Source organism: Amylibacter sp. SFDW26 (genome assembly GCF_009184395.1).
In the GTDB taxonomy this organism is placed as follows: domain Bacteria; phylum Pseudomonadota; class Alphaproteobacteria; order Rhodobacterales; family Rhodobacteraceae; genus Amylibacter.
Map to the genome: position 1 here is coordinate 56194 of NZ_WEIC01000001.1, position 227579 is coordinate 283772.

The 227579-nt window shown below is 45.7% G+C and carries 237 protein-coding genes, 3 tRNA genes, 1 pseudogene and 2 riboswitches (2 of these 243 only partly in view); of the genes and pseudogenes, 116 read left to right on the top strand and 125 right to left on the bottom strand.

Going from position 1 to position 227579, the window contains the following annotated elements:
• Window positions 1-2407, bottom strand: partial view of a DUF2339 domain-containing protein gene (locus F9L33_RS00305; RefSeq protein ID WP_152140746.1) — the 5' portion only. It extends 266 nt beyond the left edge of the window; only the first 2407 of its 2673 coding nucleotides appear in the window; the start codon lies at window positions 2405-2407; its stop codon lies off the left edge, out of view.
• Window positions 2408-2548: 141 nt separating this feature from the next.
• Between F9L33_RS00305 and F9L33_RS00310 the strand changes: the two genes are divergently transcribed.
• From F9L33_RS00310 to F9L33_RS00320, 3 genes are all read left to right on the top strand, one after another.
• Complete coding sequence (locus F9L33_RS00310) at window positions 2549-3412, top strand: DUF1989 domain-containing protein (protein ID WP_152140747.1); 864 nt, start codon at window positions 2549-2551, stop codon at window positions 3410-3412.
• Window positions 3413-3501: 89 nt separating this feature from the next.
• Window positions 3502-4251 (top strand): succinate dehydrogenase, encoded by a 750-nt coding sequence (locus F9L33_RS00315; RefSeq protein ID WP_152140748.1) that lies wholly within the window; start codon window positions 3502-3504, stop codon window positions 4249-4251.
• A gap of 98 nt (window positions 4252-4349) precedes the next feature.
• Complete coding sequence (locus F9L33_RS00320; RefSeq protein WP_152140749.1) at window positions 4350-4814, top strand: cytochrome c; 465 nt, start codon at window positions 4350-4352, stop codon at window positions 4812-4814.
• On the opposite strand, the gene F9L33_RS00325 is transcribed toward F9L33_RS00320, so the two are convergent.
• Window positions 4811-5794 (bottom strand): aldo/keto reductase, encoded by a 984-nt coding sequence (locus F9L33_RS00325; protein WP_152140750.1) that lies wholly within the window; start codon window positions 5792-5794, stop codon window positions 4811-4813. The genes F9L33_RS00320 and F9L33_RS00325 overlap by 4 nt on opposite strands.
• A gap of 54 nt (window positions 5795-5848) precedes the next feature.
• Between F9L33_RS00325 and F9L33_RS00330 the strand changes: the two genes are divergently transcribed.
• From F9L33_RS00330 to F9L33_RS00360, 7 genes are all read left to right on the top strand, one after another.
• Entirely contained in the window at window positions 5849-7228 is a 1380-nt protein-coding gene (locus F9L33_RS00330; RefSeq protein WP_152140751.1) for a 1-acyl-sn-glycerol-3-phosphate acyltransferase, read from the top strand.
• Between the two features lie 91 nt (window positions 7229-7319).
• Window positions 7320-8234 (top strand): manganese-dependent inorganic pyrophosphatase, encoded by a 915-nt coding sequence (locus tag F9L33_RS00335; protein WP_152140752.1) that lies wholly within the window; start codon window positions 7320-7322, stop codon window positions 8232-8234.
• Window positions 8235-8443: 209 nt separating this feature from the next.
• A complete protein-coding gene (locus F9L33_RS00340) occupies window positions 8444-8629 on the top strand; it encodes a hypothetical protein (RefSeq protein ID WP_152140753.1) in 186 nt (61 codons plus the stop codon).
• Entirely contained in the window at window positions 8589-9314 is a 726-nt protein-coding gene (locus F9L33_RS00345) for a LuxR family transcriptional regulator (protein WP_226803864.1), read from the top strand. Before F9L33_RS00340 ends, F9L33_RS00345 begins: the two co-directional genes overlap by 41 nt.
• Before the next feature lie 92 nt (window positions 9315-9406).
• On the top strand, window positions 9407-10045 hold the full coding sequence (locus tag F9L33_RS00350) for an acyl-homoserine-lactone synthase (protein WP_152140755.1): 639 nt from the start codon (window positions 9407-9409) through the stop codon (window positions 10043-10045).
• Window positions 10046-10109: 64 nt separating this feature from the next.
• The gene (locus F9L33_RS00355; RefSeq protein ID WP_152140756.1) at window positions 10110-11630 is read left to right on the top strand and encodes an ATP-dependent RecD-like DNA helicase; all 1521 of its coding nucleotides are present in this window, start codon (window positions 10110-10112) and stop codon (window positions 11628-11630) included.
• A 29-nt stretch (window positions 11631-11659) separates the two neighbouring features.
• Complete coding sequence (locus F9L33_RS00360; protein WP_152140757.1) at window positions 11660-11917, top strand: hypothetical protein; 258 nt, start codon at window positions 11660-11662, stop codon at window positions 11915-11917.
• 10 nt (window positions 11918-11927) lie between these two features.
• On the opposite strand, the gene F9L33_RS00365 is transcribed toward F9L33_RS00360, so the two are convergent.
• The 3 genes from F9L33_RS00365 to F9L33_RS00375 all read right to left on the bottom strand — a co-directional run bounded on the left by F9L33_RS00365 (window position 11928) and on the right by F9L33_RS00375 (window position 14486).
• Window positions 11928-12248: a helix-turn-helix domain-containing protein gene (locus tag F9L33_RS00365; protein WP_226803866.1), complete on the bottom strand. Its 321-nt coding sequence runs from the start codon at window positions 12246-12248 to the stop codon at window positions 11928-11930.
• A 210-nt stretch (window positions 12249-12458) separates the two neighbouring features.
• Window positions 12459-13100, bottom strand: coding sequence for a response regulator transcription factor (locus F9L33_RS00370; RefSeq protein ID WP_152140758.1), 642 nt, complete (start codon window positions 13098-13100; stop codon window positions 12459-12461).
• Window positions 13101-13112: 12 nt separating this feature from the next.
• The gene (locus F9L33_RS00375; RefSeq protein WP_193221921.1) at window positions 13113-14486 is read right to left on the bottom strand and encodes a cache domain-containing protein; all 1374 of its coding nucleotides are present in this window, start codon (window positions 14484-14486) and stop codon (window positions 13113-13115) included.
• Window positions 14487-14671: 185 nt separating this feature from the next.
• Between F9L33_RS00375 and F9L33_RS00380 the strand changes: the two genes are divergently transcribed.
• The 3 genes from F9L33_RS00380 to F9L33_RS00390 all read left to right on the top strand — a co-directional run bounded on the left by F9L33_RS00380 (window position 14672) and on the right by F9L33_RS00390 (window position 19500).
• Window positions 14672-15754 carry a TRAP transporter substrate-binding protein gene (locus tag F9L33_RS00380; protein WP_152140760.1) on the top strand — a complete coding sequence of 361 codons (1083 nt, stop codon included), beginning with the start codon at window positions 14672-14674 and terminating at the stop codon, window positions 15752-15754.
• 109 nt (window positions 15755-15863) lie between these two features.
• A complete protein-coding gene (locus F9L33_RS00385) occupies window positions 15864-16847 on the top strand; it encodes a TRAP transporter small permease subunit (protein WP_152140761.1) in 984 nt (327 codons plus the stop codon).
• Window position 16848: 1 nt separating this feature from the next.
• Window positions 16849-19500: a TRAP transporter large permease subunit gene (locus tag F9L33_RS00390; protein ID WP_152140762.1), complete on the top strand. Its 2652-nt coding sequence runs from the start codon at window positions 16849-16851 to the stop codon at window positions 19498-19500.
• A gap of 40 nt (window positions 19501-19540) precedes the next feature.
• On the opposite strand, the gene F9L33_RS00395 is transcribed toward F9L33_RS00390, so the two are convergent.
• The 4 genes from F9L33_RS00395 to F9L33_RS00410 all read right to left on the bottom strand — a co-directional run bounded on the left by F9L33_RS00395 (window position 19541) and on the right by F9L33_RS00410 (window position 22083).
• Complete coding sequence (locus F9L33_RS00395) at window positions 19541-19924, bottom strand: GFA family protein (RefSeq protein ID WP_152140763.1); 384 nt, start codon at window positions 19922-19924, stop codon at window positions 19541-19543.
• A gap of 92 nt (window positions 19925-20016) precedes the next feature.
• Window positions 20017-20445 (bottom strand): DUF1178 family protein, encoded by a 429-nt coding sequence (locus F9L33_RS00400; protein WP_152140764.1) that lies wholly within the window; start codon window positions 20443-20445, stop codon window positions 20017-20019.
• Window positions 20446-20518: 73 nt separating this feature from the next.
• Window positions 20519-21076, bottom strand: a complete 558-nt coding sequence (locus F9L33_RS00405) for a GcrA family cell cycle regulator (RefSeq protein WP_152140765.1) — start codon at window positions 21074-21076, stop codon at window positions 20519-20521.
• A 107-nt stretch (window positions 21077-21183) separates the two neighbouring features.
• On the bottom strand, window positions 21184-22083 hold the full coding sequence (locus F9L33_RS00410) for a DMT family transporter (protein WP_152140766.1): 900 nt from the start codon (window positions 22081-22083) through the stop codon (window positions 21184-21186).
• Between the two features lie 120 nt (window positions 22084-22203).
• Between F9L33_RS00410 and F9L33_RS00415 the strand changes: the two genes are divergently transcribed.
• The 4 genes from F9L33_RS00415 to F9L33_RS00430 are packed head-to-tail and all read left to right on the top strand — an operon-like array spanning window position 22204 to window position 25851.
• Window positions 22204-23382 carry an aspartate aminotransferase family protein gene (locus F9L33_RS00415; protein ID WP_152140767.1) on the top strand — a complete coding sequence of 393 codons (1179 nt, stop codon included), beginning with the start codon at window positions 22204-22206 and terminating at the stop codon, window positions 23380-23382.
• Window positions 23379-24305 (top strand): ornithine carbamoyltransferase, encoded by a 927-nt coding sequence (argF, locus tag F9L33_RS00420; protein WP_152140768.1) that lies wholly within the window; start codon window positions 23379-23381, stop codon window positions 24303-24305. The genes F9L33_RS00415 and argF overlap by 4 nt, the downstream gene beginning before the upstream one ends.
• A gap of 54 nt (window positions 24306-24359) precedes the next feature.
• The gene (locus F9L33_RS00425; RefSeq protein WP_152140769.1) at window positions 24360-25286 is read left to right on the top strand and encodes a threonine/serine dehydratase; all 927 of its coding nucleotides are present in this window, start codon (window positions 24360-24362) and stop codon (window positions 25284-25286) included.
• Window positions 25287-25296: 10 nt separating this feature from the next.
• Window positions 25297-25851, top strand: coding sequence for a cysteine hydrolase family protein (locus F9L33_RS00430; RefSeq protein ID WP_152140770.1), 555 nt, complete (start codon window positions 25297-25299; stop codon window positions 25849-25851).
• On the opposite strand, the gene F9L33_RS00435 is transcribed toward F9L33_RS00430, so the two are convergent.
• The 3 genes from F9L33_RS00435 to F9L33_RS00445 all read right to left on the bottom strand — a co-directional run bounded on the left by F9L33_RS00435 (window position 25848) and on the right by F9L33_RS00445 (window position 28808).
• A complete protein-coding gene (locus F9L33_RS00435) occupies window positions 25848-26333 on the bottom strand; it encodes a YHS domain-containing (seleno)protein (protein WP_152140771.1) in 486 nt (161 codons plus the stop codon). The two genes, F9L33_RS00430 and F9L33_RS00435, sit on opposite strands and share 4 nt — an antisense overlap.
• Before the next feature lie 160 nt (window positions 26334-26493).
• Window positions 26494-26688 (bottom strand): hypothetical protein, encoded by a 195-nt coding sequence (locus tag F9L33_RS00440; protein WP_152140772.1) that lies wholly within the window; start codon window positions 26686-26688, stop codon window positions 26494-26496.
• Window positions 26689-26921: 233 nt separating this feature from the next.
• Window positions 26922-28808 carry an SLC13 family permease gene (locus tag F9L33_RS00445; protein ID WP_152140773.1) on the bottom strand — a complete coding sequence of 629 codons (1887 nt, stop codon included), beginning with the start codon at window positions 28806-28808 and terminating at the stop codon, window positions 26922-26924.
• 252 nt (window positions 28809-29060) lie between these two features.
• On the opposite strand from F9L33_RS00445, the gene F9L33_RS00450 reads away from it, so the two are divergent.
• Window positions 29061-29771 carry an SDR family oxidoreductase gene (locus F9L33_RS00450; protein ID WP_152140774.1) on the top strand — a complete coding sequence of 237 codons (711 nt, stop codon included), beginning with the start codon at window positions 29061-29063 and terminating at the stop codon, window positions 29769-29771.
• Here F9L33_RS00450 and rimI read toward each other — a convergent pair.
• From rimI to pth, 4 genes are all read right to left on the bottom strand, one after another.
• The gene (gene rimI / locus F9L33_RS00455) at window positions 29768-30178 is read right to left on the bottom strand and encodes a ribosomal protein S18-alanine N-acetyltransferase (RefSeq protein ID WP_152140775.1); all 411 of its coding nucleotides are present in this window, start codon (window positions 30176-30178) and stop codon (window positions 29768-29770) included. The genes F9L33_RS00450 and rimI overlap by 4 nt on opposite strands.
• A complete protein-coding gene (tsaB, locus tag F9L33_RS00460; RefSeq protein ID WP_152140776.1) occupies window positions 30175-30804 on the bottom strand; it encodes a tRNA (adenosine(37)-N6)-threonylcarbamoyltransferase complex dimerization subunit type 1 TsaB in 630 nt (209 codons plus the stop codon). Before tsaB ends, rimI begins: the two co-directional genes overlap by 4 nt.
• A complete protein-coding gene (locus tag F9L33_RS00465; RefSeq protein WP_152140777.1) occupies window positions 30794-31357 on the bottom strand; it encodes a NifU family protein in 564 nt (187 codons plus the stop codon). Before F9L33_RS00465 ends, tsaB begins: the two co-directional genes overlap by 11 nt.
• Window positions 31358-31451: 94 nt before the next feature.
• Window positions 31452-32129, bottom strand: a complete 678-nt coding sequence (pth, locus tag F9L33_RS00470; protein WP_152140778.1) for an aminoacyl-tRNA hydrolase — start codon at window positions 32127-32129, stop codon at window positions 31452-31454.
• Window positions 32130-32217: 88 nt separating this feature from the next.
• On the opposite strand from pth, the gene F9L33_RS00475 reads away from it, so the two are divergent.
• On the top strand, window positions 32218-32898 hold the full coding sequence (locus F9L33_RS00475; protein ID WP_152140779.1) for an FkbM family methyltransferase: 681 nt from the start codon (window positions 32218-32220) through the stop codon (window positions 32896-32898).
• 40 nt (window positions 32899-32938) lie between these two features.
• Here the strand turns inward: F9L33_RS00475 and F9L33_RS00480 are convergent, their stop codons facing one another.
• Complete coding sequence (locus tag F9L33_RS00480) at window positions 32939-33607, bottom strand: 50S ribosomal protein L25/general stress protein Ctc (protein WP_152140780.1); 669 nt, start codon at window positions 33605-33607, stop codon at window positions 32939-32941.
• A 230-nt stretch (window positions 33608-33837) separates the two neighbouring features.
• Between F9L33_RS00480 and F9L33_RS00485 the strand changes: the two genes are divergently transcribed.
• A complete protein-coding gene (locus tag F9L33_RS00485) occupies window positions 33838-34263 on the top strand; it encodes a glyoxalase/bleomycin resistance/extradiol dioxygenase family protein (protein ID WP_152140781.1) in 426 nt (141 codons plus the stop codon).
• Window positions 34264-34475: 212 nt separating this feature from the next.
• On the opposite strand, the gene F9L33_RS00490 is transcribed toward F9L33_RS00485, so the two are convergent.
• Window positions 34476-35648, bottom strand: coding sequence for an alpha-hydroxy acid oxidase (locus F9L33_RS00490; RefSeq protein WP_152140782.1), 1173 nt, complete (start codon window positions 35646-35648; stop codon window positions 34476-34478).
• Between the two features lie 838 nt (window positions 35649-36486).
• The gene (trpA, locus tag F9L33_RS00495) at window positions 36487-37278 is read right to left on the bottom strand and encodes a tryptophan synthase subunit alpha (RefSeq protein ID WP_152140783.1); all 792 of its coding nucleotides are present in this window, start codon (window positions 37276-37278) and stop codon (window positions 36487-36489) included.
• A 145-nt stretch (window positions 37279-37423) separates the two neighbouring features.
• Here trpA and ychF point away from each other — a divergent pair, with 145 nt between their 5' ends.
• Both ychF and F9L33_RS00505 read left to right on the top strand, forming a co-directional pair.
• The gene (gene ychF / locus F9L33_RS00500) at window positions 37424-38521 is read left to right on the top strand and encodes a redox-regulated ATPase YchF (RefSeq protein ID WP_152140784.1); all 1098 of its coding nucleotides are present in this window, start codon (window positions 37424-37426) and stop codon (window positions 38519-38521) included.
• Between the two features lie 75 nt (window positions 38522-38596).
• Entirely contained in the window at window positions 38597-40093 is a 1497-nt protein-coding gene (locus tag F9L33_RS00505) for a beta-propeller fold lactonase family protein (protein ID WP_152140785.1), read from the top strand.
• On the opposite strand, the gene F9L33_RS00510 is transcribed toward F9L33_RS00505, so the two are convergent.
• From F9L33_RS00510 to F9L33_RS00550, 9 genes are all read right to left on the bottom strand, one after another.
• Window positions 40090-40749 (bottom strand): SDR family oxidoreductase, encoded by a 660-nt coding sequence (locus F9L33_RS00510; protein WP_152140786.1) that lies wholly within the window; start codon window positions 40747-40749, stop codon window positions 40090-40092. The two genes, F9L33_RS00505 and F9L33_RS00510, sit on opposite strands and share 4 nt — an antisense overlap.
• A gap of 3 nt (window positions 40750-40752) precedes the next feature.
• Window positions 40753-42225 carry an amidophosphoribosyltransferase gene (purF, locus tag F9L33_RS00515; protein WP_152140787.1) on the bottom strand — a complete coding sequence of 491 codons (1473 nt, stop codon included), beginning with the start codon at window positions 42223-42225 and terminating at the stop codon, window positions 40753-40755.
• Window positions 42226-42313: 88 nt separating this feature from the next.
• A complete protein-coding gene (locus F9L33_RS00520) occupies window positions 42314-42895 on the bottom strand; it encodes a CvpA family protein (protein ID WP_193221922.1) in 582 nt (193 codons plus the stop codon).
• A 12-nt stretch (window positions 42896-42907) separates the two neighbouring features.
• Window positions 42908-44281, bottom strand: a complete 1374-nt coding sequence (gene radA, locus F9L33_RS00525; protein WP_152140789.1) for a DNA repair protein RadA — start codon at window positions 44279-44281, stop codon at window positions 42908-42910.
• Between the two features lie 41 nt (window positions 44282-44322).
• A complete protein-coding gene (locus F9L33_RS00530) occupies window positions 44323-44754 on the bottom strand; it encodes a paraquat-inducible protein A (RefSeq protein WP_152140790.1) in 432 nt (143 codons plus the stop codon).
• 360 nt (window positions 44755-45114) lie between these two features.
• A complete protein-coding gene (locus F9L33_RS00535) occupies window positions 45115-45861 on the bottom strand; it encodes an ABC transporter ATP-binding protein (protein ID WP_152140791.1) in 747 nt (248 codons plus the stop codon).
• The gene (locus F9L33_RS00540; protein ID WP_370452060.1) at window positions 45858-46646 is read right to left on the bottom strand and encodes an MlaE family ABC transporter permease; all 789 of its coding nucleotides are present in this window, start codon (window positions 46644-46646) and stop codon (window positions 45858-45860) included. The genes F9L33_RS00535 and F9L33_RS00540 overlap by 4 nt, the downstream gene beginning before the upstream one ends.
• Before the next feature lie 20 nt (window positions 46647-46666).
• On the bottom strand, window positions 46667-47707 hold the full coding sequence (gene alr, locus F9L33_RS00545) for an alanine racemase (protein WP_152140792.1): 1041 nt from the start codon (window positions 47705-47707) through the stop codon (window positions 46667-46669).
• A gap of 111 nt (window positions 47708-47818) precedes the next feature.
• Window positions 47819-48289, bottom strand: a complete 471-nt coding sequence (locus F9L33_RS00550) for an OsmC family protein (RefSeq protein ID WP_152140793.1) — start codon at window positions 48287-48289, stop codon at window positions 47819-47821.
• 66 nt (window positions 48290-48355) lie between these two features.
• Between F9L33_RS00550 and F9L33_RS00555 the strand changes: the two genes are divergently transcribed.
• Window positions 48356-48988 (top strand): GntR family transcriptional regulator, encoded by a 633-nt coding sequence (locus F9L33_RS00555; RefSeq protein ID WP_193221923.1) that lies wholly within the window; start codon window positions 48356-48358, stop codon window positions 48986-48988.
• A gap of 139 nt (window positions 48989-49127) precedes the next feature.
• Here F9L33_RS00555 and F9L33_RS00560 read toward each other — a convergent pair whose 3' ends face one another.
• On the bottom strand, window positions 49128-49259 hold the full coding sequence (locus F9L33_RS00560; RefSeq protein WP_152141859.1) for an agmatine deiminase family protein: 132 nt from the start codon (window positions 49257-49259) through the stop codon (window positions 49128-49130).
• 75 nt (window positions 49260-49334) lie between these two features.
• Entirely contained in the window at window positions 49335-50837 is a 1503-nt protein-coding gene (locus F9L33_RS00565; RefSeq protein WP_152140795.1) for a replicative DNA helicase, read from the bottom strand.
• A gap of 476 nt (window positions 50838-51313) precedes the next feature.
• Between F9L33_RS00565 and F9L33_RS00570 the strand changes: the two genes are divergently transcribed.
• Together F9L33_RS00570 and F9L33_RS00575 are read left to right on the top strand one after the other, a co-directional pair.
• Window positions 51314-51679 (top strand): helix-turn-helix transcriptional regulator, encoded by a 366-nt coding sequence (locus tag F9L33_RS00570; RefSeq protein ID WP_152140796.1) that lies wholly within the window; start codon window positions 51314-51316, stop codon window positions 51677-51679.
• Window positions 51676-52164 (top strand): SRPBCC domain-containing protein, encoded by a 489-nt coding sequence (locus F9L33_RS00575; RefSeq protein ID WP_152140797.1) that lies wholly within the window; start codon window positions 51676-51678, stop codon window positions 52162-52164. Before F9L33_RS00570 ends, F9L33_RS00575 begins: the two co-directional genes overlap by 4 nt.
• Window positions 52165-52244: 80 nt before the next feature.
• Here the strand turns inward: F9L33_RS00575 and pyrC are convergent, their stop codons facing one another.
• A complete protein-coding gene (pyrC, locus tag F9L33_RS00580; RefSeq protein ID WP_152140798.1) occupies window positions 52245-53285 on the bottom strand; it encodes a dihydroorotase in 1041 nt (346 codons plus the stop codon).
• 78 nt (window positions 53286-53363) lie between these two features.
• Window positions 53364-53494, top strand: a riboswitch (FMN riboswitch).
• A gap of 48 nt (window positions 53495-53542) precedes the next feature.
• Here pyrC and F9L33_RS00585 point away from each other — a divergent pair.
• The 3 genes from F9L33_RS00585 to F9L33_RS00595 all read left to right on the top strand — a co-directional run bounded on the left by F9L33_RS00585 (window position 53543) and on the right by F9L33_RS00595 (window position 55277).
• Window positions 53543-53992: a 6,7-dimethyl-8-ribityllumazine synthase gene (locus F9L33_RS00585; protein ID WP_152141860.1), complete on the top strand. Its 450-nt coding sequence runs from the start codon at window positions 53543-53545 to the stop codon at window positions 53990-53992.
• A 150-nt stretch (window positions 53993-54142) separates the two neighbouring features.
• Window positions 54143-54688, top strand: coding sequence for a cytochrome b (locus F9L33_RS00590; RefSeq protein ID WP_152140799.1), 546 nt, complete (start codon window positions 54143-54145; stop codon window positions 54686-54688).
• A gap of 22 nt (window positions 54689-54710) precedes the next feature.
• Window positions 54711-55277 carry a YceI family protein gene (locus F9L33_RS00595; protein WP_152140800.1) on the top strand — a complete coding sequence of 189 codons (567 nt, stop codon included), beginning with the start codon at window positions 54711-54713 and terminating at the stop codon, window positions 55275-55277.
• A 46-nt stretch (window positions 55278-55323) separates the two neighbouring features.
• Here the strand turns inward: F9L33_RS00595 and F9L33_RS15670 are convergent, their stop codons facing one another.
• From F9L33_RS15670 to ccmA, 6 genes are all read right to left on the bottom strand, one after another.
• Window positions 55324-55488 (bottom strand): hypothetical protein, encoded by a 165-nt coding sequence (locus tag F9L33_RS15670; protein WP_193221924.1) that lies wholly within the window; start codon window positions 55486-55488, stop codon window positions 55324-55326.
• Between the two features lie 128 nt (window positions 55489-55616).
• The gene (locus tag F9L33_RS00600) at window positions 55617-56147 is read right to left on the bottom strand and encodes a DsbE family thiol:disulfide interchange protein (RefSeq protein ID WP_152140801.1); all 531 of its coding nucleotides are present in this window, start codon (window positions 56145-56147) and stop codon (window positions 55617-55619) included.
• Complete coding sequence (ccmD, locus tag F9L33_RS00605; RefSeq protein ID WP_152140802.1) at window positions 56137-56286, bottom strand: heme exporter protein CcmD; 150 nt, start codon at window positions 56284-56286, stop codon at window positions 56137-56139. Before ccmD ends, F9L33_RS00600 begins: the two co-directional genes overlap by 11 nt.
• The gene (locus tag F9L33_RS00610; RefSeq protein WP_152140803.1) at window positions 56286-57008 is read right to left on the bottom strand and encodes a heme ABC transporter permease; all 723 of its coding nucleotides are present in this window, start codon (window positions 57006-57008) and stop codon (window positions 56286-56288) included. Before F9L33_RS00610 ends, ccmD begins: the two co-directional genes overlap by 1 nt.
• A gap of 56 nt (window positions 57009-57064) precedes the next feature.
• Window positions 57065-57721, bottom strand: coding sequence for a heme exporter protein CcmB (ccmB, locus tag F9L33_RS00615; protein ID WP_152140804.1), 657 nt, complete (start codon window positions 57719-57721; stop codon window positions 57065-57067).
• Window positions 57722-58342: a heme ABC exporter ATP-binding protein CcmA gene (gene ccmA, locus F9L33_RS00620; protein ID WP_152140805.1), complete on the bottom strand. Its 621-nt coding sequence runs from the start codon at window positions 58340-58342 to the stop codon at window positions 57722-57724. It abuts the gene before it with no gap.
• A 361-nt stretch (window positions 58343-58703) separates the two neighbouring features.
• Here ccmA and gcvA point away from each other — a divergent pair, with 361 nt between their 5' ends.
• Window positions 58704-59627 carry a transcriptional regulator GcvA gene (gcvA, locus tag F9L33_RS00625; protein ID WP_152140806.1) on the top strand — a complete coding sequence of 308 codons (924 nt, stop codon included), beginning with the start codon at window positions 58704-58706 and terminating at the stop codon, window positions 59625-59627.
• Between the two features lie 405 nt (window positions 59628-60032).
• Window positions 60033-61421, top strand: coding sequence for a radical SAM protein (locus F9L33_RS00630; protein WP_152140807.1), 1389 nt, complete (start codon window positions 60033-60035; stop codon window positions 61419-61421).
• On the opposite strand, the gene F9L33_RS00635 is transcribed toward F9L33_RS00630, so the two are convergent.
• From F9L33_RS00635 to F9L33_RS00645, 3 genes and pseudogenes are all read right to left on the bottom strand, one after another.
• Window positions 61418-62254, bottom strand: a complete 837-nt coding sequence (locus tag F9L33_RS00635; protein WP_152140808.1) for a DUF547 domain-containing protein — start codon at window positions 62252-62254, stop codon at window positions 61418-61420. The genes F9L33_RS00630 and F9L33_RS00635 overlap by 4 nt on opposite strands.
• A 100-nt stretch (window positions 62255-62354) precedes the next feature.
• Window positions 62355-63599, bottom strand: a pseudogene (locus F9L33_RS00640) (FAD-dependent oxidoreductase); the annotation flags it as partial.
• Between the two features lie 404 nt (window positions 63600-64003).
• Window positions 64004-64474 carry a DUF1203 domain-containing protein gene (locus tag F9L33_RS00645; protein WP_152140810.1) on the bottom strand — a complete coding sequence of 157 codons (471 nt, stop codon included), beginning with the start codon at window positions 64472-64474 and terminating at the stop codon, window positions 64004-64006.
• A 202-nt stretch (window positions 64475-64676) separates the two neighbouring features.
• Between F9L33_RS00645 and acnA the strand changes: the two genes are divergently transcribed.
• Window positions 64677-67367: an aconitate hydratase AcnA gene (gene acnA / locus F9L33_RS00650; protein ID WP_152140811.1), complete on the top strand. Its 2691-nt coding sequence runs from the start codon at window positions 64677-64679 to the stop codon at window positions 67365-67367.
• A 52-nt stretch (window positions 67368-67419) separates the two neighbouring features.
• Here the strand turns inward: acnA and F9L33_RS00655 are convergent, their stop codons facing one another.
• Window positions 67420-67758: a helix-turn-helix domain-containing protein gene (locus F9L33_RS00655; protein WP_152140812.1), complete on the bottom strand. Its 339-nt coding sequence runs from the start codon at window positions 67756-67758 to the stop codon at window positions 67420-67422.
• A gap of 98 nt (window positions 67759-67856) precedes the next feature.
• On the opposite strand from F9L33_RS00655, the gene F9L33_RS00660 reads away from it, so the two are divergent.
• From F9L33_RS00660 to F9L33_RS00670, 3 genes are all read left to right on the top strand, one after another.
• Window positions 67857-68276 carry a nuclear transport factor 2 family protein gene (locus tag F9L33_RS00660; protein WP_152140813.1) on the top strand — a complete coding sequence of 140 codons (420 nt, stop codon included), beginning with the start codon at window positions 67857-67859 and terminating at the stop codon, window positions 68274-68276.
• A gap of 10 nt (window positions 68277-68286) precedes the next feature.
• The gene (locus F9L33_RS00665; RefSeq protein ID WP_152140814.1) at window positions 68287-68667 is read left to right on the top strand and encodes a DUF4440 domain-containing protein; all 381 of its coding nucleotides are present in this window, start codon (window positions 68287-68289) and stop codon (window positions 68665-68667) included.
• A 90-nt stretch (window positions 68668-68757) separates the two neighbouring features.
• Complete coding sequence (locus F9L33_RS00670) at window positions 68758-69390, top strand: LysE family translocator (protein WP_152140815.1); 633 nt, start codon at window positions 68758-68760, stop codon at window positions 69388-69390.
• Here the strand turns inward: F9L33_RS00670 and F9L33_RS00675 are convergent.
• Entirely contained in the window at window positions 69377-70063 is a 687-nt protein-coding gene (locus tag F9L33_RS00675; protein ID WP_226803869.1) for an SGNH/GDSL hydrolase family protein, read from the bottom strand. The two genes, F9L33_RS00670 and F9L33_RS00675, sit on opposite strands and share 14 nt — an antisense overlap.
• Before the next feature lie 143 nt (window positions 70064-70206).
• Here F9L33_RS00675 and F9L33_RS00680 point away from each other — a divergent pair, with 143 nt between their 5' ends.
• Together F9L33_RS00680 and F9L33_RS00685 are read left to right on the top strand one after the other, a co-directional pair.
• Window positions 70207-70854: a TenA family protein gene (locus tag F9L33_RS00680; protein WP_152140816.1), complete on the top strand. Its 648-nt coding sequence runs from the start codon at window positions 70207-70209 to the stop codon at window positions 70852-70854.
• Window positions 70851-71738, top strand: a complete 888-nt coding sequence (locus F9L33_RS00685) for a DMT family transporter (protein ID WP_152140817.1) — start codon at window positions 70851-70853, stop codon at window positions 71736-71738. The genes F9L33_RS00680 and F9L33_RS00685 overlap by 4 nt, the downstream gene beginning before the upstream one ends.
• Here the strand turns inward: F9L33_RS00685 and F9L33_RS00690 are convergent.
• Complete coding sequence (locus tag F9L33_RS00690; RefSeq protein WP_152140818.1) at window positions 71731-72480, bottom strand: sulfite exporter TauE/SafE family protein; 750 nt, start codon at window positions 72478-72480, stop codon at window positions 71731-71733. The genes F9L33_RS00685 and F9L33_RS00690 overlap by 8 nt on opposite strands.
• A gap of 163 nt (window positions 72481-72643) precedes the next feature.
• On the opposite strand from F9L33_RS00690, the gene F9L33_RS00695 reads away from it, so the two are divergent.
• Window positions 72644-73351 (top strand): thioredoxin family protein, encoded by a 708-nt coding sequence (locus tag F9L33_RS00695; RefSeq protein ID WP_152140819.1) that lies wholly within the window; start codon window positions 72644-72646, stop codon window positions 73349-73351.
• On the opposite strand, the gene F9L33_RS00700 is transcribed toward F9L33_RS00695, so the two are convergent.
• The gene (locus tag F9L33_RS00700; RefSeq protein WP_152140820.1) at window positions 73323-74231 is read right to left on the bottom strand and encodes a DMT family transporter; all 909 of its coding nucleotides are present in this window, start codon (window positions 74229-74231) and stop codon (window positions 73323-73325) included. The two genes, F9L33_RS00695 and F9L33_RS00700, sit on opposite strands and share 29 nt — an antisense overlap.
• Before the next feature lie 87 nt (window positions 74232-74318).
• Window positions 74319-74873, bottom strand: coding sequence for a translation initiation factor IF-3 (gene infC / locus F9L33_RS00705; protein ID WP_152140821.1), 555 nt, complete (start codon window positions 74871-74873; stop codon window positions 74319-74321).
• A gap of 247 nt (window positions 74874-75120) precedes the next feature.
• Here infC and F9L33_RS00710 point away from each other — a divergent pair, with 247 nt between their 5' ends.
• The 3 genes from F9L33_RS00710 to F9L33_RS00720 all read left to right on the top strand — a co-directional run bounded on the left by F9L33_RS00710 (window position 75121) and on the right by F9L33_RS00720 (window position 77598).
• On the top strand, window positions 75121-75636 hold the full coding sequence (locus F9L33_RS00710; protein ID WP_152140822.1) for a hypothetical protein: 516 nt from the start codon (window positions 75121-75123) through the stop codon (window positions 75634-75636).
• A gap of 112 nt (window positions 75637-75748) precedes the next feature.
• Window positions 75749-76867 carry an FAD-binding oxidoreductase gene (locus F9L33_RS00715; protein WP_152140823.1) on the top strand — a complete coding sequence of 373 codons (1119 nt, stop codon included), beginning with the start codon at window positions 75749-75751 and terminating at the stop codon, window positions 76865-76867.
• Between the two features lie 89 nt (window positions 76868-76956).
• Window positions 76957-77598, top strand: a complete 642-nt coding sequence (locus F9L33_RS00720) for a dimethylsulfonioproprionate lyase family protein (RefSeq protein ID WP_152140824.1) — start codon at window positions 76957-76959, stop codon at window positions 77596-77598.
• Window positions 77599-77674: 76 nt separating this feature from the next.
• Here F9L33_RS00720 and F9L33_RS00725 read toward each other — a convergent pair whose 3' ends face one another.
• Together F9L33_RS00725 and F9L33_RS00730 are read right to left on the bottom strand one after the other, a co-directional pair.
• Window positions 77675-80209, bottom strand: coding sequence for an ABC transporter permease (locus F9L33_RS00725; protein ID WP_152140825.1), 2535 nt, complete (start codon window positions 80207-80209; stop codon window positions 77675-77677).
• Complete coding sequence (locus F9L33_RS00730) at window positions 80206-80901, bottom strand: ABC transporter ATP-binding protein (RefSeq protein ID WP_152140826.1); 696 nt, start codon at window positions 80899-80901, stop codon at window positions 80206-80208. Before F9L33_RS00730 ends, F9L33_RS00725 begins: the two co-directional genes overlap by 4 nt.
• A 28-nt stretch (window positions 80902-80929) precedes the next feature.
• Here F9L33_RS00730 and F9L33_RS00735 point away from each other — a divergent pair, with 28 nt between their 5' ends.
• From F9L33_RS00735 to F9L33_RS00755, 5 genes are all read left to right on the top strand, one after another.
• On the top strand, window positions 80930-81598 hold the full coding sequence (locus tag F9L33_RS00735; protein ID WP_152140827.1) for an arylesterase: 669 nt from the start codon (window positions 80930-80932) through the stop codon (window positions 81596-81598).
• A 302-nt stretch (window positions 81599-81900) separates the two neighbouring features.
• A tRNA-Gly gene (locus F9L33_RS00740) sits at window positions 81901-81974 on the top strand.
• 75 nt (window positions 81975-82049) lie between these two features.
• Window positions 82050-83834, top strand: coding sequence for an ABC transporter transmembrane domain-containing protein (locus tag F9L33_RS00745; protein WP_152140828.1), 1785 nt, complete (start codon window positions 82050-82052; stop codon window positions 83832-83834).
• 103 nt (window positions 83835-83937) lie between these two features.
• A complete protein-coding gene (lysM, locus tag F9L33_RS00750; RefSeq protein WP_152140829.1) occupies window positions 83938-84357 on the top strand; it encodes a peptidoglycan-binding protein LysM in 420 nt (139 codons plus the stop codon).
• 144 nt (window positions 84358-84501) lie between these two features.
• Window positions 84502-86397, top strand: coding sequence for an acyl-CoA synthetase (locus F9L33_RS00755; RefSeq protein WP_152140830.1), 1896 nt, complete (start codon window positions 84502-84504; stop codon window positions 86395-86397).
• A gap of 51 nt (window positions 86398-86448) precedes the next feature.
• Here the strand turns inward: F9L33_RS00755 and F9L33_RS00760 are convergent, their stop codons facing one another.
• The 6 genes from F9L33_RS00760 to F9L33_RS00785 form a co-directional block, all read right to left on the bottom strand.
• Window positions 86449-87741 carry an O-acetylhomoserine aminocarboxypropyltransferase/cysteine synthase family protein gene (locus F9L33_RS00760; protein WP_152140831.1) on the bottom strand — a complete coding sequence of 431 codons (1293 nt, stop codon included), beginning with the start codon at window positions 87739-87741 and terminating at the stop codon, window positions 86449-86451.
• Window positions 87742-87806: 65 nt separating this feature from the next.
• Entirely contained in the window at window positions 87807-89519 is a 1713-nt protein-coding gene (metG, locus tag F9L33_RS00765; protein ID WP_152140832.1) for a methionine--tRNA ligase, read from the bottom strand.
• Window positions 89520-89586: 67 nt separating this feature from the next.
• Window positions 89587-90153: a YceI family protein gene (locus F9L33_RS00770; protein WP_152140833.1), complete on the bottom strand. Its 567-nt coding sequence runs from the start codon at window positions 90151-90153 to the stop codon at window positions 89587-89589.
• A gap of 75 nt (window positions 90154-90228) precedes the next feature.
• The gene (gene nusB / locus F9L33_RS00775) at window positions 90229-90693 is read right to left on the bottom strand and encodes a transcription antitermination factor NusB (protein WP_152140834.1); all 465 of its coding nucleotides are present in this window, start codon (window positions 90691-90693) and stop codon (window positions 90229-90231) included.
• Window positions 90690-91205, bottom strand: a complete 516-nt coding sequence (locus F9L33_RS00780) for a 6,7-dimethyl-8-ribityllumazine synthase (protein WP_152140835.1) — start codon at window positions 91203-91205, stop codon at window positions 90690-90692. The genes nusB and F9L33_RS00780 overlap by 4 nt, the downstream gene beginning before the upstream one ends.
• A 3-nt stretch (window positions 91206-91208) precedes the next feature.
• Entirely contained in the window at window positions 91209-91817 is a 609-nt protein-coding gene (locus F9L33_RS00785; protein WP_152140836.1) for a riboflavin synthase, read from the bottom strand.
• Window positions 91818-92020: 203 nt separating this feature from the next.
• On the opposite strand from F9L33_RS00785, the gene F9L33_RS00790 reads away from it, so the two are divergent.
• The 3 genes from F9L33_RS00790 to F9L33_RS00800 all read left to right on the top strand — a co-directional run bounded on the left by F9L33_RS00790 (window position 92021) and on the right by F9L33_RS00800 (window position 96618).
• Complete coding sequence (locus F9L33_RS00790; protein ID WP_193221925.1) at window positions 92021-93313, top strand: capsule biosynthesis protein; 1293 nt, start codon at window positions 92021-92023, stop codon at window positions 93311-93313.
• 85 nt (window positions 93314-93398) lie between these two features.
• Window positions 93399-94532 (top strand): polysaccharide biosynthesis/export family protein, encoded by a 1134-nt coding sequence (locus F9L33_RS00795; RefSeq protein ID WP_152140838.1) that lies wholly within the window; start codon window positions 93399-93401, stop codon window positions 94530-94532.
• A 13-nt stretch (window positions 94533-94545) separates the two neighbouring features.
• Window positions 94546-96618 carry a capsular polysaccharide biosynthesis protein gene (locus tag F9L33_RS00800; protein WP_193221926.1) on the top strand — a complete coding sequence of 691 codons (2073 nt, stop codon included), beginning with the start codon at window positions 94546-94548 and terminating at the stop codon, window positions 96616-96618.
• Here F9L33_RS00800 and ribD read toward each other — a convergent pair.
• The 6 genes from ribD to F9L33_RS00830 all read right to left on the bottom strand — a co-directional run bounded on the left by ribD (window position 96615) and on the right by F9L33_RS00830 (window position 101045).
• Entirely contained in the window at window positions 96615-97709 is a 1095-nt protein-coding gene (gene ribD, locus F9L33_RS00805) for a bifunctional diaminohydroxyphosphoribosylaminopyrimidine deaminase/5-amino-6-(5-phosphoribosylamino)uracil reductase RibD (RefSeq protein ID WP_226803871.1), read from the bottom strand. The genes F9L33_RS00800 and ribD overlap by 4 nt on opposite strands.
• Before the next feature lie 2 nt (window positions 97710-97711).
• Window positions 97712-98179, bottom strand: coding sequence for a transcriptional regulator NrdR (nrdR, locus tag F9L33_RS00810; RefSeq protein WP_152140840.1), 468 nt, complete (start codon window positions 98177-98179; stop codon window positions 97712-97714).
• Window positions 98180-98310: 131 nt separating this feature from the next.
• The gene (locus F9L33_RS00815; RefSeq protein ID WP_152140841.1) at window positions 98311-98904 is read right to left on the bottom strand and encodes a YceI family protein; all 594 of its coding nucleotides are present in this window, start codon (window positions 98902-98904) and stop codon (window positions 98311-98313) included.
• Window positions 98891-99814, bottom strand: a complete 924-nt coding sequence (locus F9L33_RS00820) for a GyrI-like domain-containing protein (RefSeq protein ID WP_152140842.1) — start codon at window positions 99812-99814, stop codon at window positions 98891-98893. The genes F9L33_RS00815 and F9L33_RS00820 overlap by 14 nt, the downstream gene beginning before the upstream one ends.
• Before the next feature lie 85 nt (window positions 99815-99899).
• Entirely contained in the window at window positions 99900-100493 is a 594-nt protein-coding gene (locus F9L33_RS00825) for a YceI family protein (RefSeq protein ID WP_152140843.1), read from the bottom strand.
• A gap of 132 nt (window positions 100494-100625) precedes the next feature.
• Window positions 100626-101045 carry a secondary thiamine-phosphate synthase enzyme YjbQ gene (locus tag F9L33_RS00830; protein WP_152141863.1) on the bottom strand — a complete coding sequence of 140 codons (420 nt, stop codon included), beginning with the start codon at window positions 101043-101045 and terminating at the stop codon, window positions 100626-100628.
• Window positions 101046-101132: 87 nt separating this feature from the next.
• On the opposite strand from F9L33_RS00830, the gene F9L33_RS00835 reads away from it, so the two are divergent.
• Both F9L33_RS00835 and F9L33_RS00840 read left to right on the top strand, forming a co-directional pair.
• Window positions 101133-101657: a hypothetical protein gene (locus F9L33_RS00835; protein WP_152140844.1), complete on the top strand. Its 525-nt coding sequence runs from the start codon at window positions 101133-101135 to the stop codon at window positions 101655-101657.
• 1 nt (window position 101658) lies between these two features.
• Window positions 101659-102552: a hypothetical protein gene (locus F9L33_RS00840; RefSeq protein ID WP_152140845.1), complete on the top strand. Its 894-nt coding sequence runs from the start codon at window positions 101659-101661 to the stop codon at window positions 102550-102552.
• Here F9L33_RS00840 and F9L33_RS00845 read toward each other — a convergent pair.
• The 5 genes from F9L33_RS00845 to F9L33_RS00865 form a co-directional block, all read right to left on the bottom strand.
• The gene (locus F9L33_RS00845; RefSeq protein ID WP_152140846.1) at window positions 102549-102980 is read right to left on the bottom strand and encodes a thiol-disulfide oxidoreductase DCC family protein; all 432 of its coding nucleotides are present in this window, start codon (window positions 102978-102980) and stop codon (window positions 102549-102551) included. The genes F9L33_RS00840 and F9L33_RS00845 overlap by 4 nt on opposite strands.
• A gap of 55 nt (window positions 102981-103035) precedes the next feature.
• On the bottom strand, window positions 103036-103398 hold the full coding sequence (locus tag F9L33_RS00850) for a DUF1304 domain-containing protein (protein WP_152140847.1): 363 nt from the start codon (window positions 103396-103398) through the stop codon (window positions 103036-103038).
• A 91-nt stretch (window positions 103399-103489) separates the two neighbouring features.
• Window positions 103490-105484, bottom strand: coding sequence for an RNA polymerase sigma factor RpoD (gene rpoD, locus F9L33_RS00855; RefSeq protein WP_152140848.1), 1995 nt, complete (start codon window positions 105482-105484; stop codon window positions 103490-103492).
• A gap of 84 nt (window positions 105485-105568) precedes the next feature.
• Entirely contained in the window at window positions 105569-107512 is a 1944-nt protein-coding gene (dnaG, locus tag F9L33_RS00860; protein ID WP_152140849.1) for a DNA primase, read from the bottom strand.
• Between the two features lie 48 nt (window positions 107513-107560).
• Window positions 107561-107866 (bottom strand): DUF6476 family protein, encoded by a 306-nt coding sequence (locus F9L33_RS00865; protein ID WP_152140850.1) that lies wholly within the window; start codon window positions 107864-107866, stop codon window positions 107561-107563.
• On the opposite strand from F9L33_RS00865, the gene F9L33_RS00870 reads away from it, so the two are divergent.
• Together F9L33_RS00870 and rpoH are read left to right on the top strand one after the other, a co-directional pair.
• Window positions 107865-108920 carry an RluA family pseudouridine synthase gene (locus tag F9L33_RS00870; protein WP_152140851.1) on the top strand — a complete coding sequence of 352 codons (1056 nt, stop codon included), beginning with the start codon at window positions 107865-107867 and terminating at the stop codon, window positions 108918-108920. The genes F9L33_RS00865 and F9L33_RS00870 overlap by 2 nt on opposite strands.
• A gap of 149 nt (window positions 108921-109069) precedes the next feature.
• Window positions 109070-109966, top strand: coding sequence for an RNA polymerase sigma factor RpoH (rpoH, locus tag F9L33_RS00875; protein WP_152140852.1), 897 nt, complete (start codon window positions 109070-109072; stop codon window positions 109964-109966).
• A gap of 2 nt (window positions 109967-109968) precedes the next feature.
• Here rpoH and F9L33_RS00880 read toward each other — a convergent pair whose 3' ends face one another.
• The 6 genes from F9L33_RS00880 to gstA all read right to left on the bottom strand — a co-directional run bounded on the left by F9L33_RS00880 (window position 109969) and on the right by gstA (window position 115050).
• A complete protein-coding gene (locus F9L33_RS00880; protein WP_152140853.1) occupies window positions 109969-111063 on the bottom strand; it encodes a glutathione S-transferase family protein in 1095 nt (364 codons plus the stop codon).
• 146 nt (window positions 111064-111209) lie between these two features.
• Window positions 111210-111863 carry a phytanoyl-CoA dioxygenase family protein gene (locus tag F9L33_RS00885; RefSeq protein WP_152140854.1) on the bottom strand — a complete coding sequence of 218 codons (654 nt, stop codon included), beginning with the start codon at window positions 111861-111863 and terminating at the stop codon, window positions 111210-111212.
• A complete protein-coding gene (locus tag F9L33_RS00890; RefSeq protein ID WP_226803973.1) occupies window positions 111860-113680 on the bottom strand; it encodes a M3 family oligoendopeptidase in 1821 nt (606 codons plus the stop codon). Before F9L33_RS00890 ends, F9L33_RS00885 begins: the two co-directional genes overlap by 4 nt.
• A gap of 147 nt (window positions 113681-113827) precedes the next feature.
• Window positions 113828-114052 carry a 4-oxalocrotonate tautomerase family protein gene (locus F9L33_RS00895; RefSeq protein ID WP_152140856.1) on the bottom strand — a complete coding sequence of 75 codons (225 nt, stop codon included), beginning with the start codon at window positions 114050-114052 and terminating at the stop codon, window positions 113828-113830.
• A 3-nt stretch (window positions 114053-114055) separates the two neighbouring features.
• The gene (locus F9L33_RS00900) at window positions 114056-114439 is read right to left on the bottom strand and encodes a nuclear transport factor 2 family protein (protein ID WP_193221927.1); all 384 of its coding nucleotides are present in this window, start codon (window positions 114437-114439) and stop codon (window positions 114056-114058) included.
• Window positions 114439-115050, bottom strand: a complete 612-nt coding sequence (gstA, locus tag F9L33_RS00905; protein WP_152140858.1) for a glutathione transferase GstA — start codon at window positions 115048-115050, stop codon at window positions 114439-114441. Before gstA ends, F9L33_RS00900 begins: the two co-directional genes overlap by 1 nt.
• Window positions 115051-115177: 127 nt before the next feature.
• Here gstA and F9L33_RS00910 point away from each other — a divergent pair, with 127 nt between their 5' ends.
• The gene (locus tag F9L33_RS00910; protein ID WP_152140859.1) at window positions 115178-116059 is read left to right on the top strand and encodes a LysR family transcriptional regulator; all 882 of its coding nucleotides are present in this window, start codon (window positions 115178-115180) and stop codon (window positions 116057-116059) included.
• On the opposite strand, the gene F9L33_RS00915 is transcribed toward F9L33_RS00910, so the two are convergent.
• Genes F9L33_RS00915 through F9L33_RS00925 form a run of 3 tightly spaced genes read right to left on the bottom strand, consistent with a single transcriptional unit; the run spans window position 116056 to window position 118304 of the window.
• Window positions 116056-117093: an endonuclease/exonuclease/phosphatase family protein gene (locus F9L33_RS00915; RefSeq protein ID WP_152140860.1), complete on the bottom strand. Its 1038-nt coding sequence runs from the start codon at window positions 117091-117093 to the stop codon at window positions 116056-116058. The genes F9L33_RS00910 and F9L33_RS00915 overlap by 4 nt on opposite strands.
• Window positions 117093-117779 (bottom strand): molecular chaperone DjiA, encoded by a 687-nt coding sequence (locus F9L33_RS00920; protein ID WP_152140861.1) that lies wholly within the window; start codon window positions 117777-117779, stop codon window positions 117093-117095. The genes F9L33_RS00915 and F9L33_RS00920 overlap by 1 nt, the downstream gene beginning before the upstream one ends.
• 36 nt (window positions 117780-117815) lie before the next feature.
• On the bottom strand, window positions 117816-118304 hold the full coding sequence (locus tag F9L33_RS00925) for a GNAT family N-acetyltransferase (RefSeq protein WP_152140862.1): 489 nt from the start codon (window positions 118302-118304) through the stop codon (window positions 117816-117818).
• Window positions 118305-118447: 143 nt separating this feature from the next.
• Here F9L33_RS00925 and F9L33_RS00930 point away from each other — a divergent pair, with 143 nt between their 5' ends.
• Both F9L33_RS00930 and F9L33_RS00935 read left to right on the top strand, forming a co-directional pair.
• Complete coding sequence (locus F9L33_RS00930; RefSeq protein WP_152140863.1) at window positions 118448-119494, top strand: aldo/keto reductase; 1047 nt, start codon at window positions 118448-118450, stop codon at window positions 119492-119494.
• Complete coding sequence (locus tag F9L33_RS00935) at window positions 119495-120400, top strand: DMT family transporter (protein WP_152140864.1); 906 nt, start codon at window positions 119495-119497, stop codon at window positions 120398-120400.
• Here F9L33_RS00935 and F9L33_RS00940 read toward each other — a convergent pair.
• On the bottom strand, window positions 120397-121098 hold the full coding sequence (locus tag F9L33_RS00940; protein ID WP_152140865.1) for a class I SAM-dependent methyltransferase: 702 nt from the start codon (window positions 121096-121098) through the stop codon (window positions 120397-120399). The two genes, F9L33_RS00935 and F9L33_RS00940, sit on opposite strands and share 4 nt — an antisense overlap.
• Window positions 121099-121297: 199 nt before the next feature.
• Between F9L33_RS00940 and F9L33_RS00945 the strand changes: the two genes are divergently transcribed.
• On the top strand, window positions 121298-121663 hold the full coding sequence (locus F9L33_RS00945) for a hypothetical protein (RefSeq protein WP_152140866.1): 366 nt from the start codon (window positions 121298-121300) through the stop codon (window positions 121661-121663).
• A gap of 89 nt (window positions 121664-121752) precedes the next feature.
• On the opposite strand, the gene F9L33_RS00950 is transcribed toward F9L33_RS00945, so the two are convergent.
• The 9 genes from F9L33_RS00950 to F9L33_RS00990 form a co-directional block, all read right to left on the bottom strand.
• Window positions 121753-122628 carry a DmsC/YnfH family molybdoenzyme membrane anchor subunit gene (locus F9L33_RS00950; protein ID WP_152140867.1) on the bottom strand — a complete coding sequence of 292 codons (876 nt, stop codon included), beginning with the start codon at window positions 122626-122628 and terminating at the stop codon, window positions 121753-121755.
• A gap of 1 nt (window position 122629) precedes the next feature.
• Entirely contained in the window at window positions 122630-123385 is a 756-nt protein-coding gene (locus F9L33_RS00955) for a 4Fe-4S dicluster domain-containing protein (protein ID WP_152140868.1), read from the bottom strand.
• Window positions 123385-126213: a molybdopterin oxidoreductase family protein gene (locus F9L33_RS00960; RefSeq protein ID WP_152140869.1), complete on the bottom strand. Its 2829-nt coding sequence runs from the start codon at window positions 126211-126213 to the stop codon at window positions 123385-123387. The genes F9L33_RS00955 and F9L33_RS00960 overlap by 1 nt, the downstream gene beginning before the upstream one ends.
• A 429-nt stretch (window positions 126214-126642) precedes the next feature.
• Window positions 126643-126867 (bottom strand): hypothetical protein, encoded by a 225-nt coding sequence (locus tag F9L33_RS00965; protein WP_152140870.1) that lies wholly within the window; start codon window positions 126865-126867, stop codon window positions 126643-126645.
• A gap of 83 nt (window positions 126868-126950) precedes the next feature.
• Window positions 126951-127877 carry a phosphate acyltransferase gene (locus tag F9L33_RS00970; RefSeq protein ID WP_152140871.1) on the bottom strand — a complete coding sequence of 309 codons (927 nt, stop codon included), beginning with the start codon at window positions 127875-127877 and terminating at the stop codon, window positions 126951-126953.
• Window positions 127878-127879: 2 nt separating this feature from the next.
• The gene (locus F9L33_RS00975; protein ID WP_152140872.1) at window positions 127880-129208 is read right to left on the bottom strand and encodes an ABC transporter permease; all 1329 of its coding nucleotides are present in this window, start codon (window positions 129206-129208) and stop codon (window positions 127880-127882) included.
• Window positions 129208-130011: an ABC transporter ATP-binding protein gene (locus tag F9L33_RS00980; RefSeq protein WP_152140873.1), complete on the bottom strand. Its 804-nt coding sequence runs from the start codon at window positions 130009-130011 to the stop codon at window positions 129208-129210. The genes F9L33_RS00975 and F9L33_RS00980 overlap by 1 nt, the downstream gene beginning before the upstream one ends.
• Window positions 130012-130104: 93 nt before the next feature.
• Window positions 130105-131091, bottom strand: a complete 987-nt coding sequence (locus tag F9L33_RS00985; protein ID WP_152140874.1) for an ABC transporter substrate-binding protein — start codon at window positions 131089-131091, stop codon at window positions 130105-130107.
• 275 nt (window positions 131092-131366) lie between these two features.
• Window positions 131367-131786, bottom strand: coding sequence for a DUF983 domain-containing protein (locus tag F9L33_RS00990; protein WP_152140875.1), 420 nt, complete (start codon window positions 131784-131786; stop codon window positions 131367-131369).
• 158 nt (window positions 131787-131944) lie between these two features.
• Between F9L33_RS00990 and F9L33_RS00995 the strand changes: the two genes are divergently transcribed.
• From F9L33_RS00995 to F9L33_RS01020, 6 genes are all read left to right on the top strand, one after another.
• Window positions 131945-132439, top strand: a complete 495-nt coding sequence (locus tag F9L33_RS00995; protein ID WP_152140876.1) for an EF-hand domain-containing protein — start codon at window positions 131945-131947, stop codon at window positions 132437-132439.
• A 67-nt stretch (window positions 132440-132506) separates the two neighbouring features.
• Complete coding sequence (locus tag F9L33_RS01000) at window positions 132507-133082, top strand: RNA polymerase sigma factor (protein ID WP_193221928.1); 576 nt, start codon at window positions 132507-132509, stop codon at window positions 133080-133082.
• The gene (locus tag F9L33_RS01005) at window positions 133079-133450 is read left to right on the top strand and encodes a hypothetical protein (protein ID WP_226803875.1); all 372 of its coding nucleotides are present in this window, start codon (window positions 133079-133081) and stop codon (window positions 133448-133450) included. Before F9L33_RS01000 ends, F9L33_RS01005 begins: the two co-directional genes overlap by 4 nt.
• Window positions 133451-133452: 2 nt before the next feature.
• Window positions 133453-133929, top strand: coding sequence for a periplasmic heavy metal sensor (locus tag F9L33_RS01010; RefSeq protein ID WP_152140878.1), 477 nt, complete (start codon window positions 133453-133455; stop codon window positions 133927-133929).
• Window positions 133926-134210 (top strand): DUF3572 domain-containing protein, encoded by a 285-nt coding sequence (locus tag F9L33_RS01015; protein ID WP_152140879.1) that lies wholly within the window; start codon window positions 133926-133928, stop codon window positions 134208-134210. The genes F9L33_RS01010 and F9L33_RS01015 overlap by 4 nt, the downstream gene beginning before the upstream one ends.
• Window positions 134211-134445: 235 nt before the next feature.
• On the top strand, window positions 134446-134970 hold the full coding sequence (locus F9L33_RS01020; protein ID WP_152140880.1) for a hypothetical protein: 525 nt from the start codon (window positions 134446-134448) through the stop codon (window positions 134968-134970).
• 377 nt (window positions 134971-135347) lie between these two features.
• Here F9L33_RS01020 and F9L33_RS01025 read toward each other — a convergent pair whose 3' ends face one another.
• On the bottom strand, window positions 135348-135812 hold the full coding sequence (locus F9L33_RS01025; RefSeq protein WP_152140881.1) for a DUF4440 domain-containing protein: 465 nt from the start codon (window positions 135810-135812) through the stop codon (window positions 135348-135350).
• A gap of 195 nt (window positions 135813-136007) precedes the next feature.
• Between F9L33_RS01025 and F9L33_RS01030 the strand changes: the two genes are divergently transcribed.
• The 4 genes from F9L33_RS01030 (at window position 136008) to F9L33_RS01045 (ending at window position 140020) form a co-directional block, all read left to right on the top strand.
• A complete protein-coding gene (locus tag F9L33_RS01030) occupies window positions 136008-136709 on the top strand; it encodes an HAD family hydrolase (RefSeq protein WP_152140882.1) in 702 nt (233 codons plus the stop codon).
• A gap of 105 nt (window positions 136710-136814) precedes the next feature.
• Window positions 136815-138359 carry a trimethylamine methyltransferase family protein gene (locus F9L33_RS01035; protein ID WP_152140883.1) on the top strand — a complete coding sequence of 515 codons (1545 nt, stop codon included), beginning with the start codon at window positions 136815-136817 and terminating at the stop codon, window positions 138357-138359.
• Window positions 138360-138416: 57 nt separating this feature from the next.
• Entirely contained in the window at window positions 138417-138998 is a 582-nt protein-coding gene (locus F9L33_RS01040; protein ID WP_226803974.1) for a heme NO-binding domain-containing protein, read from the top strand.
• On the top strand, window positions 138998-140020 hold the full coding sequence (locus F9L33_RS01045; RefSeq protein ID WP_152140885.1) for a GGDEF domain-containing protein: 1023 nt from the start codon (window positions 138998-139000) through the stop codon (window positions 140018-140020). The genes F9L33_RS01040 and F9L33_RS01045 overlap by 1 nt, the downstream gene beginning before the upstream one ends.
• A gap of 302 nt (window positions 140021-140322) precedes the next feature.
• Here the strand turns inward: F9L33_RS01045 and F9L33_RS01050 are convergent.
• Window positions 140323-140399 (bottom strand) — tRNA-His (locus F9L33_RS01050).
• Window positions 140400-140503: 104 nt separating this feature from the next.
• Here F9L33_RS01050 and F9L33_RS01055 point away from each other — a divergent pair.
• A complete protein-coding gene (locus F9L33_RS01055; protein WP_152140886.1) occupies window positions 140504-140689 on the top strand; it encodes a DUF6324 family protein in 186 nt (61 codons plus the stop codon).
• Here the strand turns inward: F9L33_RS01055 and F9L33_RS01060 are convergent.
• The 4 genes from F9L33_RS01060 to F9L33_RS01075 all read right to left on the bottom strand — a co-directional run bounded on the left by F9L33_RS01060 (window position 140682) and on the right by F9L33_RS01075 (window position 145582).
• Window positions 140682-142406, bottom strand: a complete 1725-nt coding sequence (locus tag F9L33_RS01060) for a glycosyltransferase (protein ID WP_152140887.1) — start codon at window positions 142404-142406, stop codon at window positions 140682-140684. The genes F9L33_RS01055 and F9L33_RS01060 overlap by 8 nt on opposite strands.
• Window positions 142407-142685: 279 nt before the next feature.
• The gene (tdh, locus tag F9L33_RS01065) at window positions 142686-143738 is read right to left on the bottom strand and encodes an L-threonine 3-dehydrogenase (protein ID WP_152140888.1); all 1053 of its coding nucleotides are present in this window, start codon (window positions 143736-143738) and stop codon (window positions 142686-142688) included.
• The gene (locus F9L33_RS01070) at window positions 143735-144934 is read right to left on the bottom strand and encodes a glycine C-acetyltransferase (RefSeq protein WP_152140889.1); all 1200 of its coding nucleotides are present in this window, start codon (window positions 144932-144934) and stop codon (window positions 143735-143737) included. Before F9L33_RS01070 ends, tdh begins: the two co-directional genes overlap by 4 nt.
• An 81-nt stretch (window positions 144935-145015) precedes the next feature.
• On the bottom strand, window positions 145016-145582 hold the full coding sequence (locus tag F9L33_RS01075; RefSeq protein WP_152140890.1) for a helix-turn-helix domain-containing protein: 567 nt from the start codon (window positions 145580-145582) through the stop codon (window positions 145016-145018).
• A gap of 157 nt (window positions 145583-145739) precedes the next feature.
• On the opposite strand from F9L33_RS01075, the gene F9L33_RS01080 reads away from it, so the two are divergent.
• The 3 genes from F9L33_RS01080 to F9L33_RS01090 all read left to right on the top strand — a co-directional run bounded on the left by F9L33_RS01080 (window position 145740) and on the right by F9L33_RS01090 (window position 147943).
• Window positions 145740-146303 (top strand): 5-formyltetrahydrofolate cyclo-ligase, encoded by a 564-nt coding sequence (locus F9L33_RS01080; RefSeq protein WP_152140891.1) that lies wholly within the window; start codon window positions 145740-145742, stop codon window positions 146301-146303.
• A gap of 22 nt (window positions 146304-146325) precedes the next feature.
• Window positions 146326-147216, top strand: coding sequence for a serine hydrolase (locus tag F9L33_RS01085; protein WP_152140892.1), 891 nt, complete (start codon window positions 146326-146328; stop codon window positions 147214-147216).
• 106 nt (window positions 147217-147322) lie between these two features.
• Window positions 147323-147943, top strand: coding sequence for a LysE family translocator (locus tag F9L33_RS01090; RefSeq protein WP_152140893.1), 621 nt, complete (start codon window positions 147323-147325; stop codon window positions 147941-147943).
• Window positions 147944-148102: 159 nt separating this feature from the next.
• Here the strand turns inward: F9L33_RS01090 and F9L33_RS01095 are convergent, their stop codons facing one another.
• From F9L33_RS01095 to F9L33_RS01110, 4 genes are all read right to left on the bottom strand, one after another.
• Window positions 148103-148369: a hypothetical protein gene (locus F9L33_RS01095; protein ID WP_152140894.1), complete on the bottom strand. Its 267-nt coding sequence runs from the start codon at window positions 148367-148369 to the stop codon at window positions 148103-148105.
• Window positions 148370-148549: 180 nt separating this feature from the next.
• Window positions 148550-149107: a hypothetical protein gene (locus F9L33_RS01100; RefSeq protein WP_226803877.1), complete on the bottom strand. Its 558-nt coding sequence runs from the start codon at window positions 149105-149107 to the stop codon at window positions 148550-148552.
• A gap of 86 nt (window positions 149108-149193) precedes the next feature.
• Complete coding sequence (locus tag F9L33_RS01105; protein WP_193221929.1) at window positions 149194-149955, bottom strand: VOC family protein; 762 nt, start codon at window positions 149953-149955, stop codon at window positions 149194-149196.
• A 10-nt stretch (window positions 149956-149965) separates the two neighbouring features.
• Complete coding sequence (locus tag F9L33_RS01110) at window positions 149966-150433, bottom strand: nuclear transport factor 2 family protein (protein WP_152140895.1); 468 nt, start codon at window positions 150431-150433, stop codon at window positions 149966-149968.
• 130 nt (window positions 150434-150563) lie between these two features.
• Here F9L33_RS01110 and F9L33_RS01115 point away from each other — a divergent pair, with 130 nt between their 5' ends.
• Window positions 150564-151433 carry a LysR family transcriptional regulator gene (locus F9L33_RS01115; protein ID WP_193221930.1) on the top strand — a complete coding sequence of 290 codons (870 nt, stop codon included), beginning with the start codon at window positions 150564-150566 and terminating at the stop codon, window positions 151431-151433.
• Between the two features lies 1 nt (window position 151434).
• Here the strand turns inward: F9L33_RS01115 and F9L33_RS01120 are convergent, their stop codons facing one another.
• Together F9L33_RS01120 and F9L33_RS01125 are read right to left on the bottom strand one after the other, a co-directional pair.
• Complete coding sequence (locus F9L33_RS01120; RefSeq protein ID WP_152140897.1) at window positions 151435-151887, bottom strand: MarR family winged helix-turn-helix transcriptional regulator; 453 nt, start codon at window positions 151885-151887, stop codon at window positions 151435-151437.
• On the bottom strand, window positions 151884-152984 hold the full coding sequence (locus tag F9L33_RS01125) for a twin-arginine translocation pathway signal protein (RefSeq protein WP_152140898.1): 1101 nt from the start codon (window positions 152982-152984) through the stop codon (window positions 151884-151886). The genes F9L33_RS01120 and F9L33_RS01125 overlap by 4 nt, the downstream gene beginning before the upstream one ends.
• Window positions 152985-153096: 112 nt before the next feature.
• Between F9L33_RS01125 and F9L33_RS01130 the strand changes: the two genes are divergently transcribed.
• Together F9L33_RS01130 and F9L33_RS01135 are read left to right on the top strand one after the other, a co-directional pair.
• On the top strand, window positions 153097-153912 hold the full coding sequence (locus F9L33_RS01130) for a TIGR00282 family metallophosphoesterase (RefSeq protein WP_152140899.1): 816 nt from the start codon (window positions 153097-153099) through the stop codon (window positions 153910-153912).
• Window positions 153913-153920: 8 nt separating this feature from the next.
• Window positions 153921-154811, top strand: a complete 891-nt coding sequence (locus F9L33_RS01135) for a DMT family transporter (RefSeq protein WP_152140900.1) — start codon at window positions 153921-153923, stop codon at window positions 154809-154811.
• Here F9L33_RS01135 and F9L33_RS01140 read toward each other — a convergent pair.
• Window positions 154808-155446, bottom strand: coding sequence for a LysE family translocator (locus F9L33_RS01140; RefSeq protein WP_152140901.1), 639 nt, complete (start codon window positions 155444-155446; stop codon window positions 154808-154810). The two genes, F9L33_RS01135 and F9L33_RS01140, sit on opposite strands and share 4 nt — an antisense overlap.
• 195 nt (window positions 155447-155641) lie before the next feature.
• Between F9L33_RS01140 and F9L33_RS01145 the strand changes: the two genes are divergently transcribed.
• From F9L33_RS01145 to F9L33_RS01170, 6 genes are all read left to right on the top strand, one after another.
• Window positions 155642-157357, top strand: a complete 1716-nt coding sequence (locus tag F9L33_RS01145; RefSeq protein WP_152141866.1) for an SLC13 family permease — start codon at window positions 155642-155644, stop codon at window positions 157355-157357.
• Window positions 157358-157520: 163 nt separating this feature from the next.
• On the top strand, window positions 157521-158261 hold the full coding sequence (locus F9L33_RS01150) for a YebC/PmpR family DNA-binding transcriptional regulator (RefSeq protein WP_152140902.1): 741 nt from the start codon (window positions 157521-157523) through the stop codon (window positions 158259-158261).
• A gap of 261 nt (window positions 158262-158522) precedes the next feature.
• Window positions 158523-160094: a Re/Si-specific NAD(P)(+) transhydrogenase subunit alpha gene (locus tag F9L33_RS01155; RefSeq protein WP_152140903.1), complete on the top strand. Its 1572-nt coding sequence runs from the start codon at window positions 158523-158525 to the stop codon at window positions 160092-160094.
• A gap of 13 nt (window positions 160095-160107) precedes the next feature.
• Complete coding sequence (locus F9L33_RS01160; RefSeq protein ID WP_152140904.1) at window positions 160108-161541, top strand: NAD(P)(+) transhydrogenase (Re/Si-specific) subunit beta; 1434 nt, start codon at window positions 160108-160110, stop codon at window positions 161539-161541.
• 148 nt (window positions 161542-161689) lie between these two features.
• Window positions 161690-162382 (top strand): MOSC domain-containing protein, encoded by a 693-nt coding sequence (locus F9L33_RS01165; protein WP_152140905.1) that lies wholly within the window; start codon window positions 161690-161692, stop codon window positions 162380-162382.
• Between the two features lie 13 nt (window positions 162383-162395).
• A complete protein-coding gene (locus tag F9L33_RS01170) occupies window positions 162396-162743 on the top strand; it encodes a DUF3088 family protein (protein ID WP_152140906.1) in 348 nt (115 codons plus the stop codon).
• Window positions 162744-162808: 65 nt separating this feature from the next.
• Here the strand turns inward: F9L33_RS01170 and F9L33_RS01175 are convergent, their stop codons facing one another.
• The 4 genes from F9L33_RS01175 to choX all read right to left on the bottom strand — a co-directional run bounded on the left by F9L33_RS01175 (window position 162809) and on the right by choX (window position 165961).
• The gene (locus tag F9L33_RS01175; protein ID WP_152140907.1) at window positions 162809-163717 is read right to left on the bottom strand and encodes a hypothetical protein; all 909 of its coding nucleotides are present in this window, start codon (window positions 163715-163717) and stop codon (window positions 162809-162811) included.
• Window positions 163718-163793: 76 nt separating this feature from the next.
• Window positions 163794-164066 carry a hypothetical protein gene (locus F9L33_RS01180; protein ID WP_152140908.1) on the bottom strand — a complete coding sequence of 91 codons (273 nt, stop codon included), beginning with the start codon at window positions 164064-164066 and terminating at the stop codon, window positions 163794-163796.
• A gap of 57 nt (window positions 164067-164123) precedes the next feature.
• A complete protein-coding gene (gene choW, locus F9L33_RS01185; RefSeq protein ID WP_152140909.1) occupies window positions 164124-164966 on the bottom strand; it encodes a choline ABC transporter permease subunit in 843 nt (280 codons plus the stop codon).
• A gap of 62 nt (window positions 164967-165028) precedes the next feature.
• Window positions 165029-165961: a choline ABC transporter substrate-binding protein gene (gene choX / locus F9L33_RS01190; protein WP_152140910.1), complete on the bottom strand. Its 933-nt coding sequence runs from the start codon at window positions 165959-165961 to the stop codon at window positions 165029-165031.
• A 133-nt stretch (window positions 165962-166094) separates the two neighbouring features.
• Between choX and betI the strand changes: the two genes are divergently transcribed.
• Complete coding sequence (gene betI, locus F9L33_RS01195) at window positions 166095-166682, top strand: transcriptional regulator BetI (protein ID WP_152140911.1); 588 nt, start codon at window positions 166095-166097, stop codon at window positions 166680-166682.
• Here betI and F9L33_RS01200 read toward each other — a convergent pair.
• The 3 genes from F9L33_RS01200 to F9L33_RS01210 are packed head-to-tail and all read right to left on the bottom strand — an operon-like array spanning window position 166679 to window position 170183.
• Window positions 166679-167491, bottom strand: coding sequence for an alpha/beta hydrolase (locus F9L33_RS01200; RefSeq protein ID WP_152140912.1), 813 nt, complete (start codon window positions 167489-167491; stop codon window positions 166679-166681). The genes betI and F9L33_RS01200 overlap by 4 nt on opposite strands.
• Complete coding sequence (locus F9L33_RS01205) at window positions 167488-168711, bottom strand: multidrug effflux MFS transporter (RefSeq protein WP_152140913.1); 1224 nt, start codon at window positions 168709-168711, stop codon at window positions 167488-167490. Before F9L33_RS01205 ends, F9L33_RS01200 begins: the two co-directional genes overlap by 4 nt.
• A gap of 59 nt (window positions 168712-168770) precedes the next feature.
• Window positions 168771-170183 (bottom strand): short-chain fatty acyl-CoA regulator family protein, encoded by a 1413-nt coding sequence (locus tag F9L33_RS01210; RefSeq protein ID WP_152140914.1) that lies wholly within the window; start codon window positions 170181-170183, stop codon window positions 168771-168773.
• Between the two features lie 132 nt (window positions 170184-170315).
• Between F9L33_RS01210 and F9L33_RS01215 the strand changes: the two genes are divergently transcribed.
• The 12 genes from F9L33_RS01215 to F9L33_RS01265 all read left to right on the top strand — a co-directional run bounded on the left by F9L33_RS01215 (window position 170316) and on the right by F9L33_RS01265 (window position 184442).
• Window positions 170316-171848 carry an acyl-CoA carboxylase subunit beta gene (locus F9L33_RS01215; protein ID WP_152140915.1) on the top strand — a complete coding sequence of 511 codons (1533 nt, stop codon included), beginning with the start codon at window positions 170316-170318 and terminating at the stop codon, window positions 171846-171848.
• Between the two features lie 3 nt (window positions 171849-171851).
• Window positions 171852-172253, top strand: coding sequence for a DUF6497 family protein (locus F9L33_RS01220; protein ID WP_152140916.1), 402 nt, complete (start codon window positions 171852-171854; stop codon window positions 172251-172253).
• A gap of 160 nt (window positions 172254-172413) precedes the next feature.
• Window positions 172414-172542 (top strand): hypothetical protein, encoded by a 129-nt coding sequence (locus tag F9L33_RS15980; RefSeq protein ID WP_255478292.1) that lies wholly within the window; start codon window positions 172414-172416, stop codon window positions 172540-172542.
• Between the two features lie 69 nt (window positions 172543-172611).
• On the top strand, window positions 172612-172959 hold the full coding sequence (locus F9L33_RS01225; protein ID WP_152140917.1) for a hypothetical protein: 348 nt from the start codon (window positions 172612-172614) through the stop codon (window positions 172957-172959).
• 339 nt (window positions 172960-173298) lie between these two features.
• A complete protein-coding gene (locus F9L33_RS01230; protein ID WP_152140918.1) occupies window positions 173299-175299 on the top strand; it encodes an acetyl/propionyl/methylcrotonyl-CoA carboxylase subunit alpha in 2001 nt (666 codons plus the stop codon).
• Window positions 175300-175374: 75 nt separating this feature from the next.
• A complete protein-coding gene (locus F9L33_RS01235) occupies window positions 175375-176619 on the top strand; it encodes a hypothetical protein (RefSeq protein ID WP_152140919.1) in 1245 nt (414 codons plus the stop codon).
• Between the two features lie 42 nt (window positions 176620-176661).
• Window positions 176662-178797 carry a methylmalonyl-CoA mutase gene (scpA, locus tag F9L33_RS01240; protein ID WP_152140920.1) on the top strand — a complete coding sequence of 712 codons (2136 nt, stop codon included), beginning with the start codon at window positions 176662-176664 and terminating at the stop codon, window positions 178795-178797.
• Between the two features lie 26 nt (window positions 178798-178823).
• Complete coding sequence (locus F9L33_RS01245; RefSeq protein ID WP_152140921.1) at window positions 178824-180716, top strand: propionyl-CoA synthetase; 1893 nt, start codon at window positions 178824-178826, stop codon at window positions 180714-180716.
• Window positions 180717-180812: 96 nt separating this feature from the next.
• Window positions 180813-181172 (top strand): hypothetical protein, encoded by a 360-nt coding sequence (locus F9L33_RS01250; RefSeq protein ID WP_152140922.1) that lies wholly within the window; start codon window positions 180813-180815, stop codon window positions 181170-181172.
• The gene (locus F9L33_RS01255) at window positions 181169-182527 is read left to right on the top strand and encodes a sigma-54 dependent transcriptional regulator (protein ID WP_152140923.1); all 1359 of its coding nucleotides are present in this window, start codon (window positions 181169-181171) and stop codon (window positions 182525-182527) included. Before F9L33_RS01250 ends, F9L33_RS01255 begins: the two co-directional genes overlap by 4 nt.
• Before the next feature lie 140 nt (window positions 182528-182667).
• Window positions 182668-184002, top strand: coding sequence for an SPOR domain-containing protein (locus tag F9L33_RS01260; protein WP_152140924.1), 1335 nt, complete (start codon window positions 182668-182670; stop codon window positions 184000-184002).
• A complete protein-coding gene (locus F9L33_RS01265) occupies window positions 184002-184442 on the top strand; it encodes a CAP domain-containing protein (protein WP_226803879.1) in 441 nt (146 codons plus the stop codon). Before F9L33_RS01260 ends, F9L33_RS01265 begins: the two co-directional genes overlap by 1 nt.
• Window positions 184443-184447: 5 nt before the next feature.
• Here the strand turns inward: F9L33_RS01265 and F9L33_RS01270 are convergent, their stop codons facing one another.
• Both F9L33_RS01270 and F9L33_RS01275 read right to left on the bottom strand, forming a co-directional pair.
• Window positions 184448-184837 (bottom strand): DUF6165 family protein, encoded by a 390-nt coding sequence (locus F9L33_RS01270; RefSeq protein ID WP_152140925.1) that lies wholly within the window; start codon window positions 184835-184837, stop codon window positions 184448-184450.
• Window positions 184830-186212, bottom strand: a complete 1383-nt coding sequence (locus F9L33_RS01275; RefSeq protein ID WP_152140926.1) for a hypothetical protein — start codon at window positions 186210-186212, stop codon at window positions 184830-184832. The genes F9L33_RS01270 and F9L33_RS01275 overlap by 8 nt, the downstream gene beginning before the upstream one ends.
• Window positions 186213-186365: 153 nt before the next feature.
• On the opposite strand from F9L33_RS01275, the gene mgtE reads away from it, so the two are divergent.
• On the top strand, window positions 186366-187748 hold the full coding sequence (mgtE, locus tag F9L33_RS01280; protein WP_152140927.1) for a magnesium transporter: 1383 nt from the start codon (window positions 186366-186368) through the stop codon (window positions 187746-187748).
• Here the strand turns inward: mgtE and pilP are convergent.
• The 5 genes from pilP to F9L33_RS01305 form a co-directional block, all read right to left on the bottom strand.
• The gene (gene pilP / locus F9L33_RS01285) at window positions 187745-190216 is read right to left on the bottom strand and encodes a type IV pilus biogenesis protein PilP (protein ID WP_152140928.1); all 2472 of its coding nucleotides are present in this window, start codon (window positions 190214-190216) and stop codon (window positions 187745-187747) included. The two genes, mgtE and pilP, sit on opposite strands and share 4 nt — an antisense overlap.
• Window positions 190217-190270: 54 nt before the next feature.
• Entirely contained in the window at window positions 190271-191173 is a 903-nt protein-coding gene (locus F9L33_RS01290) for a hypothetical protein (RefSeq protein ID WP_152140929.1), read from the bottom strand.
• Window positions 191174-191359: 186 nt separating this feature from the next.
• A complete protein-coding gene (locus tag F9L33_RS01295; protein ID WP_152140930.1) occupies window positions 191360-191824 on the bottom strand; it encodes a CoA-binding protein in 465 nt (154 codons plus the stop codon).
• A complete protein-coding gene (locus tag F9L33_RS01300; protein WP_152140931.1) occupies window positions 191825-192193 on the bottom strand; it encodes a 2Fe-2S iron-sulfur cluster-binding protein in 369 nt (122 codons plus the stop codon). It lies immediately after the preceding gene.
• Window positions 192190-193548 (bottom strand): selenium-binding family protein, encoded by a 1359-nt coding sequence (locus F9L33_RS01305; protein ID WP_152140932.1) that lies wholly within the window; start codon window positions 193546-193548, stop codon window positions 192190-192192. The genes F9L33_RS01300 and F9L33_RS01305 overlap by 4 nt, the downstream gene beginning before the upstream one ends.
• Window positions 193549-193616: 68 nt before the next feature.
• On the opposite strand from F9L33_RS01305, the gene F9L33_RS01310 reads away from it, so the two are divergent.
• Window positions 193617-194378, top strand: a complete 762-nt coding sequence (locus F9L33_RS01310) for an IclR family transcriptional regulator (protein ID WP_152140933.1) — start codon at window positions 193617-193619, stop codon at window positions 194376-194378.
• A 150-nt stretch (window positions 194379-194528) separates the two neighbouring features.
• On the opposite strand, the gene F9L33_RS01315 is transcribed toward F9L33_RS01310, so the two are convergent.
• From F9L33_RS01315 to rlmB, 3 genes are all read right to left on the bottom strand, one after another.
• Window positions 194529-194981 (bottom strand): YHS domain-containing (seleno)protein, encoded by a 453-nt coding sequence (locus F9L33_RS01315; protein ID WP_152140934.1) that lies wholly within the window; start codon window positions 194979-194981, stop codon window positions 194529-194531.
• 80 nt (window positions 194982-195061) lie between these two features.
• Entirely contained in the window at window positions 195062-195355 is a 294-nt protein-coding gene (locus F9L33_RS01320) for a hypothetical protein (RefSeq protein ID WP_152140935.1), read from the bottom strand.
• A 2-nt stretch (window positions 195356-195357) separates the two neighbouring features.
• Window positions 195358-196155, bottom strand: a complete 798-nt coding sequence (gene rlmB, locus F9L33_RS01325; RefSeq protein WP_152140936.1) for a 23S rRNA (guanosine(2251)-2'-O)-methyltransferase RlmB — start codon at window positions 196153-196155, stop codon at window positions 195358-195360.
• 126 nt (window positions 196156-196281) lie between these two features.
• Here rlmB and F9L33_RS01330 point away from each other — a divergent pair.
• Window positions 196282-196365: transfer RNA gene (locus F9L33_RS01330), tRNA-Tyr, on the top strand.
• 184 nt (window positions 196366-196549) lie between these two features.
• Here the strand turns inward: F9L33_RS01330 and F9L33_RS01335 are convergent.
• From F9L33_RS01335 to F9L33_RS01355, 5 genes are all read right to left on the bottom strand, one after another.
• Window positions 196550-197491 (bottom strand): DUF4435 domain-containing protein, encoded by a 942-nt coding sequence (locus F9L33_RS01335; protein ID WP_152140937.1) that lies wholly within the window; start codon window positions 197489-197491, stop codon window positions 196550-196552.
• Complete coding sequence (locus tag F9L33_RS01340; protein ID WP_152140938.1) at window positions 197491-198321, bottom strand: AAA family ATPase; 831 nt, start codon at window positions 198319-198321, stop codon at window positions 197491-197493. Before F9L33_RS01340 ends, F9L33_RS01335 begins: the two co-directional genes overlap by 1 nt.
• Before the next feature lie 6 nt (window positions 198322-198327).
• Window positions 198328-198951, bottom strand: a complete 624-nt coding sequence (locus F9L33_RS01345; RefSeq protein WP_152140939.1) for a hypothetical protein — start codon at window positions 198949-198951, stop codon at window positions 198328-198330.
• Window positions 198952-199507: 556 nt separating this feature from the next.
• On the bottom strand, window positions 199508-200632 hold the full coding sequence (locus F9L33_RS01350) for a mandelate racemase/muconate lactonizing enzyme family protein (RefSeq protein WP_152140940.1): 1125 nt from the start codon (window positions 200630-200632) through the stop codon (window positions 199508-199510).
• Window positions 200629-201726 (bottom strand): alcohol dehydrogenase family protein, encoded by a 1098-nt coding sequence (locus tag F9L33_RS01355; protein ID WP_226803886.1) that lies wholly within the window; start codon window positions 201724-201726, stop codon window positions 200629-200631. The genes F9L33_RS01350 and F9L33_RS01355 overlap by 4 nt, the downstream gene beginning before the upstream one ends.
• Window positions 201727-201898: 172 nt before the next feature.
• Here F9L33_RS01355 and F9L33_RS01360 point away from each other — a divergent pair, with 172 nt between their 5' ends.
• The 3 genes from F9L33_RS01360 (at window position 201899) to F9L33_RS01370 (ending at window position 203657) form a co-directional block, all read left to right on the top strand.
• On the top strand, window positions 201899-202288 hold the full coding sequence (locus F9L33_RS01360) for a carboxymuconolactone decarboxylase family protein (RefSeq protein WP_152140941.1): 390 nt from the start codon (window positions 201899-201901) through the stop codon (window positions 202286-202288).
• A 119-nt stretch (window positions 202289-202407) separates the two neighbouring features.
• A complete protein-coding gene (locus tag F9L33_RS01365) occupies window positions 202408-202806 on the top strand; it encodes a rhodanese-like domain-containing protein (RefSeq protein WP_152140942.1) in 399 nt (132 codons plus the stop codon).
• Window positions 202807-202817: 11 nt separating this feature from the next.
• The gene (locus F9L33_RS01370; RefSeq protein ID WP_152140943.1) at window positions 202818-203657 is read left to right on the top strand and encodes a sulfurtransferase; all 840 of its coding nucleotides are present in this window, start codon (window positions 202818-202820) and stop codon (window positions 203655-203657) included.
• Between the two features lie 4 nt (window positions 203658-203661).
• Here the strand turns inward: F9L33_RS01370 and F9L33_RS01375 are convergent, their stop codons facing one another.
• Window positions 203662-205035 (bottom strand): VOC family protein, encoded by a 1374-nt coding sequence (locus F9L33_RS01375; protein WP_152140944.1) that lies wholly within the window; start codon window positions 205033-205035, stop codon window positions 203662-203664.
• A gap of 132 nt (window positions 205036-205167) precedes the next feature.
• On the opposite strand from F9L33_RS01375, the gene ltnD reads away from it, so the two are divergent.
• The 4 genes from ltnD to F9L33_RS01395 are packed head-to-tail and all read left to right on the top strand — an operon-like array spanning window position 205168 to window position 209012.
• Window positions 205168-206073 carry an L-threonate dehydrogenase gene (ltnD, locus tag F9L33_RS01380; RefSeq protein WP_152140945.1) on the top strand — a complete coding sequence of 302 codons (906 nt, stop codon included), beginning with the start codon at window positions 205168-205170 and terminating at the stop codon, window positions 206071-206073.
• On the top strand, window positions 206070-206825 hold the full coding sequence (locus tag F9L33_RS01385) for a hydroxypyruvate isomerase family protein (protein ID WP_152140946.1): 756 nt from the start codon (window positions 206070-206072) through the stop codon (window positions 206823-206825). The genes ltnD and F9L33_RS01385 overlap by 4 nt, the downstream gene beginning before the upstream one ends.
• Complete coding sequence (gene ggt / locus F9L33_RS01390) at window positions 206822-208555, top strand: gamma-glutamyltransferase (RefSeq protein ID WP_152140947.1); 1734 nt, start codon at window positions 206822-206824, stop codon at window positions 208553-208555. The genes F9L33_RS01385 and ggt overlap by 4 nt, the downstream gene beginning before the upstream one ends.
• A 7-nt stretch (window positions 208556-208562) precedes the next feature.
• A complete protein-coding gene (locus F9L33_RS01395) occupies window positions 208563-209012 on the top strand; it encodes a hypothetical protein (protein WP_152140948.1) in 450 nt (149 codons plus the stop codon).
• A 289-nt stretch (window positions 209013-209301) separates the two neighbouring features.
• Here the strand turns inward: F9L33_RS01395 and yghU are convergent, their stop codons facing one another.
• Window positions 209302-210177, bottom strand: coding sequence for a glutathione-dependent disulfide-bond oxidoreductase (yghU, locus tag F9L33_RS01400; protein ID WP_152140949.1), 876 nt, complete (start codon window positions 210175-210177; stop codon window positions 209302-209304).
• Between the two features lie 267 nt (window positions 210178-210444).
• Window positions 210445-210539, top strand: a riboswitch (glycine riboswitch).
• A 121-nt stretch (window positions 210540-210660) separates the two neighbouring features.
• Here yghU and gcvT point away from each other — a divergent pair.
• From gcvT to F9L33_RS01420, 4 genes are all read left to right on the top strand, one after another.
• A complete protein-coding gene (gene gcvT, locus F9L33_RS01405) occupies window positions 210661-211791 on the top strand; it encodes a glycine cleavage system aminomethyltransferase GcvT (RefSeq protein WP_152140950.1) in 1131 nt (376 codons plus the stop codon).
• Between the two features lie 18 nt (window positions 211792-211809).
• Window positions 211810-212169, top strand: a complete 360-nt coding sequence (gcvH, locus tag F9L33_RS01410; RefSeq protein WP_152140951.1) for a glycine cleavage system protein GcvH — start codon at window positions 211810-211812, stop codon at window positions 212167-212169.
• A 23-nt stretch (window positions 212170-212192) separates the two neighbouring features.
• A complete protein-coding gene (gcvP, locus tag F9L33_RS01415; protein ID WP_152140952.1) occupies window positions 212193-215039 on the top strand; it encodes an aminomethyl-transferring glycine dehydrogenase in 2847 nt (948 codons plus the stop codon).
• 89 nt (window positions 215040-215128) lie between these two features.
• Window positions 215129-216409 carry an NADH:flavin oxidoreductase/NADH oxidase family protein gene (locus F9L33_RS01420; RefSeq protein ID WP_152140953.1) on the top strand — a complete coding sequence of 427 codons (1281 nt, stop codon included), beginning with the start codon at window positions 215129-215131 and terminating at the stop codon, window positions 216407-216409.
• A gap of 38 nt (window positions 216410-216447) precedes the next feature.
• Here F9L33_RS01420 and F9L33_RS01425 read toward each other — a convergent pair whose 3' ends face one another.
• Together F9L33_RS01425 and F9L33_RS01430 are read right to left on the bottom strand one after the other, a co-directional pair.
• A complete protein-coding gene (locus F9L33_RS01425) occupies window positions 216448-217404 on the bottom strand; it encodes a glycine betaine ABC transporter substrate-binding protein (RefSeq protein ID WP_152140954.1) in 957 nt (318 codons plus the stop codon).
• Between the two features lie 115 nt (window positions 217405-217519).
• Window positions 217520-218269, bottom strand: coding sequence for an NAD(P)H-dependent oxidoreductase (locus F9L33_RS01430; protein WP_152140955.1), 750 nt, complete (start codon window positions 218267-218269; stop codon window positions 217520-217522).
• A 94-nt stretch (window positions 218270-218363) separates the two neighbouring features.
• On the opposite strand from F9L33_RS01430, the gene F9L33_RS01435 reads away from it, so the two are divergent.
• The 5 genes from F9L33_RS01435 to F9L33_RS01455 all read left to right on the top strand — a co-directional run bounded on the left by F9L33_RS01435 (window position 218364) and on the right by F9L33_RS01455 (window position 221445).
• Complete coding sequence (locus F9L33_RS01435; RefSeq protein WP_152140956.1) at window positions 218364-219212, top strand: LysR family transcriptional regulator; 849 nt, start codon at window positions 218364-218366, stop codon at window positions 219210-219212.
• A gap of 85 nt (window positions 219213-219297) precedes the next feature.
• Window positions 219298-219585, top strand: coding sequence for a TfoX/Sxy family protein (locus tag F9L33_RS01440; RefSeq protein WP_152140957.1), 288 nt, complete (start codon window positions 219298-219300; stop codon window positions 219583-219585).
• Between the two features lie 150 nt (window positions 219586-219735).
• The gene (gene hisB / locus F9L33_RS01445; RefSeq protein ID WP_152140958.1) at window positions 219736-220329 is read left to right on the top strand and encodes an imidazoleglycerol-phosphate dehydratase HisB; all 594 of its coding nucleotides are present in this window, start codon (window positions 219736-219738) and stop codon (window positions 220327-220329) included.
• Complete coding sequence (gene hisH / locus F9L33_RS01450) at window positions 220326-220961, top strand: imidazole glycerol phosphate synthase subunit HisH (RefSeq protein WP_152140959.1); 636 nt, start codon at window positions 220326-220328, stop codon at window positions 220959-220961. The genes hisB and hisH overlap by 4 nt, the downstream gene beginning before the upstream one ends.
• Window position 220962: 1 nt before the next feature.
• Window positions 220963-221445 carry an MOSC domain-containing protein gene (locus tag F9L33_RS01455; RefSeq protein ID WP_152140960.1) on the top strand — a complete coding sequence of 161 codons (483 nt, stop codon included), beginning with the start codon at window positions 220963-220965 and terminating at the stop codon, window positions 221443-221445.
• Window positions 221446-221504: 59 nt separating this feature from the next.
• Here F9L33_RS01455 and F9L33_RS01460 read toward each other — a convergent pair whose 3' ends face one another.
• Window positions 221505-221894, bottom strand: coding sequence for a DUF2147 domain-containing protein (locus tag F9L33_RS01460; protein WP_152140961.1), 390 nt, complete (start codon window positions 221892-221894; stop codon window positions 221505-221507).
• A 140-nt stretch (window positions 221895-222034) separates the two neighbouring features.
• Between F9L33_RS01460 and hisA the strand changes: the two genes are divergently transcribed.
• The 3 genes from hisA to F9L33_RS01475 are packed head-to-tail and all read left to right on the top strand — an operon-like array spanning window position 222035 to window position 223848.
• Window positions 222035-222757, top strand: coding sequence for a 1-(5-phosphoribosyl)-5-[(5-phosphoribosylamino)methylideneamino]imidazole-4-carboxamide isomerase (hisA, locus tag F9L33_RS01465; RefSeq protein ID WP_152141869.1), 723 nt, complete (start codon window positions 222035-222037; stop codon window positions 222755-222757).
• 5 nt (window positions 222758-222762) lie between these two features.
• Window positions 222763-223521, top strand: coding sequence for an imidazole glycerol phosphate synthase subunit HisF (gene hisF / locus F9L33_RS01470; RefSeq protein ID WP_152140962.1), 759 nt, complete (start codon window positions 222763-222765; stop codon window positions 223519-223521).
• 9 nt (window positions 223522-223530) lie between these two features.
• The gene (locus F9L33_RS01475; RefSeq protein WP_152140963.1) at window positions 223531-223848 is read left to right on the top strand and encodes a phosphoribosyl-ATP diphosphatase; all 318 of its coding nucleotides are present in this window, start codon (window positions 223531-223533) and stop codon (window positions 223846-223848) included.
• A 3-nt stretch (window positions 223849-223851) separates the two neighbouring features.
• Here F9L33_RS01475 and F9L33_RS01480 read toward each other — a convergent pair whose 3' ends face one another.
• Window positions 223852-224841: a hypothetical protein gene (locus tag F9L33_RS01480; RefSeq protein WP_193221931.1), complete on the bottom strand. Its 990-nt coding sequence runs from the start codon at window positions 224839-224841 to the stop codon at window positions 223852-223854.
• Between the two features lie 89 nt (window positions 224842-224930).
• Here F9L33_RS01480 and F9L33_RS01485 point away from each other — a divergent pair, with 89 nt between their 5' ends.
• A complete protein-coding gene (locus F9L33_RS01485) occupies window positions 224931-225335 on the top strand; it encodes a hypothetical protein (RefSeq protein WP_152140965.1) in 405 nt (134 codons plus the stop codon).
• Here the strand turns inward: F9L33_RS01485 and F9L33_RS01490 are convergent, their stop codons facing one another.
• Window positions 225336-226571: an FAD-binding oxidoreductase gene (locus tag F9L33_RS01490; RefSeq protein ID WP_152140966.1), complete on the bottom strand. Its 1236-nt coding sequence runs from the start codon at window positions 226569-226571 to the stop codon at window positions 225336-225338.
• Between the two features lie 238 nt (window positions 226572-226809).
• Here F9L33_RS01490 and F9L33_RS01495 point away from each other — a divergent pair, with 238 nt between their 5' ends.
• Window positions 226810-227579, top strand: partial view of a LysR family transcriptional regulator gene (locus F9L33_RS01495; RefSeq protein ID WP_152140967.1) — the 5' portion only. The gene runs 199 nt beyond the window's last position; 770 of the gene's 969 nt are visible here — the first part of the coding sequence; the start codon lies at window positions 226810-226812; the stop codon falls past the right edge of the window.

Below are 227579 nucleotides of genomic sequence, written 5' to 3' on the forward strand. Positions count from 1 at the left end.
CTTCCACGCCGCGATCTAAATGGATAGATGATCCATGCCAGAAACGGCGGATTTCTTGGATGGTAATAAAGACACCAATTAATGCTGCAAATATTGCTGCAATCTTTTGTGTGATAAAGCTTGGCAGCAATTTGAAGTGATAAAGTGCATATGTTGTGATTGCAGGTAAGGCATAGGCGATCATTACGCTATCAACTGGGAAGATGCCCCTGATGCTTCCAAAGAATAGCGGTGACATCATTATACCAAAAGCCAACGTACAAAGACCAAGGGTAGAATAACCATAGGCAAGGGCTGTACGGATTTTGTTCATGCCATCTTGGATAAGTGTGCGTCGGAACTGGACACCTGCAAGCATGATCCAAACCGTGGCGTATAGACCGAATGACATGTGATCCAATCGATAGGTGCTTTCTGGAACCAGTCTTGTGATGACGACACAGGCCAATAAGGCAATCGTTAAGAGTGTTGCCGTTTCAAACAACACAGTGCGATCAGGCAAGCTTGCCTTTTGTGCCATTGTGTATCCAGTGGCAAGCAAAGCAACAATTGCGCCAAAGACGACCAATACAGGCAAGAACGGTTCATCCATTGCATAGTTTGGTAATAAGTCAGCAATAACCAATCCTGTTGTGACTGTCACAAAGGCCCAGACGAGTAAACCTGTCCAATAATATTTAAACCGAATGACAAGTGATAAAGCGGCAAGGGCAAGTCCAGCTGTGCCATGCGCATATAAATCTGTTGGCAATGTGAGGTAGGCAATGAAACCACCCGCAATCAATGTACCCGCGAAATACAGATCAGAACCGATGCGGCGATGTCTGATTTTGCTGCGGAGCATCAACATGGCTGATCCACCTAGGAATATGGCTAATAAGACCGCAGATAACACCCACATATTTTCTGGTATCTGCGTTGTTTGATGCCAACTGATATAGGTCATCGCATAAATTAACAGCGGTGCCATCGTACCACTTGCGATCCAGTATAACGGGCGCACAGAACGTGGCGTGCGCCAGAATGATGCGATTAGGAATGCCAAGGCAGCGATTGTGACTGTGCTTGTATATGTAAAGAAACGGGTGATTTCTGGCAGGAAGTTTAGCCAACCCAGTGGGCTGAAGATAGAGACCGTTATGACCAGTCCTGCTGTGAAGATGAGTGGCAATTGATCCAAGTTCTGGGCGCGGTGGTTCCAATAAATCGACCATACGATCAGGCCTAAGAAGGCCATCAAAGTGACTTGCCATAGAATTAAGGATTGTGGGGAGGCTAAGCTTAATAATGCGGTGCCACCTATGGATGTTAGGACAGTCAGAATGGTTGGATAATGCGTTGATAGGTTACTTAATGTGTTTGGATTCAACATATCCGTATCATCCCAACTTGGCCGTATACCAAAAGCAGGAACTGTCGTCACACCAAGGATCGTCGCGACCACATAGAGTGCCAAATAAGGTTCATTCGGAATATCTAGATTTAACAGAACACCCCATAGCAATGTGGATGTCACTGCGATTGCAGAGAGCCATGCCCAACGTTGATAGCGTTCAACGGCTAAGGCTGAAGCGAGAATAATTAAGAAATAGAGGTATAATATCGGATGAGCACCAGCGCCTGATGAAACAAGCATTGGCGATACATATGCGCCTAATATACCGATCACAGCCAATACGGGGCCATAAATCAAGCTGCCTGCAACAGCGATGAAAGAGACAAGGACAAGCGCGCCAAAAGCAACGGATTGGTTTGTAAGATCGTATAGGGTGTGTGCCGCAACATTGCCGCCATAAAGGGATGCAACACCCCCTGCAGCAAGCGCCACGGGAACTGTGAACCAGCCTTGCATCCCAATATTGGGTTTGCGGCGCAGGTATTCTGCGCCAATGATTAAAGCTGTACCAAAGCCCAATGAACTTAAAACGCGGGCAACGGGACCAAGATATCCCTTTTCAATGCCATACTGGACAAAGAACAATCCGCCACAAGCCAATGACAAAGCTGCTAGCCATATGATCCAGTTTTCAGTGATACTTTTGGATGCGCGCGCAATAAGAGTGTCAAAAAACGAAGGTTCTGCTGGTGGTGTTTGTACAGGAGCAGCATTAGAGAGCTGTGTGTCTTGTCGCTGTTCTGGTGGTGTCCACGGTGCTTTTGTTGCTTCGGACTTGGACTTTGGTGTTTTTGATTTTTGTGGTTCAGGGTTTTCTTTTGCCGCGACCTTAACCTTTGGTGGTGTTTTTTCAGTTGGTGCTGTGGTTTCAGCCCCAATTTTTAAACGCTCAATTTCAGCCCGTAATGCCCGCAATTCCGTCTCTGCGCCTTTTGCCTTTAGAAAAGCAATCAGTGGCATAAGCAAAAGATATGCACCCAGCAGTAAACCAATTATTGAAATGGCAGCCATAAAAATTCCCCTTATAATTGGGTGCAACCTGACCAACAGCTGGAGGGTTGTCAATAAATTTGGCACATATTTGCGAGTTCTACTTTGACGTTTTGATTTTCTGTGCCACGCTTTGTTATCAGCACTATGAGAGGCAAAGGTATGAAGTATAATCCGCAAAATACAGGGCCGCAAAATGCACAAGCATTAAAGGATGTCGAGCCTACGGTTTGTTACCCGATCAATACTTTGCCGAAGCCGCAGATGGCGCTTTTTGAGAATGCTCGCAAGGATATGTCATTGGTGGATCAGGTGATTATACCACCGCGTGATGCGCGATGCTTTACTGTGCCAGCGGGACACTTCTTTCGGATTGTAAGCGTGGAAGGGTCGCAGGTGGGGGATTTGAACCTGTGGAATGCGCAGGACTTAGACGAAAAATTCTATTCTGGTAAAACGCGTGCTTTGCACGGAACGCATATCAGCACAGGGGATCAGATGTGGTCCAGCTTTCCTGCGATGCGCCCTATGGCAACGGTGACACATGATACGTTGGATTGGTATGGTTGGGATCAATATGGTGGATCTGTGCATGATGTGATTGGCACACGCTGTGATCCCTATACGCACGATGTATTAAACGGTGTGGATTATCATTATTGCTGTCATTCTAATCTGACACGTGCATTGGCGGATGAACGTGGGGTATCTTTGAATGAGGCTGAACGCTATGTGCATGACGTTTTAAATGTTTTTATGTGTACAGGGTTTATGCCAGATACGAAGCAATACTTTATGAAAGCTAGCCCTGTACGTGTGGGTGACTTTATTGAATTATTTGCTGAGATTGATTTGTTGGGTGGCTTGTCGGCTTGTCCAGGTGGGGATTGTAGTGCGTCACATTCAAGTGATGCAGCACAGTGTTATCCTTTAAAGGTGGAAATTTATAAACCGAAAGAGGGGGCATTGAAAGAGTGGACGCCTCCAGCATTAAATGGATACTCACGCAGCCATGGGGTTGAGTAATCGGCTGATTTTCACCTATTTTTGCTATGTAGCAATTTGGCAGTTTTAAAAAAATAGGTAAGTTTCCGTGGACGACTAGGAGAATTGCTGTGCTTGCAAGCAAAGCGAAATATATTGGATGGGTGGCTGCAGTAGCGATTGCAGGGCCTGTAAGTGCGCTTGATACAACATCTTGTCCTGCAACGGCAGGAATATTGCTTCAATCATGTGGGCAACCTGTTTCTGTCAATTTGCGCATTTTGCCAGATGAGATTACGCAAAGCCCTGATCATCTGCTGACTGTAGCAGGAACATATTCCAGCGGAGATCGCTTTGGGATAGAAGGTTTGGTGATCAAAGATGGTGTTCAGATTAGCAGACGCTATCAAAATTGGGATGGTGTGTTGATTATCGCTCCTGATGGTAGACCAAACATTTACCGCGCTGATGATGTGACGGTTGACGGCGCAAACTATAATTTGAAAGATGCACCTTCACGCCGCGCATTTATACAGAAAGCGCTTGAAAGCCGTTTGACCGTATTACAATCTCATCTTTTGATATCTGGTGGCAATTTGGATTTGAGTGATGTGCCTGATGCGCCAAAATTCAAACGCCGTTTATTTGTGACACTACCTGATGGAAGCTTTGGTATTTGGGAAACCGAAATATCCGAAACGCTTTATGATGCCGCTGTACAATTACAAGCAGGTTTAGGGCCATATATGGCATTAAACCTTGATATGGGCGCCTATGATTATTGCCAAAAAGGGCCTGTTGGTGATCAAAGCGATTGTGGTCGTCTTTTGGTGTCTAAAGACAAATTGACCAATGTTTTGGAGTTTTCGCATAAAAAGTAGGTCAGTACATCTATGACGCACATGTGATTGCTTGTCCCAAGTTTAATCTATCTATATTTTTGAAACGTACTAATCTGTTTAAAAATTTGGGAGTTATTATGCTAAAGAAATTTGGGCTTATCGCAGCTACACTATCAGCCACGCTAGCTATTTCTGTAACCACGACAACAGCACATGATGGTGCCACTGGCATTGTTAAGGAGCGCATGGAGTCTATGGAACATGTTGCTGGCACAATGAAACTATTGTCGAAAATGGCGAGCGGAGAAGTTGCTTTTGACGGTAAGACCGCATCTTTGGCAACAAAAGAAGTTGCAAAAAATATGTCGACTTTCCCAAAACAATTCCCAGAAGGTTCGGATAAACACCCAAGTGAAGCTGGGCCTGCAATTTGGACGAACAATGCTGAATTCGTTGCGATTGCAAAACAATTGGAGGGTGCCGCAACCAAAGCGACAAAGACTCTAGCTGGAGCATCAGATAATTCAGTTGTAGCGGGCGTTCTGGGGGATATGGGCAAAACTTGTAAAGCTTGCCATTCTAAGTTCCGCGTTAAACGCTAAGCGTATTTTTCGGGACCGTTCCACAAAGCATCGTTGTAACGGTCCCCATAAGCAAACCCGATTGGCAATAAACGGTCAATCTCTGCACGATCATCATCTGTAAATGAAATTTCAGTGGCTTGTGCCCATTCTTCTACGTGACTTGCATAACGTGTGGCGGGAATTGGAACCATTGTATCGTTTTGATGTAATATCCATGCAAGTGCTGCCGCTGGCACTTTCCAACCTTTATCAGCACAAAAAGCTTTGAACCCATCAATCATATGGCAGTTGTCAGAATAGTTGGGTTCTTGGAACCGTGGAATTGCATGACGGAAGTCTTTTGGATCAAGTTCAGACAAGACTGGGTAATTTTGTGCAAATATACCGCGGCCTACAGGGGAAAACGGTACAAATGTGATATCCAAAGCTTCGCATGTTTGTAAAACGCCGACTTCTGGCAAACGCGTCCACAATGAATATTCGTTTTGGACGGCACATAGCGGTGTCACGGCATTGGCGCGACGAATAGAGGTTGGTCCAACTTCTGATAGCCCCCAACCGCCAATTTTACCTTCTTTGATCAGTTTGCCCATCGTTTCGGCAACTTCTTCAATCGGACGATCGGCTTCGCGGCGATGTATGTAGTAAACATCGACATAATCAATGCCCAAACGTTTGAACGAGCCACGCAAAGCATTGCGGATATATGGTTCAGAATTGTTGAATTTGCGAGGCGGCCCCACATCAATTCCGCATTTTGTTGCAATTTTCAGGCCACGTGATTGCCCACCTAGAAATCGCCCAACGATTTCTTCGGATTTCCCCATGCCGTAAATGTCAGCGATATCCAGAAAGTCGATACCTATATCAACGGCTGCAGCCAGGCAATTTTGGCTTGTTGTTTCATCTGTGGGGCCAAAAAAACCAGAAAGGCTCATACATCCTAAACCTATTTCACTAATTTGTGGGCCATTTGCCCCTAATTTACGATACTTCATGGCCTGTCTCTTATTTTTGCTTTTGCATTCTTGTGATCCTGATACGGTCTATACATGTTCGAAACAATAGAGATTCCCACCTGGACCGTTTGGTTGGCTGGTATTTTAGCCCTAATTGGTCTGTTAGATCGGATTTTAATGCCTACGGTGCGGTGGTATCTGACACGGCGTATGGATAAAGCAATTGCTGTATTGAACGATAAGTTACAATTAAAGATCCAACCGTTTAAGTTGATGCAACGTCGTGTGATGGTTGAACGTTTGGCTTATGATCCACAGGTGATTGAAGCGGTCCTAGAGCATTCTAAAACAGAAGGTGTGCCATACCGTGTGGCAGAACATATGGCATATGGTTACGCGCGTGAAATTGTGCCCTCATTTTCAGCAATGGGTTATTTTGGGTTTGCTATTAAAGCAACCCGTTGGCTGTCACGCGCATTATATCGGGTGCGTTTAGGGTATGTGGATGAAGAAGCACTAAAAGCGATTGATCCCGAAGCGACAGTGGTGTTCGTGATGAATCACCGTTCGAATATGGATTATATCCTCGTAACATACTTGGCGGCTTCACGTTCGGCTTTGTCCTATGCTGTTGGAGAATGGGCACGTGTTTGGCCCCTTAAACAATTAATCCGCAGCATGGGTGCATATTTTATCCGCCGAAAATCACGGAACTTATTGTATCGCCGTGTGTTGGCGCGTTATGTGCAAATGGCAACTGAGGCGGGGGTTGCTCAAGCTGTTTTCCCTGAGGGAGGTTTATCTCGCGATGGAAAGTTGAAGCCAGCGAAACTGGGGTTATTGAATTATATGGTGTCGGGTTTTGATGCTAAAACCAGCCGTGACATTTGTTTCGTTCCCGTTGGGTTGAATTACGACCGTGTGCTTGAAGATCGTGTTTTACTGGCATCAGATCGTGGCGATAAGACGGGGCTTTGGTTCAAAGTGTTCACCTTCTTGAAGTTTATTGTTCGCCATTTTGCTTTACGTATTACGGGTAAGTTCTATCGTTTTGGATATGCGAGCGTAAGCTTCGGGGCACCTGTTTCACTCAAAAAATTCCTAAAAGAGAGAAACTTTCGCAACCATGAGGCATTGACGAAAGCGCTTGGAAGAGAACTGATGGATAATGTTGGGCGTGTGATCCCGATACTTCCCGCATCATTAGTGGCCAGAATTTTTCTAACGAACCAAAAGAAAGCTTTGACCAAAGACGAGATCATTACCAAGTGCAATCGATCATTAGAGCGCCTTCTTGCGAATGGTGCATATATGCATATCCCGCATAAGAATTTTGAGTATGCGGTAGAGGTTGGCTTACGCATGTTAGTTCTACGTAAAGCGTTGATTTTGGAACATGGTAAATACCGTCTTGAGTCGTCAGAATTACAATTGATCACCTATTACGCTAATGCGATTGCGCATTTAGGGTGAAACAGGGGTGTTTTATGCAAAAACATTGGGGTGACATATCTGTTAGTGAGGCCTATAAGGACCGCGAAATTCTTAGCAAAATGGCACAGACATGATTAAAGTTTTTGGGCACAAAGCCCCTGATACAGACGCAACCGGTTCCGCAATTATCTGGAGCTGGTTTCTTGGCACAAAAGACGTAGAAGCGACACCTTATGTTTTGGGCACACCAAACACAGAAGCTGCATTCGTTTTGGAACGTTGGGGTTATGAAACACCTGAATTGTTAGAAACGGTAACAGCTGATGATATGGTTGTTGTTGTTGATACGAACAATCCCGCTGAATTGCCTGAGGGTATTAATGACACAACAATTATCGAAATCATCGATCATCACATGTTAGTGGGTGGTTTGAAAACCAGCCAACCTATTAACATCACAATCGCACCTATGGCATCGACTGCGACTGTTATGGCCGACATGATGGGCGATGATTTGGAAACAGCACCTGACGCGATCAAAGGTTTGATCCTGTCTTGTATCTTGTCTGATACATTAGAATTCCGCAGCCCGACCACAACTGACTTTGATGTCGAATTGGCAAATCAATTGGCTGGTGAGCTTGGTCTGGATATCCCGACATATGCAGGTGAAATGTTTGCTGCAAAATCTGACGTTTCGCATTTTTCTGATGCAGAACTTTTGCGCTTGGACAGTAAAGAATACGAAGTAGGTGGCACTAAATTCCGCGTGTCTGTTTTGGAAACAACGAGCCCAGAAACAGTTTTATCGCGCAAAGCTAGCTTAATCGATAGCATGACTGTTGTTGCATCCGAAGATGGTGTTGATCAAGTACTGTTGTTTGTTGTGGATATTCTAAAAGAAGAAGCAACATTACTTGTGCCAAATGGCTTGGTGAAATCAGTGGCAGAAAAATCATTTGATGCAAGTGTGAATGGTGATGCAGTTGTGTTGCCGGGTATTGTTTCACGCAAAAAACAGATTATCCCAAATCTAAACGTATAAAATTTAATATATCGATCTTTAAAAAGCGCCATAAGTGGCGCTTTTTTTTGTGTTTAGTTACAATCAAAATATCCAATACATTAGAAATCAATAACTTAGAATGGCAGCACTCACCATTTATGGGTATGTGGTAAATGCGAGTTATCTGATTTGTGCAAGAATGCTAACCTAACGTTAACCTTCTATTAACTATTCTTCGGGAGATTAGAATGAAAGAAGTTTGGATGATTGATGTATTAGCGGACTTGCGCAAGTACGCGTTAAATAACGAAATGAGTGCTTTAGCAGACCAATTAAATGCGACCATCCATGTGGCCACCAATGAAATGGCGCCACAAGCTGGGGGAAAAGCATTTGTTGGACACTGTGCAGATAAAGTTAGAGGCGTATTGTGACCGTTTGGCCCTTTGCGAAACCTTGGAAGATCTTCATGATTTTTTGGATTGGTTAAAAGCCTTTCTAGAAGTTGAGCATGTTGCTTATCATGCGATTTCCCGTAATAAAAATCCTTTGATTATGGTTACATATTCGCCTGAGTGGTCGGATTATTATATGGATGAAGAATTCCATAAAATTGACCCCGTTGTCCAAAATGCATTCATGCGTTTTCAACCCTATGATTGGAAAAGTCTGTCTTGGACGACCAAAGCAGCGCGCGGCATGCTTGCCGAAGCCATAGATGGTGGTGTTGGGGATCAGGGATTGTCAGTTCCCATACGAGGGCCAAGTGGTGATTTGGCTTTATTTACAATTAATCACCGAACATCGGATCTAGAATGGTTGCGTTTTTGCGAAAGCCATATGCACGTCTTGTTATTGATTGCACATTACCTGCATCAAAAAACACGCGCAATTGAACATTATGGTGAGGTGCAAAGTACACCATCCTTGTCACCCCGAGAGCGGGATGCATTAACATATTTGGGGGCTGGGCGTAATCGCGGGCAAGCAGCACAACAACTGGCAATTTCCGAACATACATTGCGTGTCTACATCGAAAGTGCACGCTATAAACTAGGCGCTGCAAACACTGTCAGTGCAGTGGCACGCGCAGCCTCTATGGGATTAATCCAAATTTAAGACCTCATTCAAAGCTCTTAGGGAAAGGAAAAATTAACCAATAATTGGTTAACCTTTTGGCACTTATTAACTAGCCAATAGGAGCAAAATAAATGCTTAATTATCTTTATGCTGATCAATTAGAAGATTTTCCAAAACTAAAACACACAATGTTTCGCGATCGCGCCACGCAGTTTTCTGAACGTCTAAAGTGGGAGGTGGCAGTAGACGAAAACGGGTATGAAAAAGACGAATACGATGCCCAAGGTCCGATGTATGCAATCTGGCGCCGCAACGACGGAACACATGGTGGGTCGATGCGTATGATGCCGACAACGGCACCTTGTATGGTGAACGACCATTTTTCCCATATTACAGGTGGCGCGATCACAAGTCCGCTTATCTGGGAATGTACGCGCTTTTGTTTATCACCAGATATTGGCGAAGAGTCTGCACGAGTTTCGGCAGCTATGATGTTGGCTGTTTGTGAATTGGGTTTAAAGTTTCATCTGCAACACGCAATAGGTGTATTTGATCCACGCGTTTCGAGAATTTACCGCACATTGGGATGGTGTCCAGAAGTTATAGGGTCATCAGGGTTAGGTCGTGAGAAAATCCAAGTGGGGCTTTGGGATTTTAGCGAAGAAACCCGCCATATCCTATGTGTTAAAACAGGTATAACACCTGAATTGTCCACGATGTGGGTTGAGCGCGCTTTTGATGCACCAGTTTTACAAGAACAAATCGCCTAATCCACTGGTCATACAGACCATCTGAGAATAGAGTGCCTGAAACCCAAAAGGGATTCCAACAGGCATGAAATTCTCAGACGATCAGGCTGTAGCCTATGACACAATCGGTGAAGCGTTAAAGCGCGCTGGTGTGGACTTGGACAACGCTACATTACTTCCTGAAACTGGGAACGCACAAGTGTTTGCTGTTCTTGGCAAAGCTGGGTCTGGTAAAACCATGTTGCTTGCAAAGCTTGGTGAAGCTTTGCAAGAAGCAGGCGTTGATATCATTTCGGGGGATTACGAGGGTAAGGCGCGTAAAGATCGCCGTACACTGGCTATTCTTGCCCCAACAAACAAAGCCGCAAGCGTGTTACGTAATCGTGGTGTCGCAGCGACCACAATTCACCGTATTCTATACACGCCTATGTATGATCCAGAGTATGAAAAGATCGCAGAATGGCTAGAGGGAAATGGCGAAAAACCTGAAATCGAAGGGTTAACAGATGCGGCCCTTGAACGTGCTGCATTGTTCTACAAGACCAACAAATCTATTCCGGGTGCAATGGCCACTGCAGGGTTGCGCGGTTCTGATTTTATCATTGGCTGGAAGCGTCGTGAAGATCCACTGGACATAGGTTTTATTGATGAGTCATCAATGCTGGATGACAAACAATTTGATGATCTTTGCGATATATTTTCGACACTCATTTTGTTTGGAGATCCGGCCCAGTTGGCACCTGTAGGCCAGTCTGGCTCTATGTCTTTTGACAAGGTTAATGAAAAACGCCGACTTGTGTTGAGCCGGGTTCACCGACAAGAACAAGATAATCCGATTTTAGACCTTGCTCATGCATTGTCGGATTCATCTTTGACGTTTGAGCAGTTTGAACGCCAAATAGAGGCCGCCGCCGCAAAAGATGACCGCGTGGTCATTGCGCCTAGAGTTGAGGCAAGCTTGATGGCGCGGTCTCCAGTCTTGGTGTGGCGCAATGCTACCCGTATTCGCTTGATCCAAGCTTTTCGCGGCGCTTATGAAGCCCCAATAGATATGCTGTTGCCGGGCGAGCCGTTGATTTGCGATGGTATTGAATTACCTGCAAAGCATCGTAAAAAACGCTTAGATTTAGAAGCGCGTGGCCTGATCAAAGGAGCCCAAGTCGTTTATCTAGGGGAGGGGCGTAAACCTGGTTTTTCGCGTTTAAATGTTATTGGTGCACATGATCCGCTTGTCTCAGCTGCAACGATTATTCAGATTGAAACCCCCGACCAAGAAGAACCTTTCATTCCTTACGCAGCACGTATGGGGGCAACATTTCTTCATGGCGCAGCCTGTACAATTCATAAGGCACAAGGATCGCAATGGGAGCAAGTACAGGTATTTGCCCCCGACATTTACGCAGCAGCACGCGCTGGGCGCACAGAAGCGGGTATACCAATGTGGAAACGTCTGGCTTATGTTGCTATCACACGTGCAGAAACGCGTCTACATTGGGTGACGCGTTACAGATTAGGTAAACCAACAGAGCCGCTTGATACGAGTGATCTGAAGAATATCCCTCCACCCGCTTTGGAACTGACCGTTGAACCTTTGGACGGCATCTGACAAAAGAATAAAAAATATGGAAAACAATAATGAGTGATGATCAAGAAAAATCAAAAGACACAGCTGGGAATAGTCTTTTTATTCTGGGGCTGATGATATCTATCCCTTCTTTGGTCTGCTATTTCTTCCCTAGCCTATTGAGCTCTACTGGTGCAGGTGCGCCAGATAGTATGGCGCAGACGTTCTTCTTTTATGTTGTTTATGTGTTTTTCCCGATTTGGGTTGTGACTATGGTTTGGCTATACCGAATTGGCGAGCTGAGTATCGGGAAAAATTACAAAAAATAGCTGTTAATTACTATGAACTGCGTTGATTTTTCCAATCACTCATTGCTGTTAGAATTGGGATAAGTGTCTTTCCACCTTTGGTAAGCGAGTATTCAACACGAACTGGAACCTCTGCGAAAACTTCGCGTAGGATCAATCTATCTTGTTCTAATTCACATAAAGATTTTGTCATCATGCGGTCTGATGCTTGTGCGATTAAACGTTGTAATTCTAAAAAACGTTTTGTTCCTGAAAGTAAATGGTACAACAACATTGGCTTCCATTTACCACCGATGATCATAACAGCCGCCTCGACTGCACAGTCTTTGTAATTTTCTTTATGCTCATTCAATTATCGGGTCAGAAGTGAATGGTGATACTGGTTTGCTACAGGTTGAATGGCGTTTTTAGGCGGTTGATGGCACACTTATTGCTGAAGGGCAGTCAACTGAAGTGGTTAAAAAATTTGAAAACGGCGTTTGGGGTTATTTTATCGATTGCCCTATGGGACCGCCAAGCTTGGCTGAATAAAAAGATATGTAAAAGCGTTTTAGCGGCGCTTTTACAAACCCAGTTGGCGTGCGATTTTTGCTAAAGTGGCAGCGTTACCGCCACCTGTTTTATCTCGAATAACAGAACGATGGCTTTCGACCGTGCGGATGCTAATATCCAAACGATATGCGATTTCTTTGTTTAGATGGCCTTCGGCAATTAAGCTGAGGACCTGTTTTTCGCGATTGGTTAAACCGTAATCTGTTGGTGTTTTTTGTGTGTCTGAAGGTGTGTTTTGTAAAGAAGCAGCGACCTTTGGACCCAAGTATATGGCACCCTGTGAAACAGATTTAATTGCATTCAGCATTTCAGGTTTGGAAACATCTTTTAGCACGAAGCCACTGGCGCCAATACGTAAAGCTTCTTGGACGTATTCATTGTCATCATAAATGGATAAAAACAGGATACGTGTTTTTATCCCTAAAAGCTTGATTTCTTTTGCGGCTTCTAATCCGTTCATTTCAGGCATGGAAATATCCATTAGTAAAACATCCGGTTCATGTTCCTTACACAATTCTACGGCTTCTTTTCCGTTACAGCCTTGCCCAATGATTTTGATGGTGCTGACATCTGATAAACGCGCCACAATGCCTTCACGTAGCAGGTCGTGGTCATCGACAATTAACAGGTTTATAGTTGGTGCGGTTGTCAATTTATGGCCCTTCTAAAAGCTTCCTTTGGTGGCGTCTTTTTCGATTGGAATTGTAACCGAAACTGTAAAACCATGCGGTTTAGCATCTGCAAATTTAATCTGCCCATTAAAGCTATCGATGCGTTCTTGCATGTTACGTAACCCAAGGCCAGATGTCACATGTGCTGAGCGTTCATTATAATCGGCTCCGCGTCCGTTATCTTTGATGCTGAGCTGCACACGCGTCTTTGTCTTTGACAGTTTGATGGAGACAAGGCTTGCATCAGAATGTTTGGCACAGTTTGTAAGGGCTTCTTGGACGACACGGTATAGGGCTGTTTTGACCTCATCACTTAGTAAGTTGTGAACGGGTTGCGCGTCTACTTTTACATCAAACATATTGTGTTGTGAGAAGTCAGCACCAAGTCCTTTGACTGCGGCGGCAAGTCCCATATCATCCAATACGGAGGGACGTAGATCCATTGAAATACGGCGAACTTCATTAATTGCAGCATCTAACGCTTTCATGGATGTATTGATTGGTTTGATAACTTTTGAGCCCCTACGGGTGTTCGATAGGGCGTTCTCTATTCCATATCGAGCTGAGACAAGAAGTTGGCTGATACTATCATGAAGCTCTCTAGACACGCGTTTGCGTTCATCCTCTTGGATTTCCACAATGCGTGCTGTTAATGATTTTAATTTTGCATCGGCCAAACGTTGTTCTGAAAATTGTAACCCAGCCAAAATAATAGTTGTAACCGAGATTGCGCCTACAGATAAGAGAAGTAATACAAAGCGTGTTTGCTTAATGGAATTGCTCATTTCGGTCTGCACGATATTCACCTTTTCAGTGACGTCATCCAAGTAAATACCTGTACCTAACATCCAGCCCCATTTGGAGAAATAGGTGGAGTAAGCGAGTTTATCAACGTATTCACCTGTAGAGGGTTTGAGCCATGTGTGCTCGTAAAACCCACCACCGTCTTGACCAATCTTAATCATGTCACGGATAATATGTTTACCGTCACTGTTCTCTAATCCAAGCCAGTTGTTCCCTACAAAATAAGTAAGACGCGGGTTTACAATATTGGTGCCACCTTCATCATAAACAAAAAAATAATTGTCTTGACCGTATGACATCTTACGTAAAATATCAGATGCTTCGCGTTGTGCTTGACGTTTGGTTTTAAGTGTTGATGTATACATTGGTGCGACGGCACCTTCAGCTAGTTCTATGTAGTTTTGCAGCTCGTTTTTTTTGAGGTCTAAATACATTTTTTCAACAATTTCACTTTGCGAGGTTGCCAAGCGATTATACTGAATATTCACCACGAAAATGGTCGCAAACGAGATCAGAATGATTGGTAGCAGAGCTACAAAAACCAATTTTGTCTTATAATTCATAGGGCTTCCTCCCAAAGCGGGTGATGTATACATCAATATGTCTGCAATACAAAGTTCGAAGCCTTCCGTAGTACTACGGATATCATATGGTAGTACTGCGTGTTGTGCTTTGCGCACTATAAAACTAGACAGAATCGATATTGCGAGGACATAATCGCAGTATAGTATCCATTGGGAGGAAATATATGGAACGTCGTAAGTTTTTAACCGGTGCAGCAGTTGCTGGCGCCGCTACAACTTTGGCTGCGCCTTCAGTTGCGCAAGGTAAAAAAGAAATGGTTATCGTGTCTACATGGCCACGTGACTTCCCAGGTTTGGGCTTACCAGCACAGCGTTTGGCCGCTCGTATCACTGAATTAACAGACGGTGAAATTGATGTACAATACTTCGCTGCTGGCGAACGCGTTGGTGCATTTGACTCGTTTGACGAAGTTGCTTCTGGCAACGCACAAGCATATATCGCTGCTGACTACTACTGGAAAGGCAAGCACCCAGCATGGGCCGCATTTACAGCTATTCCATTCGGTCTAACAGCTGGTGAAATGGACGCTTGGATTAAATACGGCGGCGGCCAAGAGCTGTGGGATGAAGTTGCAGGCGAGTTTGGCTTGAAAAACTTTGCTATGGGTAACACAGGCGTTCAAATGGGCGGCTGGTTCAACAAAGAAATCAATTCTGGCGATGACTTCAAAGGTCTGAAAATGCGTATTCCTGGTTTGGGCGGTGACGTTCTTTCAAAACTAGGCGCGTCTCCTGTGTCACTTCCAGGTGGTCAAATTTATGAAAACCTGACGTCTGGTGCGATCGACGCGACAGAGTGGGTTGGTCCATACAATGACTACTTCATGAAGTTCTACGAAGCTGCGAAGTACTACTACTTCCCAGGTATGCATGAGCCAGGCGCACAGCTTGCTTTGGGTATGAATGGCGAATTCTGGGGCGGTCTATCAGACAACCACAAAGCTATCATCGAAGCGGCTTGTAACGAAGAAAACTCACGTACAATGGCGGAAACAAACGCTAACAACGGTGCGTTCTTGAACAAATTGGTTAATGACCACGGTGTTCAGCTTCGTGAATTCAACGATGACGTTTATGACGCGTTCGGTGAAGCTGCGGCTGAAGTTATGGAAGAAGCGCGTGATCACAGTGATCTGGCAGCTCGTACAATGGATGCTGTTGCAAATGCACGTGCTGAAATTGGCGCATGGACTGCTCTTTCAGATACGGCTTACGTCACAAAACGTAACCGTGTGATCAACGGCTAATTAAGCTGATTTGCATTAGGGCCGAGACATTCATTTGTCTCGGCCCATTCGCATAACTCTCTAATTTTATGATACTATTACGACCTATTCTTCTGTGGGAGGAAAACGTATGACACCGCAAAACGCTGCAACGATGTCTGGAACAGACAAGTTGCCAAATAGAACACGCTTTTTGGGTTGGTCCATTTTGTTTGTTATGTTTGTTTTCCTTGCCAATAATTTCGCAACCTATTGGGGCGGCTTACCAGGTGCTGGTATTGACGGCGGCCCATTGGGTTTAATGCAATTGGGATTATACCCACTTGCCATTGTTTTTGCTTTTGAACTCGTTCGCCAAAACGCACAAACAACATTGCGCCAAGACAGTGAAACGATTTCAAATATGAATGCGTTTTTCGTTCGCGCGTGTTTCTTTATCGTCCTTTATATCGGTATCGTAGATACTGTGGTTTCATTCTTACGTGTGGAACAACTTCTTGATGATGTTGTCGGAACAGAGATGACCAAACAATTGGGCCGTTCGCAGTTTCGCGGCGTCTATATACACTTCCCATTGATGATCCTTGGTGTGATCACAGCAATACGCAGCCGTGTGTTGGGTGTTGAATGGCTGGCGCTAATGGTTGTGGTCGCCGAACTTCTGATCGTATTTTTACGGTTCATTTTTTCCTATGAACAAGCGTTTATGGCTGATCTTGTACGGTTCTGGTATGGCGCGCTATTCCTATTCGCGAGTGCTTATACTCTTATGGAAGAGGGGCACGTACGTGTTGATATCTTCTATGCAGGTTTCCGAAATAAAACCAAAGGCTGGGTGAATGCATTCGGGTCTTTGTTTATGGGGATCGCTCTATGTTGGACAATTTTAATTGTCGGTATGGGGTCAAAAAACTCAATCATCAACAGCCCATTGTTAAACTTTGAAACAACGCAATCGGGTTTTGGCCTGTATGTCAAATACCTGATGGCAGGTTTCTTGGGCGTGTTTGCTGTTTCAATGATGATCCAATTTATCAGTTATCTTATGGCCGCGGTTGCAGATTACCGTGGACATGAAGGTAAAACTATTCCTGAAGGCGCGGGGGCCCACTAATATGGAACTGTTTTTTCTACTTCTTCTCGTCGTCATCATGGCCGGCGCGCTTGGATCTGGCTTTCCAGTGGCTTTTGCCCTGCCGGGTGCTTCTATTGCAACGATCCTGATCGCTGCTGGTGCGGGCTACTTATTTGAGGGCTCTACCGACGCTTTCTTTGCCCAAGGGGGACCTAAACAATGGCTTTCGGCGGGTGTAACCAACTTGCGCGGGGTTTATTGGGAACCTGAACGTGATACGCTGATTGCGATCCCATTGTTCATTTTTATGGGTATTATGTTGCAGCGCTCAAAGATTGCTGAAGATCTGTTGATCACTATGGCCAACCTATTTGGCCCAATTCCAGGTGGTTTGGGTATCTCTGTTGTCTTCGTTGGTGCACTTTTGGCTGCCACAACAGGTATTGTTGGTGCGACTGTGGTTGCGATGGGATTGATTTCCTTGCCAGCTATGATGCGTAATGGGTATTCGAATTCACTTGCCACTGGCACGATTGCTGCGTCTGGTACATTGGGACAGATTATTCCGCCGTCTATTGTTCTGATCATCTTGGCAGACCAATTGGCCAGTGCTGCTGATCAAGCAGGGACGATCCGTAAGAACTTGTTCAAAGAGAACACTGGCGAGCTGTCGATGCCATCTTCATACGAGGTTGTTTCGACTTCTGCGGGTGAAATGTTCCTTGGGGCGTTGCTGCCTGGTTTGGTATTGGTTGGTCTTTATATGGCTTACATCCTGATCATCGCATTTATCCGCCCTAAGATGGCACCACCTGTACGTTATAATGGTGTTTATGATCGTGATTTTGCAGTTAAGGTTTTCCTTACATTGATCCCGCCACTTCTTCTAATCTTCCTTGTTTTGGGGTCTATCATTGGTGGTATTGCTACAGTGAACCAAGCGGGTGCGATTGGTGCGGCTGGTGCTTTGGTCATGGCAGGCTATCGTTTGACTGAAGGGCGCAAAGGTACTTATTACCCTGCGATCCTTGCTATTGTTAGTTTGGTTATCATCGGTTTTGTGATGGCAAACTTTAATACCAACATTAAAAACATCAGAACCAGTTCTGATATGTTGGGCGTAGGTCTTGCTATTATTGCGTCACTGTCTTTGATCGTGGCTTTGGTTTGGAGTGCTATTCGTGCGTTCAAGATCGAAGATACATTGCAAAGTGTGATGCGTGAAACAGCGAAAGCGACCTCATTGGTGTTTATCATCCTATTGGGTGCTGCCATACTGACGGCTGCGTTCCGCGCCTTTGGGGGTGAGCATCTTGTAAAAGAATTCCTAGAAGGGATGCCAGGTGGTTTCTGGACGAAGTTCGTCATCGTTATGGCTGTGATCTTTTTCCTCGGTTTTTTCCTTGATTTCATCGAAATCGCAGTTGTGGTTGTGCCTATCGTGGCGCCAATTCTACTGGCCGATCCTGCGGCAAACGTAACGGCTGTTTGGTTGGGTGTGATGATTGGCTTGAACATTCAAACGTCATTCCTGACACCGCCATTTGGCTTTGCATTATTCTATCTGCGTGGTGTAGCGCCTGCTGCCGTGAAAACCATTCAGATGTACAAAGGCGTGATTCCGTTTATCGCATTGCAACTGTTGGCCTTGGCTATTGTTGGTAATACACCGCAATTGGTGAACTATCTGCCAAACCGTGTGGCATTGCTGTCTGATAATGCGCCACCCCCACGTAATCCGAAATTGGGTTATTGTGTGGATCAATATCTGATTGCGGAATTAGATGTTGTAGGTCCTGCTTTGATCAGCAGTGCTGATGCAGCTTCAAAGATTAATCTGAGTCTATTGCCAAAAGACTTAGCGAAATCCACAAGCAAAAGCTTTGCTAATGTTGCACAAGCGGTTGAACAGTTGAAGCTTGCACAAGCAGCAACGGCTGATGTTGAAGCAGCAGCTGGTCCATACCGTCCGATCCACAAAGCGGTGCGTGCATTAGAGCGCGATGCCAAAACGATTGATCGTGAGATCAAAGCGATCAAAAAAGAGATCAAAGATCTGGAAACAGGCGATAGTTATATCGATGAGTTGAACCATGAGATCGAAGAGCTTGAAGCGGATAAGGCTGCATTGCTTGCGCAAATTCCGTCAGACTGGGATGCGGTTTATAAAGCGTTCCAAGAGGTGAATAAGAAAGAAAAGCAGGCCTATTCCAAGTTTAAGAAACTTTCGACAGATGCTTACGAGCCGTCCATAGAGACGCTTGATGTATTGTTAAGCGGTGATGAATTCCGTGCTTTGCAAGACCAATTGATGGCATCGAAAGCTCTTGTTTCTAATAATGCGCCAGCGGATGCAGTTGATCCATTGAACGATCTGAAGCGCGCGTTTAGCGATCTTGGTGGTGCGGGTGATATTGCATCTGCCATTAACAAAGCACGTCGTGCGGTGAAATCTAAAACACCGAGCAAGGAGAAAGCGCAAGACCAGTTAGATAAAGCGATTGCTTTGTATAATGAACAGCTTGCATGGCGCGCAGATGCCGAGGCTCAGGTTGGCCCAGAACTGTCAACCTATGAGCAAAGCCTACGCAGCACGCTTGGTATACGTCAGCAGACGAAGTTCACAGAAGAACAAGCATTGTATGTGGCAAACTGTGTGTCTGATCATCGAGATGTATCGTTGAACTTCTAAAAATAATAGTGCGTCTCTGATTGAGGCGCACTATCCCATTTTATGAGATTTCTAAGTTCCACCACTTTGGGCGTGTTGTGCGATAGGAATGAGTGGTCGGTTTTAACTCTTTGTGGTTTGGCTTATCAAAAACACCTAGAAGTAGTGCCACTGTAGGATCATCATCTATTGCGCCTAAGCTGCTTCCACAAGTTGCACAAAATGCGCGACTTGAATAATCGGATGATCTGTAAGTACTGGGAGTTCCGTTTTCCCCTACCCAAGTGACAGCTTCTTTTGGAAACTCGACCCAAGCCGTAGTTAATGCTCCACTATGTCGTTGGCACATTTTGCATGAACAGGTGTGAGGTTTTAAAGCGGGGCCAATGGCTTCGAACCGAATGGCGCCACATAGGCAACCGCCGCTATAGGTGTATTTTTGCATGTTACCTAAATCCTTAATTTTCGATATAATTTTATTAAATATAATTAAGTGAGTTGGCGAAGGTTTTGTTTGAAAGGCAAAGCTCTACGCTTTTAATTCGCCTTACCTTTATCACCCCAAGGTAATGGGGTCACGGCAATCCCGTCATCAATCAGCTCTTTGGCATCTTGTATCTTTGCTTCGCCGTGAATGGCGCGCTCTGGCGCGTCACCTTCGTGAATGGCGCGGGCTTCTTTGGCAAAATCAGTGCCAACGTTTTCGGAATTTTCTTCAACCTTTTTACGCATCTCAGCCAAAGCTTGTTCCGCAGGGGATGCTGGTGCTGATAATGGGCCTTTAGGTTTGCCAGAGCTGCGTGCTGGGCGCACTTGTGGGGCCATAATGGCCTTTTCTACGCCTAATGCGCCGCAGACAGAACAGGTGACCATGCCGCTTGTTAATAGCTTTTCGAAGGCTTCAGCGGACTGAAACCAACTGTCAAAGGTATGGTCTTTTTCACATTTTAAGCTGTAGCGTATCATGCGAACCTACGATTATTGCTTCACCCTTAAAGATAAGGATGAATTTGAAAAGTTCCAGTAATGGATTCTCACCTTAACGTGCGCGACGATCGCGGCGTGCTGACATTGGCTGGAATGCAACGCCATTATGGGCTTCGCAATAAGGTTTACCTGTTTCAGCAGTCAGACCACAGAACCAGAAATCTTCTGTAGCTGGATCACCAATTGGCCATTTGCATGTGCGTTCGGTCAATTCCATCAAAGACAGCTTTTTTGCGTCTTTTTCAACAGTTGCCACTTTTTCCAAAGCTTCTGCACTGATTTCAGAATTCGAAGGTTGTGGTGGCAAAGGTTGGCCAGCCGTAATAATCGGCTTACGTGGTGGAATGCTTACAGCGGTAGACGGGGAAGACGAAACTGTGGACGTTTCCACTGTCTTTGGTTTTGAAGGTGCTTTTGTTTTTGGCGCAGCTTTAGCTTTTGGTGCAGCTTTAGTTTTTGTTGTTGCACGGTTTGATAGGCCTAAACGGTGTACTTTACCAATTACAGCGTTACGTGTAACGCCGCCCAATTCTTTTGCGATTTGGCTGGCGGATTTGCCTTCCATCCACATTGTTTTCAGAATTTCTACGCGGTCATCTGTCCAAGACATTTTGTGCTCCAAATCTATGCCGTTTCTTAGGCTAGCCTAACTAATTAAACTATCCGCGCGGGCGATGCCAGTGCTTTTATGACAGAAAGGTATCAGAATTGCTAAATTCACACGGTTTTTTGCGAAGCTGCACGTGCTTCGCGACTGGCAAGTAAAATAGCGCCACTGCAAATGGTGATAGAGCCTATTACACTGACTATATCGGGTGTTTGCCCAAAGATGATAAAATCATAGAGCGTGGCGAAAATAAGTGCAGCGTAAGAGAAAGGGGCGATAAAGCTGGCATCACTTAACCGTAGCGCGGTTATATAGCAGGTCTGAGCGCAAACCATTAAAAAACCAATCGCCACCATTGCACACCATTGCAATTGAGTTGGGGCTTGCCAGACAAAGAATGCAATGGCAGCAGAAATCAAAAAACCGATTGTATTGTTGATGATTAATATCTGAAAACCAGTTTCTTTGCGCGTTAACCGTTTCATCAAAATTAACTCTGTTCCCAACATTATGGCTGCTGCCAGTGCAATTAAAGCAGCTGGTTGGAAGGTTGCTGGGCTGGGGCGTAACAAAATAAAGGCGCCGATAAGTGCTATCACAGCTGCTAACCATCGGTATTTACCAACACGTTCCCCCAAAAAAGGGATGGCAAGCATCATAGCAAATACAGGGTTTAAAAAACTGATAGCCGTCGCATCTGGCAAGGGGATCAAGGAAACGGATGCAAACATCAAAGTCACACCAGCCCAACCCGCAGATGTACGAGATATATGCAATTTTAAATTTGGCTTTGTGAAAACGGGTCGGATTGCCATAGCTGTAATAACAAGTGCCATAAGCGCAAAAGTGAAGCGTCCAAAACTGATTTGAAACGGTTGCATCGCAGGCCCAAGATAATCTTGGCCTAATGCTTTTGCCAAAATGTTTATCCCTGCCAAAATAGCCGAGGCCAATAGGATGAGGCCCGCCGATAAAAGTGCGCTGTTCTTGGGGTGCTGATTTTGGGTCATTTATATCTCAAATATTCATAACAAAGGATCACTTAGCGCGAACATGTGCAAGCAAGAATTGACTTAAGGGCAAAGATACGCCAAAGCGACGTTTCTGATATAATTATAGGAGTAAATATCGTGATCCCTTCAGTGTTGCCGACATATGCCCGTGCACCGCTTACTTTCGTTTCTGGCGAAGGAAGCTGGCTGGTGGATGCGTCGGACCGACGATACTTGGATATGGGTGGCGGTATTGCTGTGAATGTTCTGGGGCACGCACATCCCGGTTTGGTGAAAGTGCTACAAGAACAAGCTGCGAAATTGTGGCATACATCGAACCTATACAACATCCCTAACCAGCAAGAGCTGGCGGATCGTTTGGTTGAACATACATTCGCTGACACTGTTTTCTTTACCAATTCGGGGACAGAAAGCATGGAGTGCTGTGTGAAGATGGCGCGTAAGTATCATCATGCGAATGGTAATCCTGAGCGTTTGGATATCATTACCTTTACCGGTTCATTTCATGGACGTTCAACAGGTATGATTTCGGCAGCTCAAGCGGATAAGCTTGTGAATGGTTTTGGGCCATTGTCACCAGGGTATGTGAACCTGCCATTTGGCGATCATGATGCTTTGACGGCTGCGATCACGGATACGACTGCTGCCATCATGGTAGAACCTGTGCAGGGGGAAGGTGGTATTGTGCCGATCCCTGATCAATGCCTGAAAGGGCTGCGCGATCTATGTGACGAACATGGCATCTTGTTGATCTTTGACGAAATCCAATGTGGCATGGGCCGTACGGGTAAATTATTTGCGCATGAATGGGCTGGTATTGAACCTGATATCATGGGTATTGCCAAAGGTATTGGCGGCGGTTTCCCATTGGGTGCTTGTTTGGCAACCGAAGAAGCAGCCAAAGGCATGGTTGCGGGCACTCATGGCTCGACATATGGCGGTAACCCTATGGCTTGTGCTGTAGGGTCCGCTGTGATGGATACCGTCGCGCAGCCAGAGTTCTTGGCGGATGTTAGCCGTAAAGCTGGTCATTTCCGCCAAGCATTAGAAGGCTTGGTTGCCAATCACCCTGACGTTTTCGTTGGTGTGCGTGGTGCTGGCTTGATGTTAGGCGTTGAATGTAAAGTGACAAATATTGATGTTGTAAAGGCTGGTTATGATGCTGAAGTCTTAACCGTACCAGGTGGGGCAAACGTGATCCGCTTGTTACCACCGCTCAATATCTCAAATGAAGAACTAGATGAAGCAGTTGCGCGTTTAGATAAAGCTGCGACTGCGATAGAGGGAACGTTATGACCCATTTCTTAGATATCCATAAAACGGACGTTGCCGATCTGAATAACATTTTGGATCAAGCAAAATCTATGAAAACTGCGCGGGCTGGTTTGCCAAAAGGTACACCTGATGCGGATACACCATTGGCTAACCATATGGTTGCGCTGATTTTTGAAAAACCTTCCACGCGTACACGCGTATCTTTCGATATGGGTGTGCGCCAAATGGGCGGGCAAACGATGGTGCTGTCTGGTAATGACATGCAGCTTGGGCATGGCGAAACCATTGCAGATACAGCACGTGTTCTGTCGCGTTATGTGGACATGATCATGATCCGTACATTTGATGAAAGTGTTTTGTTGGAAATGGCTGAATACGCCAGCGTTCCTGTTATCAATGGTCTGACAGACCGTTCGCATCCGTGTCAAATTATGGCGGACATTCTGACCTATGAAGAGAACCACGGCTCTATTAAGGGTAAAAAAGTTGTTTGGTTGGGTGATGGCAATAATGTTTGTACATCATTTCTACATGCAGCTGGTCAGTTCGGTTTTGATATGACTTTTGCAGGCCCATCTATCTTGGATCCAGAAGATGAAGCCATTGGTTTTGCGCGCTCTAAAGGCGCTTCTGTCTCTATCGAACGTGATGCAGAAAAAGCTGTAGAAGGCGCGGATTTGATTGTCACGGACACATGGTTGTCTATGCATGACAAACAATCGGCACGGGAACGCCGTCATAATTTACTACGCCCATATCAGGTCAATAAAGATTTGATGTCTCATGCTGGTGATGATGCAGTGTTCATGCATTGCCTACCAGCACACCGCGAAGAAGAGGTGACATCCGAAGTGATGGACGGCCCACAATCGCTTGTCTTTGATGAGGCGGAAAACAGGCTGCACGCGCAAAAGGCTGTGATGCGGCATTGTCTGGGGCTTTAATCGCTTGACGGATATCATTTTGTCATAAAATCATAGTCCCAAAATACTGGGACTATGATGATTGTAAAAAACGATATTTCACAAGCTTATGACCGTATTCGGCCATACGTAAGAACCACACCAACTATTGAAATCGAAGCAGATGCATTTTGTAATGTTCCTGTTTCTTTGAAACTAGAACACCTACAATTTACAGGGTCGTTTAAAGTGCGCGGCGCATTGAACACCGTTCTTTCAAAAAACGTACCCGAGGCTGGAGTGGTTGCCGTTTCTGGTGGCAATCATGGGGCTGCAGTTGGGTTCGCTGCTAGTCGGTTAGGACACAAAGCAAAAATATTTGCACCCGATTATGCCGGTGATGTCAAAATGGCGCGTATGCGCCAGTTTGGAGCAGAGGTTGCCCCTAGCGGCACAGATTTCGCTGTCGTCGTTGATAAATATGAAGCCTATGCAAAAGAGACTGGAGCATTGGCAGTACATCCGTTTGACATGCCTGAAGTCATGGCTGGTCAAGGTACAGTTGGACTTGAGTTATCACAGCAAGTTCCTGATTTGGACACGGTCTTTGTTGCCGTTGGCGGTGGTGGTCTTATTGGCGGAATTTCTTCATGGTATGGTGATGATGTGAATGTGATTGCTGTCGAAAGCGAAGAGACTGCAACCTATTCAAATGCTTTGAAGCATGGTTTGGACAAGGGAATTAAACCGTCAGGCATAACTGCAAATTCGCTAGGGGCGCCAAATTTGGGGCGCTTACCCTTTGATGCTTTAAAGCAGCACAATCGTTTGTCTTTGGTTGTAAGCGATGTGCAAATTAAAGAGGCTCAACGTATATTATGGGATAAGATGCGCGTGATTGCAGAACCGGGTGGTGTCACTGCATTAGCCGCTTTAACAACGGGTGTTTATCAGCCACAAAAGGGTGAACGTATCGGCGTGGTCATATGCGGTGGAAACGCTGAAATCGATTGGTTTTTATAGAGTTAGGTGAATGAAAACAGCATTATTGGTTATAGATGTCCAAATGGGGTTTGTTTTTCGCGATGCCGAAGGTGTATCGCGATCTTGTTCTGAAGCTGAACAGAATATAGGCGCGCTTCTAAGTACTTTCCGAGGACAAGGCCTGCCTGTGTTTCACATCCACAATGATGATAAGGCCGAAGCATCGACATTTCGATTTGATAAACCAGGTGGCGCGGTTCAGCCATTTGCACAACCAATCGATGGAGAGCCAGTGATAGTGAAACATGTGAGCAGTGGTTTTGTCGGTACGACATTGGAAGAGGATTTAAAGACGGCTGGTATTGAGCGGCTCATTTTATGTGGTGCAGCTGCGAATTACTGTGTGGAAACAACTGCTCGCATGGCGGGTAATTTGGGATTTGACGCCTATTATGTATCCGATGCAGTTTGGGCTTATGAAAGCACTGGACCAGATGGAGTTTATCACACAGCTGAACAAATACATTCGACAACGCTTTCAAATATTCACGGTGAATTTGCAACGGTTGTTAATAGCACTGATGCATTATGCCTGATTGTTTAAGCCATTTTTGCTAAAACTTCTGGCCAACGTTGATCCCCTTTTCTGATAAAACCATCAATGTCTTTTTCCCACCTTGTTTGAATATTATCATTATAGTTCAAATAAAGCTTTCCACCAACAATGGACCAGTTCTTTGGCTGCGTAGAATATAGCTTACCTTTTGCAGCAACAGCCCATGCACAAAATCCGCCATATTGAGGGGCATAACTATCGGGGGCGGCGGTGAAAAGGTCGCGGTTTTTTGCAGATGCAAATCGCCATTTTGCTCCTTTCCAATCTGATGTGTATGTATCAGATCCGGCTATAAATTTATGTTCAAGGAAATATGCAACAGGGTCAGTACCGCGAATGGCAAGGCCGTTCTCTTTGAAAATAAACTCTGCCTCGAATTGTTTCGGCGCAATTGCTTTATATAAAGCGCCTGCGCCAATTACAGAAACAGCGCCGCCAATCATAAACTTTCGTCTTGATATAAAAGCCATGGTATCCTCCGAAACTATAACAAGCGTAGCATATTATAGTCATACGGTTGTATCAAATTCAGTTGATTGAAATGTCATAGATTTCGGTAAGCCAAAAGAAAATCCCGTTACATATAGGGTATGTAACGGGATAAGATTTTCTTTATGGCAGCTTAATAAACTATTGGAACGTTATATTTACTGTAACGTTCTTTGCCTTTTGCTCTGATAATTCAGCTTCTTTCAGACGATCTATTTCTTCTAGATCAGCCATAACTGCGTTAAAAAGAGATTGATCATTTTTCGACTGTAAACCAGTAGGCCAGTCTGGGATCGTGGTTTCACTACGCTTATATTCTTCAAACGTACGGTGCATTTTAAATACTCCTAATACTCATTAAAAACCTGACATACAGTGGACAGGATATGGACATACTAATGCCTATATAAAGGCGAATAAGACATGTATGGGGCTAGATTGTGGCGCAATTAAGGAAGAATTGTGGCAATAACCATTTTATTTGAATTAATGAGACTTTTGTCTGAATCAAAAAAGCGCCACAACGGACGCTTTTCGAAAACTGTAATTTATATGCTTTTAAAAGCTATCTAACCAAATACTACATTCATCATAGTCATAGAGACGATTAAGAATAGTATTGTCATCAAACCACCTGTTTTGACAAAGTCAATCACACGGTAACCAGCAGGTCCCATGATCAGTGCATTCACTTGGTGTGTTGGGATTAAGAATGAGTTGGATGTAGATATCGCCACGGTCATTGCAAATATTGCGGGATCACCACCAGCAGCCATAGCAATAGAGACAGCAAGAGGAACCAGCAGAACAGTTGCGCCGACATTAGACATCACAAGGGTAAAGATTGTTGCTAGAACCGCTACACCCGTTTGTAGAGCCCAGATAGGCCAACCATCCAACAGAATAAGTGTTTGTTGTGCAATCCATTCTGCAGTGCCTGTAGATTGCACGGCTTGCCCCAAAGGGATCAAACTGGCCAAAAGGAAGACGGTATTCCAACCAACAGCCCCATATGCCTCATCCACACTTAGAACACGAGAGATGATCATTCCAACTGCACCGACTAGTAAGGCTAATGATAGGCGAACATCCGTGAATAGGATCAAGCACAATGCGATTGTGAAAAAGAGTAATGCCCACCCCACCTTTTGTGGGCGCAATTCTTCACGCGGGAAATCTGATGTCACAACAACAAAATCGCGATCATTGGCAACGCGTGTCAAAGCTTCCCATTGGCTGTGGACCACCAATGTATCGCCTGCATGAAATGGTTCAATGCCAATTAACGTAGGTTCATGTTCATCGGTTTCCACACGGCTTAACGTTTGATCACCGCGATGTATTGCCAACAGGTTAAGACCATATGTGCCACGCAGGCGTGTATCACGGGCTGTCTTGCCAATTATGCTGCTGTCAGGTGGAATTACAATTTCTGCCACACCAGATTTGGTTGCCGCAAAATCTTCGGTGAAGATTTCCATCTTTGGTTTGACTTCAAGATCATAGATGTCAGCCATCTCTTCAATGACTTTCTTACGACCAAGAATAGCCAAACGACAAGGTGCTTGGATTTCTGTCGAAGCAGGCGGTGATAGGAAACGTTGGCCGTTATAATATGATCCAACGATATACATGTGATGGGCATCCATGATATCCGCCAATGTTTCACCAATTAAGATGTTCCCTTCAGGAATAACCACCTCAACGATATCAGCTTTCAGACCATATAGCCTTTTCAAATAATCCTTAACGGATTGGCCCGATGACGCATCGCCACGTGTTGCTGTTTTGGGTAAGACCCAGCGCCCTAATATAACGAAGTACAAGATACCAGTAATCACAAGAGTTACGCCGATAGGGGTTACTGAAAACAACCCGAAAGTCTGCATTTGTGCATCTTCAGGAAGATCTTTGTTTGCAGTGATGATCAAATCATTCAAAAGGATCAAAGGAGATGAGCCAACCATGGTCATCGTCCCGCCTAAGATTGCACAAAATCCCATTGGCATGAGTAAGCGTCCAAGTGGGATTTCCGTGCGCGCAGAAATACGAGCGACTACAGGCAGGAATAGGGCGGCTGCACCAACGTTTTGCATAAAGCTGGAGATGAAGCCCACAGTGCTTGATACAATCGGGACGATGCGTTTTTCAGTAGATCCCCCAAACTTTAAAATGGTTGCAGCGACTTTATTCATCAAGCCTGTCTTATCCAAGCCCGTCCCAATGATCATAACTGCGATGATCGATATTACCGCATTAGACGCAAAACCATCGAAGAGATGATTGATATCAGCTAGCCCGCCAAGCCCTGGCAAATAGCTTAAACCGCCTAAAATTACCATAACGAGAATTGCTGCTAAATCCACGCGGATGATTTCCGATACAAAGAGGAAGACAGTGAAACCAAGTAACCCTAATACAACCAACATTTCCGTTGATAGACTTATGGCTTCCATTATATTGCTCCTCGAAATCTTTATATCACTCATAAAACAAGTGTTTTACTGTCTATAGGTGATAGACTATTCCACAACAAGATAGCTGAATGAGTTTTCAATAAATTTTGGGAAAACCAGTCTCATTTATTAAAAAATGGTACTTGGAATTCGTATTGTAGCACCATTTTATGTGTTGTTGCTGCGTAGGCAACATCCTACTCTTTTAAAATCATCATAAATTTAGGGTGAAAAGCAAGGGATATTACGAATATGGCAAAGACGATTATTGTTACAGGTGCGAGCAGTGGCATCGGTGCTGCAACAGCAAAAAAGTTTTTAAACGAAGGTTGGAATGTGGCAATGCTTGCCCGCCGCTTGGAAAAATTGGATGAAATCAGCTCTAAATATGAAAATGCTGTCAGTATTGTTTGTGATGTGACTAAAGAAGATGCTGTTCAAAAAAGCTTTTCTAAAGTGGTAGAACACTTTGGTGAGATCAATGTGTTATTCAATAATGCAGGTATTTTTCCGCCAGGATCACGGTTTGATGAAGTCTCCTTGGAAGCATGGCAAAGTTCTGTTGATGTGAATCTGACAGGTATGTTTTTATGTGCGCGTGAAGCGTTTCGCCACATGGCTGCTTCAGGTGGTCGTATCATTAATAATGGGTCTATTTCTGCGGCTACACCACGCCCTAATTCTGCGGCTTATACTGCAACCAAACATGCAATTACGGGTCTTACAAAAAGCATTGCTTTAGATGGGCGCGATTTGAATATTTGCTGTGGCCAAATTGATATCGGTAATGCGAAAACGGAACTGGTAGAAAATCTGATCAAACATGCAGACGGTCCTATGGATACAATGGATCCAAAAGATGCTGCAAATGCTGTTCTTCATATGGCAAGCTTGCCGCTTAGTACCAATGTTTTGTCTATGACAATAATGGCGAATAAAATGCCATTTGTAGGGCGCGGTTAAAGCGTTTTACCCATAACCAGCGCGGTTATACTTGGCCCATTTGGAGATGCGTAATAATTCTTTCGCATCCCTTTTGGCGCAAACCCAAACTGTTCGTATAATGCGATGGCAATATGGTTGTTTTCGGCAACCTCTAAAAAAGCATCTTTTGCAGTGCGCATTTTGGCCTGGTCTTCAAAATCTAACATCAGTTTATGTGCCAACCCTTGGCGGCGGTGAGCTGGATCAACAGCAATTGTTAGTAATTCCGCCTCTGGTCCAGCTACACGTCCAAGTGCAAAACCATAATTATTGGAACATAGGAAACATGCATTACTTGTTAGGAGTTCATGAAATTCACCAGCTGACCATGGGCGAGGGACAGTAAAACACTTTGCATGTAATGTTGCGAGTTCCTCTGCTGTCATGGTAGAATTGTGACTGGTGGGTCAGACGGTAAAGCAGCATCCGCAGAGCGCAAGTAAAGCGGTGCAGGGCGTGGTGAATCATGTGTGTATCGCAGGGCCGTGATTTTAGCGACAGAAGTGACGATGTTCGACAATACAACCGCATCCTTAACCTGTAATGTCTCATCTGCCATCACGTACGGTATGCCATTTGGTGCATCTGACAGTTCTACCATTTCTGGCTCTGTTTGAGCGTCTCCATCTTCGAATATTTGTGAATAAACACGACCACGTCGTGCATCTAGGAATGCCACGGCAGAACCTCGTGTGCCAAAAGTCATGGCTTCTAATTTTGATACACCAACAGCTGAAATACCTAAAGACAAGGCTAATCCACGTGCAGAAGATACAGATATCCGCACCCCTGTGAAGTTACCAGGTCCAATACAGACACCAATTGCATCTAAATCAGGCCAAGCCTTCCCATGTTCTGATAACACTTCTTCTAGTAATGGAAACAACCGTTCCGCTTGACCTTTTTGCATAGGTTCCAAACGTTCCGATAAAATTTCATCACCGCATAGCAAAGCGGCTGCACAATGTGCAGCCGATGTATCAAATGCAAGTATCAGTGGCTTAGGCGGCAACTGGGCGCACCTCTGTCACTTCTGGAATGTAATGACGCAGTAGGTTTTCGATACCCATTTTCAACGTGATCGTTGAGGATGGGCAACCCGCACATGCGCCTTGCATATGAAGGTAAACAACACCGCGATCGAAACCGTGGAATGTGATGTCACCGCCATCTTGCGCAACGGCTGGGCGCACGCGTGTGTCCAGCAATTCTTTGATCTGATCTACGATCTCTGAATCTTCACCGCTGTGTTCTGCGTGACCTGCTGCTGCCAGACCTTCGCCTTGCATCACTGGTTGGCCAGATTGGAAATGCTCCATAATTGCACCAAGAATAGCTGGTTTGATATGATTCCAATCAATGCTTTCTTCTTTGGTCACTGTCACAAAGTCAGGGCCAAAAAATACGGCTGTTACACCTTCAACCGCAAACACACGTTGCGCCAATGGCGAATTTGCAGCCGCTTCAACGTTTGGAAAATCTGCTGTACCCGCTGGCATAACAGCTTGGCCCGGTAGAAACTTCAACGTTGCTGGGTTCGGAGTGGATTCCGTTTGAATAAACATCTGCTTTATCCTTTTAAGTTGCTGTAAATATGCGCCTGTGCCTGTGGGATGTCAAGCGATTTAGAATGGTTCTAAATTGCTGAAAAACATGGGGTCAGCGAAACTTGTCTGCCAATTTTTGCAATGGTGTTCGACTATCTTCTTCTACGGGTTCTGGGGCTTTTTCAACCATTGTTTTCTTGGGTGTTTGTTTCTTTTCGCGTGGTGGAACCGTACGCAAGGCAACAGCATTCATAAACTTACCCGCATCACCTTTTGCCAAATGCGGCGCGCCATCACCAATGCCACGCAGTAAATCATCCAACCATGCTTCATCTGCTTTAGCAAAAGCATGTAAAACATAACCCGATACCAATTCTTTACGCCCCGGATGCCCAATGCCCAAACGCACACGTTCGTATTCAGGGGAAAGATGTTGATGAATGGATCGCAATCCATTGTGCCCTGCATGACCGCCGCCTTGTTTCACGCGGCACTTGCCTGGCAATAAATCCAGTTCATCATGAAACACAGTTACATCACCTACGCTTAGTTTATAAAACCGAACAGCTTCACCAACCGATTGCCCGCTTAAATTCATGAATGTTTCTGGTTTCAGCAAAACCACCTTTTCACCGCCCAACACGCCTTCGCAAACTTGTCCCTGAAATTTCTTGCGCCAAGGGGCAAAGTTATGGCTGGCAGCAATCTCATCCACGGCTAAAAAACCAATGTTGTGACGGGTCATTGCATATTTTGCACCAGGGTTACCAAGGCCAACAAATAGTTTCATTTTTAATCAACTCGCATTTGGGTAATCAATTCTTCTCTATTCAGTGTCACATATTTTTACAACAAACGAAAAGACTATTGAGGCAGTTATGAAACAATCCTTCCAATTTGGGGGCATGAATATTGCTGTGCAATCTGCACATTTAACCCCTCCAATCATCAAAGCCTTGTCTTCTGGGCAATATGAAAACGCAGAACGCGCAGCAATTGAACGCCATGTACGGGCAGGAGACCGTGTTTTGGATTTAGGGGGAGGGATCGGATGTACAGGTGTTGTTGCGGGACGCATTGTTGGCGGGGATAACTTGATGATAGTCGAGGCTAATGATGATCTTATGGATGACATTTCTGATAATCTGGCGGCAAATGGAATAAAAGGCGCGCAATTAATTCAGGCAGCCGTTGTCGCGCAAAAAAGCACGCCAAATATTAGCTTTTTCAAAACCAAAGGATTTTGGGCAGGGTCTCTATTGTCAGGCAATGCAGCAAAAACAAAACGGATCGAAGTTTCGGCCTATGCGTTTTCGGATGCATTAAAGATGTTTAAACCCACTGTAGTGGTTTGTGATACCGAAGGTTTGGAAACAGAGCTATTTAAACGAAACCTGCCATCTTACGTGCGCTTAATCATAATGGAATTACACCCAAACCTATATGGCCAAGATACCATCAAATCATTATTCGACTGTTTATCTGATATGTGGTTTTCCTACATTCCATATGGATCACGTGGTCCAGTAGTCTGTTTTGGAAGAAAAAAACGCCCGTAGAAATCTACGAGCGTTTAAATTTTTAACAGTGAAGCAGAGCTTACTCTTCTGCAGCTGGCTCTTCGCCTTCTGTTGGCTCTTCGCCTTCAGCTGCTTCTTCTACTGTCTCTTCTTCATCTTCATCGTCTGATTTCAGAGCAGATGGTTCAGCAATGTTCGCAATCACAAAGTCACGGTCTGTGATCATTGGGCGTGAACCCTCTGGCATTTCAATGTCAGAGATGTGAACGATGTCGCCGATGTCTAGGTTTTCAAGATCAACAATCAAGCTTGCAGGGATGTTACCTGCAGTCACTTTCAGTTCCACCTCTGGGCGAACTGTTGTCAATGTGCCGCCTTTTTTCAAGCCAACAGAAACATCTTCGTTGATGAATTCTACTGGGATGAACAAGTTAACACGTGAATCGCGCTTCAAGCGCATCATGTCGATATGTGTTGGTAGGTCTTTTACAACGTCACGCTGAACGCCGCGGCAGATCACACGTACATCTTCTTGTCCTTCTACTTTCAAGTTGAAAAGCGTAGACATGAAACGGCCTGCTTTTAGTTGCTTGAAAAGTACGTTGAACGGTACGTTGATTGCTTGTGGATCTTGTCCACCGCCATAAACCACACCTGGTACGAGCCCATCACGACGAGCTTGACGAGCGGCCCCCTTGCCTGTCCCCGCGCGTACCGTGGCATTGAAATCTGGTATATTTCCAGCCATTTTAATTCTCCTAAAGTTTACAAACGCAGCCTCCTCCAAGGGTGTAAAGCTGCAAGAAGCTGCTCCATAACCGCGAATCTCTATAATTAAAAGGGGTAAATGCGTTTTTATCCCTTATTTCAGCACCCCAGATCAACACACAGGAAGGAATCGTGCGAAACATGTCGCTTATGCGCTTTGCAATCATAATGGATGGCATAGTCTGTTTTATAATGATATCGGAGGGCATCATGGATTTAGAAACAGTCTCCCCAGGGGGTTTTGGTAAAAGTCTAACAGGCTTAGGGGTGAATTTATTGACCCAAGACGTCAAAAAATTGGCAGCCTTTTTAACAGGCACTTTTGATGCCACAGTCCACCGTCTATCCGATGATTTCGCGATCATTAAGCTGGGCGATACCATGATCCAACTTCACCATGACGCCACATACCGCACGCATCCTGTACAAGGCATGTTACCAGACAACCCTCCACGCGGGGCAGGGGTGCAATTGTATTTGTTTGGCATCGATCCAGATCAAGCCATTGCAAAAGCGGCTGAAAATGGCGGCACTGTCATAGAAGAGCCGCGTAATAAACCGCATGGGTTATACGAGGGCACAATTCTAAGTCCTGAAGGGTATGCATTTTCCCCTGCAATTCCAGAAAAAGTCTAAGGATGGCGGGGTCAATCCTCTTTCAGAACAAATCCCACTGATTTTTCAATGGCGCGGTAATATGCCTCTAAAACTCGGTAATATCCATTCGATAAAGTCAGCGCAGCACGCTCCATGGCAGTACTCATAACCTTCTCCCCAAAAGAAAGTGACAATGTACCTAACTTTAGCCCTATTGTTTCCATTTCGTCAACAATAGGCTGTGGATAACTTTAGAAGTCATAAGCCTCTGATATTTTGAAATCTTTTGGAATAAGTAAATTGTTTGGATTCAAGTTATCCACATGTTGCTCCCCACAAAGAGCCATAGACATATCCAACTCTTTATGAATGACTTCCAGCGTTTTTGTAACACCTTCTTGGCCCATAGCACCCAAGCCATAGATAAAGGCGCGCCCGATATATGTGCCCTTTGCACCCAAAGCCATAGCTTTCAAAACGTCTTGCCCCGAACGAATACCGCTGTCGATATGCACTTCAATCTTATCGCCAACTGCATCAACGATGTCCGACAATATGCGGATTGATGACACAGCCCCATCCAACTGACGCCCACCATGGTTGGAAACGATAATGGCATCCGCCCCAGTTTTCACAGCGCGTTTGGCGTCTTCTACATCCAAAATACCTTTGATGATGACCTTGCCATCCCAATCCTTGACCATTTTATCAATGCGTTTCCAATCCAACGTCGGATCAAACTGTTCATGCGTCCAAGCACCAAGGTCAGCAGCATTTTCAACATTTTTTGCATGTCCAACGATGTTGCCAAAGAACCTGCGTTTCGTTCCTAACATCTCCAAGCCCCACGGCACTTTAGTGGCTAAATTGGCAATAGACGCCAAGGTCAGTTTGGGTGGTGCGGACAAACCGTTTTTCAAATCCTTATGGCGTTGCCCCAGAATTTGCAGATCAGCAGTAATGACCAAAGTTGTACAACCCGCTGCCTTTGCGCGATCTAATAAACGTCTGTTGAAATCTTCATCCCGCAACACATAAACCTGAAACCAAAAAGGATTGGTTGTATGTTCGGCCACATCTTCAATCGAACAGATCGACATCGTGGATAGGGTGAATGGCACACCAAATGCCTCTGCTGCACGCGCGGCTTTAATCTCACCATCCGCATGTTGCATCCCCGTCATGCCAACAGGGGCAAGGGCCACAGGCATAGAAACATCTTGGCCAATCATCTGTGTCGCCGTGGAACGTCCAGACATATCAATCGCCACCTTCTGGCGCAGACGAATATCAGCGAAATCATTTACGTTGTCGTGGAATGTTTGCTCTGTCCAAGACCCCGTTTCCGCATAGTCATAAAACATCTTTGGCGTACGACGTTTGTAGATTTTCTTTAGGTCATCGACATTGGTAATAACGGGCATAGTCTGTCCTTTGGTGATTTAAGCCAATTTAAAAAAGACATGCTTATAATGACAATATAGAAAATGCAGAAATTGGTAAGTTGAATGACCCAAATTGTCGTTTTTTAACTCTCATACCTACTTCTATTGAAAATTGAGCATAAAAGACTTACCTCAACGGCCATGACATAAACTAGGATTAAATAAGTTATAAAGTTCGCACCAATATGTAGTGCCAATTGATGATTTTCGTTTGAGAAACATGCAACTATTAAGTTTTCGAGAGAAAATGAAAGTAGTGATGTAAAAGATAGTATTAGAAACGGCCCAGATAGGAATTTTTTGAAATTTATCCAGAAATTTGAATCTGAATATGCTGTTGAAAATTTCCCATCAGCTTTTACCACAGATGCGGGTAAAGATGTTCCGAATAATGCCAATAGTATATAATAAAATATACAAGCTATAATAAGATAGGATATTAGGAACCCAGTTATGTCATATAACTGGAAAATGAAATATGCGGGAATCAATCCAATAAAGAACGGAATTATCCAAAGTGCTGTGTATCTCCAAGCAAAACTCCAATTTATAATGTTAATTTCATAGGTAGTTGTCTTTGCTCTCCCAAATGACGTGAAGTGTTCACTTAGGAGGATATTACGATACATGGAGAATACGATACATGGGAGTGAAATAAAATACATCACCATATATGTTATACTAAACTTTATAGTCTCGTATGCGCTTGTTAAATAATCTAACATAGCCATTATTAGAGAAAAAGTTAAAATAAGCAGGAAAATTTCTTTATAAGTCTTTAGTGCTTGGTTATACATAATAGCCTTTTGAAAATAAATTAAGCTCTATGTGCACCTTCTGCCAATTCAGCAACAAAAGCCAGTACATCCTCAACACTTTCACCAGCGCCGAGTTTGGATACAATTGCAGAACCAACAACTGCCCCATCAGCAACCTTTGCCATGCCTTCGGCGTCAGATGGTGTTTTAATGCCAAAGCCCACGCAAACAGGCAGATCAGTTGATTGCTTAATACGTGCCACTTCCGCACCCACTTTTTCAGTAGAGGCCGAACCAGACCCTGTGATGCCTGTAATTGCCACATAATAGATGAACCCAGATGTGTTTTCCAAAACCTTTGGCAAACGGCGATTATCTGTTGTTGGTGTTGCCAAACGGATAAAGTTCATACCCGCAGCATTTGCTGGAATACACAGTTCTTCGTCTTCTTCTGGTGGCAAGTCCACGATGATCAACCCATCGATGCCTGCATCTTTGGCCGCAGCAATAAAATTATCGACGCCCATTGAATAAATCGGGTTGTAATAGCCCATCAAAACAATCGGTGTTGTATTGTCCTCTTTGCGAAACTCAGAAGCCATTGCCAATGTCTTGTTCAACGTCATGCCTGTTTCCAGTGCACGTTGTCCCGCCAATTGGATTGTAGAGCCATCCGCCATTGGATCCGTAAACGGCAAACCCAGCTCGATGATATCCACACCAGCCGCTGGCAGACCCTTCATCACTGCCAATGATGTGTCATAGCTTGGGTCGCCTGCCATGATGTAAGATACGAAAGCAGATTTTCCTGCGGCTTTCAGCTCTGCGAATTTAGCGTCAATACGTGTCATGGCTGGTCCCTTAAAGTCTAGACCTTGGTTTGGGATACAAAGACGGGAAAATCAATGGGGTTTTGGCAAAAAAACGCATACTAACTTGACGTTTTACCCATATCCCCCGTAGATGCGCGCAAAACGATCATTCAAGGTGACCATCATGGGCTTTAAAACAGGTATTGTTGGACTTCCAAACGTAGGTAAATCCACATTGTTCAACGCGCTGACAAAAACAGCGGCGGCACAAGCGGCAAACTTTCCGTTTTGTACCATTGAGCCGAATGTGGGCGAAGTGTCCGTGCCGGATGCACGCATTGATAAACTGGCTGCAATCGCAAGCTCTGCCAAAATCATTCCAGCGCGTATGACATTCGTTGATATCGCGGGATTGGTTAAGGGCGCTTCAAAGGGCGAGGGCCTTGGTAACCAATTCCTTGCCAACATCCGCGAATGTGATGCGATTGCACATGTGTTACGTTGCTTTGAAGATGATGACGTGACCCACGTGGATGGCCGCGTGAACCCTGTCGAAGATGCGGAAACGATTGAAACGGAATTGATGCTTGCCGATTTGGAAAGCATCGAAAAACGTATGGCCAATCTTGTGCGCAAGATGAAAGGCAACGACAAAGAAGCTGTTGCCCAACACGCACTTTTGGAAAAAGCCAAAGCTGCGATTGAAGCGGGTCAACCTGCCCGTGTTGTAGAGGTAGATGAAGACGAACAAAAAATGTGGGAGCAGCTTGGTTTGTTGTCCTCTAAGAAAATCGTTTACGTTTGTAACGTCGAAGAAGAAAACGCAGGTGCAGGGAATGAACATTCCGAAGCAGTTGCAAAAATGGCAGCTGAACAAGGTGCTGCCTCTGTTGTCATCTCAGCTGCAATTGAAGAAGAAATTAGCCAACTCGAAGATGAAGAAGCTGAAATGTTCTTAGAGGAACTTGGTTTGGAAGAAGCGGGTCTAAACCGTTTGATCCGCGCAGGTTATGAACTCTTGGGACTACAAACATATTTCACAGTTGGCCCAAAAGAAGCCCGCGCATGGACGATTGCCAAAGGCACATCTGCGCCACAAGCGGCAGGTGTCATTCACGGCGATTTCGAACGCGGTTTCATTCGTGCAGAAACGATCGCTTATGATGATTATGTTGAATTTAATGGCGAACAAGGTTCCAAAGAAGCGGGTAAAATGCGCGCTGAAGGCAAATCTTATATCGTTGCTGACGGCGATGTATTGCATTTTCTACATAATACCTAAACCAATCTTGGTTAATTTAGCTTTGGATTAAGACCTATCTGGCAGCATCCCTTTTGAAGTCAAAGGAGTGCTGTGGTGGTAGATTTTACAAAAGTTGCGACCATTATTGATGATGCGATTTTACAATTGCAAGGCGTATCAGATTTAGAAGTGGTTACAATTGGCACGGATCAGTACGTCTTTGTAGCGTCTGAAGCAGACAGCACGATTACCAGTTTCCTGTTGCGTGATGGACTACCTCCACAAGTGGTGGACACATTAGAGTTCGGGGCTGATACAGGTACTTTTGCGGTCACACAGGCGAATATATCAATGATCAATGGCCACATGGTTCTGCTGCCCTCTGGGCGATTAGATGATGAAGTTGCGACCTATCGTATTGATAGCAATGGTCAGTTTTCGGAACCTATTTTGCAAACGCCTAACGGTGTAGATATCAGTCGATTTGATACGACTTTTTCCATCGAAATTGATGGCAAGACATTCCTTTATGTTTCGCAGACTAACACATCAGGTATTTCCAGTTACCGTATGAAGCCAAATGATACGTTTATCACGCAACCCGTTTATGATGCCGGAAGTTTGGATTACTTGGGTGATGTCAGCGCATTTGCATCTGTGGTTATTCGCGGCACAACTTATATGTTTACGGCCTCTGCATTTGATGCAGGATTAAATAGTTTTCGGGTAGGTATTCATGGTAATTTACATCTGAGAGATAGTGTTGCACCAACCGATACATCTGGTTTCAACCTTCCCCAAGCATTAGAAGTTACAACGGTTGGTGCGCAAACATTTTTAATCATGGCTTCATCTGGCACGAATAGTTTAACGGTTTATTCTATTAATAACCGTGGAGAGCTTACAGAAACTGATCATCTGATTGATAGTTTGGAAACACGGTTTCAAGATGCGAGTGTTCTGGAAATTTTTACCTTTAACCAACGTAGCTTTGTTTTGGCAGCAGGATCAGATGATGGTGTTACATTATTAGAGCTTAGTCCTAATGGCACCTTATCTGTTTTGGAAACATTGGCAGATGATTTTGATACAACACTTAATAATATTACTGATATTGAAGTGACTTTTTTTGGTGGCATCCCACATGCGCTTGTCAGTAGTGGTTCTGAAAATGGCTTTACGCAATTCGAAATCGGTATTGAAAGTATTGGTGCGAACATAATCGGCAGCAATGGGCATGATACATTAAACGGAACAGAGCTTGATGATATAATTACAGGGTTTAATGGAACAGATTACCTTTATGGTGGTGATGGTGATGATCTTATCATTGATGGTGATGGGCGTGACCGTATGTTTGGTGGTGCAGGAGCTGATATCTTTCAATTCGTCGATGATGACAAACGTGATTTCATTATGGATTATGAAACTGGTATTGATGTAATCGATTTTTCCTCAATTGATGGAATTTCACATATAAGCGATCTAAGCATCAAGTCACGACCATTTGGGGCCGCGATTTTTGCAGGCGACCATGTGATCCGTATTGAAAGTATTGATGGCACGCGATTAACCATTGCTGATTTTACAGCAGACGACTTTATCTTCTAGTCTTTTAACCAGTCCACAAAGCGTGCAGCTTGGCTTGCGGTGGTATTCAACTCATCTTTGTTTTCGCCCGGGAAAAAACGTGCGCGTGTTGCTGTTGGCATCGGTTCTGGTGTGAAACTGCGTACAAGTGGGCCTGTTGAAGTGCTTTCCGAGGCCCAGCTGTCAAACAAAGCTTTTTGCGCTGCTTTTGTTGCACCATAAGCCCCAAAGAATTTCTCACCTGCACGGGGATCATCCAAATGCACGGCAGTTCCATTCTTAGCTTTCAATAACGGGTCAATCATCGAAATCAACTGCTGCGTTGCTGTCAGATTAATCGTCACAGATTTTACCAAATCTTTATCTGCAATATGTCCCGCAGGAGCCAATGGTGCCGCATGAACTGCGGAATGAACCCAAAGATCCAGCCCCCCCCAACGTTCATGCACAGATAAGCACAAACGCTGCAGGCCATCATTATCGGTAATATCCAATGGCACTAATGTGGCTTTACCACCAGCGGCTTGAATGGCGTCATCCAATTCTTCCAATGCACCGCTTGTACGGCCCACTGCAATAATTTCAGCGCCTTCTGCCGCCAAAGCTTGTGCTGCCGCATAGCCAAAGCCACGTGTTGCCCCAGTGATCAGGGCCAGTTGTCCGTCAAATGCACCCATGATTTAGGCAGGTTCTTTAAGTTTGAAGCCGCGTTTGATCTGGTCCATCGGACGCACCGGATATTCGCCAGAAAAACATGCATCGCAATACGCTGGGTTGTCACTGTCACGACCAGTTTCCACACCACATGCACGGTATAAACCATCCAATGATACGAAATTCAAACTATCGACTGCCAAATGAGTTTGCATTTCTTCAATACTCATTGTTGCCGCCAATAGCTTTTCACGATCAGGCGTATCCACACCGTAAAAACAAGGCCATGCTGTCGGGGGGGATGCAATACGGAAGTGCACTTCTTTAGCACCAGCATCCAAAATCATTTCTTTGATCTTACGGCTTGTTGTTCCGCGTACAACACTGTCATCCACAAGGATTACACGTTTTCCTTTGATCAACGCACGGTTCACGTTCAATTTCAAACGCACACCCATGTTGCGGATCTGTTCAGATGGCTCAATAAATGTCCGGCCCATATAAGAGTTACGGATAATACCCATTGCATAAGGAATGCCGCTCTCTTGGGAATATCCAATAGCTGCAGGTGTACCACTGTCAGGGACAGGACAAACCAAATCCGCTTCAACAGGGCTTTCTTTCGCAAGTTCAACACCGATACGACGGCGTGTTTCATAGACAGATTGACCGCCCAAAATGCTGTCAGGACGTGAGAAATAAACGTGTTCAAAAATACAAGGGCGTGCTTTAGCTGGTTCAAACGGGAATGAGCTTTCCACACCTTGATCCGTAACAACCACCATTTCACCTGGTTCAACTTCGCGAATGAATTCAGCGCCTATGATATCCAATGCACATGTTTCAGAACTTAGAACCCAACCATCACCGATTTGACCCAAAACCAATGGACGAACGCCCAACGGATCGCGTACGCCGATCATTTTGGTGCGTGTCATTGCTACAATTGAAAACGCGCCTTCAACTCGGCGCGTTGCATCTTTGATGCGTTCTGGAATGTTTGGTTGCATGGAACGTGCCATCAGATGGATGATACATTCGCTGTCAGACGAAGACTGGAAAATCGAACCACGGCTTATCAACTCTTTGCGCAACTCATCAGCATTTGTCAGATTGCCGTTGTGTGCAATAGCAGCACCACCCATTGCAAATTCACCAAAGAACGGTTGCACATCGCGAATAGCTGTTTGTCCTTTGTTACCTGCTGTTGAATAGCGGACGTGACCAATAGATACACTACCTGGCAGCGTTTTCATCAACTCTTGTTTTGTGAAGTGATCGCGGACATACCCAAAACGACGTGCATTGTTGAAACCAGCTTTTTGGTCATAAGCAACAATACCACCTGCTTCTTGTCCACGGTGTTGGAGTGCATGAAGACCAAGGGCTACAAAATTGGCGGCATCAGCAACGCCATGAACGCCAAAAATTCCGCACTCCTCTTTCAGTTTATCGTCATCAAAAGGATGGGCTAGGAACGGCTTTGTTTGGCTTAGCATGGTCTCTCCGACTCGGCAGCTTGCGAATTGGGGTCTCTATACTGTGGAACGGGTAGCATTGTCACCACCTTGTTATATCACAATTCGCTTAGTTTGCTGGTGTAGTGGTTGTGCCATCACCAGTATTTGTATTGTTTCGGTTCGTTAACTCTTCATAGCGATCCACAATCCATTGTGGGGCTTGTGTTGGAATAAGTTCTTGTGTGCGTTCCTGACTGCCTGCAAGCAACTCTTTTGTTTTGGATTTTTCAACCAGATCATGTTTAGCTCCAATGTAATCATAAACGATTAATCCAACTAGAACTAAGACCAACCCGCGTAGAACACCAAATGCAAATCCCAAGCCTTGGTCTAATCCACCAATGGCGGATCTTTGAACCAATCCAGAGAAAATGGGCGTGAATACGGATGCAAGTATCAATGCTATAGCAAAGACAATTGCAAAGGATGCGATAATTGACAACTCAGATGATGGGCCAATGATATCACTTAGATAAGGAATCTCGCGTACCAGTGGTTCGGCCTGTGGGGCAAAAATAAAAGCGGCAACTGCAGCAGCGATCCAACCTGCGATGGAAAGGACTTCGCGAACCAATCCACGGGAATAGGCCAAGATAGCCGACACAAGTATGACAATTGCAACGCCACCATCAACGATTGTGTATTCCATTATTCTTCCCCTTTAAGCGTCTATTGCGCCAAAGCAAGCGGCAATAAAGTCGCCCACATCATTGTTAGTTGCGACCTTCATGCCAGATTCGTTTGTTAATTTCATCCTCGAAGGTGCAAAAGCAGATGAAAAACCTAGTTTTTTTGCCTCTTTAAGCCGATTTTCGGCCTGAGAGATGGGTCTAAGCGCCCCAGATAAGCTAATTTCGCCGAATATAACCGCATCTTTGGCAATAGCATGATCTTGTCTTGCCGAGATTAAGGCGGCTGCGACAGCCAAATCCGCAGCAGGTTCTGATATACGCATACCGCCTGCAACATTCAGATAAACATCCATGTTGCCAAAACCGATCCCGCACCGCGATTCCAAAACAGCTAAAATCATCGATAAACGACTGCTGTCCCAACCCACAACATTACGGCGCGGTGAAGCGAGTGTGGATTGTGCAACCAAAGCTTGGATTTCAACCAAAACGGGGCGCGTACCTTCCATCCCTGCAAAGACAACAGAACCTGGTGCTGGGTTTTCACGGTCAGACAAGAATAGGGCAGAGGGGTTCGTCACTTCTTGCAACCCAGCCCCTGTCATTTCAAACACACCAATTTCATCGGCAGGGCCAAAGCGATTTTTCACAGCGCGTAAAATACGGAACTGATGACCACGCTCGCCCTCAAAATACAAAACCGTATCAACCATATGTTCCACAACACGCGGCCCAGCAATCTGACCCTCTTTGGTGACATGCCCCACAAGGATCACAGAAACACCGCGGCGTTTCGCAAATGTGGTTAATTCATGTGCAGTCGCCCGAACCTGAGAAACTGAACCGGGCGCACTGTCCACATGATCGGCCCACATGGTTTGTACGGAATCGATGATTGCCACATCAGGGCGTTCTTCTTCCAATGTTGTCAGCACATCGCGCAGATTGGTTTCTGCTGCTAATTTCACAGGCGCATCAGACAATCCCAGACGTTGCGCACGCATACGGATTTGGCTTGGGGCTTCTTCGCCCGAAACATAAATCGCTTTCTTGCCAGCGCGCGCAAAACTTGCAGCGGCTTGCAGTAACATCGTTGATTTCCCGATGCCGGGATCACCGCCAACTAATATGGCGCTTGCTGGCACCATGCCGCCGCCCAAAACACGGTCGAACTCAGCGATGCCGCTGGCAATGCGTGGCAATGGTTTGTCAATCTCGGATAAATCGCCCAAAGCAACTTTGCGCCCTTTGGCACCGCCCAGTGTTTTGCCAGAAGGGCCAGCCGCCAAAGGTGCTTCTTCGGCAATGGAATTCCATTCACCGCATGCATCACATCGGCCTGCCCATTTTTTATGGGTCGCACCGCATTTCATGCAGGAAAATATTGTGGACGTCTTAGCCATTGCCAAAGGGTTTAACGGGCAAGGGGGTAATCAGCAAGGTTTCATTTATTGTGCTTAGACATCAATGTGATCGCATAGGATAAAAGCACGCAAAAGGTAAACAAATACAATCCCCAAGCCGTTTCCAAACGCCCCACGCCCACGCCTTTGGCCACCACGATATAAATGGCGATCAAGAATATATCTGCCATCGCCAGCTTTCCAAGGATCGCAAGGGCAGGTTTGACCTTTTCGGATAATAGGTTGAATTGGATCAAAGCCGTTCCAATAACCTTGGCCATAGGAGCGATCAACGCAAAGAATGTGATGATAAGAGCAAGGAATACATCCTTACCCCAAAGATCAGCAATCCCCGTGATGATCGAGATTTCATCGAGTGAGAAAAACGGCAGCAGGCCAGCCCGCATGAGGGGCGCAAACCATGCGATGGGGAAGAGGATGAGGAGGGCGAGGTTTAGGAATTTTATATACAAACGTACCTCATAGTAATGCTATAAAAACGCCTATGCCTAAAGAGCAAAGGTAAAAAGTTAATGCTGAATATGCGCGAATATATTTCTGGCGATTATGTTCTCCCAACATAAATGCAAAAAATAAGAAAAAACCTATGATGAATATACTAATCAGAGTAGCATTCGCAAAGAATATTGCAGGTATGATGAAAAGAGCATTTAAATACCAGAGTATAAAAATGTTAATCAAATAGAAGCTAATAATAAAAATTAGACAGTATAAGGTTACTAATCGCAGTTTTCGTTTTGAATTATCATTGTAGAAAAATGCTGAGATTTTCCAGATCGAGAACTCAATAATAAACTCGCCAATAAGTTCAATCACCGAATAGCCTCAATCGGCCCATCAGGGCGGGCATTGATGAACTGATCCAGATACGGATCGCCGCTGTTGTCCATATCACCAACTTTACCCGTCCATTGCACCACACCTTCGTGCAGCATGGCGACCTCATCAGCGATGGCGCGGACAGAGCTCATATCATGGGTGATCGTCATGGCCGTCGCTCCCATTTCCACCACAATCTCGCGGATCAGCTCGTTGATCACACCAGACATGATTGGGTCCAAGCCCGTGGTGGGTTCATCAAAGAATATAATCTCTGGCTCTGCTGCAATCGCACGGGCCAGCCCCACGCGTTTTTGCATACCACCAGACAATTCGCCCGGATATTGATCGGCCACTTCAGGGCGCAATCCAACACGGCGCAGTTTTTCCACGGCAATCTCATGTGCTTCAGAATTCGAAAGCTTATGTTTGCCCTGCAACAATCGAAACGATACGTTTTGCCAGATCGGCAGGCTGTCAAACAAAGCACCGCCTTGGAACAACATCCCAAACATATCCAAAAACGCATCACGGTTACGAGTATTAGGATCGATACCGTTTACCTCAATCGAGCCACTGTCAGGTGTGATCAAGCCAAGGATATTTTTCAGCAAAACGGATTTACCCGTGCCAGAGCCGCCAATAATGACCATCGAATGCCCCGCCGCAATATGCATGTTCACGCCGTTTAGAACGGTTTTAGGCCCAAAGGATTTATGTAGGTCTTTGATCGTAATCATGATGAGAAGAACATTTCTGTTAGAAGGTAATTAGAGGCAAGTATTAAGACAGAGGCAACCACCACGGATGATTTTGTTGCTTCACCCACACCTTGTGCGCCACGGTTTGAATTCATGCCGTAATAACAACCCATCAGGGCTGCGATAAATCCGAAAACGGCGCCTTTGGTTAGGCTTGAAACAATGTCGATGAACGTTAGAAAGTCAGCAGTGTTTTGGATATAGTTCGATGGGTTGAACCCCAAACGGCTGGTGCTGACGAAAAAGCCACCCATAATACCGATAATGTCACCAATACCTACCAATAAAGGTACGACGAGGAATGCTGCCAATACACGCGGTGTCGTCAGATATTTCATAGGGTTTGTGGACAGAGTGGTCAGCGCATCAATTTGCTCGGTCACTTTCATCGTAGCAATTTCAGCAGCAATTGATGATGTCACGCGTGCCGCGATCATTAAACCCACCAAAACAGGACCAAGCTCGCGCACCATTCCGATGGCAACAATTTGTGGTACCACAGCTTCGGCATTAAAGCGCGAACCGCCTGAATAGATTTGCAAAGCCAATGCCGCCCCCGTGAACAATGCTGTCAATCCTACAACTGGCAGAGAAAAATAGCCGATGTTCAACAATTGACGCACAAATGCCCCGAAATAGAACGGTGGGCGAAAAATATGACTGACTGCTGTTAAAGCAAACAATATCAAAGCACCAATGCTTTGAAACACTGCCAAAGTTGCGCGCCCTATGCGAGAGAGTATTCTTTGGGTGGCCTGTATCACGTGGTCTTATCCTGCTTATCTTATCCGCCTATATAGTCGCGTTTATAGCGCGCGCCAAGGCTGGTTAGTATTTCATATCCGATGGTTCCTGCAGCATCCGCCAACAGGTCCACTGTTTGGTGCGAATTCAGGATTTCCATATGGGTTGGCACTTGACCTATATCGGTTACATCCACAGTCAATAAATCCATAGAAACGCGTCCAACGATGGGGCAGGGTTTGTTGCCGGCCCAAATAAAAACCTGACTGTTACCCATCGCGCGGATCAAGCCATCTGCATAACCAGCTGCAATTGTAGCGATTTTTGATGGGCGCTGAGCAACCCATGAAGCGGCATAGCCAACGCTTTCGCCTACTTCAACATCACGTGTCTGAATGACGGGGATTGAAACTGTGACTACAGGGTTGGCCGCCTCAAACGGTTCACCACCATAAAGCCCAACACCGGGGCGACACATATCAAAGTGATAATCTTTACCCAGTAACGTGCCACCAGTGGCAGCCAATGACCTGCGCACTTTCATGCCATCCGTCAAGTTACGGAAACACTGCAATTGTTGCTGGTTTTGTGCGTGATCAGGCGTATCTGCACAGGCAAGATGGCTCATGACTAATTTAGCGTTTTTTGCTTTTTCGCGCACTTGGGCAAAATCAGCGGGTTCCATGCCCAAACGGTTCATACCGCTGTCGATTTGCACACCGAACGGGTATTCAGACATGCCCATGCGATATTTCACCAGTTGCGATGGTGAGTTCAGCAAGGGGATTAGGTTGTATTGTTTAATCGGCTCAGCATCGGTCAACATCATGCCTGAGAAGATATAAATATCCGCGTCATTGCCAACGGCTTTACGTACAGCAATGCCTTCTTCGGCTAATGCAACGAAAAAACTGCGTGCACCTGCTTTTGACAATGCAGCCGCTACACGTCCAGCATCCAAGCCGTACCCATCGGCCTTTACAACAGCAGCCGTTTCCACGCTTGAAGCGGATTTTGCATCTAAAGCTTGCCAGTTTTTCACGATGGCATTCAGATCAATGGTCAATGTTGCTGCTGTCATAGCCCTATACCTCTTTTGCGCCTATGGGCCACAAAATGGGGGGGCGCGTCAAGTCACAAGGCCTATAGTTTCGGCTGTTCTTGGTTCGTGTACTGTGGATTGGCCTCTATATTAAGCTTCGGTTATGACAGGTTCATATGTGACAGGAAAATTCACGGAACGGGCAATGAAGCAATATTGATGAATATCACCGTGAATGGCATGGGCTTTTTGCAAATCATTGCCAGTTTCCACTGTAATCACAGGCTTCAGTACTGCTTTTAAAAACCGTCCGGAACCGTCGGGCATAACCTCTCCTGTGCCAACCGGAGTATCTTGGTAAGATAGAACAGTGATCTTCGCTGAGCTTGCTAAATGTAAATACCATAGCATGTGACAAGAAGATAACGCGCTGAGCATCAAGTCTTCTGGGTTCATCTTCGCAGAATCTCCACCTAGTAATGGATCATTTGAGCAATTGATAATTTTTTTGCCAGGCACGGCTACATCCCATGTGCGCTCATATCCATGATATGTTTTTGTACCTGTACCTGTATTTCCAGTCCAACGCACGAGAGACGTATATGAGTGTGCATTATTCATTGTCTTTCCCTCTTTTTGTGTATACATGTATACATCATGTATTCTTTCAGTATTCAAGGGGAAAAAATGCTTTCGAATAGTGTGCTTGAAGGTCTGCGTCAGGAAATACTAAGTGGGTTTATTCCGCCTGGGGCAGTTTTGTTGCAGTCACAGATTGCAAAACGGTTTGATGTCAGCCGTATTCCTGTCAGAGATGCACTTGCCATATTAGCGGTTGAAAAATTGGTGGTGACAACGCCAAATAATGGTGCGCGCGTTGTTCAGCTATCAATCGAAGAGTTAACAGAAATCTATGATTTGCGTATTACTCTTGAAACTCTATGTATAGCTGAGGCTGTAGGCCAAGCATCATCTACGCAAATGGAAGACATAACATATCATTTACAACTCTCAAATATTGAGGCCAATAGATCTGGTTGGGCAAAAAGCGATTGGAATTTTCATAAAGCTTTATATGCGCCAGCGAATAAACCACATCATGTTCGGATCATCCATGAACTACGTCAACTCTGCCATATCCATATTAAACAATATGGGGATCTATGTGAAAATACCGATCATTGGCTGGACCAACATGGACAAATAGTAAAGGCGTTTGAGGGTCGTGATCGAGAAACATGTTGTGCCCTGATTGAAACCCATATTCGCGACGCAAGGGATTTGCTGATACGTGCAGCTACAGATAATGATCTTGCATAAGAACTGTGTATCCAGCTTTTATTCAAAATCTGCCAATTCTTTACGGTGGAATTAAGATCAGTAGGTATTATATTTGTGATCATACTTCAGTAGCATTCTTGCACCAACAAACTAAATCAGAGCGCACAAAATACAAAGTTTATAGTTTCGGCTGTTGTTGGGTCGCACAATGAATACCACCGCCCAATTCACCTAAAGCATCCACATTTAGTGTGATAACTTCGCGATTAGGATAAACGTTCTGTAAGGCTTTTTTAGCAATATCGGCAATCCTCTGTTACTGAAAAACCAGTTCGCGCCATACAAGCGTTTCTAAAAAATGCCTGCGTTTCATTTTGCCCCCAGCTTAGTACTCGTCGTCAGGGATGTTGCCATAGCGTGATGGTGCCAAATCGGCAAAGCGCGTATAACGACCTTCGAACGCCAATTGAACTGACCCAATCGGACCGTGACGTTGCTTGCCAATGATCACTTCGGCCTTACCGTGCAATTCTTCCATCTCGGCCTGCCATGTCATCATTTTATCCGCTTCATGATCCGCAGGTTTTTCACGTTCTTTATAATATTCACCACGGTACACAAACATAACAATATCCGCATCCTGCTCAATCGAACCGGATTCACGCAAGTCTGACAATTGCGGGCGTTTATCATCACGGTTTTCAACTTGGCGCGAAAGCTGGGACAGTGCAATCACTGGGATATCCAATTCCTTCGCAATCGCTTTCAAACCTTGTGTGATCTCAGAAACCTCATTCACACGACTGTCCTTGGCCGATGCTGGGCGGACCAACTGCAAATAGTCGATGATCAACACATCCAAACCATGGGTTCGTTTTAAACGACGCGCACGTGCAGCCAGCTGACTGATGGGTAGGGCAGCCGTGTCATCAATATAAAGAGGGCAGCTTTCCAACGTTTTGGCAGCCTCCACCAAACGGCGGAATTCATCTTCTTGCATGTCGCCTGACCGGATACGGTGCGATTCAATCTCAGCGGCTTCGGATAAAATACGTGAGGCCAATTGTTCCGCAGACATCTCCAATGAATAGAAGCCAACTACGCCACCTTGAACGGCGCCATCAGAGCCATCAGGCAATTTGCCCTTCTTATACGCTTTGGCAATATTATAGGCGATGTTGGTCGCAAGCGATGTCTTACCCATCGATGGACGACCCGCTAGGATCAAAAGGTCGGATCGGTGTAAACCACCCAACTTTTTATCCATGTCAATTAGGCCCGTTGAGGTTCCTGCCATACCGCCATCACGTTGGTACGCAGCATTTGCCACATTCACCGCTTCTGTCACAGCACTTAGAAAACTTTGAAACCCTGTATCAACGGACCCTTGCTCAGACAGTGCGTACAGCCGTTGTTCTGCCTCAACAATCTGCTCGGTAGGTTCATTGCTCACTTCCATACGGCGTGCTTTGTCGCTGATCTCTTCGCCAATCGCCATCAAGTCGCGGCGGATTGCCAGATCATATATCATCTGCGCATAATCACGCGCAGCAAATACGGATACAGAGGCCCCCGCCAAACGCGCCAAATACGCAGGGCCGCCCAATTCAGCCAATCCCTCATCATCTTCCATAAACGCCTTAAGCGTTACAGGCGATGCCAATGCATTTTTCTGAATGCGCTGGGATGCGATTTCAAAAATACGCCCGTGCACGGGGTCATAGAAATGCGTATCATTGATAATAGCTGCCACACGGTCGTAAACATCATTGTTGACCAGCAAAGCGCCCAACAAAGCCTGTTCTGCTTCGATATTATGCGGAAGAGCTTGAGCTTCTTCTGCCTGTTCGTTTTCCGCGCCGCCCTGAAATGCCGTTATCGTGTTCATTGTCACCCTGTTCCCTGTATCGGACGGTTATACGTTAAAGAATAGGATTCTCGCAATCTGGAAATCCTGTTAATATCCTGTGGACGCTTTTGGGATAACATTTCGACACGTGCTTTTTTTAAATGCCGGAATCCCAATTTTACAAGCATTTTCAACGCCCCAGCGTCTAGAAGTACCCACAATATGCAGTGGATAAGTTTGCCATGGCTACAATCTATGCTAAATAGGGGGCGTAAGGCAACGATTCGAGTTCCTGTATTGGGGCGTAGATAAGTGATCATTCAGGCGATGGCTTATCAAGTATTTGAATTTGCGCTTTATCACTGCCTCACGGTTTTTGGTCCCTCCAAGGTCTAGACCGTATTAAGTGAGACTTACCCGATTGCTTTTGCAATCGGGTTTTTTCTTTAAGCCATAAAATGAAGTAATAATTGCATGCGCTTGACAATTTCCGACCATTATATAACCATATGGTTATGAATGAAGCACACCATATAAGCACAGAACCCAACCTTGACGCGGTTTTTGCAGCACTTGCAGACCCAACAAGACGTGCCATCCTATCACGCCTTGTGGATGGGCAAGCCTCAGTAAATGAAATCGCAGAACCGTTTGAAATGAGCCAACCCGCGATTTCCAAACACCTCAAAGTACTGGAACGCGCCGGATTAGTAGAACGCGATGTCGAAGAGCAGCGCCGCCCTGCCAGATTAAAGGCTGATAATATGGCTGCAGCTGTCGATTGGCTCGAAGAATTCAAACAGTTTTGGGAGGTAAGTTTTAACCAACTTGATGACGTTTTGACACAAATGAAATTATCACAAAAGAAAGATACAGAATGACCGATATACCTGAATACATCTTAGATCGTGTTTTCGATGCGCCGCGCGAAATGGTATGGAAAGCATGGACAGATCCAGAGCTATTACAACGTTGGTACGGCCCAGGCATTGAAACAATTATCCACGGTTACGATCTGAAACCGGGTGGTGCATGGCTGAATGAAATGAAATGGGGCGACAAGTCGGATCGCAGTAAAATGCTGTTCCAAGAGGTTGTGCCAGAAGAAAAACTTGTTTGGTACCATTCATCTACAGATGCGGAATGGAATGTCGCCAGCAACCCAATGATGCCCGATTGGCCACGCGTTTTGCTGACAACAGTCACATTCGAAGATGCTGGTGATAAAACAAACGTACGTCTGACACAGGTGCCAATTGATGCAACCGAGGCTGAAATCACCTGCTTTGCTTCTATGATGTCAGGCATGGATAACGGCTGGGGTGGTGGTTATAAAATCATCGATGAAATTCTGGCTGAGATGTGAAATCAAAAAAGGTGCGTGGAAACCCGCGCACCTTGCATGTTTCTTTATGGCTTAAATATCCCCGCGCGGAGCGCAAAAGATTAAACAACCCGCCAATGTAAATCATACCCAGGGTTAAACACCGTCACAGGGCCTTCGCCTGTTTCAATATGCGCTGGGTAATCCACAGGGATCGCTGATTTCACCAATTCAATCTTGGCTTCATTCGGTGCCAAACCGTAATAAGCAGGGCCATGTAAAGAGGCAAAACCTTCTAACTTATCCAACGCACCTTCTTCTTCAAACACATGCGCCAAACAGGCCATTGTGTTTGTGGCGGAAAACACACCCGCACAGCCACAAGAGCTTTCCTTATTTGGATCAATGTGCGGTGCGCTATCCGTACCCAAGAAAAAGCTTTTATCACCGCTTGTTGCTGCTTTACGCAATGCCAAACGATGCTCTTCGCGTTTTGCCACAGGCAAGCAATAGTAATGCGGTTTAATTCCGCCCACCAACATGTGGTTGCGATTGATGATCAGATGATGCGTCGTAATCGTTGCCGCCAAGTTATCACCTGCAGAGGCCACATAATCCACGCCATTTTTCGTAGTGATGTGCTCTGATATGACTTTCAACTCTGGTAAACGGCGGCGTAACGGATCAAGAACTGTATCAATGAACACGGCTTCGCGGTCAAAGATATCAACCTCTGGCGTCGTTACTTCACCATGCACATTCATAGGGCATCCAATCGCAGCCATTTTCTCCAAAACAGGCATGACCTTATCAATATTGGTCACACCAGAGGATGAATTTGTTGTCGCCCCCGCAGGGTATAGTTTAACAGACGTAATCAATCCATCTGCATGCGCAGCCGCCACATCAGCAGGATCAGTGTCGTCTGTCAGATACAATGTCATCAACGGTTTAAAGTCAGATCCATCTGGCAACGCTGCCAGAATCCGTTCACGGTACGCTGCGGCGTCAACAGCCGTCACCACTGGCGGCACTAAATTCGGCATGATAATAGCCCGGGCAAAATCGCGGGCAGTTTCAGGCAAAACGGCTTTCAGCATTGCGCCATCGCGCAGGTGCAGGTGCCAATCGTCGGGGCGGGTAATGGTCATACGTTGGGTCATACTCCCAATTAGCGTCTTTATTTTGCAAGTTCCAGTCGTGTTTCATCTTTCACATCGGAAAAGAATCTCGTAGACTAAACATATTCTCAGGGCGGGGTGTAATTCCCCACCGGCGGTTATAGCCCGCGAGCGCCTTACTTGTTAAGGGTCAGCAGACACCCGTGAAATTCGGGGGCCGACAGTTACAGTCTGGATGGTAGAGAATGGATGTATGGGCGGCTTTCGCAATCCGTACTCCTGACGCTCTGGGTCTTGTTATGGAAGAAAGGACTAGAGCTATGACAACACCCAAAATCGCCTTTATCAAGGCACAATGGCACGCAAATATTGTGGACCAATCATTGGCGGGTTTCAAAAGTGAAATCGGCGACGCACAAGTAGACCCATTCGATGTACCAGGTGCATTCGAGATGCCTCTTTTGGCAAAGAAACTGGCTGAAAGCGGCAAATATGATGCTGTGGTTGCAGCAGCATTCGTTGTGAACGGTGGCATATACCACCACGAGTTTGTATCTACAGCAGTTGTTGACGGTTTGATGCAAGCGCAGATGGATACAGGTGTACCTGTATTTTCCGTTTCACTGACACCGCATAATTTCCAAGAGACACCTGATCTGATCAAGTTCTTCACTGATCATTTCGTGAAAAAAGGTGCAGAAGCAGCAAAAGCTGTAAAAGCGACTTTGGCAGTCCACGCAGCACTGTAATACCCAAAGGCTGGGCGGTAAAAATGCCGCCCATCTGACGATTTTGCTTGTCTCGAAATGTTACAACTCATGTGCGTTTTTATGACCTCATTGTGAGTTTCATTCTGATTTCAGATATCTTACGCTGCCCTAAAGTAAGGACACGTAGATATGAATTATCGCAATACAAAAAATGGATATGGCCTTGTGGCTCGTGTGCTCCATTGGGGCATGGCATTGGCTATCTTTGGTATGTTTGCGCTGGGCTATTGGATGATGACGCTGACCTATGTCAGCCCGTATTATAAATCCGCACCTGATCTGCACCGCAGTATTGGCTTGGTTCTATTGGCACTATTGCTTTTCCGATTTGTCTGGAAATTGTTCAATAAAGCACCTGATACGTCTGACTTAACCCCGCTAGAACATAAAGGCTCATCTCTTTTACATTGGGGTTTTTATGCTTTGCTTTTGACTGTCATGATTGTTGGCTATTTTATTTCGACACTTGATGGCCGATCAATTTCTGTTTTTGGACTTTTTGATGTGCCCTCAGTCTACACTCAGAAAGGTATGGAAAAACTAGCAGGCAAATTGCACTGGATACTGGCTTATCTGACAATCGCATTGGCCGCACTTCATGCAGGCGCCGCCCTTTGGCACCACTTTATTAAAAAAGACAATGTGCTGAAACGCATGTTGAAAGATCAAACGTAACTAACAACAAGGAACTCCCCTCATGTTTAAGAAAACACTTATGACAGCCGCTTTGGCTTTGACACTTGGCACATCAGCATATGCGGCAAGTTACCAAATCGACGTAGAAGGTGCACACGCATCCATCAATTTCGAAGCCAGCCACTTGGGCTATTCTGTTCTAACGGGTCGCTTTGATAAATTCGAAGGCACTTTTGAATATGACGCAGAAAAACCAGAAGAGGGTTCAGTCTCTGTCGAAATCGATATGGACTCTGTAAACTCAAACCATGGTGAGCGCGACAACCATTTGCGTGGCGATAAATTGTTTGATGTTGCTTCTAATCCTACAGCGACGTTTGTAAGCACTGGCATTACAATGATTGATGATAAGACAGCAACTTTGACGGGTGATTTGACCATTCGTGGAGAGACGAAATCTGTCGACCTACACACAGTCTTTCTTGGCGAAGGCAAAGATCCATGGGGCGGCTACCGCGCGGGTTTCACTGGGCATACAACAATTCAGTTGGCTGACTTTGGTATGGATGGATTAATTGGCGATGCACCGATTAAGCTGACTATCCAAGTTGAAGGTATTCGTCAGTAAAGCAATACTATTCATACCTGTCTCATTTTTTTGAGACAGGTATGACTTAATCTTGTTTGTTGTCTACGGATTCTTCCGACATTGAAGGAATATAATTATCTTGAATGTAGGAAAGGGCTGACGTTAAAAAACTAGGGCTTTTTGATGTTGGCATCGAGCCTTGAATGCTGGTTTCTTCAAGCACAACATCTTCTTTTGTATCTTGGTCCATATTACTCTGTACTATTCGTTAACTATGAGGGGGATTTATAGTGGAATATTATATTTACAAGCTAAGATGCGTAAAAAAATGCAATGTAAGTAATACTGCCTATGAGATTATTATTAAAGCTGGCAAATCTATTGTGCGTTTAAAAGAGGCCTGATTGTTTCATCCAAAACCCGTTGAGTTACTGGCCCAGCATGGCGTAACAACACTTTGCCATTTTCATCAATGACAAATGTTTCAGGCACACCGTACAATCCCCAATCCAATCCTGTGCGGCCCTCATCTTTGGCGACTTTAGTATATGGGTTGCCAAGTTCTTTTAAAAAAGCTTCTGCACTGATAGTTTGATCTTTATAATTGATGCCGTGGATGATGATACCTTCATCAGCCAAGCCTTGCAGGGTTGGGTGTTCCACACGACATGGCCCGCACCAGCTTGCCCAAAAGTTCACCAGCTTTATGTTTTTTTCTTGCAGATCACCTGCATTCAATTCTGGATAGCTGCCTAGATTTGTTGTGGTTAAGGCAGGTACATCACGACCAATCATTGTGCTGGGCAGATTGTCAGCATCTTCGCGTTTCAAGCCGAATGCAAATAAAGCGGCGATTGCTAGAAATATCAGGGGGGGTGCTGCGACCCAAGGGGATATCTTACTTGCCATTGCGGGTTTCCTCGGTTGCTAGAATACGTTTGGCGCGGCGGCTTTGTAACCATGTCAGGCCCACAAGACCGATCAAGAAAACAAACGAAACAATATAGGCCAAAATAACGGTATCAGCGTATTTTCCAAGATCAGGCATTATACATTCCTTGCGGCTAAAGCGGCTGCGCGGCGCAGGCGGATTTCTGTGCGGGTGCGGATCAAAACCAAAAGCACAAACAACAATACAAACCCAGCGATACAAAACAGTAGCGGGTAATAAAACGTGTCATCAACGTGTTGCTCTTTGTCCAAAGACAATGACGCGCCTTGATGCAATCCTTGGTTCCAAAAGTTCACGGCATAGCGTGATAGCAACGCAAATACTGATCCGATCATACATAAAATAGATGTCAGGTCTGCGGCGGTATCGCTGTCCTCGATAGCACTCCATAATGCCATGTAACCAAGGTAAAAGACAAAGAGGATCATAAAGCTGGTCAGGCGTGGATCCCATGCCCAATAAGTGCCCCACATCGGCTTGCCCCAAATGGCACCTGTGCCCAAAGCGATTAATGTCATCGTTATGCCAATAGGTGCGGCGGCTTTTGCTGCCAATGCAGACACATGATGACGACGTATCAACCATACCAAAGAGGCAACCAACATCATCATCCATGCGTTTATTGCCATCAATGCGCTGGGCACGTGTAGGAATATGATCTTAACGGTAGAACCTTGTTTGTAATCATCAGGCGTGCCGAAAAAACCCCACACAATACCTGTGACCAAACACAAGATTGTAAGGACAGAAAGGGTTGGTATCAAACGGCTTGAGAGCCCCATGAATTTAACCGGATTTGCGTATTCCCAAAGTGACATAATCTTTATTTATCCTATTTTTGCGACAGGGCAACGGGTGCTTTGTCACAGTGGTGTTAACTCAGGTTGGCCTTTAACGCTAAGGCGCTGGCAAAAGGCATTATGACCACGCTTAAAAGTGTTAACCCTGCAAGGAACATAAGGCTTGGCATTGGGTTCGATCCCTCAACTGCTTTGATGACCGTCACAGCCCCAAAGATTAGGGTTGGAATATAAAGGGGCAATACGAGCAGGGATAACAGCAATCCACCGCGTTTTATGCCAACTGTGATGGCTGCGCCAAAAGCGCCGATAAAAGACAATGCAGGTGTGCCAATGAACAAGCTTACAAACAGCCATGCATAAGCAATGCTTGGTAAGTTTAACAGATATCCCAATGGAATAGCTGCGATTGTTAGGGGTAAGCCTGTTGTTACCCAATGTGCCATGGATTTGGCGACTGTGACACCAGACAGTGGAATGGGTGAGGTTGCGAGTACATTCAATGTACCATCTTCGGCATCCAATTGGAAAATGCGATCAAGGGACAAAAGGCAAGCCAATAGGGCGCCTATCCACAAAATACCTGGGGCTATACGTGCAAGCAGTGTCAGGTCTGATCCCACACCAAAGGGGACGAACATCACGACAATCAAAAAGAATGCCAAGGCAAGGCCAAAACCACCGCCTGTGCGGATCGCTAGCTTTAGGTCACGTAAGAATAAGGCCAACATTTAGAATGATCCTTCTAAAAAGACATCATTGTTTCGGGCTTGTTCTGGTTTGAATTGCGAGAGTTCCAGTGTTTGCGCGTTCTTAATATCCAAATCAATATGCGTGGATAAAACAGCAATGCCACCTGATTGACAGTGATCATCGATCATTTTTGTGATTAACGCAGTATGATCGGCATCCAAAGAGGTCGTTGGTTCATCCATCAACCAAACTTTGCGATCAGACACCAAAAGACGTGCCAAACCAACGCGGCGTTTTTGACCTGCAGATAAATTTCCCGCTGGGCGATTTGCAAGCTCTGTTAAGCCAAAGCCTTGCATAACGGATGCAACAGTATTGGTGCCATATACACCTGCCCAGAATTGCAAATTCTCGGCAACAGTTAACTGAAACTTAATCGCATCCAAATGCCCTGAATAGGCAATATCATCTGGGTCTAAGGTGGACGTTCCGTGACCTTGGGGTGCCAAACCTGCAAGTGTGTTTAGCAATGTTGATTTGCCGATGCCATTTGGGCCACGCAAAATCAAACAATCACCTGTCGCCAATTCAAAACTGACATCAGATAGGATCGTTGTATTGCCGCGTACACAACATAGTTTATCAACACAAAAACTCATGTGTGTTGATTAGCGCAATCAGAGCCATTGAGAAAGGATATAAAAAAGGGCCGCGGGAAGATGCGACCCTTTCTCTTGTTCAAAGCTTGTAATGGATTACCGACGGAAGATGATCTGCGGATTATACGAGGTGAACAATTCCGAAATAAAGTCTACGCTATCATGGACGGCTTTGTGAAAAGCCTGCGAACGGATTGTGCGCGCATTTAGTAACGCTTCATCCATTGTCTTCGGATCAATATAACTTTTCATTGTTTCGTCCTTTCCTAGTATTTTCTAACTTAAACCCAAACTAGGCCTATAAAAATATTATAACAAACGAGACTTTCTTTTTCGTCAGATAAGATATACTTAACTGAATATGAATGATCGTTTACCCCCACTAACTGCATTGCGCGCTTTTGAAGCGGCTGCACGGCATATGAGTTTTGCAGAAGCGGCTGCTGAATTGCACGTGACGCCAGCAGCACTTAGTTTTCAGATCAAATCGCTAGAGGAACATCTGGGTGCGCCAGTGTTCAGGCGCCTGAACAGACGTGTGGAGTTAACAGATATTGGCGCAGGATTGGTGCCTGGTGTGCAAGAAGGATTTGAGGCACTACAAGCCGCGTGGTCGAATGCATTGCGGCGTTTGGATCAAGGGCATTTGACGGTAACGGCTGGGCCTGCATTTATGGCGGGGTTTCTTGCGCCACGTATGTCCAAGTTTGTGACAGCATACCCTGACTTGGAATTACGATTTACAGCCAGTTTAAAGATTTTGAATTTTCAACGCGACGGTATCGATTTGGCAATCCGTTTTGGCCCATCTTCGGATGAGGGTTATTTTTCGGAAAGGTTGTTTCACGAATGGGCGACGCCTATGATGTCACCAGAGCTGGCCTATAGCATTAATACTTTGGATGACTTGCGCAATCATACGCTGATCAGACAGACCAGCGGGGACATCCTATCCAGTATTGAAAGTTGGACAGAATGGTTCAAAGCGACTGATACAAAAGGCACTAGTACCAGAGGTCCGCAATTTTCGTCACCAGATTCTGCATTGAACTATGCGGCAAACGGTGGGGGGATCGTTTTAGGGCGCGTATCGCTTGCCGAAACCTATTTAAACAGCGGACGTTTGGTGGCACCTTTTAAAGAGGTTATGCACAAAGAACATTACTATCGTTTGGTCTGTCCTTTGGGTATGGAAAACGACCCAAATGTGGTGATTTTTCGTGAATGGATGCGCGAAGAAATCAAGTCTTTGGATGATTTTTCTAAGGGTCGCGTTTTTGTTTGATTGGGCTTAGTGACTTTCAAACGGGCAGAATAACACAATCCGAAGCATCTAAATCAAGGACAGGATCTTTGGGCCCACATTGTTCTCCACTGATAGGGTATTTCTCTGCTGGGCTGCAGTTTATTAAGAGTGCGCTGATTATAATGAGAAAGAGATGAGATACTTTGAGCATTATTATATCCTTTCAATGCCATGAATGTCTGGCAATGACGATGCTGATAAAATAGGGGGGGGTTATTTACACCACTGCCAGACAGTTACTGTATGCAAGGGATTGAGCTGTGATGCTTTGATCTGAGTCAAATTCGTAAAGTAATTTCGTAAAGTTTTCTGTGCAGGTCACGATATGTTGTCCATACGCGATGGGATGTTAATGGCTATTCATGCAATGGTATTGATAGTTGATTGGCAAAGCCAATTGCGGAACCCAAAGTGTATTTGTCCAAACAAGAAATTCATTCCTTTCATCCCTCTGGAACACAGGCGCAAAAGCCTGATGATTTGGCATATCCTTTGCGCAGCGCTTTAGAGCGTGAAAACCTATTTGCGCCAGAACAGATCGCTGGGCGAACATTTCCGATTGCTTGTGTGGCATTGGAAATCACACAGCGGTGTAACTTGGACTGTACGTTATGTTATTTGTCGGACATGGCAGAGGCGGTCCAAGATGTGCCGATGTTTGAATTAAAACGCCGTATCAAGATGATTTATGACCACTATGGCGATTACACCAATGTGCAAATTACAGGTGGCGATCCGACGTTGCGCTCTATTCCTGATTTGGTGGAAATTGTATCCGAAATTAAATCATATGGAATGCGGTCTGCACTGTTTACCAATGGTATCAAAGCTAGTCGTGAAATGCTGAAGGCCTTGGCGCAAGCTGGGCTGAATGATGTGGTGTTTCATGTGGATATGACACAAGAGCGCAAGGGCTATGCTTCGGAAAAGGATTTGGATGTGATCCGATTGGAGTATATTGAACGTGCCCAGAATTTGAATTTGAGGGTTCTGTTTAACACGACAATATTTGACCAAAATGTTGCGGACATTCCGCGATTGGTTAAGTTTTTCAAAGATCATGCCGACAGCGTCAACCTTGCCTCTTTCCAAATGCAGGCGGATACAGGGCGGGGTGTTTTGCGCGAACGCGATGTGGACTTGATCACACAACAATCGGTCATGCAGTTAATTGAAATGGGCGCAGATACGCCGTTGACTTATGACATGCCGATGATTGGGCATCCTGATTGTAATAAGTATACGGCGCTGTTGGTGGCTGGGAACAGTGTGACATCTTTATATGATGATGCCCCGTTTTTCACAAAGCTCTTTGCAGAGTTGGCACAGCAAGGTGTGGATTGGACTGTTGACCGAAAAGTATTGCCGCGCGCAATGAAGGCTTGCTTAACATCGCCCAAGCTTATGCGGCTGGGATTGCTCTATAGCTTGAAAAAAGCATGGGCTTTACGCGCTGGTTTATTACGGGGGTATAGGCCACAACGGATTAGCTTTTTCATTCATAACTTTATGGACGCCGAAAAACTAGAAAAAGGCCGATGCGAGGCTTGTGTTTTTATGGTAGCCACCGCTGATGGACCATTATCGATGTGTGTGCACAACGCGAAGCGAGATGCGATGATTACGAAGGCGGTGCCGCAGGCCAAAGGTCAAACAGCGTGGGATCCTTTGACGCCACATCGCAGAAACATAGGTTTGGAAAACATGCCTTATAAAAAGCTCAAAGGCCGCCAACGCGCAGCAGCAGCTGTGAAGCGTAAAAAGGTTGCTTAAGGGGTAGCCGTCGCATCATTCAAAGACCAATCATATTCGTATTTCGCAATGCGTTTCTTGCCTCTAAGAGCTGCTTTCAGATCATCATCTGCATATTTTCGGATGTGATTTAAAATCGCTTCATTCGAGCCGCCAAAATCATCCTTATACCAAGAATAGATTTTTGATGCGATGATACGGCCATTCGCAGATACTGTGACACCGCGTGGATCATTCACATAAGCAATAGCCGCATCATGTAATGATTGTTGGATATTTTGACCTGTATAAGCTTTCTGACCAAGGTTCGGACAACCAGCAGCAGCACAGTTTAGGATGTAATGAATACGGGGTTCATTGCTCCATAAAGGTCGTACAATACCATGTTCGATATCATGTAAGCTCAACTCTTTGCCATTCACTGTCAGACGTTTGTCTTCCCATGGACCTAGGTCAAAGGGGCGGTCTTTGATCTTACGAATGGATTCAACGGGGTAATTATCCAAGATTACATCCACTGTTTGAGCGTTGTACAGATTTGCCCAATAAGCCAGCTGTGCATCTTTGGATAATTTTGTGTGATCTGTAGATGAAAGAGATTTGATATAATCTTTTAATTGCTGCTTTTGGGCTGGGGAGATATCAGCGTATTTCACGCGCACAATGTCTGCATTATCTTTAACTGTATTCGCTTTTAGGAATTTCCCCCACGCGCGGTGATCCACTTTTGTGACCTTACCAGCGGATTGAAAGCTTGAATCAGCCAGATTGCTTTTGGGAATTGCGATGCGTTCAATAGAGGCACAAGCTGTAATAGTGAAGAGGCATAAAAAAGAGAGCAGAAGACGCGGCATTTAGAATTCCTTGAAAGATGCGTATTCTATTCTAGTGAGTTGATCATAAAACGCCCAATATCATTTTGGTGAGCGTTTCGTTAGCTTTGTGTGATGAGGCCTATGGCCTTGCCAGCCATTCCTTGCCGCGCAACATTGCGTTCCAATATATGGCTGGAAGCAATGAGGCTTTTAGAAACCACGCAGTCCGAGTTGGTTTTGTGCCGTTCAATAAGGCTTTGGGGAAAGTTGGGAGTAGTTTGCCGCCATATCCGAATTCAGCCAAAACAATTTTGCCTTTTTCGACGGTTAATGGACAGGAACCATATCCATCATAAGCCGCTGGTGCAGAACGGTTATCCATGTCTGCGATCATATTAGCAGCAACAATTGGCGCTTGTTTGCGTGCTGCCGCAGCGGTTTTTGCATTGGGTGCATTCATCACATCACCCAAGGACCATATGTTTTCGAATGATTTGTGGCGTAGGCTTTGTTGATCGACATCTACCCAACCCGCAGCATCGGATAATGCAGATGCCTTAATGAAGTCTGGGGCGGTTTGAGGCGGGCAGACATGGATCATATCAAATTCGACCTCGATCCGTTTTACGTCTTCATCAGGTTTTGCCACATCGAAATATGCTTTTTGGGTAGAGCCATCGATGCCAACCAGATTGCTGAAGAAATTCAGGTCAGCCTGATATTTATCGATGTATTTCATCAGGGCAGGAACATAATCGGCGACGCCGAATAATACGCCTCCCGCGTTATGGAATTCGATATTGATGCTGTCCAGTGTTTTGGAGCGGTGCCAATGATCCGCAGACAAGTACAATGCCTTTTGCGGCGCGCCGGCGCATTTAATTGGCATTGGGGGTTGTGTGAATATTGCGCGGCCTGACTTCAAATTCTGGACAAGCTCCCATGTATATGGGGCAAGATCATATCTGTAGTTTGATGTGACACCGTTTCGACCAAGAGTATCGGACAGTCCTTCTACGCGGTCCCAATCTAATTTTAATCCAGGGCAAACAACCAAACGTTTGTAATGAACCTTGGTTTTATCTTCTAGGACCACACAATCATCTTTTGGATTGAAACCTTTTACTGTGGCTTGGATGCGTGTGACTTTTTCTGAAACAAGGCTGCGTAGGGATCGTGCTGTTGATTTTTGCTGAAAGATACCGCCGCCGACCATTGTCCAACCGGGTTGATAGTAATGGGTATTTGCTGGATCGATGATAGCGATGTCTAAGCTTGGATCGCGTGATAACAGGCTGGCAGATGTGGCTATGCCTGCGGCACCGCCGCCGACAATGGCAACGTCATATGTAGAATGTGTTTGAGCGCTCATAAGCGTACCTCCCCTGTTTGATATGCACAACGGGTTCTCCCAAACGACCGTATGTTGGATGAGGATGTAGATTTATTGCTGGGGCGTCGGTGACAAAGTCACATAAGGGGTACTTAGAATGCGTTAATTCACGCCCAATGCCCCGTCGCCGTATCTGGCTGGCGGGGTTTTGCGTTCGCATATATAGATAAAAGGTGGGCCCACCTATAGTGTTTCGACTTTATTGAAACACTCTTTGTGCGGTTGTATATGACCGAACAAGGATTTTATCCCCTGCACCTATTTTAACCAGTTATTTCGGTAGTTTTCGCATTTGACGCTGTTACCCGCCCTTTGAAAACCCGTTAACCACGTTTGTCGACATGGGTGTTATAGCGTGGGAATGGTTAATGGGTGTTTAGGGGTGCGTTCGATGGTTATGCAGCACGCGTGACTTTTGCTGCAAAGCACCCTTGTTTTGCATTGTGAAGGTGAATGTAGCTTATGGTGCCTTCTGCTAATATTTCCTCAAGCTGGCCTTTTAGGATTTTACCATCAACAACGTCTGCGCGTTGCATCATATGATTATTATCGAAGGCGCGTATTGAGATTAGTCTAGATGATATCACATCAGGTATGGTGTCTGGCTCCAGTTTTACCGATGGGATATCTTTTCGCACATATATTGCGTGACTGGCTTGATAGGGGGATGCTTCTGGTAGATGGCTGTAATTTACCAGTAAGATCGTTTCGCCAACCTTGGCATCAGCAAGAGATACTCGGCATGGGTAGCCTGGGCTTTCTGTGACGGTTTCAAGAACTGCATTTGCATTTGTAAGTTCTTGCTCTGACATTGAGAAATAGTGTTCGAATTGGGTTTGGTCGAGTGCGTGGATTTGAAAAGGCATTATAGGCTCCGTACTGTGTTCTTTTCTTGTATCGCATGAGTGTGATGTGCCATTCGAACCGTTTCTTGCTATTTGTGAAAGTACAAAGTGATAATGAGAATTATTAATTGTATACCATTGTATACAAACCTGCTATTGCGAGACTCACTAGAATAATGCAAAACCCATACATACCCGTTCAACCACCCATCGGAGGTTTCATATGACTGTTACCGTAGGCACAGATTCCAATAAAACACGTAAAACTTTGACTGTTGGCGATGCCAGTGTCGATTATTATTCCATTCCAGCTGCTACAGAAGCAGGCTTGGGGGATTTTTCTAAATTACCAGCAGCCCTGAAAGTTGTTCTGGAAAATATGCTGCGTTTTGAAGACGATGGCCGCACCGTTTCAACAGACGACATTAAGGCGTTTGCGCAATGGGGTGCGAACGGTGGTAACAATCCACGTGAAATCGCGTACCGTCCTGCGCGTGTTTTGATGCAAGACTTTACAGGCGTTCCAGCCGTGGTTGATTTGGCGGCTATGCGCGATGGTATCGTTGCTTTGGGCGGTGACGCTGAAAAGATCAATCCGCTAAGCCCAGTTGATTTGGTGATCGACCACTCTGTGATGATCGACGAATTTGGTAATCCACGTGCGTTCCAAATGAACGTTGACCGTGAATACGAGCGTAACCTTGAACGTTATACATTCCTGAAATGGGGCCAAAAAGCCTTTGATAATTTCCGCGTTGTTCCGCCTGGAACAGGGATTTGTCACCAAGTGAATTTGGAATATCTCGCACAAACTGTTTGGAAAGACACAGACCAAAATGGTGTTGAAGTGGCTTACCCAGATACGCTTGTGGGCACAGACAGCCACACAACAATGGTGAACGGTGTTGCCGTTCTGGGTTGGGGCGTTGGCGGTATTGAGGCCGAAGCAGCGATGCTGGGGCAACCGATTTCTATGTTGATCCCAGAAGTGATTGGGTTCGAACTGACGGGTGCTATGATGGAAGGCACAACGGGTACTGACCTTGTGCTGAAAGTTGTTGAGCTTCTGCGCGCGAAAGGCGTTGTTGGCAAATTCGTGGAGTTCTACGGAAGCGGGCTTGATAACTTGCCATTGGCAGACCGTGCTACAATCGCAAACATGGCGCCAGAATACGGTGCAACCTGTGGCTTCTTCCCGATTGATGGTGAAACGCTGCGCTACCTACGCAACACGGGTCGCGACGAAGACCGCGTTCAATTGGTGGAAGCCTATGCCAAAGAAAATGGTTTTTGGCGTGATGCAGATTACGCACCTATTTACACAAGCACATTGTCATTGGACATGGGTACAATCGTTCCTGCGATCTCTGGGCCCAAACGCCCACAAGATTATGTGGCACTAACCGATGGTCAAAGCGCGTTCCGTCGTGAAATGGAAGAAACGTTCAAACGTCCAATGGGCAAAGAAGTTGCCGTTAAGGGCGAAGATTATGCATTAGAAAGCGGCGACATTGTTATCGCATCCATCACATCTTGTACGAACACATCGAACCCATATGTGATGATTGGGGCAGGTTTAGTCGCACGTAAAGCGGCAGCCCTTGGATTGGATCGTAAGCCTTGGGTGAAAACATCCTTGGCACCTGGGTCACAAGTTGTGTCTGCATACCTTGAAGCAGCTGATTTGCAAAAAGATCTGGATGCGATTGGTTTCAATCTTGTGGGATATGGTTGTACGACATGTATCGGTAACTCTGGTCCTATTCAAAAAGAATTGTCAGAAGCGATTGCTGAGGGCGACTTGGTGGCAACGTCTGTTCTATCTGGTAACCGTAACTTTGAAGGTCGGATTTCACCTGATGTGCGCGCGAACTATCTGGCGTCACCGCCATTGGTTGTGGCTTATGCGTTGGCAGGGACGATGGATATCAACCTTGCAACGGATGTGATCGCGCAAGACAAAGATGGGAACGATGTTTACCTGAAAGATATCTGGCCATCGACGCAAGAGATTGCTGATTTGGTGCAACAAACAGTGACGCGTGAAGCGTTCCAGACGAAATATGCAGATGTGTTTAAGGGCGATGATAAGTGGCAAGCTGTTGAAACAACAGAAGCGCAAACTTACGATTGGCCTGCGGCATCGACATATGTGCAAAACCCGCCTTACTTTCAGGGCATGAGCAAAGAACCTGGTGTGATTTCGAACGTTGAAGACGCCAAAGTATTGGCGATCCTTGGCGATATGATCACAACAGACCACATCTCACCTGCGGGATCTTTCAAACAGACTACACCTGCTGGTCAGTACTTAACAGAGCGTCAGGTGCCAGTGCGTGAATTCAATTCTTACGGGTCTCGTCGTGGCAACCACGAAGTGATGATGCGGGGTACATTCGCCAACATTCGTATCAAAAACGAGATGCTAACGGGCGTTGAAGGCGGCTATACGAAGGATGTGGATGGCAACCAAGCTTCTATCTATGATGCGGCTATGTCACATCAGGCAAACGGCACGCCATTGGTTGTGTTCGGTGGTCAGCAATACGGTGCGGGGTCATCGCGTGACTGGGCTGCTAAGGGCACTGCGTTGTTGGGTGTGAAAGCAGTTATCGCTGAAAGCTTTGAACGTATTCACCGTTCTAACTTGGTTGGTATGGGCGTGATCCCGTTCGAATTCACAGATGGCGACACACGCAAGTCTTTGGGTCTAACTGGGGAAGAGATTGTATCGATCACAGGACTGTCTGGTGATATCGAACCACTTTCAAATGTGCCGTGTACAATCACGTACCCCAACGGTGATATGAAAGAGATCCAACTGAAGTGTCGTATCGATACGGCAGTAGAGATTGAATACATCGAGCATGGTGGTGTGTTGCATTACGTTCTGCGGAATTTGGCGCAGTCATAAAGTTTGCACTTTGGTAAAACTGACAAAGCCTCCGAATTTCGGGGGCTTTTTGTTAACTTTGTCTTGAGTTAGCCCAATCACTCATAGCATTCAAAACAGGCATAAGGTTGCGGCCATCTTGGGTGATGGAATATTCGACACGTGCTGGGACTTCGGCAAAGACTTCGCGTGTGACCAATTTATCTTGCTCCATTTCACGTAATGCTTTTGTGATCATTCTGTCTGAGGCTTGCGGGACTAATTTTTGCAGTTCAGAAAACCGCTTTGCCCCTGAAAGCATATGGAACATCAGGATTGGTTTCCATTTGCCTGTGATGATCATAACTGCAAGTTCTACGGCACAATCATTGGTTTCTTCAATGTCATCGACGGGGCTGAGTTCAATTGCCATACTTACACCTGTGTTAGCAGCTATCATGGTTGAGGGTAGATCATATTAAGCGCAGGTACTAGATCGAATTGAAACGATACTCATTATTGGAATTTGATATGACTGAAACTCAAGAAATTCAAAGTGTTCGAGAAAACCTGAAAACATGGTTGGCGGCATTTAACGCAAAAGACATCGATACTTTATTCACACTTTATGATCCTGAAAGCGTTTATGCCAATGCAGGTGCTCCGCTTATGGTGGGCGCTGATCAAATTAGAGGCTGGTATGCACAAGCGTTTCAATCCATTGAAGGCACGCTTTTATTCAAGGAAGAAAAACTGTTTCTAGAGGGTACTATGGCTCTGATTGTGGGGAAGTATTTCTTTCAGCCCCCAGAAGGGGTGGGTGTGCCTGATGATGCCAATCTGACAGGGCGGGTTAGCCTTGTGTACCGCAAACCTGCGGACGGAAAATGGGGGTTGTTGTTTGATATGGATAATACACCACCAGATGTCTCACCAGCTGATTTTGCCTAAGGAACAATCTATGAAACATATAGCAAAAGAACCGCATCAGATTATGGAATGTGTCGCTGAATATTTAAAGGTTGGCGACATGGAGGGGGTGATTTCGATGTTTCATCCAGAGTGTAAAATCTGTTTTCCACGCGATGAACCAGCAAAAGAGGGTCATAGAGGTGCGCGTGAAGTCTTTGTTGATTTTGTGCCAATGCGGCCGATTTTAACAGGCAAGGTCACGAATGAAATGATCAATGGTGATATCGCGGTTATACAGGCTGATTGGCGTTTTGAAGACAATGATGGCAACTTAATTGCAGAAGGCCAATCCACTGAGGTTGTTCGGAAATTAGAAAACGGTGGTTGGGGGTATTACATTGATTGTCCCAATGGTGTGCCCGTATTGTGAATATGAAAAGCCCCAATGCATTGGGGCTTTTTGATTTGCATCTAGGCAGCGATTTTGTATCGTGCGGGTTCGTAAAATAGGAACAATCACGTGCCATCTTTTGAAATACTCATAACCTTCTTCATTGCCACAATGCTTTTCGCTTATATGCCTGGGCCTGCGATGCTGTATGCAACGGCACAGACGATTGCGCGGGGCAGGCGTGCTGGTTGGCTGGCTGCCCTTGGTATTCATCTGGGCGGCTATGTGCATGTTATTGCAGCAGCGTTGGGTTTGGCGCTTTTGTTTAAAGCGATCCCTGTGTTTTACTTCATTCTGAAATTTGCAGGTGCGGCTTATCTGATTTTCCTTGGTATCAAGATGTTTCGTACAAAAAAATCTGCTTCAGCTGTGGATATGAAAACAGTTCAAAAAACACCAAAGCAAGCCTTTTGGGAAAGTGTGACAGTTGAAGTATTGAACCCAAAGACTGCACTATTCTTTGTTGCGTTTTTACCTCAATTTTCAGACCCATCGGCTGCATTCCCAATATGGATACAGTTATTGGTTCTTGGTACGATTGTGAACATCATGTTTTCCAGCGCAGATATTACATGTGTATTGTTAGCGGATAAAATGACTGCGTTCTTGAAAAAATCTCTAGCGGCGGGGCGTTTGGCGCAAAAAATCGGCGGGAGCATTTTGGTTGTGCTTGGTCTGAATATTGCACTTAGTCGGCAATAATATCTGCTACAAGTTTTCCAATCTCTTTGCTGGCTTTCACAGATGGATGGATGCGGTCAGCTGCGTGATATGATAGGTCGCCGTTTGGAACCAGTTTTTTGAGAGATAGAAAATGCACACCATCATCGTGTTTTGCCAATGCAGATATACGACTTTCTAAAATGTCCCCTTCATCACGACAATGATCAATCGGCGACCCCTGGCCAGGGGTGCGCAGGTACCCAACATAGATGACTTTAGTATCTTTTTTACGCAACTTTGAAACCAGTTTAGGAATAGCCCCAGTTTGCGTGTCTTCAGAGATCAATTTGTTAAGCTTGCGATTGCATCTGGTGCACCCGCAACCCAACCATAGATCATTTCCGCCACCAGTAAGAATAACCCAATCCCATTCTCCAGATGTATATTGTCGTGGAATGCTGAACCCGACAGTGCCAGTGATAGGGAGCTTGTAAATCATACGCGCGCCAGACAATGAACGGTCGGTTATTGAAATATCCAACTCTTTGCCCGCAACTTGTGTGATGGAGCGCCCTGTAAGCTTGTGCCAAGCTAATAACGAGTCTCCCATTGCTAGGATTTTCGGAGTGCTATCTTGCGCAAATGCGGAGGGTGTGATGGATACAAAGCCTATAGTTATCAAAGTGATAATAGGTAGTACTCTATACTTCATTCTTAAATTCCAAGCGGCCTTAATTACTACAAACATTTAATGCTGGTAAACTCTTACACGGATAAATGTCATTTCTAAAGCAATCTCTTGCCGATGATGTGGTAATACGGCAGATATGATGCAAAGTAAGATAAGGTACCACAATGCGCCCAACTGATTATTTAATATCTCTTTGTCCAGAAGACTGGGATGCTGCTACTAAACATCCTTTTTGTGATGCTTTGGCGGATGGCACTTTGGATTTGGATAAGATGCGTGGGTACTTGGTGCAGGATTATCAATTCATAGATGGATTTGTGCGGTTGTTGGCCAGTGCGATTGCGCATGCGCCTACGTTGGCAGACAGTGTGCCTGCTGCTCAGTTCTTGGCGTTGATTACTGGACCAGAAAATACATATTTCTTACGGTCATTCGAGGCGTTGGGTGTTACTGATATTGAATGGCAAAATGCAGAACTAAAAGCTGCTACAATGGGGTTCCAAGAATTAATGACACAAGCAACTTCGTCTGGGAAGTACGAAGAGATGCTGGCCGTTTTAGTTGTGGCCGAGTGGATTTATCTGAGTTGGGCAACACCTGTTAACCCGCCAAAAGATGATTTACCGTTTTACTTTGCAGAATGGATTACATTGCATGCTGGCGAAGGGTTCGAAGGTGTTGTTGAATACCTACGCAGTCAGTTGGATGCACAATGGGGCACATTGGATGCTGCTGGGCGCGCCAATGTGGAGCAGGTGTTTTGTAAAGCTGTGAAATTAGAGCGCGACTTTTTTGATGCATCTTGGGCATGACGCATAAGCAGCTGATCACAGAGTTAGGCTTTTTGGGTTTATTGGCCTTGTTATGGGGGTCCTCATTCATGTGGATTTCCATTGGTGTCGAAACTATCCCACCCGTCACCTTGGCTGCAATTCGTGTCGTTGTGGCTTCTGTTGTGATCGGTCTTGTGATGTTGATAAAAGGGCAACGGTTGCCGACTGAGCCTAAGCTTGTTGGACAGTTGTTCATTCTGGCAATGATCGGCAGCATAATCCCGTGGGTGTCATTGGCATGGGGGCAGCAGTTTGTGGACAGCGCTTTGGCATCTGTGCTGAATTCAACCTCGCCGATTTGGGTGTTGTTTATCACAGTGCTGTTTTTAAAAGGAGATAATCCACCTGCATTGAAAATGATTGGGGCAGGGTTGGGTTTTTGCGGTGTTGTTCTGATTATTGGGACAGATGCATTGTCTGGACTTGGGGATCATATCTGGGGACAGTTTGCGGTTTTATTGGGCGCTATTCTTTATGGATGTACTTCTATCTATGGCCGCCGTTTTCATGATGTGCCCAATACAGTGACAGCGGCCAGCACCAGTATTTTATCGGCAGTGTTTTTAGTTCCGTTAAGCTTTGCCGTGGATCAACCTTTGTCATTGTCCCCATCAATGGCGTCTATCGGTGCGGTGTTGATGTTGGGTGTGTTTTCAACGGGTATAGCATTGTTGATTTATTTCAGGTTGTTGAAATCACTGGGGTCACTTGGTGTCGCAAGCCAAGCATATTTGCGTGCGGGTGTCGGTGTTGGCTTAGGAGTGTTTGTGTTGGGCGAAACTATCACTGCGACAGTTGGTATGGGCATAGCAATCGCGCTCTTGGGTGTGATCTTAATCAACCTGCCTATTCGGTCTAAATGAACAATCTGTAAAAGAATACAGCACTCATCACCAAACCAACAGCAATGACGATATTTCGGACTATGGTTTTACTTAGGCGTTTTGCCAGTTTTGCGCCAAAATAACCGCCCAAGATATTTGCGATCATCATGATAATGGCGGAAGGCCAAACGATTAGGCCAGCAATGGCAAAGGTCAAAACTGAAATTGCGGAAATCACAAAAGACACGCCGTTTTTTAAGCCATTCATCACGTTTAAATTTGTAAGCCCCCACATAGCGTAGAGGGCTAGCAACACGATCCCAAGGCCGCCGTTAAAATAACCGCCATAAATTGCCACAACCAATGTGCCGATGGCGCCATAAGGCGTTAGCTGAAGGCCGCCACTTCGCCCCCAAGCGAGAATGCGATCTTGGAATGCAAAGATGGCTGTTGAAGCAAGTAGCAGGAATGGGACGATTGCTGTGAAGAAGTCGTTAGAAGATACCAACAGGAGCAATGCGCCGATTAAACCGCCGACCAATGTAATGCCTGTTTGACGGATCAACTGTTTGCGTTCGACGGATGAAATGTCTTCTTTAAAGCCAATCGCGGCGGCTAAGTAACCTGGAAATACAGCTATGGCGCTTGTAGCATTTGCAATAACAGGGGGTACACCAGCAAAGACAAGGGCAGGGAATGTCAGGAAAGAACCACCACCTGCAATGGCATTCAATATGCCTGCAAGAAAGGCAGCCACTGCGATTAGGATTGTCGTTTCCATAGTATTTCCCCCGTACCAATGATCACAATGTGGATTTTTGATGGAAGTACAATCGGTATTACTACGAATTTAAGTTTGTAACATTTCGCTCTCAAACACTTTATTGGCTTTTTATCTTTGCGTGTTTTATGCAAGGTTAAGAAATGAATGAAATAGGTGTCTTATGCGTAAACTGATCGCATCTCTGATGATTACAACAGCTTTTGGAACCTTTGCCCATGCGGGTGAGGATGGGTCCTTGACTGTTGTGGAATTATTCACATCAGAAGGCTGTTCATCATGTCCACCTGCGGATGAGATGTTGACGGAGTTGGCACAGCATGATGATATATTGGCTTTGGCGTTGCACGTTGATTACTGGGACTACCTTGGTTGGAAAGACGATTACGCAAAGGCAAAGTTCACGAAGCGCCAAGAAACATACAACAGCATCCTACCTAGTCGTTACCGTTTGGTGACACCACAAATGGTGTTTAACGGGCGTTCTCAAGTGGCAGGTGCCAAAGGCGCAAGCATCGAAGGTGAGTTGCAAAAAATGAGCAAGCAAGCCGATAGTGTGTCTTTGACAATTGAAAAAAACGCCTCTGCATTTTCTGTGGATGTTGATCCATCTGATGTGAATGTTGGGCGTGCAGATGTATTTTTGATCCAATACATGCCAGAAATTGTTTCCAAGATTAAAGCGGGTGAAAACCGTGGTAAAACGTTAAAGCACACAAATATTGTGACATCATGGGAAAAGATTGGCGATTGGAATGGTCAAGCTGACTGGACTGTGAGCCAACCGTTTTTAGAAGATGGCGTTGAAGGTGCGATTATTGTGCAAGCAGCAGATAACGGCCCTATTTTGGCAGCGCGGAAGCTTCGTTAATAATATTACCGTTCGTTTGATTTTCACGGTACCAAACATACAATCCTGATCCTGCAATAATAGTACCGCCGATAATCGTGTATATTGTTGGCAATTCGTAAAACAGGAAAAATCCCCAAGCTGTGCTGAACAATAAGCTTAGATACCCAAAGGGGGCTAAGAAGGATGCTTCTGACAATCTGAATGCTAAGATTAGGCAATAATGCCCGATGCTGGCGATCAATCCCATCAGTATCATAAAGCCAACAGCTGACGGCGTGGGCTGTGTCCAATAGAAGGGCACAAAGCAGCTGGCGATTATGGTGCCGATAAGAGCCGTGTATAGGAAGCTGGTCCATGGGCTTTCTTCTTGGCCCAATACACGCGTTGAAATGGCATAAGCTGCGTAACAAGCTGCGGCTGCCATAGGGATGAGCGATGTCAAAGAAAACACTTCTGATCCTGGGCGGATGATGATCATCGCGCCGATCATACCAATGATAACGCCAAACCATCTGCGTGGTCCCACCTTTTCTTTGAGAAAGATAAAGGCGAATGCGGTGATCAAGAGGGGAGCCACTTCGAAGATTGCTGTGATGTCGGATAGGGTCATCCAGTTCAGGCCAAAGAAGAAGAACATAGTTGCGCCGAATAGGAATGAAGAGCGGAGTAATTGCATCCCCATATATTTGGTTTTCATAAGTTTGCGTAATCTTGGCCCCAAAAGGATCACAGCCCAAAGGACTTGAAAAAAGTATCGCGCCCAAACGACCTGTAATGTGTGATGGTCTTGGACAAGATGCTTTGCCACAGCATCAAGGGCTGTGAAAGCGAACACAGCGATGATCATTAACAGTATGGCTTGGCTGGTCGGACTAATGGCCCGAAGGTATGTCGTCATTTTGCCGACGTTAGCTGTGATTTTTATTTACGCAACAAAAAAGCGCGGGCAATGCCGCGCTTAGTGTGTTTGGATGTTGGTCAGAGCTTACTTTGCAGTCGCAGGACCGATCAACATGGACATTTGACGTCCTTCCAATTTTGGATGGTTTTCAATTTGCCCAGCTTCTTGTTCTAGAACCGCGTCTTTTACACGAAGAAGCAATTGAAGCCCTAGGTTTTGGTGGGCCATTTCACGGCCACGGAAACGCATCGTGATTTTCACTTTATCGCCGTTTGCCAGAAACTTATAAACATTACGCATTTTTACATCAAAATCATGAACATCCGTGTTTGGGCGGAATTTGATTTCTTTGGTTTCGATGATTTTTTGTTTCTTACGTGCTTCAGCTTCGCGCTTTTGCTGTTCATATTTGTACTTACCAAAGTCCATCACCTTACATACAGGTGGTTTGGCGTTTGGTGAGATCTCAACCAGATCTAGCCCTGCTTGGTCGGCCAATTCCATGCCGCGTGCGGGTGTTACAACACCTACATTGTCGCCATCGGCGCCAATCAATCGAATTTCGTCTGAGGTTATGCGTTCATTAACGCGAGGTCCTGTTTCGCGCGTCGGAGGCGCTTGGTGTGGTCTACGGGCTATGGTCTTAGGTCCTTATATGGTTTCTTTGTAGCAGAATCTAATGTGCGTATTGATTACAATCAAGCACTAAAGCTGTGTGTCCTTCACAGAGCAGAAGGTCAAGCGAGCTTTTGATGTTTGGGGCAAAAAGCGGGTGTTTTGAGCTAATGTGAGTTTTTTATGTCCCTAATACTTGCAATTTGTATGATCAAAGGGCACATGAAGTAAGCCTATTGGGGTTCAAAAGCCGAAAAACGGAGATACGGTTATGAAAAAGATTATCACGTTAGTTGTATTGCTAGCTGTTGCTGCAGGGATTTATTTCTATACAGAACAACAAAAAGCTGCTCAAGAAGCTGCTGAAAAAGTACAAATGGAAGCGGACGCTGCGAAGAAAGCGGCTGAAGAGGCTGCTGCAAAAGCAGCTGCTGAGGCTGAAGAGGCTGCTGCGACTGCTAAAGCAGAAGCTGAGGCTGCTGCAAAAGCACAATTAGAGGCTGCAGAAGAAGCTGCTGCAAAAGCTGCTGCTGATGCAGAAGCTGCTGCGAAAGCCGCTGAAGAAGCAGACGCTGCTGCGAAAGCAGAGGCAGACGCTGCAGCTGCAAAAGCTGCAGAAGAAGCAAAAGCAGCTGAAGACGCTGCGACTGCTGCAAAAGCAGAAGCGGATGCGACTGCAAAAGCGGCAGAAGAAGCCGCTGCAAAAGCAGCTGCTGATGCGGCTGAACAAGCAGTTAAAGACGCTGCCGAAGCTGCCAAAAAGGCGCTTGAAAGCACAACAAACTAAGCTTTCGATTATATCGAAGATAAGGGCGGCTCATTGGGCCGCCCTTTTTGTTGACGTGTAGATATTCAAGTCTACAGTTTGGGTAAACTTGTAGGAACGGTTTGAGTCACAAATGAAGAAACATATTGCAGTTATTGGCCGTGGATTGATTGGGTCCGCTGCAGCGCGTCATTTAGCTTTGGCAGGACATCAAATTACATTGATTGGTCCAGCAGAGCCTGTGGATAAGGCTAATCATGATGGTGTTTTTGCGAGCCATTATGATGAGGGGCGTATCACGCGTGCTCTTGACCCTACACTTTTTTGGTCAGATGCAACTGTGGCATCTATTGCCCGATACGCTGATATCGAAATGGAAAGCGGTATGCCGTTTTTCACACAAAGTGGGGCAATGATTGCAGGGCCAATGGAGAGTTCTTTTATCAAAGGCGTTGCAAGTGTCAGGGACGAACGTAATATAACAAGCGACCGATACTCGGAAGCGGTATTAGCAGAAGCGTTCCCATATTTTAGCTTTGAGACTGGGACACAGGCATTTTATGAACCAACAATGGCTGGGCATATAAGTCCGCGTCGTTTAGTCGAAGCGCAAACCATCTGTGCACAAAAAACAGGAGCGGTTGTTGTGGATGCCATCGCGCTGGCGATTACAGAACAATCTTCAAACGTGTTAGTTTCAACAACCCGTGGAGAGGTTGAAGCGGATCAAGTCTTGGTCGCTGCTGGTGGGTTTGCAAATATGGTTTTGCCGACAGCCGTTCCAATCCAAGCTTATGCTAGAACAGTTACTTTCTTTGAGTTGTCTGCAAAAGAGGTTGAGCGATTAAAGCCTATGCCGTCTTTGGTTCTATGCCTGAAAGACGGCCGTGATCCATATATTTTACCACCGATTAAGTATCCAAATGGAAAAACGTATTTGAAGATTGGCGGCGATCCGACTGATGTCGCGCTCAATAATGTTGATGAAATGAAAACATGGTTCAAAAGTGGTGGCACCCAAGCTGTAGCGGATCACTTAACCGGTATTGTGCAAGATTTTATCCCGGATTTTGATTTTAAGTCACGCCACCACGAAGCTTGTATGACAACCTTTACAGCAGATGATCTACCGTTGATTTCCAGACAATCTGATCGATTAACTGTGGCTGTTGCAGGATGTGGTCGTGGTGCAAAATGTTCGGATGAGTTGGGACGAATTGGGGCTGAGCTAGCTTGTATTTCAGAACTATAAGCTAAGGTTACATAAGATTATTTTTTCTTTCTTGCATCAAAGGGGGCCGAAACTAAGGTGCCCCTAAATTTGATGAAGGCAGATAGCAAATGATTGGTGATGTAGATTATAATGCGGCAACAATATTAAACCATTTAGCAGATGTTACTGCTGCACATATACGAAGACATTTGCAAACGACAAACCATAAGGTTTTAGCAGAGACTATGGCTGAAAATCTTGACCGAGTTTGTTATCAGACACCAAAATTGGAGCATCACTGCCCTCGCATTGTACGCGGTTTGCGGCATGCACAAACGGTGTTTGCTTTACCTGTCGCACAGGGACACAAAAACTTAACACAATCAGCACTGGCTGCTTTTGCACATGTAAATTGGTCTGAGTATTATGCTGAAAATGATTGGACGCGACCTTTTCTTGCCGATTTTGCAAGCGGAGAAGGTATTGGCCCAAACGGCGTATTGCTTTGCGATGATCTTATTCTGGGCTTGTTTATATTAGGGCCTAATACGCTCTACCCATCCCATGCGCATCCAGCAGAAGAATTCTATATTGTTTTGTCAGGGGAAGCTAAATTTCAAGCTGGTGTTGACGGGCCATATACACAACGTTCATCTGGCGATCTCATAATTCACCGCGAAAATGAAGCGCATGCGATATGGACCAATGATAAACCACTTTTTGCCGTATATGGATGGATCGGAGCGATATCTGAACCGAGTTGGCATTAAGCTCATAGAACACTGATACTTTAGATAAAATACGGTTGTAGATCATAAACGTATCTTATTTGGGTGCAGTTGTTGTTTATTCCTGTCCACGCAGAATACGGGCTGGTCGTAGCATAAGTGGGCGCCATGCAAAGATCAGGCCCGTTATTAGTGTGATCGAAACACCTCCGATGATAATTGCGAAAGCGGATTGTGGTATGAACTGATATTCAGTATCCATCACGAAAACCATAATGGCCCATCCTGCTATGACACCTGTCAGCAAAGCGACCCCGCCCGCTGCAATACCCAGAATGATTGATCGTAATGCAAAACTTGCAAGGATACGCTTTCGAGATGCGCCAAGTGTTTTAAGAACGGCTGCTTCAAATATACGTGCAGGTTCGCCTGAAGCGGCAGCGCCGATCAAGACAACAAACCCACTTAGCAGTGTAATCGCTGCGCCGTATGATGTGGCAGTTGCAATACCTTTAAGCGCGTCTGACACGCGCGCAATTGCATCTCGTACTCTGATTGCTGTTATGTTTGGATAATCACCCGCTATATTCCGCAAGAGTGCGGCTTCAGCCGCTTCTTGGGCATATACAGTTGCAATATTCGTATGTGGTGCACCTGCAAGAGCGGAGGGATTCAATGTCAGTACAAAATTGATACTGGCGTTTGAAAAATCGACACTGCGAAAGTTGGAAATCGTAGCCGTTATTTCGCGCCCAAGTATGTTGACTGTAAGTGTATCGCCAAGTTTTAAACCAATTTCCTGAGCTTCTTCTTCTGCGACACTGACAAGGGGTGGGCCTGTATAATCTTCTGGCCACCAATCACCCTTGATAACTTTAGAATTGCGCGGTGGTAGGGCTGAATATGTAATGCCACGATCCCCACGGATGACCCAATGATCACCAGCCACCTTGCGTGCATCTACGTTATTTATATGTGTTATTATACCTCGTAACATTGGGGCTGTGTCCACCCGCGAAACACGTGTGTCTTGTTTTATTCTGTCCGTAAAGGTTGATAGCTGATCGGGTTGTATATCTAAAAAGAAATAAGAAGGGGCGGTTTTTGGTAAATCTTGTACGATTGAATTACGTAAATTAGCATCAATTTGTCCAACTGAAGCTAAAACAGCTAACCCAAGTCCCAGAGACAGAACTACGGAGGTGGTCTCATTGCCCGTTCCTCCTATGGCACCTAACGCTAAACGTAATGCAGGATAGTTGCGGACAATTTTAGTGCGCGCTAAACGCGCGGAAATCCATCTGATGCCTATGGCTGACAAAACTAATGCACCTAATGCAATCAAAATTCCAGCAGCGGTCCAAAGCGCGAGCTTGGGAGAGCCTGAGTACCAGGCTGCAGATCCGACCAATGCTATTGTCAATATCAAAATCAACAGTAAAAATATGGCACGGGGACTTCCAGTTAATTGGCCTGATGGGGCACGAAATAACGATGCAGCCCGTATTTTTTCTGCTTTTGAGAGTGGCCATAGCGTAAATATCAAGGCAGATAAAACACCATAAAGAGCTGCTTCGGCCAATGCTGGAAGATGTAAACCAATAGCGACTGGGACAGGAAATGCGGCTTCAATTGCAGAGGATAAAACGACTGGTAGAATTGCACCAAGCAGCAAGCCCAAAGTTATACCAATTAAGGCCATCACGCCGACTTGAATCAGATAAGTCAGAAAAATAGTCTTTCCATTTGCGCCAAGTGTTTTAAGAGTTGCTATGACAAATGTTTTTCGGTCGAGATAGGCGCGCACTGCAGCTGACACACCTATGCCACCAACTGCTAAGCCTGCTAATCCTACAAGCACTAAAAATGCCCCAATACGATCAACAAAACGTTGAACTCCTGGCGCAGACTTTCGTCTGTCATGCCAGCGTGCACCTTTGTTTTCAAAGCGTTCTTCTGCTTTTAAATTTAAGGTTTCTAAATCTGTTTCTGGCGGTATTTGCAGTCTGTATTTTGTTTCGAAAATGGACCCTGCTTCCAGTAAACCAGCCCCCTCCAAATCATCAAGAGAGACGATTGTTCTAGGGCCAAGCCCAAAACCCGCCCGGACATTGTCAGGTTCGCGGATTAAAGCTGCGGATAGATAAAATTCCTTTACCCCCAACCGAAAGGTATCGCCGATAGACAATCCTAAGCGATCTATCAAAATCTGCTGCATGACAGCACCTGGCGTAGAGTGATTTCCTGCCAATGCATCAGTTAGCGACATATCTGGCTCTAACAGAACTTTTCCGTATAAAGGATAATTTGTATCTGTACCCTTTACCTGGGTTAATGCCCGTTCTGCTGTATTATCATCGCCAACGACTGCCATAGATCGAAAATCAACAATTTCAGATGTTTTCGTACTGATCTGTGACATCCAAATACGTTCATCAGGTTCTGCAAAACGGTAAGTAAATTCCAGTTCAGCATCGCCGCCAAGTATTACAGCGCCTTCGTTTAGCAATCCCTTTTCTATACTCATTTTTACCGAGCCGATGCCAGCAATTGCACCAACACCTAAAGCGAGGCATGTGATAAATATCCAAAAGCCGCGAAGACCGCTGCGTAATTCACGAAGAGCAATGCGTAAAGCAACAGAAATATTCATTCTGCGGCTCTTTGAGCTTCAATCATATTGATACGCCCATCGGCGAGTTGTACGGTGCGGTCACAGCTAGAAGCCAGTTCAGATGAGTGGGTAACAAGAACAATAGTTGTTCCGTATGTCTCGCGCAGCCCTAACAACAAGTCTATGATAACTTGCCCTGTGGCGCCGTCTAGGTTTCCAGTTGGTTCATCTGCAAGCAAAATGTCAGGTCGTGTAGCTGCCGCACGTGCAAGTGCGACACGCTGTTGTTCACCACCAGACATTTGTGATGGGTAATGGTCCAATCGTGTGTCTAGGCCGACAGCACAAAGCTCTGCCTCTGCCTGTTCAAAAGCATCTTTCACGCCTGCAAGCTCTAGGGGGATTGCAACATTTTCTAAAGCTGTCATGGTTGGAATAAGGTGGAAAGATTGAAAGACAACCCCCATATGATTGAGGCGAAATTTAGCAAGGGCATCTTCGTTTAAAATTGATAAATTTTGCCCCAATGCATAGATTGTACCGCCCGTGGCCTGTTCAAGGCCACCCATTAACATAAGGAGCGATGATTTGCCTGAACCAGATGGCCCTACCAGCGCAAGAGTTTCACCTTGCGCAACATCCAAAGTGATATTGTGTAAGATATCTATGGAGCCAGCATTACCAGACAATGTAAGGCATGCATCTTTTAGGGAGAGTATAGGATTGCCCAAGTTTTTCATCCTTAAGATTTATTCTATAATGATATATTGTCTGCTGCGTGTATTGGGCAAGCAAACAATTGCGTTACTACTTATACTTTTTTCTTTAACCCCTGCATATGCAGGTTCTGTCGTTATTGCTGCACTGGGTGATAGTCTGACGCAAGGTTACGGTTTGCCACGCGAAAACGGGTTTGTACCTCAACTAGAAACATGGCTCCAAGATAAAGGCGAAGATGTTAGCGTTCTAAACGCAGGGGTTTCAGGTGATACGACGGCAGGAGGGCTATCACGCATAGCTTGGACGTTAACACCTGAAGTGGATGCTTTAATCGTAAACCTAGGTGGAAACGACCTGTTGCGTGGTATTGATCCTGTTTCAAGCAGATCAAACCTGGACAACATTCTGAAAGTAGCCACAGAAAAGGAATTACCTGTGCTGGTCGTCGGCTTAGTTGCGCCTGGAAACTATGGGCCAGAATACAAGGATGCATTTGATCCTATTTACCAAGAGTTAAGCCTTAAATATGAAACGCTACTCTATAGGAACTTTTTCACTGCAATTATTGAAAGCAGTGGCGTTCAAAAACCACAGCATCAATTCATGCAAAGTGATGGTATTCATCCTAATGCTTTAGGTGTCAGCAGAGTGGTAAATGACATCGGCCCAATTGTGCGTAAGTTGGTTGAAAAAGCCCGAAAGAATTAAGTGTGATTTTACACAAATCATTCGTGTAGCTGGTTATAAACGAGCTCGTGATGCCAATTTATTTCAAATAAGGCGTAAATTCCTGATACGGATCTTGTATAATAGTTATATGTGAACAGCCTAAAGAGGTATGATGATTATCATGTCTTTTTTACAATGGGCAAAGTTACTTTGGGCAATCAAGAATTACTCCAAATACGAAAGTGAAAGATTGCTTGCACATTCAGTTGCCCAAATACAATTGATTTGTAACTAGCTTCTTGACGCCAAACTGTGATTCACATAGGACGTAAATTCCAGACGCGGATATTGTGTAATGGTAAGACCTCAGCCTTCCAAGCTGATGATGCGGGTTCGATTCCCGCTATCCGCTCCAAAAATTCTTCCTCCCATGTAAACGTGCGTCAGTCTTGCTCTTGCTGTTCTGAAATCGAAGATATAACGGTGTTCCATGGTAAAAAATATACAAAATCTTGCGGCGCCTGAAGAACGAGAAAAGTCTAAAAAAATTGGACCGCTGCGCCAATTAGCACCCTATTTAATGCCATACCGCTTGCTGATGGGATTAGCCGTATTGGCCTTGGTGACGACTGCAAGCCTCTCCTTAATACTTCCTTTGGCTGTGCGCCGCGTAATCGATGGGTTTTCCGCTGAAGAAGCCAGTCATATGGATAAATATTTTGGTGCAGCGATTGGGATTGCTGGGCTTTTGGCGATTGGGACAGGGTTGCGTTATTACTTTGTAACGCGGTTGGGTGAACGTGTGGTCGCTGACATTCGTGTGGCTGTTTACGATAAAATGATTGGGATGAGTCCGCAATTTTTTGAACGTGTTATGACAGGTGAAGTTCTGTCGCGGATTACAACGGATACAACTTTGATATTGTCTGTTATCGGCAGTTCTGTGTCCATCGCATTACGTAATGTTCTGATCTTTTTGGGCGGCATGATCTTAATGTTGCTCACGTCTCTTAAGTTAACAAGTTTGGTTTTACTTCTTGTGCCCGCTGTGGTCGTTCCGATCCTAGTTTTAGGGCGCCGCGTGCGCAGTCTTAGCCGGGAAAACCAAGACCGCATTGCGGAAAGTTCTGGCAACGCATCTGAAACGCTTTTGTCTGTTCAAACAGTACAGGCGTTTACACATGAAGCGCCAAGCCGTTTACGGTTCTTTGATCTGACAGAACAGGCATTTGAAACAGCGCGTAAGCGTATTAGTACACGCGCTTTAATGACCGTTATTGTTATCTTTCTGGTATTCACAGGCGTATTGGGCGTTTTATGGATGGGGGCACGTGATGTACGTGCAGATGTAATGTCGCCAGGCGCTTTAGCACAATTTGTGATTTATGCCATCATGGTGGCGGGGTCTGTTGCAGCGCTTTCTGAGATTTGGGGCGAGTTACAACGGGCCGCAGGCGCTACAGAACGGTTGGTGGAATTGTTGACTGCCGAAGATACTGTAAATGATCCTGATGTCTCTGCCGAAATGGTATCTCCTGTTAAGGGTGAGTTACGCTTTGAAAATGTTAATTTCAGGTATCCATCAAGACCAAATATGCCTGCATTAGAGGATTTGAGTTTAACAGTGAATGCAGGGGAAACTATTGCATTGGTTGGTCCGTCTGGGGCGGGTAAATCAACAGTGTTTCAAATGGTTCTACGCTTCTTTGATCCCATTTCCGGCGCCGTTATGTTTGATGGTGTGGACATTAAAACTATTCAGCGCGATGTTTTTCGTAAAGAAATGGCCTATGTTCCACAAGATCCAGTGGTATTTGCTGCGACAGCTATGGAAAATATTCGGTTTGGTCGTCCATCCGCCACAGATACAGAAGTTTATGAGGCTGCCAAAGCGGCCGCAGCACATGAGTTTTTGATGAAGCTTCCTGATGGATACGAAAGCTTTGTAGGCGAACGTGGCGTTATGCTGTCTGGCGGTCAAAAACAACGTATTGCGATTGCGCGTGCGATATTGCGTGATGCACCTGTATTACTGTTGGATGAGGCGACATCTGCTTTGGATGCAGAAAGCGAACAGGCTGTGCAAAAGGCTGTTGATGAGCTGTCTAAGGATCGAACAACTTTGATCGTGGCACATCGTTTGGCGACTGTGAAGAAAGCAGACCGCATTATCGTCCTGGATGAAGGCAAGGTCGTTGCGCAAGGCACGCATGATGAATTGGTTGACCAAGATGGTCTATACGCACGTTTGGCAAAGCTGCAATTTACCCAATAAGTTGTATTTTCTGCATTTATTTTCTTGCAAATGAGAGTGCGAGCCCCCAACTTTATAGCTGAGGCATAAAAAATGTCTTGGGATATAGATTAGGAGAGTAATTATGGGTCTATTAAGTTTTGTGAAAAACGCAGGGAAATCACTGTTTGGCGCGGCTGAAGCTGCAGAGCCAAATGCTGATGCGTTGCAAAAAGAGATAGCAGATTTAGGTTTGGATGCGTCTGGTTTGGATATCAGCGTTGATGGCGACACAGTTACAGTCGGCGGCGAAGCGGTCAGCCAAGAGATGAAAGAAAAAGTCATTCTTGCTGTTGGTAATGTCGAAGGGGTTGCAGGTGTAGAAGACAACGCAGGTGGCGGCGGTACATTCCACACAGTTGCAAAAGGCGACACACTTTGGGCGATTTCTTCGAAAACATTGGGTGCAGGCAACCGTTACATGGAAATTTTTGAGGCAAATAAGCCAATGCTGTCTGACCCTGATAAAATTTATCCAGGACAAGTTTTGCGCATTCCGTCTTAATAATATTCACGTTTTTTAAAGAGAGGGCAGGTTTTTCTGCCCTTTTTTTGTTTTTGGACGTATCGTCATTCTTGCACACTACCCAATTCCCTCGCATGCTGTGTGAACGTGCTGCGTATGGGAGCGGTAGCACTGGGAGGAAATATGAAACATAAGTTTGAAACAATTGCTGATATCAAAGCACTTGAAAGTGAAATGCCAGTGGAAGACCGCTGGTCAACTGAAACCGTATACGAACAATTGTGCGAAACGCGCGATAAATTTCCAACAGGAGATGCTGTTAGTTTTCAGTTAAAATCTGGACCTAAAGACAAAGCTGTTACGCTATCTTGGACGGATTTAACAAAACGTGTCACACAATGCGCCAACCTATTCAGATCATTAGGTGTGGGCGAAAACGATGTGGTTGCTTATTTGCTGCCAACATCACATGAGACACTGATTACATTGATGGGCGGTATGACAGCGGGTATCGTTGCACCGATTAACCCAACCTTGGAGCCTGAACAAATTGCGGCTTTGCTAAAAGAAGCAAACGCAAAAGTTTTGGTCACCATGAAAGCTTTCCCCAAAACGGAAGTTGCACAATTGGCAGCAGAAGCTGTAGCGCAATGCCCATGTGTGGAAACAGTGGTCGAAGTTGATCTTCTACCACACCTATCGCCACCATTAAGCTGGATCGTTCCATTGATCCGTCCAAAGATAACAACACAACATTCTGCGAATGTTATTGAGTTTAATTCAGCTTTGGCATCTCAGAATGCGGATAAGTTAGATTTCGAAGAAACAGGCGATCGTTTCTGCGCGCATTTCCACACGGGCGGCACAACAGGTATGCCAAAAGTCGTGCAGCACAAACATTCTGGCGTTTTGTACAACGGTTGGATCGGTGCAACACTTCTGTACACATCAGAAGATGTTATTCTGTGCCCATTGCCATTGTTCCACGTATTCGCGGCCTATCCAATCTGGTCTGGTTGTCTGATGTCGGGTGCACATATGGTTCTGCCGACACCTGCTGGTTATCGGGGTGACGGTGTATTCGATAATTTCTGGAAATTGATCGAACGTTGGAATGTAACGTTCATGGTGACAGTTCCTACGGCTGCTGCTGCATTGATGCAACGCCCTGTAGATGCGGATGTATCATCGCTGAGTGGTGCATTCTGTGGATCAGCGCCTTTGCCAATCGAATTGTTCAAACGGTTCCAGGCAGCAACTGGTGTTGAAATCATCGAAGGCTACGGCATGTCTGAAGCAACATGCTTGGTTTCTTGTAATCCAGCTGATGGCCAACGAAAAATTGGTTCTGTTGGGGTTCCGTTACCTTACACTGATGTGAAGATTTATGGCTGCGATGAAGCGGGTAATGTTACATCTGAAATGGGCGTCGACGAAGTGGGCGAAATTTGTGTCGCAAACTACGGTGTTGCTGTTGGTGAAACCTATACAGAGGCCAGCAAAAATGAGGGTCTGTTCGCTGGTGATTATCTGCGTACGGGTGACTTGGGCCGTATCGATAAAGATGGATATGTTTTCATCACAGGTCGCGCAAAAGACTTGATTATTCGCGGCGGTCATAACATTGATCCCGCTCTTATTGAAGAAGCGTTGGCAGGGCACGATCAGGTTGGGTTTGCTGGTGCAATTGGTCAACCAGATGCAAAGGCGGGCGAGTTGCCGTGTGCTTATGTTGAGTTGATCGAGGGTGCTACGGTTACGCTTGATGAGTTAATTGCTTATGCAAAAGAACATGTTCCTGAGCGTGCAGCAATTCCTAAGTATATGGAAATTCTTGATGAATTGCCAAAAACAGCTGTTGGGAAAATCTTTAAACCTGATCTGCGGAAATCTGCAATCACACGCATATATAACGCTGCCTTGGAAGAGGCTGGTATGACAGTACGCGTGGCGCAAGTGGTTGAAGATAAGAAACGCGGTCTTGTAGCTCAGCTCGACATGGGCGAGGCGACCGTAACCGATGCAGATGTCACTAACGTATTGGGCAGCTTTATTCGCCCATGGGAATGGTCTAGCTAATGCTTCGCCATTGAATTTAAAAGGGCCGCATAATTTTGCGGCCCTTTTTATTCATGCTGTTGCGGCTGTAAGTGCCTGATCCAAATCAGCAATCAAATCATTTGGATCTTCAATGCCGATGGAAAGCCGCACAACATTTGGGGCAGCGCCCGCAGCAGCTTGTTGTTCTGGTGTTAGCTGACGGTGCGTGGTGGATGCAGAATGGATCAACAATGATCGTGCATCGCCCAAGTTTGCAACAAGACTAAATAGTTTCACACTATCGACCAGTTTCACACATGCATCATAGCCGCCTTTGACAGATATAGTGAACAAAGCGCCGGCACCTTTCGGGCATATTGTTTCAATGCGATTATAATACGGTGAACTTTCCAATCCCGCATAAGTAACTTGTTCGATACGTGGGTCGCTTTCCAACCATGTTGCCACTGTTTTGGCATTGGCTACATGTTTATCCATACGCAGCGACAAGCTTTCAATTCCCATCAATGTGTAATGTGCTCCTTGCGGGTTCATCGTCATGCCCAAATCGCGCAAACCAATGGCGATGGAGTGGAATGTAAACGCCATTGGACCAAGAGCCTTGTGAAAATTCAAACCGTGATATGCATCTTCTGGCGTTGCCAGTGATGGAAATTTATCGGAAGCGGACCAGTCAAATTTACCACTATCTACCACTGCGCCACCTGTCACAGTGCCATTGCCCGTAAGATATTTAGTGGTGGAATGCACAACCAAAGTTGCACCGTGATTGATTGGATTGCACAGATACGGCGTGGCAGATGTGTTATCCACGATCAATGGCACGCCACCTTTGTTGGCAACCGCAGCAATTGCATCCAAATCTGTGATGTATCCGCCCGGGTTTGCAATGCTTTCGCAAAACACAGCACGTGTGTTTTCATCAATGGCAGCAGCAACCGCATCTGTATCATCAAAGTCTACAAATTTGGCTGACCACCCGAAGCGTTTGATTGTATGGGTAAATTGCGTGACTGTGCCACCATAAAGGCGGGTAGAGGCCACGACATTGCATCCTGGCATCATCAAGGGGAAAAGCGCCATGATCTGGGCTGCGTGACCCGAAGAGCAGCAAACAGCGCCAGCACCGCCCTCTAGGGCCGCTATACGGTTTTGTAATGCGCCAACCGTTGGGTTGGTCAGGCGCGAATAAATATAACCAACTTCTTCTAGGTTAAACAAACGCGCAGCATGAGCAGCGTCTTGAAATTGAAACCCAGTGGATTGGTAAATTGGGACTTGGCGTGCACCAGTGGCAGGATCAGCAGCAGTGCCAGCGTGGACTTGGAGGGTGTCGAAACCCTGTTGTGGTTCGTCAGACATGAAATGGCTCCCATAATAAATTCGGCGGTAAAATCGAAATTAGAATGGAAGCCTAGCAAGGTTATTTAAGATTGCCCAGCGAACTGTCGTTCCATCTCGTCGCGGGCATCGTCGCTGATTTTTGCAAACATTACATCTGGGACTGTGAAGGCATGACCTGCTTTCAAGTTGTTCAAAGCAGCTGCCACATCCGTTGGCCAATCCGCTTTTGTGTTCATCGCACTCAGCATTGTATCGGCTGCATCGGGGATAAATGGTTCTGATAGAACGGCGTAAAGCGGGATCAGATTTAAGGCAAAACGCACAATACCTGCAGCTGCTTCTGGGTCGGTTTTGAACTTTGCCCAAGGCTCTGCCGATTGCAGATACTCATTACCAGCCACCCAAATTGCGCGCAATTCTGATGTGGCTTTGCGAATGTCCATCGCTTCCATATGGGTGTTATAAGTTTCCAAACGTTTGCTGATTTCGGCAATTACAGCGTTTTCAGCATCGCCATATGAACCACCAGCTGGAACTTCCTCACCAAACTTTGCACGGCAGAACTTTGTGACGCGGGATACGAAATTACCCAACACATCTGCCAAATCTTTGTTTACTGTTTGCTGGAAGTTATCCCATGTGAATTCGCTGTCAGAGCTTTCAGGAACATGCGTCAACAACCACCAACGCCAGTAATCAGACGGTAGAATGTCCAAGGCTTGGTTCATAAATACACCACGCCCTTTAGAGGTCGAGAATTGGCCGCCATCATAGTTTAAGTAGTTGAAAGATTTGATGTAATCGACCAATTTCCAAGGTTCGCCCGAGCCCATGATTGTGGATGGGAAGGACAGTGTGTGGAATGGTACGTTATCCTTGCCCATGAACTGAACGTATTTCACATCGTCAGCCCCTTTGTCAGTACGCCACCAACGCTCCCATGCACCATCACCCAAACCATTGGCTTCGGCCCATTCCGCTGTGGCTGCGATATACTCAATAGGGGCGTCGAACCAGACATAGAACACTTTGCCCTCCATGCCGTCCCAATCCTGATCGCCTTTTTTGACAGGTACACCCCAATCAAGATCACGGGTGATACCGCGGTCACGTAAGCCGTCGCCATCATGCAACCATTTTTTGGCAATGGATGTGGTCAGAACTGGCCAATCTTTTTTCTCATCAATCCAGGCGTCTAGCTTATCACGCATTGTAGATTGCTTTAGATACAAGTGCTTTGTTTCGCGCACTTCCAAATCAGTAGAACCAGAAATTGCAGACCGTGGGTTGATCAAATCTGTTGGATCAAGTTGCTTGGTGCAGTTTTCACATTGATCGCCGCGCGCATCGGGTGAGCCACAGTTCGGGCATTCACCTTCGATATAACGATCTGGCAAATAACGACCGTCTGCATTGGAATAGACCTGCTTTTCGCTGACCTCTTCGATCAAGCCGTTTTCCGCAAGCTTGCCTGCAAAATGCTGTGTCAGCTTATGGTTTTGCGGGCTTGAAGAACGGCCATAGTAATCAAAAGATAAACGAAAACCTTTTGCCAACTCAGCCTGTGTTTCATGCATATCTGCACAATAATCAGCCACATCTTGGCCTGCTTTTGTTGCGGCTAATTCTGCAGGCGTCCCATGTTCGTCCGTTGCACAGATAAACATCACTTCACGGCCCAAAGCGCGGTTAAAGCGGGCATAAACATCGGATGGCAATTGGCTGCCAACCAAATTACCAAGATGTTTAATGCCGTTGATATAAGGCAGGGCGGAAGTGATAAGTATACGTGTCATAAGTAAGCCAGCTTGTTTTTTGCTGGTCTAACGTGGAAGTGTTAAAACCTCCAGCTTTTTATGGCGTTTACTGACGTTTGATACGGGCATCAATCTTGATGTTCAAATCTGGGCCCACCTGATCAGGATAACCACTTGCACCAAAATCATGGCGGTTTAGTTTTCCTGTGATCCGCATACGCAGGTTGTCACGCTCTGATGCTTTCGTACCTGGATCCCGCAAAAGTACGGCATTCAATGTCAAAGGTTTGGTAATGCCGCGTACGGTCACATCTCCTTTGATAATCGCGCCAGCGCCCGCCGCACGAACAGATTTGGAGACAAACCGAATGTCTGGAAATTGTTTTGTATTTAAAACCGACTTTGAACGCAAAGCGGATGTTGCAAAAGCAAACCCAGCTTTGGCTGTGTCTGTACGCAGAGTGACGTCTACTTTACTTCTGGATGCGACTTCAAAGTTTATAGCGATATCCGCATCGTAATCAACGAATTGCCCATTGTTTGGATTGCTGCCAAACATATAGACAAAGCCAACATTGGATTTACCTTTTACCAAATCGTATTTGATGGTTTCGGCGAACACAGCAGTGCTTAAGCCGATAAACGTCATAAAAATTAATGTAATAAAACGCATGCTGGTATCCTTTAAGCTATTGATACCACGTAAACACCCCAGTTTGGGTTTTATTCGATGACGATTTCTTGATTGTTATGTGAATGCATCTGGTTGCACTTCGCGCGCCATATGATCCAGAACAGCATTTACAAAACTTGGTTCACGTCCTTCTGGGAAAAAGGCTTTTGCAACATCTACGAACTCTGAAATACACACTTTTGGCGGTGTTTTTGCCACAATCAACTCAGCACCGGCAGCGCGGAATAATGCACGGATTGTTGGATCAATACGATCGATCGCCCATTTAGCAACCAAAGCACGGTCCGTCATTTGATCAACCTTGGCTTGATTGTTTACAGCTTCAAAGATCAATGTTTCAAATAGATTCACATTGCCTTCCAGAAACTCACCTTCTTCGGTTTCAGCGCCAAAACGGTGTGTTACGAATTCTTCACGTATTGCATCCAAAGACACATCGCTTGCTTCCATTTGAAACAAGGCTTGCACCGCATAAAGGCGCGATGCTGATTTCATCAATCGTCTATCTGGCTTGGTCATGCCGTTTTATTACCGTCTGTTTCGCCCGCAAGAATGATATTCTCGGATGCTGGTTTAAAGCCTATGCCTTTTGTGGGCTTATTGAAGCGATTATTCAGGGCAATCAAGTGTAAAGCAGCGTTTGCAGCGGCTGCACCTGCATTTTTTGCGTATTCTTTGGCTTGTTCATGACTTTCAGCGGCTAAGACGCCATTGCCGATGCAAAGCCCCTGTAATCCAAGTTCGGATAAACTGCGGGTCGTTTCCACGCCAAGTGTATTATTACCCGTGATGCATCCTAAAGCGACATAGCCTTTGTATTTATCTGAATTGCAGGCCAAGCGAATAGCAATTGGTACTTCTAATGCTCCAGGCACTTCTGCGATATCGAAGGGAACGTTTGCTGCATTCAAACGGTCCTTGGCATCTGCTAACAATTTATCTGTGATGTCTGAATGGTACACTGACACAACAATCAACACGCGGGGTGCATCATCAAAGCTTAGTGTTGGAAGGTCGCCATGTTGTGCCATAGCTTATGTGCCCTGCATATCATTCAAACGGGATACGTAGCGGGCCAATGTATCAATTTCTAAATTGATTGGATCGCCGACAGTTAAATCATTCCAAGTGGTTTCTGATTTTGTATGTGGGATAAAGTTTACATCAAAAGCAGCACCATCTACGCCATTCACAGTCAGTGATGTTCCATTCAGCGCAACAGACCCTTTGGGGGCTATGAATTTTGCCAAAGTCATCGGAGCCTCGAAAGTAACACGAGTACTGTCGCCTTCGTCTTTAATAGCGGTGACTGTTGCAACGCCGTCTACATGACCTGAAACAATATGCCCGCCCAGTTCATCGCCGACTTTCAACGCGCGCTCTAAATTGACACGTGCGCCCGTTGACCATTTTGTGCCAATATTGGTTTTCGATACTGTTTCTGCTGAAATTTCGACATCAAACCAATTTTGTGTGCCATCGGCACCTTTTTCAATAACAGTCAAACAGCAACCGCTACATGCGATAGACGCACCCAAATCGATGCCCGTATGATCGTATTTCGTGTTGATACGCGCACGTAAATCACCGCGCTGTTCCAGTTCTGCGATGGTGCCGATATCTGTGATAATTCCTGTGAACATGAATGTGCCCTTAAGTCATAGAAGAGGTTGCAGCTAACCTGTCATTTCGTTACCCGCAAGGCAAGATAGAGTCAAACCAGACTGTATTTACGTGTAGTAAAGTTTTTTGCGTCAAAACGTTGAATTTCGTGACAAATTTCATCAAAACACGCTATGTAACAGTCTAATGCCAGTTGGGGGCGGATTCAACCGAGTTGCTTATTGTGAAAACTTTGAAAAACCAAGATCGCAGTTTCCTTTTTCTTCAGGGGCCACATGGGCCGTTTCAATATGAGTTTTCAAAACGCTTAGTTGAAAAAGGCGTGAGTGTTCACAAGATTTGCTTTAATGCCGGGGATCGGTTTTTTTGGCGCAATAGTAAAACGCGATCCGATTTCACGGGTAAACTGGAAAATTGGCCTGAATATATTCAGGATGTTTTACAGCAAGGTTATACAGATTTGGTGGTTTATGGCGATAATCGTCGTGTCCATGTTGATGCAGTTAAATGTGCAAATGATCTAGGCATAACAATACATTATTTGGAAGAAGGATATTTGCGTCCTTATTGGGCTACCTATGAGCGTGAGGGCGTGAATGGTGACTCTTGTCTGTTAAAAACAAGCATTGAAGATATGCGCAAAGATATGGACAAAGTAAGTGCACAACAACCCTCTGCTCCTGTGCGTTGGGGGGATATGCGCCAACATATTCTGTTGGGCGCAGTCTATCATTGGCACATTTTATTTTGGAATAAAGACTATCCAAATTATGTGTCGCACCGCGATAATTCAGTTCGGAATGAATTCCAATTACATTTGGTAAAGATATTAAATCGCATCCCGCATGCTATCCAAAGGCGTTTTAGTACAAAACGGTTGGTAAAAAGCGGTGTAAGTTATCACTTGGGTATACTTCAGCTTAGCCATGATGCATCTATTCGTCGTCACAGCAAATACACAGGTATGGATGTGTTTATGCGAGAATGCGTAGAAGCTTTTGCCAAGCACGCTCCTAAACATCACCACCTTGTTTTTAAAGCACATCCTTTAGAAGATGAGCGTAAGCCATTGGCACAAGTGACCACAGATTTATCAAAAGAATTCAACGTTGATGGACGTATTCACTATATTCGCGGCGGAAAACTTGCACAAATTTTAGATTTTGCATCTAGTGTGGTAACAATTAACTCAACAGCTGCGCAACAGGCGCTTTGGCGTGGGTTACCGATTAAAACAATGGGGACAAGTGTTTATGACCGCCCCGAATTTACCTCAAGTCAAGATTTAGGCGCGTTTTTTGCCAATCCGAAAAAGCCAGATTTGTCGACATATCGTGATTATAGACAGTATCTTTTGGCAACATCACAGGTTCCTGGGGGGTTTTATTCACGGGTCAATAGACAGCGTTTACTACTACAGCTTGTGGATTTGGTGTTAGAACCCAAAGATACATACAATATATTGAAAGAAACAAGCGCGGCACCTGTGCAACAGTCGATGCTTGGAACTGGTTAAATCAAACAAATACTAGAAAAAAATCTGACAATTGGTTAGTTTCAAAGAAAAAACTAGAGGCAGTTAGACGAGAAGGGCAGGTTACATGTCACGTCGCAATTCAATTTGGGTCAAAAGATTGGCCCTGTTTTCATTGGCATTCACTATTGCCGCATGTGGGTTACCGCGTGCTGGACCTAATAAAAAAGAAATCTTTGCTGGCAGTGTTCAACGCCAAGGCAACGCGTTTATCGTTTCGTTAAATGACCGCGTTGTGCAGGCAACAGCAAAAGCACCAGCCGTTGGATTTGATGCAAATTTCCAAAAAGCAGGGCGTATTGGAGCTGATACAGTTCGTCCAGGTGATGTGCTTGCCTTAACCATTTATGAAAACGTTGAAGAGGGCTTGCTTGGCGTCGCTGGGGCTCCGTCTAATTTGACAGAACTACAAGTGGACCAAGCGGGTTATATCTTTGTACCTTATGCAGGACGTATCAAAGCATCAGGGAATACCCCCGAAGGTTTGCGCGGCGTTATTACACGTAAATTAGATAGTCAAACGCCTGACCCGCAAGTTATTGTACGTCGTGTACCAGGCGACGGTTCAACCGTTTCTATCGTTGGTAGTACAGCACAAGGTGTTTTTCCAATTGAAGCATCTACTTCAACGCTATCTTCTATGATTGCACAAGCGGGCGGTGTTACTACAGCACCAGAAAACACACGTGTGACGGTTATTCGCGGCAAGAATAAAGGCACAGTTTGGTTGGAAGACTTATATTCCAGTAACGAACAGGATATTGCTTTGCGTCCTGGTGACCGTATCCTTTTAAAAGAAGACACACGACGTTTTACAGCGTTGGGTGCAACAGGGGGGCAATCCTTGGTTGAATTTCCCGCACCAGAAGTGTCTGCGATTGAAGCAATTGCGTTTATGGGTGGTTTAAATAGTTCATTGGCTGACCCTACGGGTGTGTTTATCTTTCGCGATGAAACAGCAGAATATGCAAACCGTGTATTGGGGCGTGATGATTTAGTGACTTCAAAACGTTTTGCCTATGTTTTGAATTTAACAGAACCAAATGGTGTATTCTTAGGTCGTGATTTCCAAATACGCGATGGTGATACAATTTATGTCACTGAAGCACCATACGTTGCATGGACAAAAACTTTGACTGTTCTAACAGGCACAGTTGGTGCAGCAGCTTCCCTTGCCAATGCGGCACAGGGTACAAACTAAGGCTGTTAGCAGCATGGCACTTAGAAAAGGCGCGGAGCATGACAAAAGTCGCCCGCGCCTTTTTGTTTACAGTCTTGGGCTAGTTTTTCAAAGACGTGTACGGCGTATTCTAAAAGCGCACGGCTGGCAGCTGAAGTTTGGTTTACCATTGCGTGATGGCGATGCTGTTGCGGTTTGGGGGCGTAAAAAAACTGCCAAACGTGGTATGGCTGTCGCTAATCATTTCAAGAGACGGTTAATCACTGTCGAAGACGCTTTTTTAAGGTCAGTTCTGACGGGGCGGCAAAACGCGCCATCAATGGGAATTGTGACGGATCATACTGGTATCTATTTTGACACGGAAGTTCCAAGTGATATCGATGACTGGCTGGAAAAAAGCACAAAACTAACGTTAGATGAGGTTACATATGCTGCGCAAATGGTGACGTATATGCGTCATCTTAAACTTTCTAAGTATAATAATTTTACGCGGCATAACGTCGAAATCTGCGATGATTTCATCTTGGTGGTTGATCAGACCCTACGTGATGCAGCGATAGAAAAAGGGGCCGCTGGACCAGATACTTTTGCAGATATGTTGTCGCGCGCGAAATTGGAAAATCCTGATAAGAAGATACTTATCAAAACACACCCTGAAACCACGGCAGGAAAGCGCTTAGGACATTTCACCGAACACGATTGCGATGATCAAGTCAGTCTTTTATCAGCGCAAATTTCCCCTTGGGAGTTATTTGAAAAAGCCAATAAGATTTATTGTGTGACATCGCAAGTTGGGCTTGAAGCAATCTTTGCGGGACACAAACCTATTGTATTTGGCCGACCATTCTATGCAGGACTTGGATTAACGGATGATCGCGGCTCTGCACGTAAGAAACCCCTGAAATGTACGGCTGAACAACTGTTTTGGGCGACCCATTTGCAGTACTCGAAATGGTATGACCCATATTTTGATCGGGCTACTGAATTTCAATCAGCGGTTCGTAATTTACATGCACAGTCCCAACAGCATCAGGACAGTAAGCAGCCCTCTATTTGTTTGGGAATGCGACTATGGAAACGTGGCTTCTTAAGACAATTTTTATCCACCGAACATACAACACCACGTTTTGTCAGTTCGGCGGAACAAGCCGCTCAATTAGCTCAAAAAGCCAATGGGCGTGTCTTGGCTTGGGCGGGAAAAGTAACATCTGACTTAGTTCAGCAATGTAAGGCCAAAGATGTCCCTTTAGTGCGCATAGAAGATGGATTTTTGCGATCTGTAGGTTTGGGCGCGCAACTCGTAGCACCTGTTTCATTAGCGTTTGATGATCAAGGCATATACTACGACCCAACGGATCAAAGCCGTTTGGAAACACTTCTTAATCAAAGCGATACTCTGACTGATATGGACTTGGCGCGCGCCAATCATATTCGTGACCGCGTCATTGCATTGAAAATGACCAAGTATAATTTAAAGGCTAATGCTGTTACAATAAACGCTGCAAAAGGTCAGAAAATTATACTTGTGCCAGGGCAAGTAGAGGATGATGCATCTATCCTAAAAGGCGCATCAAAAGTTAAGACTAACCTTGAGCTATTGAAAGCAGCTCGCGCAGATTTCCCAAACGATTACATCGTTTATAAACCACATCCCGATGTGTTGGCAGGGCTGCGTATAGGGATGATCCAGCCCAATGATACAGCGCAATATGCGGATCAGATCGTTGATAATGGTTCGATGGCTGAGTTATTGGATCAAGTTGACCACATAGCGACAATCACATCGTTAACGGGGTTCGAAGCATTGATCCGTGGTAAATCTGTAACCTGCTATGGCCAACCATTTTATAGTGGTTGGGGATTAACAGATGATCGCGCAGCTAAGATCAAACGTCGTAAGGCAGAGGTCAGTTTATCCGCTTTGGTTCATGCAACATTAATTGCCTATCCGCGGTATTGGGATCCAATCACAGGTGACGCTTGCCCTGTTGAAGTGGTTCTTGAACGGTTTGAACGTGGGGAACTGCAGAAACGAGGCCCTGCATCCATCCGCATATTGGCGAAAATTCAAGGATTATTTGCAAGCTACGCATATCTATGGCGTTAGACGGCATGCCATTCTACCATCAGATCGTCACCTATTTTGCGGTAACTGTGCATTTCAAACCTAGGGACCGCATCTAGCGTTTGAACACCAAGCTCCCCTAAATTCGGTACGCCATCCGCCCCAATAGCAATCCCTGCAGTCATAGTGATTAACCGATCAACAAAGCCGCCAGCCATCAATGATGCCGCAAGCTTGCCACCCCCTTCGCAAAACACACGCGTGATGCCCTGAGCCGCAATTTTTTCTAGGGCATCAGTCAAAGAGACATGTCCGTTATCCAGATCACATGGGATCAGCTTTGCATCTGTACTGTCCCAGCCTTTCAAATCTGCATCCTGACCATGGCAAATCCAAACTGGTGTTTCATGCGCTGTACGCGCCAATGCACTGTCGTTGGGTGTAGACAGAGTGCTGTCGAGGATAATGCGTACAGGGTGGCGATGCTCCAAACCTGACAGGCGCACAGTTAAGCTAGGATCATCTGCAATACTCGTTCCACTACCAACCATCACTGCGTCATGTGTGGCGCGCAGGTAATGGACATATGATCGCGCTTCTGGCCCAGTTATCCATTGGCTTTCACCAGTTTTCGTGGCGATCTTACTATCCAGACTGCTGGCTAGTTTCAAAGTGATCATCGGGCGTTTTTTGGTGATGCGGGTAAAGAAACCCATATTGGCTGCATCAGCCTCTGCTTGCAGAATGCCATTTACAACCTCTACACCAGCTGCACGTAGTTTATCAAAGCCTTTACCAGCCACACGTTCGTCTGGGTCGCCAGTGGCGCAAACAACTCGGGCAATGCCTGCATCCACCAATGCATCCGCACAGGGCGATGTTTTCCCCGTATGGGAGCAAGGTTCCAAGCTTACATAAGCTGTTGCCCCTTTGGCAGCATCCCCCGCTTGGGCTAAAGCAACGCGTTCTGCATGGGGGCGTCCTGTGGGCTGTGTCCAACCGCGTCCTAGAACGCGACCGTCTTTCACAATCACACATCCTACTGCGGGATTAGGCCATGTCGTTCCCAATCCGCGTGACCCTAATGAAAGGGCTAAACGCATCCAGCGTTCGTCAGCCGAATGCGTCTTCATGATTAGTCTTCTTCTGGTTTGTTTGGGCGCAATTCAGAAACAAATTCTTCAAAGTCATCAGCGGCTTGGAAGTTTTTGTAAACAGAGGCAAAGCGTACATAAGCAACGGTATCAATACGTGCCAATGTATCCATGACGATGGCACCAATTTGATCGCTATCGATGTCACTATCACCCATGCTTTCCAAACGACGCACAATACCAGAAATCATCTGTTCTACGCGGTCAGGTTCTACAGGGCGCTTTTGCATGGCCATACGGATGGAACGAGCCAGTTTATCGCGATCAAAGTCTTCGCGTTTGCCGTTTTTCTTAATAACGACCAAGTCGCGCAATTGAACGCGTTCATATGTGGTAAAACGACCGCCGCATGACGGGCATAAACGACGGCGACGGATCGCTGCGTGATCTTCAGCTGGGCGTGAATCTTTCACTTGGGTGTCAGTATTCCCGCAAAACGGACATCTCATGACCTATACCTCGTATTTTTTTATTATTATTGTGGATAACTATACAGCGAACACAAGGATTTGGGTAGCGAAAAGTGATTCGGCCTAAATGATGTGGTTAAGACTATTAAAATCTAAATAAATTACAGGGGTTACCCTTTGTTGGCGTGGATTCCAAAGTTGACCACAAATGCGTCTGCAACAGGGATGTTTGTGTTCTCTGCCGACCCAATGCCAAAGTTAGATCGCAGTAAATTTGCAGTGCCCTTTGCATGCGCATATGCATCTTGGAACACAACAGAGAACTGTATTTCAATGGGATGGCGCATCTTTTTGATTGTTACAAAGCCCGTTGCGATGAAAGCGCCATTGTCGGTTTTTCCTATAGATGTCGATTTGAAATGAGCTGTGGGAAAACCCAACGTATCCAACCATTCTTTGGATAAAGCCATGCTTTGATGCTGAGTGTTTTCCAAACGCAATGTGCTTGTATGAATAATGATGTCGATCATACTTTGAGCCAAATCATCCGGATCAAAAGTGATACTGGCGTCAAAGTCTTCAAAAAACCCATCAATTGGGGCTGAAGGTGTTGAAATGGTAAACCCTAACTTGCTGCGGGATTTATCAACATGCCATTCATCTGCGATCGCTTTATGGGTAAAACCAAGAAAAATAGCCCAAGCCAGAAAAACTGATAAACCCAATCTTAAAGGCACCAGTCGTAGATATTTATTTGATGTCATGGGTTTTCATCCGCACAGGCATACACAAATCACCCTCAATGATGCAGCCATCCTCTGTAATGTCACGGCTTCGGAAGGTTTCATAAAATGCATGATCCGCAAGAACCATACCGCTTTGGGGAAGCCATTCAGATATAAGCCATTTCCAAGCCATGCGAAGAACGGGCAAGGGGCCTCGGACGGTTAAGCTTGCAAGTGTGGCCGCTGGTATATTTTGTATGCTGATCGTCTGATCTTCGTCGACACCATGCTCAACGGGAATACCAACATCATATTGGCAAAACTGGGGTGGTGTGATGCCCGCATTATCAGGGCAAACACCGATAATGACTGTGTCGTCTTTCCATAATGCGTTTTGTTTGGCCCAATTGATAAGGGTTGAAAAAGCCGTGTCGCGATCTGTGCAAGGATCATAATAAGCACTGCGTTGGCGCACATAGGCCAATCGTGTGGCTGGCATGTTTTTCAGTGTCACATGCCAGCCCCGTGTAAAAGAGGGTGTGTTTTCGAGCAATTGTGGCGTCTCTATTGAGAATGACGCCTGATTATACGGCACCTCTTTTGGAAAATATTTGTTTCTGTTGCGAAAGCTTCTGGGGGATATTCCATAACGGCGTAGAAATGCATTGGAAAAGGCTTGGGAACTGGAAAAGCCTGCCTCAAAACCAATAGAGGTTATTGAAAGATCAGGATGATACATCAGGCTGGAAACGGATTGTTCCATCCGCATCCGCGCCGCAAAGGCTAGGGGTGTTTCCTGGCAATGGTGTGTAAACACTCTTGAAAAATGATATTGTGATAAGCAAGCAACGTCCGCAAGCCGTTCCAAACTCAATGTATTAGAGGGACTATTACGTGCAAAATTCATGACACGGTTGATGCGATGACGTTGCAATGCTTCGGTTTTCATACGTGCAATCCAGCTCTGTAATTTGTGAACGTGTCCGAAAACAGCATGGGTGTTTTCGGACGGTAATCAAGACTTACAGTTAATATTATTGCGCTTTTAACTTCGTATGTATTTCGATTTTTATGCCACCCATCGAATAAGGACCAATGCCAAAAGCTTGATGGCGGAGTTCGGTCGTGGCAGAAAACGCAGCCCATTGCCCTTTATAAAAAGCAACATATTGTGCGACTGGATGAGGTCCGTAATGCGTTAATGTCGTATCCAAAACGACGGGCTTTGTGATGCCGCGAATAGTTAAATCACCAGTGACCTTTGCTGTTTTCTCTCCAGTCACTTCAATGGATGTGCTTTTGAATGTAGCTTCGGGGTATTTTTCAACATTGAACCATTCACTGCCCTTTAAGACATCATCCAACGGGGCATAGCCCGTGGAAATACTTGCCGTATCAATAGTGACGTTAATTTCAGATTCTTCCAAAGCATCTTCGACAAGATTAAGAACCCCCGTCACCTTAGTGAACTCACCATGCTGCAAAGCGACACCTGAATGGTTCCACTGAAATAAAACCTCTGTATGGCTTTGATCTGTATCGTAAATTTGCTGTGCCTGTACGGATGTATTCGAAAATACCATCCCAGCTGATAATGCAAAAGCGGCTAATGTAGAGCGATAAAACATGTCTTTGTAATCTCTTTTAATATGTTGATTTTGTTAACGTTCCTATAATCGCTAACATGCCCGCACATTTAAAACTTCATTCAGATTGCTATTCTTGAATGGAAATCAAAGAAGACGTTTATAACTTACACCTTATGGACTTAAATGTGCCACAACACGCCGCGAATGGGGCCGTGTGCGGTGCTCAAACAGATATATCCCTTGCCAAGTGCCCAACGCCAATGCGCCGTTCATCACAGGGATAGACAGCGATACAGGGGTAAGGGCGGCTTTGATATGGGCAGGCATATCGTCAGGGCCTTCATAGGTATGCGTCAGATATGACATGGATGGATGGTTCGTATCTGGCACCAACCGTTCAAAAAACGCCTGCATATCCGTCTGCACCTCTGGATCGGCATTCTCTTGGATCAACAGTGAACAAGATGTGTGTTGCACAAAAAGGGTCAGTAAACCGTTGTTTTGACGTTGCTCTTGAACCCATCGTATCACATCACGGGTGAATTCATATAGGCCAGCACCATTGGTGCGAATTTCAAATGTGGTTTGCATACTCATACACAGTGCATAACGCGTGAATGAACGCTTGGCGATAGGATTTCAACGCGGTAAGTTATGCACAAGTAAAAGGGGCAGATCATGCAGTTCATTGGGAAAAATGCAAAACTATTGGCAGCATTATTGGTCATATTGGTCACAGCCAATGTTGGCTTTCAATTTTACAGCCATAAAACCACTGCATTAACCCCGTGGAAAGGTGGCGGTTTTGGCATGTACACAGAACCCCATGCCGACAGCCGTACAGTTTGGTTGGAAATGCGCAGTGGCGGTGAGTTGGCACAGATGCGGCTTTACCCAGAAAACGAGATCATTGCCAATTGGCAAGATGGGATCAGCCTGAAAGGCGGACAATTTCTACAAAGCATCACTGATAAAGCAGCAAAACTGCGCTATTACCCAACGATAAAAGATGCAGATGAAATCATTACTCTGGCATCACGCACTGCATGGCTGGATGATCTGACGGGCGGTGTGCAACCAAAGGTGGGCAATGCATTTCTGCCATATGATATGCGCATTGTGATCTATGAAAATGTCCAAGATATGTACGCGCAAAAAGTCACGCGCCGTATCGTGTTTGAAACGCAAATGGGGGGACAGTGATATGAATGCACAGTCCCGCACCCGCGCTCTGACAGCTGTAACCCGTTTTACAACGGACAATTATTTCCACACGCTGATGATCCTTTTTGCAGCGATTGTATTTACGTTTTTCACCACCAAAGAGTACATCCCAGCTTTATTCCGTATCGCTATGCCATGGGCGCTTCTGATCATGATCACAAGCACTGAAAATCGCAGATGGTTTTGGATGTTGGCCGTGTCATCGGTGATGCTGTTGATCAACGTCTATCTGAATTTCTATGTCATCGCGAACCATGGATTTGTGATTGCCTACATCGGCCTTGCACTGATGATCGCGGTCGTCGCAGAAAATGGCGAAGCTTTGATGCAAAAAATGGCCTTATGGTTCCTTACACTTCTTATGGGCTTGGCGTTGGTACAGAAACTATCCTCGCCCTATTACATGAGCGGCAATCTGATTGGCGACTACATCCTATCTGGAAATATGTTCAAAGTGTTGATTTCGTTATTCTATCCTGATTGGTTTAACGTCGTACATGAAAACCTAGCAGGGCGCCGAGGGTTGGCAAATACAATGCCACAAACGGGCAATTCACTGCCCTTGGCCGTGCCCGCAGGCATCACAATCTTGATAATGGGCCTGACATATACATCGCTTGCAGCACAATTCCTGATGGAAGCCGCATTGCTGCTGCGCGCGCGTATGGGTATATGGGTGCATTACGCACTACTGCTGTTCGTGGTGATCATTTATTCCACACGCAATGAAAATGTATTCTTATCGATGAATTGTATTTTGGGATATGCACTGACGGATGAACAAACAAAATCCGCCCGAAAATTCTATGTGCTGTGGATATTCTACCTATTGGCTATGGAGTTGTCAGGCGTGCGCCCAGGCATCCTTGCCTAATCCAGAAACCGCGCTTTGATATCGGGTGTGGGCATCATACATGCATCATATTGCCCAAAGATCGCATAACGGTTCTTGGCAACACGGGCATAGAGCCAGTTCTTAATTGTGCGGGGCAAGATATGTGCGACCCCCGCAATTTTCCAAGGCCAGCCAAGTTTAGAATAAATCGCCAGAACACCATCCAACCGTTCGTGTAGCTGACCGTCTACAAACACAAGGAAAGTATCGAAATCGGTCGGATCAAGATCATGATGCTTATAAAGTACCTGACCATTGTCAGATTGGGCTGTAAGGAATTTAAAGTTCTTTTGTCGATCAAACCGTAAAATGAATTTCATAAACCCGTTGCACAAAACACAAGTGCCATCAAAAACGATCGTATCTTGGGTCTGTACCGTGCTTATGATGTCCGAGGTTTGATCCATATGTTGGGTATAAGCTGAATGGTTCCAAATGGAACCCTAATTCGGCAAACAGATATTATCCAAGAAACACCAAAAATAAGCCTAGGACTGCTGGAACAGTTTGGACATATAAGATGCGCTTGGATGCTGTTGCGGCACCGTAAACGCCTGCAACTGCTACAAAAAGCAGAAAACAAATCGCAATGTGAGGTTGCCAGACAGGATCTTGGATAAACAAAGACCAGATTAATCCAGCTGCAAGAAATCCATTATAAAGCCCTTGATTTGCGGCCATAGCTTTCGTGGGCTCAAACAAATCCTTTGGAAAGCTTTTAAATATTTTCGGCCCGCGGCTGGTCCATGCAAACATTTCGAACCAAGCGATATAAAGATGTAGGATGGCGATAATCACGACAATGATAAGAGCTAAAGTGGACATAGGCACTGTTCCTTTGGGTTGCGTAAACCGTAGGGCGGAAGGCTAAGTTGTGTCAATGTAATGAAAAAGGCACCCGAAGGTGCCTTAAATTCTATTGATCCAAGAAGCTGCGCAACTTGCGTGATCTGCTTGGATGTTTCAACTTCCGCAATGCTTTCGCTTCGATCTGACGGATACGTTCGCGTGTCACGCTGAACTGCTGGCCCACTTCTTCCAAAGTATGGTCGGTGTTCATGCCAATACCAAAGCGCATACGCAATACACGTTCTTCGCGTGGTGTCAGCGATGCCAACACACGTGTTGTTGTTTCTTTCAGGTTGCCCTGAATGGCGCTGTCCAATGGCAAGATCGCATTCTTATCTTCGATGAAATCGCCCAATTGTGAATCTTCTTCGTCACCAATTGGCGTTTCCAAAGAAATCGGTTCTTTCGCGATTTTCATAACTTTGCGCACTTTTTCCAGCGGCATTTGCAGTTTGGCTGACAATTCTTCTGGTGTTGGCTCGCGGCCAATTTCGTGCAACATCTGGCGACCAGTCCGCACCAATTTGTTGATCGTTTCGATCATATGCACAGGAATACGGATTGTACGGGCCTGATCTGCAATCGAACGCGTGATCGCTTGACGGATCCACCATGTGGCGTACGTACTAAACTTATAACCACGGCGATATTCAAACTTATCAACCGCTTTCATCAAACCGATGTTACCTTCTTGGATCAAATCCAAGAACTGTAGGCCACGGTTCGTATATTTTTTAGCAATGGAAATCACCAAACGTAGGTTGGCTTCGACCATCTCTTTTTTCGCGATGCGGGCTTCTTTTTCACCCTTTTGCACTTGGTTCACGATGCGGCGGTATTCAGAAATATCCACGCCGACATATTGACCGACTTGCGCCATTTCAGCACGAATTTCTTCGGCTTTTTCACGATGCTTTTCGATAAATACACCCCAGCCACGACCGTCTTTTTCGGCAATATTATCCAGCCACATCGGATCAAGTTCTGACCCGCGGTAAGCATCGATAAACTCACGACGGTTGATGCGGGATTGGTCAGCCAGTTTTACCATACCACTGTCCAGTGACATGATTTTACGGTTAATGCCGTACAACTGGTCAATCAACGCTTCAATACGGTTGTTGTGGAAGTGAAGTGCATTCACTTGCTCAACCAATTTTGTGCGCAAAGTTTGGTATGCTTTTTCTTCTTTGGCGGTGAATGTTGAATCTTCGTTCAAAGTTGCAGAAATACGAACGTCCTGCATTTCAGCAAGCTTGTTATAGCTCTTAGCAATTTTTGCTAATGTGCTTAGAACCTCAGGTTTTAGTGCTGCTTCCATCGCTGCAAGCGATAGGTTTGCTGCATCATCTTCATCCTCGTCATCATCGTCGTTGCGGATTGGATTGCCATCTGCATCAACTTCGACTTCTGGTTCTTTTTTAACAGGAGCAGGCTTCATGTTCGCGGGCGTTGATCCCAATGTGCTGGCGATGGGTTCAACATCATCGCCTTCCATAGAGTTACCAAATGTGGTTTCCAGATCGATCACATCACGCAGCAGAATTTCTTCTTCCAAAAGTTCTTCGCGCCAAATTGTAATCGCTTGGAATGTCAGTGGGCTTTCACAAAGCCCTGCGATCATCGTGTTACGACCCGCTTCGATACGTTTCGCAATCGCAATTTCGCCTTCGCGGGACAACAACTCAACAGAACCCATTTCACGCAGGTACATACGAACAGGGTCATCTGTGCGGTCAAGTTTGGCTTCGCCAGTGTTGGCAAGCGCGAGTTCTTTTTTGTCTGTTTCTACAACAGTCAGTTCACGCGCACCTTCATCTTCCAGCTCATCCGCTTCGATGATATTGATGCCCATCTCTGATAGCATAGACATCACATCTTCGATTTGTTCCGAAGACACTTGATCAGGTGGTAAAACTTCGTTCAGCTCGTCATAAGTGATATAGCCACGCTCACGCGCAACAGAGATCATTTTTTTGATGTCGGCCTGACTGCTGTCAGAGATAGAATTAGCACCTTCTGCTTGCTCGTTCTTACCCACTTCAGTGTCTTTAGCTGCCATGTGTTACTCCTATAACTGATTCGAAAAACGAATCATTCCCGCTGAACGCGAATCAATACATTGCCGCAGTGATTCGCAATGCTTTTACGGCTTTTTCTTTACCCAAATCTGATCATCGAGCATTTTTTGCAGTTGTTGTGATAAATTATCACTATCATCGCCCGAATTATCTTCATTTCCATAGTCTGTCTTAGTGGCGCTATTACGCGCTTCTGTGGCTTGTTGCACCCGCCAAGTGGTGCTTTCATCGGCCATTCGTGTTAAATCTTCTTCCGCTTCGCGAATTTCATGTAATGCTCCTAAAATTGCAGCATGTTTGGTTAATTCTTCGTCAAGAACCCGCTCTGTCATTGCAGGATCAGCATTTTGTTTTAAATATGGATGCTCCCGAACCGCTTTAATTCCGCACAGATGATCAATAGGGTCATATCCCAAAGCATCCATCATTTTGAAATTTAACGCATCAGAAGCATCTTCGTTAGATAGGTCGTCATGTAGATTTGCCAAGAGCTGGTTCTGGATTTCTTTGTAATCTTGCGATGCTATACGGCATTTTTCCAACGCAGTTTCCATTTTCAAAGCGGCTTGTGGGTTTCGTAAGGCCGCTAACAGGATCACAGCTTCGCGCATCCGCTTATCAGCTTGTTCATTTTGAGCAAGCAATGAACCTTTGGTTCCTGCCATCGGTTTCTTTGGTGTGTTCTTTTTCCAAGCCCCCGGTTGAAACGTATTTTGACTACGCTTACGGGCAAACAAGTCATAGCGGAAGTCTTTGATCACCTGTCCATAATGCGACTTGATCGACCGATCTTGGATCGTATTCAGTAAAGCCCGAAGGCTTGCATCCAATGCGGCCCGTCGTTCTGGGCTGTCAAAATCCTTACCTTCAGTTTCGCGCTGCCACAGCAGTTTCACCATCGGCTGCGCATTATCCAACAACGCTTGCATGGCTTTCGCCCCTTGCGCCTTGATCAAATCATCAGGGTCTTGCCCCTCGGGCATGATACAAAACCGCAACGACTTACCTGCTTCTAACAAAGGTAGCGATAGATCAATCAACCGCATCGCAGCGCGTATACCAGCCTTATCACCATCCAGCGCAATAATCGGCTCTGGGCACATGCGCCACATCAGCTGTAATTGATCCGCTGTAATCGCTGTACCCAAAGGAGCCACCGCATGCTTGAACCCTGCTTGGGACAGGGCAATCACATCCATATAGCCTTCGGCCACAATCAAGCTTTCCGCCTTACCAGCCGCTTCACGGGCAGGTTTGTGGTTGTAAAGCGAACGCCCTTTGTCAAACAAAGGCGTCTCTGGTGAATTCAGATATTTCGCAGGCTGATTTGCATCCATCGCCCGACCACCAAAGGCCGTACATCGCCCACGCGCATCGCGAATGGGGAACATGATACGGTTACGGAAACGGTCAAACGGATTACCGCCATCGTCAGGTTTAATCGCCAACCCTGCCTCAACGATATCCTCGGGCTTCACCCCTTTGCCAGTTAGATGTCCAAACAACCCATTGCGCGAATTATCGGCATAGCCAATCTGAAACTCTTCCAACGTGCTTTCTGGCAAACCGCGATTGTCCAAATAGGCCCGTGCTGCTTCTGCATGGTTGGTACGCAACTGCAAACGGTAATATTGAACCGCCTGTTCCATAATATCGACCAGAACTGTCCGTTTATCTGCTTTTTGCTGGGCGGCAGGATCGCGCGCGGGCATCGGCATGCCAGCTTCGCGTGCCAAAATTTCCACCGCTTCCATGAAATTCACGTTTTCGGTTTCTTGGATAAAACTGTAAACATTGCCCTTCGCATGACAGCCAAAACAGTAATAAAACCCTTTCTGGTCTTCGACATGAAAAGAGGCTGTTTTTTCGGCATGAAACGGGCAGGGCGCCCAATAATCGCCTTTGCCTGGATTGGATTTTTTCGCATCCCAAGTGACCTTACGCCCAACGACCTGAGCGATCGAGGAACGGTCCCGTAATTCATCAATAAAACCAGGTGGCAGACTCATTGCAAGAATATGGTTTGTATAGGGGGCGGATGCAAGTACAGCCTTGGGTTATTTTTCAATTTCCATCGTCTGACGCAATTCACCGGTCGCACGATCAAAAATCAACACACGTCTATCTGTTGTGACCACAGCATACCAATCAACACCTTGCGTAAAAGTCTCTGCTACGGACCCATCGGGCAAGGTAATGCTGCTTGGTAAAGGTAAAACAGGACTATCTGACCGTAATCGCATGACAAGGGTCAAAATCAACGCTACAAAGCCGACAATCATAACCACCAGTAGGACTGTCACCAGTCTGCGCAGCAGCGTAATGCTTTTAGGCTCTACATAATCGTCGGAAAGTTCATCCATGTCGGACCCCGTTAATGATCAAAGCGATCGTATCGTTATTTTGACGCTTTCAGATGCGCCTGCGCCTCGTCTTGATAAAGCCTTAGCACAGGTTGTGCCAGAGGGCATGACATTAAGTCGTTCAATGTTAACTAAATTGATCGAAGGTGGTTCTGTGTCTCGTGTGGGCGGGGATGTTGTGACGGTTCTGAAAACCAAAGGGCAGGCAGGTGAAGAATGGCAAGTGATTATGCCTGAACCTGTCAGTTTGAATGCAGAACCCGAAGATATCCCAATTGATGTGATCTACGAAGATGATGACTTGATCGTTGTGAACAAGGAAAGCGGTATGGTTGTTCATCCTGCACCTGGTTCTGAAACAGGGACCTTGGTGAATGCATTGCTGCATCATTGTGGTGACACCCTGTCTGGTGTTGGTGGTACAAAACGCCCAGGTATCGTGCACCGTATCGATAAAGACACCTCTGGTATTCTGGTGATTGCGAAATCTGATGTGGCACACCAAGGGCTGGCCAAGCAATTTGCGGATCATTCGATTAAACGCCGCTACATCGCCTTTACGCATGGGGCCCCCAGCCGTTCTGATCCACGTATCGCAGGCCTGAATGGTGTAGCTTTTGAAGATGGGGCCATAATTCGAGTTGCCACAAACATCGCGCGCCATAAAACAGACCGTAAACGTATGGCTGTTGTGACGGATTCAGGTCGCCACGCAATCACGCGTATGATCACGACGGATTATTACGGGCCCGTTGAACGCCCCTTTGCTGCGAAAATCGAATGCTGGTTGGAAACAGGGCGCACGCACCAAATCCGTGTTCACGCTAACCATATCGGCCACGGTTTGGTCGGTGATCCGATCTATGGCAAGCGTAAAACCTTGCCTATGGCAAATTTTGAACCCTCTGAACAAGCGTTTTTAAGTGGGTTTAATCGCCAAGCTCTTCACGCAGCGTCATTAGGCTTTGTTCACCCTGTATCACAAGAATTTGTAGAGTTTACGTCAGAATTACCCGACGACTTACAAGAATTGGAAAAGATTTTCTCAAGATAATTTATTGATTACTATAGATTAAATGAAAAATAGGCGGTTTTTTACCATTTTTTAACCTTTAGCCCATCTTTAGGTTGTATAACGCACGCATATCTTGAAAAATGGCTGCCCAATACCCATCTAAGATATAACTTAACACCAAGGGGGTTATCATGAGTTACACAAACCTACCCGCACCGTCCCCGGAACAGGGACTGAACAGTTATATGCAAGAAATTCGGAAATTCCCGATGCTGGAAGCCGAAGAAGAATACATGCTGGCCAAAGCATGGGTCGAACGCGAAGACCCTGAAGCTGCGCATAAATTGGTGACATCTCACCTGCGTTTGGCCGCAAAAATCGCTATGGGCTACCGTGGTTATGGATTACCTACGGCTGAAGTCGTATCAGAGGCAAATGTTGGCCTGATGCAGGCTGTAAAACGCTTTGATCCTGAAAAGGGCTTTCGCCTGTCGACCTATGCCATGTGGTGGATCCGTGCCAGCATCCAAGAATTCGTGTTGCGCAGCTGGTCGCTTGTGAAAATGGGTACGACATCTGCACAAAAGAAATTGTTCTTTAATCTGCGCAAAGCCAAAAACAAAATCGGCGTCTTGGAAGATGGCGATATGCGTCCAGAACACGTGGCTAAAATCGCCAGCGATCTGAATGTGACCGAAGACGAAGTCACATCCATGAACCGCCGCATGTCAGGGGGTGACGCATCCTTAAACGTGCGTGTGGGTGGTGATGACGGCGAAGGTGCTGCGGAATTCCAAGATTGGCTCGAGGATGATGATGCAGACCAAGCAGCAGATTACGCAGAACGCGATGAAATGGATGCGCGCCGTGAGTTAATGGCCGAAGCCATCGTTGTGCTGAATGAACGTGAACAGGACATTTTAAGCAAACGTAAGCTGCAAGACAAAGCCGTAACGTTGGAAGAGCTGTCCGAGCAATATAATGTCAGCCGCGAACGTATCCGTCAAATCGAAGTGCGTGCGTTTGAAAAACTTCAGGAAAAGATGCGCGAACTGGCTGTTGAACGTGGAATGATGAAGGCTTAAGCCTATACGAATTTCACGCGCAGCCCATTGCGCTTCATTTTTGGGATTTCCATATCAATAAATCCCTCTGCGTCTAACCCAGCAAGCCATGTTCGCACGGCTTGCTGATCTTTTTCAGCCATAGATTTATAGACACTCTGGATACGCTGCATCTTCCACAATACGAATGGGGAAGCATTGCACTTATATGTCCCACCAGCTTTTGGAACACTGATATCTGCAATGGAGCGCGGTAATACTTTTCCCGCTGGACGGCTTGCAGCGATTTCTAAAGTCTTTGCCAAAGTGGCTTCAATGGTGGGTAAGAAATCACGTGCAATGCTTTCGAATATTGGTTGAAGCGTCTTGGTCATTTCATCATTTGCCAACCATGATGAATTGTTACCATCATCGCCTTTAGAAATGCGTTCCACCCAAGCCGTCAAGTTTTTACGTGGTGCAATCCATTCGCGATTGGGCCAGGGATCATGGGCTAAATGCGCCACCAATGGCCCCGCCAGTCCAAAATCTGCAAGGGATGGGCAATCCCCCAACAGATATTGATGTTCAGCGAAATGCGCATCCAATGCATCCAAATGCGCAATGACTTCTTTTTCCAACAAAGGACATTGTTCAGGCGTCACACCCAATGCAGGTAAATAACTTTTCAAACCAGATGCAATTTTTGCAACGGCTTTATTTTGAATAAACTTTGGGAACCAAGGCAGTAAAGCAGGGCCCGCTTCGGCCTTAAACGCATCATAATTCTCAGGATGGTTCCAGCGCGCCATTAACGAAACAGGTATCCAGTTTTCATCCCCCCATGTTTCTAACAGATGTGCTGCAAACCTCTGAACGGGACTGTCTGGTATCATTGGATTGTCAGTATAGGATGCTTCGAACTGATCAATGATATCGCTGGTATCTTGCAACCATTCCCCTTTGGGCGTGACGATCACAGGCATAACAATCGCACGAAACCGTTTTTTGATTGGGCCAATCAAGGTAAAAGCATTCACCTTTTTCAACTCAAAAGGAACACCTTTGTGGGTCATGTAACACAACAATTTCCCTGTATAATAAGACAGATGCCAACCGTAGAGTGTGAATTTCCTCATCTTTTATGATCCATTACCAAAGTATGTGAAACGAATACGGCCCATGTGCTATACCTCCCAATATTATTGAGAAATGTAAGCATGAGCCGTTTTCAATTGCCAGTTTGACGTAGCGTAGAATTTATTAATTTAAAATAGGATTAAGCTTATGAAGACCACTCTAAAGGAAATGGTAAATCGAAGTTTGCGTAATCAATACGAAGGGTTCGTCTTGGTGATGGATTTTTTGATGGCTTCGATCGGTGTAATATCAGCATATTCATAATAAGAATATCACCCCTTTTTGCTGTGCAAATATGCGATGCCATCTTATTTGAGATTGCATCTGCATCCACTGCAGGAATTATTCCTAGTTTATGGCTACGCGGAATTATTTCCATCGGGCCATTCTCAAATGTTGAGTCATCCAAATGAAGACGAACGAATAACATATTTTCAAGTATGTCTGTTGGCGGTTCGCAATGCCAAACCTCAGATTTTCGCGTCCAACTTTTAAACCCGTCTAAATCAGCTTTCTCATTTACTGCAATGACACGATCTTGGTGCCATGGGACGGCCCAATTCATTGTGTTGCTTTTATCAAATGAAACAAGACGAGTCGCTTTGGGGTTCTCAAGATATGGCGCAATTCTTTGCCCTATGGACCCTTCATTATTAAGTACAGATAATATCTGAGTATCAAGCTTGATACGCTGCCCAGGCATCATTGCTTTGCTGAGTAGGTTCTCAATATTCAGAATGTCTGGCTCTGCAACCGCATTACGCAGCCAGACATACCCATCGTCCTTAAGTGATGTCACTCTTCCATCGCTTCCAGTTCATCGATCATAGAGCTGATCAGGCTTAACCCCTTATCCCAGAACTTAGGGTCACTGGCATCCAACCCAAAAGGTGCCAACAGTTCTTTGTGATGTTTCGATCCACCTGCACGCAGCATATCAAAATACTTCGCTTGGAAATCAGGATCGCCTTCTGCGTAAACTGCATAAAGCGCATTTACCAAGCCATCACCGAATGCATAGGCGTAGACATAGAATGGGGAGTGAATGAAATGTGGTATATAAGCCCAGAACGTTTCATACCCTTCCATAAAGTTAAACACAGGGCCAAGGCTTTCACCTTGAACAGACATCCAAATTTCATTGATCTGATCTGGTGTTAATTCGCCTTCAGCACGGGCCGCATGCAGCTTACATTCAAAATCATAGAATGCGATCTGACGTACAACTGTGTTGATCATATCTTCGACTTTGCCAGCCAACATACGTTTGCGTGACGCCTTATCAGGGGCCGCATCCAGCAATTTTCGGAATGTCAGCATCTCACCGAACACAGATGCCGTTTCGGCCAAAGTCAGCGGTGTTGAAGAAAGTAGCTCGCCTTGTTCAGCCGCCAAAACCTGATGCACACCATGACCCAATTCATGCGCCAATGTCATCACATCGCGTTGTTTTCCAAGGTAATTTAACATCACATACGGGTGCACAGTCGTCACTGTCGGATGTGCAAAAGCGCCAGGCGCTTTGCCTGGTTTTACGGCCGCATCAATCCAGCCTTTATCGAAAAACGGTTCTGCAATTTTCGCCATTTCAGGGTCGAAATCAGCGTAAGCTTCCATCACAGTAGAACGCGCGTCATCCCAACCAATCGCCGTTTCGTCACTATCAGGAAGGGGCGCATTGCGATCCCACATTTCTAATGTCTCAAACCCTAACCATTTGGCTTTCAGCGCATAATAACGGTGTGATAGCTTCGGGTATGCCGCAACAACCGCATCGCGCAACGCTTCTACCACTTCAGGTTCAACATGGTTCGACAAGTGACGGCCTGATTGCGGGGTTGGTAAACCGCGCCAGCGATCTTCGATCTCTTTTTCTTTGGCCAATGTGTTGGTGATCCGCGCAAACAGGCTGATGTTGTCTTTGAACACAGCAACCAATGCCTTGGCGCCCAATTCACGGCGTGAACGATCAGCATCAGACAGCAAGTTCAACGTTGCTTCCAAATTCATCTCTTCGCCGTCTACATCAAACGTCAGACCTGCCATAGTTTCATCAAACAAACGGTTCCACGCCGTCGATCCCACAACAGACTGATCATGCAAGAATTTTTCCATTTCATCTGATAGTTGATACGGCTTCATCGCCCGCATTTGATCCAGAATTGGCTTATAGCGCGCCAGATCAGCATTTTCCGCAACCATCGCATCCAACTTGTCATCATCAACGCGGTTCAATTCAAGGCTAAAGAACACCATCGCCGTAGACATATCCGTAATGTCACCCTGCATATCTGCCATAAACTTACCACGTCCAGCGTCCGTCGTGTTTTGGTAATAGCGCAAACCCGCATAGGACATGATACGCCCCATGATGTTCTGGATTTTCTCATAACGTTGAATACAGTCCAACAAACCAGCCGCGTCTAGATCAGCCAATTTGCCTTCGTAATCTGCGGCAAAGGATGGGCATTCCTTGCCCAGCCAATCCATATCTTTGCTGATCTCTGGCCCATCTTGGCTGGGGTACAGATCATCCAAATCCCATTCTGGCAAATCCCCCAAACCATCGGCACTTGTGCTGTCACGCACATCGCGCGGTAAATCGGGTTTTGGCATTGTGAATGGGTTAAACATGGGGATTAGACTCCTGAAAATTCTGTGTTGAAAAAGATGTAAGCCGTTCCGCGCAGAAGTAAAAGCCCCGATCACAAGGATGTTTACCAAAATGCAATAAGAGCCGCATCACTGCGGCTCTTATAATGTCTATTTATTTAAGGACGCTCTGTATTCAGGGACAGTTAAGGCACCGATGCCCCAACTTTCCAAAGCGACCTCGTCAATAACGACGAAAGTCGATGTCGGTGGTTTTCCCAGAATATCTTCTAATAATTCTGTCACACCACGAATAAGTGCTGCTTTTTCTGCATCAGAAGGGCCTGTGCCATCTGGCCCTCCTTCTTTTGTTACTTTTATATTTACATAAGGCATGTGTTAGTCCTCTTGGGGTTTGTAGGTGAAAATTTTAGACATGATTTGCCATGTCTCATCGGTTTTGATGAAGGTTAGGAAATCTAGATAATCGCGCCTCATCATGGACATACGCGCTCTTACGAACGCCATATCTGGCTCACCAAATGTGATGGTTTCAATGACATCATTACGAGGGTCATTATTTTGCGAAGGTGGCGTGCGTTTACTGACAGCATCAAAATACTCAGCGACGGAAAAATTCATGTAATCGTTTTCCGTTACATTCACATAACGTGCATCAGGGTGAAAAACCTTTGCCAATATCTTTGTATCCGCATGGTATAATCCATCAAAATACAACTGCATTGCTTCCAGAATTGTTGTCGTGTCGCGCGCGCTGGTCATTATCCCATCAAGCCTTCTGCTTGCATGGCTTTTTGTGCACTTGGACGACTGCCAACACGTTCCACATAAGCCGCAACATTTGGCCATGTATTCAAATCGATACCTACGAAATTTGCCCAGTTGCAGACAACGAACGTATAGGCATCCGCAACACTGAACTTATCCCCCAACAAATATGGTTTTTCGTTGCCAATTTGTGTTTCAAGATAATCCATCTTTTCAACAACATTTGCTCCAGCTTTTTCTTTGTCTTCATCTGTTGCTGTGCCCGAGAAAAATGGACCAAAAGCTTTGTGTAATTCTGAAGCCGTATAATTCAAATGTTCATGCAAGCGCGCACGTGCGATTGTGCCTATAGGGGGGGCTAAATCCGCTTTTGGGTTTTGATCAGCTATATACTGTAAAACAGAAGCACCTTCGCTTAGAAGGGTGCCGTCATCCAATTCTAAAGTCGGAACATACCCTTTAGGATTGATATTAATATAGTCTTGTCCGGTTTCTGTACGGCCCGCATCGGTATCAACGCTTTCAATATCAAATGTGGCTTCGACTTCATTTAGAATGATATGAGATGCCAAAGAACAAGCGCCAGGTTTATAAAACAGTTTCATTTGCATTTCCTTTCCGTTTGGAAGTTTGAGTGGATATGCCGATGTCTAAAATAAATAATGATCCGATAATAATATTGAATAATCATTTAAATGATCTAATTTAGTAATCATTATTTTGAGGTGATATATGACTTATGAACAGCTTGTTGTTTTGAATGCGATCGTGACAGAGGGTACATTTCGGGGGGCTGCTGAACGTTTAAACAAATCACAATCTGCCATCAGCCATATGATTAAAAAATTAGAAGAGCAGATTGATATCACCTTATTGTCCCGTGAAACATATCGGCCAAAACTGACATCACAAGGCAAGGTTTTTTACAGACAAGCCACACGCGTCATGCAACAAATGCAGCAGTTAAATAATACAGCAAAAGGGCTAAGCGCGGACCACGAAGCAGAAGTGTTCATCGCGGTGACAGCGACATATCCTTTAACAAATCTATTAAAGATAATAGGCGAGGTTTCTGCTGATTTCCCCAGCACACATATTCGACTTGCAAGGGAAAGTATGGGTGGACCCATTGAACAACTTTTACGTAATGATGCCGACATCATCGTAGCAAAAATGGACGGTGTTCCCGTTGAGCAGGTTGAGGCAGAACCTATATCATCCGTCGCAATAGGCCCAGTTGCCCATCCAGACTTTGAACCCAGTCGTACGAAACACATGAAAACAATCAGTGAAATGCAAAGTTATGTCCAGGTCGTGGTTGCCGACAGCAGCAGTGGCGCATTTGAACAAAGCCGTGGCTTGTTACCAGGTGGTTTGCGATGGACGGTTTCAGATTTCCTGACCAAAAAGGAAATCGTGCTAGCAAAAATGGGATGGGGTGGTCTTCCAGACCATCTAATTGCCGATGAAATTGCTTCTGGTCAATTGGTCTATTTGAACGTGGAAGGTTATCCTTTGGAGCGCTCCAGCCTCTATAAAATACGCCGCAGAGATCGCACATTTGGCATCGTTGCCCAAGCAATCTGGGAGCGGATGACAGCAGAAGACAATTAGGTGAACGTAAAGTCTACAGTCACTGGAAAATGATCCGATGCCGTTAGCAAAGCTTTACAAATCTCATCGCTGCCATAGCAATCTGGATCATTAAACGGATGCCAAATTTTCCATTGGGCATTCTGTGTATCAGTAAGCTTTGGGGAAACCATGATGAAATCCAGCAAAGCGTTCAGATATGTTTTGGTTCTATGATTGTAAAACCGCGATGTGGTGGGGGCAGCACCATGGCGTGCCCGCATAGCAGCTTCGGCATGGGGTTCACGTAACGTAGCCTCTTTGGGCTTCTTAACACCCATAACAATCTCTACACCTGATTGACCAAATAGTTTTTCATATTCATCCAAACCAGGGCCATCATTAAGATCACCTAAAACTATTAAATTCTCACTATCATTCAGATGATCATCCACCCGTTGGCGCAACCAAATACATTGCGCCAATTGCTTGCGGCGGTTGGAAATGGATATGCGCACGGCATCCTTTTCATTCTTGGCCCCATGCGGTGCTTTGGATTTGGCGTGAACACCAATCATACGTAATTCTGGCCCGTCATTCGGCAATACAACCAATTCCAATGGCGGCTTGGAAAAAACAATCTTATCTGGTGCATCATCCACATCGACATCCAGCCGGAACACTCCATCAAAACGTGGGGCATTGCGTGCGCCATCTGTCGTTGTTTCACGTCCCTGTGGATCGTGATAGGCATCCATCTTTGTCGGGTCATACAGAAATGCGATTTCCTGCATTGTATCATTGGTAAATCCAACAACGGCTTTGTTCTGACGCAACCCAAAATGCTTGGCGAAATTCTCTAAGGCTATAACCGAGGATTGCTCGTTACCCGCATTTGGCGCCTCGATCACCATAATGCCATCCGCATCCATCGCCTGAAACACTTTGCCCAAGGCTTCGATCTGCTGTTGCTTTGTCACATCGTGACGCCCCGACCAACTGTGATCAAGGATCAGCGCGTTTTTATCGTCGAAAAGCTTCGCAAACCATTCAACGTTATATGTGGCAAAGCGCATCAAGCATCCTCATGTATATCACAGATTTCATCCCACGCTTTATTGATCGCGATCATACGGCGTGTGGCCAATTTCACGGCCTCTTCGGGCAAACCGTGTGCGATCATAACATCAGGATGGGTTTCGCGGATTTTTTGGCGCCAAACATCGTGAATTTCATCATAAGACATATCAGGTGATACACCTAAAACTTGATAAGCATCTGGTGGATGATCGGGAATAAACCGCGTTTTAAAACTGCGATACGTCACATCATCGACCTCAAATATTTGCGAAACTTGATGCACGTAATCATCTTCGGCTGGGTGATAACGCCCATCCGCCATTGCGATATAAAACAAGCCTTCCAAAAGATCGGCCAGAATATCGCTGTCTTTGTCAAACATCTTTGCGATCTTTTGCGCATAGACTTCATAGCCAGCCACATCTTGGCGCGCCAAATTGAAAACACGCGCGGCTTCTTTTTCGTCCTTTTTTGCAACTTGGAAAAACTGTCTGAATGCAGAGACTTCATCGCGTGTTACCACACCGTCTGCCTTGGCCATCTTTGCGCCCAAACCGATTACAGCAATCGTAAAAGCCAAGCTTTTTTCAGGTGGCGTTTGTAGCTTTTCCAATATGGAAGACAGACTTTCCCCTGCCGCTAACGCGGATATAGCCTCGGATATTTTGACCCAAATGGACATTTAAAATCGCCTTTTCAAATTATATGGCAAAAGCCGTTACAGGAGTTTTTGCATCAAAACCAAGTCGTGCCAACATCCAAATTTAAAACCCGCCTGTTTTATGTCGCCAACGGTCTGATAACCGATGGCTTCATGGAACTTTATGGACTGCTTATTGTTGCTGTTAATCCCGCCGACAAATGTATGAACACCACTGCGTTTCGCATGATCTTCAAGAATTTGCATCATCTGTTTTCCTGCACCTTTGCCCTGTGCCGCAGGAACCAACATAATAGAGTGTTCCATCGAATGCGCGTACCCAGAGCCATTTCGAAAATTGCCATAGGTTGCAAACCCTATAATCTGACCTTCATCCTCTGCCACGAAAAAAGGTCGCCCTAGATCGGCTTTGTCTAATAAAACCGCGCTGATTTGGTCACGTGTTTTTAAATCGGTTGTAAATGTCACATCGGTATTTGTGATCAGGTCATTCCAAATGGCAACAATGCCGTCCACGTCGTCCTGAGTTGCTTGTCGTATATCCACGCTTACATATCCTTTGGTCCTTTATATCTTGATATGTGTCACGTATTTTTCAAGAGCCAATATTGTGCAGATCCCCCTTAAAGCCGTTTCAAGTTGACTTCCCCCCGTCAACCCGCTCAATTGCGCGCAACACGGAGATTATTATGAAGTTTAATATTTTAGGAAACACTGACCTAAAAGTAAGTGAATTGTGCCTAGGATCCATGACATGGGGCACGCAAAACACCACAGATGAAGGCCACGCACAAATCGATATGGCATTGGAGTATGGGATTAACTTTATAGATACAGCAGAAATGTATCCTGTGAACCCACTGACCAAAGAAACCCAAGGTGATACAGAACGCGTTATCGGGAAATGGTTCGCCAAAACAGGTCGCCGCGAAGATGTAATCTTGGCAACGAAAGTATCAGGTTCAGGATACAGGAACGTACGTGATGGCGCGCCTATTTCGCGCGAAACCATCCATGCAGCTGTAGAAGCATCGCTGAAATCCTTACAAACGGATTACATCGACCTGTATCAACTGCATTGGCCAAACCGTGGGTCATATATGTTCCGCCAGAACTGGAACTATGACCCTACAGGCCAAAACAAAGCCGAAGTTTTGGATCATATGGGGGAAGTTCTGGAAACCATGCAAGGCTTGGTGGATGCAGGTAAAATTCGTCACTTTGGCCTGTCCAACGAAAGCACATGGGGCACTGCGCAATGGTTGCGTGTGTCTGAGGAACGTGGATTGCCACGGGTGCAATCCATCCAAAACGAATACAGTCTGCTATGCCGTTTGGCGGATACTGATTTAGCCGAACTTTGCCACAACGAACAGGTGGGCATTCTATCCTTCTCACCTTTGGCTGTCGGTTTGCTGACTGGTAAATATAAAGGCGGCACTGTTGTGCCAGCAGGCTCACGCATGTCGATCGGCCCTGATTTGGGCGGGCGTATTACGCCGCGTGTTTGGGATGCAGTTGCAGCTTATGAAAAGATTGCGGATGATCACGGCTTGAACGTGGCGCAAATGGCTTTGGCGTGGTGTAACACACGCCCATTTATGACCTCATCCATCTTTGGGGCAACATCACTGGAACAATTGGATGTGGCGTTGAAATCTACCGAAATCACTTTAAGCGATGAAGTTATGCGCGATATTACCGCCGCGCATAAAGCGCATCCGATGCCATATTAAATGCAACTCTGGATCCCCATAACGATCTTTGCAGCATTCGCGCAGAACCTGCGCTTTATGCTGCAAAAGCATCTTAAGGCCACCAAACTGACAACGGGTGGCGCCACATTCGCGCGTTTTGTCTTTGCAGCACCTCTTGCGGTGTTGACAGTGTTTGCATTATCTCAGTTCGGATGGGACATACCAAAACCCACGAATATGACATGGGTCTATGTGCCCATCGGTGGTTTGGCACAGATCACTGCTACCATGCTGGTGGTCGCACTTTTTGCCGAACGCAATTTCGCCGTAGGCATCACATTAAAGAAAACCGAAACCATGCTGACGGCACTCTCAGGCATGGTCGTGCTGGGCGATAAGATTACCTTTGGTGCCTTCGTCGCCATTCTTGTAGGCTTGATCGGTGTCATCCTATTGTCCGACCCGCCCAAAGGCGAAGGTCTGACATGGAAACAACGCATCTTTAACAAAGCATCAGGCTACGGTGTTGGGGCAGGGGCAATCTTTGCCGTATCCGCTGTATGTTATCGCGGTGCATCGCTATCACTCAGCGACGGCGACTTTATCATCCGTGCCATGCTGACACTGGCTTTCGTGACCGTTTTCCAATCTATCGCCATGGCTTTATGGCTGCGTTGGCGTGAACCAGGTGAAATCACTCGGGTGTTGAAAGTTTGGCGTGTCACCGCATTGGTTGGTCTAAGCGGCGTCTTGGGGTCAGCAGGGTGGTTTATGGCGTTTACCCTGCAAAATGCAGCATATGTGAAAGCTCTGGGTCAGATAGAGCTGATTTTCACCTTTATGGCATCGTATTTGTTTTTCAAAGAACGCAGCACCAAACGGGAATTGTTTGGCGCTGCTCTTATTGTGTTTAGTATTCTATTGCTGGTTCTTGCCGTTTACTAAGCAATCTTGCGGATCGCAAAACTTTGGCTCTCAGTGGGATCTGCCGTGATGTAAAGCAGTTCCCAACCTTCATTCACACAGAACTCATGCACGGCTTCGATCACACCATACCGATTGGCAGATTTCCAATTGCCCATCTTGTAATCATGTCCTGCAATCACACCACCTTTGGCCATCTTAGGCGCCCAAACGGCCAATTCCTCGGCTGTGGTTTGATAGGAATGATCCGTATCCACATAGACAAAATCAAAATGCCCATCAGGGAAATCATGCGGAGCTTCTGTCGAATATTTGCGTGTGATTTGAACACGATCCGCATCAATATCCACCTGAAACAAGGCTTTCACATTCAGGAACTTTTCGTCGTTATAGCGCCCGCTTTCCCAAACATCGACGAGGTGCAGTTTTGAAGGCTTCATACCGTCCAATATCACACGCGAAAATGCACCGTTATCCACACCCAATTCAGCCGCAATACCACCCTTTGGCAATGCTGCAACCATAGCTGCACGGTTCAAAACGATCTGACAGTTCTGCACATGCTGTTCTTGCAGCTTCGCACGTGGAATTTTCGCATCTGCTTTGGTGCGAAAATACCGCCCTGGCGCATCGATAAACTTGATCGTCTTAAAAATCGGACGACGGATGAAATAAGGGGATTTGCGGTAAAGCTGACCGATAATGGTTGCCAGTGTCATAATAATGTTCTTCCCGCAGTGTGTTTGACTGATATGTCTATATGGGAAGTGACATCATGCGGCAAGCAATGCAATGAAGGGTCACGTAATTGGGAATGACAATAGTATTAGCTATTTTTGAAATTAAGTTGCGGGATGAATACCGCTTGCAACCAAAACCAGAGTATATAAATGAATTTTATAGCTTTGGGAGATATGAATGAATATGGTTTTCTTTAATTTTACTGTTGGCGACCCAATTTGGCTTCAAAAACTTACATGGCAACTTAGCCATCCCGCATTCTGGTTTGTACTTTTGAAATGGTGTTTGATTTTTGTTGGTGTCGTTTTACTTGCAAATCGCTTATTGAAAGCAAAACGTTTCTTCTGGTTTAGCCTGTTTATATTGTCCGTGATTTTAGGGTTTTGGGGAGTGTATGAACTTTTTGGGCAAGCAATTCAATCCGTTAGAGATGGTCTTTGGCATGAAGTCGTGTGGCTTCGCATTGTTGGTTTAGTTACTGATGCAGTAGCTATTTTTGTTGCTATTAGAATACTGTATGCAAGCTTTACGAAAAGGTTTTAACTATAAACTACTTTGACAAGTTGGTTTTTAAACAAAACCCCGCCAACCAATAGGGTGACGGGGTTCAATTGGTAACGATATAGAACCTATCAGCGTTTGTCGTAGTACAAGCCAACAACGTGTTCTGCTTCTGCAAAGAACAACCAGCGTGATATGAACAGGCCGATCATGTGAGAGATCACAAGAACCGCAGCACCGATGTGGTGCACTTCCATGAAGGTCATCACAAAGATCGGTAAAACACCCAAGAACAGTGCCGAGATAATGCGCAGTTTCATAGCGTGCTTACGGCCGATCTTGTGGATCATTTCTTTGGTCAGATAGTTTTCACCAGAGTGCGGGCTTTCTAACAAGCGCACTTTACCCAAGTTGCCCAAACCTGTTGCGCTTTCAATCGTGTGGCCCGCTTCGTCAAAACGTTTGTCGCCTTGCATCCAAGCGTAGATTTGGAAGCCTGTTAGGAACACGATCAAAACCAATGCTGCTGTCATTTGACCGGCTAACAAGGCGCCACCAGCCAATGAATACATCACGTATAGCACAGGTGTAGAGCTCATGTTCCAGCGTGGCACAGTTTTCATTTGGCCATAGATCATGGATGTACAGATCGCAGTGATCAAGCTTAATGCAGCGCCCAACCAACCCAATGGAGCGATTTTAGTGTCAAAGAAGATCACCAATAAGGCGTATAGACCCATAACCATAAGGGCCAATACAGCGAAAACACCTTCGCGGCTTAACCATGATGTACGCCATTGTGAAAAAGCTTTCCACGCGCGTTGTGGATTCCCAAGGTGGAATGTTGATGACACCAAGCCACCCACAGCCAAACCAAAGGCGATAAAGAAGAACCAAAAGGCTGTCCAACCTGATACGTCAGGAAAGTTCAGACCAAGGAATGTCAGCAGACCAAAGCCCAAGCCAGAAATGCATGTGAAAATAATAACGGACGGTGCGGGATGCATATCAGATAGCCTCCAATGCTTTATCAAGCCAACCAAGTAGGCCTTTAGGTGTGTCTGCAACAGGTTCTAGGAACGGTGCAAGGATATCGATGTCGCCATCTGTTTGAATGTCCGCTTTTGGACGAGGTGGTAGGTAACGGTTCACAGGTTTTGTGTCCTGATCTTCCATCAATACCAAACCGCCGCGTTCTGCGGACATTTTTGAAACGTTGCTTTCTGGGTCAGCGAAATCGCCAAAGTGACGTGCATTCGCAGGACATGTACGCACACATGCTGGTTCACGATCTTCTTCTGGTAAGTTTTCGTTGTAAATACGGTCCACACACAGGGTACATTTTTTCATTACCCCTTCTTGTGCGTCCAATTCACGGGCACCGTATGGGCACGCCCATGCACACAGACCACAACCGATACAATCGCTTTCATTCACCAAAACGATACCATCTTCGGCGCGTTTATAGCTGGCACCTGTTGGGCAGACGGTCACACAAGGTGCGTCTTCACAGTGCAAACAGGACTTTGGAAAGTGCACTGTTTGCGCTGGTTGCTCAGGGGCTTTCACTTCGAATGTGTGAATGCGGTTCAAGAATGTGCCAACTGGGTTTGCGCCATAAGCGTCTTGGTCACCAAGCGGTGCACCGTAGTTGGATGTGTTCCATTCTTTACAGTTGATCACGCAGGCATGGCAGCCCACGCAAATGTCCAAATCGATGGCAAGGCCAAGCTTTTTGGGTGTTGATGCTGGAAGAGCGGTCATTAGAATTCCTCCCCATAGGCGATATCTTTTGGCCCTTGTCCAACAGGAGACGTTTGTGCAGGCATGCTAGGCTGGCTGACTTGGTCTTCGGCTGGCGCTTTTTCAATTTTAACACGCAAGTCATACCAAGCGGCTTGACCTGTGATCGGATCAGAGTTTGACCACCGCAGACCGTCACCTTTTGGTGGCAGCAATTCGTGGATCAAGTGGTTCAACAAGAAGCCTTTTGTGGCCTCTGGTGCATTTTCATCCAATGCCCATGCGCCTTTACGTTTGCCGATCGCATTCCATGTCCAAACCGTTTTTGGGTTCAGTGCATCCATACGCACCACTGGCACTTTGATTTTGCCGTGATGAGATGTCAGATACGCCCAATCCCCTTCGTTAAAGCCATGCTTTTCGAACACGTCACCAGAGACATACAATGGGTTTGTGCCGTGGATTTGGCGCAACCATGCGTTCTGTGATCCCCAAGAGTGGTACATCGCAGCAGGACGTTGTGTCAGCGCGTGCAATGGATATTCATCACAATTTACGCCTTGCTCTTCAAACGGTTGCCACCATGTTGGGAACGGGTCCATGCATGTCAGAAGTTGTTCACGCAAATGCTCTGGCGGTTGAATGTCGCCTTTGCCTTCTGCTGCCAAACGGAACTTTGCCATAGGTTCAACATATAGGTTGAACAAATACGGTGATGGTTTGTCGAACAAACCACGTTCCACAGCCCAATCTTGGTAGGCTTTGTTCCATGGTTTAAAGAACATTGCGTCTTCCGGAATGTGATCCATGTAGAAGCCGCCGTTTTCGATGTATTTATCCAGCTGCTCAGGGTTAGGTTCACCACGACCAGAGCCGCTGCCGTCTTTACCGCGCCAGCCTGCCAATGGGCCAACACCGGGACGACGTTGGTGGTTTACCATGTAATCCGCGTAGTCTTTGTAAAGCGCATCGCCGTTTTCATCAACGAAACCAGGTAGGCCAAGTTTTGCACCCAATTGGATCACAACTGTTTGGAACCCGCGCACATCGCGGTCAGGTTCAACAACTGGCCAACGGATACTGTCACACATCGCTTCTGGTTCAGAAATCGGACGATCCAGCAGGGAAATACAGTCGTGACGTTCCAGATATGTTGTGTCTGGGAAGATCAAATCGGCATATGCCACCATTTCGGATGAATAGGCATCAGAATAGATGATATGTGGGATCACATAACCACCGTCTTCGTTCTTATCCGTCAACATATCCATCACACCGCGAGAGTTCATGGAAGAGTTCCATGACATGTTCGCCATATACATGAACAATGTGTCGATCTTATACGGATCACCCGCATGCGCATTGGAAATAACCATATGCATCATGCCGTGTGCAGACATTGGGTTTTCCCATGTGAATGCTTTGTCGATACGAATTGGTTTGCCTGTTGCATCCAACGCCAAATCTTCTGGACCGCGAGGGAACCCAAGATGTGGGCCGTTCAATGGACCACCTGGTGTTACCATCGAATGCGGTGTTGGGTGAATATCCACTGATTTCGGGTAAGGTGGCTTAAAGCGGTAACCGCCTGGAACCTCTACAGAGCCCAAAATGATTTGAAGCAAGTGAATGGCGCGACAGGTTTGGAACCCGTTAGAGTGCGCTGAAATTCCGCGCATCCCATGGAATGACACTGGGCGACCAATCATCTTGTCATGCTTAACGCCGCGCCAGTCTGTCCAAGGCTGGTCCAGAACGATCTCTTCTTCAAACGCTGTGTGCGCAAGCTCTGCTGCCAAACGGCGGATTGTTTCCGCTGAAATGCCACAACGTTCTGCCACGGCTTCTGGTGCATAATCTTCTGACAGATATTTCTCTGTCATCAGTTGGAACACTGGCGTGTATTTCGTGCCTTTGTGTGTCACTTCACCTGTGAACGCAGGCTTAACGCCTTTCTTTGTTGCAGAAACTGGCTTGCCAGTTTTACGGTCTGCAACCATGAATTCGCCTTTGGCATCGCGCAACAACAAGCCGTGCTCGTCAGATGCTGGATCCATGTTCACCAACATCGGTGCGTTTGTATAACGCATCAGATATTCAAGATCGACTTTACCAGCTTTCAACAACACGTGGATCATAGACAGAACAAACAAACCGTCAGTTCCTGGTGTGATACCCACCCATTCATCAGCAATCGCATTATAACCAGAACGTACAGGGTTCACGCCAACGATTTTTGCGCCACGTTCTTTCAGCTTAGACAGACCCATTTTAATCGGGTTACTGTCGTGATCTTCGGCAACACCAAAGATCATGAACATTTTTGTGCGTTCCCAATCAGGTGCACCAAATTCCCAGAATGCGCCGCCCATGGTGTAAATACCAGCAGCAGCCATATTCACAGAACAGAACCCGCCGTGTGCCGCATAGTTTGGGGTACCAAAGTTTTGTGCCCACATGCTGGTCAATGATTGCGATTGGTCACGGCCTGTAAAGAAGGCTAATTTCTCAGGGGCCTTTTCGCGCAGTGGTTTTAGCCACTTTGTTGCGATCTCATACGCTTCGTCCCAGCTGATCTCTTCAAACTTGCCCTCGCCACGCTCACCAACGCGCTTCATCGGCGCTTTCAGGCGGGCAGGGGAATAGTGTTGCATGATGCCGGCAGAGCCTTTGGCACAAAGCACACCTTTATTGATCGGGTGGTCGCGGTTGCCCTCGATGTATTTAACTTTACCATCTTTCATGTGCACATTGATGCCGCAACGACAGGCACACATATAACAAGTGGTTTTACGAATTTCGTCTGACACTTCTGGTGAAGTATCTAAATCTGGCTGGTGGTGATTCATTAGCTAGGTCTCCCTTAGCGGGGACTATACCTAAAATCGGTTTTTCTGCCACTTGAAAGGTAAAATGGATTTGTCGTTCGGGTTGCGTAAAACTCCTTTCGGGTTTTGTGAAAGAGAAGTCTCATTTTTGGGTGCAGATTGGGCAGCGTACGCAGGTCTAATCCTGCATTAACACTTTGCAGGGTATAACATCCCCGTCGACAAAAGTGGTTCAGAGGTTCCAAAGGGCGGGTAACAGCGTCAAATGTGGAATCACCGAAACAACGTTAGAATAGGTGCAGGGCTTTCAACCCTGTTCGGCTTCATATCCACACATAGGTGGCGCCACCTTCTTACAATGTACAAACCCTATAAAACGCAAAACCCCGCCAGCCAGATAGGGCAGACGGGGCAAGAGTTGTGTTTTGTAATTTTACTTTACGTAGTTGTTCAAGGTTTCTCTGAAATTACTTTTCTTGTATTTGTGTCGACATCAATAAAAATTGGCCCATCATTAGTAAAGTTATTTGGCTCACTGCTCCATAGAAATTGTACATAAACAATGTCTTTTTCACGCATCGATTTTTTGACACCAACAAATTTATAATAAAATTCAGTCCCATCTTCTTTCAGGTAATCTTCAGCAAGCTGACGGGCTTCTTCATTGGTAATCATTGATTATAAGCCCCTAACATCACATATATAATTTACCGTTTTTTGGCCTTATTATGGTACGTGATTGCCACGCACCATATTTATCATTCACTTAAAATAGCTGCCAAAGCCACTGACGCCAAACGTGCTGCCGCAGGGTCTGCGCGGCTTGTCAGCAATATTGGCACCTTAGCTCCCATCACAACGCCTGCCGCGCAGCCGCCTGATAGGTAGACCAGTGATTTGAATAAGGCGTTGCCGCTGACGATATCTGGAACGATGATGGCATCGGCGTTGCCTGCCACGGGGTCATCCTGCAAGCCTTTGATCGCTACGGATTCTGGTGACAGGATCAAGTCTAGTGCCAAAGGACCAGAGAAATGCGCACCCTCGATAGTCTCGCGTGCCCAATCGCGCAGCTCGCGACCTTCGCCGGATGATGGCACGGCTGGCAATACGCTTTCGGTCGCTGACAGCATCGCCACTTTTGGCTCGTCTGTGCCAAGTTTGCGCAACAAATCCACACAGGATGTGATCGCTGATTTACGTGTTTCCAAATCTGGGTTCACGTTAACCGCTGCATCCGAGATCAAAATCGGCTTGCCGCCATCAGGGTGCGAGATGTGGAACACATGCACCAAACGGTTGCCTGTGCGCAGGCCGTTGTCGCGGGACAGGGCGGACTTCATAAAGACGTCTGTGTGCAACTGACCCTTCATCAAAACGTCTGCACGACCTTCGCCGCACGCCTGTGCTGCGGCCATGCCAGAAGCTTCTTCGCCGATCGCCGCAATAATTTCATAGCTGGAAATGTCCCAGCCTAATTTGTCTGCCTCAGCCTTAATCATATCCGCCTCACCTGTGAAGATGGGTGTCATGATGCCTGCATCAGTTGCAGCTTTCGCTGCCTCCATTGGCAAAGCAGCCCCTGCGCGTGCAATCGCTACGCGTGGTGTATTTGCTTGTTTCGCCAAAGATAAAAGGCCGTCTGGTGAGACGGCCTTTGAAGTTGTTAAAAACGGGGATGTCATTGTTATCCGCGACCTTTCCAAGGAACGAGTTTGTTTTCAGCCATACGCATCAGAACGTCGATGCCGTAGCCGATGATACCAATGATGATAATACCGATGATCACGATGTCTGTAAGTTGGAACTTTGACGCAGCGATAATCATTTTACCTGCACCTTTTTCCGCCGCAACCAATTCGGCCGCAACAACAGTACCCCAACAAACACCCATCGCCACACGCGCACCTGTGAAAATCTCAGGTAGAGAGTTTGGCAAGATCACTTTCGATAGGATCTGTTTCTTGGTCGCCCCTAACGAGTAAGCCGCGTGGATTTTGGCGATGTTCACACCAGATACACCCGCACGTGCCGCAATGGTCATAATCCAAAGTGCCGCTAGGAACAGAAGACTGATTTTACCTTGCTCACCGATACCGAACCAAATGATGATCAGCGGGATCAATGCCAATGGTGGCACTGGACGCATGAACTCAACGATTGGCTCAAACCAACCGCGCAGCCATGAGTTTAGACCCATCGCAAAGCCCAAAGGAATACCGAACAGACAGCCCAATGCGAAACCGAATACAACACGGATCAAAGACCATGTTACGTTTTCCCATAGACCAACGCCAAGGTAACCATTTTCCCAAACGTTTAGGAAGCGCTTCCAGGCTTGCTCAGGTGGTGGCAGGTACAATGCTTCCATTGTCAGACCTGACGCAGGACGTACAGACAAGCTGCCTTTGCGTGTCATAAAGACTTCGCCAGCATCAATTGCAACGGCTTGGTTTGGTGCAATTTCTTGGCCATTTACGGCTGTAACTTTGAAGCCTTCTTCTGTACCGCCATCATCATTACTTTGAACTTTGATGATTTTAGTCCGGCGTTCTGGAACAACGAGTGCATCAGATTTTGCAAAGCCAGTTGCTGTTTCTGTAAACTCAGGTTTCGTTGCTTCTTTATTCGCAGCTTCATGTACACGGACATAAACTGTTGCATCAGCCGTTTGGCCTGCAGCGTTTGTTGCTGTGTAAGAAAAAGATGAATCGCCAACGAAGGGTCCAGGTAGGATCGGTGGTAAAAGTTTAGAGCCTGTTGCAATGCCCCAGAAAAGGAACAATGTCACAACTGCAGCAACGGATGCTGCACGATTGCCTGTGACAGCACTTTCGTCGCCGAATGTCACTGTTTTCAAGCTGGTATAACCGCGAGCTGCATCTTTGCCGCGCATATACATGTTATAGACAATACTACAGACGCCACTGACGGCTAGATAGATTGCGAAGATGCCCAAGATACCAAGGATCATCCAGAATGTTGTGCCTAATGTGGTAATGATTTCTTGTAACATTATGCGTTCTCCGTCCGGCCCATGATTTCTTCTTCCATATCCCAAATCATGTTCAGGATTTCATCGCGTGTCTTGCCGAAATCTTTGTGACGTTTGACTTCACGCAGATCAGCACCCACACCCAATTCAGCGAATGGCAATGTGTATTCTTTGTGTACACGACCAGGACGCGGCGCCATAACCAACAGGCGTTCACCCAATAACAATGCTTCTTCCACGGAGTGTGTGATTAGAATGATTGTTTTGCCAGTTTTCTTCCAAATGTCCAAAACCAAGCTTTGCATTTTTTCACGTGTTAGCGCGTCCAAAGCACCCAGCGGTTCGTCCATAAGGATCACATCAGGTTCGTTTGCAAGGCAACGGGCCAAGGCCACACGTTGTTGCATACCACCTGACATTTCGTAGATCATTTTTTCGCCGAATTCCTGCAAGCCAACGATGTCCAACAGTTCTTCAACTTTTGCATCGATTTCCGCTTGTGGCACGCCCTTCATCTTAGGACCAAAACCGATGTTCTTGGATACGTTCATCCATTCAAACAAAGCGCCGTGCTGGAATACCATGCCACGTTCTGGGCCTGGTGCTAAAATTTGATCGCCTGCAAGTGTCATAGTACCTTCTGTTGGTGCTAAAAAACCTGCAAGAATATTGAGTAAAGTTGATTTACCACACCCAGAAGGGCCAAGAACTGACATCAGTTCCCCTTCTTTGATATCTAGATTGATGTTTTTAAGAGCTTCTACTTTGCCACCATTCGGCAACTCGAAAGTCATTGAAACATCATTTATGAGTAACCCCGACATAAATAATCCGTTTCTTATGAGTTTTAAAGAGTAGCGCAGCCCTACCAATATAGAGGGCTGCGCCTAAATCATTTCCTAGTGGTTAGGAAACTATTACTTAGCGGCTTCTAGGAAGCTTGTGTTGATCACTGCGTTGTAATCAGAAAGCGCTTTGATTTTGCCGCTTGCTTCTAGTGCAGCAGCTGAATCTGTTAGGTATTGAGCAACAAAGCCACCCAACCAAGCGTCTGACAATTGAGCTTCCACTGTTGGGAATGCAAATACGTCAAGAACAGCTGTTGTGCCTTCTATATCCATACCAGCAGCTTTTGAAATGTCAGCCATCATAGGTGCACGATCTGCAGCATATTTAGCGTTCATGTCAGCAGTTACTTTCAAGAATTTTGAAAGAAGTTCGCCGTTTTCTTCACCGAAAGCTGTTGGGATTGATGTCACATCAAACACTTTACCAACCACAGCTTCTTTTTCAGCACCTTCGATCAACACGTTGCCGTGCTGTTTCATTGTGCGAAGTGAACCACCCCAACCACAAACCATTGCAAGGTCTGTGTCTGGCTGGCCGAATGCAGCAGCTGAATCAGATGGTGCCATGTCAACGATTGTTAGATCAGCTTCATCAACACCGAAGTGCTTCATTTGAGCCAAGAAGCCAGAGTGAGCAGCTGTACCTAGAGGAACCGCAACTTTCTTACCTTTAAGATCGCCAACGTTTGTTTTGTCGATTTCTAGTTCTGAACGTACAACACAATTGTCGTTGTCAGAGTAAGAAACAGCGATGTCCACAACTTGCAAATCTTGGCCAGCAGCTGTTGCTACTAGGAAAGGTGTCACACCTTGTGAGAAAGAGATGTGTACGTCACCAGATGCCATTGCAGCTGACATTGCAGTACCCGCATCGAATGATACGAATTTTACTGGAATACCTAGTTCTTTTGTGTAGATGTCATTTGCTTGTGCGAATTGGTTTGGTGTTGGCCATTCCAAGAAGTAAGCAACTGTTAGTTCATCCAAAGCAGATGCAGCACCAGTTGTTGCAGTTAGAGCAACAGCCATTGCTGTAAGAGTTTTTGTAAATTTCATTATTTTAGTCTCCCTGTGGTGAGCCGCATATTTTGCGGCAATTTTGGTGATCACCGTCTCTGTAAACATGCAAGATTAACAAGCTGCTTATAAGGTGTAGGTGATTCCAACATCGCAATCCTTTCAGATGAAAGGTCATCTTGCCAATGGAATTTTACCGCTTTGAAGTTCGTTTGCGACGTGTAAAGTGGGGGTTTTTTGTATAAGTATTTGAAATTAAATAAGTAAACGTAATTTTCGATTTCATGGATATTACCTTCGAAATTCAGAAACTACTATTCTGCAGGGGTTGTGATGCTGTTATTTGCGAATCCATGCATCCGTTTTGCCCATTGAAGCCCTATGAATGCCCCTTTTATCCGTGGTAATAGAAACAATGCTAACGCCACAAAAAACAAACAAAAAACAAGACCCAGTATAATGGGATCAGGGCGAAAGATTTCGAATGACATCATCATAAGCGGTGCCAAGATATGACCGCAGATCAGGATCGTCACATAAGCAGGCCCATCATCAGCACGGTGATGATGCAACTCTTCTGAGCAGACAGCACAATTTTTATGCACAGTCAGATAGCCCTTCATGATCGGGCCAGAGCCGCAATTTGGGCATACACCTTTCCAGCCGCGTACAAGGGCTGTTTTCATTTCGCGATCATCAGTCATGTCAGTAGAGGCTTCGTTAGGGTCATGCATATTAGATAGTATACCAGCGTGCATTTTAAACTATGACAAGCTGCCTCGCGGCGGGATGTCGCAAATTAATTTTGTGTTAAGCGACGGAAACTCTGAGCCCACCCGTATCTCTATATGTAAGCAGGTTGAATTCTGCTTGATCTTTATAGGAGCTAATTATGAATAAGTTTACAAAATCAGTTGTTCTGGGCGTTGCAGCCATTGGTATAGTCAGTGTCGCAACAGTCGGTGCTCATGCAGCAGGTAAACACAGTATGCGTGGCATGTTTAACTTTGAAAAAGTAGACGCAGATGCAGATGGATTTATCACACAGGCAGAACTGACAACACATCACAATGCACGTTTTACCAGCGCTGATGTAAACGCTGATGGTGCTTTGACTAAGGACGAGTTGAAAGTAAAAATGGAAGCACGTTTGAAAGAACGCCAAGAGAAGACTGGCAAAACATATAGTGCAGATAAAATCGAAAAACGTCTGAACCGCATGATGGGTAAATTTGACACCAACAAAGACGGTAAATTGACCCAAGCAGAATTGCCAAAACACAGCGAACGTATGTTTGAAAAGCTGGACGCGGATAAAGATGGCAAGATCTCTAAAATCGAAGTCGATGCTATGAAGAAAAAGCACCGTAAGAAATCAGAAGGCTAAACCTTGGTGCAGGCTGGTACGACTGGCCTGCATTGCACTTAAACTTGGGCGAAGTTAAAGCTGAGGAATGATGGCTTTGGATGCAATGAACGATGTCAGTGATGACACTTTGATGGTGCTCTATGCAAACGGTGACCAAGACGCCGCGCGTATGTTGACCTTTCGCCATGCACCCCGTGTGCTGTCCTTGTCCAAAAGGTTACTCTGGGATGCAACCGAGGCCGAAGATGTTGCCCAAGAAGCAATGCTGCGTTTATGGCGCATTGCACCAGATTGGCGTAACGGCGAAGCAAAAGTTTCCACATGGCTTTACCGCGTAACAAGTAATTTGTGCACAGACAGACTGCGCAAAAAGCGGGGGGTGGCATTGGAAGATGCTCCCCAGTCTATAGATGATGCTCCCTCCGCACTTGAAACAATGACAACGGCTGCACGCGCAGATGCATTACAAATGGCGATGAACGAACTGCCCGAGCGACAAAAACTGGCGGTCACATTGCGCCATATAGACGAGCTGTCTAATCCAGAGATCGCTCAGATCATGGAAATCAGTGTGGAAGCGGTGGAAAGCTTAACTGCACGCGGGAAACGAACATTGGCAAAACTATTGCTGGATCAGAAAGAAAATTTGGGACTGGAATGATGACACAGAAATCAGAACAGAAAATCGATATGGATTTGGATGCATTTTTTGATGCGGCGAAAGATCAAGATGCGATCCCAAACGCAAGCTTTATGGAGCGCGTTATGGCTGATGCAGCTTTGGAAACACAGACGCGTGTAAAACGAGTTGCCCAAACACAACCGTGGTGGGTTGATGTACTGAACAGCTTTGGCGGTTGGAAAGCTATTTGTACCTTAACAGCTTGCGCATGCTTTGGCATTTATTTGGGTTATGCCAACCCAGAAAATATAAACTATATAAACGGTGCGCAAACCACTGTAGAGATTTTTGATACGGACAGTTTTTCGGTGGCTTATGACATCGAAACATTGTTTCAGGAGGGTTAATCATGTCGGAACCTAAAAAGCGAAACTGGATGAAATATCTGCTGATCGTATCATTGGGTGCAAACCTTGTGATTGCAGGGCTCATTATCGGGGCAAAGGCATCTGGGCATGGTCCCATGAAAGGCTCACATATGAACCATGGTATGCGTGCGTTTGTATCTGCTATGCCTGAGAGTAAACGATCAGAGGTTCGCGCCTATTTTAAGAAGAACCGCAGCAAAATGCGTGCAGGTGGTGAAGCAATGCATCAGACTAGGATTGAGATACAAAACATCCTTGCCGCACAGCCCTTTGATCCAGAGGCGTTGAATACGGTATTTACCCAGCAAAGATCACGCGTTACTTCTGTGACCAAGGATGCTCAGGCTGCATTGGTCAAAATTATCACCGATATGACGGATGTAGAACGGGCAGAATTTGCAGAGAACCTAAAGAAGCAACGGCTTCGTAAAGATAAGAAACGTCCCAAAGACAAATGAGCTATTCCAAAGACCAAGCCGAAGTTGCCGCCATCCAAGCGCTGGGATGGCTATCCAATCAAGACGATCTATTAATGACGTTTTTAGGGGCAACGGGATCGAGCCTTGAAGATGTCCGCACACGTGGTGGTGATCCTGAGTTTCTGGCATCTGTTATGGATTTCATCCTAATGGATGACGAATGGGTGCGTGGGTATTGCGACGCTCAGAACCTAGCTTATGAAAAAGTACAATATATACGCATGGCACTGCCAGGGGGCGACTTGCCGAATTGGACATAAGAATAGGGCGCATTGGGGTGTGTTAAAACGTTGGTTTGCAGCCTACCATTGTAGTTGCAGAAAATTTAACTAGGGTAGAACTTACTATAACTTTAGGGATACTATCCGTATGAAGCAGAACAAAACCAACATTGAAAGAATTTCAGGGTTTTGCTTAATCGGAACTGGTGTTTTCGCAACGCTTGGTTTTTTAATCCACCCACATGATGCGACGTCACAAAATCAAGTGATGTGGATGGTTGGGCATTTGTTGATAATGACTAGCCTTCTCGCCAATAGCATTGGTTTGACGGGGCTTTATTTTTCATGTTCAGAAAAACTGGGCAAACTTGGTCTCGCTGGTTTCTTGATCACGAGCTTTAGTTTGAGTTTATATATCGGAAAACTGTATTGGTCTGGATTCATTTACCCCATGGTTGCGCTTGAACATCCAGAGTTCATAGAGGCGTTTGGATTTGGGCCTGGTTCAGACCCCAAAGATGTGAAGTTGAAAACTGTGTTTTTCTCCGGCGCGTTTTCATTTGTTCTAGGACATTTGTTTCTGGGGGGAGCTTTGCTAAGAGCACAGATATTTAAAGCGACACCAATTTGGTTTGTTATAACGGGTGCGATATTGGTTGGCGTATGGCCGTTGCTTCCGAATATTGTACAAATGCTGAGCGTTTTTGTTTCCTTAATTTACGCAATTGGCATCGTTTGGTTAGGCTTTTTGTTAATTTTTTCGTCGCAAGAGCTTCAAAAAACTTTAAACACTGAATAGGTATCTGTTTCAGGCAAGACGGATATTCGATATAAATATTGGCGTGTTATCGCTAGAGTAACCCTTGGGGTATGAAAAACATGACAAGAAAAGTTATTTTAGCCTCAGCCGTGGGTTTAACGGCTCTTTTATACTACGTTTATTTTGTTCAATACTATAAATGGCGTGATTGTTTCAACGAGTTAGGTCGTTGCTACGATAGTGAAAGTAGTACTGTCTACCTAGAGCAAGCTGGGATAATATGGATGTCTCTTGCTATTTTAATGTCTGGAATTTCCTTGTTCTTACTTTGGCGTTTGAAGCGCCAAAGTAAGTCAGTTTGATAAAAGCACCTGCTTTATAATAACTGGCGCCTATTTTTTGGATCTGCAATTATATTATTGCGCTGGGTTTGAACTGTTCCAGATATCGCGGTGCCAACGCCATTCGCCGTCTTCCTTTTTCCAAAGGATCATCAACTTGCCTACGTCGATTGTATCACCAGCTTTGGATTTCAGAACATATTGGCCAACTTGTACTGCACTGTCGCCGAATTCTTCGAGTTCAACAGTTGTCAGTTCAGCGCTGCCAACGCCTGCATCAACGGCACCTTGCCAGAAAACCTTTAGGTCTTTTTGTCCAGAAACAACTGGGCCATTTGGTTGCAATGCTTGGCCGTCTTTTGTGTAAACACCTGCAAGACGACCAGCATCGCCTGCTTTTAGGGCTGCCATGAATTCGTTATCTACAGCTTGGATTTTATCTTTAACACTTCCGTGGCCATCTGCAAAAACAGGTGTTGTTGCAAATGTACAAAGAGCAAGAGTAGTAGCAAACGAGAGAGGTTTGATTGCTTTTAACATAGGGTCATATCCTTTTCGATTTAGTATGATTGAAAGCTCTGGGAGGGTTTCTTTTAATTATAAATGTCTGAAATTTGCATGCGCGTACATTCATTGGATCGTCATTGATATGGACAAACTGAACAGACCTTAATTTAAATAACTTGCCAGAATGCCTGCACTGGGCCATATGCCCCTTAAGGTAGGGACAGGACTATGACATCCATCAAAGGCATTCTATTTGATAAAGACGGCACGATTTTTGGCTTTAGCGATACTTGGGCCGATTGGAGCGTGTCTTTTCTAACGGCTTTGGCACCTGATGATGTTGGTTTGCGCCGTTCTCTTGGCGATATGGTTGGTTTTGATTGGGATACGCAAGATTTCAAAGTGGGATCTTTGGCTGTGAACTCTGCCGTGGATGAACAATGCGAATTACTGGCAAGTGTGCATCCCAAACTTGATGCCAAGCAAATCGAAGAAATTGCCTTTCATGCATTGCAAGATACGACTGCAAAACCTGTGTGTGATTTGGATGCGCTGTTCACTGGCTTTCAAAGCCGTGGCATGGCGCTGGGTATTGCAACGAACGACTTTGAAGATTCTGCGCACAATCAAATGCGCGATGTGTCAGCGCATCAGTATTTCGATTTTATATGCGGCTTTAACAGCGGCTATGGCTCGAAGCCTGCGGCGGGTATGATCCATGGGTTTTGCGAAAAAATGCAGATTGCCCCGCATGAGGTGGCGATGGTGGGTGACAGCACCCATGATTTAGAAGCGGGTCGCGCCGCAGGTGTGGGTATGAATGTGGGCGTTCTGACAGGGCCTGCCCAACATCATGATATTGCGCATTTGGCGGATGTGATCTTGCCTGATATTTCGCATTTACCCAGCCATCTTTTTGGAAACTCATAAAAAAAGACAGATTTACACCTGTAAACGACGCTTTGATGTCGCTTTCTTTTTGTATCTTTTTGCGGAACGGTTCCACAGTTTAAGGAAACCGTAAGGGAGATATAGATGGTCAGACGTAGCAGGGCAGGTGGACGTGCAGGGAATACACGGCGCACAGATGCAAAAGCGATTGAGCAAATGCCATGGCGTCAGGTCGTTAACATCGACAATCCCACAGAGCCGCTGCGCCCTGAAGGGGTGGAAGCCATTCACAATGGAGCGATGCGGATTTTAGAGGAAATCGGTATTGATTTCCTGAACCCCGAAGCTTTGGAATTGTTACGCGAAGCGGGTTGTACGATTACGGGTGAAAACGTTCGTATGGATCGCGCTTGGGTCATGGACATGATCAAGCATTGCCCGACAGAGTTTACGATCACGCCGCGCAACCCCGAGCGTGAGATCAAAATCGGTGGTCGCAATATGGTGTTTGGCAATGTGTCCTCACCACCAAGTGCGATGTGTTTGGATAAGGGTCGGCGCACAGGGACGATGGAAGATTATGATAACTTCATCAGGCTGACGCAGTATTTTAATTGCATCCATTTCGCAGGTGGCTATCCGGTGGAACCGATGGATATACACCCCTCCATTCGTCATTTGGATTGCTTATATTCGAAGCTGACAATGACGGATAAAGTGTGTCACGCTTATTCTTTAGGTAAGGAACGCGTAGAAGATGTGATGGAAATGGTGCGTATTGCAGGCGGACTTACGCATGAAGAATTCGATGCGACACCGCGAATGTATACAAACATTAATTCTACTTCACCGCTTAAACACGATCATCCAATGCTGGACGGTGCTATGCGCTGTGCGCGGCGCGGGCAACCTGTGATCGTAACACCGTTTACGTTGGCAGGGGCAATGGCGCCCGTAACAATGCCAGGTGCCGTGGCGCAGTTTGTTGCCGAAGGGTTGGCGGCGATTGCATTGTTGCAATATATCAATCCAGGTACGCCATGTGTGATCGGATCATTCACATCTAATGTGGATATGAAATCAGGTGCGCCTGCATTTGGGACACCAGAATATATGCGCGCCACGCAAATGTCGGGCCAGATGGCGCGGTTTTATGGATTGCCGCTTAGAGCATCCAATGCTTGTGCATCTAACACGCCCGATGCGCAGGGGATGATGGAAAGTGCAAACTCTGTTTGGGCGGCGGTGCAATCGAATGTGAATGTGGTGTATCATGCGGCGGGCTGGCTGGAAGGCGGCTTGATCGCATCGTTTGAGAAGTTCGTGATTGATTGCGAATTATTGCAGCAAGTTCAAAGGTATATGGAACCCATCCTGACCTCGACCGATAGGGAAGATATAGCGGTACAGGCGATCAAAGACGTTGGCTCTACTGGTCATTTCTTTGGCATTGACCATACGCAAGAACGGTATGAAACAGCGTTTTATTCGCCGTTTTTATCGGATTGGAGTAATTACGAACAATGGGAATTGAATGGGTCTGTTATGACCGTTGAGCGGGCCAATAAGATCTGGAAAGATATCATCAAAGAATTTGAAGAACCGCCAATGGATGCAGCGATCAAAGAAGAATTGGGTGCCTTTGTTGCGAAGCGTAAAGATGAGGGTGGTGCGCCCACTGATTTCTAAGAAGTTGTTAATATTTGATCTGTAGTGTCATGCGCAGGAGGATTGCTTGTGCATGGAATGATCAATCGAGGTTTGCAATGTTATATTCGAGATATTCATGGGGTTGATGTGTGGGAGGAAACATGTGAACAGGCAAAGCTGTCGTTTTATAACTTTGAGACGATGTTGACCTATGATGATGCAACAACCGAAGATTTGTTGAAAAGTTTCAGTACGTTGATTAATCGGTCACGTGAAGAAATCCTTGAGGATTTTGGAACATATGTGGTGTCCGAAGAAACGCTGAGTGCCGTGCGGCGTTTGTTGAAACTTGGTGGCAATAACTATGTCGATTTTCTGCAATCGCTGAACTTTGTTTATGACCGTGCGAAAATGGCGGTGCCTGATTTGGATATACCGACCATGGAGTTGATCGCCAATGCGCCAAATCAATTTACGTTGCATACGCGTTTTCAGAAGCGTGGGTACGGTGCCGCATTATTGGGTTTATTACGGGCTTTGGCAGATGATTATGGGGCATTGGTTTCTATCGAACATTGCCATAAATCTCAGAAATTTGCGGATGAGGATTGTTTTAATATCACAATATTACGCGAAGATTGGTCTTCGGAGAAATACCTAGAGTTGGTGAAACACTAATGGGTGCGGCGTTACCCTTTCCAACCCACGATTTGAATAATGGGATATCCGACACCAACACATTGAATGTGTTATTACCTATGCATGTACAGCTGGATGGAGAGGGGGGCATTACGCATGTAGGCCCCACTTTTGCGAAACTGTTTCCTGAAAACACTGATTTTATAGGACAAAACCTGTTTCAATATATCCGCGTTTTATATCCGCGCGATATCCAAGAACATTCTGATTTAAATACACATTTTTCCCAACCTCTTACAGCACAATTAAAAGTCATAGACCCGATTGAATTAAAAGCTGTGGTGGTGCCTGTGGCTGGGCAAACGGGGGTGTTAATAAATTTCGCATTTGGAACATCGTTAAAACAGGCGGTTTCTAAATGGCACTTGAACAGTACTGATTTTTCACCTGCGGACCCTTCCGTTGAAATGCTGTATGTGATCGAGGTGCAATCGGCGCTATTAGAGGAATCTAAAAGTTTAAACAGACGGTTGAATGGTCAATGGGAAGAAGCCGAGGAAAAAGCGTACTCTGATCCTTTAACTGGGCTGTCCAACAGACGCGCATTGAAACGGTATATGCACCGAATGCGGCGTAGGAGAAATGACACTGGGTTTGCTTTGTTTCTGATTGATTTGGATCACTTTAAAAACGTGAATGATACCTTGGGGCATGATGCTGGCGATAAGGTATTACAACAGGTTGCTGAGATACTGTTAAATGAAACACGCCCGAACGATATTGTTGTGCGTACGGGCGGTGATGAATTTGTTTTGGTGATTGAAGATGCACATGATATGGAAGTTTTGTCCACGATCGCTGCGCGGATCATATCCAAGGTTGAGCGGCCTATATTCTTAGATAAAAAACGTTGCAATGTCGGTGCGAGTATTGGCATTATTCAAAGCACTACATCAATTAATCATTCTATCGATACGATCCTAAAACAAGCGGATGACGCACTGTATCAATCCAAACGGGATGGGCGTGGGTGTTATGTGTTTGGAAGAATGAGTAACTGATCTGTTTCTGAAGTGTGCTGTCCGTTCAGGTGTGCAACTTAACATGCTGCAAAAATGGATGGGCATGCTTCCATCACCACCACAGCTATCTACGTTAACGCTGTTGGGCCAGAGGGGTTGGAGATTGCGGATCGGATGTGGTGCGAGTTTGTAGCTAGTTGGTAATTTGAAGTTTAATTTATCTTTCATGAAGTGACTCGAATAGGCCATTAATGAACATATGTTTCCACTGCTACGCTAAATAAAAAAGAGACTAAAAATACAAAAGGCTCAGCATGTTAGTGCTAAGCCTTTGATTTTAATGGTACCAGCGCCCCGGCTCGAACGGGGGGCCTCTTGATCCACAATCAAGCGCTCTAACCTACTGAGCTACGCCGGCACTGCGGTGGGATTTAACTGCCAATTTCCATTAATGCAAGAGCAGAGTGGCCTTGAAATTCACGAATAGTCTTGTTAGCGGTAATTTTCTGCAAGGAGAATATCATGGGTATCAATTCAGAACAAGAAATTGAAGCAAATCTACAAATTGGGCCAACATCATCTGGAATGGTGCGTTTGTTCATTGATGCAGGTCAAACGGAAATCCCATTGGATTTTGATCCTGACGAAGCAGATGAGATTGCCGAAGAAATTCGAGCTGCTGCTGCTCGGGCACGCGCTGTTAAGTAAACGGTTTCTGTAGGTGTTTCTGTTGCCAAAAGCCTAAATCTATCAGTCTCTTGCGGTAACGATCTGCTTGTGCAGACATTGAATATTCCGTTTTCATTAGTAATTGTCCTTTTTGCGCTTTTACAGCTGCTGCATCTTGGTTTTCATAAACCCAAAGCATTTTCTCTGCGACCGCATCTGGGGAAACATCTGCCCATGACGCTCCTTTCGTTTCTAAAATAGTATGATTGCTTGCAGTTGGTATCAGTTGTGTTGGTAGTAATGTTGCTGTTGCCGGTGTGCAAAAATCTGTCACACCGCCATAACCTGTTGTGATGACAGGGCGGTTATAAAGCAGAGCATAGGCTGGAATATATCCGAATCCTTCTGCACGGTGAGTGGAAATGACTGCACTTGCATCTGCTATCATTTGATGGAACTGGGATGTACTGCAAAAAGATTCAATCAGTATGATACGGGGATCAAGAGAGGACATTTCACGTAATTTTCCTATTTGATCGTTTGGATCCCCCCAATGTTTCGGTTCCGTTGGTGTTGTTTTGAGAATTAATTGACAGTCTGGGTGCGACTTTTGCGGGAACGCAACCTGGAAGCCATGCGCAGAGGCTAAAGGATTTTTACGCTCTACAGATGAATGGAAGTCAAAGGCATTTAAAAGTGTAAATTTCTTTGGATTTGCGCGCGATTTAATTTGAGCAAGTGGTTCTATCCCTTTTTTCATAGTGATTACGGGATTGTCTGTTTGCTTTCGATAAATATCTGTTACAAATTTTGAGGGTGTCCAGATTTCATCCATAGCAGATATTCCTGTGACGTGCTCTTTTGGTAAAGCCTGAAATTCCCACAATAAAAAACCTATATTATAAGCTGTTTGATCCATTGGCTTTACGCGATCTGCATTTAAATGATGGAGATGTACAGGGTGAGTTAGTGCATTTGGGCTGGCTAGGTTTTGCTGCCATTTCATGGCTTCGACATCGATCATACAGGGCGCAAGCCCGAGTTTTTGAAAACACTGTGCACTCATACGTGCATTTTGACCAAGGCCGGTTGGGCTGTTTGAGAGGCCATAAATACTTAAGCTTGAGGGAACAACGGGGGGTGCTTTAGGCAGATTTTCTATGCTGTGTGCATGTAACTTTTCGATTGCGGTGCTTAATTCAAAAGGCGCTAGAATAGGGTGGTTCGCACGCTTAATGAGACGTTGGGCAGCCCCTGTCGTTTTTAGTGAATGTATTGGGCGCTTCCGTTTCCATTCTGCAATTTTTAATATCAGCTTTAGGAAATGGTTTTTGGTGTTTGAGTGTACAACAGATAAATCGTTTGATTGGATGAGAATAGTCCAGAATAACCGCATTAATCGTATATATTCCAGAAACCGATGATATCTGATTTTTGATGCTAAAGTTGGTCGGGTAAACATATCGCAAAACAAGGTCGTTCTTGGTGCAGATGAGATGGATTTGATAATATTTTGCTGCGCCATTGCAAATTTTGCACGTGACTTTACGGAAAATTTCATTTGTGCATCAGAGGCGGGAAGCCCTGTAATTGTGTGAAACTCTTCACATTGGGATAAATAAGACAAAGATAGGCGCATAGCTTCCAATGTCTGTGCATTCTGTGTTGGGGGAAACCGACCGATGATTACTGCTTTGGTTGGGCATTTTAGTTTGCCTGCGGAGTGTACATTTAGGAAATTTGGATGTGTTACCATGGAGCCCTCATATTTATGGCTCTAAGATGATTACTAAACTTTAAAACTCACTTAATTCAAACAGTTTAAATCGTAATACCTTGCTATTTAGTGGTGCGAACACTATCTTGAGTTTTGGCGGGTTCTGCCCTTCTCGTGCTATAGGTTTTATTCCAGTGGCCGATAATCTTTCTGACGGGAGCTGGCTCTGTTTTGGTCGTGGCCTTTTTACCTGGCGCCCACCTAGTTCAACTAGGCTCTCAGGAATTCATACACCTACACGGTTGCGTTGATGTAAATCTAATGTGGGCCCGCCACTTTCCAATCCAAAACCACTTTGCCGCTTAGGCCACTTTTCATCGTGGCAAAGCCTTCTTGGAAATTATCCACGTTAAAACGGTGCGTGATCACACGGCTGACATCTAAACCATTTTGTAGCATGGCGATCATTTTATACCATGTCTCAAAAATCTCACGGCCATAGACACCTTTTATGGTGATGGCTTTAAAAACGATACGCGACCAATCCACTGGGGATTTACCTGGTGGGATACCAAGCAGGGCTATGCGGCCGCCCATAACCATGGCTTCGACCATCTGATCCAAGGCTTGTTGGTTACCTGACATTTCTAGGCCAACGTCAAAACCTTGAGTCATTTTCAATTGATGGATGACGTCGTTTAAATCTTGGGTTGCTACATTTACGGGAACAACATCCGCGACTTTTTCTGCAAGTGCCAAACGGTCGGCGTTTATATCTGTAATCACTACATTTCGTGCACCTGCATGACGCGCTACGGCTGCTGCCATGATGCCGATGGGGCCTGCGCCTGTGATCAAGACATCTTCGCCTACAAGATCGTAAGACAGGGCAGTGTGGACAGCATTGCCAAGTGGATCAAGAATTGCGCCTATGTCATCGCTGATCTCATCAGGTAAGGGAACGACGTTGAATGCGGGCAGCCGTAAGTATTCTGCAAACGCCCCTTGTTCGTTTACGCCTATGCCACGTGTTTCTGGATCAAGGTGGAATTTACCTGCGCGCGACTGGCGGCTGTTTTTACCAATTAAGTGACCTTCGCCAGAGCAGCGTTGACCCAGTTTGAGGTCTTTGACATTTTTCCCAAGCTCAACAATTTCACCCGCAAACTCGTGACCAGTGACTAGAGATAGGGGAACGGTTTTTTGTGCCCATTCATCCCAGTTCCAGATATGTATGTCTGTGCCACAAATGCCTGTTTTGTTGATGCGGATTAAAACATCGTCTGGGCCGATTTCAGGGACTGGTCTGTGTTCCATCCATAACCCCACTTCTGGTTTGGATTTAACGAGGGTTTTCATTTCGTTGGTCATTTTAACACTCCAACAGCTTTGCCTGCTTTTTCAAAGGCATCTAAAGCGTAATCTAAGTCGGCACGGGTTAAGGCACTGCTCATTTGTGTGCGAATACGGGCTTTGCCTTTGGGAACGACTGGGAAGAAGAAGCCTGTGACGTAAACACCGTGTTCATATAGATGTTTGGTCATGGCTTGCGCCAGATGCGCGTCGCCCAGCATGACTGGAATAATAGGGTGATCACCTTCAAGCAGGTCAAAGCCTATATCGGTCAAACCTTTGCGCCAGTAGGCTGCATTTTCAAAAAGCTTATCCCGCAGATCATCGCTGTTTTGCACGATTTTCAGGGCTTCAATACCTGCGGCAACAACCATTGGCGGCAGAGAGTTTGAGAAGAGGTAGGGGCGTGCACGTTGACGCAATAAATCGATTACAGGTTGCGGGCCGGCGATATAACCGCCCAAGGCGCCACCCAAAGCTTTACCAAGTGTTCCCGTTATGATGTCCACATCCACGTCGAAATGGGCAGGGGTGCCCGCGCCTTTGGGACCCATGAAACCTGTTGAGTGGCAATCATCAACCATGACGATGGCATTGTATTCTTCGGCTAATTCAGTGATCGCAGGTAGGTTTGCCAAATAACCGTCCATTGAGAATACACCGTCTGTGGCAATCATGATGAAACGTGCGCCGTCTGATTTGGCAGCTTTTAGTTGTGCTTCCAAATCCGTCATATCAGAATTGGCATAACGATAGCGTTTTGCTTTGCATAAACGGATGCCATCAATAATGGAGGCGTGGTTCAGGCTGTCGGAGATGATTGCATCTTCTGGACCTAGCAGCGGTTCGAACAGACCGCCATTTGCATCAAAACAGGCAGCGAACAAGATTGCGTCATCTTTGTTCAGAAATTTTGCAAGATCTTGTTCCAAGGTGCGATGCAAATCTTGTGTGCCACAGATGAAACGGACAGAGGCCATGCCGTAACCGTGTGTGTCTATGGAGGATTGCGCGACTTTGCTAAGCTCTTTGCTGTCTGCCAGCCCAAGGTAGTTATTCGCGCACAGGTTCACAACCTTTTTGGGCCCTGCATCTGTTTCAACAGAAATACGACCGCTTTGTGGGGAGGTGATCAGACGCTCTTGTTTATAAAGGCCATCGGTTTTGATTTGATCAAGTGTCGTGCAGATGTGGTCTAAAAAGGGGGTGTGCATGAGAATCTCCTGTATATTGGATTTTTATCCAACATAAGGGATCATCTGTCAATATAGTGGATAAAATCCTAAATAATGGATTTAGGCGTTTTTAACCACAAGGATAGCACGTGCTGTACCTGACGTTTTGATCGTATGGTCTTTGTCCGCTGCATAACGGAGAGTATCGCCTACAGACAACGTTTCAGATTGATTATCTGATGTCACAGTAAGGGATCCTTCAAGGACGGTCAGGTGTTCGACACAACCCTTTTTGTGAGGGGCGCTGTCCAAACAGGCATCTTCATCGAATGTAATGTCATAAATCTCGGTTTTACCGACTTCTTCGGTTGGGCTAAGAATTTTGATCACGCATTTGGCTTCGTTCTGGCGCAGTTCCGGTGTTTGATCGGCACGCAAAAATTCGATGATCGGATTATCCGCATCACTTTCATCATCCAGCAGGCCAGAGAAGTCGACGTTTAGGGCGCGCGTCAGATTCCAAAGGCTTGCAATTGTCGGGCTAGAGCCGCCGCGTTCGATTTGGGACAGCATGGAGCGTGAAATTCCAGACAATTTCGCCAATGCATCCAAGCTTAACCCTTTTGCTGTGCGCTCTTCTTTCAGGCGTTTGGCAAGGCGCAATGTAATTTCAGGGTTAGATGACATCTGCTGTGTTCCGTATTCGTAAAAGTCGGATTAAAATGATCTGCATGGCGGATAAATGCAAATAGAAACTTTTACGCTTAAGGTAATATGCGTGTTTTGCACCCAATGCTTCGGATTTAGACTGGTTGAAAAGATCAGAGCGCGCTAAAGAAATTTCATGGATATACAAGATATGAAACAGGCCTGCCGCCGCGCAGGATTTGCCAACCGCAAAGAAGCGCATTCTATGGGATTGGATAAAGAGGCCAATGGTCAGTTGTTGTCGTTTTTGAAACAGGCAGAACCAGATCAGGTGATTGCGGCCTATATGCCGATCCGCACAGAAGTGTCACCGTTGCCTGCCATGGCCAAAATGGTGGCGCGCGGAAACCGTGTTTGTGTGCCAGTTATCTTGGGTGAGGGGCAACCGCTAGAGTTTCATGAATGGACGCCTGATACGGAAATGGTGGACGGTATGTTTGGTGCGGCTATTCCTAAAAATGGAACGGCTTTATTGCCAGATATCATTGTGACGCCTTTGTTGGCTTTTGATCTTGCGGGTTACCGTATGGGATACGGCGGTGGGTTCTATGATCGTACGTTTGAGAAGTTAAGTGAAACGAAAAAAGTTCTTGCGATTGGTTATGCCTATTCAGACCAAGAAGTGATGGTCGTGCCGCGTGAAGAAACAGATTATAAGTTGAATGCTGTGATAACCGAGAAGGGCATTATTACTTTCTAAATGGAGTTTTAAGGATTTTATCGTGACTGGGCAAAAGGTATACAGCCATTGGATTGCGTCATCTGGTTCAGAAGGTGGTAATGCTGCACCTGACCTTATCTTCCCTTACTGGAGTTTCACCAAAACGGTTATTGCCATATGTGCTTTAAAGCTGGTGGAAGATGGCCAGCTGGATTTGGATGCACGTTTTCAAGGTCAAGATTACACACTTCGTCATCTTCTTGCGCATACTTCTGGGTTGCCAGACTACGGCCAGTTTAAAGAATACGGTTTAGCGGTAAGCGCGGGTGATCCACCATGGTCGCGAGAGAAACTGTTAGATGTTACAATGTCCAAAGGTCATTTGTTTGAGCCAGAGCAGGGTTGGTCGTATTCAAATATCGGCTATATGTTTATTCGCGAATTGATCGAAGAGATCACTGGGAAACCCATAGGTGATGTGATTACCGATATCGTTTCTAGGCCTTTGGGATTGGACAGTGTTGAATTTGCACATACGCGCCAAGATTTTGCGCGAGTTTATTGGGATGATGCTGAGAAATATGATCCTCGATGGGTTTATCATGGGTGTTTGTTGGGAAATGCAAAGGATGCAACGCATTTATTACATGCGCTTTTTACCAGTGATGTGTTGTTGTCTGATACGCGCGATCAGATGTTTGCAAAACGGATACTTGGCGGTCCAATTGAGGGCAGACCTTGGCAAGAATGCGGGTATGCGTTGGGCTTGATGAGCGGCTCGATAAGTGGTTTAGGAAATGCGGTTGGTCACTCTGGCGCTGGGCCGCTGTGCGTAAACGCTGTCTATCATTTCCCAGATATCGCTGATCCTGTGACGGTCGCTAGTTTTACAGATGGTACTGACGAGGGTGTTGCAGAACATGCTGCTGCTAAATTGGCACGGGAGCAATGAGGGTTGATCCATAAAAATGTGTAAATGAGAATATATTTATTTTTGCGATTGCGGATAAAGGTATTTCCATTTTGAATAAGTCTCACTTTTGGAGAGGATATGAATTTTGAATCTTGAACTTTGGCTCGCTTTTGTTGCGACTTATACCGTTATATCATTAATTCCTGGCCCAAGTGTTTTGATGGTAACTGGGCAAGCTTTATCACATGGCGGTAAGGCGGCTTTTTTGTGTATATTGGGCGAATTGGTTGGTGGCATTGTTTTGGTTGGGCTGTCTTTTCTGGGTGCTGGTGCCATTCTAGCTGCGTCTGCATTCCTTTTTCAGATTGTAAAATGGGCAGGTGTTTTCTACATGGCCTATCTTGGTTATTGCCAAATCGTTAAGGCGCGCCGAGACGATGTTGATGGTTTACAAAAAGTGCACGCTGAGGTTGGTGCGGCAAGTGCATGGGCAGGTTTCTTTACAGCTATATTGAACCCAAAAGCGATTATATTTTACGTGGCATTTCTGTCTCAATTTTTGGATCCAAACGCAAATATTTTCACACAATTCTTTATTGTTCTTATAACATCTACCGTGATTGTTGGCGTTGTTTTAAGTGGTTATGCTATACTTGCAGTGCAAGCGCGCAGAACGTTTCAAAGCGCAAGGGCACGTCGGTGTTTTGGCTATTCTGGTGGTGGTTTTTTAATCGGTGGCAGCCTTTTTATGGCCACAACACGCTAAATATTTTTGCAAAAATATCGAAACTGTAAAGGGGTTAATACTCTCCCGTAATATTAACCCCTAATGTTAACGGGATCTGGGAGGATTGGCCGTTAACTTGCGATGGTGTACTTTCTCTGGGAGGAGCGAGAACAGCATCTGCAATTTATGTGACGTGCTTTATAGGCCGTCGTATTCGTAATAAATGACTTTTTGGGCATGTCGTTTGATGTCTTTTCTTGCAATACCGATTTTATCGAGCTGGGCATCTGACATAGTGTTTAATGCAGAAGACAGGCGATTAATTTTAAACTGCGTAAAAGATTTTGATAGTAACGATTTTATGGTTGCTTCCAGTTCAGTTATGAAAGCAAGACCATTGGTCAATGTGTGTTGCGCACGAGATGATAAGTCTAAAGATGTGTGTTCAAAGTTCAGCATTTTCATTTGATCAATCCTTGATGATGTCCGTGGTTTTAGGATTTGATCAAAAGTGGCTTTAGGGCAATCTTATTTACCTATCTGATTTGTGCTATTTAAAAAAAACCGCAAAAATGCATATTTTTCGTGCTGAATGCTAGTGATGTGATCAAAATTAAGATTTACGCTGTGTTTTAGAAATGAAGATCAGCTTAGCGCGCCAGCAGATTTCTTTGTGAACACCCGAATGTAATCACCTGGCGATGAACCCGCCCAATAGACCCAAAGACGCTGAGGGTCATTTTCATCTATCCAAACATAATCGCCTTCTTCCAGCCCACGTAATTCTGTGCTGATGTAATTTACGGATGTATTGGCCAGAAAATCAGTGGCGGCCATTGTACCTTGGAATGCGGCCACCCCTAGTATTTTTGCATCAAAATCCACGTAGCCATAGTGGATGCCTGATAGGCTATCAAAAAAGATATAATGGCTGGCAATGGTTTCACCTTGGTGAATGACCCCTTGATTGCCACCTATATCGACGCTGATGGGTTCTGATAAGATTATGTTTTGATCTTCGTCAAAGGCGTAAAGATTATCCGTGTCAAAATTATCATTGCCGACATCGAAGGGTTCTGTCGTTTCAAGTTTGACGAATTGGCCATTCCCATTCTGCCGTATGATTTCACCGTCAAGGACGATGGCACTGGCAGGTGTTGCCAAAGCGGTGATCAAGCACATGATTGAAAGTTTTTTAAACACGGTATCCCCTATTCGTATTTTGGATACGATGATTAAACGAGGAAAGGCAACAGTCCAGTCACGATTACTTTAGTTGGTGATCATTCTTACCAAATCACAGTACCAGCATCTGATTTTTCATCTGCATGAACATTCACACTCTTGAAACCCACGCCCTTGTTTTGCAAAGGGGCGATTTTCACATCCGAGTTTAGCCAATGCTGTATTTCAAATGTTGCATAGGGTCGTTGCCAGAGCCAAGGGCGGTTTTCCACTGCTATTAGGTCTGGATTGGGTGGACGCTCATCTGTGTAACCCCAGAAATAGAGATCAAAGCCGAATTGTGGAATTTCTTGTTTGGAAAGAAAGGTCATTCCAAAATCATCTTCAAGGTAGGCTGTGTCACTTTCGATATCATTTGTGCGGAACGTTACATACCCTATGGATGCGCCGCCCCCTAGAGGCAGGTTTTTATCACCTTGAGTGGTCAGCGGTTCACCTTCAAATGTGTGTTGTAATAGTTCAATTTGAAAGCCCTCAGGATCAAGGATGTGCCCAAGGTAGGCGATGTCGGCGCGTTGCGCAGGCTCAGATAATATCGTTACGCCTTTATTTTTGAGCAGTATAAAGGCCATATCAGCATCTGGAAGTGTTAACCCAAATTTCCAGTATCTATCCAAAGGACCCGCTTTATATACTGTGTCATCATCTGCTTGATAAAATTCAATATATGTTTCTTGGTGTGGGTACTTTAACCGAATAACCGCGCCATGTTTTGTTGCGGTAAACCCTAGAATATCGACATAGAATTTAGCCAATGTTTCTGGGGATTTTGCGGTCAAGGAAAGACTTAGAAATTTGGGTGACATTTAGTAATCCTTATTGGGCAACCTCAAAGTGATCTTCACGCATAAGGGCACGCCCATCTTCTTGGATAACCCAATGTTCATTGGTGATGATGCCATGCGCGTTATTCATTGTCCAAGAGGCTGAAACGCTTGCAGATGAACTATCGACTATAGTTGTCGTTGTTTTGCTGTAAACAACATCGTCAAAACCTTTGCTGACGAGATCTGTCCCAAAAGCCAAGATTTCGTCTTTGCCTTTGAATGTGCCGAATGGTTTTACAACCATGATGGCATCGTCTTCGTATAGTGCCGCGGCACCCGCTGCGTTGCCTGCATTAAAGGCATCCTTCCAAGCTTTACTGCCGATGGAAACCGCCATTTGAATTTTAGCTTCGTTTTCTGCTTTGGCTTCTGCTGTTGCTGTATCTGTAAATGCTGCACCTGAAGTTGCAAGTAAAAGTGTTGCAGCAAGGGCTGCTGATTTTAAAGAATGTGACATTGTAGTTTCCTTTTCTATGTGTCGTTGGAATTGAGATAGCAAACAGGAATTGGGTTGATTAGGTATTTTGTTCGTATTTACTATTGAATGAAATTAAACAATAATGCAGTTTTCAGTGGAGACATGTATTTTGAAACCAAGCCCGCACGATATGATGGTCTTTTTAGAAGTGATTGAAAGTCGAAGCTTTACAGGAGCTGCTGATATCATGGGGCTTACAAAGTCTGCCGTCAGTCATGCGGTCAACAGATTGGAAGAAAGTGTTGGACAAAAGTTGTTGCTGCGTACGACGCGGTCTATGACGATTACGGATGCGGGTGCGCGTATCCTACCGCACTGTAAGCAATTGCGCGAAACCTATGCTTTAACTTTGGACGATCTGCAGTCTATGGGGACACAGGTTTCAGAGACTTTGACGGTTACTGCACCTGATGCACTATGCCAGTCGGTTGTTGTGCCAGCTTTGGCAGTACTTCAAAAAGAGAATAAAAACCTGTCTGTCAGGCTGATAACCGATGATAAGCCTGTTAAGCTGATTGATCAGAAGATTGACGTTGCTATTCGCGTTGGAGCTACTGCTCCGCAGACCGCTTATGGAAAACGCGTTGGGACGTTGCATGAAAAGCTTTATGCTAGCGAAGGTTATATTGCAGATATGGGCGGGATGCCCACGCAATTTTCTGATTTGAAAAACTGGGCTTATATCGCCAATGACTGGCAGGGTAGCCTTGTACGGCACCGCTTAAATGAAAAGGAAATGATCGAAGTCATACCATCTATTCGGTGTAATGGCTTATCAGATGTGATTACGTTTGTAAGTCTAGAGAATGGCGTTGCTATGATCCCTGATATTGCTGTGGAGCGGTTAGGCGTAGGGCATAATCTTGTGCCACTATACGAAATGGCTTCAACACCGATTTATGCTTTGCATCAATATGAAACCAAGGTTCCGAAAAAGGTAAGGGGTTTTATTAAGTTGCTAACGCAAATGTCGATTTAAGTTATGGATTTCGTGCTTCGTCCATATATTCGCGTAGCTTTTGTAAAATTGGCACAATCGTATCAAGCTCGTCAGTTGAAACCTGTTCAGCAACTTGTTGAAGATATGGCCCAAGGGCAGCGATGGTTTTGTTGCGCAGCTCTTGGCCTGCTTCGGTAAGCCAAACTTGTTTGGAGCGAGCGTCTTTGGGGTTTGGACGCATTTCAATCAGGCCATGTTTTGAGAGGCCAGAAAGTGTGTGTGTCATAGTGGTTTTTGGGACTTGAAAAGCCGTTGCTAAAAATAACGGCGTTTGCCCGTCGTTCACCCGCATTAGATGATTGAGAACTGCGAAATGTGGGGCGATGATACCTTTGGGTAGCTGCACCTCTAGAAAGGCGCGGCTGAGTTGTTCGATTATGCCGATCTCATTGAAAAGTGAGAAGTATTTTCCAAGGATGACATCGTTATTCATATAAGCCGGGTCTCCAGTGGCCAACGTGGTGTGGGTTGTGTTTTTGGACCATACCCCAAACGCCCCAGCATTTGAACCGTTTCATCGCCTTTTGCCAAGATATCATGGATGTTTTTATAGGGCTCGGCCATTTCTGGAAACTCTTGTAAGGCTTGGGATACGGGATGTAATGACAGCCCCGTTAAAGTTGTGGTGAGATTCAGGCGTATCCACTTGCGACCTGCTTCGAGTTGATCTTGTCGTGTATTTCCTTTGGTAGTGATCACAGCATATGAGTTGGTGTTTAAGAGGCGTTCATTATAAAAATCGTAACTATATTTGAAACTAGCACCTTGCATGTTTTCTTGACCTTTACGGGATATAAAACCTGCCAGCATAAGGCTTTCTAAGAATGGTCCGCCTATACTAATGCCATCTGGGTTTGCATTCATTTCGGACTTACCGAAGCGCATAAGATCTACACTTTCGCGATATGTTTCGGGGTGATGTGCCTCAATATGCCAAGCTTGTATTGTTATATCTTTTATTTTTGACACGATATCAGGGTGACTGTGAATTTTAGCATAGGCTTCAAGTTCTCTTGCAAGCGTATTTTCAACAGGGCGGTTTTCATAAGGTTCTCTGCAAGTGCGTCGATCTAATATGGCTGCGAACAATGGGTCGGGCTGAGTTGCTCCACCGAATGTAGCGACTGCTACAGGACCATTTTCACCTTCTGGATAGATATCCAAATTCACGGCAGTATTGCGTTCAGCTGCTGCGATACGCATTTGTTCTAAAAAACACCCGAAACTGATAACCAATTGGCGGTGAAATGGGTCTGTTTCAGGTAATTCGCGGTCTTTGTCGCGCCATATGATGACTTTGTCATCACCTTCTAAACCAATTAACCAAGGTTGGCGGTTATGCGCGTTTGGTGCGAGCAGGGCATAAGAAAGCGCCCATTTACGAATGTCTTTATACCCGCCTGCCATTTGCCATGGTGCAAGAGCTTTGTGCGGTGTGCGTGTTCCCAGAAAACCCGCTGCTGCGGTTCCAGCGGCAAAGATAGTCCCGCCGCCAATCAATGTAAGGGCTTTACGTCGTGACAGTGTCATATCTGATCTCCATTAATACGATATCGAACTAAATAGTGCGATATCGTATTAATGTCAAGCAAGCCTATAAAAGCATCTAGTATTCCGCTTCATCTCGTTATATCGCGGTTACATGAGACTTTTATTTCTAGGTGATGTGATGGGCCGCGCTGGTCGCAAAGCTGTGGCAGAGCGTTTGCCGCAGTTACGTAAAGATTGGCGGCTGGATTTTGTTGTGGTCAATGGCGAGAACGCTACGGGCGGGATGGGGCTGTCTATTGGGCACTCAAAGATCTTGTTCGAAGCAGGGGCTGATTGTGTGACCTTGGGCGATCATGCGTTTGATCAGCGCGATATGATGAAAGGTGTGGAAGAGGATCAACGTATTCTGCGCCCTTTGAATTATGCAGCGATTGCACCTGGTAAGGGCGCACGTTTGTTTGATGCGGCGAATGGCAAAAAGGTATTTGTGGCCCAAGCGCTGGGGCAGGTGTTTATGAAAAAACCTTTTGCTGATCCGTTTTCACATCTGGATCAAGCATTGAAAGCCGCCCCATTGGGGAAAACCGCTGATGCTGTGATTGTGGATTTTCATGCCGAAGCGACCTCTGAAAAGATGGGGATGGGGCATTGGCTGGATGGGCGTGCATCGCTGGTTGTGGGCACACATACGCATGTGCCGACCTCTGATACGCAAATTTTACCGGGTGGCACGGCGTTGCAATCTGATGCGGGTATGTGTGGCGATTACAACAGTGTGATCGGCATGGAGAAAATGGAGCCTTTGCGCCGTTTCGTGACAGGGATGAACAAAGAACGATTTACCCCTGCTACGGGAGAGGCGACTTTGTCGGGTGTGTTTGTGGAAACGGACGACAAAACTGGGTTGGCGATTGATGTTGTGCAAGTGCGCCAAGGTGGTCGTTTGCAACAGTCTGGGCCTGCATGAGCGCGTTTATGAACAGCCGTGTGGGGCTTTTTGCGGCCCTGCTGCTGTTTGGCGCAACTTGGGGGCTGACCCTGCCATTGGCGAAAATCATTGTATCGACGGGTCATGCCGAGCTTGGCCTTGTGTTTTGGCAATTTATTTTCTCGATGCTGTCTTTGAGTGTTGTGGCTTATCTGCAAGGTGATTTTCCAAAACCGACACGGGATCATATCATTGTCTGTGTGGGCATCGCTTTTTTAGGCACGATTATTCCATCGACTGTTAGCTATTATGTGATCCAGCATATCCCTGCGGGGGTTTATGCCATCACGATTTCATTGGTACCGATGTTTGCGATGCCGATTGCCATCGTATTGGGAATGGAAGCGTTTCAATGGCGCCGTTTGTTGGGTGTAATGATTGGGATGTCAGCGATTGTGCTGCTTGTGGGGCCATCAACAAGCCTGCCTGATCCAGCAAAAGCCATCTTTGTGCTGATCGCTTGTATTGCGCCGTTGTGTTACGGGTTCGAAGATAATTTTGTCGGTAAATTTACATTGCGTGGATTAAGTCCCGTACAAGCCTTGTTAGGTGCATCATTCTTGGGCGCTGCGATATCTGGGCCAGTTGCGGCACAAACGGGGCAATGGGTTTCATTGGATCATGCTTGGGGTTTGCCAGAATGGTGTTTGCTGGCAATGGGTGTTTTGCATGGACTGGCTTATACGGGCTATGTCTGGCTGGTGGGGCGTGCAGGGCCTGTCTTTGCAGCGCAAGTTGCTTATCTTGTGACTGGGACAGGGGTGTTGTGGTCTATGCTTCTTTTAGGAGAAACATATTCGTCATGGGTTTGGATGGCTTTGGTATTGATGCTGGTTGGTATTTTCTTGGTGCAACCACGCGATGCAGAGCACCATTAAATATTCGGCCTAAAGCTCGCAAGCTTAAGGCCAAAACCGATAAACACGACACCTGTTACACCTTGCAACCAACGTTGAAAATTGCCGTTTCGCGCAACTTTGGCAAGGCTGGAAAACAGTATAACCATTGCACCGAACCAGACTGCATTTAATGCTGTGTGAATTGAGACAAGCATAAAGGATGCAGCCACTGATGTTTCGCCAAGTGTGATGAATTGCGGAAATGCTGCGAGATAGAACATCGATACTTTTGGGTTCAAAGCATTTGTTAACAGCCCTTCGACAAAGGCTTTGGTCAAGGTGCGTTGCTTTTTGGCTGGGGCTACTTGTTCGGGTGCTTTGATGCCTTTGAGGGCTGCATATAAAGCTTTGATACCGATCCAGCACAAGTATAGCGCGCCTAAGTATTTTACGATCGCAAATGCTGTTGCCGATTGCAGTAGGATGACAGATATGCCCAAAACAGAGAGTATACCGTGTAGATAGAAGGCTGCTGCAAAGCCTGCAACATTGGCAAAGCCCGCATTTTTTCCTGATGTTGGAACTGTCTTGGCAATCAGAACCCCATTGGGACCAGGAGAAATAACAAGCAATGATGCGATGAACGTGAATGCAAGTATATCTGCCAAAGCCATATGGGAACTCCTCAATGTTGTATAACGATACATTGGTGACATTTTTTCGATCATGCAACTTAGATTTTTTGATCTTGTCTGTGGTGTTTTTTGACAAGTTGGGTCACCATATCCAAAAACAGGAGTAGAACAGTGCTGACAGGCATCATTCCAGAGGCATGGCATGCAGGGGTTGCGATTTTTATCGTGATCACGATGTTCGTTCTGTTTATTCGCGAAAGTTATCCGACCGAGGTGGTGGCATTATCTGGCGCAGCGGCGCTGATTTTAACGGGGATTTTGCCCTATCAAGACGCACTAGGTGTTTTGTCTAACCCTGCACCTTGGACGATTGGTGCGATGTTTATCTTGTCGGGTGCATTGGTGCGCACAGGGGCACTGTCGCATGTCACCAGCTGGGTGACTGTAAACGGCAAAGAACGGCCCAAATTTGTGTTGGGTATGTTAGCGGTGTTTATCGTTCTGGCCTCTGCTTTTATGAACAATACGCCTGTTGTGGTGATTATGATCCCAATTGCTGTTCAGATGGCAAAGATTATGGGAACCTCTGCTTCAAAGCTGCTGATCCCATTGTCTTATGTCGCGATCCTAGGCGGTATTTGTACTTTGATTGGGACATCTACGAACCTGTTGGTGGATGGTGTCGCGCGTGCAGAAGGGTTGAAGCCTTTTACGATGTTTGAGGTGACACCTTTGGCGGTGGTTTTGGTGGCCTTTGGCGTTTTATATCTGCGTATATTGGCTCCGCATTTATTGCCAAACAGATCATCTATGGCGGATATGTTGGGGAATACATCGTCAAAGAGGTTCTTGACCGAGGCGGTTTTGACCGATGGGTCATCATTGATTGGGCAAAAACCGTTAGAAGTGGATGCGTTTAAGCGGGATGGTGGACGTGTGGTGGATGTTTTGCGGAACGAGAATTCTTTGCGCCGTGATTTAAAGAACGTGGTTTTAGAAGCGGGGGATCATGTGATCTTGCGTAAATCCGCGGGTGAGTTACTGAGCTTGAAAGACAACAAAGACGTGTTGTTGGCTAATATGGTATCGAGCAAAGAAACGAATACGGTTGAAGTCTTGATCACGCCAGGATGTGGTTTGATTGGGCGGACATTGGGGAAATTGCGGTTGCGTCGCCGTTATGGGGTTTATCCATTGGCGGTGCACCGTCGCAATCAAAACATTGGGTTGCAGTTGGATGCCGTGACTGTGCGTGTGGGTGATACGCTTTTGCTGGAAGGGGCTGATGAGGATATCGCGCGTTTGGCAAGTGATATGGACATGGTGAATTTAAGCCAGCCGAGTGAGCAGCCGTACCGCCGCAAACACGCACCGATTGTGGTTTTGGCGTTGGCAGCCGTGGTGATTTTGGCAGCGATCGGTATGGCGCCAATCTTTGCGGTGGCTGTTGTGGCTGTTGCAGGTGTGTTGTTGACACGATGTATAGATGCAGAAGAAGCATTCGATGCGGTGGATGGGCGTTTGCTGGTGCTGATCTTTGCGATGCTTGGCATTGGGGCAGGGCTGCAATCTTCGGGTGCTGTGGCCTTGATTGCAAATACAGCGGCACCTTATTTGCATGGGCTGCACCCGTTCTTTTTGGTTTGGGCTGTGTTTTTACTGACATCGGTTTTGACAGAGCTTGTGTCGAATAATGCTGTGGCTGTTGTGGTGACGCCGATTGCGATTGCTTTGGCAGCGCAATTGGGGATGGATCCACGTGCGTTGGTTGTCGCTGTGATGGTTGCGGCCTCTGCAAGTTTTGCGACGCCGATCGGATATCAAACGAATACTTTGGTTTATGGTCCTGGAGGTTATGCGTTTACGGATTTCCTGAAGATTGGTGTGCCGTTAAACATCAGTATTGGTTTAATATCGAGTTTGATTATTCCGATTTTATGGCCTTTATAACGGACGGCGATCCCTTAGGGCATTGAGCCCTAAGGGATCGCGTAAAGTCTTTGGGCTCGATGCCCAATGGCTTTACTTCTTAATTTGACGACTAGTGCTTGAAATCCCCCCTTTTGGGCGCTTATAAGTCCCAAAACACGTATTCACTAAAGGGGTTCGCATCATGGCAGGCCATTCCAAATGGGCAAATATTCAGCACCGTAAGGGACGTCAGGATAAACTGCGTTCAAAGCTTTTCTCTAAACTTGCAAAAGAGATCACTGTTGCTGCGAAAATGGGCGACCCTGATCCAGATAAAAACCCACGTCTACGTTTGGCTGTGAAAGAAGCAAAATCCCAATCCGTGCCAAAAGATGTGATTGAACGCGCGATTAATAAAGCCGTTGGTGGCGATGCCGAAAGTTACGATGAAATTCGGTACGAAGGCTATGGGCCTAACGGTGTTGCTGTAATTGTGGAAACGATGACAGATAATAGAAATCGCACCGCTTCCACAGTCCGTTCGTTGTTCACAAAGTCTGGTGGCAATTTGGCTGAAACAGGCGCTGTTTCATTCATGTTCGAGCGTAAAGGCTTGGTTGTCTACCCAGCGGATGCAACAGATGCGGACACGATGTTTGAACATGCGATTGAAGCGGGTGCAGAAGATGTGGACAGTTCAGAAGATGGTCATGATATTTATTGTGAAGATACATCCCTGAACGATGTTTCAAATGCGCTGGAAGCGGCATTGGGCGAGTCGGAAAGCACGAAGTTAATCTGGAAGCCAACAACGACGACTGATCTGGATTTGGAAGGCGCAGAAAAATTGATGCGCTTGATCGAGAACCTAGAAGAAGATGATGACGTGCAAAAAGTTACAACTAATATGGATGTGTCTGACGAGGTTTTGGCGCAGCTTTAAGACCATTACCATCTAGAAACAAAACAAGGTGCTGCATGAAATGTGGTGCCTTTTTTCGTATTTGATGCGTTTTTTGAAATTAAGTTTACGTTCCTATAGGAAATTTTTTCGGAAAATAACTTTACGTAAAATCCTCAGAACCGTGAAATACGCGCAGTTTGACGCATGCCAGTTCTTAAACGCAGGTGGTAGGGGAGTACATTGTGTATAAATCCGCGATTCTTTCAAAGGTCGGGGACGCTTGAACAAAGGAGGTTTGTCATGCGCATAGGTACTCCAAAGGAGATCTTTGAAGGTGAGACAAGGGTGGCAATGACGCCATCGTCTGCACTTGAATTACAAAAACTGGGATTTGAATGTTTGATTGAAAAAGGAGCAGGTGATGCTTCTCGTTTTTCGGATCAGGATTACAAAGATGCTGGCGTGAAAATCGTGGCATCAGCTGCTGCTTTATATAAAGAAGCAGATATTGTTGCGAAAGTACGTCCACCAGAAGATATCGAAGTGAAACGTTTGCGCAAAGGTCAAACGCTGATTTCATTCTTCTACCCGGCTCAAAATGAAAAGTTGATGACTGCTGCCAACAAAAAAGGCGCGCATGTGATTGCGATGGATATGGTTCCGCGTATTTCGCGCGCTCAGAAAATGGATGCATTGTCATCTATGGCAAACATCGCAGGTTATCGCGCAGTTATGGAAGCAGGCAATAACTTTGGTCGTTTCTTTACGGGCCAAATTACAGCCGCTGGTAAAGTACCACCTGCCAAGGTTTTGGTTGTGGGTGCTGGCGTTGCGGGTTTGGCGGCGATTGGTGCTGCGCAATCACTTGGCGCTATGGTGTATGCATTTGATGTACGTCCAGAAGTGGCAGAACAAATTGAATCCATGGGTGCGGAATTCGTATTCCTTGAATTTGAAGAAGAGCAAACAGATGGTGCTGAAACAGGTGGCTATGCTGCTCCGTCCAGCCCAGAGTTCCGTGAGAAGCAGCTGGAAAAATTCCGCGAGCTTGCGCCAGATATGGACATCGTGATTACAACAGCGTTGATTCCAGGTCGCGATGCACCGAAACTTTGGCTGGAAGATATGGTTCAGGCCATGAAACCAGGGTCAGTTGTGGTCGATTTGGCCGCAGAGCGCGGTGGTAACTGTGATCTGACTGTGATGGATGAAAAGGTTATATCTGATAACGGTGTGACTGTGATCGGTTATACAGATTTCCCAGCACGCATGGCTGCGCAATCATCTACGCTCTATTCAACAAACATCCGTCACATGATGACAGATTTGACCCCTGAAAAAGACGGTCAGATCAATCATGATATGGAAGATGATGTGATCCGTGGTGCGACTATTACGCATGACGGTGCAATTACATTCCCACCGCCTCCGCCAAAAATTCAGGCGATTGCAGCAAAGCCAAAAGAAACAGCCCCTGAATTGACGCCAGAAGAAATTCGCGCGCAAGAAGTGGCTGATTTTAAGGCACAGACGAAACAACAAGTGACTTTGCTTGCTGTTGGCGCTGCATTGCTATTGGGCGTTGGTTTGGTTGCTCCTGCCAGCTTTATGCAGCACTTCATCGTGTTTGTGTTGGCTGTATTTGTTGGCTTCCAAGTAATCTGGGGTGTTGCACACTCATTGCATACACCATTGATGGCTGTCACAAATGCTATTTCATCAATCATCATTTTGGGTGCATTGATGCAAATTGGATCTGGGTCGTTCCTTGTGATCCTTTTGGCAGGTCTATCGGTATTTATGGCTGGGATTAACATCTTCGGCGGTTTCCTCGTAACACGGCGCATGCTTGCCATGTTCCAAAAATCTTAAGGAGGAGGGGACTATGGAATACGGATTTACAACAGCGGCTTATGTGGTCGCAGCAGTTCTCTTTATCTTGTCTTTGGGCGGTTTGTCTGGGCAAGAAAGCGCAAAGCGTGCCGTTTGGTACGGTATTGTCAGCATGGGCTTGGCCGTTTTTGCAACGATCATTGGGCCAGGATCAGGTTTATGGTTCTTGTCATTGGTGTTGATCGCAGCTGGTGGTTCCATTGGCTACGTTGTAGCACAGCGTGTGCAAATGACAGAGATGCCACAGCTTGTCGCGGCGATGCACTCACTTGTTGGTCTTGCCGCTGTATTTGTTGGCTTGAACGCGCATATCGAATTGGGCCGCGTTTTGGCGATGGATGATACAGCAAAGAAAGCACTGGAAGGTTTTGCAGCGCTTTTGGCTAAAAAAGACGGTGTTGAGATTGCGATCCTACGTGTCGAATTGTTCTTGGGTATCTTTATCGGCGCTATTACGTTCACAGGTTCTGTTGTTGCTTATGGCAAACTTGCAGGCAAGGTGACTTCTGCTGCTGAAAAACTGCCAGGTGGTCATATGTTGAACGCATCAGCAGCTGCAATTTCAGTGCTTTGCTTGATCTGGTACTTCAACACTGGTGGTTTCCTACCGTTGTTTGTGATGACATTGGCAGCCTTGTTCATTGGTTACCATTTGATCATGGGTATTGGTGGCGCTGACATGCCAGTGGTTGTGTCTATGTTGAACAGCTATTCTGGTTGGGCAGCAGCAGCGATTGGTTTCAGCCTAGGCAACGACCTGTTGATCGTTGTGGGCGCTTTGGTTGGTTCATCAGGTGCAATTCTATCCTACATCATGTGTAAAGCGATGAACCGTTCGTTCGTCAGCGTGATCTTGGGCGGCTTTGGCGAAACCACAGGCCCTGCGATGGAAATCGAAGGGGAAATGGTGCCAACAGATGCAAACACTGTGGCAGCACAATTGGAAGATGCGAACTCTATCATCATCGTACCAGGTTACGGTATGGCGGTTGCACAAGCACAGCAATCTGTGTCTGAGCTGACGCGTCGTTTGCGCGCAAAAGGCAAGACCGTGCGTTTTGGCATTCACCCTGTTGCGGGTCGTTTGCCGGGTCACATGAATGTTTTGTTGGCGGAAGCAAAGGTGCCTTATGACATCGTTATGGAAATGGATGAGATTAATGATGATTTCCCAGAGACAGATGTTGTTATGATTATCGGGTCCAATGATATTGTGAACCCAGCAGCACAAGACGATCCAAACAGCCCAATCGCTGGCATGCCAGTATTGGAAGTATGGAAAGCTAAATCTGTGATTATCTCGAAGCGTGGCCAAGGTACTGGATATTCAGGTATCGAAAACCCACTGTTCTTTAAAGAGAACTCTCGGATGCTTTATGGTGATGCGAAGGCATCATTGGATCAGCTTCTAGGGCAGATCAGCTAATACTTAAAAGGCCCGCCAATGTGCGGGCCTTTTCATTTTAGTGCTTTTGTATTTCCTGATTGCTATTGCAAATTAAGTATCGACTCGATATTATATATCTTAACATATATATACCGCTAACGTGGTATCTTGTATTTAAGGATAAAGCATGTCGGACTATAATTTATCTGTACCTATAAAAGGTATATATTTCGGGGCAGTTCAAAACAGATGGGAAGGCAAACCACCATCCGCAATTCAAAAGGATTGGGTTGATGGCGTACAAGAAATTACGCCCCTAGGATTTTTGGGTGATGCGCAAGCCGATCTTGAAGTGCATGGCGGATTAGACAAAGCAATCCACCATTATGCAGCAGATCATTATGTCGCGTGGCAAACCGAAGGTCATATGCCTAAGGGAACGCTGCCAGCGGCATTTGGCGAAAACATATCGACATTGGGTATGACCGAAGAAGATACATGTATTGGTGATATCTTTTCCATGGGCACTGCTGAGGTGCAAATAAGTCAGGGACGACAGCCGTGCTGGAAATTAGGCAGTCATACACAGAATACAAAAATGCCGTATCTGTTTCAAAAATTGGGACGTACAGGGTGGTATTACCGTGTGCTTAAGGTAGGGCATGTCGCTTCTGGCGATATGATTACTTTGTTAGAGCGCCCTGAACCAGAATGGACCGTGAAACGTGTCACGAATGCTCGTCTTACACGCCGTGTAAGTGCTGAGGATGCCACAAAATTGGCAGAACTGTCTGTGTTGGCTGAAGGTTGGCGCGCGGCATTCGCAAAAATGGCAGACGGGCAAAAAAGCGAAGACACAACTGCGCGGTTAAATGGGTAGGGTGGATAACGATATGATCTTATATTTGCTGAAAACGTCTTTTACGGATGAAGCCTATGAAGGAGAGCAATTTTTTTGCCCTTATTGTATTCATGTTGAAGGGGTGTTGTCAGCGTTTCCAGTTATTCGTGAAACGATTGATGTTCGCTATGTTGATTTTGCTAAACCCCGTGGTGCGCTGCCAGATTTTGCTGGGGATACAAACCAATCTTGTCCTCAATTAATATTGCCGAATGGGGATGATGCTTATTCTGGGAAATATTCTGTTGATGGTGAGAATGGAACGAAACGTATCGATAATACGATTGCGATCCTAGATTACCTATCTGACAGTTTTCAATTGTCGCGCAGACATCCTTAATAAAAAAGCCTGCGTTACGTGGGTTTTTTTCGTTGTTAGCGCATTCTAAATATCTCTAAGTGTTTTCACCACTTGAGATAATGCCATCCGCTGACTTCGTCGATCAATACAGTTTGTTTGGATAAATGGGTGATATCATATATGGCTTCATATATATCTTCACGTTCTTCCGTTTCGATGACACCGTTATATTGACTGTCCAAAGATGTGATTTCTGTAATCATACGTTTCAGGTGTTTTCTGACCTTTGGTCTTGATGGTTTATCACCTAGGGTTTGAATGTCTATCATTGTTGATTTGATGATCGTACTTAATTCTATAGTGAATGCAGGTGGTGGAAATGGAGGGCTTTTTGTCCATCTTTTGAAGTATGTAAAGTTTTGCGCTTTTTCCCAAGTTAGATGCTTTAACCGGGTTTCATAACGTTCTTTTTCTAGCGCTTCTTTTCTTACTCGTTCAGCGCGTAATAAATCGTATTCGTGTAAAAGAACATCTTTGTCATTATTCCATCTCCATTCCACTTCTGCATCTGTTGTTGCTAATTGCCATGCGCCAAAGCTGCGAAGATCTTTTCGCATATTTTCTTCTTCAGCTGTGGTTGAAATGTTACCTAAATAACTGAAATCGAGCAAAGTACATTCCCAGGCTTTATCCGTTGAGTGTACGGCATACTTTGGCTTGGGTTCCTTTTTAGACATTCTTTCAAATGCGGTTTTCTGGCTATTGCCAAAGCTTTTCCGTACTAAAGGTTTAGCATCCTGAATGTCGCTTAACGTTGGATTATGATTGAATATTTTATCGAGAACAACAAATCCAATAAGATCGGGCTTTGCAGTGCCCAAACAAATTACAGGCGTTAGAACTTTAAGGCATGCATAGCGCCCTGTATCATTGTCGCTAAACTTGTTTATGGGTGAAGTCTTAAAAGAATAAATATCACCATTCTTAAAATCTTTTGCACTTTGTTTGTTCATTTTCAAATTATACCTGAAATAAGCTTTATAAGTATTATTCTAAGAAGCCCGAATTGTCTTTACTAGCGGAATATAATCACAATCGAGGTTTTTGCTCACTTAACTCGTTTATCAGCAATTTGATAAGCCCATTCTTTAACGCATTTGACGGCCATTTGGCATATACGTTTAATGGATCAAGTTCCCAATCTGGCAAGACGTATGAAATATGCCCGGGCGCTCTATCTTTAGTTGCTAAAAACTCGGGTAAGATTGCTAAGCCTGCATTCGCTGTTGATGCCACCACGCCAAATTGTGCCAAATTCTTGATCGTGGTTTTTCGTGCGTTGCGATCAGCCTTTGCCGTCATAAGCGGAACTGTTGAATGTCGAAGGTGTTGTCATGGTTTCATGCAATTACATTGAAATTATCTTTTTTCACCAGTCCGTATACGCAACACACGATCCAGAAGAATTGCTACGATTACGATGATGAACCCGCTTTCAAAGCCAAGTGCCGTATTTACTGAATTCAATGCACGCACGACTGGTACGCCTAAACCGTCAGCACCCACAAGGGCTGCGATAACAACCATAGATAAGGACAACATAATGGTTTGGTTTAAACCTGTCATGATTTGTGGCATTGCGTTTGGCAATTCAACGTTTAATAGTTTTTCACGTTTGGTTGCGCCAAAACTGTCTGCCGCTTCCAACTGGTCTTCGGGTACGCTTGTGATGCCAAGATAAGTTAGGCGGATCGGGGCAGGTAAAACAAAAATTACTGTAGCGATCAGGCCTGGTACCATACCTATGCCAAAGAAAACGATGGCTGGGATCAAGTATACGAATGTTGGTAACGTTTGCATCAGATCCAAAATAGGGGCGATATAAGCGTATATTTTTGGTCTGTGGCCAATTGCGATGCCAATAGGAACGCCGACACCCATACAGACGACACAGGCGGATAGAACCAGTGTTAAGCTTTCTGTGGTTTCATCCCAGTAGCCTTGGTTGATGATCAATAAGAGGCCGAGAAAGACCATAACGCATATTTTCCATGAGCGTTGTATGCCCCATGCAATCGCTGTGAATATGGCGACCATGATTAATGGGTTTGGTGTTTGTAAGATCCATAGAAAGGCCTCGATCAGGTTTTCCAGAAGAATGGATAGAGCATCAAAAAAGCCTTCACCGTTTTCTTGTAACCATTCGAATACAGTTTTTGCGGCTTTCCCAATTGGAATTTTTGTTTCAGTTAACCAATCCATTTACTTCCCCTCCCGAAAGTAAAACCGCCCCGACCCAAAAGGCCGAGGCGATTGCGTTCTACTTAAAGGCCTAGTGCCGATTTAACCGCAGCCATTGCATCACCACCGTCTTTGGTTGTGACACCGTCTAGCCAGCCACCCAAAACGTCTGAGTTTGCTGTCAGCCAAGCCGCCGCTGCTTTGTTTGGCTCTTCGCCGTCATTCAGGATTGCGCCCATGATTTCGTTTTCCATGGCCAATGTGAATGTTTGATTTTTCAATAACGTACCAACGTTTGTACACTCATCCACATAACCCGCACGTGTGTTTGTGAAAACTGTTGCGCCACCTAGGTTTGGGCCAAAGTAATCGTCGCCACCTGTTAGGTATGTCAGCTTATAGTTTGCGTTCATTGGGTGTGGTTCCCAGCCCAAGAATACGATTGGTTCGTCTTTCTTTGTCAAACGACCCACTTGCGCCAACATGCCTTGCTCAGAGCTTTCTACAACTTCGAAACCTTTTAGGCCGAATGCATCTGCGTCGATCATGCTTTGGATCAAACGGTTGCCGTCATTTCCTGGCTCGATGCCATAGATTTTGCCGTTTAGTTTATCTGATGCGCCAGCGATGTCTGCAAAGCTGTTAATACCCATTGCTGCTGCTGCTTCATTCACAGCCAATGTATATTTTGCACCTTCAAGGTTCGCGCCAACTGTATCCACTGTTCCAGCTTCGCGGTATTTGGCGATGTCGCCTTCCATTGTTGGCATCCAGTTGCCAAGGAATACGTCGATGTCGCCGCCTGCCATTGAGGCATATGTTACTGGTACGGATAAGATTTTAACATCTGTCTCATATCCAAGCGCGTCTAGTACAACTGTTGTTGCTGCTGTGGTTGCTGTGATGTCTGTCCAACCCACATCTGAAAATGTAATCTTGCCACAATCGGCGAATGCAGCTGTTGATACTGTTGCTAAAAGTGCGACCGCAGAAGTCGTAATTTTTAAAGCGTTCATTTAAAATCTCCCTGATTTTTATTGACGATGCGTCAACTAAAAACACGCGCCAAAGAATTGCAAGATTTTTTTGATTGACGAGCCAATTAAAAAACCGTTTCGTAGGAGTAACTGTAAGCTTCGAAAGAGTGATATGCCCAAAGTTGGAATGGAACCTATACGTCGTAAAGAACTGATCGATGCCACTATACTTGAGATTGGCGAGATAGGATCACTTAATGTGACTGTTGGTAAGATTGCCAAAAGAGCAGGTGTCTCCAGTGCTTTAGCGCATCATTACTTCGGTGGTAAAGACCAAATTTTACTTGCTGCTATGCGGTCGATTTTGGCGCGTTATGGTTTGAACGTTAAACGTGAAATGGCGCTGGCAACGACATCAATTGAACGGGTCGAAGCCGTTATTAAAGCCAGTTTCCACTTGGATAATTTCAGCCCACAAGTGGTTGCATCATGGCTGACATTCTATGTTTTGGCACAAACATCTGATGATGCACAACGTTTATTGCAGGTATATTCACGCCGTTTGCAGTCGAATTTAGTGTATGATTTATTGAAACTTACAAACCGTGAAAATGCAGAGCGCATTGCAAATGGTATGGCTTCGATGATTGATGGATTTTACATTCGCCAAGCCTTGCAAAAGCCAAGTTCAGATCGTCTGGAAACAATTTCGATTGTAACTGAATATTTGCATTTTCAGCTCAAGAATATCGCCAATTAAAGAGCTTCTATAAAACGGTAGATCGCTTTTTGTCCTTGGACGGAAAAAGCTGACAGATGGTTTCCGCCTTTTATGGTTTCCATCTTCTTATTCTTCGCCCCAGAGAGTTTGAGCACTGTCTTGCCGTGTGCATAGGGGATCACTTTATCCTGTGTACCATGTAAGATCAAAGTAGGGCTTTTCACTTTTGGGATATGTTGATCTGTTTGCCAACGTTGATCCAACACCAGATCGATCGGGAAAATAGGCATTTGTTCTTTTGCCAAACTGACAACGGATGTATAGGGCGCTTCAAGGATGAGCGCATCTGGCGCAACAGATGTGGCGAGTTTTGAGGCTACGCCAGTACCGAGACTTTCACCATAATAGATAATTTTACCTTTAGGTGTGTGATTTAGGATGTTTGATAGCTCTTTACGAACCAGCAAGGCATCTTGGCTTATGGTTGTTTCAGACGGTTGTCCTGTACTGCCTGATGATCTGCGATATCCTAATGCAACCACGCCGTACCCACGGTCAATCAATCTATCGAACCTTTGTGCGCGACTTGCAAGATTGCCTGCATTGCCATGGAAGTAGAGAACAGTTGCTTTGTTCCCCTTGGCAGGGCGTGCCCAGAGGATCAATGTTTCCCCGTCATCTGTTGCAAGTTTATATTCGCTTAATCGTGGCTCACCAGCTTGGGCAGGTGTTACATGTGTAGGATCGAACGGGTAAATGAATAAGCTGCGGGCAAACCATACGACAGCGAATGCACAAATGTATAAAACGACAGCCCATAAAAGTGTGCGTCTAAAAAAATGTATCATTCGAAACGTCCCAACTGTTTTTCTATGCGCACCGTATAGAATGCGGTGATCAGACCAATTACCGAAGCCAGCATTATACACAGAACCAACGGATATGCGCTGGACGTTGTGGAAAGTGCGATGTTAGCTAACATTGTGAACCCAACGCCACCCATAGTCATAAGCGTGCCACCCAAACCAGATGCAGATCCTGCGAGTTCAGGTTTGATATCTAACATACCAGCATTTGCACTTGGTAGGCATAGGCCGTTGCCTAATCCGATTGTTATGGTGAATAAAAAGAATTCTAATGGATGACCAGAACCTATGCTGATGGCAATAAGGGAAGCGGTCATGCCTGATATAGTTATTAAGATACCCACGAAAATCATGCGGTAAATGCCAAAGCGTTTCGTGAACTTGCCAGAAATACCGTTGCCGATCATATATCCCAAAGGGGTGAACATCATGTATCCACCGATTTGGGCGCTGGACAACCCGTATATTTCGCTGCCCACATATGGGGAGCCGCCCAGGTAGGCAAAGAAGGTTGCTGCTGCAAAAGCGGCTGTTAGGGCATAGCCCCAAAACCGCCTGGACCGCACTAATTCGGGGTAGTTTTTGACCTGAGCAGCAAAGCTGCCAGACATGTGTTGATTGGTTTCACCTAAATCGAACCAGCAGATCATAAAGACTATGATGCCTGATAGGGTCATGAAATGCAGTGTGGATTGCCAGCCATATAACTCGGTTAATAACCCACCCAAAGGTGGACCAAGCATGGGTGCAAGCGCCATGCCCATCGTCACATAACCGATCATACTGGCGGCATCTTCGCGGGCAACCATATCGCGTACGATTGTTCTGGCCAGCACCAAGCCACTTACGATAACGGCTTGAATGACGCGGAAAAAGAGGAAGGCTTCGAAACTTGATGTAGAAGATGCGCCAATGGAGGCAAGGATAAAGATAGCAATGCACCCTAGCATAACAGGGCGTCTGCCATAGCGATCTGAAATCGGGCCTATGATAAATTGTGCCACGCCAGACATGACCAAATAGGCGGTGATCGCCAGTTGCATGTATGTATATGATACGCTGAAATGTTTTGCCATTTCTGGCAAAGCGGCGATGAAAACGTTCAATGCAATCGCGCCAATACCAGAGATAATCACCAATGTAGTGATATGGGGTGGCGTGGCGCGGTTTAGATATGTTGGTTTTGGTAGTGGACTAGGCATGTAGTCACCTAAACTATGTGTAAGAAGGCGACCTTATCATAGGGAAATACAGCGTCCAGTTACTTTTCCGATAGCGAATAGGGGAGTATTCCACGCGCATTGTGATCTACTGTTAAGCGGCGTTCCAGTGGGGGAATTGACCGTTGGTGGCAATTTTCGCGCTCGCAAATACGACAAGATATTCCAATAGGTTCAAAGGCTTGTGATCTTTGTGTGTCCATATCATCGGCATATACCAATGCATTAACGTGTTTAACTTCACATCCCAACCCAATTGCGTACCGTCGGATAGGGGCATGGAAAGATCCCGCTGATTTGGAAACATCGCGGGCAAGGCACAAATATTGCGCACCATCGGGTGTTTCGGCCAATTGGCGCAGGAATTGTCCTGGTGTCTCAAATGCGCGGTGGACGTTCCAAAGTGGACAGGCTCCACCGAAGCGGGCGAATTGCAGTTTAGTGGCAGAGTGACGTTTTGTGATGGTGCCTGCTTGGTCAACCCGGACAAAGAAAAACGGAATGCCTTTTAGTCCTGAACGTTGCATTGTTGATAAACGATGCGCGACTTGTTCTATGGATGCGCCAAAGTGCAGGGCCAGAATTTCCAGATCATGACGACATTCCTGGGCTGTTTGTAAGAATGCAGCATAAGGTAGAATAGCAGCGCCTGCAAAATAGTTGGCAAGGCCGATCTTACAGATATCACGCGCCTCTTGACTGCTGAAATTTGCCATATCCAGATTGGCCTCTAAAAGTTCATCATGCTCAAGTAAGGCCACTTGGTGCGCCATTTGAAAGGCGCGAGATGCGATAGATGCACCTATGGATAATGTCAGTATACGTTTGCTGGGATCATACTTTCGTAAAGTCGCATCATCTGAGTATTGCACGGTGATACGATGTTTATCTGACAGAAAGTCAGTAAGGGCGACATGCAAAGGCGTATCAAACTGTGTCAATTTATTTGAAAAATTTTCAGCAGAACGATCAACGGCATCAATGTAGTTGTCACAGTAATGGAAAAAATCGCGCACCTCTTCCCATGGTGACAATTGAATGGAACCCCCTTCACGACCCAAAGCTTCGTCTAATGAAGCCAAACGTTCTTGGGCTTGGCGGTAGGTTTGATGTAAGTCCAAAAATGCGCGTGCCAAAGTTGGGGCATTGGATGCAGTCAGTTGCAGGTCAGCAGCATTGATTGTTGTATCGCTGAAAATAGGATCGGCCAGTGCCTCTTTCATATCCGCGACAACGCGTTGGGAATCTCCGTCCGACAATTTACTAACATCAAAGTTAAACTCGCGTGCCAATGTCAGAACAACAGACGTAGCAATAGGACGGTGGTTATTTTCCATCTGGCTCAGATACGGCAGGGAAATATCCAAACGATCGGCAAACTGTTTCTGTGTCAGATTGAACTCCTGACGGATTTTGCGGAGGCTTACGCCAGCATATAGTTTTGTTTGGGCCATTTTAATCTCAGGTGTTTTGCAATTTTGCAATTAGCAATATCAAAAAGTAAATGACTTTGCAAATTAGCTATATTTACCTTTCGCAAACCACTTAGTACTGTACAGTAAGTCAACGCTTCGGGAGGAATTTGCGTGCAAGATATTATCCAAGAATTAGAAGATCGCCGTGCAGCGGCACGTATGGGTGGTGGTGAGCGCCGTATTGATGCGCAGCATAAAAAAGGCAAGTTGACAGCGCGCGAACGTTTGGATGTTTTGCTGGACGAAGGTTCTTTCGAAGAATTCGATATGTTTGTGACGCACAAATGCCAAGACTTTGGTATGGATGCGGAACATATCCCGGGTGACGGTGTGATCACTGGATGGGGCACGATCAATGGTCGTGTGACTTATGTCTATAGTCAGGATTTTACTGTTTATGGTGGTTCACTGTCCGAAACACATGCGAAAAAGATTTGTAAGGTACAGGAAATGGCGATGCGCAATGGTGCGCCAATCATTGGTATCAACGATTCAGGTGGTGCGCGCATCCAAGAAGGCGTGGCATCGCTGGCGGGTTATACATCTGTATTTCAAAATAACATCAAAGCCTCTGGTGTTATTCCACAGATCAGCGTGATCATGGGGCCATGCGCGGGTGGGGCGGTTTACTCGCCTGCTTTGACGGACTTTGTGTTCATGGTGCGCGACAGTTCATACATGTTCCTGACTGGTCCTGATGTAGTGAAAACAGTGACCAATGAAGTTGTGACCGCAGAGGAGTTGGGTGGTGCGAAAACACACACCGCGAAATCATCTGTTGCAGATGGCTCTTTTGAAAATGACATCGATGCATTGATGGAAGTGCGCCGTTTGTTCGATTTCTTGCCTTTGAACAATCAAGCTGGGTGTCCAGAGCGTCCATTCTTTGATGATCCAAAGCGTAAAGAGCCATCATTGGATACGATTATCCCAAGCAATGCAAATACGCCTTACGATATGAAGGAACTTGTGTTGAAATTGTCTGATGAGAGCGATTTCTATGAGATACAAGAGGACTTTGCGAAAAACATTCTGACAGGTTTTATCCGCCTCGAAGGATCAACTGTTGGCGTTATTGCCAATCAACCGATGGTTTTGGCTGGCTGTTTGGACATCAATGCATCGCGTAAAGCTGCAAGGTTTGTCCGTTTCTGTGACGCTTTTGATATTCCATTACTGACTTTGGTCGATGTGCCTGGGTTCTTACCTGGTACTGCGCAAGAATATGGCGGTGTGATCAAACATGGTGCGAAACTGTTATATGCTTATGGAGAAGCAACAGTGCCGCGTGTGACGGTTATTACGCGTAAGGCTTATGGTGGTGCTTACTGTGTGATGTCCCCAAAGCATTTGGGTGGCGATATCAATTATGCTTGGCCAACAGCGGAAATCGCTGTGATGGGTGCTAAGGGTGCTGTTGAGATTTTACACCGCAGTGATCTGGGGGATGCGGAAAAAATCGCAGCTTTGACGCAAGATTACGAAGACCGCTTTGCAAATCCATTCGTGGCTGCGGAAAATGGTTTTATTGACGAAGTGATCATGCCGCAGAACACGCGGATGCGCGTGGCACGTGCTTTTGCCAGCTTAAAAGGCAAAGAGGTGACTACACCTTGGCGCAAACACGATAACTTGCCGCTATAAACTGTGAATGTAACATCACATATCGTGGCTTTTACTGGGCTTGTTTTGGGGACGACTGCTTATGCTGATCTGCCACCTGTACCGTCTGGGCAAAGTTTGGAAGTGTTTGAAGAAACATTTCACACAACAACACCTACTAGGCGCCAATTCTACCTAGGGATTCTTGCGCCTGCGATAACAGAAGGCGGTGAAGTGGGTTTTGAGGCTGCAAATGCCGATATTGACGTGTTGTGCGAAGATTATGCGCTCAACAAGGCACAAAACCCCAATGATGGGTTGGATGCAGCACATGAAGTGGTCATCCGATTGATGGATAAGCCAATAAAATATGGAGATTCTAACCCAGATATACGTCAGTATATGGGGTTTTACGATATATCTGAAGGACTGTGCGAATGGCACTAATCATACATAAAATAAGCGGATTTAGGTCACTACGGGCTGTATTTCGCCACTTTTACGAAACAATTGTAGCAAATGGCTGTTTTTCCGAAACATCTTCTGCTAGCGTTACTGCGAGTCAGGGTGTCGAAGCCTTGAATCAATGGAAAATTAGGAGGACAGTATGTCTACAAAACTTATTGCAGCTACACTTTTGGTGGCTTTCGGCATCTCAGCATGCGCACAACAACAACAACAAGAGCCAGAGGCTCCAGTTGAGATCGTGGCAGAAACGCCTACTCAAAAATACTAAGCAGAATTATAGCCAAGAACCAACTGCGGTTCTTGGCAAACCACGCATAGCGGCCTTCGGGGGTGCGTTATGTTAAAGCATCGTGGTTTCCCATCCCGACTTCCAAGTTCAGATTTTCAATTCACAGTTCGACGCCCGAATAAAAAAGGGGCAACGAAATTAATCGTTCGTGAACGCTATGCGGATCGTCGCAATGCCGACCGTTTGGCAGACGAAGGATTTATGCGTGCTTTGTGGGAATATTTCGGCGAAGAATCGTTTGAGCGCGGCAATCTAGATGCTGGCCGTTTAAGCTGGTTATTGGGCCGAGAAGTGGAATATGCGGATGATTCCCAAGATCCCGAAGATTACGAAACATTACTTAAAATCAACGTAGGGCGCGCTATGGTTAGCTTTCCTGACGTTTTTGGCGGGTAATCGGCATGTTTTCGCGCACACCAAAAGTACTTTGGCGGTTTTCGGCCCAAACTATGGGGTGGTTGTGGAATGCGATTTGCACAGCGAAAAATACCGTCTACGCTCATTTACAACGGAGTTCATTTGGAACTTCAATGACGCACGAACCAGTGGCGTCGCTTGAGAAAGCAAACACTGGGTTTGAGATTTTCCGCTCCTCCAAGTGGTCAAACTCTTTCATTTCCCCTCTACTAGGGCCCCCACGCGATGGCGTGAGGGTCCCTTTTTTTTGGCCCACCGCTTTTTGCGTAGTGACGGCCTCTTCATCCTGTAAGTCCAATAAAAATCTAGGTGTCAGCTATGTTTAAAAAAATCCTAATCGCGAACCGCGGTGAAATTGCCTGTCGTGTGATCAAATCCGCGCAGAAAATGGGGATTAAAACGGTCGCCGTATATTCGGACGCGGATAAAAATGCACTGCATGTGGAAATGGCGGACGAAGCTGTGCACATCGGTCCACCTCCTGCGGCTGAAAGCTACATCGTGATCGATAAAATTATGGATGCCATTCGCCAAACTGGCGCAGAAGCGGTTCACCCAGGTTACGGTTTCTTGTCCGAGAATAAGTTGTTTGCCCAAGCTCTTGAAAAAGAAGGTGTTGCATTCATCGGCCCACCAGCGGGTGCGATTGAAGCGATGGGGGATAAAATCACATCCAAAAAGCTAGCGGCTGAGGCGGGTGTAACAACCGTTCCAGGTTATATGGGGCTGATTGCAGATGCAGATGAAGCTGTGAAAATCTCGAATGAAATTGGCTATCCCGTGATGATCAAAGCTTCCGCGGGTGGCGGTGGTAAGGGGATGCGTATTGCGTGGAATGATGAAGAGGCGCGTGAAGGTTTTCAGTTGTCTAAGAGCGAAGCTGCCAGCAGCTTTGGAGATGACCGTATCTTTATTGAAAAATTCATTACCCAACCACGCCACATAGAAATTCAGGTGCTAGGTGACCAACACGGCAACTGCATCTATCTGAATGAACGCGAATGTTCCATTCAACGTCGTCAGCAAAAAGTAATCGAAGAAGCACCTTCACCGTTCTTGGATGAAGAAACGCGCCAAGCCATGGGTGCGCAATCCGTAGCTTTGTCAAAAGCAGTGGATTACTGTAGCGCAGGTACTGTAGAGTTCATTGTAGATGGCGACCGCAACTTCTATTTCTTAGAAATGAATACGCGCTTGCAGGTGGAACACCCTGTGACGGAACTGATTACGGGTATCGATCTGGTGGAACAGATGATCCGTATTGCTGATGGTGAAAAGCTTTCTATCGAACAAAAAGACATTGGCATCAACGGATGGGCAATGGAAAGCCGCCTGTATGCCGAGGATCCATATCGTGGCTTCTTACCGTCTATCGGTCGTTTGACGCGTTACCGCCCCCCTGCAGAAGTGGCGACCAAAGATATGGTCGTGCGCAATGATACAGGTGTCTTTGAAGGCGGAGAAATTTCCATGTTCTACGACCCGATGATCGCAAAACTTTGTTCATGGGGCAAAGACCGCGCCAGTGCTATCGAAGTGATGCGGAGTGCTTTGGATGGGTTTGAATTGGAAGGCATCGGTCACAACCTGCCGTTCCTATCTGCTGTGATGGACCATGAACGGTTCATATCTGGTAATATCACCACGGCCTTTATCGAAGAAGAATACCCAGACGGTTTCGCTGGTGTGGAATTAGACGAAGATACATTGCACCGTTTGGCTGCATTAGCTGCGCATATGAAACAGATAAGCGCGGAACGTGATGCCTCTATTTCAGGGGCTTTGCCAAACCACAAACGCCGTATTGCTCCAGAATGGGTCGTGATGTTGGGGAATAACCCATATCCTGTGTCGATTGCACATACGGATACTGGCAGCACAGTTACGTTTGATTGTGGTAAAACGCTAGACGTTCAAACCGATTGGACGATGGGTCAACCTTTGGTCAAAGCCGTTGTCGGCGGTAAAGAACTGGTTGTGAAATCCAACGGTGCGCGTGGTGGTAGTTTGATGCGTTACCGTGGTGCAGATTTGAAAATGATTGTACTGACACCGCGACGCGCCGAATTGGCGGCGATGATGCCAGAAAAAGTGGCTGCTGATACATCGAAAATGCTGCTGTGCCCAATGCCAGGCCTGATCGTGAATATGAACGTCGAGGTTGGTGATGAAGTCCAAGAGGGACAAGCGTTGTGTACAATCGAGGCCATGAAAATGGAAAACGTTCTGCGCGCCGAGAAAAAGGGCGTTGTGTCCAAGATCAATGCCGCTACCGGAGACAGTCTTGCCGTGGATGAAATCATTCTGGAGTTTGAATAATTTCACCACGGGACTATCATATGTTCTCTTTTTGTTCTAATCTTGATGTGACTCATTATATCAAGGTTTGGACGAATGACGCACCATCGCGTGTCGCTGCTTTATTTGGATATGAACAGCTACTTTGCCAGCGTGGAACAGCAAGAGGATCCGTCTTTGCGGGGCCAACCGCTGGGTGTGGTGACAACAATGACGCCCAATGCTGCGATTATCGCAGCCAGCACCGAAGCCAAAGCGATGGGGCTAAGATTTGGAACACGGATGAAAGAGGCGCGCCAAAGGGTGCCGCAGATGCAGTTTCGCCCTGCGCGCCACGATTTATACGTAGACTATCATCACCGTATCAAAGCGGCCGTGGAACGGGTGTTGCCGATAACTTCAGCACATTCGGTGGACGAATTTTCCATTCATCTGTACGGACGGATGCAACAGTTAGACGTGGCAATACAAATTGCCGAAGATATGCGCCAAGCGATCTATACGGACGTAGGGATAGCGATGCGCTGTTCCATTGGTTTGGGGTCCAGCATGCTATTGGCGAAATTAGCCGGCGAATTGCACAAACCCTGTGGCTTGGATTGGCTTCTGCCCGCAGTGCTGCCAGACAAGATCAAGCACTTGAAGTTACGCGATATTCCGGGGATCAATCGCGGGATCGAAGCACGACTTCATGCCGCATCGATTATGGATGTGCCCAGTCTTTACGCGATGCCAGCAAAACACGCCCGCAAAGTCTGGGGCGGAGTGCAGGGCGAGCGGTTTATTCGTGCGCTTCAGGGCGAAGATATTCCCGAACTCAAAACCAAATCCAGTTCATTAGGGCATGGACAAGTGCTGTCCTATACCAACCGCAACCCAGAGGGCGCACGGCTGGTGACACGGCGTTTGTTGATCAAAGCAGCCACACGTTTGCGGCGGCGCAACGCTTTTGCGACCTATCTGTATATTTCGGTGAAATGTACCGAACATGGGCGCCAACGGATCGGGCGCCAAATTCGCGGCACCCAAGACAGTTTTCAATTGCTTGCGTTGTACAGACAGTTTTGGGACGAATTCAGAATTACAAAACCGCTCTCAACAGGCGTAATGCTGGGCGGATTAATTCCCGCACACAAACACACAGCCGATATGTTCGAGAAACGTTCGGGGGCAGGACAACGTACCGAGCGCGAAAAATTATGTTTGTTGGTGGATACGATCAACCAACGCTATGGGCAAGACACACTGATTTACGGGGAAAAACCCCGCGAAATAACAGCCTACACAGGGGCGAAAATCGCCTTTGGACGGGTACCAGCGCGCGAAGAATTTCGCGACTGATCCAGACTTTATACCCATTTTTACACAAAAGGAGTGCGCGTTATGAGTACCTCTGATCTTAAAAACTGGAAGGCTCGCGCTGAAAAAGAGTTGCGCGGAAAACCTCTCGATGATCTGACATGGGAAACGCCAGAAGGCATTGATGTTAAACCTGTTTACACAGGCGAAGACTTGGATGATTTGGATCATCTGGGTTCTATGCCAGGCATGGCACCGTTCACACGTGGGCCAAAAGCCACAATGTATGCAGGACGCCCTTGGACGATCCGCCAATATGCTGGTTTTTCTACAGCTGAGGAAAGTAATGCCTTTTACCGCAAGGGGTTAGAAGGCGGTCAACAGGGCGTTTCTGTAGCGTTCGATCTGGCTACACACCGCGGTTATGACAGCGACCACGAACGTGTAGTGGGCGATGTTGGTAAAGCAGGCGTGGCGATTGACAGCGTTGAGGATATGAAAATCCTGTTTGACGGCATTCCATTGGACAAAGTCAGCGTATCGATGACCATGAATGGTGCGGTAATTCCTGTGCTTGCCAGTTTCATTGTGGCGGGCGAAGAACAAGGTGTGGATCGTGAAAAACTATCTGGCACCATTCAGAACGATGTGTTGAAAGAATTCATGGTGCGGAACACCTATATCTACCCACCAGAGCCATCGATGCGGATCGTGTCTGATATTATCGATTACACCAGCCGCGAGATGCCGAAGTTTAACTCTATCTCGATCAGCGGTTACCACATGCAAGAGGCTGGTGCGACGCTGGTGCAAGAACTGGCCTTTACGATTGCGGACGGCAAAGAATACGTCAAAGCAGCATTGGCACGCGGTATGGATGTGGATGCCTTTGCACCGCGCCTGTCGTTCTTTTTCGCCATTGGCATGAACTTCTTTATGGAAGCGGCGAAATTACGTGCAGCACGCCTGTTGTGGCACCGTGTGATGACAGAGTTTGGCGCAAAGAACGAAAAATCACTGATGTTGCGCACCCATTGCCAAACCAGTGGCGTGTCTTTGCAAGAACAAGATCCTTACAATAACGCGATCCGCACGGCTTATGAGGCTATGTCAGCCGTTCTGGGTGGAACACAATCGCTGCACACAAACAGCTATGATGAAGCAATTGCTTTGCCATCAGATGCAGCTGCACGGTTGGCGCGAAATACGCAGTTGATCTTGCAAAACGAAACAGGTGTCACGAATGTCGTCGATCCATTAGCAGGGTCTTATTACGTTGAAAATTTGACCAAAGAACTTGCGGATAAAGCTTGGGAATTGATCCAACAGGTCGATGAAATCGGTGGGATGACCAAAGCCGTCGAAGACGGTATGCCAAAACTGGCAATTGAAGAGGCCGCTGCGCGTAAACAAGCCCGTGTTGACCGTGTCGAAGATGTGATTGTTGGCGTGAACAAATTCCAACTGGATGAAGAACCCGAAATCGATGTTCGTGAAATTGATAATACCGCTGTACGCGAAGCACAGATCGCGCGACTGGCGGACATCCGGCAAAGCCGTGATGCTGTGGCCTGTGAAAACGCCCTTGAGGCGCTTGAACAGGGCGCACGTTCCTCTGATGCAAACTTGCTGGAACTCGCCGTGAATGCAGCGCGTGTACGTGCAACCGTTGGTGAGATTTCCGACGCTATGGAACGCGCATTCGGACGCCATAAAGCCAAAGTGAAACTGCTTGATGGCGTCTATGGTGCCGCCTACGAGGGTGATCAAGGGTTTCAGGATATTCAAGCTGATGTCGCTGAATTTGCTAAGAAAAATGGTAAGAAACCATCCATGATGGTGGTGAAAATGGGTCAAGATGGCCATGATCGTGGTGGTAAAATCATCGCAACGGCATTCTCTGATATCGGGTTTGATGTGGATATGGGACCACTTTTCCAAACACCAGAAGAAGCGGCGATTGATGCCATTGAAAAAGGTGTGGATGTGGTGGGGATTTCATCCCAAGCCGCAGGTCACACAACATTAGCGCCACAATTGGTGCACGCTCTTAAAAACAAGGGCGGGGAGGGCATCATTGTGATTTGCGGCGGGGTCATTCCGCCCAACGATTATAATTTTCTGCGCCAGGTAGGGGTGCGGGCCATTTTTGGGCCAGGCACAAACATACCAGAAGCGGCAAAAGAAGTATTGGAATTGGTCAAGCGGGCACGCACGTAAAAGATCAGACTTAATGGGAGTAAGTCATGTCATATAAAGACGTATACGAGGGTTGGAAAAACGATCCAGACACATTCTGGATGGAAGCTGCACAATCACTGGATTGGGTCAAAGAACCAACGAAAGCATTGTCAGACGAAAATGCACCGCTTTACGAGTGGTTCAAAGACGGTCAGATCAACACCTGTTATAACGCGGTGGATCGTCATGTCGACGCTGGCAATGGGGGCCGCGTTGCGATTATCTATGACAGCCCAATCACGGGTACACAAAAGAAAATCACGTATGCTGAATTGCAAAACTTAACGGCTAATTTGGGTGGCGCATTGGAAGCACAAGGGGTGACCAAAGGCGACCGTGTGATCATCTATATGCCAATGGTATCGGAAGCGATTGTAGCAATGCTTGCATGCTCTCGTATCGGTGCTGTACATTCTGTAGTTTTTGGTGGTTTCGCTGCAAACGAGCTGGCGACACGCATTGATGATGCCACTCCCAAAGCAATTATCGCGGCCTCTTGCGGGATCGAGCCAAGCGGTGTGATTGCTTATAAACCCTTGCTTGATGGCGCGATTGAACAAGCCACGCATAAACCTGATTTCACGGTGATACTGCAACGTGAACAGTTAACCGCTGATATGGTTGAAGGCCGCGATCTGAACTGGCATGACTTCCAAAAAGACATCACGCCTGCAACTTGTGCCACAATGAACGGCACCGATCCTGTTTATATTCTTTACACATCCGGCACGACCGGCCAACCAAAGGGCGTCGTTCGTCCAACGGCGGGTCATATCGTGGCGCTGAATTGGACGATGAAGAACATCTATAACGTGGAAGCGGGTGATGTGTTCTGGGCAGCCTCTGATGTTGGGTGGGTCGTTGGCCATTCATACATTTGCTATGGCCCATTGTTCAGCGGTTGTACGACGATTGTTTTTGAGGGCAAGCCGATTGGTACCCCTGATGCAGGTACATTCTGGCGCGTTATGGAAGAACATAAAGTTAAAACGTTCTTTACCGCGCCAACGGCATTCCGTGCGATCAAACGGGTGGATCCCAAAGGTGAGTATGTAAAAAAATATGACTTATCCAACTTAAATTACCTGTTTTTGGCAGGTGAGCGTGCTGATCCTGATACAATCGAATGGGCACAAGACCAATTGGGTGTGCCTGTGGTCGATCATTGGTGGCAAACAGAAATTGGTTACCCTGCGGTGTGTAATCCAGCAGGCATTGAGTTGATGCCAATTAAGCTTGGATCACCAGCTGTGCCGATGCCAGGATTTGATATGCAAATCCTTGATGATGAAGGCAGTGAATTGCCAAAAGGAGAGTTGGGTGCGATCGCAATCAAGCTTCCTTTGCCACCCGGTACACTGCCAACTCTTTGGAATGCAGAAGAACGTTATAAATCATCCTACCTTGAAGCTTTCCCAGGATATTATGAGACGGGTGATGCGGGATATATGGATGAAGATGGATATCTCTATATCATGGCGCGTACCGATGACGTGATCAACGTTGCAGGTCACCGTCTGTCGACAGGACAAATGGAAGAGGTTTTGGCAGGACATCCTGATGTGGCTGAATGCGCGGTCTTAGGTGTGAAAGACGCATTAAAAGGTCAATTACCTATGGGATTTTTATGCCTGAATGCAGGAACTGAAAAATCGCATGAGGATGTTGTGGCGGAATGCGTGCAATTGATCCGCAAATCGATTGGCCCTGTGGCGGCTTTCAAATTGGCCTGTGTTGTGGATCGTTTACCCAAAACACGTTCTGGGAAAATTCTGCGCGGTGTCGTGGCTAAAATTGCGGATGGAGAAGACTGGAAAATGCCAGCAACGATTGATGATCCAACTATTTTGGATGAGATATCCACAGCGCTGGCGGATTTGGGTTATCCTCAAGGGTAATGTTTTGGGCAATTTTTGCATTTTGCAAAAGTGATTGTTTGCTATATGGATAATGATGAGTAGGGCGTTTTAAAATAAAGTAAAAGTTGCATCTCTATGGCCGATGATTTTAAAAACGAGACCTATTTGGGGCTGATTGAGATGATTGGCCTTGAGAAGTCTAAGGTGTTGATTGATCAATTGCTTAAAGATTTGATTGTAGCGCAGCGCGATCTAACCAAAGCGCAATCTAAAAAATCTATGGAATTGCTCGATAAATGCACGCATGTCATATCCTCATTGGCGGGCACTGTTGGAGTAAATAAAATACATCAATTGGCACGAGATGTGAATGATCAAGCCACTGTTCGGAACGCACCTTTTCCAAAAGAGGATGTTGATATTTTATTGGCGGGTTTGAAGCCGTGGGTTAATTTTTTAACATCAGAAACGCAAAAAACTGGGTCTGAAGCATGAATGATAGGCTCTTGTTGATTGAGGATACCGCCACATTACAGCTGATTTATAGCACAAATTTACGTAAGGCTGGCTACTCTGTTGATCTGGCATCAAATGGCTCTGAAGGTATTGATATGTTTATGGATAACAACAATCCTGTTGTTATAATGGACTTGTTTTTACCTGACATGGATGGGATTGATGTGATCCGCCGTTTGGTTCAAGAAAACCCACATGCGAAAATCATTGTGATCACGTCGAATGGGTCAGTAAATCGCGCAGTTGAAGCTATGCGTGCTGGGGCGTTTGATTTTCTTTTAAAACCATTTTCGGATGAACGCTTATTTTCTACTGTCGCATCTGCATTGAAAAATGCACAAAGTCGTACGGAAATAAATCTAACAAAAGGTAACTTTTACGGTTTTATTGGACGGAGTTCTGCTATGCAGGACACATATCGTAAAATAATGCGTATTGCACCATCTAGTGCACCAGTTTTTATATCTGGCGAAGGAGGAACAGGTAAAACGACATGCGCAAATGCTATACATGATCACTCGGGGCCTAGATCTCGACCTTTTGTGAAATACAGCGGTTTAAATTTAAATGGACAAGCACAGCATGCAACGTTGTTTGGCACATATGGTAAATCGGATAATCCATTAGAGAATAGCAGAAATAACGCATTTGAACGCGCTTTTGGTGGTACATTATACCTAAGTGAAATTGAACATCTTGACCCATTTGTACAAAGTAAACTTGCAACCATATTAAGTAGGTTTAATCAAAACGAAAGAGAGCAAGATTTTCCAAGAGTGATCTGTTCTTCGAAAACGGATCCCTACCGTTTGCTCGAGGCCAATGCAATTCGTGAAGATTTGTTTTATCAACTTCATATTCTTACGATAGAAATGCGTCCCTTGCGCGATTTAGAAGAAGATATTGCCTATATTGCAAAGGAACTTTTGCAGAAGTTAGCAGCTGTCGAATATAAAGATTTTTCTAATCTATCTAGCGATGTAATTGACCTTTTCAAATCTAATAAGTGGACTGGAAATATAAGCCAGTTGAAAAATTTGTTGCATACATTGGTTGCCACTCATGATGGAAAAACCGTGACTTTGGACATGCTGCCAATTGGCTTTGCATCTGCCAGTCACAGAACTAATAATGATGATACCAAGACTGATGATCGCTATTTTATCGAGCGCAGCCATAATGCAATTCACCAGCTTGTAGGGTTGGAATTAGAAGAATTAGAACGCAAATTTATTGAAGCTACAATTGAAACAAATGGAGGCTCAATTCCTAGAGCCGCAGAGGTGCTTGGTGTGGCGCCGAGCACCATTTATCGTAAAAGATCAAAGCCTTAGGCTTTAATCGTCTCTTCTACATTTTTAATACTTTAAATTAACAACAGATTTAAAGGCAAAGTTTACGAATAACGACTTAAAAAAATCTTTACTATTGGCCCGAAAATTGGCATTTTAACACCATATCTTGGGGGCAAGAGATGTTAAAAAACAAAATAATGGCAGTAACCATAGGTCTCATGTTGGCAACAACAACGGCTAACACACAAACACTTCGTTCGGACAATGGGCCTGCGGAGCGACCACCTGCAAGCTTTAAGGGTAATCAATATGTAGATTCTAAAGGCTGCGTTTATATTCGTGCAGGCAATGGAGCACGCGTTTCTTGGGTTCCACGTGTGAACCGCTCTAGAAACGTGTTTTGTAGCTCGCGCAATAAACCATCGTTGAGTGCGACACAATTGGCTGCGATTTCAGGAAAACCAGCTACGCGTGTAAAGAAGCCTGTTGTGAAAGCAAAGCCTGCGCCTAAGCCTGTAAAAACTGCTGCAGCGCCTACTGTCCAAGCCCAAAAGCCAGTTGTTCAACAGAAACCTCGAAAAGCTAAAATATTTAGCAACCCTGTTATTGTTAAACAACCAACAGTCAAAATCGCGAAGCCAAAGCCCGCTGTGAAGCCTCAAAGAGTTATAAGTCAACAAGCTCCGTTAATTATTACTCCGCAGCCCCCAGCTCCACGTAAGGCTGTTGTGAAACGGCCAATCAAAACACAAAACACAGCGACTAGAACAAGAGCAAACCGATACGCGGTACGCAATGGCCCTCAAGCCGTACATCCAGCGGATTTAATTGCCAGCGGGCGTGAAAATGGTGGTGAGGTTCTTTTGGCTTCTAACACCACATCAAAACTTAAATCCGTTCGTGGTTATAGTGCTGACCAACGCCGTGCGAATAGAAACCTTGCGGTACGTAACGGTCCACAAGCTGTACATCCAGCGGATGTGATCCGAGCAGCAAATAATGGTGTCGTTTATAAACCAGCGGCTCGATCCACTAGCGTTGCGACGAATGTCAAAAACGGTAAAGATCCAATTCACAATATTACGGTTTACAAATCTACGATCGGTTCGGATGTAACACCGCGTGGTGATGCTCAGATGGAAATGATTTGGACGAATACTGTTCCTCGCCGTTTGGTGACTAAAGTTCGTGCAAGAGAAACAGTGGTACCAGCCGCTGCAAAACAGCAAGACATTTTCCGCATCAGTTCTAAAAGCACAAAGAAAGCACCAAAAGCTGCAAAGTTAAAAGCACGTTATGTGCAACTTGGAACTTTTGGCAACACGGTAAATGCTAAGAAAACCATCGCATTGTTTCAAAAACGCGGGCAGAAGGTCAGCACACGAGCGATCAAACGCAATGGTAAGAGCTACCGTGTGATTTTCCTTGGGCCATTCACTTCTAGCACCCAAGCTAAAAACGCTATGGCTTCTGCAAAATCAGCAGGCTACCGTGACGCGTTTTTTGTACGCTAGTGACTGGTAAGGTCACATTTATTATAGCAGCCGTTTTTTCAATCGGCTGTTTTTTTCCATCTTATGCGGATGAAGTACAAGACCTGACAACATTGTTGAATGCCGAACGCAAAGCCAAAGGCCGTAAAGTTTTGCGTGTTTCGGACACCTTGAATGTGATTGCCCAAAAGCATGCTGAAGATATGGTTGCGAATGGATATTTTTCGCATACGGGCCGTGATGGATCTACATTGGGTAAGCGAATGAAACGGCAGGGATATAAATTCTGTTATGCCGCTGAAAACATTGCGTCAGGCCAGAAAACACCCGAAGAAACTATGAGTTCGTGGCGTAATTCACCTGGCCATAATAAAAATAACCTCAGCCGTAAATCGACCGAAGTTGGTGCAGGCTTTGCTGGTCAAAGCATGTGGGTGCTGGTGTTTGGAAAACCTTGTTAGGTTGTTTAATAAGCTGCGTATGATTTTTCTTCAACTAATGCTGAACCCATCGCTATATTGATCTGTTTCTTTAAATCGGCACGTTTATCGTTCGTTACATAAACTGCACGCGCTAGGCGAATAAATTCATCACCAAAATCACCAGCACGCTCACAGTCTCGAATGTCATCTTCGATATCCCACAACTCTTTATTCACTGTCAAAAGGGCAGATGTAAGCGATGTAAGCTCATCTGTATCTGGAATATGCACTTTTGCGACGGCTTGTAATGCAGCTTGCTCTACATGGACGTTCTTTAATTTTGCGGCATCAGAGATGTTTTCCGATTTGATTTGCAAAATCGTCAATTTATCTAACAATTCGCCTGGCGCAATTGGCGTTAAAATATCACTCATGTTTTTTCCACTGTTTGACACGTTTTATAATATCTTTTTTCAAACCTTTAAACACAGCATCCCAATCCCCAGTATTTTCCTGAATAATCAAGCGCATAGATGGGTACCAAGGGGTGTGTTTTGGAAAAGGTCTATACAGCCAATATGGCTCCGAATGCAGCAAATTCCACACTTCTATACCCATTGAGCCAGCAACATGTACAATGGCGCTATCCATTGAGATGACAAGGTCCAATTCTTGCATCAATGCAGCGCTATCCGCAAAATCACGGTCATTGCCAGCTGCATCCACAATCACCGTAGAAGTGCCATCATTTTTAAAGTCATCCAAAAGTGGGCCTTTATAAAGCGAGAACATTTGGATATCTGGAATGTCTGACAGTTCTAAAAATTGTTCATGCCCAAACGATCGTTTATGGTTTGCACGATATGTAACAGACCCCGACCACATTACCCCAATTTTGAAACGCTCGGAAAAGGGGGCCAGAATATTACGCGCACGCTTGATTGAGTCCTCTGGAATGCTCATCGGGGCAGGGGCTGGCAAATCATCTAATGTTGCTTTTAGGTGTAAGGGTAAATCCATCATTGGAACCCAATAATCGCATCCTGCCAATTCGTCTTGTGTCTCAATGACATCAATGTCTTTTTCAATCTCAGCAAACAATCTGCGTAATGGTGTTTTAATCACCATTTTAATTGTACAACCCTGGCTTTTCAGCGTGCTTAAGAAGCGCGCCATTAATACCGTATCTCCAAAGCCTTGTTCTGGAATTACTAGAATGGTCTTTCCGTTTAAATCTTCTCCATCCCACTTCGGGAATGAAAATTCTGGTGCGGTAAGTTCATCACCTTTCCAACGCCAGTTAAAGGTTTTAAAACCAGCTTGGTAATCGCCTTTTGCCAGTTGTACAAAAGCCAGTTGGATATAATTTTCAGCATAGTCAGGGAATTTTTTAATCCCCTTTTTCAAAATATTTTGTGCTTTATTAAGTTGATGCACACCACGGTAACATTTCCCCAATCCTGAATAGTTTTCAGGATTATTTGGTTGCACTTCTACGATTGTTTTACGCAGCTTAATCGCATCTTTGATACGTCCAGCATCATAAAACGCATTTGCGGCATTGTTCATAACCGAGATCGATGTAGAATCTAATTCTAAGGCACGTAAGTGGGTTGCAACAGCCAAGTCATATTTCGCTTCTTTACGGAATAACGCGCCAAGGTTTGACCAAATCACTGCATCCTTTGGGCGGTTTTGTAAATAAATACCGTATAGATTTCTTGCAGTCTCTAAATCACCTTTTTGGTGTGCCTTAATGGCTGCTTGGCGAACGCCTGATATAGAGTTGAGTTTCTGTGGCTCAGTCATGGCCTATTTGCCCCTTAAAGCGAAGTTTTTCACGTCTTTTCAGCTATTATAGGCTGTGGTGTTGAAACCGTAACATATTTGATATCAAGAATTAACATTGTCGCGGTTTAATGACCTGTTATAAAGGCAAAAATATGATCATAGGGGCGAAAAATGTCAGAGGCAGTACTAATTGACACCGAAAACACTGAACGTGCCTATGAAATTGATGGGACGCTAATCGTCGCTGTACAAGACGCTGTAGAAGCAGATGATCGTGTGGGGTTGCTTGAACTCTTAGATCCGTTTCATCCAGCTGACATTGCCGATATTTATGAACAAATCAGTGAAAAAGAACGCAAAGCGTTTACTGCCCTTTGGGGTAAAGATTTCGATGGTGAAGTTCTGGCGGAAATCGACGAAGGTCTGTTGGACGATGTATTCGAAGAATTGTCTGACGAAGTGGTTTCGGAAGCCTTCAAAGACTTAGATACAGATGACGTTGTTGATCTGATCGAAGATCTGGATGAACCACATCAAGAACGCGTTTTAGAAACCCTAGAGGATTCAGATCGTGTCGCGGTTGAACAAGCGCTAAGTTACCCTGAAAACTCTGCAGGACGTTTGATGCAGCGTGAATTGGTTATGGCGCCGACACATTGGAATGTGGGGCAGGCGATTGATTATCTACGCAATGAAAAAGGCCTACCAGATCAGTTTTATGATGTGGTTATGGTCGACCCAACACTAACACCCGTTGGCAAAGTTCCTTTATCCAGCTTGATGTCGAATGCACGTAAAGTGATGATGACAGATATTATGGACGAAGAGTTTCGGACCATTCCAGTGATGCAAGAGCAAGAAGATGTGGCTTATGCATTTAACCAATACAACATGGTATCAGCCCCTGTGGTGGATGAAGAAGATCGTTTGGTGGGCGTCATCACCATCGATGACGCGATGGAAGTTTTGGAAGATGAGGCCGAAGAAGACATCAAACGTCTTGCAGGTGTGGGTGATGAAAGCCTGACCGATAATATGTGGTCTACTACGCGGCAACGTTTTCCGTGGTTGGCCGTGAACCTTGTGACCTCTGTTCTTGCCTCTATCGTGATTGCACAATTTGCAGATACTATCGAAGCAATCGTTGCTTTGGCTGTTCTGATGCCGATTGTGGCCTCTATGGGGGGCAATGCTGGCACTCAAACCCTTACAGTTGCTGTACGTGCGCTGGCAACGAAAGATTTAACGCCAGCCAACGCATGGCGGGTTATTCGCAGGGAGTTGTCTGTGGGGTTGTTAAATGGCCTGTTGTTTGCCGTGATCATCGGCATGATCGGGTATTATTGGTACAGTATGCCGATGCTGGGCGTGGTGTTGGCTCTTGCTATGGTTGGCAATCTTGTCGTTGCTGGGCTGGCGGGTATTTTAGTGCCGCTCGGTCTTGATAAAGTGGGTATCGACCCTGCATTGGCATCGGGTGCATTTGTGACAACAGTTACGGATATTGTTGGTTTTTTTGCTTTTTTAGGCTTTGCAGCAATGCTGTTGCTTTAACGTTTAGGCATCCGAAGCACTTGATTGCGGCTGCCCTTTGTAATCCTAACAGAGCTTTCTCCAATAGCAGCGACGTTCCAACCACTAAAGCTTTGGCCTGACTTTACTTTCACATAACGCCCACTTGGCATGCGCACCAATGCGCGGCGGCTAGAAGCTTTGCCATAAACACCGATCAGTGAAATACGGCGCTTGTTTACGCTGGCTTTTTCTGTTGCTTGACGCTGAACGCTTGCGACAGTTGCAGAGCTGGGCTTGGATGTGCCTCGTGCGGTTCTTGGTGTCAGCGCTGCCGTTTGAATGCTTTCTTTTTTCACCGATTTTGCTTCATCAGCTTTCAAGCGAGCAACTTTTCGCGACAGGTTAGAGGGGCGTGCGCGTGGGCGCGCAATATCACGGACAGCTTCTTGAATAGCAACTTGAATTTCACTTGGATCAACGGGTTGCGGTTTGATCTCTTCTTTTAAGATTTTTAAACTTCTTGGACGCTGGCGTGGTTTTAATGCGGCCAGTTCAGGATCGGCTGGCGGAGCAAGAGCCGCTGCAGCAATTTCTTTTACACGATCAGCTATAACGGCTGGACGTGCGCGTGGTTGCAGAGCTTTTAAAGCTGGATCTGCCAAAGCCAACAAGTCCGGTTCTTGTAGCGTTTCTTCTACAGTCTGCTCTATTGTTTCAGAAACCGTAACATTTTCGTCTGTTGTTACGTCTGCTTCTGGGGCTTGTGCCAGCAATTGTGCCGCGGCTTCTATTTCTGCCTTATGTATTTCAGCAAAATCATCACTGCGCATTTTTGGCAGGATATCTTTCAATGGGTCAGGTGATATATTCAACTGCTCACGTACTGGCGGAATAATATCTGGTACACCTGCGAATAACGTAATGCCTTCTGCGCCCAAAGTACCATCTTTGGTTGGGACAAGATCAACAAGCGGTTGTTCTGTCTCTACCTCTACTGGTGTTGTTTCAACAATTGATGTTTCCTGTGGTGCCAGTGTAACAATTTCAGTTTGATCTGTTGTCTCTGATAGCGCAGTGTCTCGTTCAATCGCGTCTTCAGTATTTTCCTGCTCCACAACAGTTTCTGGCGCGGTTTCTGCAATCACGTCAGCGTCTAAATCTACAGGTGCATTGTATTCAATGTTTGTTTGCGCTTCTGCAAGATCATTGGTTACAGGCTCTATTATTGCTTCAGCTTCTTTTTTGGCTGCATCTATATTTGTTTGTGCGACTTCTACTTCTGTTTGTTGTTCTTCAGTCAGAGCTTCTTCTGTAACCTCAACGGGTTCTTCTTCGACGATTGGTACTTCTGTTGGAACGGATGCAGTTTCTGTTCCGCTTGTTGGCGCAATCTCTGTCTGGCTTTCTTGTTCAACAGGAGCAACGTCTACAATTTCAGGGCTTTCAATTACCACTTCAGGCGCAGGTTGTTCGTTTAATCGTGCAATTTCCTCTTTACCATCAAACAATGTGGTGAAAAACCAATAGGCCAAGGTGATCAAGATCAGGGCGATTAATATAATGAAGTGGCGCGCTTTAAGCTTACCTTTTATTTCATTTTTCGCAGTTTTACCTTGTGGCGTTTTCAAAGTTCCTGCGGTTAAACCAATTGTTTTTTCTGGAGCGCGTTTAGCATCGGCATCGGTCATTCCAATCGATAAACGTGGCGTTGGTGACTGAAAAGAAGCTTTTGGAAGTGTCGGCTCTTTTTTACCTTTCTTAGGTGCTACTAATTCTTTACTGCGAACCGTTTCAAATGCACTAAAGTCTGTTTTTTCGATAACAGGTATGTTTTCGTCTTGAGTAGGCGCTTCATCTTCAGGCGCGGAAACTTCGGCAGGCTTTATATCTGTTTTTACGACCTTAGTGGGCTTTGGCGTAGGAGGTGTTGGAATAGGGGGTGTTTCAGGTGCTTTTTCTGTTTCAACAGGCGCAGCTTTTTTCGCCTCAGTTTTCTCAGGCTCTACGGCTGGATGCGGACCATCATAGAACCGAGCATCGCGTGGAAAATCCGCTGCGTCAAATTTTGTTGTATAATACGCAGCTTGAAATCCGTGACCTGTGACAAACTCTTTTGCTTCTGAAATGGTCTGTTTAGTTACCGCCGCAATATAACAGGGGCTGCCATCCGTTTTATGATCTAAATCATAAATTAAATCATCTGATGCATAGGGCGTTTGCTCACTTAAAAATGTATGCACCCTTGTATCAACGGCATGGCCTTTAGAGCCTGCCAAATCTATTCGTGATACGAATACTTCTGATCGTGGAATGCGCACACGTGCCACTAAAACGCCATTGCCATCGGGGCTGAGCCCATTTTTCAATTTCTCAATGTCGTCAGAAAAATTGGGTGCTTCAAGGGATACTTTCCCAAGTAAAATCCATTGTTTTTTTTCATCTCGATGCCACAATGAGACGCCTTCGTTCGAAAGGTCGATTGCATATTTTTCTTGTGATGTACTCATCGAGAGACGTTTACCCTTATACCGTCTGGTCTTGCCCGCCAGTTTGTCAGGCAACTATAGGATTAATTTCGATTTTTCGAAAGAGAAAATCTGGGGAGTAATACTGCTAGCGAGAATTAGCTGGTCATAAGATGCCCCATTTCCATGCTGAGCGGTTTTATGAATCTTGGGCCATAAATAAATACCTGCAAGAATGGATCCAAGTATCAGGAACAATGCAACAAACCACAACAATCCAAATTCGGTTTTTGCAGGTGGGGATTGATCGGTTTGCACCGAGGGTTCGACCTCTTCATCACCTTCATTAAACAAGTTCTCTACGATTGAATCATCATCGTAATCATCGTCGAACTCTTCCATTGCTGAAATAACTTCGCTTTCCAAAGAGTCTTGGGGCGTGACAGGGGCAGGGCTTGCAGGATGTAATTGAAAATTAGGACGCCTTGGAAAGGCATTTGCATTTACATCCGTGGTATATTGAGATGGTGTAAAGCCAATCATATGAACGAATGTCTCAGCTTGTTTGACAACATCAACACTGGTCCATGCAACATTGAAATCGATCCCATCCTTAGCGTGCTCGATATCAAACAATATGTTTTTAATTGGCATATTTGCAGCATGTTCAAGCGTTCTAACAATATGTTCCTCTAAACTTATGGAGCTATCTGGATTGCCTTTGATAATTAATGTTTTCACTTCTGCTGTTGGAATGCGCACGATCGCGCTGCGCGGACCAGGTTCAATCGCCTCTGCCGCTTGTTTTAAAGTTTCTAATTGTTGACGCAGGTTGCCCGAGGTCAGTGGTACACTTCCCAAAAACTCCCATTTTTGCTCGGGTTTTCTGTGCCATAGAAAGATTCCATCGTTAGACAGATCTAGTGCAAATGCTGAAGGAGTTTGGGTCATATAAGTGTCAGATCGCTCTTGTTCTGTTCGGTTTGTATAATATTTCAACTCACGCGGCTAGATTTTTTAAATCAGACCGTTTTCACACTCTTTACATTATATGCTGATAAGCCTTGCAGATGTCCTATTGCTTGTAAACGGGGATATTCGATTTTTGAACACCTGTTATGAAGCATTATAATAACTGAATTTGACGTTTTTTGGGCAGAAAATGCTGTTCAGTATCAGGTAATGTTAAATCGCAAGATCAAGCCGTGGTTTCCAAAACGGACGGAATAACTCGATTTTTGGACAACGGTTCATCACAACTTTTAAGCCAGCTTCTTCGGCTAATTTAGCCGCACGATCATCATAAACACCTATTTGCCCCCAAAGCACTTTGGCACCAATCTCTATGGCCTGTTCTGTGATGCCATAAAGTTCTTCTTTAGGGCGAAACACTTCAACCATATCCACGGGGCGATCAATTTCTTGAAGTGAGTGAAACACGGGTATACCGCGAATTTCCGTCAACTTCGGGTTTGGGTTTACAGGAATCATATCATAACCTGTTTCATGCAAAACACGCAGCACACCATAGCTAAACTTTGTCTTGTCACCACTGGCGCCAACCATTGCGATCGTTTTAACCGAGCGCAAAATCTCAGACATATACTCTGTCGAATAGTCGTATAGATGATCAATATCAGCTTCGGGCATTTATGCCTCCTTTGGTGTAGCAATATCCGCTTTAAGCTCATGTGGTTCTAACGGATCAAGGAATGGGTTGCGGTAAAGTTTGTCATGGCTTTCAACGCCAATGTCCAATGTGCAATCTGATTTGGGGCGGGCAACACATAGCAGGACATAGCCATTGTTGATCTGACGATTGTTTAGGGCAACTTGCCTGCGTTGATCTACATCGCCAGTTTTTAGTTTCGCCGCACAGGTAATACAGCCGCCATATTTGCAGCCATAAGGTAAATCGACACCTTGCTCGCGTAATGTATCCAGTAACGGGCGCCGCGCATCGACCTGATAGGTCGCGTCATCGCGGTTTGCGATGGTTATTGTATGGGTTTCATTCACAGCCAAATATCACTTGTACAATCACCACCGGGGTAGCGGGTTTCGTGACAACGGCTTGGCCCGTTTGGTTCTTTGCCAAAATCAACGATGAAATCTTCGTTGATTTTCATCCCGCCATTTTCAACATCGCAGTCGATCATCAGCATCACACCCCCTTGGGTGCGGATTTCTGGGTAAAATTGATTGTCCCAAGTGGAAAATAGGGACGTCGTGACATAAAGCCGTTTCCCATCAAGGGACAGCTGATACATCTGTGGACCACCCGCGACTTTGACACCGTTAACCTCTGGCGCTTTACCCAAAAGTCCACCCATCCAGACTTGCCCTGTAAGCTTTGGATTGTGTGGATCACTGATATCGTATTGGCGCATGTCGCCATGTAACCAATTGTTTAGGTACAGATATTTGTCATCCATAGAAACAAGGATTGCCGACATCACACCTGGTACAGGGATGGGCCATTCTGGGTGCGGCTCGTTTTCAACGTCGATAATCTTTTCCCATTCCCATTTACCTGCTTCGGATTTCCAGAAATGAATAACATTCGCGCTCAAAGCAGCACCACAAAATCCATGAGTACTGTCTGGATTGTGTAGGAACTTGACCTCTAAAGGGATCAACCCATCTTCGCCAAGATACATGGTTTCAATCGGCTCGCGCTTTTCAAAGTCCCATATGTGCAAGCGGCGGCCGTACTTCAGATGTCCGACTTCTTCCAAATCAAACCCTGGCATGAACGTATTTGGCGCTGCCCATTCTGAGCTAATCATCACGTTATGGCGCGGTTGATACCAGAAATCATACCCAAACGGTATATCCCCCATAGAGTTTTCCCACCGCCCAACAATCTCAAACTCTTTGTTCAGATGCAGATAACCACCCGGTGCTTCGCCCTGAGCGTCTCCAAGGAATGAAATGATTATCTCTGAGCCCAGACAGTGCACTGTATGTGGGCCAGAAAGATTGGTCTTTGACTTAATCTCGGCACCATCAATAACCTTATGCAGACGGGGTGCAAAAGGATCGGTCGCTGTATCAATGACGTGAATATTGTTGGATCGCACGCCTGGGACCAACAAATATTTACGACTCATTCCTGCATCATCGTGACAAGAGGAGCAGGCATTCCACCCCATATGGTGCAACTCATCACCAATACCAGGCATTTCCAAACGGTGGATGACTTGAGAATAAGTTGGGCTTTCAGGATCAGCATCGACAGTCGCCAAATAATCTGGCTTTTGAATGCCAGTCCCAGTGTAGATCGCGATAGTGTACAAAAGTTTTTCACGCGGCGCTTTAATAGCCTCTGCTGGGCTGGCATAGCCTGGCCCACAACATGCTCCATCCATCATCACTTTCCTCCCTTGCAATAGCTTGAAAATATCGTAAAATGATAATGATATTATTACAAGGTGAAAAAATGCATCTCGAACGCTTAACCTCAATCCTAGAGATCGTGGGGCAAAAAGGGGAAGCCACAGTCGCAGATATCTGTGCGCACTCGGACTTACCAAAGCCTTCGGCATATCGATTGGTGCAAGACCTTGTTGGTGCGGGGCTTTTAGAACCTGTTGCGCGGGGGCGTTTTATCATTGGCTCGCGCCTTAAACGCATTATGCATAATGACCATTCTGATCATGTCTTACTTGAAACGATTGCGCCTGTGCTAAAACAGGCTGCCAGCACGCATGACGCTGCATTCTTTATGTCGCGACAACGGGGACAATCTGTAGAGATAATTCATGTGGAAACGCCAAACACGGGTGTTTCCTATCTACATCCGGGTTTGGGTAGGCGACCTCTGCACGCTTGTTCTTGTTCAAAAGCGGTCGCAGCTTTTTCACCTGAACTGCATGTATCGCAAGACTTAGAAGGCCGATTAAAGGCTTATACCGAATTCACATTGACGAACGTGCAGGAGTTGGAAGCGGAGTTCGAGACCATTCACGCGCGTGGCTATGCAGAATGCGTTGAAGAGATTGAACGTGGGATGTGTTCTGTTGCCGCGACACTTGGTGGAACTGGACCGGGGGCAAGGATGTCAATAGGTGCAACGGGCTCTGTGCGGGTATTCACATCAGAATATCGCAAGAAAATCGGTGCTGAAATTACTAAATTAGCTCAAGGTTTATCAGCCAGCTTGGGATGGTCCGAGCTTCAAGATGTAAAACGTTTGGGTTAAGCGTTTTATAAGCACATAAAAAACGCCCAAAGTTACCTTTGGGCGCAGTGTGGAACGAGGGACAGTGAAGAGAAGCAAGAGTTCCGCCATTGCTTCTAATATCTAAGTAATCACTCAAATACCGATTTCAAGATGCGGTTATTTGGTTTATTATTTGTTAAGAACAGTAGGCCAATTTGCATTTGCACGCTTAACATTACCAGGAATATCGCCTTTCCAGATGCTGCGCACGTCTAGGTTATAGTTTAGGTAAAGCTTACCATTATAAACAGTCCATGCATTCGGGTCTGTTTTAGCAGTAGCTCCTTTTGATACAGCATATGCACAATACCCGCCGTACTGTGGCGCGTATTTTGCTGTATTGCCTTCAAATTTTGCTTTGTTTTCGGCTGATGCGAATAGGAATGTTGCTCCATTATAGGATGCTTTATGGGATTTTGAGCCTTTTACAGGCTTACTTTGTGTAAAGTAAGCAACGGGATCATATCCGTTAATGGCAATGCCATTTTTACTGAAAACTGGGGATTTCGCAGCGAATGCGGGGGATGTCATAGCGGCTGTTGCAGCTAGCATCGCAAGTGTAGCACGTCTTGTATAAATCATGGGTTTGTCTCCTTTGAACTCAAGATATCCAAGTGCATTTGAAAAAAAAGCCCTGACACGCGAACGTGAGGAAATGTTAGTTAATCGAAGATATCTTCGACAAAGTCCCAAACCTCTTCAATAACGTCTTCCCAGAAGTCAGATCGCTTTTTATACCGTTTCTTTTTCTTCACAGGCCGGTTGTTCAGTGGCAATGGAGAAAATGTAACAGGGGTATGTTTAACCGCCTTAGGTGTTTGTTTTATAAACTTCATTTCATGAAGTGGCGCACCACAACTGGAACAAGACAGCTCTTTATGACCAATATTGCGCAAGGTCAGCACACTGCGCGTTTGGCAATAGCTACAGGTCGCAATTTTGGTCAGGTCTGGCATGATCAGCCTTTGGTTTGTGACAGTGCGTACAGCGATACAGCCGCCGCATTTGAAACATTTAGCGATCCAAATTCGCGTTGAAACGGTATTTTTGCAATCACATCGCAGGTTTCTTTGGTGGATTCGCGCAAACCTGGCCCTTCAGCACCCAAAACAAGGGCAGTGGGGGCATTGGGCTCCACATCCAATGTGTTTTGTAGGTCAATTTCAGCGGTGCCATCTAATGCAATCAAACGGTACCCCATATCGGATAATGTTTTCATCGCTTTCACAAGGTTCTGCACCCGCAAATAGGGTTGGCGTTCCAACGCACCGCTGGCCGTTTTTGCCAAAGCACCTGTCTCAGGGGCGGAATTGCGTAACGTTGCTACAACAGCCCGCGCGCCAAACACTTCGGCAGAGCGCAAAATAGCACCAACGTTATGTGGATCGGTCACACGGTCCAAAACCAAAACAACCGAACGCTCACCGCGTGGTGCACATTGCTCGGATAAATTACCCCAATCTAACGGCTTCACTTCCAAAGCTGCTCCTTGGTGTACAGATTGGACATCAATTGGCACGTTAAACTTACGCGGGTCCTGAATTTCAGGCTCCATGCCAGATTTCGCAATGGCTTCAGCCAATTTATCAGAAGCATTTTTGGTCACAACCAAACGCAGCCGTTCCCGCGCAGGGTTCATCAAAGCATCACGCACCGCATGTAGACCAAACAGCCAAACCGTTTCAGGCCCGCCTGATCTACGTGTGCGTTCTTTTTCTACAACCCATACAGGTTTTTTGCCTTTGCGAGGTGCCATATGCCATTCTTTCTGTGTTGGGCGCACATTTGACACGATCATCTGGCCACAACAAGCTTTTTCCTGTTGACGGCTTCGTTTCTCCCGACTAATCAGGCGCAACTTAATATACGAATACGTATACAAGGGCGACGTGCTGCAAGGTGCGGCAGCGGACTGTAACTCCGCCAGAGAGATCTATGCCTGGTTCGATTCCAGGGTCGCCCACCATTAATTGTGTAAATACATATAATTATCAGATGATTGAATGATTGCACACCTTCATAGCCCCTAATAATTCGTCACTATGCTTTAATCTTAAAGTATATGAGGAGAGTGGTTGTATCTTCTATAGATAATTATTTATTTAGCGCTGCCTCTTTGTTGCGCGAATTTTTCTAATTATTGAAAATAATTAAGGTGTAATGCTATCAACAAATATACGAAGGCATTCAGGTGCACGTGATGCGGCCGTTAAAGCCCTAACCATTGTGTTATTTGGATTAAAATTAATAGATTTTTTTTCCGAAAAATATTTTGGTTTTTTGTTGCAACGATCTTCTTTTAATTGCGTTAAGAATGCGATGAAAAATGCATAAATAAATTTCCCTCGCCATCTTGTAGAGGGATCAAGTTTATCGAATTCGTCCGCTGTATCATGCAGCTTTTCAATCTCGAAATCATCAGGTAAACCAATAAGCTTGGCAATATCACTTTCAGTGTACTTTATTTCAATACCATCCAGGGAAACTGTAACATATTTCTTTAGGCTGTTTTCTATAGAGTTTGTTTTAATATTCTTCTTGCGACAATAATGGATTGCACGGTTAACTAATTCCATAGCTTTGTAAAAATCAGACATTAGTTTTTTGAAGGTTAATATAATTTCTTGTTTAGCGGAGTCATCATCAATGCATCTGAATTCGCCAGATAATATTTGTTCAAGGGCATCTTCGGTTACAAGGAGATTTTCAATCGAGTATGTAGGGGTTATATATAAATCTTGGCCGACAGTGTGCCCTTTTGCGTCGTCAAAATCACGATCAACAATATAATATGTTTTGTGTTTTTTTTCGGATAAATTTCGGTTCAAATACAGGCGGAGCTCTAAAACCTTATCTTTACCATTGCAGACGAAGGGCTTCCATTGAAGACACGGTTTGATTTGTTTAATAACAGTTTGATAGAAAATTGGATCATCATCACCTTCCATGGCAATAACAACACTATCAGGATGATTTGACCTTAAGATGTTATATCTTTGTAAGGCTACAACGCCTTTCCCCAAAGACTCTCGCATACGCTCTGTAATATCCTTTTGAGCGCCTAAAGCCCCATTCTCTTGTATATTATTCATTAGCTTTGCTGGCGATTGGTAATCTTTAGTGGGCCAGCAAACCTATCGAGTTCATTGTCAAATACGAACGGAGAGTGTGTTATTGCTATAAGTTGGTCACAACTTGGGGAAAGTAGAATATCGCGTAGAAAGCGCTGCTGCCAATCCATCGAAAGTGAAAGTTCAGGTTCATCAATAAGAACAATAAATCTTTTATCATTATTTAAATACAAGCGTGCAAAAATACTAACAATTTGTTTTTCGCCTGATGATAAAGCATTAAGTGGTAAAGTCGTGCCTGTAAAACGATTTTCAACCCTAGTTGAAACATTCTCCTTATTAAAAACGAAGCTTTTTTCATCAAAGTCATTTTCCCAATATGAATTAATAATACTAACAAAATCTTCAATGGCTTTTTCTTGTTCTTTGCCTGTCGCATAGACCTCTAATAATTGCGTTAAAAAACTTCTTAGGTAACCATGTTGTTTTTCGCTTATTTTGCCGCTTTCAATTAAGTCAGTTATTCGGTTTTCGGCACTACCACCCGATTTACCTAAGCGAGCTAATACAACCTTTAATTCTTCAATATTAAACTGTGATGCTTCTTGTTCTGGGATATTTGGACCGCCAAGCAATTCTTCTAAAGTTCTACCACCAATTCGTGTGTAAGCTTCAAATGTTGTACGTTTAATTGTATTGGCGATGTCGCGTAATTTATTTTCTACATCCTCAAGACCAAAGTATATAAGCTGATCTCCTGACCATGAACTGTTAGACTTTTTACTTCTATAGCGTGATGGAAGAGAGTGTCGTTTTTGCCGTGATGTAGTTTTCTTTAAATGGCTGGGCATTTCTGCTTAAATACGGCGGTAAGTTGGTAAATATAGTACTGTTGCACCGTTCAATCCGCTTTCGACATATTCTAAAATTTTTACTGAAGTGTTCGATTTGTTTGAATTTTCACTAATAAGGTTTCTGCAAATATGTAAAATATCATCGTGATCATACGGGGTTGAACGATAAATGCTTTGAACCCAGTCGGAACCAATGAAGTCATCTTCTTGATCAAAGCTTAGACTAGTCAGTGCTTCTAAGCATGACGCGTCAAGATCGTGATCTTCCATGAAATGCCCTAACTCACTATGTGCGATTTCAATGATATTATCAGGAAGCCTTGACAATTCATTTTTTGAAATGGTCAACTCGCTTTGACCATGAAATTTAAGTGAGAAACGGTCAAATTGAGTTTTGCTTAAAAGTGAATGTTTGTTTGCTAAGATGCCGTACAGTGCGTTTAAAAGGGTAGTTTTACCTGACCCATTTTCAGCAGAAACAATTTTTGCATTCGCTTCACACGTAAGTTCAATCGTCTTATAGCCGTTTACATTTTCCAGCCGAAAATAATCTATTATTGGATTAACTGATTGAATCTGAACATTTTGATGAGTGTTATCATCTATGTATTGTTCGTTTGTAGTCATCTTTTTACCTTCCAATGCTCTTGCATAGTAAACCCTAACTGGAAACTAGCACATTATGTCGATTTAACTATCATCTGCAATGGTTGATGTTTTATTGTTAAAGACACATTAAGAAGTTTAACTCTCATTGGGCTTAAAGATTAAAAGCCTAATGATTTAACTGCTAAGTCGCGTTTTTCCTGTATCTTCACTGTAATAGCTTTAGGGTGGATACGCTTAATCGCATCTGTTGTCACAATAGCTTGTTTCAAGATAAAGTCGTTTTGCACCTCATCTACATGAAAATAATTTGGTTTACCTTCTGCTTTATACAGTTTTCTGCATACCCAAATAGTTAGCAGCCCCTAATATGTTCTGATTATCGGTAATGTTTAGAAATGTACAGGGGTGCTTGGAAACATGATGTTCAAATGATAAAAATTGTATTATCTATTTGTTATATAATAAATTAATATAATATTTGGCCTTTTAAAACCTTCGGTGACTTTAAGTGATCTAGCGTTAGTATAACAATATTTGATGGGAGGGTCGCCCACCACTTTCTTAAACCTTCGAATTAAACTTCATAAACCGCGATTGGTGTGCCCATAACATCCATATCTGGGATGATGCCTAGCCCTGCATCTGTTGGGGCTGTTGCACCGCCATTTGTAATAGGTGCATGAAACTGTGCTGTCGTTTGGGATACCATTGAACGTGTGTCCAATGCGCAGCGCAGTATGTTGCGTGGCGTTGCTTGGGCTAGGTGCAAGATGGCGGCAAAGGATATGTCTGATCCTGTTGTGTCTTGGATAGATGCCACCAAACCTGCTGCGTGGCAGAGATGCATTTGGCGCAGGCTTGGGGTTAGGCCGCCTTGTTTGGTTATTTTTACCCCAACACCATCGCAGGTGTTTTGTGAAATAGCTTGGATGATATCGGCATCGTTTTGGATGAGTTCGTCCATTAACAGCGGTATTTTGCAACGTGCGCGCAAGGATTGTGTTTCAACCCAACTGGGGCAAGGAGCTTCTAAAACGAAATCCAAACCGTCGGGCAATAGTGCAAGCATGCGCAAAGCATGTTCTACTGTAAGTCCGTTGTTTGCATCAGCCAAAAACCATTCCCCAGATTGCCTGTCTGCCAAACAGGCTTGGATACGTTCGGCATCCAGCATAGGACCGCCATCAGCCTCTGATGCACCAATCTTAATCGAATGCCCCATAAATCCTTTTGCACGGTGTGCCGCAACATTCGCGCGCATGGCCTCTGGTGTATCGCCGCCAATTGATGAGATCATTTGAACAGGGGTATCAATACGCCCCCCGAGTAGGTCACAAACTGGCATATTGGCGGCTTTGCCAAAAATATCCCAACAGGCAATATCTATACCCGCTTTGGCATGGTTATGCCCCAACAAAGCACCGTCCATAGCATCATAAACGCGGGTTGTTTGGCGTGGGTCCATACCAAGTACCGCTGGTGCAATATCATCTATACCCGCACGCCCGCCTTTGGCATGTGCTGCAATATATGTTCCTCCAAAGGGGGTGCTTTCGCCCCAGCCATCAAGACCTGTATCTGTGATCACTCGGGTAAACGTGGCATCAAAACTGGTGTATTCACGCCCGCCTGATAATCGGTAGACGCCGCCAGAGTAGGGTAAGTCTGCTTGGTAAACCTCTATGCGTTTGATTTTCATGGGCAGACCACGATATTGCCCGTGTGCTTTTTGTCTATGAAGATTTGTTGTGCTTCACGCAGTTCCGACAACGGATATTGCGCGGCCAACATCGGTTTGATTTCGCCGCGTTCAATATAGCTTACAAGGTCGGTGAAAATATGTGGCAAGATTACAGTTGATCCTGTGAATGTCAGGTCCTTTAGGTAGAATGTACGCAAATCAAGGCTGACAATTGGTCCCGCGATTGCGCCAGAACAAGTATAGCGTCCACCACGGACCAAAACATCAAGCAGTGTTCCGAAATAATCGCCACCTACGATGTCGGCGACAACACTCACGGTGCTTGATCCTGTTGCTTCCTTTAAGGTTTTCGCAAGGTTTTCTGGGCTGCGCGGTAGTATTGCATCGGGCGCTAGTTTGGCAACTTCATCATGTTTGGCTTCTGATGCCATAGCAATTACATATGCGCCACGACGTTTAGCCAATTGGATCAAAGCAGAGCCAACACCGCCTGATGCGCCTGTGATCAAGACGCGGTCGCCTTTGCCAACATTTGCGCGACTTAACATGCCCTCTGCGGTGGAGTAAGAGCAGGAAAATGTTGCCAGTTCTGCATCTGTCATCGTGCTTTTGATCGGATACACATTGCGTTCATCGATTGTGGTGTATTGGGCGAAACCGCCATCACGTTCTGATCCAAAATACCCAGTGCTATCTTTGTTTTCAGGGTCATTCCAATCGCGTAGCCAGCAATCTGTGATGACCCGTTTCCCGATCAGGCTGGTATCTGCATCTGGCCCCACAGCCACGACATGACCACAAACATCTGCGCCCTGAATGCGTGGAAATGTCAGGGGGGCGCCACCCCAACTTGGGTCTTCTTCGCCGACATCTGTGTAAGCATCGCCTGTTGTGGCTTCGTCCACTGCTTTAGAATACCAACCAGATCGTGTGTTCACATCAGTATTGTTCATTCCGCAGGCGGCGACTTTGATCAGAACCTCTTTGCCTGTTGGTGTCGGTGTGGGCCAATCTGTTTTAAATTCCAATGCATCCATATCGCCGTGGCGCATTAAAACAAAAGCATTCATTGTGTTTGGGATATCAGACATAGGGGCGGCCTTTGGGTTCAGAGTTGTTTTATATGTTGCAGCATGATTTTCCAAAGCGGTAAAGGCCAGTGTTTTTCATCTGTGTCTGAATAATTTTCACTTGTACGGCGTAATGTGCCGTATAGGGTCTGTGAAAAGATGTAAGAGACAACAAAAATTAAAAGGATAAATCATGGCTGACACATTTGACGAAGACCTGTTTTTGAAGGGATTGGAACAACGTAAAGCAACCTTGGGTGCGGAATATGTTACGAATAATTTAGCTGCAGCTGATGATTTTACGCGTCCTTTCCAAGAAGCGATGACTGCATGGTGTTGGGGTTTTGGGTGGGGCGATGATGTCATTGACGCCAAGACGCGCTCTATGATGAACTTGTCCATGCTTGGTGCTTTGGGCAAAATGCACGAATGGGAACTTCATTGTCGTGGTGCGATCAATAATGGTGTGAGCAAAGAAGAAATTCGCGCGATCATTCATGTGGTTGGCATTTACTGCGGTGTGCCACAATCGCTTGAATGTTTCAGAGCTGCAAAAAAGGTTTTTGAAGAACGTAGTATGTAGCCCTAAATCTACGACTGTCTCATAGCTGAGACAATTTTGATGGCTATTATTGGTGCAAACTGTGGACGATGTGCTGCTGTAATCGTATCTATAAACCAACAAGTTTATAGGACAGTATTATGGCACAGCTTAAGAAATCATCAGCACAAATGGTGGCTGATGCGCGCGACCGTATCGAAGAAATTGAAACCAAAGATGCCATTACTATGGTCGATGATCCAAATGTGGTGATCGTGGACATTCGTGATGTGCGTGAACGCCAACGCTCGGGGTATATCCCCGGCAGCTTTCATTGTACGCGCGGTATGATCGAATTCTGGGTCGATCCCGACAGCCCGTATTTCAAAGAGGTCTTTGGTGAGGACAAGAAATTTGTCCTGCATTGCGCCTCTGGTTGGCGATCTGCACTGACGGCTGCAACTCTGCAAGATATGGGGTTTGAAGCAGCACATCTGAAAGAAGGATTTTCAACGTGGGAGGCCAAAGGCGGCCCTGTTGAATGTTCAGAAAAGAAATAAGGAGTGAACCCATGTCAAACACTTCTCCTTTGATTTCAGCAGATGAATTGAACGACCTATTGGGGCGTTCCGATGTTAAAGTATTCGATGTGCGTGGCACATGGAGTGGCACAGTTGAAGATGCCGAAAATGCTTATAACAAAGGCCATATTCATGGGGCTGTATTTTTGGATTGGAAAACACATTTTATGGAGCCTGATTTGGCGCCAAATATTGCGCCTGTGGCATCACAAGAAAATGCGACTGCTGCATTTGCAGCATTAGGTATTAACCCTGACGATTTGGTTGTTCTCTATGATGATTACCACCATATGATGGCGGGTCGTATTTGGTGGGCGATGCAATATCGTGGGTTTACCAATGTAAAAATCTTGAACGGTGGCTGGACACATTGGCAGCAAAAGTCTTTTGCCAGTTCAACGGATGTGCCTGTGCCAAGTAAAGGTACCTTTGTTGCGTCGGAAAACAGTGATTTGATCATCAGCTTGGAAGATGTGATCGCAACCAAAGACGCATCCAACCTTGTCGATGCAAGGGGGCCTGTTGGATATATTGGTGATCCTGATGATCCGAAAACGGGGCATATTCCGGGCGCTGTAAACCTGTCATTCCGCGAAGTACTGGATGAGGCATCTGTATTGTTCAAATCGGACGCTGATATTGCCGACGTCTTTAACACGCAGCTTTCAGATTTTGACGATAAGCCTTTAATCACATCCTGTGGTTCTGGCTATGCGGCAACAATCCTTTTGATTGCCCTCAAGCAAATCGGTATCACGGCACCTTTGTTCGACGGGTCGTTTGCGGTTTGGAAACAGGACGATACGCGCCCGATTGAGCAGGGCGCATAGCGGTTTAGGCGTTTAGGGCATCCATGCAACGCGATAATGATGTTGCTTGGATTGCACTGTAATGGTCAAACTCATTCAGCACTGTTGTTCCAAGAGCATCTTCAAACTGATCTTGGCTGGAAACGGTTTTAATCGTTTCGGCTGCTTTATCTCCCAAATTAGATTGGAAAATACCTGCGGCACTGACGGGCAAGAAATCTTCGTAAACCACGGGGTCAAATGTGATACTGCCGTCATTGATGAGTTCCGTAACAGATGACCCATTGGTCTTTGCACCGTGAGCAAGGCTGAATTGGAAATAGGCCAGTTCTTGATCCAACATCATACGCCAATCGTCAGGAAAGGCTTCAAATCCTTTGGATAAAGCGGCCATATAAGCATCCGCATTTGATCCATCCGCTGTGGGTGTGATTGTTGCGCGCACATCTGCCAATATTTGATCATAAAGTGCACGTCCCTTAGGTGTTAATGCAATGCCGCGTTGTTCTATTTCCCCAAATCGCGCCGTGTGGCTACGTGGTGTCATACTGCCATCTTTATTTGGAAAGTTCACATCTTCCTCTAACGCTTTAAAGCTGGTTTGACGCAATAAGATTGGGCATCTGCGTGGGGGCGGACCTTCGATCACAGCTTTAGCTGAAATGCCATGTTCGGGCATCGCATCTTGGGATGCATCAATATCCAACGTGCGCGGTGTCAGATGATTGATATGGGGGCCGTGGAATGACACCACATCAGCAATCAAACGATGGGCATCATGCAGTTTTTCATAGGTTTCGAAACTGACAAGTGCATCAGAATGCCAACGGAATGTTTCCAAAACCTCTGTTACAAACTCATCAGCCTCGGTTTGTGTAAAGCCACCATTGGCTTCCGCAATATCAACCAAAGCAATCGCGCGATCCGTGAATATTTGACGTTTGGCAAGAACAGCAGAGGCTTCATCACGCAGCTTTGCATCGTTGATCAGTTCCAACCGCAAAAGTGATGTGAAAACACGGAATGGATTGGCACTAAGTGCATCATGCGTTGTGGGGCGGAACGCTGTGGAATGCACTGGAATACCCGCAACACCAAGATCATAATACCCAACTGGAAACATGCCCATAATTGCAAAGACGCGTCTCATCATATTCAACTCTGTGGCCGTGCCCAAACGAATGGCACCGTGGCGCTCATCGGATATGCGATCCAATTCATTATTGCCTTCTAAACTCTCTTTCAAAGCGGGATCTTCAGATAAAACACGCTCATTTGTTTCTGCAACAATGGTTTGTAATGCGCCATAGGCGGGTACTTCGGTTTGATACATCTGTGACATTGCAGATGAAAACGCAGCACGGATTGTATCGGAATGCACAAAAGGAGGTTTTGTCATGGTTTTACTCTTAGATTTTTTGCCATTTTGATGATCGGCTGAATGAAGGCAAGGCGATTTTTGCCCCTTGCATATAACGTGATGGTTGCTCTAGCGTTTGTCCAATCAAATAGATGAATAGGTATGATAAAAATGGCTGATCGAAAGCGCATTGGAATTTTTGGATTAGGCTCTATGGGGTATGGTATGGCGCAATCTTTGCTGCGCGCAGGTCATGTGGTTGCGGGGTTTGATATTAATGCGGATGCGGTTGGGCGCTTCCAAGCCGAAGGTGGTTTGCAAGGAGTTCAACAGGATATCTTACCGACCTTAGATATTGTTATTCTTGTTGTTTTGAATGCGGATCAAACCCGCGATGTATTGTTCGGAGAGAATGGAATTTCTGAAGTCTTGCCAACGGGTGCAAGTGTGATTGCTTGTGCAACTGTTGCACCTGATTTTGCAAAAGATATGGAGGCGCGTTCCAGTGCAGTTGGCTTGCATTATTTAGATGCGCCAATTTCAGGTGGCTCTGTAAAAGCGGCATCAGGTGATTTATCGATCATGGCCTCTGGAAAGAAGGCTGCTTTTGATGCAGCACGTCCTGCGTTGGATGCAATGGCAGAAACAGTATTTGAATTGGGTGATGCTGCAGGTGCTGGCTCTGCGATGAAAGCCGTTAATCAAATGCTGGCAGGTGTGCATATTGCTGCTATGGCCGAAGCGGTGACTTTTGGTATGACCCAAGGCGTTGATCCAGCCAAAACGGTAGAAGTCATCACACAATGTGCTGGTAATTCATGGATGTTTGAAAATCGCGCACCCCATATTGTGGCTGCGGATTACACGCCGCGATCATCGGTAAATATATGGCCCAAGGATTTGGGGATTGTTTTGGATGTTGCAAAAGATGCGAGTTTTTCAGCTCCTTTAACTGCAGCAGCCTTACAACAATTTGTGGCTGCGGCTGGATCAGGGCTAGGCTTAGAGGATGATGCAGCCGTTGCAAAGATCTATGCCCGCAATGCAGGTGTGACGTTACCAGGAGAGGGTAAATGACACAGTTTTCAGCAAACCTTGGATTCCTTTTCACAGAATTAAGTCTGCCAGACGCTATTCGTGCAGCAGCCAGAGTAGGGTTCGATGCCGTAGAATGCCATTGGCCCTATGATGTGTTTGCGCAGGATGTACGTGCTGCGTTGGATGAAACTGGATTACCAATGTTGGGATTGAACACTGTGCGCGGCAATGCTGGCGAAAATGGTTTGTCTGCGTTGGTGGGGCGCGAAAATGAAGCGCGTGCTGCCATCGATCAAGCCGTTGATTATGCCGCTGCGATTGGCGCGTTGAATATTCATGTGATGGCAGGGTTTTCCAGTGGTGTGGATGCGCATGATTGTTTCGTGACAAATCTAGAATATGCCTGTGAAAAATCGGCGCAGCATGGGATTACCATTCTGATCGAACCGCTTAATCATCATGATGCCCCTGACTATTTTTTGCAGACTTCTGCACAGGCGCAAGAGATCATCGAAGCGGTGAGCGCTGATAATATCAAACTGATGTTTGATTGCTATCATTTACAGATCATGGAGGGGGATTTGACACGCCGTTTGCAAAAACTGATGCCTATCATAGGACATATACAATTTGCTTCTGTGCCTGAACGGTCTGAACCTGATCAGGGCGAAGTGAATTATACGCATATTTTCCAGACACTTAGTGCGCTGGGATACACAGCACCTTTGGGTGCGGAATATAAACCGAAAACCACGACAATTGATGGTTTGAAATGGATGGAAACGTTATGATCACAAGACGTAAGTTATTGGCAACGGCTGCCATTTTGACGGCAGCAAACGCCAGTACGGTATTGGCGCAAAATGCAGCGATTTTAAGTGGTCAGGATCGGTTTCATCCGATCGTGGCTGAAAATGGCATGGTGGCAGCTCAAGAAAAAGTAGCAGCACAGGTTGGTGTGGATATCCTAAAAGCGGGCGGCAATGCTGTGGACGCTAGCGTGGCCGTGGCTTTTGCTTTGGCAGTGACACTGCCAAGGGCGGGTAATCTGGGCGGCGGTGGCTTTATGATCGTTCATGACGCTGAAAAGGGTGACACACAGGCGATTGATTACCGCGAGATGGCGCCAAAAGCGGCTTTCAAAGATATGTATTTGGATGAAGCGGGCGAAGTGGTGAAAAACCGTTCGCGTTTTCATGGTTTGGCGATTGGTGTGCCGGGCACCGTGGCAGGCATGGCGTTGGCATTAGAACGCAATGGCTCGATGACGATGGCGCAGGTGGTAGCACCTGCAATTACACTGGCACGCGATGGGATTGTGGTGACGCAAAGCTTGTCGGATGGTTTGAAAAGCGCGCAAGAGCGATTGAAACGCTGGCCACAAACCGCAAAGGTTTTCTATAAACCTGATGGTGGGTTTTACGAGGTAGGGGATGTTTTTAAACAGCCTGATCTAGCGGCGACTTTGCAAAGTATTTCTGATCACGGCACTGATGGGTTTTACAAAGGTGATGTCGCCGAGAAGATCGCGGCAGGTGTGCAAGCTGCTGACGGTGTGATCACCACAGATGATATGGAGGCCTATAAATCTGTTGTGCGTGACACCAGCACAGGCACCTATCGCGGTTATGACATTCATTCGATGCCACCGCCCAGTTCGGGTGGGACGCATATCGTGCAGATATTGAATACGCTTGAGGGCTATCCGATTGGCAAGATGGGTCATAATTCGGCGACGACCATTCACTTGATGGCAGAAGCGATGAAACAGGCTTATGCGGATCGTGCGACCTATCTGGGCGATCCAGATTTTGTCGATGTGCCTGTGCAAGAATTGACAGATAAAGCCTATGCGAATGATATTCGTGCCAAGATCAATATGGGCAAAGCGCGACCTGCCGAACTGGTGAAGGCGAACGTTTTGACGCCGTATGAAAGTAACGAAACCACACATTTTTCAGTTATAGACCGTTTTGGGAATGCTGTTTCTAATACATATACGATAAATTTCTCATTTGGTTCTGGCATTGTGGCCGACGGCACTGGTGTGTTGATGAACAACGAAATGGATGATTTCTCGGCCAAGACGGGTGTTGCCAATGCTTATGGTTTGATTGGTGGGGATGCGAATGCTGTAGAGGCTGGCAAACGTCCGCTGTCATCGATGAGCCCGACGATTGTGATGAAAGATGGTAAGGTGTTTTTGGTCACAGGCAGCCCCGGTGGGTCGCGCATTATCACCACGACTTTGCAGATTTTGATGAATGTGATTGATCACGGTATGAACATCGCTGAGGCCACATATGCGCCGCGTATTCACCACCAATGGTTGCCAGATGAACTGCGTGTGGAAGAGGGTATCAGCGCGGATACCAAAGGGATTTTGCGTGCCAAAGGGCATGATGTGGTCGTGAAACGGACGATGGGGTCGACGCAATCGATTATGATTGATGGGGAGAGTGGTGTGTTATTGGGCGCGACTGATCCACGGAGGCCTGGGAGTTCGGTGGAGGGGTATTAAAGAGAGAATGGAAGATGTACAAAATAAACTTATTCAGAAATTTAAAAAATTTCATAATGTTGAAGTAAAAAAACTCAACCACGCGAAAGAATTGGTAATTCATAATTCTAATTTAACTATAATAACTACGTTACCAAATGATGCACTTGAATGGTTCGTGGAGGTATACGAAAATGAAAACTCTGTTGTGAGTGATTGGTATGATCATGAAGGCTATGACGATACACCTAGAAATAAGTTAAAATCTTCGATGTACTCTGACATAGATAGATTTCTATCAGCTATTGCTACTCATAATATTAGATTAATGAATGTTCTCCCAAAACCAGAAACAAAGTTTACATCTGTGCTTCGTATGATTGGTATAAATTATTCTCCTAAGGTTAAGAGAATTCTTGAACTTCAAGTTGATAACTCATGGCATCAAACGGTTCCATTCTGTTGGCATATTAAATGAACCTTTGAATTTACCGTTTGTTATGACATACTGATTACCCCGCTACTAACCGGTAGTGCGAGGGATAAAGTGTTACCTCTGCTATAGTAAAAAGGTGGCGCCACCGTGTTGGTTATAGCCGAACAAGGATGTTACTCCTTATACCTTATGAAACTGTTCAATTTAGGTGATCTTCATGCAACCTGCCAAAGTCGCTTAAGACCCGTAAACCATTTTTTGACGTCGAAGGTGTTATACACTGCCAAAGGTTTCTGGGTGGTTAGGGCAGCGTGCGCTGCCCTAGTCCGTATTACTCTGCTGCAGGTTCCAGCTTATCTTGAGTATTCGTCTCAAAATCACTGGCATCGTGGCGTTCACGCAATTGCTTTGATGGATCACCCCATGAACGGTTCACCATTTTACCGCGCTTAACCGCTGGGCGTTCTGCGATCTGTTTTGTCCAGCGCATCAAGTTTGTGTAGCTTTCCACGTCTAAAAACTCTGCCGCATCATAAACAAGGCCCAGAACCACGGCGCCGTACCATGGGAAAATCGCCATGTCGGCAATTGTGTATTCGTCACCACACATATATTCATTATCGGCTAGGTGACGATCCAACACGTCCAATTGGCGTTTGGTTTCCATGGTGAAACGGTCAATCGGGTATTGCATTTTATAAGGGGCATAAGCGTAGAAATGGCCAAAGCCACCGCCCAAATAGGGGGCGCTGCCCATTTGCCAGAACAACCAGTTCATGCATTCTGCACGCTTGGCAGGGTCTTTGGGCATGAAGTGTCCGAATTTTTCGGCCAGATACAGCAGGATTGAACCAGATTCGAACAAACGTGTGGGTGTGTCTGTGCTGTGATCCATCATCGCTGGGATTTTAGAGTTTGGGTTGATGTCCACAAAACCGCTGCTGAATTGATCGCCTTCACCGATGTTAATTAGGTATGCATCGTATTCAGCACCTTTTTCACCCAGTTCCAGTAATTCTTCCAACATGACGGTCACTTTCACGCCATTTGGAGTACCTAAGGAATGCAATTGAAGGGGGTGCTTGCCGACTGGTAATTCTTTGTCATGTGTCGGGCCAGCTATGGGGCGGTTGATGTTGGCGAATTGACCGCCATTGTTTTGTTCCCATTTCCAGACTTTTGGTGGTTCGTATGTTTCATCAGTCATTGTGTGTATTTCCGTAATTCATGTGGCTGTGCGAAATGCTATGCCTTTGCCCGACCTTAATCCCAGCATTTGGGGAAGTTCAATGTGCGTTTTTCAATAGGGAATGTGCGTCATATGAAAACATGGGGTTTGGTGGCATATACGTTGCGTTATCACGATAATATGAATTTCACTCATGCTTTGGGGGTGTAAATTGGCAATGAAAACACGACGCCGCAGCATTGAAATACGACTTGCGGTACCTGTGAGAATCAAGTAAGTTTCTTATAGGAAACATCGGGAGACGCTGGCAAGATGAAATTGTCAGGGCCGAAGGAGCAACCGCCTCGGAAACTCTCAGGCAAAAGGACCGATGTTTTGACATAAACTCTGGAGAGAGGTGCATATGCATCCGCCGAAGGGATAATGATCTCAGGCACCATGACAGAGGAGGCACCTAAGCATCGCAAACGCGCGATGGCGGATTTAAATATAGGGTGCCCAATGGCTGATCTAAAACAAACACCTCTGCATGCTATGCATACAGACCTTGGTGCCAAAATGGTGCCTTTTGCAGGTTATGATATGCCTGTTCAATATCCCATGGGCGTTATGAAAGAGCATATTCACACGCGTGAACATGCAGGGCTTTTTGATGTTAGCCATATGGGGCAGGTGATTATTCGCGCGAAATCGGGTGATGTGCGCGATGCAGCGCTGGAATTAGAACGATTGGTTCCAATGAATATCGCTGATCTGGGTGAAAACCGTCAGCGATATGCTTTTTTTACCAACGATAAGGGCGGCATTCTGGATGATTTGATGGTTGCGAACCGCGGCGATCATTTGTTTCTGGTTGTGAATGCAGCCTGTAAAGAAGATGATATTTTGCATCTGCGCGCGCATTTGTTGGACAGTTGCGATATTGAGGTGATCACAGATCGTGCGCTGATTGCTCTGCAAGGACCTGCATCTGAGGCTGCTTTATCGCGCTTATCAGATGATGTGGCTGCAATGTGCTTTATGGATGTGGCGACAACGCAAATTATGGGCGCGGAATGCTGGGTGTCTCGGTCTGGATATACAGGCGAAGACGGTTATGAAATTTCAGTGCCAAATGACAAAGCTGTTGAAGTTGCGGCTGCTTTGTTGGCGATGGAAGAAGTCGCCCCAATCGGTTTGGGTGCGCGTGACAGTTTACGCCTTGAAGCCGGTCTTTGTTTGTATGGCAACGATATTGATACAACCACAACACCTGTTGAAGCTGACTTAAAATGGGCCATTCAAAAGGCGCGGCGTGCAGGTGGCGACCGTGAAGGCGGATTTATTGGTGCAGATGCGATATTGGCGCAATTCGAAAAGGGTGCGGATCATAAACGTGTTGGCATCAAGCCAGAAGGCCGTGCACCTATGCGCCAAGGTACGGTTCTCTTTGCGGATGAAACATCTGCCAACCCGATTGGGGAGATCACTTCGGGTGGTTTTGGACCTTCCTTTGAGGGGCCTGTTTCCATGGGGTATGTCCCCGTTGAATTTTCAAACATAGGAACGCAAGTTTTTGCAGATGTGCGGGGCAAAAGGATGCCTGCAACTGTGCATGATTTGCCGTTCATTCCAGCCAATTTCAAACGCTAGACCAACAGGAGAGATGAGATGAAATTTACAGAAGAGCACGAATGGCTAAGACCAGAAGGTGATGTCGTTGTTGTGGGGATCACAGAACACGCAGCCGAAGCACTGGGCGAGATTGTTTTTGTAGAGCTGCCAGAGGCGGATACGGAAGTCAGCAAAGATGACGATGCTGTTGTGATCGAAAGTGTAAAAGCTGCATCCGATATTTTAGCGCCATTGGACGGCACAATTGTCGAAGTGAATGAAGCTTTGGTCGAAAACCCTGGCCTGATCAACGAAGACCCAATGGAGGGTGCTTGGTTTTTCAAAATGAAGCTAAATGACCCGTCAGAAATGGACGGATTGCTTGACGAAAACGCCTATAAAGCCTTGATCGGCTAACCTTAGATTTCAGGACTGTTCCCATGACCTATAAGTTAACTGACTACCAACCTTATGACTTTGCCAACCGTCGCCATATTGGCCCATCCCCTGCAGAAATGGAGGAGATGTTAAAGGTTGTCGGTGCCAAATCACTGGATGATTTGATTGACCAAACTGTTCCAAAAAGCATTCGCCAAGAAAAGCCATTGGTTTGGGATGCTTTGACAGAACGCGCGATGCTGTCGCGTATGCGTGATATTGCGGCGATGAATAAGGTACATATGTCACTGTTGGGACAAGGGTATCATGGGACTGTTACGCCACCTGCTATTCAACGAAATATCTTGGAAAACCCTGCGTGGTATACGGCCTATACGCCTTATCAACCTGAAATCAGTCAGGGTCGTTTGGAAGCTTTGTTGAATTTCCAAACCATGATCACGGATTTGACAGGTATGGAAATCGCTAACGCATCTTTGCTGGACGAAGCGACGGCTTGTGCTGAAGCGATGACAATGGGGCAGCGCGTGGCGAAGTCTAAAGCGAAGGCGTTTTTTGTGGATGAAAATTGTCATCCGCAAAATATTGACGTGATGAAAACACGCGCTGAACCTTTAGGTATTGAAGTTATCGTGGGTAATCCTGATGACATGGAAGCGGACAAAGTGTTTGGCGCTATTTTCCAATATCCTGGTACTTATGGCCATGTGCGCGATTTCACCGATTTGATTGCGGCTTTACATGAAAATAAAGCGGTTGGGATTATTTCGGCTGATCCTATGTCACTGACTTTATTGAAAGAACCGGGCGCAATGGGCGCTGATATTGCAGTGGGTAACACGCAACGATTTGGCGTGCCAATGGGCTATGGCGGGCCGCATGCGGCTTATATGGCGACAAAGGAAGCGTATAAACGGTCAATGCCGGGACGTTTGGTTGGTGTGTCTGTGGATGCACGGGGCAACAAGGCATACCGTTTGGCACTGCAAACACGTGAACAACATATCCGTCGTGAAAAAGCCACGTCGAACGTATGTACGGCACAGGCTTTGTTGGCTGTCATGGCGTCCATGTACGGTGTGTTCCACGGTCCTGATGGGTTGAAAGCGATTGCACAGCGTATTCACTGGCTGACAGCGCGATTGGCTAAAGGCATTGAAAGCATGGGCTTTACCATCGATCCTGTTGAGTTTTTTGACACGATCACCGTGGATGTGGGTTCTATGCAAACCATCGTTATGCGCTCTGCACGTATGGAGAATGTAAACCTGCGGGCTGTTGGTACAGATAAAGTCGGTATCACAATGGATGAAGCAGCGTCTGATAAGACGTTAAACGCTGTATGGCGTGCGTTTGGTTTGGCGAAAAAGAACTTCCCTGCTGATGCAGAATTCCGTTTGCCAACTGGCATGGAACGCGAAACTGAATATATGACGCATCCGATTTTCCACATGAACAGATCAGAGGCAGAGATGACACGCTACATGCGCCGTCTTGCCGATCGTGATTTGGCTTTGGACCGCGCCATGATCCCGCTTGGGTCATGTACAATGAAGCTGAATTCTGCGGCTGAAATGATGCCTATCACGTCTTATGGTTTTGCGAATATGCATCCTTTTGCACCTAAATCACAGGCGGCAGGGTATACATATCTGATTGATGACCTGTCCGAGAAACTTTGTGAAATAACGGGTTATGATGCGATTTCTATGCAGCCGAACTCTGGTGCGCAGGGTGAGTTTGCAGGATTGTTAACCATTGCAGCCTATCACAAAGCCAACGGCGACGATCATCGTAACGTTTGTCTGATCCCAACGTCAGCACATGGAACGAACCCTGCGTCTGCTCAAATGGTTGGGTATAAAGTGGTTGTTGTGCAATCTGCGGAAAACGGTGACATCGATATTGAAGATTTCCGTGCCAAAGCAGAACAACATTCCGAAAACTTAGCCGCTTGTATGATCACATATCCATCGACACATGGTGTGTTCGAGGAAGGTGTGCGCGAGGTTTGCCAAATCACACACGATCATGGCGGTCAGGTCTATATGGATGGGGCCAATATGAACGCGATGGTTGGTCTGTCGAAACCGGGTGATATTGGGGGGGATGTCAGTCACTTAAATCTGCACAAAACGTTCTGCATCCCCCATGGCGGTGGTGGTCCAGGTATGGGGCCGATTGGTGTGAAATCGCATTTGATCGACCATCTGCCAGGACATGGTGAAACAAGTAACTCCAATGGGGCTGTATCCGCTGCACCTTATGGATCGCCTAGTTTACTGCCGATTTCATGGGCGTATTGCCTGATGATGGGTGGTGAAGGCATGACGCAAGCGACGAAGTTTGCCATTTTGAACGCAAACTATATCGCGAAACGTTTGGAAGGCGCTTATGAAATCTTGTACCGTGGCCCGAATGGCCGTGTGGCGCATGAATGTATCGTTGATACGCGGCCCTTGGCGGACAGTTCTGGTGTGACGGTTGATGATATCGCCAAACGTTTGGTGGATTGTGGTTTCCACGCGCCAACAATGTCTTTCCCAGTGGCGGGTACATTGATGATTGAACCAACGGAATCTGAACCAAAGGCCGAAATCGACCGTTTCTGTGATGCAATGTTGGCCATACGCGCCGAGGCACAAGATATCGAAGATGGGAAGTTGCCCCAAGACAACAACCCATTGTGCAATGCGCCACACACAATGGAAGACTTGGTTGGCGATTGGGATCGCCCATACAGCCGCGAACAGGGGTGTTTCCCACCAGGATCATTCAAGGTGGATAAATACTGGGCACCTGTGAACCGTGTGGATAATGCGTATGGGGACCGTAACCTGATCTGTGCGTGCCCGCCGATGGAAGATTATATGGAAGCGGCTGAGTAAAAACATCTTTAGCAACCCTGCTGAGATGTAGGGTTGCTTTATGTGTACAGTGCGTCTTGAATAGCATGTGACTTTAAAGGTTATATGCAATGACGAACTCTATTCTTTCACAACCTCTTAAATTGCCATGCGGTATTAACCTTAGAAATCGAATTTCTAGAAGTGCCATGACTGAAGCATTGGCCGATCGTCGTGACGTTCCCACAGAAGCTCATCAGACTTTATACAAACGGTGGTCTGAAGGCGGGTTGGCTGTTCAGCTTACTGGTAATGTTATGGTCGATAGACGTTATCTTGAACGGCCTGGCAATGTTGTGGTTGAGGATGAGCAAGACCTTGACGCATTACAACAATGGGCCGCAGCTGCAAAATCTGGCGGTAGTCAGATTTGGATGCAGATTAGCCATCCCGGTCGCCAATGTCCGATTGTTGTAAATACGCGACCACTTTCGCCTTCAAGCGAAAAGCTTCGTATCTTGGGGCTTTTTGGCAAGCCAAAAGAAATGACGGTAGGTGATATAGACGATGCTATTCGTCGCTATGCTAGAACTGCTGAAATTGCACAAAAGGCGGGTTTTGATGGTGTACAGATACATAGTGCCCATGGCTATTTGATCAGTCAGTTCCTATCACCCATAACGAACCACCGCAGTGATGAATGGGGCGGTTCTTTGGAAAACCGTGCGCGGTTTTTACGACGTGTTTTTGCCGAAGTCCGTGGAGCCGTTGGTTCAAGTTTCCCCATCGCGGTTAAATTGAATTCTGCTGACTTTCAAAAAGGCGGTTTCACTCTGGAAGAATGTGCACAAGTTGCAAAGTGGCTGGAAGCAGATGGGATAGATTTAATCGAGCTTTCAGGTGGGACTTATGAGCAAATGAGCTTTGTGAATGGGACACAAGAAGAACGGCGTGAAAGTACGCAAAAGCGTGAAGCCTATTTTTTGGAATATGCCCGAGAAGTACGTAAAGCGGTGAAAATACCGATCATGGTAACTGGCGGATTTCGCAGCCGTTCTGCTATGGAACGTGCTCTTACCGAAGATGGTATTGATATGATAGGTTTGGCGCGTCCGACCTGTGTGCAACCTGACGCAGCTACGCTGCTTATTGATGGCGCGGTGGATCAAGTTGGTATTGAAGAGGATGGGTTGGTTATAGGACGCGGCCGTTTTGGTATGAATGCGCAAAATTGGCTAATTAATCTTGTTAACACCGTTTCACGTGTCGAATATTACGCGTGGCAGATGAATAGGATGTCACGTGGTCAGTTGCCCCAAACAAAGGCGCGCAACAATGCGATTGGCTATTTTATCTGGTATCTTAACCGTACCACGATGCTTGGTTTGCGCCGAAAGATAACGCGCAGATAACCCCGCTGTGGAACGGGATTATCTGTAGTTCATGATGATTACTCGAACCAACTATCAACAATTGCCGCATTTTCATCGACCCATTGTGCAGCAAATGCAGCAGGGTCCTGCTTTTCAACAGCCAATGCATATGTCATCGCGGACAGTGTATCTGTATCTAAGGATACTTTTGCTAACATTGCCGCTGCTTTTGGCTGATCTGTCTCTAAAGACGTCGCATAACTGACATTCAAAGTTGCTGTATCCCAAGCGACGCCTGCCGTTGATTTTTCCAACCAACCAGGTGTGGGCGAGGGTGGTACGATGGTCCATTTGTTGGAGTCGTAAGCGGGCTCTTTGAGGACAACCAGATCATGTTCAGCGAACATGTGGTGTGGGGTGTAACAGAAAAAGACGATATTTTTATTCTCCTGAACTGCGGCGCCCACTTCGGCCAAGGCTTCGACCTCTTCCATAACTTTGAGTGTCATTGTGTTGTCATAGCCATAAGATCGCGCACGAATGCGTTCGATGGGGGTTGATCCCCAACCGTCTGCGCCAATCCATATGTCACCTTTGCCGTCACCGTCAGCGTCGAACTTTTGCGCCATACTTGGATTGTTCAACTCTTGCAGTTCTACAATCCCAGTTCTTTCTACTGTTCCTTGTGTCACGCACATTGCTTGCGTTCCAATAGCACCGCTTGGGTGCATCTTGACGGTTTTCTTGGCATCGACATACTCGCGCTTAAGATGGTCAATGTTGGGCAGCCATGCTTCTGGATGGACATGGATTGAACCAGCGTCCATTGCATCGAAGACTGCTTTATTTGACCCAGTTTTAAGTTCGACACTAAGATCAAGTTTGTTTTCTAGTGCCACCTTCAGAACATGAGCCGTGGCTTGAACGGACGGCCAGTTAGGAACCCCAATGACAACATCGGCAGCAAGTGAGGCCGAGCTATATACTGACATTGCGGCGACGCTGCAAAGCGCCAATAGCTTGTTTGAGTGCATATCGTATTCCTCCATAATTAGGGTGAATCGATCAACGACATGACTTCGGAGTTGAACCCATACCGTCAATCGTTTGTGGGTTTACTGTATACTAAAAACTGCAAGATTTCCACTGTTAGGCGGAATAAGGGTATTTAGATGGTTTCAACTTTGCACCAAGTGCATCCCAATCTTTCCATGTTGGATACGTTATTGGCGATGTGTCATTAAGGGACATAAGTCGCTCCACTAAGTTCGATTTGTGTTGTTCAAGACGTAGCTTATTCGTTGCTTCATCATCAGTTGCATATCCGTGGCCCTGAACACTTGTAGCTAAAAATGGGGGGAGTATGGTGAACCCCATATAGTGAAGCGAGTATTGTGTGGGCCAAAAGAGTTGGTCTATTTCTCCGCCACGACACCCTGGCCCTAATGCAACATCTGGAGCGCCGATTGTTGCAGAGCACATTGTTTTCTTACCCTTAAAGTGACCGCGATCATAACGTTTGCTACTTGTGTACAAGCCACCGCTTACAAAAACGCGGTCTATCCACCCTTTCAAAATAGCAGGGGTGCTGTGCCACCAGATTGGAAATTGGAACATTACGAAATCGGCTTTTTCTAACAGTGCAATATGACGCTTAACATCTTCAGGTAATGAGCCGTTGTTATAAGCGTGTCGTTGTTCGCCTAAAGCAGAGAAGGCTTTTGTACTTTCTCTATCTGTATAATGCGCTGGCCCTTCGCATGCTGCAAAACCTTCCCCGTATAGATCAGCTATCTCAACGGAGTAGCCCTGTTTTTCTAATGTAATTTTGGCAAGGTCTGCGAGAGCACCATTGAACGAGTTTCGTTCTGGATGGCAGAGGATTATCAGGGCGTTCATAATGTTTCACCGTATTTTAAAGATTGATTATGAAAAAATAATCCTTACATTTTTGTAAGTAAATCCGATAAATATGTAATGGTGTATTGCAAATATGTACAAAGGTCTTTCATGGGATGACATGTGTTTGGTGCATGCTATCGTCGAAACGGGAACACTTTCAGGGGCATCACGTGTCTTAGGTGTGAGCCACCCTACGGTTTTTAGGAAGTTGAATACTCTTGAAGAGAAGATGGATGTTTTGTTTTTCAACAGGGCGCGAAATGGGTATTCTGCCACAGCAGCCGCAGAAGAGGTTCGTGACCTTTATGTGAAGCTCCAAGACGAGGTTAATATGGTAGAACGCCGTATTGCGGGACGGGACTTACGCCCCTCTGGTACAGTACGGATAACAACAACGGATTCATTGCTTTATGGTTGGCTTACGCCAGTTTTGGCTGAATTTCACAAAGCTTATACAGATATCACACTGGAAGTTGTTGTTTCAAACGATGTTCTAAATCTTACAAAGCGCGAAGCAGATATAGCGTTGCGCCCAATCTCTGCGCCGACAGGGGCTTTGAGTAGTAAGAGGGTGGGAACTATTTCACAGGCCGTATACGGCGCGCGCTTTGATGCCGAACAGTTGAACTGGATTGGCCCTGACGACAGTATTTTTTATCCAGTTTTACAACATTGGATGGAGAAAACAGGGCATGATAGCAGTTGTGTCTATAGGACGAATTCCGTTTTAGATATGTATGTTGCGGTTAAATCTGGAATTGGGAAGTCGGTTTTACCTTGTTATCTTGGAGATAGCAGTTCTGATCTTGTTAAGCATGGTCAGGATATATCTGAGCTTGCCACCGATTTGTGGTTAATTACGCATCCAGATTTACGGAAAGCGGAACGTGTACGAGTGCTTTTTGAACATATCGCGACTTCTGCTTTGGCATTCCCATAGATTGTAATTCGGGTTGCGCATATCTTCTGCTGGTAAATTGACAAAAGAATTTGGCGGGTTACTTTTTGTATGAGGAGGTTTGCAAATGGATCAACATTCGATTGCCGTTGGAAAACTCAAGAATATTGGGCCGACTGTTGCTCGCCGTTTAAATGAAATAGGTATTCATTCGAAAAGTGACCTTGAAAGGGTCGGTGTGGTTACCGCATATTGCGAGGTTAAACAGCGATATCCAGAGGCAAGCATTCCCGTATGCTATTATCTTTATTCTTTGGAAGGGGCGTTGAAAAATCAGCATTGGGATGAAATCGGTGATGATGTAAAGCTTTCGCTTAAGGAACGTGCCAATCGTTTTTGGAATGCTCTGAGCTAAAAATACGGACAGAGATATACCTGCGGACGTTTAGGTCTTATTGAATTTTGACACGTGCATGTCACACAGCCAAACTTCTGCCCATATCAGGGCTTAACACGGGCCTAATCCCTGCGTATAAGGCGCGTGAAGACAACTTGGACGACCAAAATGCGGACAGCTAAAATCAGCCGTGATACGGCAGAGACAAAGATCAGTGTCGAGATTAATCTTGATGGCACTGGTGTGTATGACAATGAAACAGGTGTGGGCTTTTTTGACCATATGCTGGATCAACTGTCGCGCCATGCTTTGATTGATATGAAAGTGCGTGCCAAGGGTGATTTGCACATTGATGAACACCACACGGTGGAAGATGTGGGCATTGCGCTGGGCAAGGCTTTGTCTCAGGCTGTTGGTGATAAAAAAGGTATCCGCCGTTATGGTTCTTGCCTGTTGCCAATGGATGATGCTTTGGTGCGTTCTGCGCTGGATATTTCTGGGCGTCCATATTTGGTTTGGAATGTTGAGATTCCAACAGCCAAAATCGGGACGTTTGATACAGAGCTTGTACGTGAATTTTTCACGGCATTCGCGATGCAAGGCGGTTTGACGTTGCACGTGGAAAGCTTGGATGGGTTTAACAGCCACCATATTGTGGAAGCGGCGTTTAAATCTGTGGCGCAAGCGTTGCGTGTGGCGCTGGAAACAGATCCGCGCAAAGCCAATGATATTCCTTCTACCAAAGGGACTTTGTCCGAATGACCACTGTTATTGTTGATTACAATTCGGGTAATTTACGATCAGCTGAGAAAAGTTTCCAACGCATGGCATCCGAATTGGATGCGGGTGATGTGATTGTGACGGCTGATCCTGATGTGGTGCGCAAAGCGGACCGTGTTGTTTTGCCAGGTGTCGGGGCTTTTGCTGATTGTCGCCGTGAGTTGGGCGCAATCGATGGATTGTTTGGTGCGTGCGAAGAGCATGTAAAATCGGGCGACCCTTTCATGGGCATTTGTGTGGGTATGCAAATGATGGCCACAGTGGGGCGTGAGCATGGGGACCATGCTGGGTTTGACTGGATCAAGGGTGAGGTTGTGAAACTGGCACCTGCGAATGACAGTCTGAAAATCCCACATATGGGGTGGAATGCTTTGGATAATATCGCGGATCACGCGGTGTTGGATGGCATTACTGCACAAGACCACGTTTATTTTGTGCACAGTTATCACCTGTTACCAGAAAATCCTGATGATCTGTTGGCAACGGTTGAATATGGTGAAGCGATCACTGCTGTTGTCGGACGTGATAATATCATAGGCACGCAGTTTCACCCTGAAAAAAGCCAAGCGACGGGTTTGAAGTTGATTGGCAACTTCCTGAAATGGGCGCCTTGATTTGAGACCGTCAATTGCAGAATTGATTTCTCAGTTTCCGCATGAGGGACAGGTTGATTGGATTGGGGTGCGTCCTGAACGTAAAGCGACGTTATTAGAGCCGACTTCTGTTCAAGCGCGGTTTATTGGGTTGGAGGGCGATCACCGATCTACGGCGGGAAAACGCGCGGTGACGTTGATACAAACTGAACATTTGGATTTGATCCGCAGATTTGTCAGATCAGATGACATCACTTTTGCGGATTTACGTCGGAATATTGCTGTGAGTGGGGTCAATCTGTTGGCGTTGCGCCGTCAGATGATTGTGATTGGTGGTGCGGTTTTGCGTATCTCTGGCCCCTGTGCGCCGTGTAGCCGTATGGAAACTATTATGGGGCAGGGCGGGTATAATGCCATGCGTGGGCATGGCGGTGTAACTGCTGAGGTTGTTACCGAAGGTTTGATATCTATAGGCGATAGCGTTCGTCATCAACTTGATGATTAGGCAATAAAAAACCAGCCAGTTGAGAACAACGAGCTGGTTTTGAATTCATATAGAAACGTTTACTTAACGCGTGTCCATTTACCGCCGTCACGACAGATTGGACCAATGCAGCCTTTGATTGCCAATGTATTGCCGCTCAACTGCATTTTAGATTTATACGTTTTGTCACGATCTGGTGACCAAACTTTGCCGCCAGCGTAATAGCCGTCGCCTTGGTTTGTCATATTCCAGATGATGTTTTTACCAACGTTGTCTGATTTTAACTCACTGCCATCTGGGTTGAAGGATTTCACCAACTTACCACAAATTGTGTCGCCGCATTGTGCAACTGCGATATGGCCGAAGTTTCCGTTGTCGTCCTTAGCTGTTTTCCATGTGCCGAATACATCGTCAGCAAATGCAGGCGCTGTCATTAGAGCCGCTGTTGCGATTAATGCTAGTTTTTTCATGATTATGTCTCCCTTAATCCTGCATAGCTTGCAAAATCACCCCTTGGTGCGTCAAGAAGAACGTTAGGTTACATCACTCTTTGCAATCCTTCGCCGATCAGGTATCAGGCATCAAAATCACGTTAATTACAGGTAAAACCATGATCCTATACCCCGCAATCGACCTTAAAGACGGTAACTGCGTACGTTTGTACAAAGGGGAAATGGAGCAAGCGACTGTTTTTAATGATAATCCAGCGGCTCAAGCCCAAGCTTTTGCTGATGCAGGTTGTGAATGGTTGCACTTGGTCGATTTGAACGGCGCCTTTGCGGGCGAACCAGTGAATGCGGCACCTGTTGAAGAGATTCTAAAGACTGTAAAGGTACCAGCACAATTGGGTGGCGGGATCAGGGATTTAGGCACAATCGAGACTTGGTTGGAAAAAGGCTTGTCTCGTGTGATCCTTGGCACTGTGGCTGTTGAGAACCCTGAATTGGTGCGTGAAGCCGCACGTAAGTTTGAAGGTCATGTCGCTGTGGGTATTGATGCGCGTAACGGGATGGTTGCGACACGTGGCTGGGCCGAGGAAACAGATGTAGAGATCACAGATCTTGCGCGTCAGTTTGAAGATGCCGGTGTGGCGGCGATTATTTACACAGACATCAACCGCGATGGTGCCATGCAGGGGCCGAATGTAGAAGCAACGGCTGCCTTGGCGCATGCCGTGTCTATCCCTGTGATTGCTTCGGGTGGTGTGTCCTCTATGGATGATCTGCGCGCTTTGAAAGATTGCGGTGCACCGCTGGACGGGGCAATTTCTGGGCGTGCGCTTTATGATGGTGCTATTAACGTGCCAGAAGCAGCCGCATTGCTGAAAGGTTAATACCTATGCTCAAAACACGCATCATCCCTTGTTTAGACGTCAAAGACGGCCGTGTGGTCAAAGGGGTTAACTTTGTTGATCTGATTGATGCAGGCGATCCAGTGGAGAGTGCCAAGGCTTATGATGCCGCTGGTGCGGATGAATTGTGTTTTCTGGATATTGCCGCAACTGTTGAAAATCGTGGTACGATGTTTGATGTGGCGCGGCGTACAGCAGAGCAATGCTTTATGCCGCTGACCATTGGTGGCGGTGTGCGCGTGCCCGAAGATGTACGCAATCTGTTATTGGCTGGTGCGGACAAGGTTAGCTTTAACTCTGCTGCTGTTGCTAACCCAGAAGTGGTGGCAGACAGTGCAAATCGGTTTGGTTCCCAATGTATTGTGGTGGCGATTGATGCAAAGACCGTATCACCCGGTAAGTGGGAAATCTTTACCCATGGTGGGCGCAAAGGTACGGGTATTGATGCGATTGAGTTTGCCAAGCTTGTTGAAAGTAAAGGGGCAGGGGAAATTTTGCTGACCAGCATGGATCGTGATGGCACACGCGATGGCTATAATCTGCCTTTGACGCGTGCAATTGCGGATGCGGTAGGCATTCCTGTGATTGCTTCGGGTGGTGTTGGTAACTTGGATCACTTGGTTGCAGGTGTGACCGAAGGGCATGCTTCTGCGGTTTTAGCGGCTTCTATCTTCCATTTTGGCGATTACACGATAAAAGAAGCAAAAGAGCATATGGCTGCGGCTGGTGTTCCTGTAAGATTATAGAGATAGATCATGGCAAATGTCCTAACGCGCCTTGCGCGCACAATTGAAAGTCGCAAAGGCGAGGATGAAGCAAAATCCTATGCTGCTAAATTGTTCAAACGCGGCCCTGAAAAATGTGCCGAGAAATTTGGCGAAGAAGCCATTGAAGCGATCATTGCAGCGACTAAGGGTGATAAACAGAACCTAAAAGAAGAAGCGGCAGATGTGATTTTTCACCTGTTTGTTATGCTGTCTTCGCGTGGTGTTTCCCTTGACGATGTATTGGAAGAGCTGGAACGCCGCGAAGGCACATCAGGTATTATTGAAAAACAGAACCGAAAGAAATAATCTTTAACGCAGCCAGAGGTTGCGTTTCTTGATGCGTTGACGAATAGCTTGTTCTTTGCGCGGTAGGTTATCACGGTCAAACATTTCACGAATGATTTCAGTGCCTTTTCTTTGGAATACCAATTTACGATAGGCTTCTGATTTTTTCATGACCTTTTTAATTTTATTTGGTGCGACTGCACGCTCTAAAGCGTCGATAGCTTCATCGGATTCTCGAGCATACAACAGGGGTAATGTACGGTAATGACAGGCAACCTCACCATCCAATTGTAATTGAGACTCCGTGGGGCGCCCACCGCCCAGTTTACTGATCACAAGGGGTAGGGCGACTTGGTCTAACCATGGATTAAACTCTTGTGTGCAAACTTCATAGGGTGGATCGCGCATGATTTCAGTGGCGTAATTCAAGAAATGGTCTGCAAATTCGTGTGGGCATTTATAAAAGAACCACCCTGCATTGAAATACATATAACGTTCCCAATATTCATCAGGTTTGGTCATATCCAATGATTTTTCAAAATCTAGATCGAACTTATCGTACAAAGATTTCCATGTATCTGCGTAGCCTGGGCCATAAAGGTCAATTTCAGGCCAGGTGTTTGTGCGACGCATCGAGGCGGCTGGGCGATCAAAGTCGAAATCAACCTCATTTAGGCGACCTGTAAAGAGTGTATCTGTATCAAAGAAGATAAAAGGTTCACCTTTTGGCAGGGCCGTTAAGCCAACAATTTTATTACCGTATGGGTAATCGCTGCCAAAGACGTGGTTATTAAATGGGACTATTTCAGCGTCAAAACCTTCTAAGAGGCGGCGAATTTCATCACTGTCGATGGTTGGATCATAATTCCAGTTTTCAGTGTGCTGTGGTTCGCCAAAGATCAAACGGCCTTTGAAATTTGGGTGTTTATGGCGAAATGTTGCAGCGAAAGTCACAGCTTCATATTGTAATCGTCCACCTTGTATTATTGCGAAAACATTAAATTTATTTGCCACTGGATGCTCGTCTTTTATTCTATTTTCTAATGTATAGACACAGACGCGAAAAATTGGAATGCTATAGATAGTTATATGGGGGATTTTCTATGAAGCGCCTTTTGGTTTTGGCAGTATTGATATTGCCGACTACAGGTTTTGCGCAGTTGTTAGATGCTGCGAAAGTGCGTCCAATACTGAATATCACGAAAACACAATGGGTTGCTGTTCGTGAATGGGAAGGACGCGATCTGTTGTATTTCACACATCTTTTGACATGGCGATGCGGTTTGACGCGGATTGAGTATAGCGTGAATTCAACGGCTGCAGACCAAGTGTGGCGGTTTACACCATGCGATCCATCTGCGGCAAACCCAATGGCATTGCCACCTGAGCAGGTGATTTACAGGGGGTATGAGCTGAAATCTATTCAGAATGTAACGGTTAAAATCACTTATGATGATGGTGATACGGATATGATCAGTTATGATCGGAAAGCCATTCAAATTCAGTGATTAATCAAACCTATCTACGGCATAAGGGGATAGGTCTATATTGGTCGGTTTATCCAAAGCAATATCGCGGATGATTTGCCCCACTTTTGGACCCATTGTAATGCCCAAATGTTGCCCACCAAATGCGTAAATTACATTTGGTGCTGATTTTGTCCGACCAAACATCGGTAAGCTGTCAGCCAGCGTTGGGCGTGAACCCATCCATGTTCCTTTGCCATCCCAAGTTAGATCGGGGTAAACCTGTTTGATGCTTCTCTCTAAATAATCAATTGGGGATTTAGAAGCGGCTGTATCTAAAGGCGCGAATTCTGTCGTACCTGCACATCGTAGGCCATCTGCCATAGGTGTGAGACCGTATTTAGCATCTGTCACCATATAGGGCTGATCGGGTTTATGACTGGGGTTGCTGAGCATAATATGATAACCGCGTTCCCCTTGCAGTGGGATTTTGTGACCGAATGTTCTGGCCAGCTTTTGGGACCATGCGCCAGTCGCCAGAATGATCGTATTAGCGATATGTTCTTTACCACCTTTAAAGGTTACGCGGTCGGGGCCGATATCTACGACTTCTTTTTCTATAAATGTACCACCATTGGCTGTGAAATGGTTGGCAATACTGGCAACATATCCTGCGGGATCTGTTAACCAACCGTGATTTTGGAATGCTGCGCCGAATTTATAACTATCACCCAATGCTGGATCGCGTTCTTTGAGCTCAGCAAAGTCGCGTTCAATCCATTGAACGCCAAGTGATTTCTTTAAGTCGTTTATATAAATATCTGACAGGTAATTTGTTTTTTGAGGATAAAGAAATATGAATTCGCCCTTTTGAATAAATGCGGCGGCATTCGTGCCCTTAGTGAAGTTTATATGTTGATCGACTGTATCATAGATCAGGTTATTCATAGCTTGCATTGTCTGAGGGATGCGATCCTTCATTGCATTTCGTAAAACAGGTATAGCCCATGGCATAAGCTTAAATAGATAAGACCATTTGATGTTCACTGGGCTGTCTTTTGACAATAACCATTTGGGTATTTGCGATATCATCGCTTGATCAAGGATGGGTGCAATGGCTTCGCGGGCAAGAATGCCTGCATTGCCATAAGATGTTTGTGCGGGATCCCCTGGGCGCATCCGATCCACCAATGTAACGGATTGATCTGCGCGGCGCAGAGCCTCTGCAATACAGACGCCTGTGATGCCTGCGCCAATGACGAGTATCTTTTGTTTCATATGAAAGCTTCATCTTATCTGAAAGAGGTTGTCAATTATATGAAGTGTGCTTGATTTAATTGTATAATGCGAACATTCTATGTTAACTGTTTGTAACGAAAACGCTTTACATTTTTCGCCACTTACAAAATAGATTTTATGTCTCTTATCTTGTAAGGATAAAGTGAGCGCTTCACGTGCTTATATAGAGTGTGTAACATGGCAATATGCCATTTTTGGGAAATGGGTAGTCGTCTAGATGGTTGATATTCCAGGTAAAATGACGCTTTGGGCGATTGAGATTTTTGTGGCCGCTGTTGAAGAAGGCACGATTTCACTTGCTGCAAAGCGTTTGAATGCAAGCCCATCGTCGGTTTCACAGCAATTAACCAACCTTGAAGCCGCCCTTGGTGTGCTTTTGTTGAACCGTTCCTCGCGCCCAATGGAATTAACATCTGCGGGTGCATTGTTTTTGCGTCGTGCGGAAACAATCCTGGCAGAGGCCACGCAAGCCAAGGCTGAATTGGCTGTGTTTAATTATAGTCAAATGATCCGGCTGCGGTTGGGGATGATCGATGACTTTGATGCGGATGTGACACCCGCTTTGATGGCAGGGCTTTCCAAGAAGTTAACAGGCTGCCAATTTTTGCTGGAAAGTGGCTCTAGCTATCGTTTGGCGTCTGATCTTGAATCGCGCTTTATGGATGTGGTTGTTGCTGCTGATTTGGATATCACAGCGGATTGGATGGAAGTTCACCCGATCCTAACAGAGCCGTTCGTAGTGGCTGTTCCAAAGGGCACGGTTGACCCGAATAGCGATATTCTTTCGCAATTGCTGACATTGCCGTTCATTCGTTATTCATCGCGCCAAATGATGGGGCGCCAGATTGAGGCTCATTTATCGCGCCAACGTATCAACCTGCCAAATAAATTCGAATTCGACAGTTACCACGCGATCTTGTGCATGGTTTCGGCGGGTTCTGGTTGGACGATTACAACATCACTGGGTTATATGCGTGCACGCAGGTT

Bases quoted from the DNA above. Each gene is read 5' to 3' on its own strand.
- F9L33_RS00590 (WP_152140799.1), top strand. From the start codon at position 54,143: ATGAATTATCGCAATACAAAAAATGGATATGGCCTTGTGGCTCGTGTG.
- F9L33_RS00485 (WP_152140781.1), top strand. From the start codon at position 33,838: ATGGATTTAGAAACAGTCTCCCCAGGGGGTTTTGGTAAAAGTCTAACA.
- hisA (WP_152141869.1), top strand. From the start codon at position 222,035: ATGATCCTATACCCCGCAATCGACCTTAAAGACGGTAACTGCGTACGT.
- rlmB (WP_152140936.1), bottom strand. From the start codon at position 196,155: ATGGCACCTCGCAAAGGCAAAAAACCTGTATGGGTTGTAGAAAAAGAA.
- F9L33_RS00940 (WP_152140865.1), bottom strand. From the start codon at position 121,098: ATGACACTGGCAACCATTATCGGTCAGCTTTACCGCAAATCCCCTTAT.
- F9L33_RS00950 (WP_152140867.1), bottom strand. From the start codon at position 122,628: ATGCATCCCGCACCGTCCGTTATTATTTTCACATGCATTTCTGGCTTG.
- F9L33_RS01395 (WP_152140948.1), top strand. From the start codon at position 208,563: ATGGAAGATGTACAAAATAAACTTATTCAGAAATTTAAAAAATTTCAT.
- gcvT (WP_152140950.1), top strand. From the start codon at position 210,661: ATGGCTGATCTAAAACAAACACCTCTGCATGCTATGCATACAGACCTT.
- pth (WP_152140778.1), bottom strand. From the start codon at position 32,129: ATGAAACTATTTGTTGGCCTTGGTAACCCTGGTGCAAAATATGCAATG.
- F9L33_RS00710 (WP_152140822.1), top strand. From the start codon at position 75,121: ATGAAAAAGATTATCACGTTAGTTGTATTGCTAGCTGTTGCTGCAGGG.
- F9L33_RS00695 (WP_152140819.1), top strand. From the start codon at position 72,644: ATGCGTAAACTGATCGCATCTCTGATGATTACAACAGCTTTTGGAACC.
- F9L33_RS00335 (WP_152140752.1), top strand. From the start codon at position 7,320: ATGATTAAAGTTTTTGGGCACAAAGCCCCTGATACAGACGCAACCGGT.
- F9L33_RS00995 (WP_152140876.1), top strand. From the start codon at position 131,945: ATGAATAAGTTTACAAAATCAGTTGTTCTGGGCGTTGCAGCCATTGGT.
- F9L33_RS01435 (WP_152140956.1), top strand. From the start codon at position 218,364: ATGTACAAAGGTCTTTCATGGGATGACATGTGTTTGGTGCATGCTATC.
- F9L33_RS00890 (WP_226803973.1), bottom strand. From the start codon at position 113,680: ATGCCAAAACCCGATTTACCGCGCGATGTGCGTGACAGCACAAGTGCC.
- F9L33_RS00645 (WP_152140810.1), bottom strand. From the start codon at position 64,474: ATGCCTTTTCAAATCCACGCACTCGACCAAACCCAATTCGAACACTAT.
- gcvH (WP_152140951.1), top strand. From the start codon at position 211,810: ATGAAATTTACAGAAGAGCACGAATGGCTAAGACCAGAAGGTGATGTC.
- F9L33_RS00410 (WP_152140766.1), bottom strand. From the start codon at position 22,083: ATGACCCAAAATCAGCACCCCAAGAACAGCGCACTTTTATCGGCGGGC.
- F9L33_RS00480 (WP_152140780.1), bottom strand. From the start codon at position 33,607: ATGGCTGGAAATATACCAGATTTCAATGCCACGGTACGCGCGGGGACA.
- F9L33_RS00600 (WP_152140801.1), bottom strand. From the start codon at position 56,147: ATGGCAAGTAAGATATCCCCTTGGGTCGCAGCACCCCCCCTGATATTT.
- F9L33_RS01315 (WP_152140934.1), bottom strand. From the start codon at position 194,981: ATGATTTATACAAGACGTGCTACACTTGCGATGCTAGCTGCAACAGCC.
- F9L33_RS00760 (WP_152140831.1), bottom strand. From the start codon at position 87,741: ATGTCTGACGAACCACAACAGGGTTTCGACACCCTCCAAGTCCACGCT.
- F9L33_RS01205 (WP_152140913.1), bottom strand. From the start codon at position 168,711: ATGCCTAGTCCACTACCAAAACCAACATATCTAAACCGCGCCACGCCA.
- F9L33_RS00635 (WP_152140808.1), bottom strand. From the start codon at position 62,254: ATGCCGCGTCTTCTGCTCTCTTTTTTATGCCTCTTCACTATTACAGCT.
- F9L33_RS01150 (WP_152140902.1), top strand. From the start codon at position 157,521: ATGGCAGGCCATTCCAAATGGGCAAATATTCAGCACCGTAAGGGACGT.
- F9L33_RS01025 (WP_152140881.1), bottom strand. From the start codon at position 135,812: ATGTTAAAAGCAATCAAACCTCTCTCGTTTGCTACTACTCTTGCTCTT.
- F9L33_RS01255 (WP_152140923.1), top strand. From the start codon at position 181,169: ATGAATGATAGGCTCTTGTTGATTGAGGATACCGCCACATTACAGCTG.
- F9L33_RS01060 (WP_152140887.1), bottom strand. From the start codon at position 142,406: ATGGTAACACATCCAAATTTCCTAAATGTACACTCCGCAGGCAAACTA.
- F9L33_RS01000 (WP_193221928.1), top strand. From the start codon at position 132,507: ATGATGGCTTTGGATGCAATGAACGATGTCAGTGATGACACTTTGATG.
- F9L33_RS01125 (WP_152140898.1), bottom strand. From the start codon at position 152,984: ATGACACTGTCACGACGTAAAGCCCTTACATTGATTGGCGGCGGGACT.
- F9L33_RS01350 (WP_152140940.1), bottom strand. From the start codon at position 200,632: ATGAAAATCAAACGCATAGAGGTTTACCAAGCAGACTTACCCTACTCT.
- F9L33_RS00660 (WP_152140813.1), top strand. From the start codon at position 67,857: ATGACTGAAACTCAAGAAATTCAAAGTGTTCGAGAAAACCTGAAAACA.
- F9L33_RS01345 (WP_152140939.1), bottom strand. From the start codon at position 198,951: ATGACTACAAACGAACAATACATAGATGATAACACTCATCAAAATGTT.
- F9L33_RS00715 (WP_152140823.1), top strand. From the start codon at position 75,749: ATGAAGAAACATATTGCAGTTATTGGCCGTGGATTGATTGGGTCCGCT.
- F9L33_RS00355 (WP_152140756.1), top strand. From the start codon at position 10,110: ATGAAATTCTCAGACGATCAGGCTGTAGCCTATGACACAATCGGTGAA.
- F9L33_RS00845 (WP_152140846.1), bottom strand. From the start codon at position 102,980: ATGGATCAAACCTCGGACATCATAAGCACGGTACAGACCCAAGATACG.
- F9L33_RS00310 (WP_152140747.1), top strand. From the start codon at position 2,549: ATGAAGTATAATCCGCAAAATACAGGGCCGCAAAATGCACAAGCATTA.
- F9L33_RS01135 (WP_152140900.1), top strand. From the start codon at position 153,921: ATGAACAGCCGTGTGGGGCTTTTTGCGGCCCTGCTGCTGTTTGGCGCA.
- F9L33_RS00965 (WP_152140870.1), bottom strand. From the start codon at position 126,867: ATGATTACCAATGAAGAAGCCCGTCAGCTTGCTGAAGATTACCTGAAA.
- F9L33_RS01175 (WP_152140907.1), bottom strand. From the start codon at position 163,717: ATGAACAAACAAAGTGCAAAAGATTTTAAGAATGGTGATATTTATTCT.
- F9L33_RS00535 (WP_152140791.1), bottom strand. From the start codon at position 45,861: ATGATTACGATCAAAGACCTACATAAATCCTTTGGGCCTAAAACCGTT.
- nrdR (WP_152140840.1), bottom strand. From the start codon at position 98,179: ATGAGATGTCCGTTTTGCGGGAATACTGACACCCAAGTGAAAGATTCA.
- F9L33_RS00900 (WP_193221927.1), bottom strand. From the start codon at position 114,439: ATGACCAGCGCGCGCGACACGACAACAATTCTGGAAGCAATGCAGTTG.
- F9L33_RS01305 (WP_152140932.1), bottom strand. From the start codon at position 193,548: ATGATGGATGGAGCATGTTGTGGGCCAGGCTATGCCAGCCCAGCAGAG.
- mgtE (WP_152140927.1), top strand. From the start codon at position 186,366: ATGTCAGAGGCAGTACTAATTGACACCGAAAACACTGAACGTGCCTAT.
- pyrC (WP_152140798.1), bottom strand. From the start codon at position 53,285: ATGACCCAACGTATGACCATTACCCGCCCCGACGATTGGCACCTGCAC.
- F9L33_RS01475 (WP_152140963.1), top strand. From the start codon at position 223,531: ATGGCAAATGTCCTAACGCGCCTTGCGCGCACAATTGAAAGTCGCAAA.
- F9L33_RS00685 (WP_152140817.1), top strand. From the start codon at position 70,851: ATGACGCATAAGCAGCTGATCACAGAGTTAGGCTTTTTGGGTTTATTG.
- F9L33_RS00400 (WP_152140764.1), bottom strand. From the start codon at position 20,445: ATGATACGCTACAGCTTAAAATGTGAAAAAGACCATACCTTTGACAGT.
- F9L33_RS00350 (WP_152140755.1), top strand. From the start codon at position 9,407: ATGCTTAATTATCTTTATGCTGATCAATTAGAAGATTTTCCAAAACTA.
- F9L33_RS00655 (WP_152140812.1), bottom strand. From the start codon at position 67,758: ATGGCAATTGAACTCAGCCCCGTCGATGACATTGAAGAAACCAATGAT.
- ccmA (WP_152140805.1), bottom strand. From the start codon at position 58,342: ATGAGTTTTTGTGTTGATAAACTATGTTGTGTACGCGGCAATACAACG.
- F9L33_RS01020 (WP_152140880.1), top strand. From the start codon at position 134,446: ATGGTTGGGCATTTGTTGATAATGACTAGCCTTCTCGCCAATAGCATT.
- F9L33_RS00430 (WP_152140770.1), top strand. From the start codon at position 25,297: ATGAAAACAGCATTATTGGTTATAGATGTCCAAATGGGGTTTGTTTTT.
- gcvP (WP_152140952.1), top strand. From the start codon at position 212,193: ATGACCTATAAGTTAACTGACTACCAACCTTATGACTTTGCCAACCGT.
- F9L33_RS01425 (WP_152140954.1), bottom strand. From the start codon at position 217,404: ATGCACTCAAACAAGCTATTGGCGCTTTGCAGCGTCGCCGCAATGTCA.
- F9L33_RS01170 (WP_152140906.1), top strand. From the start codon at position 162,396: ATGATCTTATATTTGCTGAAAACGTCTTTTACGGATGAAGCCTATGAA.
- F9L33_RS01120 (WP_152140897.1), bottom strand. From the start codon at position 151,887: ATGAATAACGATGTCATCCTTGGAAAATACTTCTCACTTTTCAATGAG.
- hisF (WP_152140962.1), top strand. From the start codon at position 222,763: ATGCTCAAAACACGCATCATCCCTTGTTTAGACGTCAAAGACGGCCGT.
- alr (WP_152140792.1), bottom strand. From the start codon at position 47,707: ATGACAGCAGCAACATTGACCATTGATCTGAATGCCATCGTGAAAAAC.
- F9L33_RS01310 (WP_152140933.1), top strand. From the start codon at position 193,617: ATGCATCTCGAACGCTTAACCTCAATCCTAGAGATCGTGGGGCAAAAA.
- F9L33_RS00830 (WP_152141863.1), bottom strand. From the start codon at position 101,045: ATGCAAACCACATTTGAAATTCGCACCAATGGTGCTGGCCTATATGAA.
- F9L33_RS00555 (WP_193221923.1), top strand. From the start codon at position 48,356: ATGCTTTCGAATAGTGTGCTTGAAGGTCTGCGTCAGGAAATACTAAGT.
- F9L33_RS00970 (WP_152140871.1), bottom strand. From the start codon at position 127,877: ATGACATCCCCGTTTTTAACAACTTCAAAGGCCGTCTCACCAGACGGC.
- F9L33_RS01245 (WP_152140921.1), top strand. From the start codon at position 178,824: ATGTCATATAAAGACGTATACGAGGGTTGGAAAAACGATCCAGACACA.
- F9L33_RS01075 (WP_152140890.1), bottom strand. From the start codon at position 145,582: ATGTCATCTAACCCTGAAATTACATTGCGCCTTGCCAAACGCCTGAAA.
- choW (WP_152140909.1), bottom strand. From the start codon at position 164,966: ATGGATTGGTTAACTGAAACAAAAATTCCAATTGGGAAAGCCGCAAAA.
- hisB (WP_152140958.1), top strand. From the start codon at position 219,736: ATGCGGACAGCTAAAATCAGCCGTGATACGGCAGAGACAAAGATCAGT.
- F9L33_RS00990 (WP_152140875.1), bottom strand. From the start codon at position 131,786: ATGCATGACCCTAACGAAGCCTCTACTGACATGACTGATGATCGCGAA.
- F9L33_RS01270 (WP_152140925.1), bottom strand. From the start codon at position 184,837: ATGAGTGATATTTTAACGCCAATTGCGCCAGGCGAATTGTTAGATAAA.
- F9L33_RS00425 (WP_152140769.1), top strand. From the start codon at position 24,360: ATGATGATTGTAAAAAACGATATTTCACAAGCTTATGACCGTATTCGG.
- F9L33_RS00780 (WP_152140835.1), bottom strand. From the start codon at position 91,205: ATGGCACAACATGGCGACCTTCCAACACTAAGCTTTGATGATGCACCC.
- F9L33_RS01230 (WP_152140918.1), top strand. From the start codon at position 173,299: ATGTTTAAAAAAATCCTAATCGCGAACCGCGGTGAAATTGCCTGTCGT.
- F9L33_RS00835 (WP_152140844.1), top strand. From the start codon at position 101,133: ATGCAGTTCATTGGGAAAAATGCAAAACTATTGGCAGCATTATTGGTC.
- F9L33_RS00465 (WP_152140777.1), bottom strand. From the start codon at position 31,357: ATGTTTATTCAAACGGAATCCACTCCGAACCCAGCAACGTTGAAGTTT.
- F9L33_RS00510 (WP_152140786.1), bottom strand. From the start codon at position 40,749: ATGGGTGCATTTGACGGACAACTGGCCCTGATCACTGGGGCAACACGT.
- F9L33_RS01355 (WP_226803886.1), bottom strand. From the start codon at position 201,726: ATGTCTGATATCCCAAACACAATGAATGCTTTTGTTTTAATGCGCCAC.
- F9L33_RS01365 (WP_152140942.1), top strand. From the start codon at position 202,408: ATGGCACAGCTTAAGAAATCATCAGCACAAATGGTGGCTGATGCGCGC.
- F9L33_RS01105 (WP_193221929.1), bottom strand. From the start codon at position 149,955: ATGTCACCCAAATTTCTAAGTCTTTCCTTGACCGCAAAATCCCCAGAA.
- ychF (WP_152140784.1), top strand. From the start codon at position 37,424: ATGGGCTTTAAAACAGGTATTGTTGGACTTCCAAACGTAGGTAAATCC.
- F9L33_RS00675 (WP_226803869.1), bottom strand. From the start codon at position 70,063: ATGAAGTATAGAGTACTACCTATTATCACTTTGATAACTATAGGCTTT.
- tdh (WP_152140888.1), bottom strand. From the start codon at position 143,738: ATGACCAACGAAATGAAAACCCTCGTTAAATCCAAACCAGAAGTGGGG.
- F9L33_RS00665 (WP_152140814.1), top strand. From the start codon at position 68,287: ATGAAACATATAGCAAAAGAACCGCATCAGATTATGGAATGTGTCGCT.
- F9L33_RS00360 (WP_152140757.1), top strand. From the start codon at position 11,660: ATGAGTGATGATCAAGAAAAATCAAAAGACACAGCTGGGAATAGTCTT.
- argF (WP_152140768.1), top strand. From the start codon at position 23,379: ATGACCCATTTCTTAGATATCCATAAAACGGACGTTGCCGATCTGAAT.
- F9L33_RS01375 (WP_152140944.1), bottom strand. From the start codon at position 205,035: ATGACAAAACCTCCTTTTGTGCATTCCGATACAATCCGTGCTGCGTTT.
- F9L33_RS00840 (WP_152140845.1), top strand. From the start codon at position 101,659: ATGAATGCACAGTCCCGCACCCGCGCTCTGACAGCTGTAACCCGTTTT.
- F9L33_RS01385 (WP_152140946.1), top strand. From the start codon at position 206,070: ATGACACAGTTTTCAGCAAACCTTGGATTCCTTTTCACAGAATTAAGT.
- yghU (WP_152140949.1), bottom strand. From the start codon at position 210,177: ATGACTGATGAAACATACGAACCACCAAAAGTCTGGAAATGGGAACAA.
- F9L33_RS00340 (WP_152140753.1), top strand. From the start codon at position 8,444: ATGAAAGAAGTTTGGATGATTGATGTATTAGCGGACTTGCGCAAGTAC.
- F9L33_RS01140 (WP_152140901.1), bottom strand. From the start codon at position 155,446: ATGGCTTTGGCAGATATACTTGCATTCACGTTCATCGCATCATTGCTT.
- F9L33_RS00585 (WP_152141860.1), top strand. From the start codon at position 53,543: ATGGAAGAAAGGACTAGAGCTATGACAACACCCAAAATCGCCTTTATC.
- F9L33_RS01005 (WP_226803875.1), top strand. From the start codon at position 133,079: ATGATGACACAGAAATCAGAACAGAAAATCGATATGGATTTGGATGCA.
- F9L33_RS00955 (WP_152140868.1), bottom strand. From the start codon at position 123,385: ATGACCGCTCTTCCAGCATCAACACCCAAAAAGCTTGGCCTTGCCATC.
- radA (WP_152140789.1), bottom strand. From the start codon at position 44,281: ATGGCTAAGACGTCCACAATATTTTCCTGCATGAAATGCGGTGCGACC.
- F9L33_RS01010 (WP_152140878.1), top strand. From the start codon at position 133,453: ATGTCGGAACCTAAAAAGCGAAACTGGATGAAATATCTGCTGATCGTA.
- F9L33_RS00490 (WP_152140782.1), bottom strand. From the start codon at position 35,648: ATGCCCGTTATTACCAATGTCGATGACCTAAAGAAAATCTACAAACGT.
- F9L33_RS00785 (WP_152140836.1), bottom strand. From the start codon at position 91,817: ATGTTCACAGGAATTATCACAGATATCGGCACCATCGCAGAACTGGAA.
- F9L33_RS01055 (WP_152140886.1), top strand. From the start codon at position 140,504: ATGGGTATCAATTCAGAACAAGAAATTGAAGCAAATCTACAAATTGGG.
- F9L33_RS00770 (WP_152140833.1), bottom strand. From the start codon at position 90,153: ATGCGTTTTATTACATTAATTTTTATGACGTTTATCGGCTTAAGCACT.
- F9L33_RS01080 (WP_152140891.1), top strand. From the start codon at position 145,740: ATGGATATACAAGATATGAAACAGGCCTGCCGCCGCGCAGGATTTGCC.
- F9L33_RS01420 (WP_152140953.1), top strand. From the start codon at position 215,129: ATGACGAACTCTATTCTTTCACAACCTCTTAAATTGCCATGCGGTATT.
- F9L33_RS00385 (WP_152140761.1), top strand. From the start codon at position 15,864: ATGACACCGCAAAACGCTGCAACGATGTCTGGAACAGACAAGTTGCCA.
- F9L33_RS01320 (WP_152140935.1), bottom strand. From the start codon at position 195,355: ATGCCAGACCTGACCAAAATTGCGACCTGTAGCTATTGCCAAACGCGC.
- F9L33_RS00820 (WP_152140842.1), bottom strand. From the start codon at position 99,814: ATGAAAACCGAAGCATTGCAACGTCATCGCATCAACCGTGTCATGAAT.
- F9L33_RS01165 (WP_152140905.1), top strand. From the start codon at position 161,690: ATGTCGGACTATAATTTATCTGTACCTATAAAAGGTATATATTTCGGG.
- F9L33_RS00725 (WP_152140825.1), bottom strand. From the start codon at position 80,209: ATGAATATTTCTGTTGCTTTACGCATTGCTCTTCGTGAATTACGCAGC.
- F9L33_RS00325 (WP_152140750.1), bottom strand. From the start codon at position 5,794: ATGAAGTATCGTAAATTAGGGGCAAATGGCCCACAAATTAGTGAAATA.
- F9L33_RS15670 (WP_193221924.1), bottom strand. From the start codon at position 55,488: ATGGACCAAGATACAAAAGAAGATGTTGTGCTTGAAGAAACCAGCATT.
- F9L33_RS01295 (WP_152140930.1), bottom strand. From the start codon at position 191,824: ATGCCCGAAGCTGATATTGATCATCTATACGACTATTCGACAGAGTAT.
- F9L33_RS01200 (WP_152140912.1), bottom strand. From the start codon at position 167,491: ATGATACATTTTTTTAGACGCACACTTTTATGGGCTGTCGTTTTATAC.
- F9L33_RS01145 (WP_152141866.1), top strand. From the start codon at position 155,642: ATGTTCGTTCTGTTTATTCGCGAAAGTTATCCGACCGAGGTGGTGGCA.
- F9L33_RS00445 (WP_152140773.1), bottom strand. From the start codon at position 28,808: ATGGAAGCCATAAGTCTATCAACGGAAATGTTGGTTGTATTAGGGTTA.
- F9L33_RS00475 (WP_152140779.1), top strand. From the start codon at position 32,218: ATGAAACAATCCTTCCAATTTGGGGGCATGAATATTGCTGTGCAATCT.
- F9L33_RS00935 (WP_152140864.1), top strand. From the start codon at position 119,495: ATGCAACTCTGGATCCCCATAACGATCTTTGCAGCATTCGCGCAGAAC.
- F9L33_RS00920 (WP_152140861.1), bottom strand. From the start codon at position 117,779: ATGTCCATTTGGGTCAAAATATCCGAGGCTATATCCGCGTTAGCGGCA.
- trpA (WP_152140783.1), bottom strand. From the start codon at position 37,278: ATGACACGTATTGACGCTAAATTCGCAGAGCTGAAAGCCGCAGGAAAA.
- F9L33_RS00550 (WP_152140793.1), bottom strand. From the start codon at position 48,289: ATGAATAATGCACACTCATATACGTCTCTCGTGCGTTGGACTGGAAAT.
- F9L33_RS00375 (WP_193221921.1), bottom strand. From the start codon at position 14,486: ATGAATTATAAGACAAAATTGGTTTTTGTAGCTCTGCTACCAATCATT.
- F9L33_RS01095 (WP_152140894.1), bottom strand. From the start codon at position 148,369: ATGAAAATGCTGAACTTTGAACACACATCTTTAGACTTATCATCTCGT.
- F9L33_RS00985 (WP_152140874.1), bottom strand. From the start codon at position 131,091: ATGAAATTTACAAAAACTCTTACAGCAATGGCTGTTGCTCTAACTGCA.
- F9L33_RS01210 (WP_152140914.1), bottom strand. From the start codon at position 170,183: ATGGCCCAAACAAAACTATATGCTGGCGTAAGCCTCCGCAAAATCCGT.
- F9L33_RS00520 (WP_193221922.1), bottom strand. From the start codon at position 42,895: ATGGAATACACAATCGTTGATGGTGGCGTTGCAATTGTCATACTTGTG.
- F9L33_RS01490 (WP_152140966.1), bottom strand. From the start codon at position 226,571: ATGAAACAAAAGATACTCGTCATTGGCGCAGGCATCACAGGCGTCTGT.
- purF (WP_152140787.1), bottom strand. From the start codon at position 42,225: ATGCTAAGCCAAACAAAGCCGTTCCTAGCCCATCCTTTTGATGACGAT.
- F9L33_RS00450 (WP_152140774.1), top strand. From the start codon at position 29,061: ATGGCAAAGACGATTATTGTTACAGGTGCGAGCAGTGGCATCGGTGCT.
- F9L33_RS01370 (WP_152140943.1), top strand. From the start codon at position 202,818: ATGTCAAACACTTCTCCTTTGATTTCAGCAGATGAATTGAACGACCTA.
- F9L33_RS00980 (WP_152140873.1), bottom strand. From the start codon at position 130,011: ATGTCGGGGTTACTCATAAATGATGTTTCAATGACTTTCGAGTTGCCG.
- betI (WP_152140911.1), top strand. From the start codon at position 166,095: ATGCCCAAAGTTGGAATGGAACCTATACGTCGTAAAGAACTGATCGAT.
- nusB (WP_152140834.1), bottom strand. From the start codon at position 90,693: ATGACCAAGCCAGATAGACGATTGATGAAATCAGCATCGCGCCTTTAT.
- F9L33_RS00975 (WP_152140872.1), bottom strand. From the start codon at position 129,208: ATGTTACAAGAAATCATTACCACATTAGGCACAACATTCTGGATGATC.
- F9L33_RS00575 (WP_152140797.1), top strand. From the start codon at position 51,676: ATGACCGATATACCTGAATACATCTTAGATCGTGTTTTCGATGCGCCG.
- rimI (WP_152140775.1), bottom strand. From the start codon at position 30,178: ATGACAGCAGAGGAACTCGCAACATTACATGCAAAGTGTTTTACTGTC.
- ggt (WP_152140947.1), top strand. From the start codon at position 206,822: ATGATCACAAGACGTAAGTTATTGGCAACGGCTGCCATTTTGACGGCA.
- F9L33_RS00380 (WP_152140760.1), top strand. From the start codon at position 14,672: ATGGAACGTCGTAAGTTTTTAACCGGTGCAGCAGTTGCTGGCGCCGCT.
- F9L33_RS00570 (WP_152140796.1), top strand. From the start codon at position 51,314: ATGAATGAAGCACACCATATAAGCACAGAACCCAACCTTGACGCGGTT.
- F9L33_RS00850 (WP_152140847.1), bottom strand. From the start codon at position 103,398: ATGTCCACTTTAGCTCTTATCATTGTCGTGATTATCGCCATCCTACAT.
- lysM (WP_152140829.1), top strand. From the start codon at position 83,938: ATGGGTCTATTAAGTTTTGTGAAAAACGCAGGGAAATCACTGTTTGGC.
- F9L33_RS00915 (WP_152140860.1), bottom strand. From the start codon at position 117,093: ATGCGCTTTGCCACATATAACGTTGAATGGTTTGCGAAGCTTTTCGAC.
- F9L33_RS00435 (WP_152140771.1), bottom strand. From the start codon at position 26,333: ATGGCTTTTATATCAAGACGAAAGTTTATGATTGGCGGCGCTGTTTCT.
- F9L33_RS01045 (WP_152140885.1), top strand. From the start codon at position 138,998: ATGGGTGCGGCGTTACCCTTTCCAACCCACGATTTGAATAATGGGATA.
- scpA (WP_152140920.1), top strand. From the start codon at position 176,662: ATGAGTACCTCTGATCTTAAAAACTGGAAGGCTCGCGCTGAAAAAGAG.
- F9L33_RS00755 (WP_152140830.1), top strand. From the start codon at position 84,502: ATGAAACATAAGTTTGAAACAATTGCTGATATCAAAGCACTTGAAAGT.
- F9L33_RS00795 (WP_152140838.1), top strand. From the start codon at position 93,399: ATGTCACGTCGCAATTCAATTTGGGTCAAAAGATTGGCCCTGTTTTCA.
- F9L33_RS00440 (WP_152140772.1), bottom strand. From the start codon at position 26,688: ATGCACCGTACGTTTGAAGAATATAAGCGTAGTGAAACCACGATCCCA.
- F9L33_RS01030 (WP_152140882.1), top strand. From the start codon at position 136,008: ATGACATCCATCAAAGGCATTCTATTTGATAAAGACGGCACGATTTTT.
- F9L33_RS00700 (WP_152140820.1), bottom strand. From the start codon at position 74,231: ATGACGACATACCTTCGGGCCATTAGTCCGACCAGCCAAGCCATACTG.
- F9L33_RS01250 (WP_152140922.1), top strand. From the start codon at position 180,813: ATGGCCGATGATTTTAAAAACGAGACCTATTTGGGGCTGATTGAGATG.
- F9L33_RS00825 (WP_152140843.1), bottom strand. From the start codon at position 100,493: ATGTTTTATCGCTCTACATTAGCCGCTTTTGCATTATCAGCTGGGATG.
- F9L33_RS01110 (WP_152140895.1), bottom strand. From the start codon at position 150,433: ATGTCACATTCTTTAAAATCAGCAGCCCTTGCTGCAACACTTTTACTT.
- F9L33_RS01360 (WP_152140941.1), top strand. From the start codon at position 201,899: ATGGCTGACACATTTGACGAAGACCTGTTTTTGAAGGGATTGGAACAA.
- F9L33_RS00690 (WP_152140818.1), bottom strand. From the start codon at position 72,480: ATGGAAACGACAATCCTAATCGCAGTGGCTGCCTTTCTTGCAGGCATA.
- F9L33_RS01430 (WP_152140955.1), bottom strand. From the start codon at position 218,269: ATGAACGCCCTGATAATCCTCTGCCATCCAGAACGAAACTCGTTCAAT.
- F9L33_RS01275 (WP_152140926.1), bottom strand. From the start codon at position 186,212: ATGACTGAGCCACAGAAACTCAACTCTATATCAGGCGTTCGCCAAGCA.
- F9L33_RS00565 (WP_152140795.1), bottom strand. From the start codon at position 50,837: ATGAACACGATAACGGCATTTCAGGGCGGCGCGGAAAACGAACAGGCA.
- dnaG (WP_152140849.1), bottom strand. From the start codon at position 107,512: ATGAGTCTGCCACCTGGTTTTATTGATGAATTACGGGACCGTTCCTCG.
- F9L33_RS01485 (WP_152140965.1), top strand. From the start codon at position 224,931: ATGAAGCGCCTTTTGGTTTTGGCAGTATTGATATTGCCGACTACAGGT.
- gcvA (WP_152140806.1), top strand. From the start codon at position 58,704: ATGAATGATCGTTTACCCCCACTAACTGCATTGCGCGCTTTTGAAGCG.
- F9L33_RS01440 (WP_152140957.1), top strand. From the start codon at position 219,298: ATGGATCAACATTCGATTGCCGTTGGAAAACTCAAGAATATTGGGCCG.
- F9L33_RS00895 (WP_152140856.1), bottom strand. From the start codon at position 114,052: ATGCCTTATGTAAATATAAAAGTAACAAAAGAAGGAGGGCCAGATGGC.
- ccmB (WP_152140804.1), bottom strand. From the start codon at position 57,721: ATGTTGGCCTTATTCTTACGTGACCTAAAGCTAGCGATCCGCACAGGC.
- F9L33_RS00880 (WP_152140853.1), bottom strand. From the start codon at position 111,063: ATGAGGAAATTCACACTCTACGGTTGGCATCTGTCTTATTATACAGGG.
- F9L33_RS00395 (WP_152140763.1), bottom strand. From the start codon at position 19,924: ATGCAAAAATACACCTATAGCGGCGGTTGCCTATGTGGCGCCATTCGG.
- F9L33_RS01340 (WP_152140938.1), bottom strand. From the start codon at position 198,321: ATGCCCAGCCATTTAAAGAAAACTACATCACGGCAAAAACGACACTCT.
- F9L33_RS01040 (WP_226803974.1), top strand. From the start codon at position 138,417: ATGATCAATCGAGGTTTGCAATGTTATATTCGAGATATTCATGGGGTT.
- F9L33_RS01460 (WP_152140961.1), bottom strand. From the start codon at position 221,894: ATGAAAAAACTAGCATTAATCGCAACAGCGGCTCTAATGACAGCGCCT.
- ccmD (WP_152140802.1), bottom strand. From the start codon at position 56,286: ATGCCTGATCTTGGAAAATACGCTGATACCGTTATTTTGGCCTATATT.
- F9L33_RS01225 (WP_152140917.1), top strand. From the start codon at position 172,612: ATGTTAAAGCATCGTGGTTTCCCATCCCGACTTCCAAGTTCAGATTTT.
- ribD (WP_226803871.1), bottom strand. From the start codon at position 97,709: ATGAAGACGCATTCGGCTGACGAACGCTGGATGCGTTTAGCCCTTTCA.
- hisH (WP_152140959.1), top strand. From the start codon at position 220,326: ATGACCACTGTTATTGTTGATTACAATTCGGGTAATTTACGATCAGCT.
- F9L33_RS00680 (WP_152140816.1), top strand. From the start codon at position 70,207: ATGCGCCCAACTGATTATTTAATATCTCTTTGTCCAGAAGACTGGGAT.
- F9L33_RS00960 (WP_152140869.1), bottom strand. From the start codon at position 126,213: ATGAATCACCACCAGCCAGATTTAGATACTTCACCAGAAGTGTCAGAC.
- F9L33_RS01070 (WP_152140889.1), bottom strand. From the start codon at position 144,934: ATGCACACCCCCTTTTTAGACCACATCTGCACGACACTTGATCAAATC.
- choX (WP_152140910.1), bottom strand. From the start codon at position 165,961: ATGAACGCTTTAAAAATTACGACTTCTGCGGTCGCACTTTTAGCAACA.
- F9L33_RS00745 (WP_152140828.1), top strand. From the start codon at position 82,050: ATGGTAAAAAATATACAAAATCTTGCGGCGCCTGAAGAACGAGAAAAG.
- F9L33_RS00910 (WP_152140859.1), top strand. From the start codon at position 115,178: ATGACTTATGAACAGCTTGTTGTTTTGAATGCGATCGTGACAGAGGGT.
- F9L33_RS00800 (WP_193221926.1), top strand. From the start codon at position 94,546: ATGGCACTTAGAAAAGGCGCGGAGCATGACAAAAGTCGCCCGCGCCTT.
- F9L33_RS01015 (WP_152140879.1), top strand. From the start codon at position 133,926: ATGAGCTATTCCAAAGACCAAGCCGAAGTTGCCGCCATCCAAGCGCTG.
- F9L33_RS15980 (WP_255478292.1), top strand. From the start codon at position 172,414: ATGTCTACAAAACTTATTGCAGCTACACTTTTGGTGGCTTTCGGCATC.
- acnA (WP_152140811.1), top strand. From the start codon at position 64,677: ATGACTGTTACCGTAGGCACAGATTCCAATAAAACACGTAAAACTTTG.
- F9L33_RS01155 (WP_152140903.1), top strand. From the start codon at position 158,523: ATGCGCATAGGTACTCCAAAGGAGATCTTTGAAGGTGAGACAAGGGTG.
- F9L33_RS01130 (WP_152140899.1), top strand. From the start codon at position 153,097: ATGAGACTTTTATTTCTAGGTGATGTGATGGGCCGCGCTGGTCGCAAA.
- F9L33_RS00595 (WP_152140800.1), top strand. From the start codon at position 54,711: ATGTTTAAGAAAACACTTATGACAGCCGCTTTGGCTTTGACACTTGGC.
- F9L33_RS00945 (WP_152140866.1), top strand. From the start codon at position 121,298: ATGAATATGGTTTTCTTTAATTTTACTGTTGGCGACCCAATTTGGCTT.
- F9L33_RS01180 (WP_152140908.1), bottom strand. From the start codon at position 164,066: ATGACGGCAAAGGCTGATCGCAACGCACGAAAAACCACGATCAAGAAT.
- ltnD (WP_152140945.1), top strand. From the start codon at position 205,168: ATGGCTGATCGAAAGCGCATTGGAATTTTTGGATTAGGCTCTATGGGG.
- F9L33_RS01235 (WP_152140919.1), top strand. From the start codon at position 175,375: ATGACGCACCATCGCGTGTCGCTGCTTTATTTGGATATGAACAGCTAC.
- F9L33_RS00405 (WP_152140765.1), bottom strand. From the start codon at position 21,076: ATGTCTTGGACAGATGACCGCGTAGAAATTCTGAAAACAATGTGGATG.
- F9L33_RS00320 (WP_152140749.1), top strand. From the start codon at position 4,350: ATGCTAAAGAAATTTGGGCTTATCGCAGCTACACTATCAGCCACGCTA.
- F9L33_RS00865 (WP_152140850.1), bottom strand. From the start codon at position 107,866: ATGGATGAACTTTCCGACGATTATGTAGAGCCTAAAAGCATTACGCTG.
- F9L33_RS01035 (WP_152140883.1), top strand. From the start codon at position 136,815: ATGGTCAGACGTAGCAGGGCAGGTGGACGTGCAGGGAATACACGGCGC.
- F9L33_RS00930 (WP_152140863.1), top strand. From the start codon at position 118,448: ATGAAGTTTAATATTTTAGGAAACACTGACCTAAAAGTAAGTGAATTG.
- F9L33_RS01260 (WP_152140924.1), top strand. From the start codon at position 182,668: ATGTTAAAAAACAAAATAATGGCAGTAACCATAGGTCTCATGTTGGCA.
- F9L33_RS00815 (WP_152140841.1), bottom strand. From the start codon at position 98,904: ATGACATCAAATAAATATCTACGACTGGTGCCTTTAAGATTGGGTTTA.
- F9L33_RS00720 (WP_152140824.1), top strand. From the start codon at position 76,957: ATGATTGGTGATGTAGATTATAATGCGGCAACAATATTAAACCATTTA.
- metG (WP_152140832.1), bottom strand. From the start codon at position 89,519: ATGACACGTATACTTATCACTTCCGCCCTGCCTTATATCAACGGCATT.
- F9L33_RS00610 (WP_152140803.1), bottom strand. From the start codon at position 57,008: ATGTCACTTTGGGAATACGCAAATCCGGTTAAATTCATGGGGCTCTCA.
- F9L33_RS00330 (WP_152140751.1), top strand. From the start codon at position 5,849: ATGTTCGAAACAATAGAGATTCCCACCTGGACCGTTTGGTTGGCTGGT.
- F9L33_RS01335 (WP_152140937.1), bottom strand. From the start codon at position 197,491: ATGAATAATATACAAGAGAATGGGGCTTTAGGCGCTCAAAAGGATATT.
- pilP (WP_152140928.1), bottom strand. From the start codon at position 190,216: ATGAGTACATCACAAGAAAAATATGCAATCGACCTTTCGAACGAAGGC.
- F9L33_RS01160 (WP_152140904.1), top strand. From the start codon at position 160,108: ATGGAATACGGATTTACAACAGCGGCTTATGTGGTCGCAGCAGTTCTC.
- F9L33_RS00390 (WP_152140762.1), top strand. From the start codon at position 16,849: ATGGAACTGTTTTTTCTACTTCTTCTCGTCGTCATCATGGCCGGCGCG.
- gstA (WP_152140858.1), bottom strand. From the start codon at position 115,050: ATGAAACTGTTTTATAAACCTGGCGCTTGTTCTTTGGCATCTCATATC.
- F9L33_RS00735 (WP_152140827.1), top strand. From the start codon at position 80,930: ATGATATATTGTCTGCTGCGTGTATTGGGCAAGCAAACAATTGCGTTA.
- rpoD (WP_152140848.1), bottom strand. From the start codon at position 105,484: ATGGCAGCTAAAGACACTGAAGTGGGTAAGAACGAGCAAGCAGAAGGT.
- F9L33_RS00870 (WP_152140851.1), top strand. From the start codon at position 107,865: ATGTCGGACCCCGTTAATGATCAAAGCGATCGTATCGTTATTTTGACG.